157 protein-coding genes, 3 tRNA genes and 1 pseudogene (1 of these 161 only partly in view) are annotated in these 201,327 nt (G+C 36.0%); 106 read left to right on the top strand and 55 right to left on the bottom strand.

All coding sequences use genetic code 11. The features are described from left to right. The 29 genes from neuC to BUA71_RS07180 form a co-directional block, all read left to right on the top strand. Nucleotides 1-154 carry the 3' portion of a UDP-N-acetylglucosamine 2-epimerase gene (gene neuC, locus BUA71_RS07040; RefSeq protein WP_072878122.1) on the top strand. The gene continues 1,004 nt to the left of window position 1, outside the view, so the window shows 154 of its 1,158 coding nt (coding positions 1,005-1,158); its start codon lies off the left edge, out of view; it ends in the stop codon at nucleotides 152-154. 3 nt (nucleotides 155-157) lie between these two features. After that, the gene (locus BUA71_RS07045) at nucleotides 158-1,198 is read left to right on the top strand and encodes a nucleotidyltransferase family protein (protein WP_072878124.1); all 1,041 of its coding nucleotides are present in this window, start codon (nucleotides 158-160) and stop codon (nucleotides 1,196-1,198) included. Between the two features lie 12 nt (nucleotides 1,199-1,210). Then, entirely contained in the window at nucleotides 1,211-1,945 is a 735-nt protein-coding gene (locus tag BUA71_RS07050) for an acylneuraminate cytidylyltransferase family protein (protein ID WP_072878126.1), read from the top strand. Next, nucleotides 1,942-2,859, top strand: a complete 918-nt coding sequence (locus BUA71_RS07055; RefSeq protein WP_072878128.1) for a Gfo/Idh/MocA family protein — start codon at nucleotides 1,942-1,944, stop codon at nucleotides 2,857-2,859. The genes BUA71_RS07050 and BUA71_RS07055 overlap by 4 nt, the downstream gene beginning before the upstream one ends. Continuing rightward, a complete protein-coding gene (locus BUA71_RS07060) occupies nucleotides 2,844-3,590 on the top strand; it encodes an SDR family oxidoreductase (RefSeq protein ID WP_072878130.1) in 747 nt (248 codons plus the stop codon). Before BUA71_RS07055 ends, BUA71_RS07060 begins: the two co-directional genes overlap by 16 nt. Before the next feature lie 62 nt (nucleotides 3,591-3,652). Continuing rightward, a complete protein-coding gene (locus BUA71_RS07065) occupies nucleotides 3,653-5,440 on the top strand; it encodes an ABC transporter ATP-binding protein (protein WP_245812549.1) in 1,788 nt (595 codons plus the stop codon). 18 nt (nucleotides 5,441-5,458) lie between these two features. Continuing rightward, nucleotides 5,459-6,472, top strand: coding sequence for a hypothetical protein (locus tag BUA71_RS07070; protein ID WP_072878134.1), 1,014 nt, complete (start codon nucleotides 5,459-5,461; stop codon nucleotides 6,470-6,472). Between the two features lie 10 nt (nucleotides 6,473-6,482). Next, nucleotides 6,483-7,346 carry a glycosyltransferase family A protein gene (locus BUA71_RS07075; RefSeq protein ID WP_072878136.1) on the top strand — a complete coding sequence of 288 codons (864 nt, stop codon included), beginning with the start codon at nucleotides 6,483-6,485 and terminating at the stop codon, nucleotides 7,344-7,346. Between the two features lie 10 nt (nucleotides 7,347-7,356). Then, a complete protein-coding gene (locus BUA71_RS07080) occupies nucleotides 7,357-8,499 on the top strand; it encodes a glycosyltransferase family 4 protein (RefSeq protein ID WP_072878137.1) in 1,143 nt (380 codons plus the stop codon). A 328-nt stretch (nucleotides 8,500-8,827) separates the two neighbouring features. Continuing rightward, entirely contained in the window at nucleotides 8,828-10,276 is a 1,449-nt protein-coding gene (locus BUA71_RS07085; protein WP_072878139.1) for an MBOAT family O-acyltransferase, read from the top strand. A 1-nt stretch (nucleotide 10,277) separates the two neighbouring features. Continuing rightward, nucleotides 10,278-11,189 (top strand): hypothetical protein, encoded by a 912-nt coding sequence (locus BUA71_RS07090; protein WP_072878141.1) that lies wholly within the window; start codon nucleotides 10,278-10,280, stop codon nucleotides 11,187-11,189. 290 nt (nucleotides 11,190-11,479) lie between these two features. After that, nucleotides 11,480-12,361, top strand: coding sequence for a polysaccharide deacetylase family protein (locus tag BUA71_RS07095; protein WP_072878144.1), 882 nt, complete (start codon nucleotides 11,480-11,482; stop codon nucleotides 12,359-12,361). Beyond that, nucleotides 12,345-13,244 (top strand): GNAT family N-acetyltransferase, encoded by a 900-nt coding sequence (locus tag BUA71_RS07100; protein WP_072878146.1) that lies wholly within the window; start codon nucleotides 12,345-12,347, stop codon nucleotides 13,242-13,244. The genes BUA71_RS07095 and BUA71_RS07100 overlap by 17 nt, the downstream gene beginning before the upstream one ends. Nucleotides 13,245-13,282: 38 nt before the next feature. After that, on the top strand, nucleotides 13,283-14,413 hold the full coding sequence (locus BUA71_RS07105) for a glycosyltransferase family 4 protein (protein WP_072878148.1): 1,131 nt from the start codon (nucleotides 13,283-13,285) through the stop codon (nucleotides 14,411-14,413). Between the two features lie 9 nt (nucleotides 14,414-14,422). After that, entirely contained in the window at nucleotides 14,423-15,535 is a 1,113-nt protein-coding gene (locus BUA71_RS07110; protein WP_072878150.1) for a glycosyltransferase, read from the top strand. A gap of 254 nt (nucleotides 15,536-15,789) precedes the next feature. Then, nucleotides 15,790-16,335: an acyltransferase gene (locus BUA71_RS07115; protein WP_072878152.1), complete on the top strand. Its 546-nt coding sequence runs from the start codon at nucleotides 15,790-15,792 to the stop codon at nucleotides 16,333-16,335. A 110-nt stretch (nucleotides 16,336-16,445) separates the two neighbouring features. After that, a complete protein-coding gene (locus BUA71_RS07120; protein ID WP_072878154.1) occupies nucleotides 16,446-17,582 on the top strand; it encodes a hypothetical protein in 1,137 nt (378 codons plus the stop codon). Between the two features lie 119 nt (nucleotides 17,583-17,701). Beyond that, nucleotides 17,702-18,826 carry a glycosyltransferase gene (locus tag BUA71_RS07125; RefSeq protein ID WP_072878156.1) on the top strand — a complete coding sequence of 375 codons (1,125 nt, stop codon included), beginning with the start codon at nucleotides 17,702-17,704 and terminating at the stop codon, nucleotides 18,824-18,826. A 167-nt stretch (nucleotides 18,827-18,993) separates the two neighbouring features. After that, nucleotides 18,994-19,932 (top strand): GNAT family N-acetyltransferase, encoded by a 939-nt coding sequence (locus BUA71_RS07130; protein ID WP_072878158.1) that lies wholly within the window; start codon nucleotides 18,994-18,996, stop codon nucleotides 19,930-19,932. Between the two features lie 2 nt (nucleotides 19,933-19,934). Continuing rightward, on the top strand, nucleotides 19,935-21,143 hold the full coding sequence (locus BUA71_RS07135; protein WP_072878160.1) for a hypothetical protein: 1,209 nt from the start codon (nucleotides 19,935-19,937) through the stop codon (nucleotides 21,141-21,143). A 415-nt stretch (nucleotides 21,144-21,558) separates the two neighbouring features. Next, nucleotides 21,559-22,521 carry a polysaccharide deacetylase family protein gene (locus BUA71_RS07140; RefSeq protein ID WP_072878162.1) on the top strand — a complete coding sequence of 321 codons (963 nt, stop codon included), beginning with the start codon at nucleotides 21,559-21,561 and terminating at the stop codon, nucleotides 22,519-22,521. Between the two features lie 107 nt (nucleotides 22,522-22,628). Next, complete coding sequence (gene asnB / locus BUA71_RS07145; RefSeq protein WP_072878164.1) at nucleotides 22,629-24,530, top strand: asparagine synthase (glutamine-hydrolyzing); 1,902 nt, start codon at nucleotides 22,629-22,631, stop codon at nucleotides 24,528-24,530. 3 nt (nucleotides 24,531-24,533) lie between these two features. Next, entirely contained in the window at nucleotides 24,534-25,700 is a 1,167-nt protein-coding gene (locus BUA71_RS07150) for a glycosyltransferase family 4 protein (RefSeq protein WP_072878166.1), read from the top strand. A gap of 46 nt (nucleotides 25,701-25,746) precedes the next feature. Continuing rightward, nucleotides 25,747-26,352 carry a sugar transferase gene (locus BUA71_RS07155; RefSeq protein ID WP_072878168.1) on the top strand — a complete coding sequence of 202 codons (606 nt, stop codon included), beginning with the start codon at nucleotides 25,747-25,749 and terminating at the stop codon, nucleotides 26,350-26,352. Then, nucleotides 26,339-26,956 (top strand): acetyltransferase, encoded by a 618-nt coding sequence (locus tag BUA71_RS07160; protein WP_245812550.1) that lies wholly within the window; start codon nucleotides 26,339-26,341, stop codon nucleotides 26,954-26,956. Before BUA71_RS07155 ends, BUA71_RS07160 begins: the two co-directional genes overlap by 14 nt. Next, nucleotides 26,949-28,124 carry a DegT/DnrJ/EryC1/StrS family aminotransferase gene (locus BUA71_RS07165; RefSeq protein ID WP_072878170.1) on the top strand — a complete coding sequence of 392 codons (1,176 nt, stop codon included), beginning with the start codon at nucleotides 26,949-26,951 and terminating at the stop codon, nucleotides 28,122-28,124. Before BUA71_RS07160 ends, BUA71_RS07165 begins: the two co-directional genes overlap by 8 nt. 101 nt (nucleotides 28,125-28,225) lie before the next feature. Beyond that, the gene (locus BUA71_RS07170; protein WP_072878172.1) at nucleotides 28,226-30,205 is read left to right on the top strand and encodes a polysaccharide biosynthesis protein; all 1,980 of its coding nucleotides are present in this window, start codon (nucleotides 28,226-28,228) and stop codon (nucleotides 30,203-30,205) included. A 19-nt stretch (nucleotides 30,206-30,224) separates the two neighbouring features. Continuing rightward, nucleotides 30,225-31,007, top strand: coding sequence for a polysaccharide biosynthesis/export family protein (locus tag BUA71_RS07175; RefSeq protein WP_072878416.1), 783 nt, complete (start codon nucleotides 30,225-30,227; stop codon nucleotides 31,005-31,007). Nucleotides 31,008-31,011: 4 nt separating this feature from the next. Next, nucleotides 31,012-33,417 (top strand): GumC family protein, encoded by a 2,406-nt coding sequence (locus BUA71_RS07180; RefSeq protein ID WP_072878174.1) that lies wholly within the window; start codon nucleotides 31,012-31,014, stop codon nucleotides 33,415-33,417. 138 nt (nucleotides 33,418-33,555) lie between these two features. Here the strand turns inward: BUA71_RS07180 and BUA71_RS07185 are convergent, their stop codons facing one another. Next, nucleotides 33,556-34,287 (bottom strand): tyrosine-protein phosphatase, encoded by a 732-nt coding sequence (locus tag BUA71_RS07185; protein WP_072878176.1) that lies wholly within the window; start codon nucleotides 34,285-34,287, stop codon nucleotides 33,556-33,558. A gap of 76 nt (nucleotides 34,288-34,363) precedes the next feature. Between BUA71_RS07185 and BUA71_RS07190 the strand changes: the two genes are divergently transcribed. The 3 genes from BUA71_RS07190 (at nucleotide 34,364) to BUA71_RS07200 (ending at nucleotide 38,102) form a co-directional block, all read left to right on the top strand. After that, nucleotides 34,364-35,716 carry a capsule assembly Wzi family protein gene (locus BUA71_RS07190; protein WP_072878178.1) on the top strand — a complete coding sequence of 451 codons (1,353 nt, stop codon included), beginning with the start codon at nucleotides 34,364-34,366 and terminating at the stop codon, nucleotides 35,714-35,716. Nucleotides 35,717-35,779: 63 nt separating this feature from the next. Beyond that, nucleotides 35,780-37,537, top strand: coding sequence for a PAS domain-containing protein (locus BUA71_RS07195; protein ID WP_072878180.1), 1,758 nt, complete (start codon nucleotides 35,780-35,782; stop codon nucleotides 37,535-37,537). Between the two features lie 160 nt (nucleotides 37,538-37,697). Continuing rightward, entirely contained in the window at nucleotides 37,698-38,102 is a 405-nt protein-coding gene (locus BUA71_RS07200) for a response regulator (RefSeq protein ID WP_072878182.1), read from the top strand. Nucleotides 38,103-38,354: 252 nt separating this feature from the next. Here the strand turns inward: BUA71_RS07200 and BUA71_RS07205 are convergent, their stop codons facing one another. Continuing rightward, nucleotides 38,355-39,431: an endonuclease/exonuclease/phosphatase family protein gene (locus BUA71_RS07205; RefSeq protein ID WP_072878184.1), complete on the bottom strand. Its 1,077-nt coding sequence runs from the start codon at nucleotides 39,429-39,431 to the stop codon at nucleotides 38,355-38,357. A 282-nt stretch (nucleotides 39,432-39,713) separates the two neighbouring features. Between BUA71_RS07205 and BUA71_RS07210 the strand changes: the two genes are divergently transcribed. The 5 genes from BUA71_RS07210 to thrC all read left to right on the top strand — a co-directional run bounded on the left by BUA71_RS07210 (nucleotide 39,714) and on the right by thrC (nucleotide 47,723). Then, nucleotides 39,714-40,841 carry a vWA domain-containing protein gene (locus tag BUA71_RS07210; protein ID WP_072878186.1) on the top strand — a complete coding sequence of 376 codons (1,128 nt, stop codon included), beginning with the start codon at nucleotides 39,714-39,716 and terminating at the stop codon, nucleotides 40,839-40,841. A gap of 162 nt (nucleotides 40,842-41,003) precedes the next feature. Beyond that, on the top strand, nucleotides 41,004-42,467 hold the full coding sequence (locus BUA71_RS07215) for a magnesium chelatase (RefSeq protein WP_072878188.1): 1,464 nt from the start codon (nucleotides 41,004-41,006) through the stop codon (nucleotides 42,465-42,467). A 511-nt stretch (nucleotides 42,468-42,978) separates the two neighbouring features. Further along, on the top strand, nucleotides 42,979-45,426 hold the full coding sequence (thrA, locus tag BUA71_RS07220) for a bifunctional aspartate kinase/homoserine dehydrogenase I (RefSeq protein WP_072878190.1): 2,448 nt from the start codon (nucleotides 42,979-42,981) through the stop codon (nucleotides 45,424-45,426). Between the two features lie 3 nt (nucleotides 45,427-45,429). Further along, nucleotides 45,430-46,368, top strand: coding sequence for a homoserine kinase (locus BUA71_RS07225; protein ID WP_072878192.1), 939 nt, complete (start codon nucleotides 45,430-45,432; stop codon nucleotides 46,366-46,368). 59 nt (nucleotides 46,369-46,427) lie between these two features. After that, the gene (gene thrC, locus BUA71_RS07230) at nucleotides 46,428-47,723 is read left to right on the top strand and encodes a threonine synthase (protein WP_072878194.1); all 1,296 of its coding nucleotides are present in this window, start codon (nucleotides 46,428-46,430) and stop codon (nucleotides 47,721-47,723) included. A gap of 258 nt (nucleotides 47,724-47,981) precedes the next feature. Here thrC and BUA71_RS07235 read toward each other — a convergent pair whose 3' ends face one another. The 7 genes from BUA71_RS07235 to BUA71_RS07265 form a co-directional block, all read right to left on the bottom strand. After that, nucleotides 47,982-49,466 carry a S10 family peptidase gene (locus BUA71_RS07235; protein ID WP_072878196.1) on the bottom strand — a complete coding sequence of 495 codons (1,485 nt, stop codon included), beginning with the start codon at nucleotides 49,464-49,466 and terminating at the stop codon, nucleotides 47,982-47,984. A 218-nt stretch (nucleotides 49,467-49,684) separates the two neighbouring features. After that, nucleotides 49,685-51,352 (bottom strand): ABC1 kinase family protein, encoded by a 1,668-nt coding sequence (locus tag BUA71_RS07240; RefSeq protein WP_072878198.1) that lies wholly within the window; start codon nucleotides 51,350-51,352, stop codon nucleotides 49,685-49,687. A gap of 155 nt (nucleotides 51,353-51,507) precedes the next feature. Continuing rightward, nucleotides 51,508-53,508, bottom strand: coding sequence for a monovalent cation:proton antiporter family protein (locus BUA71_RS07245; protein ID WP_072878201.1), 2,001 nt, complete (start codon nucleotides 53,506-53,508; stop codon nucleotides 51,508-51,510). Nucleotides 53,509-53,821: 313 nt separating this feature from the next. Next, nucleotides 53,822-55,021: a glutamate-5-semialdehyde dehydrogenase gene (locus BUA71_RS07250; RefSeq protein WP_072878203.1), complete on the bottom strand. Its 1,200-nt coding sequence runs from the start codon at nucleotides 55,019-55,021 to the stop codon at nucleotides 53,822-53,824. Between the two features lie 156 nt (nucleotides 55,022-55,177). Beyond that, entirely contained in the window at nucleotides 55,178-55,948 is a 771-nt protein-coding gene (gene proB, locus BUA71_RS07255; RefSeq protein ID WP_072878205.1) for a glutamate 5-kinase, read from the bottom strand. Nucleotides 55,949-55,986: 38 nt separating this feature from the next. Continuing rightward, nucleotides 55,987-56,790 (bottom strand): pyrroline-5-carboxylate reductase, encoded by an 804-nt coding sequence (proC, locus tag BUA71_RS07260; RefSeq protein ID WP_072878207.1) that lies wholly within the window; start codon nucleotides 56,788-56,790, stop codon nucleotides 55,987-55,989. A gap of 845 nt (nucleotides 56,791-57,635) precedes the next feature. Further along, the gene (locus BUA71_RS07265) at nucleotides 57,636-58,451 is read right to left on the bottom strand and encodes a universal stress protein (RefSeq protein WP_072878209.1); all 816 of its coding nucleotides are present in this window, start codon (nucleotides 58,449-58,451) and stop codon (nucleotides 57,636-57,638) included. A gap of 326 nt (nucleotides 58,452-58,777) precedes the next feature. On the opposite strand from BUA71_RS07265, the gene BUA71_RS07270 reads away from it, so the two are divergent. From BUA71_RS07270 to wrbA, 7 genes are all read left to right on the top strand, one after another. Next, nucleotides 58,778-62,416: a CheR family methyltransferase gene (locus BUA71_RS07270; protein ID WP_072878211.1), complete on the top strand. Its 3,639-nt coding sequence runs from the start codon at nucleotides 58,778-58,780 to the stop codon at nucleotides 62,414-62,416. A 6-nt stretch (nucleotides 62,417-62,422) separates the two neighbouring features. Then, complete coding sequence (locus BUA71_RS07275) at nucleotides 62,423-64,651, top strand: ATP-binding protein (RefSeq protein WP_072878213.1); 2,229 nt, start codon at nucleotides 62,423-62,425, stop codon at nucleotides 64,649-64,651. Nucleotides 64,652-64,775: 124 nt separating this feature from the next. Then, nucleotides 64,776-65,333, top strand: a complete 558-nt coding sequence (locus tag BUA71_RS07280; protein ID WP_072878215.1) for a response regulator — start codon at nucleotides 64,776-64,778, stop codon at nucleotides 65,331-65,333. Further along, complete coding sequence (locus tag BUA71_RS07285) at nucleotides 65,323-65,889, top strand: biliverdin-producing heme oxygenase (RefSeq protein ID WP_072878217.1); 567 nt, start codon at nucleotides 65,323-65,325, stop codon at nucleotides 65,887-65,889. Before BUA71_RS07280 ends, BUA71_RS07285 begins: the two co-directional genes overlap by 11 nt. A 157-nt stretch (nucleotides 65,890-66,046) precedes the next feature. Beyond that, a complete protein-coding gene (ggt, locus tag BUA71_RS07290) occupies nucleotides 66,047-67,711 on the top strand; it encodes a gamma-glutamyltransferase (protein WP_083572057.1) in 1,665 nt (554 codons plus the stop codon). Between the two features lie 62 nt (nucleotides 67,712-67,773). Beyond that, on the top strand, nucleotides 67,774-68,253 hold the full coding sequence (locus tag BUA71_RS07295; protein ID WP_139277073.1) for a hypothetical protein: 480 nt from the start codon (nucleotides 67,774-67,776) through the stop codon (nucleotides 68,251-68,253). A 248-nt stretch (nucleotides 68,254-68,501) separates the two neighbouring features. Next, nucleotides 68,502-69,104: an NAD(P)H:quinone oxidoreductase gene (wrbA, locus tag BUA71_RS07300; RefSeq protein WP_072878221.1), complete on the top strand. Its 603-nt coding sequence runs from the start codon at nucleotides 68,502-68,504 to the stop codon at nucleotides 69,102-69,104. A 76-nt stretch (nucleotides 69,105-69,180) separates the two neighbouring features. Here the strand turns inward: wrbA and BUA71_RS07305 are convergent, their stop codons facing one another. From BUA71_RS07305 to recF, 4 genes are read right to left on the bottom strand one after another with little or no spacing between them, the layout of a single operon-like run. Continuing rightward, nucleotides 69,181-69,756: a pseudouridine synthase gene (locus tag BUA71_RS07305; protein ID WP_072878223.1), complete on the bottom strand. Its 576-nt coding sequence runs from the start codon at nucleotides 69,754-69,756 to the stop codon at nucleotides 69,181-69,183. Between the two features lies 1 nt (nucleotide 69,757). Next, entirely contained in the window at nucleotides 69,758-70,054 is a 297-nt protein-coding gene (locus tag BUA71_RS07310; protein ID WP_072878420.1) for a DciA family protein, read from the bottom strand. Then, on the bottom strand, nucleotides 70,038-70,475 hold the full coding sequence (locus BUA71_RS07315; RefSeq protein WP_072878225.1) for a lipocalin family protein: 438 nt from the start codon (nucleotides 70,473-70,475) through the stop codon (nucleotides 70,038-70,040). The genes BUA71_RS07310 and BUA71_RS07315 overlap by 17 nt, the downstream gene beginning before the upstream one ends. Before the next feature lie 14 nt (nucleotides 70,476-70,489). Continuing rightward, nucleotides 70,490-71,569, bottom strand: coding sequence for a DNA replication/repair protein RecF (gene recF / locus BUA71_RS07320; RefSeq protein WP_072878227.1), 1,080 nt, complete (start codon nucleotides 71,567-71,569; stop codon nucleotides 70,490-70,492). Nucleotides 71,570-71,716: 147 nt separating this feature from the next. On the opposite strand from recF, the gene BUA71_RS07325 reads away from it, so the two are divergent. The 7 genes from BUA71_RS07325 to BUA71_RS07355 all read left to right on the top strand — a co-directional run bounded on the left by BUA71_RS07325 (nucleotide 71,717) and on the right by BUA71_RS07355 (nucleotide 78,246). Then, entirely contained in the window at nucleotides 71,717-72,487 is a 771-nt protein-coding gene (locus BUA71_RS07325; RefSeq protein ID WP_072878229.1) for a tetratricopeptide repeat protein, read from the top strand. 5 nt (nucleotides 72,488-72,492) lie between these two features. Further along, nucleotides 72,493-72,990 (top strand): 6,7-dimethyl-8-ribityllumazine synthase, encoded by a 498-nt coding sequence (ribH, locus tag BUA71_RS07330; protein ID WP_072878231.1) that lies wholly within the window; start codon nucleotides 72,493-72,495, stop codon nucleotides 72,988-72,990. Between the two features lie 421 nt (nucleotides 72,991-73,411). After that, the gene (locus tag BUA71_RS07335) at nucleotides 73,412-73,705 is read left to right on the top strand and encodes a hypothetical protein (protein ID WP_175545941.1); all 294 of its coding nucleotides are present in this window, start codon (nucleotides 73,412-73,414) and stop codon (nucleotides 73,703-73,705) included. Beyond that, complete coding sequence (gene mutL, locus BUA71_RS07340) at nucleotides 73,706-75,562, top strand: DNA mismatch repair endonuclease MutL (protein WP_072878233.1); 1,857 nt, start codon at nucleotides 73,706-73,708, stop codon at nucleotides 75,560-75,562. Further along, on the top strand, nucleotides 75,563-76,306 hold the full coding sequence (locus BUA71_RS07345) for a rhomboid family intramembrane serine protease (RefSeq protein ID WP_072878234.1): 744 nt from the start codon (nucleotides 75,563-75,565) through the stop codon (nucleotides 76,304-76,306). Next, nucleotides 76,306-77,223, top strand: a complete 918-nt coding sequence (locus BUA71_RS07350) for a rhomboid family intramembrane serine protease (protein ID WP_072878236.1) — start codon at nucleotides 76,306-76,308, stop codon at nucleotides 77,221-77,223. The genes BUA71_RS07345 and BUA71_RS07350 overlap by 1 nt, the downstream gene beginning before the upstream one ends. Beyond that, complete coding sequence (locus BUA71_RS07355) at nucleotides 77,224-78,246, top strand: endonuclease/exonuclease/phosphatase family protein (protein WP_072878239.1); 1,023 nt, start codon at nucleotides 77,224-77,226, stop codon at nucleotides 78,244-78,246. Between the two features lie 306 nt (nucleotides 78,247-78,552). Here BUA71_RS07355 and BUA71_RS07360 read toward each other — a convergent pair whose 3' ends face one another. The 13 genes from BUA71_RS07360 to BUA71_RS07420 form a co-directional block, all read right to left on the bottom strand. After that, nucleotides 78,553-79,197 carry a WbqC family protein gene (locus BUA71_RS07360; protein WP_072878241.1) on the bottom strand — a complete coding sequence of 215 codons (645 nt, stop codon included), beginning with the start codon at nucleotides 79,195-79,197 and terminating at the stop codon, nucleotides 78,553-78,555. Between the two features lie 7 nt (nucleotides 79,198-79,204). Next, complete coding sequence (gene lepB / locus BUA71_RS07365; RefSeq protein WP_072878243.1) at nucleotides 79,205-80,779, bottom strand: signal peptidase I; 1,575 nt, start codon at nucleotides 80,777-80,779, stop codon at nucleotides 79,205-79,207. Nucleotides 80,780-80,848: 69 nt separating this feature from the next. Next, nucleotides 80,849-81,562 (bottom strand): 4-hydroxy-tetrahydrodipicolinate reductase, encoded by a 714-nt coding sequence (gene dapB / locus BUA71_RS07370; protein WP_072878245.1) that lies wholly within the window; start codon nucleotides 81,560-81,562, stop codon nucleotides 80,849-80,851. Between the two features lie 2 nt (nucleotides 81,563-81,564). Next, nucleotides 81,565-82,146, bottom strand: a complete 582-nt coding sequence (locus tag BUA71_RS07375; protein ID WP_072878247.1) for a DUF5683 domain-containing protein — start codon at nucleotides 82,144-82,146, stop codon at nucleotides 81,565-81,567. Then, entirely contained in the window at nucleotides 82,136-83,038 is a 903-nt protein-coding gene (locus tag BUA71_RS07380) for a ParB/RepB/Spo0J family partition protein (protein ID WP_072878249.1), read from the bottom strand. The genes BUA71_RS07375 and BUA71_RS07380 overlap by 11 nt, the downstream gene beginning before the upstream one ends. A 3-nt stretch (nucleotides 83,039-83,041) precedes the next feature. After that, nucleotides 83,042-83,806 (bottom strand): ParA family protein, encoded by a 765-nt coding sequence (locus BUA71_RS07385; protein WP_072878251.1) that lies wholly within the window; start codon nucleotides 83,804-83,806, stop codon nucleotides 83,042-83,044. A gap of 662 nt (nucleotides 83,807-84,468) precedes the next feature. After that, nucleotides 84,469-85,350 carry an SDR family oxidoreductase gene (locus tag BUA71_RS07390; RefSeq protein ID WP_072878253.1) on the bottom strand — a complete coding sequence of 294 codons (882 nt, stop codon included), beginning with the start codon at nucleotides 85,348-85,350 and terminating at the stop codon, nucleotides 84,469-84,471. 316 nt (nucleotides 85,351-85,666) lie between these two features. Then, complete coding sequence (gene scpA, locus BUA71_RS07395; protein ID WP_072878254.1) at nucleotides 85,667-87,787, bottom strand: methylmalonyl-CoA mutase; 2,121 nt, start codon at nucleotides 87,785-87,787, stop codon at nucleotides 85,667-85,669. A gap of 20 nt (nucleotides 87,788-87,807) precedes the next feature. Then, entirely contained in the window at nucleotides 87,808-89,190 is a 1,383-nt protein-coding gene (locus BUA71_RS07400; protein WP_072878255.1) for a methylmalonyl-CoA mutase subunit beta, read from the bottom strand. 119 nt (nucleotides 89,191-89,309) lie between these two features. Continuing rightward, nucleotides 89,310-89,627: an FtsB family cell division protein gene (locus BUA71_RS07405; RefSeq protein WP_072878257.1), complete on the bottom strand. Its 318-nt coding sequence runs from the start codon at nucleotides 89,625-89,627 to the stop codon at nucleotides 89,310-89,312. 236 nt (nucleotides 89,628-89,863) lie between these two features. Then, nucleotides 89,864-90,472: a uridine kinase gene (udk, locus tag BUA71_RS07410; RefSeq protein ID WP_072878258.1), complete on the bottom strand. Its 609-nt coding sequence runs from the start codon at nucleotides 90,470-90,472 to the stop codon at nucleotides 89,864-89,866. An 88-nt stretch (nucleotides 90,473-90,560) separates the two neighbouring features. Continuing rightward, nucleotides 90,561-91,745, bottom strand: a complete 1,185-nt coding sequence (locus BUA71_RS07415) for a PQQ-dependent sugar dehydrogenase (RefSeq protein WP_072878259.1) — start codon at nucleotides 91,743-91,745, stop codon at nucleotides 90,561-90,563. Between the two features lie 343 nt (nucleotides 91,746-92,088). Continuing rightward, entirely contained in the window at nucleotides 92,089-92,817 is a 729-nt protein-coding gene (locus tag BUA71_RS07420; protein ID WP_072878261.1) for a phosphatase PAP2 family protein, read from the bottom strand. 427 nt (nucleotides 92,818-93,244) lie between these two features. On the opposite strand from BUA71_RS07420, the gene BUA71_RS07425 reads away from it, so the two are divergent. Continuing rightward, nucleotides 93,245-94,138, top strand: coding sequence for a TlpA family protein disulfide reductase (locus BUA71_RS07425; RefSeq protein WP_072878262.1), 894 nt, complete (start codon nucleotides 93,245-93,247; stop codon nucleotides 94,136-94,138). Nucleotides 94,139-94,342: 204 nt separating this feature from the next. Here BUA71_RS07425 and BUA71_RS07430 read toward each other — a convergent pair whose 3' ends face one another. After that, nucleotides 94,343-95,836, bottom strand: a complete 1,494-nt coding sequence (locus BUA71_RS07430) for an aminotransferase-like domain-containing protein (protein ID WP_072878264.1) — start codon at nucleotides 95,834-95,836, stop codon at nucleotides 94,343-94,345. A 241-nt stretch (nucleotides 95,837-96,077) separates the two neighbouring features. On the opposite strand from BUA71_RS07430, the gene BUA71_RS07435 reads away from it, so the two are divergent. Next, complete coding sequence (locus tag BUA71_RS07435) at nucleotides 96,078-97,955, top strand: TonB-dependent receptor plug domain-containing protein (protein ID WP_072878265.1); 1,878 nt, start codon at nucleotides 96,078-96,080, stop codon at nucleotides 97,953-97,955. A 90-nt stretch (nucleotides 97,956-98,045) separates the two neighbouring features. On the opposite strand, the gene BUA71_RS07440 is transcribed toward BUA71_RS07435, so the two are convergent. Both BUA71_RS07440 and BUA71_RS07445 read right to left on the bottom strand, forming a co-directional pair. Then, complete coding sequence (locus tag BUA71_RS07440) at nucleotides 98,046-98,807, bottom strand: MBL fold metallo-hydrolase (RefSeq protein ID WP_083572053.1); 762 nt, start codon at nucleotides 98,805-98,807, stop codon at nucleotides 98,046-98,048. 131 nt (nucleotides 98,808-98,938) lie between these two features. After that, the gene (locus tag BUA71_RS07445) at nucleotides 98,939-101,923 is read right to left on the bottom strand and encodes a DEAD/DEAH box helicase (RefSeq protein ID WP_072878266.1); all 2,985 of its coding nucleotides are present in this window, start codon (nucleotides 101,921-101,923) and stop codon (nucleotides 98,939-98,941) included. A gap of 690 nt (nucleotides 101,924-102,613) precedes the next feature. On the opposite strand from BUA71_RS07445, the gene BUA71_RS07450 reads away from it, so the two are divergent. The 3 genes from BUA71_RS07450 (at nucleotide 102,614) to BUA71_RS07465 (ending at nucleotide 107,192) form a co-directional block, all read left to right on the top strand. Further along, on the top strand, nucleotides 102,614-103,822 hold the full coding sequence (locus BUA71_RS07450) for a site-specific integrase (RefSeq protein WP_072878268.1): 1,209 nt from the start codon (nucleotides 102,614-102,616) through the stop codon (nucleotides 103,820-103,822). 1,520 nt (nucleotides 103,823-105,342) lie between these two features. After that, a complete protein-coding gene (locus BUA71_RS07460; RefSeq protein ID WP_072878271.1) occupies nucleotides 105,343-106,497 on the top strand; it encodes a TIGR03364 family FAD-dependent oxidoreductase in 1,155 nt (384 codons plus the stop codon). Between the two features lie 5 nt (nucleotides 106,498-106,502). Further along, nucleotides 106,503-107,192: a phosphonatase-like hydrolase gene (locus tag BUA71_RS07465; protein ID WP_072878272.1), complete on the top strand. Its 690-nt coding sequence runs from the start codon at nucleotides 106,503-106,505 to the stop codon at nucleotides 107,190-107,192. Nucleotides 107,193-107,249: 57 nt separating this feature from the next. Here the strand turns inward: BUA71_RS07465 and BUA71_RS07470 are convergent, their stop codons facing one another. Next, nucleotides 107,250-107,816, bottom strand: coding sequence for a helix-turn-helix domain-containing protein (locus BUA71_RS07470; protein WP_072878274.1), 567 nt, complete (start codon nucleotides 107,814-107,816; stop codon nucleotides 107,250-107,252). Nucleotides 107,817-107,927: 111 nt separating this feature from the next. Beyond that, complete coding sequence (locus BUA71_RS07475) at nucleotides 107,928-109,214, bottom strand: DUF5690 family protein (protein ID WP_072878276.1); 1,287 nt, start codon at nucleotides 109,212-109,214, stop codon at nucleotides 107,928-107,930. A gap of 444 nt (nucleotides 109,215-109,658) precedes the next feature. Between BUA71_RS07475 and BUA71_RS07480 the strand changes: the two genes are divergently transcribed. From BUA71_RS07480 to BUA71_RS07580, 22 genes are all read left to right on the top strand, one after another. After that, nucleotides 109,659-111,437 (top strand): L-fucose isomerase, encoded by a 1,779-nt coding sequence (locus BUA71_RS07480; RefSeq protein ID WP_072878278.1) that lies wholly within the window; start codon nucleotides 109,659-109,661, stop codon nucleotides 111,435-111,437. A gap of 18 nt (nucleotides 111,438-111,455) precedes the next feature. Next, a complete protein-coding gene (locus tag BUA71_RS07485) occupies nucleotides 111,456-113,117 on the top strand; it encodes a ribulokinase (RefSeq protein ID WP_072878280.1) in 1,662 nt (553 codons plus the stop codon). Nucleotides 113,118-113,244: 127 nt separating this feature from the next. Further along, nucleotides 113,245-114,249, top strand: a complete 1,005-nt coding sequence (locus tag BUA71_RS07490; protein WP_072878282.1) for a LacI family DNA-binding transcriptional regulator — start codon at nucleotides 113,245-113,247, stop codon at nucleotides 114,247-114,249. Nucleotides 114,250-114,433: 184 nt separating this feature from the next. After that, nucleotides 114,434-115,774 carry an L-fucose:H+ symporter permease gene (fucP, locus tag BUA71_RS07495; RefSeq protein WP_083572054.1) on the top strand — a complete coding sequence of 447 codons (1,341 nt, stop codon included), beginning with the start codon at nucleotides 114,434-114,436 and terminating at the stop codon, nucleotides 115,772-115,774. 119 nt (nucleotides 115,775-115,893) lie between these two features. Further along, nucleotides 115,894-117,069, top strand: a complete 1,176-nt coding sequence (locus BUA71_RS07500) for a DUF6786 family protein (RefSeq protein WP_072878284.1) — start codon at nucleotides 115,894-115,896, stop codon at nucleotides 117,067-117,069. Between the two features lie 83 nt (nucleotides 117,070-117,152). Continuing rightward, entirely contained in the window at nucleotides 117,153-119,354 is a 2,202-nt protein-coding gene (locus BUA71_RS07505; protein ID WP_072878286.1) for an alpha-L-fucosidase, read from the top strand. An 8-nt stretch (nucleotides 119,355-119,362) separates the two neighbouring features. Beyond that, nucleotides 119,363-120,376 carry a glycoside hydrolase family protein gene (locus tag BUA71_RS07510; protein WP_139277074.1) on the top strand — a complete coding sequence of 338 codons (1,014 nt, stop codon included), beginning with the start codon at nucleotides 119,363-119,365 and terminating at the stop codon, nucleotides 120,374-120,376. 22 nt (nucleotides 120,377-120,398) lie between these two features. Then, nucleotides 120,399-123,014: a GH116 family glycosyl-hydrolase gene (locus BUA71_RS07515; RefSeq protein WP_072878290.1), complete on the top strand. Its 2,616-nt coding sequence runs from the start codon at nucleotides 120,399-120,401 to the stop codon at nucleotides 123,012-123,014. A gap of 5 nt (nucleotides 123,015-123,019) precedes the next feature. Then, on the top strand, nucleotides 123,020-123,946 hold the full coding sequence (locus BUA71_RS07520) for an alkaline phosphatase family protein (protein WP_245812551.1): 927 nt from the start codon (nucleotides 123,020-123,022) through the stop codon (nucleotides 123,944-123,946). Between the two features lie 19 nt (nucleotides 123,947-123,965). Further along, nucleotides 123,966-124,961 carry a family 43 glycosylhydrolase gene (locus tag BUA71_RS07525; protein ID WP_072878292.1) on the top strand — a complete coding sequence of 332 codons (996 nt, stop codon included), beginning with the start codon at nucleotides 123,966-123,968 and terminating at the stop codon, nucleotides 124,959-124,961. A 49-nt stretch (nucleotides 124,962-125,010) separates the two neighbouring features. After that, nucleotides 125,011-126,639: a beta-N-acetylhexosaminidase gene (locus BUA71_RS07530; RefSeq protein ID WP_072878294.1), complete on the top strand. Its 1,629-nt coding sequence runs from the start codon at nucleotides 125,011-125,013 to the stop codon at nucleotides 126,637-126,639. A 397-nt stretch (nucleotides 126,640-127,036) separates the two neighbouring features. Then, nucleotides 127,037-130,186 carry a SusC/RagA family TonB-linked outer membrane protein gene (locus BUA71_RS07535; protein ID WP_072878296.1) on the top strand — a complete coding sequence of 1,050 codons (3,150 nt, stop codon included), beginning with the start codon at nucleotides 127,037-127,039 and terminating at the stop codon, nucleotides 130,184-130,186. Nucleotides 130,187-130,197: 11 nt separating this feature from the next. After that, nucleotides 130,198-131,850, top strand: coding sequence for a RagB/SusD family nutrient uptake outer membrane protein (locus BUA71_RS07540; RefSeq protein ID WP_072878298.1), 1,653 nt, complete (start codon nucleotides 130,198-130,200; stop codon nucleotides 131,848-131,850). 339 nt (nucleotides 131,851-132,189) lie between these two features. Then, a complete protein-coding gene (locus BUA71_RS07545) occupies nucleotides 132,190-132,792 on the top strand; it encodes a metallophosphoesterase family protein (protein ID WP_139277075.1) in 603 nt (200 codons plus the stop codon). 2 nt (nucleotides 132,793-132,794) lie between these two features. Next, nucleotides 132,795-133,091: a hypothetical protein gene (locus BUA71_RS17485; RefSeq protein WP_139277076.1), complete on the top strand. Its 297-nt coding sequence runs from the start codon at nucleotides 132,795-132,797 to the stop codon at nucleotides 133,089-133,091. Nucleotides 133,092-133,889: 798 nt separating this feature from the next. Beyond that, a complete protein-coding gene (locus BUA71_RS07550) occupies nucleotides 133,890-136,238 on the top strand; it encodes a discoidin domain-containing protein (protein WP_072878300.1) in 2,349 nt (782 codons plus the stop codon). Nucleotides 136,239-136,346: 108 nt separating this feature from the next. Next, nucleotides 136,347-137,843 (top strand): alpha-L-fucosidase, encoded by a 1,497-nt coding sequence (locus tag BUA71_RS07555; protein WP_083572056.1) that lies wholly within the window; start codon nucleotides 136,347-136,349, stop codon nucleotides 137,841-137,843. Between the two features lie 6 nt (nucleotides 137,844-137,849). Then, entirely contained in the window at nucleotides 137,850-139,910 is a 2,061-nt protein-coding gene (locus BUA71_RS07560; RefSeq protein WP_072878302.1) for an alpha-amylase family protein, read from the top strand. 222 nt (nucleotides 139,911-140,132) lie between these two features. Then, a complete protein-coding gene (locus tag BUA71_RS07565) occupies nucleotides 140,133-142,319 on the top strand; it encodes a beta-N-acetylhexosaminidase (RefSeq protein WP_175545942.1) in 2,187 nt (728 codons plus the stop codon). Nucleotides 142,320-142,397: 78 nt separating this feature from the next. Further along, nucleotides 142,398-143,990, top strand: a complete 1,593-nt coding sequence (locus BUA71_RS07570) for an arylsulfatase (protein WP_072878430.1) — start codon at nucleotides 142,398-142,400, stop codon at nucleotides 143,988-143,990. A gap of 16 nt (nucleotides 143,991-144,006) precedes the next feature. Further along, nucleotides 144,007-144,561 (top strand): restriction endonuclease, encoded by a 555-nt coding sequence (locus BUA71_RS07575; protein WP_175545943.1) that lies wholly within the window; start codon nucleotides 144,007-144,009, stop codon nucleotides 144,559-144,561. Between the two features lie 24 nt (nucleotides 144,562-144,585). After that, nucleotides 144,586-145,245: a hypothetical protein gene (locus tag BUA71_RS07580; protein ID WP_072878308.1), complete on the top strand. Its 660-nt coding sequence runs from the start codon at nucleotides 144,586-144,588 to the stop codon at nucleotides 145,243-145,245. A 448-nt stretch (nucleotides 145,246-145,693) separates the two neighbouring features. Here BUA71_RS07580 and BUA71_RS07585 read toward each other — a convergent pair whose 3' ends face one another. From BUA71_RS07585 to BUA71_RS07620, 9 genes and pseudogenes are all read right to left on the bottom strand, one after another. After that, nucleotides 145,694-146,152 carry a DUF6730 family protein gene (locus tag BUA71_RS07585; RefSeq protein ID WP_072878310.1) on the bottom strand — a complete coding sequence of 153 codons (459 nt, stop codon included), beginning with the start codon at nucleotides 146,150-146,152 and terminating at the stop codon, nucleotides 145,694-145,696. 11 nt (nucleotides 146,153-146,163) lie between these two features. Then, complete coding sequence (locus BUA71_RS07590; RefSeq protein WP_072878312.1) at nucleotides 146,164-147,036, bottom strand: relaxase/mobilization nuclease domain-containing protein; 873 nt, start codon at nucleotides 147,034-147,036, stop codon at nucleotides 146,164-146,166. Next, on the bottom strand, nucleotides 147,033-147,329 hold the full coding sequence (gene mbpA, locus BUA71_RS07595; RefSeq protein WP_072878432.1) for a mobilization protein MbpA: 297 nt from the start codon (nucleotides 147,327-147,329) through the stop codon (nucleotides 147,033-147,035). Before mbpA ends, BUA71_RS07590 begins: the two co-directional genes overlap by 4 nt. Before the next feature lie 126 nt (nucleotides 147,330-147,455). Continuing rightward, nucleotides 147,456-148,325: a toprim domain-containing protein gene (locus BUA71_RS07600; RefSeq protein ID WP_072878314.1), complete on the bottom strand. Its 870-nt coding sequence runs from the start codon at nucleotides 148,323-148,325 to the stop codon at nucleotides 147,456-147,458. Between the two features lie 197 nt (nucleotides 148,326-148,522). Further along, a pseudogene (locus BUA71_RS07605) lies at nucleotides 148,523-149,704 on the bottom strand (VapE domain-containing protein). Next, the gene (locus BUA71_RS17610; RefSeq protein ID WP_175545944.1) at nucleotides 149,691-149,843 is read right to left on the bottom strand and encodes a hypothetical protein; all 153 of its coding nucleotides are present in this window, start codon (nucleotides 149,841-149,843) and stop codon (nucleotides 149,691-149,693) included. Before BUA71_RS17610 ends, BUA71_RS07605 begins: the two are co-directional and overlap by 14 nt. 35 nt (nucleotides 149,844-149,878) lie before the next feature. Beyond that, nucleotides 149,879-150,169, bottom strand: coding sequence for a helix-turn-helix transcriptional regulator (locus BUA71_RS07610; protein ID WP_072878316.1), 291 nt, complete (start codon nucleotides 150,167-150,169; stop codon nucleotides 149,879-149,881). A gap of 783 nt (nucleotides 150,170-150,952) precedes the next feature. Then, nucleotides 150,953-151,029: transfer RNA gene (locus tag BUA71_RS07615), tRNA-Pro, on the bottom strand. Between the two features lie 354 nt (nucleotides 151,030-151,383). Then, a complete protein-coding gene (locus BUA71_RS07620) occupies nucleotides 151,384-152,649 on the bottom strand; it encodes a carboxypeptidase-like regulatory domain-containing protein (RefSeq protein WP_072878318.1) in 1,266 nt (421 codons plus the stop codon). 172 nt (nucleotides 152,650-152,821) lie between these two features. Between BUA71_RS07620 and BUA71_RS07625 the strand changes: the two genes are divergently transcribed. Further along, nucleotides 152,822-153,709 carry a cation diffusion facilitator family transporter gene (locus tag BUA71_RS07625; RefSeq protein WP_072878320.1) on the top strand — a complete coding sequence of 296 codons (888 nt, stop codon included), beginning with the start codon at nucleotides 152,822-152,824 and terminating at the stop codon, nucleotides 153,707-153,709. Between the two features lie 239 nt (nucleotides 153,710-153,948). Here BUA71_RS07625 and BUA71_RS07630 read toward each other — a convergent pair whose 3' ends face one another. Continuing rightward, nucleotides 153,949-156,975 carry an AAA family ATPase gene (locus tag BUA71_RS07630; RefSeq protein ID WP_072878322.1) on the bottom strand — a complete coding sequence of 1,009 codons (3,027 nt, stop codon included), beginning with the start codon at nucleotides 156,973-156,975 and terminating at the stop codon, nucleotides 153,949-153,951. Continuing rightward, the gene (locus BUA71_RS07635; RefSeq protein ID WP_072878324.1) at nucleotides 156,975-158,192 is read right to left on the bottom strand and encodes an exonuclease SbcCD subunit D C-terminal domain-containing protein; all 1,218 of its coding nucleotides are present in this window, start codon (nucleotides 158,190-158,192) and stop codon (nucleotides 156,975-156,977) included. Before BUA71_RS07635 ends, BUA71_RS07630 begins: the two co-directional genes overlap by 1 nt. 278 nt (nucleotides 158,193-158,470) lie before the next feature. Between BUA71_RS07635 and trhA the strand changes: the two genes are divergently transcribed. From trhA to BUA71_RS07650, 3 genes are all read left to right on the top strand, one after another. Continuing rightward, on the top strand, nucleotides 158,471-159,112 hold the full coding sequence (trhA, locus tag BUA71_RS07640; RefSeq protein ID WP_245812552.1) for a PAQR family membrane homeostasis protein TrhA: 642 nt from the start codon (nucleotides 158,471-158,473) through the stop codon (nucleotides 159,110-159,112). Nucleotides 159,113-159,280: 168 nt separating this feature from the next. After that, the gene (locus BUA71_RS07645) at nucleotides 159,281-159,913 is read left to right on the top strand and encodes a Crp/Fnr family transcriptional regulator (protein WP_072878326.1); all 633 of its coding nucleotides are present in this window, start codon (nucleotides 159,281-159,283) and stop codon (nucleotides 159,911-159,913) included. 235 nt (nucleotides 159,914-160,148) lie between these two features. Next, nucleotides 160,149-160,946 (top strand): sulfite exporter TauE/SafE family protein, encoded by a 798-nt coding sequence (locus BUA71_RS07650; RefSeq protein WP_072878328.1) that lies wholly within the window; start codon nucleotides 160,149-160,151, stop codon nucleotides 160,944-160,946. Nucleotides 160,947-161,019: 73 nt separating this feature from the next. Here BUA71_RS07650 and BUA71_RS07655 read toward each other — a convergent pair whose 3' ends face one another. Beyond that, nucleotides 161,020-161,727, bottom strand: a complete 708-nt coding sequence (locus BUA71_RS07655; RefSeq protein WP_072878330.1) for a ZIP family metal transporter — start codon at nucleotides 161,725-161,727, stop codon at nucleotides 161,020-161,022. A gap of 264 nt (nucleotides 161,728-161,991) precedes the next feature. Continuing rightward, nucleotides 161,992-163,899: a S9 family peptidase gene (locus BUA71_RS07660; RefSeq protein WP_072878332.1), complete on the bottom strand. Its 1,908-nt coding sequence runs from the start codon at nucleotides 163,897-163,899 to the stop codon at nucleotides 161,992-161,994. A 655-nt stretch (nucleotides 163,900-164,554) separates the two neighbouring features. Here BUA71_RS07660 and BUA71_RS07665 point away from each other — a divergent pair. Both BUA71_RS07665 and BUA71_RS07670 read left to right on the top strand, forming a co-directional pair. Beyond that, entirely contained in the window at nucleotides 164,555-165,718 is a 1,164-nt protein-coding gene (locus tag BUA71_RS07665; RefSeq protein WP_072878334.1) for an IS4 family transposase, read from the top strand. Between the two features lie 296 nt (nucleotides 165,719-166,014). Next, entirely contained in the window at nucleotides 166,015-166,941 is a 927-nt protein-coding gene (locus BUA71_RS07670; protein WP_245812553.1) for a mechanosensitive ion channel family protein, read from the top strand. Between the two features lie 32 nt (nucleotides 166,942-166,973). Here BUA71_RS07670 and BUA71_RS07675 read toward each other — a convergent pair whose 3' ends face one another. Together BUA71_RS07675 and BUA71_RS07680 are read right to left on the bottom strand one after the other, a co-directional pair. Continuing rightward, the gene (locus BUA71_RS07675) at nucleotides 166,974-167,759 is read right to left on the bottom strand and encodes a hypothetical protein (RefSeq protein ID WP_072878336.1); all 786 of its coding nucleotides are present in this window, start codon (nucleotides 167,757-167,759) and stop codon (nucleotides 166,974-166,976) included. Between the two features lie 138 nt (nucleotides 167,760-167,897). After that, the gene (locus tag BUA71_RS07680) at nucleotides 167,898-169,931 is read right to left on the bottom strand and encodes a S9 family peptidase (protein WP_072878338.1); all 2,034 of its coding nucleotides are present in this window, start codon (nucleotides 169,929-169,931) and stop codon (nucleotides 167,898-167,900) included. A gap of 512 nt (nucleotides 169,932-170,443) precedes the next feature. On the opposite strand from BUA71_RS07680, the gene BUA71_RS07685 reads away from it, so the two are divergent. Then, nucleotides 170,444-171,415, top strand: coding sequence for an ROK family protein (locus BUA71_RS07685; RefSeq protein WP_072878340.1), 972 nt, complete (start codon nucleotides 170,444-170,446; stop codon nucleotides 171,413-171,415). Nucleotides 171,416-171,636: 221 nt separating this feature from the next. Here BUA71_RS07685 and BUA71_RS07690 read toward each other — a convergent pair whose 3' ends face one another. The 4 genes from BUA71_RS07690 to BUA71_RS07705 form a co-directional block, all read right to left on the bottom strand. Then, nucleotides 171,637-172,512 carry a hypothetical protein gene (locus BUA71_RS07690; protein ID WP_072878342.1) on the bottom strand — a complete coding sequence of 292 codons (876 nt, stop codon included), beginning with the start codon at nucleotides 172,510-172,512 and terminating at the stop codon, nucleotides 171,637-171,639. A 176-nt stretch (nucleotides 172,513-172,688) separates the two neighbouring features. Beyond that, nucleotides 172,689-173,006 carry a hypothetical protein gene (locus BUA71_RS07695; protein WP_072878344.1) on the bottom strand — a complete coding sequence of 106 codons (318 nt, stop codon included), beginning with the start codon at nucleotides 173,004-173,006 and terminating at the stop codon, nucleotides 172,689-172,691. Between the two features lie 89 nt (nucleotides 173,007-173,095). Next, nucleotides 173,096-173,734 (bottom strand): outer membrane beta-barrel protein, encoded by a 639-nt coding sequence (locus BUA71_RS07700; RefSeq protein WP_072878346.1) that lies wholly within the window; start codon nucleotides 173,732-173,734, stop codon nucleotides 173,096-173,098. Between the two features lie 61 nt (nucleotides 173,735-173,795). Beyond that, on the bottom strand, nucleotides 173,796-174,356 hold the full coding sequence (locus BUA71_RS07705) for a membrane lipoprotein lipid attachment site-containing protein (protein WP_072878348.1): 561 nt from the start codon (nucleotides 174,354-174,356) through the stop codon (nucleotides 173,796-173,798). A 202-nt stretch (nucleotides 174,357-174,558) separates the two neighbouring features. Here BUA71_RS07705 and BUA71_RS07710 point away from each other — a divergent pair, with 202 nt between their 5' ends. Next, a complete protein-coding gene (locus BUA71_RS07710; protein ID WP_072878350.1) occupies nucleotides 174,559-174,855 on the top strand; it encodes a transposase in 297 nt (98 codons plus the stop codon). Nucleotides 174,856-174,952: 97 nt separating this feature from the next. Here BUA71_RS07710 and BUA71_RS07715 read toward each other — a convergent pair. From BUA71_RS07715 to BUA71_RS07725, 3 genes are all read right to left on the bottom strand, one after another. Beyond that, nucleotides 174,953-175,027, bottom strand: a tRNA-Pro gene (locus tag BUA71_RS07715). 296 nt (nucleotides 175,028-175,323) lie between these two features. Then, nucleotides 175,324-175,406 (bottom strand) — tRNA-Ser (locus tag BUA71_RS07720). Nucleotides 175,407-175,542: 136 nt separating this feature from the next. Then, nucleotides 175,543-176,781: an NAD(P)/FAD-dependent oxidoreductase gene (locus BUA71_RS07725; protein ID WP_072878352.1), complete on the bottom strand. Its 1,239-nt coding sequence runs from the start codon at nucleotides 176,779-176,781 to the stop codon at nucleotides 175,543-175,545. 174 nt (nucleotides 176,782-176,955) lie between these two features. On the opposite strand from BUA71_RS07725, the gene BUA71_RS07730 reads away from it, so the two are divergent. The 17 genes from BUA71_RS07730 to BUA71_RS07810 all read left to right on the top strand — a co-directional run bounded on the left by BUA71_RS07730 (nucleotide 176,956) and on the right by BUA71_RS07810 (nucleotide 194,580). Beyond that, a complete protein-coding gene (locus BUA71_RS07730; RefSeq protein WP_072878438.1) occupies nucleotides 176,956-178,488 on the top strand; it encodes a flexirubin biosynthesis tyrosine ammonia-lyase FlxA in 1,533 nt (510 codons plus the stop codon). Between the two features lie 56 nt (nucleotides 178,489-178,544). Further along, entirely contained in the window at nucleotides 178,545-179,276 is a 732-nt protein-coding gene (gene fabG, locus BUA71_RS07735) for a flexirubin biosynthesis SDR family reductase FlxB (protein ID WP_072878354.1), read from the top strand. A gap of 1 nt (nucleotide 179,277) precedes the next feature. Beyond that, nucleotides 179,278-180,156, top strand: a complete 879-nt coding sequence (locus BUA71_RS07740; RefSeq protein WP_072878356.1) for an LpxL/LpxP family acyltransferase — start codon at nucleotides 179,278-179,280, stop codon at nucleotides 180,154-180,156. 51 nt (nucleotides 180,157-180,207) lie between these two features. Further along, a complete protein-coding gene (locus BUA71_RS07745; protein WP_072878358.1) occupies nucleotides 180,208-180,657 on the top strand; it encodes a hotdog family protein in 450 nt (149 codons plus the stop codon). A 12-nt stretch (nucleotides 180,658-180,669) separates the two neighbouring features. Beyond that, nucleotides 180,670-181,089, top strand: a complete 420-nt coding sequence (locus BUA71_RS07750; RefSeq protein ID WP_072878360.1) for an acyl-CoA thioesterase — start codon at nucleotides 180,670-180,672, stop codon at nucleotides 181,087-181,089. Next, on the top strand, nucleotides 181,089-182,234 hold the full coding sequence (locus BUA71_RS07755) for a beta-ketoacyl synthase N-terminal-like domain-containing protein (protein ID WP_072878362.1): 1,146 nt from the start codon (nucleotides 181,089-181,091) through the stop codon (nucleotides 182,232-182,234). The genes BUA71_RS07750 and BUA71_RS07755 overlap by 1 nt, the downstream gene beginning before the upstream one ends. Beyond that, complete coding sequence (locus tag BUA71_RS07760; protein ID WP_072878364.1) at nucleotides 182,235-182,855, top strand: 3-oxoacyl-ACP synthase; 621 nt, start codon at nucleotides 182,235-182,237, stop codon at nucleotides 182,853-182,855. Then, the gene (locus BUA71_RS07765) at nucleotides 182,830-183,087 is read left to right on the top strand and encodes a phosphopantetheine-binding protein (RefSeq protein WP_245812554.1); all 258 of its coding nucleotides are present in this window, start codon (nucleotides 182,830-182,832) and stop codon (nucleotides 183,085-183,087) included. Before BUA71_RS07760 ends, BUA71_RS07765 begins: the two co-directional genes overlap by 26 nt. Nucleotides 183,088-183,090: 3 nt before the next feature. Beyond that, the gene (locus BUA71_RS07770) at nucleotides 183,091-184,281 is read left to right on the top strand and encodes a beta-ketoacyl-[acyl-carrier-protein] synthase family protein (RefSeq protein ID WP_072878367.1); all 1,191 of its coding nucleotides are present in this window, start codon (nucleotides 183,091-183,093) and stop codon (nucleotides 184,279-184,281) included. Beyond that, nucleotides 184,271-185,329: a beta-ketoacyl synthase chain length factor gene (locus tag BUA71_RS07775; RefSeq protein WP_072878369.1), complete on the top strand. Its 1,059-nt coding sequence runs from the start codon at nucleotides 184,271-184,273 to the stop codon at nucleotides 185,327-185,329. The genes BUA71_RS07770 and BUA71_RS07775 overlap by 11 nt, the downstream gene beginning before the upstream one ends. 97 nt (nucleotides 185,330-185,426) lie before the next feature. Beyond that, complete coding sequence (locus BUA71_RS07780) at nucleotides 185,427-186,089, top strand: polysaccharide deacetylase family protein (RefSeq protein ID WP_245812555.1); 663 nt, start codon at nucleotides 185,427-185,429, stop codon at nucleotides 186,087-186,089. Beyond that, the gene (locus tag BUA71_RS07785; protein WP_072878371.1) at nucleotides 186,076-186,696 is read left to right on the top strand and encodes a flexirubin biosynthesis/transport protein LolA2; all 621 of its coding nucleotides are present in this window, start codon (nucleotides 186,076-186,078) and stop codon (nucleotides 186,694-186,696) included. The genes BUA71_RS07780 and BUA71_RS07785 overlap by 14 nt, the downstream gene beginning before the upstream one ends. Nucleotides 186,697-186,753: 57 nt before the next feature. Next, nucleotides 186,754-187,119, top strand: a complete 366-nt coding sequence (locus tag BUA71_RS07790) for an ApeI family dehydratase (protein WP_072878373.1) — start codon at nucleotides 186,754-186,756, stop codon at nucleotides 187,117-187,119. Nucleotides 187,120-187,277: 158 nt separating this feature from the next. Then, on the top strand, nucleotides 187,278-188,480 hold the full coding sequence (locus tag BUA71_RS07795) for a DUF2062 domain-containing protein (RefSeq protein ID WP_072878375.1): 1,203 nt from the start codon (nucleotides 187,278-187,280) through the stop codon (nucleotides 188,478-188,480). 97 nt (nucleotides 188,481-188,577) lie between these two features. After that, nucleotides 188,578-191,553, top strand: a complete 2,976-nt coding sequence (locus BUA71_RS07800; protein ID WP_072878377.1) for an MMPL family transporter — start codon at nucleotides 188,578-188,580, stop codon at nucleotides 191,551-191,553. After that, complete coding sequence (locus BUA71_RS07805; protein ID WP_072878379.1) at nucleotides 191,554-193,227, top strand: C45 family autoproteolytic acyltransferase/hydrolase; 1,674 nt, start codon at nucleotides 191,554-191,556, stop codon at nucleotides 193,225-193,227. Between the two features lie 96 nt (nucleotides 193,228-193,323). Next, nucleotides 193,324-194,580: a flexirubin biosynthesis putative acyl-CoA ligase FlxY gene (locus BUA71_RS07810; protein WP_072878381.1), complete on the top strand. Its 1,257-nt coding sequence runs from the start codon at nucleotides 193,324-193,326 to the stop codon at nucleotides 194,578-194,580. Nucleotides 194,581-194,923: 343 nt separating this feature from the next. On the opposite strand, the gene BUA71_RS07815 is transcribed toward BUA71_RS07810, so the two are convergent. Further along, nucleotides 194,924-195,673 (bottom strand): C40 family peptidase, encoded by a 750-nt coding sequence (locus BUA71_RS07815; protein ID WP_072878383.1) that lies wholly within the window; start codon nucleotides 195,671-195,673, stop codon nucleotides 194,924-194,926. Between the two features lie 17 nt (nucleotides 195,674-195,690). Then, entirely contained in the window at nucleotides 195,691-196,872 is a 1,182-nt protein-coding gene (locus BUA71_RS07820; RefSeq protein ID WP_072878385.1) for an acetyl-CoA C-acyltransferase, read from the bottom strand. Nucleotides 196,873-196,987: 115 nt separating this feature from the next. Between BUA71_RS07820 and BUA71_RS07825 the strand changes: the two genes are divergently transcribed. The 3 genes from BUA71_RS07825 (at nucleotide 196,988) to BUA71_RS07835 (ending at nucleotide 201,231) form a co-directional block, all read left to right on the top strand. Further along, entirely contained in the window at nucleotides 196,988-199,033 is a 2,046-nt protein-coding gene (locus BUA71_RS07825; protein ID WP_072878387.1) for an HD family phosphohydrolase, read from the top strand. A gap of 144 nt (nucleotides 199,034-199,177) precedes the next feature. Then, nucleotides 199,178-200,254, top strand: coding sequence for a tyrosine-type recombinase/integrase (locus tag BUA71_RS07830; protein ID WP_072878389.1), 1,077 nt, complete (start codon nucleotides 199,178-199,180; stop codon nucleotides 200,252-200,254). Beyond that, nucleotides 200,251-201,231, top strand: a complete 981-nt coding sequence (locus tag BUA71_RS07835) for a hypothetical protein (protein WP_072878391.1) — start codon at nucleotides 200,251-200,253, stop codon at nucleotides 201,229-201,231. Before BUA71_RS07830 ends, BUA71_RS07835 begins: the two co-directional genes overlap by 4 nt. Nucleotides 201,232-201,327: the final 96 nt, after the last annotated feature.

Genomic DNA, 201,327 nt, shown 5'->3' on the forward strand with positions numbered 1-201,327 from the left:
TCTTCAAAAGGCGCTTGATATTGCTTTTAGAAAACGTATAGAAAATCAGGTACAACTCTATGGTTCTGGAAATACTGCAGAAAAAATAATGGATATCTTGAGAAATCAAAATATTAATAGCCTAAAGAAATCCTTTTACGATATTCAATTTTAAATTATGGATATACAACTTATAACAATTCACCAGGATAAGACCATTATAGAGGCTCTGGAAAAACTAAATGATTTAAGGAATCTTAGTCGGTTAATACTTTTTGTGGTAGATAATAATAATGTGGTGGTAGGTTCGATTACCGATGGCGATGTTAGGCGCTCTCTAATTCAGCATGCCGATGTAGAAAAAAAAGTAGGAGAGGTATGCAATAGGAATTTTACTTTTGAATATGTGCAGGATAGTTTTCTTAATCTGGATGCTTATCGCAAAAAAGACATCAAGGTTTTACCGCTATTGGATAAAGGTAAAAAATTAAAAAAAATTATTGACCTAAAAAAGATAAATGCCGTCTTACCTGTAGAATGCATGATTATGGCTGGGGGGCGTGGTAAAAGGTTGAGCCCGCTTACCGATGAAATTCCAAAACCCTTATTGCCCTTGGGAAATAAGCCTATTATAGAACACAATATAGACCGTTTGATATCTTTTGGTATTAAGAAAATTTATATCTCTCTTAAATATCTTGGAGAACAAATTCGGGATTACTTTGGTGATGGCAGTACCAAGGGGGTGCAAATTGAATATATATGGGAAGATAAGCCCCTGGGTACCGCTGGGGCGCTATCTTTAGTAGAAAACTTTAAAAGCGAAAACATTTTACTAATGAACGGGGATTTGTTTACCAATATTAATTTTGAGGATTTATATAAGTCCCTCATAGCTTCAAATGCAGATATGGCGGTGGCCTCTACCGAGTATAAAATTGACATTCCCTATGCCGTTTTTGAAACTGAGGGTGAACGGGTGAAAAATTTTAAAGAGAAACCTTCTTACAGGTACCATTCTAATGCCGGTATATATATATTAAAAAAAGAACTAATTGATAAAATACCAAAGAATAGGTTCTATGATATCACAGATTTAATGAAAGATCTGGTGGACAATAAGGGAAAATTGGTTCACGAACCAATTATTGGCTATTGGATAGATATAGGTAAACCCGAAGATTATAAACAAGCACAGGAATTTATTAAGCATTCTTAAAAGTAGTGACTCATGGATAATATTTTAATAACTGTTTGCGCAAGAGGTGGGTCTAAAGGAATTCCCGATAAGAACATTAAAGAAATTGGGGGGGAACCATTAATATATTACACCTTGAGATTGGCTAAGGAATTTAAGAAAAAGCATCCCGGTACCTTGATTTATTTATCTACAGATTCCAATAAAATAAAGGAAGTTGTAGAAACCCTGAATATTAGCGGGGTAAATACCAACTATACACGGCCTCAAAAGCTTGCCGACGATTCTTCTGGAAAATTAGAGGTAATTAATGACCTTAAAAATTATGTAGAAGCTGAAAAAAAAATACAGTTTGATTACATAATGGATATGGATGTTACTTCTCCTTTACGTACACTCCGGGATTTGGAAATAGCCTTTGAAAAATTGATCAAAAGTAATGAGGCTTTAAACATCTTTTCGGTTAGTCCTGCGGCGAGAAATCCTTATTTTAATATGGTAGAAGTCAATGACCAGGGTTTTGCTGTATTGTGTAAACAAGGAGATTTTTTAACCCGGCAATCTGCTCCTGCCGTGTACGATATGAATGCTTCCTTTTATATTTTTAAAGAAAAATATTTCGAGAATGGAACTATAGCGGGCTTAATGGAAAAAGCTTTAATTTATGAAGTACCGCATGTTTGTTTTGATTTGGATCATCCAATCGATTTCGATTTTATGACCTTTATGATAGAAAATAATAAACTTAACTTCGAATTCCTAAAATGAAAGTTTTAATAATTGGTTTAGGTTCTATAGCCAAAAAGCACATAGCAGCCTTAAGAAAAAATTGGGAAGTTAGTGTTTATGCACTGCGTTCTTCAGCTAAATCTAATAGTTTAGACGGGGTAACAGACTTGTATTCTACAAATGAATTAGACGAGCTACAATTCGATTTTTTTATAATATCAAACCCCACTTCCAAACATGCTGAAGCAATAGAAAAAATTTTGAAGTATAAAAAACCTTTGTTTATTGAGAAACCTTTGTTTGATAAAATTGGCACTTCAAACCAAGCCTTAATAAGTAGAATTAATAATGACAAAATACCCAATTATGTGGCCTGTAATTTAAGGTTTTTAGATTGTCTCCAAGAGGCCAAAAAAATGATTGCAGGTTTACGAATTAATGAAATTAACAGTTACTGCGGTTCTTATTTACCAAATTGGCGACCAGATGTAGATTTTAGAAAAAGTTATAGCGCCAATAAGGAAATGGGCGGTGGCGTCCATATAGATTTAATTCATGAACTGGATTATTTATACTGGTTTTTGGGGATGCCAAAAAAATCAAATACCAAATTTACCAGCCAATCTCATCTGGACATAAGTGCTGTAGATTATGCTAATTATTTATTGGAATATGACGGATTTTGCGCTTCGGTAATTTTAAACTATTATCGAAAAGAGCCTAAAAGGACATTAGAAATAGTAACTTCGCAAGCTACTTTTGTGGTAAATTTATTGGAAAATAAAATTTTTGAAAATGGAAAGGAAGTATATGCATCCAGTCAAAAAATCCTGGATACTTATGAGGTTCAAATGAATTTTTTTCTGAAGAATATTCTTGTGAAGGACGATTTTAATGAATTTAATACGGTGAATGAAGCTTATAAAATTTTGGCCTTATGTATGGAAAATTAGAAGATAAAGTAGTTATAGTAACTGGTTCGAATGGCTTAATAGGAAAGGAAGTAGTAGTTAAGCTGCAAAACGCCGGCGCAGTAGTAATTGCCTTAGACCTTACCCAAAATGGGAAGGAAAATAATTTTATTACTTGTGATATAACCAAAGAAAAGGAAATAGATGAAGTAGTGGCAAGAGTTTTGAATAAATATAACCGCATAGATGGTCTGGTTAATTTAGCTTACCCCCGTACTGCCGATTGGGGTGCAAAATTTGAAGAAATTCCCTTATCTTCCTGGAAAAGGAATATAGACATGCAATTAAATAGTAGTTTTTATTTATGTCAAAGTGTCCTAAAGGTAATGAAAGAGCAGGAATGGGGGGCTATTGTAAATATTGGATCCATCTATGGTGTTGTAGGGAATGATTTTAGTTTATATGAGGAATATAATGGTACGTCTCCAGCGGCCTATGCGGCCGTAAAGGGCGGGCTTATAAATTTCACTAAATATCTGGCTTCCTATTATGGGAAATATGGAATACGAGTAAACTGTGTTTCCCCGGGCGGTATTTTAGACGAGTCAAAACAACATCCCTCTTTCATTAAACGTTATTCAGAGAAGTCTCCTATGGGGCGTTTGGCAAAACCCGAAGAAATGGTGGCTCCAATTGCTTTTCTTTTATCTGATGGTGCCTCCTTTATCACCGGTCACAATTTAATGGTTGATGGCGGATGGACCGCTGTATAAAGAAGTAATCCAAAAATACTACCCCATACTTAATTAACGCAGTCTTATAGAAAATTCTGGTTTTGGTAAAAAGAATTATAAAAAAATATTTTGATAGTCTTGCTTTCTATTATTCATATTTAGGATATAGGGTTTTTGTTATTTTATTATTTAGCCTCCTCGTAGGTGCCTTAGATGCATTTGGTCTGGCCATGTTTCTCCCTCTTTTAAAGATGATAAATGATGCGGGAACGGTAGAGCCAGAGAGTTTAGGAAGGCTTCGGTTTTTGCTCGATTTTCTCCAGGATTTGGGAATAAAATTAAATTTATTGACTATCCTGGTTTTTATGGCCGTGTTATTCTTCTTTAAAGGTGCCATGCAATATCTTGCCGGTGTTTATAGGGTAAATATGTTGCAATGGTTTGTTAGGAAACTTAGGCTTCAAAACATTAAAGGTCTTAATAATTTGGCTTATAAGCACTTTGTATCTGCAGATATAGGCCGTATTCAAAACACTTTAACGGGGGAAGTGGATAGGGTGGCAATTTCTTTTAGTAATTATTTTATCGCTATGCAATTTGGAGTAATGGTGATTGTTTATATGGCTATTGCCTTTAGGCTCGATCCTCAATTCGCCCTATTGGTAACTGCCGGGGGTGTTCTCACAAATTTTCTTTATAAGAATTTATATACTAATACTAAAGGTGCATCTCGTAGGCTCACCGGGGAGAATAATATTTTTCAAAGTTTAATTATTCAGAATGTTGCAAATTATAAATACCTAAAAGCAACAGGTTCCCTAAAGAAATATGCCGAAAAACTGCAAGGGTCTGTGCTGAAAATAGAGAAAAGCAACAAAAAAATAGGAAAATTAGATGCTTTATTAGTTGCCGGGCGGGAACCAATTTTAGTGAGTGTGGTTGTAGTGGTGATCTATGTCCAGACTGCCTATTTAGGATCAGATTTGGGTCCCATCATTATGAGTTTGCTGTTATTTTACCGGGCACTTAATTATTTAATGCAAATGCAGGCCAGGTGGAATAAATTTCTATCGGTTTCCGGCTCTTTGGAAAACATGAAGGCTTTTGGAAAAGAATTGAGAGCCAATAAGGAGAAAAAGAGTTCAATTATCCTGAAGGAATCTATAGGTTCGTTAAAATTATCCCGGGTTTCCTTCCATTATGGGAAAGCTACGGTGTTAAAAAATATAAACCTGAATATTTCAAAAAATGAAACTTTAGCCTTTGTTGGCGAGAGTGGTAGTGGTAAAACGACTTTAGTAAATATTATAGCTGGATTGTTACCGGTAGATGACGGTGAGTATTATATCAATTCTAAAGAGAGTAAAGACATTTTCTTAGATTCTTTTCAAAAGAAAATTGGCTACATCACTCAAGACCCGGTTATTTTTAATGATACCTTATTTAACAATGTTACTTTTTGGGAAGAGGATGAAGAGAAAAAAGAACGCTTCTGGAATGCGGTGAATCAAGCCGCCTTAGGGGATTTTATAGAAGGTTTAGCTTTAAAAGAACAGACAATTTTAGGCAATAACGGCGTAAATTTAAGCGGTGGCCAAAAGCAGCGTATTTCTATTGCCAGAGAACTTTATAAAAATGTAGAAATATTGATATTAGACGAAGCTACATCGGCTTTAGATTCTGAAACTGAAAAAGCAATTCAAAAAAATATCGATCAATTAAAAGGTAATTTCACTATCCTTATTGTGGCTCATAGAATTTCAACTATTAAGAATGCAGATAGAATTGTGGTGATGAAAAATGGGGAAATTCAATTTGTTGATAATTTTCAAAACCTTTTAGCCAAATCTGAATATTTTAAGCGTTTGGTAGAATTACAGGAGGTATAAATTAAACGATAAACTTTAATGCTACAACGACTTTTTATAATTAAAAATAATACTCACTATCTAAATGTCAAGAATTATATCAAGACAAAGGAAAAGGCGCATAATCATATTTTTCTTACCGTGGGAAAATTTGAGGGCTACCTTGATTTTATCAACACAATAAAAGAAGATAAGGAACTTGAGTTATTGGGAATTATTTATACTCATAAATCGAGTCGTATTGTAGATTACTGGAATTTAATAACTAATATTATCTATATTAAAAAACAAGCTGTGAAGCAAAAGCATTTTGATGAGATAATATTTTCTAATTATAAGTACTTTCTTCAGCATTCAATAATTAATCATTATAGTACAGATAAAATTATATTATTAAGTGATGGTGCGGGTATTATAGTTATGGCAAATTATAGAAAGAAACACAAGTCTTTGCCATTTAAATCAATACCGTTTGGCAATAATACCTTTTTTAGAGAGCAGATTTTAAAAATTAAGCCTATAAAACATTTACATTTCTACACCCAGATTAATTTAGATATTGCTGAAGAAGATTCTCAGGAAATTTTTAAGTTTGAAGGTTCAAAGCATGATAAAGTAAATACTAAGAAAGTTTACTTTGTAGGCAGTCCCCTGGTAGAGTTGGGTTTTATTAGTTTAAATAAAAAGATTTCCTATCTAAAGGAATTGATGGCCTATTATGAGAATTATGAGTTTTTTTATTTTCCGCATAGAAGAGAATCGGGTGAGAATTTAGAAAAATATAACTTTATGCAGGTAATTGCACAAAGTAACATCCCATTTGAAGAACGGATGAAGCAGGAGTCTGAATTACCCGGAACAATTATCTCTTTTGTATCTTCTATAGCAATAAATTTAGCTCCAATTTATTCTAAAATTAAATTTCAGTATTTTCCCCTTTCAAATTCAGATTTAAGCAGTAATAAGGAATTTCAGAAAAAATATAAGGTGATGTTGGCTGGTTATAAAAATTTAGAAACTCCAAATTTTTCTGAATTTCCCAGAAAAGATTAATATTTCGACTATGGCATTTTTTTCTATCATTACACCCGTTTATAATAATTCTAAAAGTATTGGGAATACTATTTCCTCTATTCTGGCTCAAAATTTTGAAGACTGGGAGCTTATATTGGTAGATGACGGTTCTAAGGATAATCTCCTGGCAGCATTGGAACCTTTCTTAGGTGATGTGCGCATTAAACTTCTTGAACAGGAAAATAAGGGAGTGGCTCGTGCGCGTAATAATGGCGTAGCTAAAGCAACGGGTAATTTTATTACATTTTTAGATAGCGATGATGAGGTGGAAACTAATTGGTTAAAAGATTTTAAAGAGCTTATTGAACAAGCTGCAAATATTGGGTATGTGAGTTGTGGTTTTTTTAGAAACGGAAAAAAAACCCTTCCAAAACTAAATAAAGCGATTTCACCTGCAAAGTATGCTTCGTTGGCCGGCACCTTTGCGTTAAGAAAGGATATTTTCCTGGAAATAGGTGGGTATGATGATGTTTTAAAGCAAAGTGAAAATTGGGAAATGACAGCAAGAGCTTTAGAATATTGCAAAAATAATAATCTGGCTATTGCCCATACCGATAACCTTAATTTTAATTATGAAAATTATCCCACAGCCGCCCAAACCCGGTTAAGAGACGAATATAGAGGCGATGCAACCTATCATTTATATAAAAAATATCTGAACGGCGGTGTGCTTCACTTTAGAAAAGACGATTTGCTGCTTTCTTCGGCAGTAAATTATACAAGAGCTGGAAAGTTCAAAAAAAGTCGAAAGGTTTTTTATGAAAATTTTAAAAAGAATCCTTCCCCCGGGAGCTTCCTTAAGCTTATATTATTTAAAATTCCTTTTTTAAGAAGGAAAAAATGGATGAGGTAAATAAATTATTATGCAGAAAAAGAAAATACTGTTTGTACTGGATACCCTTCAGGGATCGGGAGCTGAAAGGAGTCTGGTAGAAATAGCTATTCGTTTTAAAAAACATATTCCGGTATTTGTAAACATTTATGAAGGTGATTTGCTCACACCAATATTAGAAAAACATGGGGTTAAATACTACTCATTAGATGTACCAATGGAACGAAATTTTAAAATTGCAAGAGCAAGACTGGAAGAGGTTTATAAAATTGAACAACCGGATATTATTCATTCTACCTTGTTCAAATCTGATGCTGTCACTAGGTTATTAAAGAAAAAATATGATGTATTTCTAATAAACAGTTATGTAAATAATAATTATAATCCATTAAGGTTTAAAAAATTAGATTTTGTGCAGGGTGTAAAAATGCGAATGGTACAATTATATGATGCGATAACTGCCCGTAAGGTCGATTTTTTTATTTCAAATTCAGAAACTATAAAAGAGGCTAAGTCTAAAGCTACCATGACTTCTACAGAAAAAATAAAAGTAATTTACAGGGGGAGGGATACTAGCAGGTTTGTAAGTGAGGATCATACAAATGAGGATTTGAAAAAAGAGATGGGACTCGATAATAAATTGGTGCTTTTAAATGTAAGCCGTTTAATAGAGCGGAAAGGACAAATGGATCTTATTAATGCTATGCCTAATATTGTTAAAGAGCATCCAAATGTAAAATTATTAATTGCCGGCCATGGCAACTTCAAGGATAAACTGGAAGAACGAATAAATGAACTTCAATTAAATGATTATGTAAGTCTTTTGGGAAGGAGACGAGATGTGCCAAATCTATTGGAACTTTCAGATGTTTTTGTGTTTTCTTCCTATTTTGAAGGTTTACCGGGTGCTTTAATTGAGGCTATGTTAGCAGAAAAGTTAATCGTATGTTCTAATATTCCTGAAAATATGGAATGTGTAGATAGTGATTCTGCCATTATTTTTAAAAGGGGCGATGTGAAAGATATGGGAGATAAAGTAAACTTTGCGATTAAAAATAGCCACGATTTAAACCAGCTTCCAAAAACGGCTAGAAAGGTTGCCAAAGAAAAATTCGATATAGAAAAGATAGCAGAAACCTATGAGAGGTGCTATGATGAAATTTTAGGCGTTTAAATATGAGTGTTTTTTAAGGTATTCAAGTTACGCACCTAATTTTAGTTGCATACCTATTGGTATTTTTAGGATGCGGATTGATTAGGATTAGTAAATTAGTAATTATCATCCTCACACCCGTTTGCTTCCTTAAAGAAGATCTCTATCGTCCACCTAATGCTGTAGGTTTCCACAAGCTCTAAATTTCATTCATTTTAAAATAATTTATTCTTATTCTCGTGACCTCAAAAATTTCGAAAGAAATAACAAGAAGAATTATGCCTAAAAAAATGTTATAATTTTTAAATAAAATTTTAATTTTGTCAATTCAATCTTAAAATAGTCCCAATTGCTTTTTAATTCGTTAGATTTTGCTGTATTTCTTCCAGTAGTATTTGTCTTGTACTGGCTCTTAAAGAAAAATCTTAAATATCAAAATATTCTTGTTCTTTTAGCAAGTTATTTTTTCTACGGCTGGTGGGATTGGCGATTTTTAAGTTTAATTGTTTTTAGTACTATAGTGGACTTTACTATAGGTTTGGCTTTGGACAAAACCGAAAATTTTAGAAAAAGGAAGTATTTATTATGGGGTAGTCTTTTTGCAAATCTTGGCATATTGGGCGTATTTAAATATTTTAACTTCTTTATAGATAATGTATCTAGTGCTTTCAGTTTTTTTGGTACCGATTGGAGCATGAGTTCATTAAATATTATATTACCGGTTGGGATAAGTTTTTATACGTTTCAAACGCTTAGCTATACTATAGATGTTTACAAGAGGAAATTAGAGCCTACCAAAAATATTATCACCTTTGCCGCCTTTGTTAGTTTCTTTCCCCAACTGGTAGCGGGACCTATAGAAAGAGCCACTAATTTACTTCCCCAATTTAAAAAGAATAGACATTTTAATTATGAGGAGGCTACAGATGGTATTCGCCAAATTTTATGGGGCTTATTTAAAAAAATGGTAATCGCAGATAATTGTGCGTTATATGCAAATTATATTTTTGAAAACTCCGCCTCTCTTTCAGGCAGCACTCAACTTTTGGGTGCGCTTTTTTTTACTTTTCAAATTTATGGCGATTTTTCGGGTTATTCAGATATAGCCATTGGTACAGCTAGACTTTTTGGCTTCAATCTAATGCAAAATTTTGCTTTTCCTTATTTCTCGAGAGATATTGCCGAATTCTGGAGGCGTTGGCACATTTCTCTTTCTACCTGGTTTCGGGATTATCTTTATATTCCACTTGGAGGGAGCAGGGGCGGCACCAGTATGAAAATAAGAAATACCTTTTTTATCTTTGTAGTAAGTGGTTTTTGGCACGGGGCTAGTTGGACATTTATAATATGGGGGGCGCTCAATGCTGCCTATTTTCTACCTCTGTTACTTAGCGGCAAAAACAGACAAAACATGGATATTGTGGCTAAGGGAAAGTTATTCCCGGCTGCAAAGGAAGTTTTAAAGATTGTGGTGACCTTTTCACTAACAGTCTTAGCCTGGATATTTTTTAGAGTAGAAGACACCCCTCATGCAATTGCTATTATAGGCGATATCTTTTCCAAATCAATATTTACCATCCCTTATTACCCGGGTCTGGGTTTAGCAAAAAGTACTTTTATTCTACTTTTTTTATTTATTGTTATAGAATGGTTTGGAAGGGAACATCAATTCGCTATACAGAACTTATCTAAGGTTCGCTCGCTAACTTTAAGGTGGGTTTCATATAGTTTTCTTGCTTTTCTTATAGGAATGTATATGTTTACCGACAAATCTCAATTTATATATTTTGACTTCTAATATGAAAAAATTTCTAAAAAAACTCTTACTTTTTTTAGTGATCACTTCCTGTTTTTATACTTTATTAATAGGTTTTTGGGGATATTACGTCCCGGCTCCTTTAAGAAGAAATTTAATTTATAATCCTCAAGAAGGTTATTTGGATAAAAAGCTTTCCGAAATTGAAAAATTTAAGAATGTGGATGTTGTTTTTCTGGGTTCTTCCCATGCGTATAGAGGTTTCGATACCAGAATCTTTAAAAATCATGATATAAGCAGTTTTAATTTAGGCTCTAGCGCACAAACACACATCCAAACTAAGTACTTACTTAACACCTACTTGAAAAACCTTAGGCCGAAGTTAGTTATCTATGAAGTGTACCCAGAGATGTTTACTATAGACGGGGTCGAATCTACCATTAATATTGTTTCGGCAACAGATAATATTAATAGTGGAATCCTAAAGCTACTTTTTCAAACTAAGGATATTAGGAGTTTGAACACCGCTTTATTCTCCCTCTTTGAACCGTCTGACAGTATAGTGATTAACCCCGTATTTTCGGAAGAGGACTTGTATGTTTCTGGTGGTTTTGTAGAAAAAAAACTAAACTATAATTCGGAAGCCGCAGTTAGAAAGGAATGGAAACCTTTAAAAAAACAATTAGCTGCTTTTAAGGAAAATATTAATTTTTTGAAATCGCATAATATTCCTTATTTGTTGGTACAAGCTCCTTACACCTTTGAATATAGTAACTATAATAGAATTGAAAAGTTTCTTTCTGAAGATGGAATTTATTATAATTTTAATGATATTGTAGATTTATCTGCTAATAGGGATTTCTACGATGATAGTCATTTGAATCAAATTGGTGTTGAGAAATTCAATCGTGAACTTATTAGAATAATTGATAGTCTTGAACTGTTAAAAGAATAATGTTGAATCAGAATAGGTAATTTATAATATTTCAAGTATAATTGTTTCTTGTAAGAAAATATAAACTTTAATTAAAGAGCGATGTACTTAGAAAACGTAGTATTATTTTGAAAGTAGCTGACTTTTAGCGCTTTTGAAGAATAAAAAAAGGATTTTATTAAGATGCTTATACAATTTCGAACTAATAGCAAGTGTAAAACGTTTATTTTAAGGAGCATAAATAGAGTGTTTATACGTATAACTCATTTTAATTATATTAATTCATTCATTTCTTTTAACTGTAACTATTTATGAGATCTTTTATTTATAAATTTCTAAGTAAAATTGATAAGTTCACGGGATCTTCGGCAGATAATCGGCTTCGGGTATTAGCTTATCATACGGTACCAGATCAAACAGCCTTTGAAAAACAATTGGAATTTATTTCTTATAATTATAATGTTATTGGAATTTCAGAATTGAAAGATCATTTTATTAATTCCACTCCTCTTCCTACAAAACCTTTATTAATAACATTCGATGATGGGGATATTAGTGTCTATGAAAATGGTTTGCCTGCTTTGCAAGCCTACAACTTTCCTGCTGTACTTTTTATCATTACAGGTTTAATTAATACCTCTAAATTATTTTGGTGCAGACACGTTGAAGTCGTTTATAAGAAGAATGGAGCTTCTTATGCCGAGGCCAGGGCGAAAGTTGGAGAATTAAAATCAATTTCCAATTATGAGCGAACGGCATATCTGGATAGCCTGGAAGAAATCCAGGCCAGACAACTTTCTGTAAAAGAACTTCATAGCCTGGAGAAAGGTAATGTAATAGCGGCTAACCACACTCACACGCATCCCATGGTAGATAAATGCACTAAAAAAGAAATAGAGCAAGAATTGAAGCATAGCCGTATAAAGTTTAAAGAGTGGGAGTTGGAAGGATATAGTGTTTTTGCATACCCCAATGGTAATTGGGATGTACAAACCGAAAATATTCTGGAAGATGAGGGGGTGGAAATGGCTTTTTTATTCGATCATAAAATCAATAAAAAAAATATGAACCCAATGCGTATTTCACGTATTAGGGTGGACACAGATTTGGAATTAAATGAATTCAAAGTGAAAGTTTCAGGTTTACATATTAATTTAATGTTATTAAGACAAAAAATTGGACAAAAACAATAGTACTATAAAATTTAGAGAAATTGATTATTCTAAAGATATTTCTGAGATAAATGAACTTTTTAGTATTGGTTTGGGAAGCCACCACAACAAAAAAACATTTGTTTGGAAACATATTGAAAATCCTTTTGGGCGATCATTCGGTTTACTCGCTTGCGATGCCGATAAAATTGTAGGGGTACGCATGTTTATGAAATGGGAATTAACAGGCGAAGGAAAGACTATAAAAGCAATTAGACCCGTGGATACACTTACCCATCCAGAATATCGAGGCAGAGGTATTTTTAAGGAATTAACCCTATGCGGTCTGGAAAAATATAAAACACATTATGATCTGGTTTTTAATACCCCAAATGCAAATAGTTTGCCCGGTAATTTAAAGATGGGGTGGAGTATATGTACTCAAAAATTGGATTATAAAATGGCTCTGGTAACACCCTATTTTGGAAAAACGAACTTCAATTTGATAAAAATCGATGATTTTGTGCAACTGGAGAAAAATGATGTGAATAATACTGTAATAACTACCTTTCCATCAGAGTCCTTTATTAAATGGAGGTATAAGGATGATTTATACGAAATAGCAAAAATAATTGTTGAAGAAAGAATTATTTATATAATCTATAAGACCCAAAATCACAGAGGGATTAAATTTAATTTGATTGAAAAAATTATCGGCGACTCCCTCTATTTTAAACAGGCTCTTAAAATTTTAGCTGCCAAAACCCATATTTTCTTCATTTACTATTTAGAAAATAAATTCACAAAATTTCGCTTTTTACTCAGTAGTAAAAGAAATGAGGCGGTGATCGTTTACAATAAAGATCGCTATCGTGTTAATGATAAAATATGTTTTACTTTGGGAGATTTGGAGGCCAGCTTATAATTTTTAAATGAAGGCTAATTGAAAAAAAGAATATTTTTATGAAGGTAATAATTGTGATAAATACTTTAGGATCGGGAGGTGCTGAACGATCTATGGTGGAATTGGCTAAATTTCTTCATGCTAAAAATAATATTTCTATAAAATTTGTATGTCTGGAACATAGAAAAATTGGAATTGAAAAGGAAGTAACATCTTTTGGTATTCCGGTTATATTTTTTGAAAAATCTGGCGGTTATTTTGCTAAAACAAAATATTTGGTGGAAGTACTAAAACAAGAAGCCCCCGATATTATCCATTCCTTATTGACAGAATCGAATATTATTACAAGATTATCGCGAAAATTTTATTCAAAAGGGAAACTGGTGCAGAGCCTGGTTAACACCGCTTATTCCGAAGAGCGTAAAAAGGACAATAAACTTTCCTGGCAAAAATTTCAATTAGCAAAACAATTTGATATCTGGACGGCAAGGTGTACCCCTAATGTGTTTTATCATTCTATTACCAAAGAAGTATTAAAACATTATAAACCCCTTTTTAAAATTCGCGAAAATTATAAAGTTATCTATAGAGGACGGGACGAAAATCCTTTCCTGAACATTGGAGACCAGGAAGAAGAACATACTAGATTTACCCTAATAAATTCTGGCAGACAGGAATTTGCTAAAGGTCAAATAACTATTTTGAAAGCTCTGTCTTATCTTAGGGAAAAATATGGCTATACAAATATAAAATTTCAGTTATTGGGTCGTCAAGGTGCTTATTCAGATGTTATCCAGCAGTATATTGTAGAAAATAAACTTGAAGAGCAAGTTGAAGTACACGGCTTTGTAAACGATGTTCAAAGACGTTTGGTGAAAGCAGATGCGTTTATATTTCCTTCCTATTATGAAGGACTAGGCGGAGCTTTGCTGGAAGCATTCTCAGCTCATTTACCTTGTTTATGTTCAGATTTGCCAGTTTTAAAAGAGGTTGTGGGAAGTGAGAAAGGAGCCATGTTCTCTCCTCCAGGAGATTTTAAAGCACTAGCCGAAAACATTAAGTTATTGATGGAAAATAAAAAGCTACAGCTTGAATTGGCAGATTATTCTTTAAATAGATTCCAAAGTAAGTTTAAAATAGATAAAATAAACAATGAAATGCTTAAGATGTATGTGGAACTTCTCGATTAATGGTAGGTTATGAAAATACTTCAACTCGTTACCAAACGTCAATATCGGGGAGCAGAAGTTTTTGCGGCCAATTTAAGTGAAGAACTTATTAAGTTGGGTCACGAAATAGTTTTTGCGGGATTATATAAAAATAATGACAATATTTTGGAAGTCGAAGACGCCGAAAATCTTGATATTTCTGAAGAAAAAAACACACCCTTATCATTATCGCTAATAAGAAGCTTAATTTCCATTGTCAAAAAAACAAAACCCGATATTGTGCAGTGCAATGGCAGTGACACTTTAAAATATATGGTAGCTGCGAGCTATTTTTTACCAAAGATACCTATCACTTATCGCAATATAAGCACAATAAGTGAATGGATGGGATCTAAAGTAAAACTGCAACTTTATAAAGCGCTCTTTAACAGGGTAGCTCATGTAAGCTCGGTAGGTTCAGGACCTAGAGAAGATTTAATTTTAACCCTTAATTATCCAAAAAGCAAAACATCTGTACTAAGAAGGGGGATTCCCGGGGAACAAAAGGAGATAAAGCTTTGTGCTCAAAATCTTAGAAATGAATTAGAGTTTACTCAGGATACAAAAATTGTAATGCATGTAGGGAATTTTAGTCCCGAAAAAAATCATCGGTTCCTTTTAGACGTATTCCAAAAAATCGCTAAAGATCATGAAAAAATTAAATTGGTTTGTGTTGGCGATGGAATAACTTATGATAAAATACAAACGGAGATCCAGGAAAGAAAGCTGGGGGGTATTATACATCTTCTTGGTTTTAAAAAAAATATTCCAGAATTATTGGCCGGAGCCGATTGTGTGGTATTATCAAGTTTAATAGAAGGGGTTCCGGGAATAATACTTGAAGCTGCGGTGCAAGGAAAACCTTGTGTAGCTTCTAATGTAGGAGGAGTGAAAGAGGTTTTAATCGATAAAAAAACGGGCTATATAATCGATGATTTTGATGCTGATGTCTTTGCTGATAAAATTAAACAACTTTGTCTAAACGATCAGTTGCGTTTTAAATTGGGAGAAAATGCCCAGAAACTGGTGTTTAAAGAATTTAATCCGCTTAAAAATGCTAAGAAATTCGAAGCTTTATATTTAAAATTAATCAAAGAATCGTAGTTTTATTATACGCTATCATAGAATGTAGTTCTAAATCTAAAATTTCGACAAATTAGTAGTTAAATCGCGTCAATACAATGAAATTTTTAAGCCAAAAAGTGTAGAAACAGTGTGGCGAATTAAAAAATCGATGGCTTTACTTAGGTAAATGCTATTCCGGGTAAAGTTGAAGAGACTGGTTTCAAATTATTAAAACCTCATTATTATACTTTATAACCCCACAATAATTAGTTGTAAAACAAAGCTTAAAATAGATGCAACATAAAAGCCTTTTTTATTTTTTAAAAAGATTTCCCCAGGTTTCTTATTTAAAACTAAAAGTAATTATTAAATGGTATCTTTTTAAAATTGCAAAAAACTGGGTGATTTTAAATAGAATTAGTAGAGGAGTAAGACCTGCGATTTGGAAAATGACAGGATGTACTATAGGTAAAAATGTCTCTATTGGATATGATGTTTACTATGATGTTTCAAACGCTTCCTATATAAAAGTAGAAGATGGAGTATGGATAGCGAGCAGATGCCTAATTCTATGTCATAAAAGAGACTTAACCCAGTATTACTTAGGAGAAGATTATAATGGTTTAAGTTATCAAAAAAGTGAGGTAGTTTTAAAAAAAGGCTGTGTAATTGGAATGAATTCTGTTATTATGCCTGGAGTTACCATTGGGGAAGGCGCTATTGTAGGAGTTAATTCCCTAGTGGTAAAGGATGTGCCGGCATGGACAATTGCTGTAGGTAACCCGGCAAAAGTGGTAAAAAAAATTGAAAAACGATCTTTAAATAGAAAAAGCATTTAAGATGGTTCAAGAACAATATATGAACGATACAATAGCCAGGCAATTTTTAAGTCTCAATCAGGAAAAATTGCAACATTTTAATTAAATATTACATCTAAAAAAATCTTCTTTTGCTTAGTATAGAAAAACCAAAGCTTGAAACGTTTGGCAGACAAACAAAAATTTCAGCTAAATTCACAATCAACGATAAGGAAAATGAATTATACTTTGAAGTTCCTTCTGATTATAAAGATTTTCTGGTAACCGAAAATTTAGACGCTTTTCTTGTAGGTTTGCTATTCTTGGCTCTAAAAACGGGAAACGATATAAAATTGAATGGCCCTGTTTCCGCCAGGTTGTATTATTCAATTCGCCATTATGTGATTCCTGCTCTCTGCATGGCAAACCCAAAATTAAAACCAGTTGATATAAACCCGCAAGGATTAAATGAGAAAGATTTAAATGTAGCCGCTACTTCGGGAACGGGTTTATCTTGTGGGGTAGATTCTTTTGCTACTTATTTTGATCATATTGATGAAAGCGGTTCTTTTAAGATTGAATATTTTGCCTTTTTTAATGTGGGGTCTCATGGAGCCGGAGGAGAAGAAACCAAGAAATTGTTCGAGAGTAGATTTGAAAAAGCTAAGAAATTTGCCAATACGGTAAATAAAAATATTATTCAGGTAGATTCCAATTTGCATGAAATTTTGGATATGAAGTTTCAATCTACCAATACCTTAAGAAATGTATCTTGCATACTTTTGTTTCAAAAACTTTTTAAACATTATTATATAGCTTCAAAAAATAGGTTTGATTATTTTGAATTAAATGATTATGATACCCAAGATTATGATGCCCTGGTGCTTAATTTACTATCTACTGAATCTACCAATCTCTACTCTGCCGTAGCCCAATTGAGCAGGGTAGAGCGTACCAATTTAATTTCGAATTTTCCCGAGACCTATGATTTTTTAGATGTTTGTACCAGTTCAAAGAAATATAAGGCTGGTGTTAATTGTTCCCAATGCAATAAATGTCTAAGAACCGCACTTACTTTAGATCTTTTGGGGAAATTACCTTTATATAAGGATGTTTTTCATATTGAAAAATATGAGCGGTTAAAACATAATTATATATGGCATGTTATTACAAACAAAAATAAGGATCAAATCCATAGGAATCTTTATAGATTAATAAAAAATAAAAAAGCAATGGATTATACTAAAATTGCCATTTCCAGAGCTAAGGTTAAATTGAAGGGGAGATAAAATAGTGGATTTAAATGAGAATGCGCTAAATACCTAAATGCATTATGTAATGACCTTAAAATTGTCCCAAAAAATTGGTCTCCCTAATATTTAAAGTAAATTTGCCTCTAACTATTGGTATGCAAAAGATAAAAGTACTTCACATTATAAAATCCCTGGGCCGCGGTGGTGCAGAAATGCTTTTACCGGAAACTCTTAGGCTCCACGATAAAGAAAAATTTGAATTTCATACCATTTATTTCCTACCGTGGAAAGACCAAATGGTGCCCGAGATTGAACAGGCGGGAGGAAAGGTGCTCTGTATGGAGGCTACTAATAACTTTAAATTACTAGCCAAATATAAACAGGTTGCCAATTATTGCAAAAATCATAAAATAGATATTATTCATGCTCACCTACCGTGGTCGGGTTTTCTATCGCGGCTGGTTTTTAAAAAAACCGGAATCCCGGTACTTTATACCGAGCATAATATCCAGGAGCGTTATCATTTCGTCACCAAAAAGTTAAACGCATCTACATTTAACTGGCAAAATAAAGTACTGGGAGTATCTGCCGATGTAAGTAAATCTATTAAGAAAAATATTGATCCTAAAATACCCGTGCAAACACTTTTAAACGGAGTAAATACTGAAAAGTATAATAGGAATGAAGCTGCCGCAAAGGAGATAAAAGAAGAATTGCTAATTCCCGAAGAGGCCATGGTTATAGGGAATCTCGCTGTATTTAGAGAACAGAAAGACCTGGTCTCCTGGGTAAAGGCATTTGCAATCATTAATAAATCCAATCCTGAAGTTTACGGTTTACTGGTAGGCGCAGGACCTAAAGAGCAAGAAATAAAAGCTTTGATTAAGGATAAAGGTCTGGAAAAACGAATTATGCTACCAGGTTTGCAAACCGACACCGTAGCGTATTTTTCAGCAATGGATATTTTTATGATGAGCTCACAGTTTGAAGGTTTGCCCATTGCGTTATTAGAGGCAATGAGTACTGGTTGTGCCATTGTTTCTACAAAGGCCGGGGGCGTGGTAGAGGCCGTTAGGGAAGATGAAGATGGTTTGTTGAGTGAAGTAGGGGATTTCAAAAAATTGGCTAAAAATTCCTGTAAACTTTTGGATGATAAAACCTTTAAAAAGAAAATGCAGGGAGCAGCTAGAAATAGAGTGGTAAATGCTTTTGGTTTGGAAAATATGGTAGAGGAATTGGAAAAATGTTATTTGGATTTGAGGAAGGGAGTGAAGGAGTAATGAAGTAACGCAGTAATGCAGTGAAGAAGTGACAAAGCTAAGAGTTACCGAACTAACAAATCCAGACTCAACGAATTGACAGTTCACGATTCCCACATCACAATTTTACAGCATCACATCGTCACAACCTCACAGGGTTACAACTTTACAACGTAATAAATAAAAAAATGAAAATTCGCAAAGCTACAGAAAATGATATCCCTGCTATTGTTCAGGTTTTAAAAGCCAGTCTTGGCGAGGATCAACTGGAACTTTCAGAGAAAGTTTGGCGCTATAAGCATGTAGATAACCCTTATGGAAAATCTATTGTGTTAATAGCCGAAGAAAATAGCCAAATTATAGGGGTTCGCGCTTTAATGAGGTGGCAATGGCAACAAGGCGAAATGAAATATGAAGCCTTAAGGGCAGTGGATACCGCTACCCACCCTAAACATCAAGGTAAAGGAATTTTTAAAAAACTAACGCTCCAGGCGATTGAAATTGCTAAAAAAAATGGTGATCATTTTATCTTTAATACTCCGAATGAACAAAGTAGGCCCGGTTACCTTAAAATGGGATGGGACCAGGTTGGGAAAGTGAATATAGGCATAAAACCTTCCTTAAATTTTTTAAAATTTAAACTACCAACAAAGTATAAGGTGAAGAAAAAAAATTCCATTTCTGAAATAGATAATCTTTGTGGGAAGTGGAATACCAATCTCAGAAAAAAATCAGGATTGTTTACGATAAAATCTGCCGAAATATTAAAGTGGCGTTATGAAAAAAACCCCTTACAGAAATATGAAGTCGTGACTGGAGAAGGTTATTATATCGCAGCTTATATAAAAAACCGAGGAAAAGTAAAGGAATTTAGAATCGCCGAATGTATTTTTGATGAAAAAGTGATTGGGAGAAAGGAACTTCAGAAAGTAATCAAAAAAATTGGATCAGGTTTTTCCTTTCATGTGATGAGTTTTTCTCCAAAACTGTTAAGCTTAAATGGAAAAAAAGGGGATTTTGGCCCTATTCTTACTTTAAACGCCTTAAATTTAAGATCTTCGGAAGAAACTGGTTTTTTAAATATTAAAAACTGGCACAACAGCCTTGGTGACCTGGAATTGTTTTAATTATGATAGGAGTATTATTTTTAATTATTATCTTCTTTATCCTGAATCAATTTATCTTTGGGGTTTACGCTAAGCGGCATGCTTTTCTGGATAAGAAAATATTAAACCTCCTATACTTATACCATCTATTATTCTACGGGGTATATACCTGGTATGCTTATAATAATCCTTCTGACTCTCTTCATTATTTTCACGTCATTTCAACTCATCAAGGCAGTTGGTTGGAATTATTTGGAACCGATACCGCATTTATCCACTTTTTTGGTTATCCCTTTTATAATATGGGCTTTAACTACGACATGCTTATGTTAACTTTTTCCTGGTTCGGTTACCTGGGTTTTGTGTATGCCTATATATTTTTCCGGGAAAAGATTCCCATCAAAATAAATTTTTTTAAGATAGATTTACTTACGTTAATCCTATTTTTTCCAAATATGCACTTTTGGACCGCTTCCCTCGGAAAAGGTTCGGCCATTTTTTTGGGCTTAATGATGTTTACTTATGCTATTGTAAATCCAAAATCGAGATTGTTTCTATTAGGTCTAAGCTCTGTTATAATTTATTATATTCGTCCTCATGTTTTTATGTTTGTAGCTGTAGGGACGGTTTTAGGCTATATGAGTGGGAAAGAGAAAATTCCATTATGGCAAAAAGCATTGGTTTTTGTAGCGCTGGGAGGAGCCTTAGTTTTGGTGCAGGATCAAATCTTAGCGGTGATGAACCTGCAGGATTCAGAAAATATCATTGAAGATTTTCAGGCACAATCGGCAGAAAGGGCAGAAGACTTAAGTGCCTCTGGTAGTGGGGTAGATATGTCTGCTTATCCTTTGCCATTTAAACTCTTCACTTTTTGGTTTAGGCCCCTTTTTATAGATGCGCCAAATGTATTGGGTTTGATAGTCTCAGCCGAAAATCTAATTTATTTACTGCTATTCTTTAAAATATTGAAAAAAGACTTTATTGACTTCATCAAAAAGTCTCCCGCAGTAGTAAAGATGAGTTTTGTGATTTTTATAAGTACCTCTTTTGCTATGACTTTTGTAATGTCTAACCTTGGAATTATTATGCGGCAAAAATCTATGGTAATGTATTATATCTTTTTTGTGATTTATTATTATCTCGCACAAAAGAAATATGAAAAAATAATGAAAAAGCGAAGGCTGATGAAAAGACGAGAGAAAGTGAGAAAGGCTGAGGTAGTACTGGAGTAAGGGAGTTATTATTATGGTATGATAGTAATGAAGTGACGCGTTGATGTTGTAATTTAATAATGTTTTGGGGTGTTACAGTTAGTGACGCACAAACCTATCGATATGTGCTACACTGAGAAACATTTTTCAAGCTGTAAACCTAGCACAGGCTGTCAAGCTACTCCAAGGCTCTGAGCCTGTGTTACACAGAGTCTGTCGAACCGCAGCGTTACACTGAGCTTGTCGAAGTGTGCTTGGTGGACTAATACCGTGTGTAAAAACCTGGTTAATAATAGTCAGTGAATTAACAGGGTTTTTTCAGAAGATCACTCGTACCAATGGGGCTTCGACAGGCTATTAGCCTGACAGATCTACTGCTATCGGCATCGACGAACTAACAAACTAAGGAATCAACAAACTAAGGAATCACAAGAATATGAATGGAGCGCTAATAATTTCACTGGATTTTGAACTTTTATGGGGAGTTTTCGATAATGTAAACTATAACGATAAAATCGAATATTTTCATAATACCCGGGAAGTAGTGCCCAAAATTCTTCAGCTATTTGAAAAGTATGAAATTTCCTGCACCTGGGCTACAGTAGGGATGTTGTTTAACGAGAACTGGGAAGAGTGGAATGAGAATATTCCCGGGACTTTGCCCGGGTATGAAAATAAGGAACTTTCGGCCTATCGTTTTGGGAGATCAATTCAAAATAAAGAAACCGAATCACTATGTTTTGCGCCTAATCTTATAAGAAAAATACAGCAAACTTCCAGGCAGGAAATTGCTACTCATACCTATTCTCATTATTATTGTCTTGAGCAAGGACAGAATAGTGATAGTTTTAAAGCCGATTTAAAACTTGCCGTAAAAATGGCACAAGCCTTTGATGTGGAATTAAGGTCTCTCGTCTTTCCCAGAAATCAATTTAACCGGGAATATCTTGAAATCTGTAAAAATCTTGAGATTAGAAATGTAAGATCGAACCCAACTAATTGGTACTGGAAGGATACCGGAAAAGATTCGTTATTAAATAAGATATTTAGAACGGGAGATGCATATGTTGGTTCAACAAATAAGTCTTATAATCTAGAGGAATTACCAAACAGGCGCAATGAACCATTATCACAAAAAGCGAGCAGGTTATTACGTCCTTTTTCCCCTAACCAAACTTTAAATAGTTTGAAAATTAAACGAATAAAACAGGAAATGACGAAAGCTGCAAAAAACGCTGAAGTATATCATTTATGGTGGCATCCGCATAATTTTGGTGATTTTCCTGCAGAAAATCTTAGGGATTTAGAAGAACTACTTATTCATTACAAACATCTAAAGGAAGAGTTCGATTTTCAATCGCTGAATATGCAAGAAATAGAACAACTTTTTGTGGGCTAAATAAGTTAAGCTTAATTCTACGTAAACTCCCCATGGGAATTTTTATGGTCTAATGGAAAAGATATTCCTTTAGAACCTGTTATATTTGCAGTTTTTAAAGTAAATATATGTGTGGGATTAATGGTTTTGTAACCAAAGGACAGACAGACCAGGAGCGATTGAGAAAAGAGCTCGAAAAGATGAATAATCAAATTATTCATCGTGGACCAGATCAGGATGGGTTTTTTGCAGAAAGTAGTACTTCTTTTTCGGTCGCTATGGCCATGCGAAGGCTGTCTATTATAGACCTTAGTACCGGGAAACAACCTATCTACAATGAATCTAAGGAAGTGCTCATTTTTTTTAATGGGGAGATTTATAATTACCTTCAGCTTAAAGATAGCCTTAGCAAAAAGGGGCATACGTTTAAAACCACATCAGATACCGAAGTTATTTTAAAAGCTTATGAAGAATGGGGCACCGATAGTTTTGGGAGGTTAGATGGCATGTTCGCTTTTAGTATTTATGATAAAAGAAAGAATAAGATCTTTATCGCCAGAGATTTTTTCGGTGAAAAACCCTTGTATTATACTCAGGTGAAAGATCAAATTATATGGGGATCAGAATTGAAATCGCTTGTTGAGATTTTACCGGCCAAACCTGCAATTAGTAAAGAAGGTCTCAATTTATACTTTAGGTTAACCTATATACCTGCGCCTCACACGATTTATGAAAACATAAAAAAACTGGAAGCCAATCATTTTATGGAAATCGATTTGGTTAATTTTACCACCAGAATTAACCGAATAAATAACGAAAAACCGGTAGAGGTAGATCCTAAAATTTCTTTTGAAGAGGCCAAAGTCCAAACTAGAAAATTGGTAGAGGAAAGTGTGGAAAATAGGTCTATAGCCGATGTCCCATTGGGCACATTCCTATCTGGAGGGGTAGATTCTTCGGTGGTCTCCCTGGCCTTATCTAAAATAGCCGACCGTAAAATCGATACTTTTTCGGTGGGTTTTGAGAAGAAATCTTTCGATGAAACCGATAAATCCCGAACGGTAGCAAATTTAATTAATAGTAATCATCACGAATTTATAATTTCGGTAGAAGATCTTAAAGGAAATTTAAATGAAATACTACTGAATTTTGATGAACCTTTTGCCGATTCCTCTTCTCTGCCTACTTACTTGGTGGCGAATAAGACCCGCGAAGATGTAAAAGTGGCCCTTACCGGAGATGGCGGCGATGAGATATTTGGGGGATATAACAAATATTATATTGGAAAGATGAACCAAAAGTATGCTTCGGTCATGCCAGAAGCCTTTCATGACAAAATTAAAGGAGCAGCCAATAATATTTTAAGTACAAAAGATGATAAACGGGGGACGCGCTTTAAAATTAGAAAATTAATGAATGCCATTAATTATGAAGGTGACTTTTATTATAACATTATTTCCCTGGCTTACCAAAATCAAGAAATTTCCCAACTATTAAAAGCAAACTGGGTTAGTCCGAGAATTTTTGAACCTTATAAACAAAAACTCGATTATAAAGCGCAAAGCCTAACTGATTTTCGAAATATCGACAAAATTCTAAGTTTAGAAGGTGACATGCTGGTGAAAGTAGATCGCACCAGTATGTTGACATCCCTGGAGTCGCGGGCCCCATTTTTAAATAAAAAGCTATGGGATTTTACCGGACAATTACCAGAGGATTATTTAATGAAGGGGTGGAACAAAAAGTATATTTTAAAAGAGGCCTTTAAAGAATATTTTCCGAAAGATTTTCTGGATAAATCCAAAAAAGGTTTTGGAGTTCCGGTAGGGGATTGGCTTCGGGATTATTTGAGACCAGAGTTGGAATTTTATATCGATAATAAATTTCTGGAGCAGCAAAATTTATTTCAGAAGGAATACATAGTTCCACTGGTAAAGGATCATATTTCTGGTAAACAGGATAATACCTTTAGAGTGTGGGCTTATTTCTGCTTTCAAAAATGGTATAAAGAGACTTATTCACAAATATAAATTATGCCTAAAAAATTAATACGCATTACCACTATCCCGCTTTCTCTGGAAAAACTTTTGGAGGGTCAACTTAGTTTTATGAATAAGTATTATGAAGTGACTGCTGTAGCAGCCGAGAAAGAACGTCTCGAGAAATATGGCCGGGATAATGATGTCAAAACCTTTTGGGTAGAAATGACGAGAGCTATTACCCCAGTGCAGGATATAAAAGCAGTTTTACGCCTATATAAGTACTTTAAAAAAGAAAAACCCGAAATTGTGCATACCCACACCCCAAAAGCTGGAATTGTAGGAATGTTGGCAGCTAAAATGGCCGGGGTGCCTTTAAGAATTCATACCGTTGCCGGTTTGCCTTTAATGGAAACTACCGGGAGGAAGAGAAAACTGCTAAATTTTGTAGAAAAATTTACCTATAAATTAGCGACAAAGGTTTTTCCAAACTCGAGAGGGTTGGAAGAAATCATTCTAAAGGAGGGATTTGCGAAAGAAGAAAAGTTAAAAGTGTTGGGAAAAGGGAGTAGCAATGGTATTGATACCTCTTATTTTGATCCTTCTCAATTTGATGCTGTTCAAACGAAGAATAAAAGAAAAGCTCTTGGAATTGCACAGGATGATTTTGTGTTTATTTTTATAGGAAGATTGGTGAGTGAGAAGGGGATAAATGAACTTGTGAGTGCATTTGAAACGCTTCAGCAAGAACAAGAAGCTATTTCATTATTGTTGGTTGGACCATTTGAAAAGGAATTGGATCCTCTTAGGGATAAAACTTTTCAAGCTATTAAGAATAACGATAAAATTTATACCACCGGCTATCAGGCAGATGTAAGACCTTATTTTAGTATAGCCAATGCTCTGGTGTTTCCTAGTTATAGGGAAGGTTTTCCCAATGTAGTAATGCAGGCGGGTGCGATGAATCTGCCGGCTATTGTGACCAATATTAATGGTTGTAACGAAATCATTGTAGAAGGGATAAATGGCGTGATAATTCCTGTAAAAGATGATGAGGTTTTAAAAAAACGAATGCAACTATTTGTAGAGAATAAAAATTATACAGAGCGACTTGCTACAAATGCACGTGAAGAAATATGTAAATATTACGAACGTAAAGAGTTTTGGCGAGTTTTGTTAAAGGAATACAAAAATTTGGAGAAAGCCTATTTAAAATCTTAATTTTGCGCGACTAAAAAAGCGGCAAATTAAATCTTTTAGCAACCATATGTACAGACAATTTTTTAAACGATTTCTGGATTTCTTTGTTGCTTTTATGGCATTATTAGTGCTTAGTCCGTTATTAATTCCTATCACACTTTTATTAGCTTTGGCCAATAGTGGAAAGCCTTTTTTCTTTCAAAAACGACCTGGAAAAAACGAGCGTATTTTTAAGATTATTAAGTTTAAAACTATGACAGATGAGCGGGATTCGAAGGGGGAATTATTGCCAGACGAAAAACGCCTTACTGCTGTAGGAAGTTTTGTAAGAAAAACATCTATAGATGAACTGCCTCAGCTTATTAATGTGATTAAAGGAGATATGAGCTTAATAGGTCCAAGGCCTTTATTACCTCAATATTTGTCGCTTTATTCAGAAAGACAGAAGAAAAGACATTGCGTGCGTCCCGGGATTACCGGTTGGGCACAGGTTAATGGTAGAAATGCCATTAGCTGGACAAAAAAGTTTGAATATGATGTTTGGTATGTGGAGAATCTTTCATTTAGCCTGGATGTAAAAATCATTTTTAAAACTATAAAAAAAGTGCTGATTTCTGAAGGAATTAATACCGCTAATATGGCAACTACCGAAGCATTTAATGGAAAGAACTAAGATAAATATATATGGTGCCAGCGGCCACGGTAAAGTAATTTTCGACGTCTTAAGGAGTCAGGACCTTGAAATTCATGCTATCTTTGACGATAACCCTGAAGTAAAAGAATTTCTGAATTATACAGTAATACACAAACCCAAAGGTGATGCGTTGCGGCTGCCTACAGTTTTTGCCATTGGAGACAATAAGATTAGAGAGAAAGTAACTAATAAATTTCAAGGTATTATTGCCGATGCTGTTTTTCATCGCTCTGCTGTGGTTTCGGCAATTAGTAATTTGGGTGAGGGTACTGTAATCATGCCAAATGCAGTGGTTAATGCGGGAACGAGAATAGGAAAACATTGTATTGTAAATTCGGGTGCTGTTGTAGAACACGATGTAGAACTTGGAGATTTTGTACACGTTGCCCCCAATACTGCAATAACAGGTAATGTAAAAATTGGAGAAGGCACACAGATAGGGGCAGGTGCATCTATTGTTCCCGGCATAACAATTGGAAAATGGGTCTCAATTGGTGCTGGAGCCGTCATTATAAAAGATATCCCGGACTATGCGATTGTGGTTGGTAACCCCGGGAAAATTATAAAATATTCTAATGAGTAAAGATAAAATATGGTTATCCTCTCCACATATGGGAGGTAATGAGCAAATCTACGTCAATAAAGCTTTTGAAGAGAACTGGGTAGCACCATTAGGACCAAACGTAAATGGTTTTGAAGAAGACATTAGAGAGTATCTCTTCTCCTCCCCCTTAGCGGGAGGTCGGGAGGGGGCCGAGGGGGCTTCTGTGGCCGCCCTAAGTTCCGGCACAGCTGCTTTACACCTTGCGCTTATTATGCTTGGAGTTAAGGCTGGAGATGAGGTGATTTGCCAGAGTATGACTTTTGCAGCTTCAGCTAATCCCATTGTATATCTTGGAGCCACACCAGTTTTTATAGATAGCGAAAAAGATACGCTAAATTTATGCCCCGAGCAGTTGGAAAGAGCAATAAAGGACCGTATTGCGAAAGGAAAAAAACCAAAAGCGATTATTGCCGTACATTTATACGGAACTCCTTATAAGGTTGATGATGTTCATAAAGTTGCTTCAGAATATGAAATCCCGGTGATTGAAGATGCTGCGGAAGCATTGGGGAGTACTTATAAAGAGCAAAAGTGCGGTACTTTTGGAGATTTGGCCATTTTGTCTTTCAACGGAAATAAAATTATCACTACTTCGGGCGGAGGAGCGCTAATCACCGGGACGCAAAAGCAAAAAGAAAAGGCAGTGTTTTTAGCAACCCAGGCCAGGGATGCGGCACCTCATTATCAACATAGTGAGATTGGGTATAATTATAGGTTGAGTAATATTTCCGCAGGAATAGGTCGCGGACAAATGGAAGTTATTGACGAAAGAGTAGGTGCCAGAAGAAAAATGCACCAATTTTACGTAGATTTGTTTGCCGGTATTAGAGGTGTTAAAGTATATTCTGAACCAAATTCAAACTATTTTTCCAATCATTGGTTAAGCGTGATAGAAGTTGATAAGAATGCAACAGGCGGAATTACCAGAGAAGATTTAAGACTGCATTTAGAGCAGGAAAATATTGAAAGCAGGCCACTCTGGAAACCAATGCATATGCAACCGGTCTTTGCAGAAGCGCCATTCTATGGAACAGGAATTGCAGAGGCTCTTTTCCAAAACGGACTTTGTTTGCCTTCCGGTTCTAATTTAACCGATAAGGAAAGGTCTCGAATAAAAGCGAGGATCTTGTCTTGTTTTTCAAAATAAGATAAAAACACTATCTGGTGTCTTAAAAGTTTAGAGCTCCAGATCGTTAAACTGCAGCCATTTGTGCTAACTGACTTTATGATGCAATAGAAGCTGAAATTATGATTGGAGATAAACTAAATAGTGCGCTTAAAAGTATTTTATCGGGAAAAGACACCTCTCTGGACCTGAAAAATATAAAATATCTACCTCGTTGGGTGGTATATCTTATTGATATATCCCTGGTAGCCGTTTCCACTCTGCTTACTATATTAATTGTTATAGATCTTACTCCCAGTTATTATACCTTACTTAGTTTTTACGATAAAACTTTTTTAATACTAGCAGTACATATTTTTTATTTCTATATTTTTAAAACTTATGCAGGAATCATAAGATACTCTTCTAATATAGATGCACTAAAACTTCAATTAGCCACATTTAGTTCGTTTCTCACGCTTACCATTATCAATTACATTGTTTATTTTGTAATTGACGAAAAGATATTTTTAATAGGGGGCTTGTTTATTAATTTATGTATTTCATTCTCATTATTGTTCCTGTTTAGATTGGGGGTAAAACAAATTTATGAGTATTTTAAATTAGTGAGCAGAGAGGAAAAAGTGCTGCGAGCGGTGATCCTGGGGGCCGATGAGAATGCAATCTCTATTGCTGGGGCACTTGATATAGAAATACCCCGGCGTTTTAAAATAGTAGGTTTTCTAACTAATGAAAAGCACAACAAAAGCATACGTTTATTAGATAAACCGGTAATAAACTATTCCTCAGAAATTCATAAAGCAGTAAAAAGCGTTGATGCAGATGCGATTGTACTTTCAGAAAATAATTTTACCGCCGGAGAAAAGTTTAATTTTGTTGAAGATTGTTTAGAAAATAATATCCAGGTTTTTAATGCTCCAATTGTTTCAACCTGGGGGGAAGATCAACAACCTATCGCTAATAAGGTAAAATCTTTACAAATTGAAGATTTATTAGAGCGAGAGCCTATTCGCTTAAATCCTGAAAATAAAGAAAAACAATTAACCGGAAAGACTATCCTGGTAACAGGGGGAGCTGGCTCGATAGGTAGTGAAATCGTAAGACAGGTTGCTAAATATAAACCTAAGAAACTTATCATTTTAGACCAGGCAGAAACACCTTTGCATAGTCTAAGTCTGGAAATAAATGCCAAATTCCCCAATTTAAATTGCAAATTTATTATATGTGATGTTGGAAATCACAGGCGTTTGGAGCTTATGTTTCAAAATCAGGATATCAATGTAATATATCACGCCGCGGCCTATAAACACGTGCCATTAATGGAAGAGAATCCGCATGAGGCGGCATTTGTAAACATTATGGGGACAAAAAACTTGGCAGATTTGGCATTAAAGTATCAGGTTTCTCGTTTTGTGATGGTTTCTACAGATAAAGCAGTAAATCCTACTAATGTGATGGGAGCTTCTAAGAGAGCTGCAGAAATGTATGTGCAGTCACTTTATCACTCTAAGGTGCAGGAAGACACTAATACTACAAAGTTTATCACTACCAGGTTTGGGAATGTTCTGGGATCCAATGGTTCGGTTGTTCCTTTATTTAAAAAACAAATAGAACGTGGCGGACCGGTAACAATTACCCATCCAGATATTATTAGATATTTTATGACGATTCCAGAGGCCTGCCAGTTGGTGCTGGAAGCAGGCACTATGGGGAATGGAGGGGAAATTTATATTTTTGATATGGGAGAACCGGTAAAAATAATGGATCTTGCCATAAAAATGATTAAACTTGCAGGCTATGAGCCCAATAAGAATATAAAGATAAAAATAACCGGATTAAGGCCGGGTGAAAAGCTTTATGAAGAGCTTTTAAATGAAGAAAGTAGAACCTTACCTACCCATCACAAAAAAATTATGATTGGACAGGAAGTAGTGAAAGACCACGAATTTGTAAGTGAAAGAATAGAGAAAATCATCAAGTCTGCAAATAGTTTAAATGCCGATAAAATGGTTAGAAAGTTAAAAATACTCATCCCGGAATTTAAAAGTAACAACTCTTCTTTTGAAAGTCTGGATAAAAAAGAAAAAATAGCTAGTGAATAATTTTACAAAAAGAAACTGGATGGTTAATAGTCTTCAAAAGTTTACCCTGCTTTTTTTAATTATATTAAGTGTTTCAAGCTGTGCTACCAAAGATGAAGTAGTTTATTTTAATAATGCACAAAGTTTAAATGGGAAAGAAAACCTTCTGGATTACGAACCCCATATAGAAAAAAACGATGTTTTGCGAATTAATGTTTCATCTTCATCTGTTAATGAGGAAATAACGAAACCTTTTCAAATGAATACGCAGAGTAACCGTAGTAGTGGAGGCGGTGGCCAAAGTCAATCCCTTACCGGTTATTTAGTAAGTCCCGCAGGAACTATAAATTTTCCTGTTTTAGGTACGGTACAGGTAGAAGGTCTTACCCGAACCGAAATTCAACGAAAATTGGAAGGACAAATCGAAGAATATGTGAGGGATCCCGTGGTAGATGTACGTATCGTAAACTTTAGCGTAACAGTTTTGGGGGAAGTAGGTGGTGCCGGTAGAATTCAAATTTCCGATGGAAGAGTAACCATGCCAGAGCTTATTGCCATGAGTGGCGGTATTACCTATAACGGTAAACGGGAAAACGTTATGATAATTCGTGAAGTAAACGGTGTAAAAAGTGTTGGTTATATCGATATGACCGAAACCGATTTATTTGATAGTCCGTACTATTACTTAAAACAAAATGATTTGGTATATGTGGAACCCACTTACAAAGCAGTAAAATCTGCCGGCTTTTTTACTAGTTATCAGGGGATAATTTCAGTGGGAACTACAATAATAAGCCTTTACCTTTTAATAAATAGCCTTTAATTAAATGGAAGAATTAAACGATTTTACTGAGGAAAAGGAAGAGTCTAACTTTGACTTGAAAGCTGAAATTTTTAAATATCTTGCCTATTGGAAATGGATATTATTAGGCTTTTTAGTTGGTGGTTTATTTGCCTATTTATACAACCGCTATACCATTCCCAAATTCAATACAGAGGCAACCCTGCTCATTGTTCAAGACGAGCAAAATAATGCGATGAGTGCTATGCCATCTCGCGGGAGGTCTGTTCTTTCTATAGAGGAAGATGGTCTTCAAAACCACATTGAGAAATTAAAGTCAAAGCAAATTGTTGAAAGTGTGGTCAACGAATTAAACCACCATATAAGTTACTTTATTGAGGGAAATGTGATTACCGTAGAAGCGTATAAGAGTAGTCCTATTTTTATTGAGTTTATTACCTCAGATTCTATAGTTAATAATTCATCGATTAATCTTTTTGTAACTCCAATTTCAGATACATCTTTTAAGTTAGAAGAAGAAGGTAGGGAGTATTCAGAAACCCATGAAATTGGGGAAATAATTGAAATGAATGGTTTGAAATTTACCATTTTACCGCGCTCTGGAGGGGTGGAAGGTACATTTGGTAAAACCAGCACAGTTAATATTAGACTTAAACCTGTAAAGGAGGTCGCAGCGAAGTATATTTCGAAATTGCAGGTGGTTCAAAAAGGTAAAGCTAAAGATATTCTATTGCTAAATTTGGTACAGGAAAGTCCTGATAGATCAGAAGACTTTCTCAATAAATTAATGGAAAGTTTTAATGAAGCAGGAATAAAAGATAAGCAAGAAGTAGCTGAAAATACTACAGCTTTTATCCAGAGTCGGTTAGAAATGATTACTACAGAACTGGATTCGGTAGAAGGAGGAATTGCCCAGTTTAAACGTGAGAATCGAATTATGGACATTGGTAGTGGGGCTTCCCAGTTTCAACAAAAAGTTTCTTCTGCTGAACAAGAAGTTTTTAACTTGGAGACTCAATTAGAACTTCTAAAATCTGTAGAGAAATTATTGCGTAGTCAGGGAGATTATGAGTTATTGCCCGAGATAGGTATTAGCGAAGGAGGGGTCTCTGGGTTAGCAAACTCTTATAATACTCTGGTAATGGAGCGTAATATGTACCTAAAAGGGGGAACTGAAAAAAATCCAATAGTAGAAAGTCTTACGGAACAATTGGATGCATTAAGAAAAAACCTTTTTGAGAGTATAGCAAGTACAAAGCAATCACTTAATATACAGCTAAATGAGTTAAATCAACGCGGGGATCTCGCAGAAGGTCAATTCAGCAATTTTCCTGGTTTGGAAAAAGGAATGCGTAGCATTCAACGGCAACAAACGATTAAAGAACAGCTTTATTTATTTTTATTACAACGCCGAGAGGAAGCAGCGATTTCTTTTGCCTCTACGGCATCTGTAGCCCGTGTAATTGATTCAGCTTATACTCTAGAATCCTCTGTAGCCCCGGAACCCTGGCTAATATTAGTAGGCGGATTTTTAATTGGCTTAATTATTCCAATTTTAATCATTTTTGCCAAAAATATGATGGACACCAAAATACATCATAAAGGGGAATTGAATCAGTTAATAAAACATATTCCTTTTATAGGAGAGGTGCCACGGGTTTCTGGAAATCAGGAAGATCAGCGCATTGAAGTGAATGACAGGTCACCATTAGCAGAATCTTTTAGAATTTTAAGAACGAATCTTGCTTATTTATTTCAAAATAAAGGGACAGAAAGAGGAGAAGTCATTTTTGTGACCTCTACTATAAAGGGTGAAGGTAAAACATTTATCGCCTACAATATGGCGCGTACACTTGCGAGTACCGGTAAAAAAGTTTTACTGGTAGGAGCAGATATTCGTAATCCTAAATTGCATAGATATGGTCATATAAGTGATACGGCTCCGAAGGGACTATCAGATTATTTATATGATTTGGACGTAACTGAAGAAGACGTTATTTCTTTAGAAAAAAAGGCAGGAATTAAAGTAGATATGGTGCTTTCAGGTCCTATACCTCCAAACCCGGCAGAATTATTAATGAATGACCGGTTAGAGCAATTATTAGAATATGCAGCAGGCCAATACGATTTCGTAATTGTAGATACTGCGCCTACCATGATTGTGACAGATACGCTACTTATTAGTCCGTTAGCCGATACCACACTTTATGTAGTTCGTGCCGATGTTACGGACAAAAAGATGCTGGATTTCCCAAAAGAATTAAAGCAGCAAGGCAAGATCAAGAGTCCGGCTATTGTTTTAAATGATGTAGATTACTCTAAATTTTCCTACGGAGCTAAATATGGGTATTCCTATGGATACGGCTATGGCTACGGACAGGATAAAGAATCTCGTTGGAACCGTATAAAAAGAAAACTTACCGGTAAATAGGATGTTGTCGGTTTTCAGTTCTCAGTTTTCAGTTGTGAGTTGTAGTTGCCTACTGAATACTGCGACTGCCAACTGGTTATTGTTTGTTGTTAGCGAGGACGAAGGACGATGCGGTGTTTGAACCTTGAACCTTGAACTTTAACCAAACAAAGATTTAGACCTATTAACAACCGGTTCTAATAAACTGTGTTGCTTTTTCGTTAGTTTAATGTTTTTAATTTTTTCGAGGTGTTCAACTTTATGGGCATCGCTGCTTATATAATCTATCATCCCGTTTTCTAAAAGTTGAAAAGCTGTTTTTTGAATGCCAATTCCATAATGCGGCGTAAGCGAGAGCATGTTTAATTGAAAATCACAACCCCGGGATTTTAAATCTTTATATTTTACTAAAGATTTGGAATGATAAAACGCATATCGCTCGGGATGTGCCAAAATAGGTTTTAGATCCTGATTTTGAATTTTAAATAAAATCTCTTCCAGGTTAATTGGCGCTTGAAAATAAGACATTTCCACTAAAAGGTATTTTTCGAGTATGGGTAGAAGATTCTCTGCTTCCAATTGCTCTAATAGAAATTGATCCATCATATATTCACCACTAACCTGTATTTGGGTATCCTTTGATAGCTGATTTTTTAATTTATTTAAAGCAGGTAAAATTGTTGCCGGGGTATTGGGATAAAACTCCCCCATAACGTGTGGGGTAGCCACAAAATTGTTGATTCCCAGTTCATTAAACTTTTCAATGATGTTTAGAGAATCTGTAGCAGTATCGGCGCCATCATCAATACCCGGTAACAGGTGATTGTGGAAATCTGTAAAGCCCGGCAGCAAATCGGCTAAAAATGTTTTTTTCTGAAAAATGGATAGCATTTCTGTCTTTTAGGACGATAAATTTACATATTTTTAAATCGAATTTTACCTTTTTAAATATTCTTAACACCTACTTATGAAACTAAGATTATTTCTCCTGTTATTGCTGTTTCCTTTACTATCAAATTATGCCCAAAATATTGAATTCGGAGGAAATGTAGCATTAAATGCTTTACTCTATAATGCAGATGAATCTCCTTTTTGGTTCCACTCCAATAGAAGGGGAAGGATCAATGAAACTACAAATTTTTCTGGAGTAATAAATACTTCGGCAATTTATCAGCTATCTCCAAATTCATATCTCGAAGCAGGAATAGGTGCGTTGTATCAGGATGGATATCACGACGAGTTGCAATTAGATGAATCTTATCTCGCTTTTAACAATACCTGGCTTTCAATCATTGCAGGAAGAAAACAACGGGAAATGCTTTATAGCGGACTTAGCGCTACTAATCAAAATATCCTCTGGTCTATAAACTCAAGACCTTTACCGGGTATTAGAATTTTTACGAACCGTCCTATTTTTTTTAAGAATAACCGCGGACTCGGTTTTGAAGCTTCCTGGGAAGAATATCTTATGGACGATGAACGCTACGTAGATAATACCAGGTTGCACCATAAAAGCTTTAACCTGGTGTACAAACACTCACCAAAATTTCAGATATCGGCTGGGTTGCAACACTTTGTGCAATGGGCGGGAACGCATCCTGAATTTGGAGATCTTCCGTCAGATTTTAGTGCCTATACCAAAGTCGTGACCGGGAAAGGTGTAGGAGATGACGCCGGAGATAATATTTCTGAACAAGAAGTGAATGGACTGGGCAACCATCTGGGCAGTTATGAAATAAAACTGAATACAATTGTAGCCGGTTACCGGGTAGAACTTATTTATAACCATCTTTTTGAAGATGGATCTGGAGCCGAGCTGGCTAATACACCCGATGGTCGCTATGGGATTTATATTGAAGATCCTCGCGCTTCAAACGATTGGTTTCAGGCCGTGATGTATGAATTTTATTATACCAAAAATCAGAGTAAAAACACCCCTACATCAGATGGTACTGATAATTACTTCAATAATAACCTATACCGTTCTGGATGGACCTATGAAAATAGAGTGATGGGTGTTCCTTTTATCACGCTTGGAGAAAATCGCTTTAGAATTGCCAATAACAAAATAGTGGTACACCACTTAGGCCTTACCGGGCTTGCCTTTAAAAAATATCCATACCGATTTTTAGGAAGTTATAGACAAAATTATGGCGGAAAAGGTTCCGGATATAGATCGCGAGATATATTTTCTACCTATTTGGATCTTAACTTGTTGCAAAATTATGTAAATCTCAACCTTCAAGTGGGTGCCGATTTTAGCGAAATAGCTGCTCCTAATTTTGGTGCCGGATTGTCTTTATCGAAAAAGATATTTTAACTATCATCTAATTTTCCCTATATTTCTTACATGATATTCTAAAAAACAACTAAAGCCTCATTAATGGGTCGCGATTTCCAGGAGTTAAAAATCTTGATTATTGGAAGTAAATCTCGGGATATTATTACCGTAGAAAAATATCTCCTTGAAATAAATTCTAATACGCTAATATCTCACGTTGCAAGTTTGCGAGAGGTCAAAGCGACTTTAAAAAAAACTTCAAAATTTAATGTGATTCTTTTAGATCTGTCATTATTGGAGCTAGCCTTTTCTGAAACCACAATAATTGAAATTCTTAACCTTTCCCATAATACCGCCCTTATTATTTTGACTGATGTGGAAGAACAAAAACAAGCTGAAAAAATGCTGGCATGGGGTGTTTCAGATTATTTAATAAAGAGTGAACTAAATGCTACCCAACTTTCTAAAAGTATTTACTATAGCCGGGAACGAAAGAAAGCCCAGAGAAAACTCTACGAATCTGAAGAGAAATATCGAATGCTATATGATGAGAGTCCTTTTCCTATGTGGGTTTTAGATAGGGAAAGCCTTGATTTTCTAAGTGTAAACAAAGCAGCTTTAAAATTGTATGGCTATTCCCGGGAAGAATTTCTAAGTATGAACGTTAGGGATCTTTGGGTTGAGAGTGAAAAAGAAGTGGAAAAAACAGCGAAAAAAAATCTTGATACCTCTTTTGCTGTACAGATAAGACACTATACCAAAAGCAACAAAATCTTACATATTTCCATACAGAGTAATCCTATTTTATTTGGTGGGAAAGAGGCCAGGGTTAGTCTTGTAGATAACATTACCGAAAAGGTTATAGCTGAAGAAAAATTAAAATTGAGTCAGCAGCGATTTAAAGCTATAATTCAGGATGGAAGCGATTTGGTAAGTATCCTGGATGAAAAATTAAATTATATTTACTTAAGTCCCAGTGCCACTAACATACTGCAGATAAATTCTGGAGAGATTATTGGAAAAAACGCTATAGAATTTATCCACAGGGAAGATCGTCCCGAAATTGAACGTAAAATAAAGTTTATAGGTAAAGTAAAGAGTTTTCGGTTACCTTCATATCGATATAAAGTAGGAACCGCAGAATGGCGTTGGTTGGAAACTATTGTAACAGACTTAAGAGCCGATCCAGCTGTTGGCGGGTTGGTAACGACCTCCCGGGATATTACGAATTTCAAAATTCAGGAACAAAAATTAAAAGAAAGTCTTGAGCGCTATAATATCGTGGCCAAAGCCACCAGCGATCTTATTACAGACTATGATGTAGCGACAAATACTTTTACTTTCAATTCTAATGTTTTTGAAGTCTTTGGCTATAAAAAGAAAGAAATTGACAGTGCTAGAGAATGGTGGTTTAGTAAAATTCATCCGGAGGATTTAAGTGTTTTTAAAGATTCCCTGAAGGAGATTTTTCAGAAAGGTAAGAAATGGATAAATCTAGAGTATCGCTTTAAATGTGCAGACGGTACTTATAAATATATACTGGATCGTAGTTATGTGATTAGTGATCATGTAGGTAAACCTATTCGCATTATTGGTTCTATGCAGGATATTACAGAAAGAAGAAATTATATAAATACAATAGAACAGCACAATAAACGTTTGCGAGAGATAGCCTGGACGCAATCTCACGTGGTAAGAGCGCCATTGGCTAAAATTATGGGACTTATAGAATTATTAAAGCTTGAAAAAGAAGATATAGACAGTGCTGAAGAAATACTGGATAATGTCTTAATATCTGCTAAAGAACTGGATGATGTAATTCGAAATATAGCCAACAAAGCTGAAGAGGAATCAAAATAGTTCGACAAAAAAATGCTGTCCAAATATGAGGGTTAAAATTATTTTTAAACCTTCATAAGTTTATATTATCTTGATTCAGAAAAAATAAAATCTTAAACCAATATTTTAGTAGATTATTTAGATTAACATTGTTTCAGTTTTTGCCCCAAAACAAAAAAGAATGCTTGAAGTAATAATTATTGATGACGATCAAATAGTCATCTTTATTCAAAAAAAAATGATGGTGAACCATCATATAGGTACAAATCCACTAAGTTTTAAAAAGGCAGTAAAAGCTTTAGAATACTTAGAAAAAGAGCGTAATGCAGATAAGGAGTTTCTAATATTACTGGATATAAATATGCCGGGAATGAGCGGTTGGGAATTGCTGGATCATCTTGAAGAACACGAGCACAAAGGAAATTATCATATTATTATGGTAACATCTTCTATAAACAAAAAGGATAAACTTGAGGCTGAAAAATACAGCATCGTGAAGTCCTTTATAGAAAAGCCTATCTCGGCCGCGAATTGCGACAAAATAAAAGAGCTTTCAGAGATTTCACATTTTTTTGAAAAGGTTTAGGTTTAATATTATTAATCATTAGTGAAGGGAGTAAGTAAAATTAATGATAAGATATTGCCTTAAAACAAGACTAAAAGTAATTAAAAATCGCCATCTCATTTTTTAAAAAAATGGGAAAATTCCATTTAGTTTTTAATCTTAACGTCCAAACCCATAACCCATAACCCATAATTCATAACTCTTTTCTCTTAATTCTATGCTCTATAATCGCATTTAGCGCCGGGGTTTCAATCGAAGTTTCTGATTCTAAATTCATACCCCTTTTTCTCGTGGTTCAGCTTCGTCAATCTTTTCCTGGGCCCATTCTTTTTCTTCTTTTTCTGGATCTGGTTTTTCCTGAATATCTTCAGCCTTACGCTCAAAATTTAAATTAATAAACATAGGAAAGTGATCTGAGCCTACGTGACGTTCCCGGGCGATTTCAATAAGTGTAAAATCATTGCTGTGAAATACGTGGTCTAATGGCCATCGCAGTAATTTATAATCGGCGTGAAAAGTATTGAAAAAACCTCTTCCAATGCGCGGATCAAGCAGTTTACTTGTTTTTCGGAATAACCTGGTAGTTCGTGACCATGCTACATCATTGAGGTCACCAAATACTAAAACGCTATCGTCCTGTTCTCTTATATCGCGTCCCACCATAAGTAATTCTCCATCACGTTTTGTAGAAGTTAAAGCTTCAGAAGGACTTGGTGGTTTGGGATGCAGGCAGTGTATCCTTATTTTCGAGTTATCTTCCAAACGTACAAAGCCGTGAATAGAGGGAATGTCGTCTTTAACAAGATAACGAACTTCAGTTTCCTCTAACTTTAATTTGGAATAAAGATGCATTCCGTAGAGATTATCCTGGGGTACTTTTACGGTATAGGGATAATCTTCCTCTATAACTTCCAGTTCTTTTTCCCAAACTTTATCTGTTTCCAGCGTAAGTACAATATCGGGCTTTCGCCGGTTTACAATTTCAATTAATTTATGATAGTCCTTGTTAGGAGTAAGAACATTGCTTACTAAGAGAGAGATATTGTCACTGGGGTCACCATCTTCATACTGCATCACAACTTTTTTAGCAAGGTAGGTATAGGGAAATATTTTGACGCATTGATATAGCAGACTCAGGAACAAAAGACCTGCAGCGATAATATGGATTATTTTGGAAAAATCGAAAAATATAATCGATAGAATTAAGACAACAATCATAAGAAATGAGATTTGAATTCTGGGAAAATCAAATCCTCTAATCCACCAAACATCAAAACGGGTTAAAGAAGCAATCGTGGGTATTAAGAATATTCCGCAGAGAATAAGCATAATTATTTCTGAAATTTCCATTTATTTTGTTTTAAAACATCTTAATAATTAATGTTGAATTCTTAATCCTTAGTAAAAGGAGGTTTATAATTATAAATAATTGCCTTTAAATTATAATTTCTTTATAACCTGCAAAGGTCTAAAACTGTTTTGAAATAGTATATGAATTATTGAAAAAATAACAATCTTAATTTTCGAACTGATTACAGCTTCTAAAGTCCGCGTAGTTAGATTAACAAAAGTTTACCGCCTGTTATAGCCTTAATTTTTCAAATTCTCTAAGATTTACCGTAATTTTAGATTATGAAGAAGAAAGATTATAGACAGGGCAGCGGATTTGTCTTTAATAAGTTTGAAGAACCAAATAAATCTCCTTTCGATAAATTATTTGAGGTTTTTAAAGAATTAATTACCCATACTTCGGGAGATTTAGATGAAGCTTTAGACTGGTTAAAGCAATTAGACGAAGAGTACAAACTTACCACTAAAGATTACACGTTAGACGATTTTATTGAAGACCTAAAGAAAAAGGGATATATAAAAGAAGAAAGCGAAGATGAAGGTGGCGGGATGGCAATTACGGCTAAGACCGAACGCGCCATTAGAAAACAAGCTTTAGACCAAATTTTTGGTAAGCTGAAAAAAAGTGCTTCCGGTAGCCATAAAACCAACCATGTAGGCAGGGGCGATGAGCATACCGGGGATTTTAGAAATTTTCAATTTGGGGATTCCCCCGATAAAATTTCTGTGACTGAAAGCTTAAGAAATGCGCAGATTAATCACGGCATTGGAAATTTTAATATGACCGAAGATGATTTGGTGATAGAAGAAACCCACTATAAATCCCGAATGAGCACGGTGTTAATGATAGATCTTAGCCATAGTATGATTCTTTATGGCGAAGATCGCATCACTCCGGCCAAGAAGGTTGCCATGGCACTAGCCGAATTAATCACTACGCGATACCCCAAAGACAGCCTGGATATTATAGTTTTTGGTAATGATGCCTGGCCGGTTTCTATTGCAGAACTACCTTATTTAAAAGTTGGTCCTTATCACACCAATACTGTCGCCGGGTTAAGATTGGCCATGGATATTCTAAGGAGAAAGCGAAGTACTAACAGACAAATCTTTATGATTACCGATGGTAAGCCCAGTTGTATTAGGGAACGTGATGGCTCATATTATAAAAATAGTATGGGATTAGACCCATATATTATTGGGAAATGTTACAATATGGCAAAACAAGCCAGAAAACTGCATATTCCAATTACCACTTTTATGATTGCACAAGATCCTTACCTAATGCAGTTTGTACGGGAATTTACGTATGCTAACCAGGGTAAAGCATTCTACACAGGACTTCGGGGTCTTGGGGAAATGATCTTTGAAGACTACGAAACCAATAGAAAAAAGAGGATTAGGGGGTAGTGAAGGCAGTATGAAGTTGGCAGGAGCAGTGAACAGTAGCCAAAAAATGAGTTCAACGTAAATCTTTGCGCCTCTTAGCGTTATTAACCTCGCGGGCTCAGCGTGAAATATTATAATAATAGATTTAGTTTTAAATAAAATATTCAGTTAGAAAGATTAAACATGAAAATACAAAATATAAAAACACTTGGAGAACTTAAAAAATCCGGATATAAAAGTCGTGGTATTAAGGAAGAACTAAGAGAGAATTTAATCGAAAAGATTAGGAACAACGAACCCACTTTTCCGGGGATACACGGGTATGAAAATAGTGTGATCCCAGAGTTGGAAAGGGCAATTTTGTCAAGACATAATATAAATTTACTTGGGTTAAGAGGCCAGGCAAAAACCAGGCTGGCCAGGTTAATGATTAATCTTTTAGATGAGTATATGCCGGTAGTGCAGGGATCTGAGATTAATGATGACCCTTTGAATCCTATTTCCCGGTATGCACGGGAATTTGTTGAAGAAAAAGGAGAGGAAACGCCTATTGTGTGGGTGCATCGAGAAGAAAGGTTTTTTGAAAAACTGGCAACCCCCGATGTTACCGTGGCCGATTTAATTGGAGATGTAGATCCTATAAAAGCGGCCAATCTAAAATTAAGTTATGCCGATGACCGCGTCATACACTTTGGAATGATTCCCAGGGCTAACAGAAGTATTTTTGTGATTAATGAATTGCCAGACCTGCAAGCTAGAATCCAGGTAGCATTATTTAATATTTTACAGGAAGGGGATATTCAAATTCGCGGATTTAAATTACGGTTACCGTTAGATCTACAATTTGTCTTTACCGCAAACCCCGAAGATTATACCAACCGTGGAAGTATCGTTACCCCTTTAAAAGACAGGATTGGTTCGCAAATCCTTACGCATTACCCAGATTCTATTGAGATTGCAAAAACCATTACGGCCCAGGAAGCAAAATTAGATAATCGCCAAAGTGATTTGGTACACGTTCCCGAACTTGCCAAAGATCTTTTGGAGCAAATTAGTTTTGAAGCACGGGAAAGTGAGTTTATAGATGAAAAAAGCGGAATTAGTGCCCGTTTAAGTATCACCGCTTACGAAAATTTACTGAGTACAGCTGAAAGGCGTACCCTAAAATCTGACGATAAAGAGACTCTGCTCAGATTTGGAGATTTTCTTGGAATAGTACCAGCTATCACGGGAAAAATGGAATTGGTTTACGAAGGGGAGGAAGAAGGAGCAGCCGGTGTCGCTTTACAATTAATTGGCGATGCAGTAAAAACTTTATTTCCCAATTATTTTCCGAAAATAGAAAAACTGCAAAGACCAGATGAAACCACGCCTTATGATGATTTGGTAGAATGGTTTTTTGAACAAAGTGGTTTTGAACTATCAGACGACCTGTCTGATGCTGATTATAAAGAGCGCTTAGATGCCGTTACCCCGCTTAACGAGTTGATTAGGAAATATCAACCGGAAGCAAAAGAAGAAGATACATATTTCTTAAAGGAATTTTTGCTTTGGGCCCTGGTAGAATATAAAAAATTGAGCAAGCACCGTTTTTCTAAAGGAGTACAATTTAAAGATCTCTACGGAAGCTATATAAATGACCTTTAAACATTTTAGGCTGCTAATTTTATTCTTTCTAAGGATTTGATGAGTGTTAGTACAAATTCTATTTATCGTTTTTTATTTTTACGCCAAGTGAACGTTATTACACCAGACCTCACAGGTTTCAAAAACCTGTGAGATCTCTCTTAATTTCATAAACGATAAAATTTTACGGATATTCAATTAAATTTTTGTTGAAATAAAAAGAAGAAATCCCCGATTAATTTATCAATCGGGGATTTTTTTTGCTTCAAAAACAGATATTCGTAATTCTGTCTTCAAATCTTCAATATTATTTTTTTTGCTGCTAAAATTATATACTTTTATCAGCAGAATAAGGTCAAAAATGAAGATCACCCAAAACATAATTGCTAATTTGATTTCAAACATCGCTGGTTTGAACATTAATGGCATGACTATTATTCGTATTACCCCTTTTGGGGTATAATTCTACATAGCGCTTCTATACACACCTGTTTTTTAAAACAATTCATTTTAATTTTAACCATTTAGACTTATGAAAGTCCTTAAATTTGGAGGCTCTTCTTTGGCTTCTCCAGAACGTATTAAATTAGTAGCTAAAACAGTTCAAAAACATCTAAAACAAGATAAAACCCTGGTGATCTTTTCCGCCTTTGGCGGTGTTACAAACGATTTATTGGAAATGGCCAACCTGGCTTCACAGGAAGATTTAGCTTATAAAGAACTTTTTGCCAAAAACGAGAAAAGACACCTCGAAGCCGTAAAAGAATTAATCCCGGTAAGTGCACAAAGCGGTATTTTAAGCAAGGTAAAAACAGAGCTTAATAGGTTGGAAACACTTTATGAGGGTGTTTTTCTACTGAATGAACTTTCCAATAAAACCCGGCACGTGGTCTCCGGTTTTGGAGAAATATTGTCTTCACTTATTATTGCTGAATACTTTAAAAACCTGGGAGTAGATGCCCAATTGGTAGATTCACGCGAGCTTGTGGTTTGTAAGAACAATAACAAGAAAGTACAGGTAAATTATCCGCAGACTTATGCCAGGATAAAAGAATATTTTTCCAAAACTGATGCTTCGTTATTTTTAGCACCCGGTTTTGTAGCCCGCAATGAGCAGGGCGTGCCAAGTACTTTAGGCCGCGGTGGCTCAGATTTTAGTGCAGCTCTTTACAGTGCAGCGCTAGATGTGGCACAGGTGCTAGTGTACACCGATGTAAATGGGATGTACACTGCCAATCCTCAAATAGTGCCGCACGCTTATCCATTAAAAGATATTTCTTACCAGGAAGCCATGGAGTTATCTCACTTTGGAGCAAAAGTGCTTTATCCGCCTACGCTTCAGCCATTGCTCGATAAACAAATTAGTATTCAGATAAAAAACACCATGAAACCCGAAGAGGTCGGGACTTTAATTTCTAAATCTTCAGAAAAAAACTTTCGCTGGGTAACCGGGATCACGCATATAGATGCTATAAAACTCCTTAATATTGAAGGAAGTGGCATGGTGGGTATCCCCGGCTTTTCTAAACGTTTTTTTGAAGTGCTGTTTAAGGAAAACATCAATGTTGTATTGATCACCCAGGCCTCTTCAGAACATAGTATTTGCGTGGCGGTAGAAGAAGATGAAGCTTCACTGGCCAAAGAAGCCCTCGATATTGCTTTTGAAGCTGAAATTGAACATAAAAAAATTAAACCGGTAACCATTGAAGAAGATGTCGCTATTGTGGCTCTTGTGGGGGATAGGATGAAAAGTCACCACGGACTTAGCGGAAAAATGTTTAGCGCATTGGGCAATAATAACGTAAACATTCGTGCTATTGCGCAAGGTTCTTCCGAGAGGAATATTTCAGCAGTAATCGCGAAAAAAGATGTGCATAAAGCTTTAAATACCTTGCATGAGCAGTTTTTTGAAGTGCCTTCTAAAGAACTTAATCTGTTTATTACCGGAGTGGGAAATGTAGGTGCAAAATTTTTAAACCAACTTAAACAACAGGAGAAATTCCTATTGGAAAAGTTGAGGTTAAAAGTAAGGGTGCACGGACTTTCAAACTCAAGTAAAATGGTTTTTGATGAAAAAGGAATAGACTTACAACATTGGGAAAAAGCCTTAGAAAATGGAGAAAAAGCCGATAAATCTGAGTTCTTTAAAAAAGTAAGCCAATTGAACCTTAGAAACAGCATTTTTGTTGATAATACCGCCAGTGCAGATATTTCGGCATGGTACCGGGAATATTTGGCAAACTCAGTTTCTGTAGTAACCTGTAACAAAATCGCCTGTGCCGATAGTTTTGAAAATTATTTAGAGCTACAAAACCTGGCCAGGGAATATGGCGCTTCTTTTTTATACGAAACTAATGTGGGTGCTGGCTTGCCAATTATAGACACTTTAAAAAACCTGGTGGCTTCAGGGGATCGAATTACAAAAATACAGGCCGTCCTTTCCGGTAGTTTAAACTTTGTTTTTAATACTTATAAAGGCGAAGAACCATTTTACAAAACGGTGGAAATGGCGATGGAAGAAGGTTATACAGAGCCAGATCCTAAAATAGACCTGAGTGGGGTAGATGTGGCGCGTAAAATTTTAATCCTGGCGCGGGAGAGTGGTCACCAAATGGAATTGGAAGATATTGAAAGTGAAGATTTTCTTTCTGAAGAGAGCCTGGCGACAACCAATAACGAAGATTTCTTTACACTGCTAAAGAAAGATGAACCTAAATTTCAGGAAATATATAAATCGGCTGAAGCTAATAATGCACAATTGAAGTATGTTGCCCAGTTGGAAAATGGCAAAGCTAAGGTTGGATTGCAGGAAGTAGATGCTCAGCATCCTTTCTATAACCTTAGCGGAAGCGATAATATTGTATTATTCTTTACTGAACGTTATCCCGAGCAGCCATTGATTGTAAAAGGTGCCGGAGCCGGAGCAGATGTTACCGCTTCAGGAATTTTTGCTGATGTAATAAGAATAGGAAAAAAATAGGCTATGGAAAAAGATCAAAAGCTTAGAGAAATAAAATTATTTGCCCCGGCAACCGTAGCCAACCTTTCTTGCGGTTATGATGTGTTGGGTTGTTGTTTAGACAACGTGGGCGATGAAATGCTAATTAGGAAAAATGATAAAAAGCAAATAAGGATTTCTAAAATTACCGGTCAGGATTTACCGATGGAGGCCGATAAAAATGTAGCCGGGGTTGCTGCCAAAGCACTTTTAACTGCACTGGGGGAAAGCCAGGGTTTTGATATTGAAATCGAAAAAAATATAAAAGCGGGAAGCGGCATTGGAAGCAGCGCTGCCAGTGCTGCGGGAGCGGTATTTGGTATTAATAAATTGCTGGGCACACCATTTTCCAATATAGAATTGATAAAATTTGCAATGGAAGGGGAGCGCTTAGCCAGCGGGAATGCTCACGCCGATAATGTGGCGCCCGCTTTACTGGGTGGTTTTAGTTTGGTAAAAAGTTACAACCCCTTAGAGGTTTTGAGTTTACCAAATTTACCGGAATTAAGAATGTTGATTTTGCATCCACAAATTGAGTTAAAAACCAAAGACTCTCGTTCTATTATTCGGCAAAACCTGGAATTGCAAAAAGCGATTAATCAATGGGGCAATTTGGCAGCTTTGGTAAGCGCCCTTTATACCAAAGATTATGAACTTTTGGGAAGAAGTTTAAAGGATGAAATTATAGAACCGGTGCGCTCTATTTTAATTCCGTATTTCGATGAGTTAAAGACTTTATCTGCAGCGAACGGCGCTTTAGGCTTTGGGATATCGGGTTCGGGACCTTCGGTTTTTGCGATGTGTAAAGGAGATAAAACCGCGGAGAAATTAAAAGCTGAGTTTCAGGAATTCTACGCAGATAAAAATATAGATTTCGACCTTCATTTATCAAAAATAAATTCGGAAGGAATAAAGGTGCTTTAACCTGAAAGAAGATTATAAAACTATGACAAATTCCCTCGTTGGGATTAAAATATAAACAGATGAAATATTATAGTTTAAACGATAAGTCACACCGCGTTTCTTTTGAAGAGGCCGTGATTAAAGGCTTGGCTCCCGGGAAAGCGCTGTATTTCCCGGAAGAGCTTCCAAAGCTACCTTCAGAATTTTTTGATAAGCTGAACAATCTTTCCAAAGAAGAAATTGCTTTTGAAGCGATAAAACCATTTATTGGGACCGAAATAGATGACGACAGTCTAAAAAAAATAATTCAGGAGACCCTCGATTTTGATTTTCCTGTGGTGAATGTCACAAAAAACATAAATACGTTAGAATTATTTCACGGGCCAACGCTTGCCTTTAAAGATGTAGGTGCAAGGTTTATGGCCGGTTGCCTGGGGTATTTTGTAAAGAAGAATAACCTGGGGAAAATCACGGTTTTAGTGGCAACTTCGGGAGATACGGGAGGCGCTGTAGCTAATGGGTTTCTTGGGGTAGATGGTATAGATGTCGTTATTTTATACCCTAAAGGAAAAGTAAGTGAAATTCAGGAAAAACAGTTAACTACTTTAGGCCAGAATATTACTGCATTAGAAGTAGATGGAAATTTTGATGACTGTCAGGATATGGTTAAAAAGGCATTTTCAGATACCGAAATAAGTGAAAAATGCCAGTTAACCTCGGCCAATTCTATAAATGTTGCCAGGTGGTTGCCTCAAATGTTTTATTATTTTTTGGCTTATAAACAATTAGCAGGTAAAGATCAGAAACTGGCTTTTTCAGTTCCAAGTGGAAATTTTGGGAATATTTGTGCCGGGATGCTTGCAAAGAAAATGGGCTTACCAATCTCACATTTTATCGCTGCTAATAACGAAAATGACGTGGTCACCCGTTATCTGAATTCTGAGTATTACGAGCCGAAAGAAAGTGTTCAAACCATCTCTAATGCTATGGATGTAGGTAATCCCAGTAATTTTGTCCGGATTTTGGAATTATTTGAGCACGAGTTTTCCAATTTATCACAAGAACTTTCTTCTTTTAGTTTTTCTGATGAAGAAACAAGGCAAGCAATAAAAACTGTGGAAAAGGAAACAAACTATGTGATGGATCCGCATGGTGCTGTTGGCTACTTGGGCTTGCAGGAATATCTAAAGAAAAATCCAGATGTTGTTGGAACCTTTTTAGAAACGGCTCATCCCGTGAAATTTTTAGAAACTGTGGAAGAAGTTATTGAGAAAAAGATTAAAATTCCTCAGAAAATTAAAGAAACCATGGCAAGGAAGAAAGAGGTAGTAGAAGTTTCTAATTATAAAGATTTAAAAACATTCTTGTTGAAATAAACGGAATAGGATCTTATGCTATCATCTAATTCCTCTTTAATATATGATCTGTACAATGTCAAACTGAGCCTGTCGAAGTTCTTAAATGTTGACTTTTAATAAGCTTTTCCTGGTTTATCGAAGTGTCTTTTATTGATTATAATTATGATAAACAATAATTGAATCTTGTCAAGCTAAATGGATAAAAGCAAATAATAAAACCGCCCTATGTTTTGGGCGGTTTTAGATTCTAAAAAGAAATCCGAAGCAAGATATTTTCTAATATTTCGCCGGAGCGCCTTCTTTAGGGAGGCTGTTTTCTATGAATTCCCTAATATCATCGTTGGCATTTTTCAAATCTTCGGCTCTAAGGTACATCATATGTCCGCTTTCATATCCTTTAAAGCTTAAGCGGTCTTTTAACTTTCCACTTGGGTCCAGTTGCCACATCGTATATTTTGCGTTAAAATAGGTCGTAGCACCATCAAAGTAACCAGATTGTATCATCACATCTAAATTGGGGTTTTGTGCCATCGCCTGCCGCAAATTTTCTCCGGTATTATTACCGCTTCTATCCCAGGGATGCACCGGGCCAAACATATAGTATTTAAGATCGGTTTTAAAGTTGAGATCTTCCCGCAGGTAATGGTTTATGGCCGGCGTGAAAGAATGTAACCAGGAAGTTAATTCCGCGTTATAATCTGGGGAATTTCCAGCTTCTTTGGCGTCAATACCAAGATAGCGCGAATCTAACCGACCAATGGTAAATCCATCTTTTCGCTTTAATTCTTTCCAAAAGTAACGGTAGCTTAAATCCAGGTTATTTTGAAGAAATATTTCTTTGGAAATTCCGGAGTAATAAGCCATTTTTTCTGCAACTGCTTCTTTCTTCTGGTCAGCAGTAAAACCACCTTTTACCAGCGCCGGCAATAATTGACTTATGCTGTAATTTTCAACTTCTTCCAATAGCTCCTTCAATTCCATATTTTGAAGTTTTGGGGGTAAAGCTTTGTGGTACCAGGCAGCAGCGGCAAAATATGGTAATCTATTGGCAACACTTACCGGGCCGTCACGATCTACGCCCAGGCCGGTTGGGGAAACCAAAATAACGCCGTTAAGATACATCCACTGGCTGTTTTGCAATTCTAAAGCCAAACCGGAAACCCGGGTGGTTCCATAACTCTCTCCAATAAGATATTTAGGGGAGAGCCAACGTTCATTTCTACTTACAAAAGTATTTAACCACTCTGCGAGATAACTAATATCTGAATTTACACCAAAGAATTTCTCGCGATCTACATTACCATCTTTATCTGGAATTGGTCTGGAATAACCGGTGTTCACAGGATTTACATACACAATATCGGCCACGTCTAAAATTGAATGGGGATTTTCTTTAATGCCATAAGGTTGTACAGGAAAACCTTCATCATCAATTTTTAACACTCTTGGACCGGTGTATGCCACGTGCATCCAAACCGAAGCTGAGCCGGGCCCACCGTTAAAGGAAATAACCAAGGGTCGGTTTTCGGTGTTTTTCACATCGCTTTTTTTATAATAGGTGTAGAAAAGACTGGCAATGGGTTCGCCATCCTTATTCCAAAGTGGTTGCATCCCGGTGGTAGCGGTATATTTAAGGTTGTTGCCTTTAATTTTTACAGAGTGTTGGGTAGTGACTGTGGTATCTATGGGAATTTCTACATTTTGGCCCCAGCCAATAGTCATAAATAGTAATAAGAAAAGAGAAGTAATCGTTCTTTGCATGTTATTATAGTTTAGTTTTTTGTATATCGTGAAATAGTAATCATTTGCCTATCCTATTTTTAAAGGGATAGACATCGAAAGTAAAGACCTCCCAGGTCTTCAAAACCTATGAGGTCTGGTTATCTTAACAAAATCAAGTTTATTATTAGAAGCGACCATATAGTTTTAGTTTTTATTCCTGACTTGAAAATTACACTGAATTATAGAATCTCAAAAACTTATTTCTTGTTATTAAGGTTTTCGTCTTGAAAAATTATAATATAACTAAGGATAATAGCCCCAATGGCAGCAAGCATAAAAAAGATGATCGCCAGGCCGGGGTAGCCCAAAATAGTGAAACTGGAAGGTACTTGCATAAGCATAGCTGCCCCAATAATCATCGCGGCAATAATGAGCCCCAGGGTAATTCTATTGGCAACTTTTTGAAAACCATCGGTTACGCGCTCTTCATCTATAGCATCAATTTTTAGCTGAAATTTATTTTCAGCAAGATTTTCAGAAATGATATTTAAGCGTTCCGGTAAATTTTCTGCAAGCTTTTTGGAAGCGAGGAGGGCTGTGAAAAAATGTTCCGGTTTCAATTCCCGGTACATCTTATCGCTCATCATTTTAGCGGAATGTTTCTTTATCGCTACGCGAAGATCAAAATCTGGATCAAGCACCGCAATTATTTGGTCCATATTGAGTAATATCTTACCTAAAATATTGACTTCAACGGGGAGATGGATTCCATCATTTGCTGCCAGGCTATTCAGTTGAATAAGCAATCTTCCCGTTTGCATATCTTTAGCAGTACTGTATTGGTTATCCATAATAAGATCTGTGATCATCTTTTTGAAATGCTTGATATCGGCCTCTTCGGTGATTTCGCTCATTTTGATTAAAACCTGTGCGGTATCTTCGCCGTTATCATTACTTATAGCAATGAGCAACTCCAAAATAAAATCCTTAATCGCGGGCGTAAATTTAGCGACCATTCCTAAGTCTATAAGCGCAATTTGATCATTGGTTGTAAATTGGATATTCCCGGGATGAGGGTCGGCGTGTACAAAACCATCACTAATTATTTGTTGTAAATAGGCTTCAACTAATTGATCTACAAGGGGAGCATAATCTAATTCTATTTGCTTTAGAGGAGAAATGGAAGTGATTTTTTGACCTTTTATAAATTCCATGGTCAAAACTTTTGAGCCACAGTAATCTGTAATTGGTTGCGGTACTATAAGATGTTTGAAGTTTTTAAGATTTGTGCCCAGGGTGACAAGATTTTGTGCTTCTCTCATGTAATCTAATTCCTGAAGTAAAATTCTTCTTAATTCAGCTAATACCTTATCAAAAGCATATTTTTTTGCTGTTTGGCTATGCTTTACCGCCATTTCTGCCAATTCCTGAAGCGTATTAAGATCGTCAAGAAACTGTTTCTTGATTCCCGGTCTTTGTATTTTTACGGCTACGGGTTTTCCAGATCTTAGCCTTGCGCTATGAACCTGTCCAATGGAAGCACTCGCTAGCGGCTCTTTTTCAAAACTTTCAAAAGCTTTAGAAATTCGGGTGCCAATTTCTTCTTCTACAATTTCGTGAATCTTTTCATAGGGGATTGGCGCTACATCGTCCTGTAAAGTTGCCAAAGCTTTTAGGTAGGCATCTGGCAGTAAGTCTGGCCGTGTAGAAAGTAATTGTCCCATTTTGATATAGGTAGGTCCCATTTTCTTGAGATCCGCAACTAACTCTTCGGGAGTTTGATTGTATTCTGTATCGGGATCTTCCGGGGAAGTTTCATCCATAGCCTGGGATGCCGTATTGGCAAAAAGATTGCTGTTCCAGTATTTCAGCATAAAACCTATAAACTTGCGATAACGCAATAGATCTTCTGGTAATGGAGCCATAAGTTTTTAACTTTTGTTCAGGTAATAAAGGTATCTAATTAGGACAATACTACCAATAAGCCAGGATGAAGTTCAGCAATTTTTAATACTATTTAAGAGTTTTAAACCTATAAAAACTTCAGCTTAATTAAAATCGAAATTAAAACAAGCTTTGGTTAGTAAGACAGCATATCGTTTAATTTAGTAATATTAGAAGGATTTCCGAAGAGATAAAGTAAATCTCCCTGGTGTATTTTTGTTGAAGGAACTATCTCGGTAATATAAAGTGTGTCCCGTTTTATAGCTAAAACAGTAACATTGTAATTTTTGCCAATTCCCGAAGATTGAATGCTTTTTCCAACGATACTCCTATTATTTTGTTGCACGCTAAGGGTTACAATTTCTTTATTTGGAATATGTAAATGTTGCAAGGTTGGTTTATGCGGTTTTCCTTTTAATGAGGTGAGCATTTCATAATCTGAAGATCTAATGCTCGCGATAAAATCCCTAATCTCATTATATGGAATAAGGTAATTTTTTAAAACTCTGGTAAATATTTCAATAGAGGTTTCAAATTCTTCGGGAATAACCTCATCGGCACCTAACTTTAAGTTTTCTTCTATTTCCCGAACGTATCGCGTCCTTACAATAATAAACGCAGTTTGTGTAAAGGTCCTAACACTACTAATAATTTTTTTGGTAGCACCGGGATCTGAAATGGCAATTACAACCACCCGGGCTTCATGAATATGAAGGCTTTGTAGAATAACAGAGTTAGTGGCATCTCCAAAAATTACGGGTTCTCCATTATTTTTGGCTTTTTTAAAAGTATCGGGATCGGTGTCAACAATTACATAAGGAATTTCTGCATTTCTTGCGGCTTTGGCGATATTTTCTCCATTAATCCCATAGCCAACGATGATTAGATGATCTTCCAGGTTACGTTCTTTAGTTTCTTCGGCACTTTGCTGTTTTTTTACACTTTTCATTCTTTTTTTAACCCCTTGCGGAATGGGTGCTTTTAAAAGTGCATAAGTCAGTTTTGGCGCAGCGGCAATTAGAAAAGGGGTAAGCCCCATACTAATAATGGAAATGGCCAGGAAATATTGATAAATATTATCTGGGATAAGGCCATTATCCAGACCAACTCCAGAAAGCAAGAGAGAAAATTCCCCTACTTGAAAAAGGCTAAACAAGGTCATAAAAATGGTTCTGGGTGGATATTTCAAAAGAGCTACAGTAATTCCCATTACCACCATCTTAAGCAGTACAACACCAACTACAAGGGCGAGGATAATTAAAATGTTTTCAAAGAAAAAGTTGAGGTTGAGTAGTGTTCCTACTGAAATAAAGAAGAAGCTTATAAAGATCTCTCTAAAAGGTAGCACATTAGCAGTAGCCTGGTGGCTGTATTCAGATTCAGAAATAATAAGTCCGGCGAAAAAAGCTCCGAGAGCTAAAGAAAGTCCAACCGATGAGGTGAGCCAGGCAATGGCAAAGCAAAACACCACGGTAGTCAATATAAAAAGCTCTTTGCTTTTAGTTTTTATCACCATACTAAAGATCTTGGGGACTATATATTTTGCCAATAAAAATATCACCACTCCAACGCCCAGTAATTTCACAATAAGTATTAAAATGGTTGTCCAAACGTCGCCGGCCTGTCCTGCCAAAATAGGGGTGAAGAGCATCATGGGAACCACAATCACATCCTGAAATATCAAGATACCCAGCGCTATTCTCCCATGTGGCGCAGTTATTTCGCCCCGTTCCTGGAGCAGCTTGAGAACAATCGCGGTACTACTTAATGAAAATAGAAAACCTAAAAACACTGCCGAGTTTAACGGAATACCCAAAAAATAAGCAATTAAACTGGTAAAGAGAATGGTGCCACCAACCTGAAGCCCACCCCCAACAAGTACAGTCTTTCGCATAGAAATGAGCTCTTTTACCGAGAGTTCTATTCCAATTACAAAAAGCAAAAATATGATACCTATTTCTGAAAGTAATTCTACTTCGTGTGAGGAGCTAATAAGATTAAACGCAGATGGACCAGCGATTATACCAGCTAAAAGAAATCCCAGGATCGATGGTACTTTTATTTTTTGAAATAAAAGAATGATAAAAATCGAAAGACCTAAAATGATAACAATATCCTGTAAAATAGGGATTTCCATGAAAATTTATGATAAGTTGGTTAGCCGTGGTAATTTAAAGGAATTACTCGATTTGAAATAAAAAAATCGATAGAATTTTCTATTGGTCTTCTTGATCCTTGATTATAAGACAGGGATAGGATTTCTATTTAGAGTAGTCTTATTTTAATTTTCGAACGCACGTCATTAATGAAAGTTATTTTATACTTCAAATTACCCTGGTTACTTACGATCGTTTTTAGATATTATTTCAAATTAGGTTTCAATTTCAAAATATTGGAAATAAAAAAACCGCTGAGGTTATCAGCGGTTTTCAAAAGTTTGCGATTATCGCTTATTCTCTAATGTGGCCTTCACCTAGCACATAGTATTTGTTAGTCACCAATTGTTTTAGGCCAAGTGGTCCACGGTGGTGAAGCTTATCGGTACTAATAGCTAGTTCTGCTCCAACGCCCATTTGTCCACCATCGGTAAATCGGGTGGAAGCGTTATGATACACAGCAGCACTATCTACCTGCTCCATAAATTTAGCGGCTTCATCATTGTCCTTTGTTATAATAGCACAAGAATGTCCACCAGAGTATTTGTTTATTTTTTCGATTGCTTTATCAAGACCATCAATAGCACCAAAAACAATTCTCATAGCTAGAAATTCTTCATACCAGGTATCTTCCGAAGGTATTTTTTCTTCTTCAGGAATCACTTTAGCAATGTCATCATCTACCTGAACGTGAACTTTATTTTCCTTAAACATCTCGTGTAGCTCCTTTACCCTTTTCTCAAAATCGGGAAGGTTTTTATCGATTAATACCTTATCTAAAGCATTACAACCAGAAATTTTATCAATTTTGGCGTTCAACATCACTTTTTTGGCAGTTTCAAAATCGGCTTTATCAGAGACATATAGGAAATTATTTCCGCGTCCGCTTACTAAAACTGCTCCTTTAGCATTTTCTTTTACAAATGCGATAAGTTTTTCTCCACCTCTTGGAACTACTAAATCTATGTGCTGCGGAGGGTTTTTAAAGAACTCCTGTGTTTCTGGTCTGCTCATTTGCAAGAGTTCTATCCAGTCTTTTTCAAGACCATTCTCCTGCAAGGCTTCGTGCCAGCATTCTTCCAGGATTTTATTTGAATTATTGGCCTCTTTACCCCCTTTTAAATAAATTTTATTGTTTGCTTTAAAGGCAAGTACAGCAGCCTCTATAGTTACATCGGGACGAGACTCATAAATAATCATGATTGTTCCAAAAGGGGCTGTTTTATTAGTGATATCAAGTCCAGTATCTAATCTTCTGTGCTCTATAGTTTTCCCCACAGGGTCTTCCTGGTCTAAAACTTCTTTAACAGACCTAATCATATCGTCTATTTTGGCGTCATCTACAATCAATCTATCATACATAGCTTGATCTCCTTTACCAAAAGCGTCGAGGTCTTTTTTATTGGCAGCAACTATTTCATCACGTCGTTTGTCCAGGATATTCATCATGGATTTTAAGACGTTATTTCTGGTTTTTGAATCTATCAATTTCATATTTTATTTTTCTTTTCAGTTTGGTTAAACTTCTATTTTAAACTTACTCGATAATCGAGATTTGTCCCAATACTTACCGGGACTCTGAGGTTTCACTTAAAATCAATAAAATCCTCTTACATAATACCTCGTGAACATACAGCGAGGTTATTTATTTTAAGCAGTAAATTTGGTTCCAACCGGTTTACCGGCAACAATGTCTAGAATAACATTCCTTCGTTTTCCGTTAGCGATGTATGTTGGAATATCTTTAGCGGCTGTACCTTTGGCAATTTTAATTTTAGACTCCATGCCACCACGGCCTTCACCTTCACCTTTGCCAGATTCTGTTACATATTTCTCAACATTCTCATCTACCTGAACATTATTTAATTTTTCAGAATCATTATCTTCCGGGTGACCGGTATATAAACCATCGGTATCACTTAAAATAATTAGGGCGTCTGCACCAATAAGCTCGGCTACAAGACTGGCAAGTTCATCATTATCTGAGAACATAGACATGGTTACCGATACGGCATCATCCTCATTGGCAATAGGAATAATTCCTTCTGATAATAAAGACTCGTAACAGTTTATCATGTTTTCCCGGTGAATTCCCGGGCTAAAATCTCTTTTAGTAGCTAAAACCTGGGCACATCGCATTCCAAAATCGTGAAATATACTGTAATAGTGACGCATCATTCTAGGTTGGCCTACTGCCGAAAAAACCTGTCTTCTCTTGGAGGCGTCTTCAATATTTACATCTCCCAAGATTTCTTTACCGGCAATGGCAGAACCCGAAGATACTAAAACAACCATTACGTCTTCTTCGTATAATGTAGCTATTTGTTCCACCAAATGTTTAAGGACGGGACCTAAAATTCTATTGTCCTTATTGGTCATTACATTGGTTCCAACTTTAACTACTACTTTCTTTTTTTCCATTTTATAAAGTTATGTTTAAACTTTCTTTTTGTCTTTTACTACTCTTTACCCAGTTCCACCGCTCTATCAAATGCAGCGTAGGCAGCATCTTTAATTAATTCTTCAACATTGTTTTCGTCCATAGAATCTAACGCAGCCCGGGTTGTTCCTCCTTTTGAAGCTACTCGCTCCATCCAGGTACTTGCCGAAAGATCGGACTCGTTAAATAACTTCACAGCACCTTCAAATGTTTGAGTTACTAATATTTTAGAATCATTTTTAGAGAATCCCATTTTAAGGGCCGCCTCTAGCATAGAGTTCATAAAATAGAATACATAAGCCGGTCCGCTACCAGAAATACCGGTGGATGCATCTATAAAGTTCTCATTTTCTACGTGAATGGAGGCACCTGTGGTATCCAGTAAGTTTCTTACCATAAGTAATTCTACGCGAGAAATTTCTTTGGCTTCTGTAAAGGAGGTTACACCTTTTCCAACCTGAGCCGGAAGGTTTGGCATAGAACGTACAACTTTTTTCACTCCCAGTCCATTCTGAATTTTTTCTAAGGTAACACCCGCCATTAACGACACAAATATCTGTTGATCATTAACGAGGTGCTTAATCTCTTCGAATAGACCCTCACAGTGATATGGCTTCACGGCGATAAAAACGATATCTGCCTTAGGCAGGCATTCTTCAATATCATCATAAACATCAAAATGATCTACATTACTGAGTGAAGTTATTATTTCTGCCGATTTATCGAAAATCATGAGATTTCTATGATTAAGCAAACTGGATTTTGCCATCCCTTCTGCGTAAGTAAGTCCCATATTTCCTGCTCCAATTACTAATACTTTCATTCTTTATTTTTTGGTTATTTTTTTATTTATTTTCTAAACTCAACCTAATTGGTGCAAAGACCATGCAAGCATTAGACTTATGCTGCCCATTATCCTGATACCAAAAACTTCAATTTACTTTAAAATTTAAAAAACTTATAAAAATTAAGGTTAAACTAATCTAAAAAGTGGCTAGAACAGGCTTTAGATATTCATTCTTTCAGCTTTTAGCTCGAATTAGGGCATATAGTTGCTAAGAAGCTATAGTGTTCTTAAAAGTAACTAGCTCTATAGTTTGAAATTAATTTGGTTAAATAAATAAACCATAATTCAAAACTTCCAGGGTTATAGATATTAATTATCTTTAATAGTTATTTGTTATCACTAAAAATGTCTGACAAATGACTGCCATTATTGCAGTAAATCTTCGCCATATTTTACGAAAAGGATTTCGTAGAAATCATGGTTCAAGAATTTTTTGAAGTACTTTACTATTGCAAAAAGTGCTAAGCAGTTCAAAGTGCCCGGTAACTATGTGATTTGAAGGCTTCTTTAGTTAGATTTTTGAATAAATTTTCCTTTATAATTTTAAAAAATCAAGCTTAATTTAAATATTTATGGTCCCAGCTCTAAATTATATGTTTGATAAAACCTTTACTAGCGCGCGTGTTCACTTTTGTGGCAGAGCTTAAAAGCGATTTCATAATTGCCCTCCTTCCTGTTTAAAATTTTCACGAAAAAGAGTTAGCTGAAGAATATTACTTATAAAAAGTAGGATTTTCAGTTAGTTAGAATTGAGTCTTTTCTCTTTTTTCTTGCAGCAAAGCGATCTTGTTTCTTTGCCGGAAAATAGTGGTGCTAAATATTTATTTAGAAGGCATAAATAGAAGAGGAATTTTAGACTGTGAGTCTATTTTCTTAGATAATTTTCCTAAAAATAATCTTCGGTAGAATCCTTTTCTGCGATGATTTAGTACAAGAAGGTCACTATTTCTGCTGTGTAAAAAAGAATGAATGCCTATGGGTACTTCAATATTGGTTAAGGTATGGAAACTATGTTGTAAATTACCAAGATGAAGATGAAGCTCTTCTTTACGTTCCTTCTGTTTTTTACTCAATTTTTCCTCCTCCTGAACATACAAAATTCGAATACAGGCATTCCACGAACTTGAAAAATCTCTCAGAAATTTTATTTCATATGGAGAAAATTCTTTTTCATAACGGGTAGCAAAAACAATTTCTTTTTTTTCGAATGGAATAAATTGAGCTTTTTCTGGGATCAAAAGAACGGGAATAAAGTTAACAACTTCCACAATATTAAGGCTGTTTTTGCCTAAAAACCTATTCCGGGAATCCGTTTCTCCTTTGGTGCCCATGACAATTAAATCAAAGAAGATTTCTTTCTGAAGTTTATCTATGCTATTATTTAATTGACCAAACTTAATTATCGCTTTGTACTTGTGATTTCCATTCTTATTGTACGTTTTTACCTTTGTTATAAACTTTTTCAAATTAGCCTGGTTTGAAATAGTAATATTCTCGTCTTTAATGTTTTTTGCTGAAGGCTCACAAACGTGGAGGAAATAAAAGACACATAATTCCTCCTTAAACACTTGAAGTGCAAACATGGTTGCTTTCCACGCATTAAGAGAGAAATCGGTTGGGATGAGAATGGTTTTCATCGTTTAAATCTTAGAATATAAAGTTATGCGGACTGCCCGTTTAAAACTATGAGAAAAATCAGGTTCTAAGTCTTTGTAATTTCTTTGTTTTTTATTCAATAAGTCTTGAAAGACCAGAATCATAAAAAATTCAGTTAAAATTAACTTTTCAAAAAGTAAATAAACTAAATTATAAGCTTCGGAATTTGAAGTAAAAAACTTTCAAAAACACTATATTTATTGAAATTGCGTTATTTTATATTTCAAAAGTGGCTATAGATTTGTGGTTTAACTTTTATATTTGTTTTTTCAATTTTTGTTAATTTCAACCTAACTGAATTACTTTAATGACAAAGACCAATAATTATCCTTCTAAAGCAGCGCTCGAGAACCAGCTTAAAACCGAAGAACCACGTATTGTGGCTGTAGGTGCCAGTGCCGGAGGCTTGGAGGCGTTAAAGTTATTTTTTGAAAGTATTCCTGAAACTGACAAAAATGCTTATGTGGTTATACAGCATCTTTCTCCAGACTATAAAAGCATGATGGGCGAGTTATTAAAGAAAAATACCAATTTGCCCATTTTAGAGATAACAGAGAACACGAAAATTAAGCAGGGGCATATTTACCTTATACCACCTGTAAATAATTTACTATTGGAAAATGGTCGTTTCAAGCTGGTAGATAAACCTAAAGATCAAAGTCTTAATCTGCCAATTGATATGTTTTTCGAATCCCTGGCAAAATTTAATCAGAACCAGGCAATTGGTGTTATTCTAAGTGGTACCGGCAGTGACGGCACTCGCGGCGTGAGAGCGATTAAGGAGAATGATGGGATGATTATGGTGCAGGAACCAGAGGAGGCAAAGTTTGACGGGATGCCGCAAAGTGCGATTAATACCGGACTAGTGGATTATGTAATCCCGGTAGACGAGATGGCCGGCGAACTGAAAAATTTTATAGATGCACCGGCTGTTTTTCACTTTAAAGACGGAGACCTTAATTATGACGAAAGTCAATTAATGCAAATCTTGCGTTTTATAGATGAACGAACGGGTTTAGATTTTAGAGAATACAAACACGCCACCCTGGCTAGAAGAATTGCCAGGCGAATGAATGTTTGTAAATGTAAGGACCTAACACATTATTTTGAGACTTTAAAAAATAATAAAGCAGAAGTTGATATCCTGCACAGGGAATTTCTAATTGGAGTCACCAAATTTTTTAGGGATAAGGATGTTTGGAACATTCTTAAGAATAAGGTGATTCCTGCTATGGTCGATAAGAAAAAGAATGGCGATGTATTAAAAGTTTGGGATGTTGCCTGTAGTAGCGGGGAAGAAGCCTATTCTTTCGCCATGCTTATTAATGAAGAAATAGAACGCCAGCAAAAAAGTGTTGATCTTAAAATTTTTGCTACAGATATCTCGCAGAAACATTTGGATATAGGTAGTGAAGCTACCTATCCAGAAAGTATTGTTGCAGATATTGATGCAGACTTATTATTAAAATATTTTTACAGTCGTCCCAATGGTTATAAAGTAGTTGATAAACTGCGTAGAATGGTTGTTTTTTCACGCCATAATATCATTAAAAATCCGCCTTTTAGCAATATGGATATGGTGGTATGTCGCAATCTTCTAATCTATTTTCAACCCGCTATTCAAAATAAAAGTTTAAACTTTTTACATTATGCGTTAAAGAAAGAAGGAATTTTAGTTTTGGGAACAAGCGAAAATGTAGGTTCGCAAAAAGATAACTTTAAGCCTATTGATCTCGCTACAAAGATCTATAAAAATGTTAATCCAAATAAGAGATTAAACAGTAAGCTTACCAGAACGCAAGATCTTGGAGTTTCGGCAGAAATTAGAAAACCGGAAAAAACCATATCCAAGAAATCTAAAAACCCTATAGAGTTAAAATTAAAGGAAGAATTAAATAGCACAATTTTACAAACCTTTGGTGGTGCCAGTGTTTTTGTAGATCATACTTTTAATATCCTACAGGCCGTTGGGGAATTTAGAAAGTATGCAAACTTGCCGGTAAATGGCTTTTCGATTAACTTACTGGAAATGCTTGCGCCAGATCTTAAATACGTTGTGCAAAGCACGCTAAATAAAGCACGGAAAAGTAATGAACAATTGCGTTATGAAGATGCTAATTTTGAAATTAATGGGGAGCAAAGAGCTGTAGATATTCTGGTAAAACCTTATCAGCAAAAAATTGATGAAGGTGATCCAAACTTTATCATCACCTTTATTGAAAAGGATGTAAGCATAGATGATGTAAAAACGGTAGATAAGCTAAGTTTATCTAACAGGACCAAGGAATACGTTTCAGAATTAGAGGAAGAATTAAGGGAAACCAAAGAAGAATTAAATACTTCCCTGGAAGAGATTGAAACCAGTAACGAGGAATTACAAGCTGCTAACGAAGAGTTACTGGCTTCTAATGAAGAGTTGCAAAGTACCAATGAAGAACTGCAAAGTGTTAATGAGGAAATTAATACTGTAAATGCAGAAAATTTACAGAAAGTAGAAGATCTAGCTGCTTTAAATGCCGATATGAACAATATGCTGGAAAGTACCGAGATGGGAGTGATCTTTCTGGATAAAGAATTATGTATTAGGAAATTCACTCCGGCTACACAGCGACATTTTAACCTTATTTCTACAGATGAGGGTCGCCCTATAGAACATTTTATTTCCAGCATGGGGAGGCAAAATCTTATTACCCGTTGTAAACGTGTACTAAGAACAGGTAAAATCCTTGAAAAGCAGGTTAAAGCCAAAGAAGGTGCTTACTTTTTACGTAGAATTTCTCCTTATATAGATTCTAACGGGGAAATTAACGGTGTGGTGATAACATTTATCGATGTAGGTTTATTACAACGTTCTAAGGAGAAGCTAATTGCAAGTGAGAAGCGCTTTAAATCTTTTTACGAAGAAGATCCGGTGCTTCATATTAGCGTAGATTCCCAAAGTTCGCTTATTATGCAATGTAACCAAACAGCGGTTACAAAATTGGGGTATGAAACAAAGGAAGAACTAATAGATAAACCAATTTTCGACCTGTACAATGAAGAGTCTCAAATTCGCGCTTTAAAATCTAATAAAGAATTTAAAGCTACCGGGCAGGTTACCAATATGGAACAGGACATGCTTACTGCCTCCGGAGATTTATTACCGGTAATCTTAAATGCGACGGCAGAAAGAGATGAAGAAGGTAAAATCGTTAACATTCGCTATACCTGTGTGGATATTTCAGAAATAAAGCAGGCTGAAATGAAGTTGATGCAACAACATGACGACCTGGAACGTGCGAATAAAGATTTAGAACAGTTTGTTTCCATTTGCTCCCACGATTTACAGGAACCGCTATCTACAATAAAATTTGGAAGTGATGTTTTGGGGAAAATGTACGGTGATAAATTAGATCAAAAAGGGAAAGATTATATACAATACATTAAAACGGCTTCTACCAGGCTATCCGATCAAATAAAAGCTTTATTGGAGCACTCTAGAATTGGACGAAATGGACAAAAGAGTCTCGTAAATATTCAGGAGGTTATTGAGGTTGTAAAATATGATTTGGGAAAACGTATAAAGGATACTAAAGCTAAAATATATGCCGGTTCCATGCCTAAAATTAATGGACACGAAGTTGAATTAAGGTTGCTTTTTCAAAATCTTATAAGTAATGCGATAAAATATACGCCAAAGGAAAAAACGCCTGAAATTCGTATCTCCTCGTATAAAGAAGGTAATTATTGGGTGTTCGCTATTATGGATAATGGAATGGGAATCTCTAAAGAGGATCAGAAGAATATTTTTACCATTTTTAACCGCGTTAGAAATGAAGAAGAAAATGAAGGTACCGGCGTGGGATTGGCACATGTTGAAAAGATTGTATTGCTGCACGAAGGTTCCATTTGGTTAGATAGTCAGCCCGGGGTGGGAAGTACATTTTATTTTAAGTTAAAAGCTTAGAACAGCATGCTAGACAATACCTATTACCCCGATAAAGTAGATATTTCTAACTGTGAAAAAGAACCAATTCATTTAATAGGAAAGGCACAAGCACACGGGGTTATTCTTGCGGTAGATCCTACAAGTCTTAAGATTCTACAGGCAAGTGAGAATACTGCCAATTTCTTGGGAATTGCGCATAGCGAGCTATTAAATAAGGACATTTCACTTGTAGTTGGTGAAAAATATCGCGCTAACCTGGCTGAAGCAAATAATACAGATGAGGTTTTTAAAGCTTCAGAAATTGAAATTAACAACCACAGGTTTGTGCTTTTGCCTCACAAAGCTAAGGATACACTTATTATAGATTTTGAAGTGCTAGGTAAAGACCGGGACAGCTTGTTTTTTCAGCAACAATTAACCAGTATTATTACCGGGTTAGATAGTGTCACGAATATCCAAAATCTTTGTAGGGAAGCGGTAAAATTAACCAGGGATATTTTTGGTTATGACCGTGTGATGATATATCGTTTTGATGAAGAGTGGAACGGCGAGGTTTTTGCTGAAGAAAAAAAACAGTCTTTAGAAAGTTGGCTGGGATTGCATTATCCGGCAAGCGATATCCCGTCCCAATCCCGAAACTTATTTTTGGAACATAAGGTTCGTATAATTTCAAATGTGAATTATACGCCGGTTCCCATAACTCCGCAACTTTCTCCAACAACCAACAAGCCTTTAGATTTATCGCGTTCTGAATTGCGCGGGGTTTCTCCCATTCATATAGAATATCTTCAAAATATGGGCGTGGGAGCTTCGCTAACTGTGGCGCTTATTGCCAATGGAAAACTTTGGGGATTACTGGCCTGTCACCATTATTCGGCGAAGTTTATTAATTATTATCAAAGGGAAACCTGTAAGTTTTTGGGACAGGTATTTTCTAATAAACTGGCATTACTGGAAACCAGGAATTTTAATAACAAGTTGCGGGAAAGCGAAATATTACGCGATAAAATTCGGGAAAAATTCACTTCAGAAAATACCCTTTTTAGTGCCCTTACTTCAGGAAAAACCAGGTTTGTTGACTTAATTGATTGTGGTGGGGGTGCTTTGTTTTATGAGAATAAACTCACCCTCACCGGGAAAACTCCGGCTGAAGCAGATGTTCACAAAATATTAGATTTTGTAGCGAATAAACAAAAAACTTTATTTTTCTCAAAAAGTCTTAAAAAACAATTTCCTGAAGCTGAAAAATTCAAAAAAACAGCATCGGGAATACTTGCAATGAATATTGGGCGTGGAAAAACCAATTTTATAATTTGGTTTCGGCCGGCTGTTTCAGAAACGGTTAATTGGGGTGGAAATCCGAATAAAAAAGTTTTTTATAATCAGGAAAAACAACGCTTAAGTCCGCGAAAATCTTTCCAGAAATGGAGTGAGAAATTAGATGGTGTAGCCTCCACCTGGCAGGATTATGAGCTTGAAACGGCAAAAGCTTTTAGTGAGAATATCAATCAATTTATTCTACAACAGCAAAAAGACGAAATTAGCCGGTTAAACGCCAATTTAATTACTGCAAATAAGGATTTAGAGCTTTTTAGTTATGGAATTTCCCACGATCTTAAATCGCCGCTACGGGCTGTAAAAGGTTACGCACAAATGCTTCAGGAAGATTTTACTGAAGAAATACCTGCCGGGGCTGTAAATTTAATTCAAACAATTTATACTTCAGGAGAGAAAATGGAGCTTCTCATTGAGCATATGCTGGATTTTGCGAAAATCACCGGGGGAGAACTTCAGAAGAGAAATCTGGACCTGGAAAGTTTGCTAAAGGAAATTATTACCGATTTTAATATTGAAAATAATTACCCTAAGACAGTTATTGATATAGAGTCTAATTTACCGGCAATGTTTGGCGATCGCGATATGCTTTACCAGGTTTGGCTAAATTTATTGGAAAACGCTTTAAAATACTCTCAAAAATCTGAGAAGCCCAATATACTAATTGGGGTGGTTTCTAATCAAAAAGTGCAACAGAAAAACAGAAAACCTATCTACTATATAAAGGATAATGGAATAGGTGTTTCAGAAGAAAGTAGCCAGGAAGTTTTCCAATTATTTAGGCGTTTCAGTCCCGGGGAGTACAAAGGAACAGGGATAGGATTGGCCCTGGTAAAACGGGTGATAGAAAAACACGCAGGAGAGATTTGGGTAGAAAGCAATTTGGGAAAAGGCAGTACATTTTTCTTTCACTTATAAAGTCTTATATTTTCGTGAGTATTTTATTTTAGAAAAAACGCATTACGTTTATATTTTAATGCAAAAACGGGCTATACGCCGGGATCATCAAATAGTTTTGTATTTTTGAGAAAATTCAGAAATAATGATCACGACTCCTTTGCGCATAATTTTGGTTGAAGACGAAGAAACCGACGCTGTATTAATTCAACGACAAATTAAAAAAATAGTAGAAAGTGTTGAGATTAATGTGGTCGATGATATTGATGCTTTTAAACGTGTTTTTATGAACTCTTTGCCAGATGTCGTAATTTCAGATTATAACCTACCCACCTGCACCGGATTAGATATTTTAGAACTTTCTAAAGATATGGATGCCGATGTCCCATTTATTTTTGTAACTGGCGCGATAGATGATGACGAGCTTGCTGCCAATACTATTTTAGCCGGAGCCTCTGGTTTTGTGCTAAAAAAACATATGGATAGGTTAGGAGAGAAGCTTGAACCTTTACTTAAACGGGTGGTGTATAACATGGTACAGAACCAAGAGCTTAGGGAGCGAATTAGGAAAAATAAGATTGCGGTAAACCAAATTTACAGCTATTTGGATGAGATAAAAAGTGATGATAGGGAACAGCGCAAGAATATTTCGAAGATACGGGAAAATATAGGAAAATTTAATATAGATAACGATGTTAGATGAATTAAGAAGTGCTACCAAAGAACTTCACGAACAGCTGGAAGAAGAAAATCTGGCGCAGAAAATAGTTAACCATCAAATTTCTTCGGAAGAATATAAGTTGCTGTTACTGCAAAATTATATTGCTTATAAAATCACCGAAACCGAAATTGAAAAATATATCCCAAACTATAATTCTGAAAAATCTGCACAGTTAAACTTAGACCTGGAGGCACTGGAAGTAACAAATATTTCTACAGCCTCTTTTAAAGAAGATTTTAAACTTACATCTTATGAAGAAGCACTTGGCGCAGCCTATGTAGTTTTAGGTTCGGCCCTGGGCGGGGTTTATATTTCTAAAGAAATTCCCAATTGTCCTCATTTAGCTGAAATCCCCAAACCGCATTTTTTTAATGGCGATAGGGCAGGAGTAAAAGCCTGGAATAAGTTTGTAAAAGAACTGAAAGCCAAAGATTTTTCTGAAGCTCAAGTAAAAACAGCTACCAACAAGGCTTGTGAAACTTTCGAGTTCTTTAGCCGTATTTTTAAAGAAGCAACCCTGGGTTTTCAAACGGCATAAAACCTTTTTTTGCTATGAGAGACTTACAAGATCTTGGATTTAATACGCCTTTCTTCATTTTATGTGTGAAAAATGATATACCATAATAATAACGTTTATGCTTATGCAAAATTACCCTAAGCTTTTAATTTGTCTTTTTCTTACGTTTAGTTTCCCTATGTCGAATTTTGCTCAGTCTGGCCGAATTCCGGTTAGGGCAGAAAACGGAATGGTAGTGAGCAGTCATTACCTGGCTTCAAAAGTAGGGGAAGAGATATTGAGTAAAGGCGGCAATGCAATAGATGCCGGTGTGGCCACGGCTTTTACATTAGCTGTGACCTTGCCTTCTGCAGGGAATATTGGTGGCGGAGGGTTTCTCGTATATCACGGGGCAAACGGCGACAAAACGGCCTTCAATTTTAGGGAGAAAGCACCATTAAAAGCCTCTGTCGATATGTTCTTAGATGAAGATGGTCAAATAAAAGATAACTCCAACCACGAAGGTTTGCTTTCTGTTGGCGTGCCGGGAACGGTAGCCGGCTTGTATAAAGCACATCAAAAAATGGGAAATCTTCCCTGGGAGGAGCTTTTAGAGCCGGCGATTAACCTGGCAGAAAACGGGTTTGAATCTACCTACAATATGAACTGGTTTTTGAAATGGGTGAAAGAACATCACGATGACGAATTGTATGCTGCGACAGCAAAAGCTTTTTTGAAAAATGGAGAAGAGATCTATAAGCCTGGAGAAACCTGGAAACAACCCGATTTGGCAAAGAGTTTAAAGCGAATTCAGCAAAATGGCGCCGACGGATTTTACAAAGGGAAAACAGCCAAACTAATCGCCGATTTTATGAAAGAACACGGCGGTTTAATTACTGAAAAAGATCTTGCGAATTATGAAGCCGAGGAATTAGCACCGGTAACAGGTACTTACCGCGGTTATGAAGTTGTGGCGATGCCACCGCCAAGTTCGGGTGGGGTGGCGCTTATTGAAATGCTTAATATTTTAGAAGTTTTCGATCTGGAAGAAGCGGGAGCAAACTCTGCGAAATCTTATCATTTACTAACCGAGGCAATGCGCCGCGCCTATGCCGATCGTGCTTTGTATCTTGGAGATCCTAATTTTAATCCAAAAATGCCCCTGGAAAAATTAACTTCTAAGGAATATGCTAAGAAACTTCAGGAGGGTATTCAAATTGATAGGGCATCAAAAAGTGATTCGGCTAATTTTAATAAAGCCCATTTGCGATATGAGAGTCCGCAAACCACACATATTTCCGTGGTGGATAAAGAGGGTAATGCAGTTTCCTTAACCTATACCTTAGAACGCAGCTATGGTTCTAAAATAGTAGTTCCCGGCGCAGGATTTCTACTGAATAATGAAATGGGGGATTTTAATCCTATCCCGGGTCACACCGATACCAAAGGATTAATTGGTACGAAACCAAACCTGGTAGCACCCGGGAAACGTATGTTATCCAGTATGACCCCAACTATAATTGCCAAAGAAGGAAAACCTGTTTTAGCGATAGGAAGTCCCGGGGGAAGAACGATAATCAATACCGTTTTGCAGGTAGTGGTAAATATGATAGATCATAAAATGAACATTGCTAAAGCTATAGAATCTCCCAGAATTCATCATCAGTGGTTACCAGATCGTACTCGATTTGAAGATTTTGGAATTTCTCCAGATACCAAAAAGCTTTACGAGCAAATGGGACACGAAGTTTACGAAGCAGGAAGCCAGGGCCAGGCTATGGGGATCTATATAGATTGGGAAAACGACCTTCTTTATGGCGCCGCAGATTCCAGGAGTTATGATGGAAAAGCTGAAGGGTTTTAGGGTATTAATTAGATAATAATTTCATTATTTTATTGTAATTTCATTATTTAAATCAATAACCAATGAAAAAGTTAGTATTGCTATTAGGATTTGTTGCATTTTTCTCGATTTCCTGCGATAAAGATGATCCCTCAAACTGCTGTGTCATAATGGATACGGGGGTAACCATAAAATATGTAAATGAAACTGGGGAAAATTTACTGGAAAAAGATGGAGCATTATCAATTAAAGATATAACCTTATTCCATAAGGTAGATTCGGAATGGGAGCAGTATTTTAAGGGAAATTTAGATATTCCTACGGGTTTGGAAGAAGTGTCGATGCCAGAAGGAAAATATTTAGGTATCGCTACAAGCCTTGATGTAGATGAGAATAATATTTCAGAAACAAAAATAAGGTTTTCTGAAACAGATGAAGATATAATTAAAACCAAACTAAACTTCAGTTCAAATAATACGATAGTGGATAAGGTTTGGTACAACCGAGAGTTAAAGTGGGAGAGAACGAATAAAAATCCGCGCAACTTTGTTATTGTAAAGTAATGATTTACATTTTTTGTAAAAATTTCAAACAGCAAGAAAGGTAATTATGAAATCGCTTTTAGGCTTTGCGATAGAGGAGATCTTGCTAATTGGGAAAATTTTTAACGGGCATCAATGATTTCGATTAATCCTGGATATCGGTTAAATTTGGATTTTAGTTATGCAATTTTATAATAATCTTAAAACTAATGTTTTAATTATGATTTATATTTATGGTGAAAGCTTAATTAACTTTAAAAATATAAATTATGAGTCAACCAAAAGTAGCAGTAATATTTTATAGTGCCACAGGTACAAATCATCAATTGGCACAATGGGCCGGCGAAGCAGCCAAGAATGCAGGCGCGGCAGAAGTAAGGGTGAAAAGAATTAAGGAAACCGCTCCGCAGGAGGCTATAGATCAAAATGAAGCCTGGAAAAATTATGCGGCTGAAAATAAAGATTTTCCAACTGTAGAACTGGACGATTTGTTGTGGGCAGATGCTATTATTTTTAGCACGCCAACCCGTTATGGAAACCTGCCTTCTCAGCTTCAGGCGTTTTTTGATACCACCGGCGGATTATGGTCCAGTGGGAAACTGACCAATAAAATTGTGAGTGGAATGACAAGTGCGGCCAACCATCACGGCGGGCAGGAAGCAACTTTACTTTCACTATATAAGACCATAATGCACTGGGGCTCTATAATTGTAGCTCCCGGCTATACCGATTCCAGTCTTTTTGAAGCAGGAGGAAATCCTTACGGTGTAAGCGTTACTGCAAGTGGAAATACTCCTGGAGATAACATTAAAAAAGCAGTTGAACACCAGGTTAAAAGAACGGTTGAAATGGCCGCAAAGTTTAAAGACTAATCAATTTTTTTAAATAAGATATCCAAAAACCCAAGCAGACCCGCCCGAATTTATTCGGGCGGGTCTTTTTAAATTTTTAGTATAAAAACTCAGGAAGTTCTATTACTTCCCCGGCTGCCATATCCTTTACGGTTTCGTTGCCAATCCTTACCCGCACTAATCGTAAGGTGGGGAAGCCAACCGCAGCTGTCATTTTTTTAACCTGCCTAAATTTACCTTCAACCAATGTTACAGATATCCAACTGGTAGGGCCGTGACGTTCATCACGAATTTTTTTGGCTCGCTCGGGAAATACCGGTCTTTCATTTAAAATTAAAGCTTTGCAGGGTAGTGTATTGTAGTTTGTACCGTTAATACTAATAGCTACACCAAACTTAATTCTTTCAATCGCTTCTGGCGTGATTTGTCCATCCACCTGCACAAAATATTCTTTTTCAATTTTATTCCCGGTAATTTCGGCACTTGCTTTTCCGTTAGTTGTTAGAAACAATAAACCTTCTGAATCCTGGTCCAACCTTCCTACCGCCATGGTTTCTGAAGGAAAGTCGCCTAATTCGCCCAACAATTTCTTTTTCTTGCGCGGACGCTCGTTCGTGATAAACTGACTTAAATATCCGTAGGGTTTGTAAATTTTAAAATAACGATGCTGCATGTTAACGAAGAACCAATTTTTTAACCAGGTCTTTCCCCAGCTCTTTATTTAACATCTTTATGATCTTTTCTTTACCGTAACTTAGCTCTTCTCTTAATACAGAAGAACTTAACTGCACAAAAAGGGTGTCGTTTTGTAATTTTATAGCAGTAGTGTACTTTTGAATTGCGGGTCCCATTTCCCTGTTCCATACTTCCTTTACACTCACCTTATCCAAGCCGCTTTGCAGTTTATTATGATCTACAAAATCTTTTAATACTTCACTTAAACTCTGGTTTTCATTAGTTCTCTTCTTCATTTTCATCTGCTAATAACGGGGTGAATTTTTTATAATAATAAATCTTATCATCTCTGTTTATGATGCTAAATTTATCTTCTTCAGCATTTATAACTGTTTCCTTCCAGGAATCGTAGGGTGTTTTATAATATAACCTTAAACTATCATCTTCAATTTTAGCTAAAACTTCTTCCCGATCATCATTGGTGATATAAGTGCCGTCAAACCTTGGGTTTAACTTTTTTCTGAAGCCATTTTTACCATCAAATTCAATATAATCTACTGTAGGGTTTACCTTGTAATTGATTGTAGAATCTTTCGAAACTTCCACTTTATCAATTTCCCAGTAACCCGTAAGGTGTTTGAGCTGTTCTTCCGGATTATTTTTTTGGCATCCTAAGGCTACAATTCCGCAGACTAAAAAAAGAATCTTTTTATTCATATTTGTATCTCATTTTACAATTTATATATTTTATAAGGTTGATCGCTATTTTTTACGACCGCTTCGGTTCGATCTGCGTGCGTGTCACTTATAAAAATTTGGCCTAATTGATTAGTAGCTACCAAAGCGACAATATGCGCTACCCTTTGCTCATCTAATTTATCAAAAACATCATCTAATAGTAAGATAGGGTTTACCTTACTTATTTGTTTAATAAAGTCGAATTGAGCCAATTTTAAAGCAACCAAAAAGGATTTTTGTTGTCCCTGGGAGCCAAACTTCTTGATAGGATGCCCTTCAATTTCAAAATTTAAATCATCTTTATGCGTGCCAACACTGGTGTATTGAAGAGCCATATCTTTTTGCAGCTGCTCTTCTAATAATGAAGCCATTGAACTTTCGAAAAGCTGACTCTTATAACTGATATCTACCTGTTCTTTATTCTGCGTAATATCGGCATAACGTTTATTAAAAATTGGAATAAACTCTGAAAGGAAGTTTTTTCTTTTTTCAAAAATATATTGCCCCAATTCACTTAGCTGCAAATTATAAACTTCTAAGGTATCCCTGTCAAAGCTGTGATTAGCGGCGAAATATTTAAGCAAAGAATTGCGTTGCGAGAGTATTTTTCCATATTGCAACAATTTATTGAGGTAAATATTGTCACTTTGCGAAATCACTCCATCAATAAATTTACGCCTGGTACTACTGCCTTCAATAATAAGGTCGCGATCTGCCGGTGAAATAATTACTGTGGGAATAAATCCTATGTGATCACTAAATTTCTCATAGGCTTTGTTATTTCGTTTAATGACCTTCTTTTGGCCACGTTTTGCGCTAACAATTACACGCTCTTCCTTTTCCTGTTTCTCAAAAGTACCTTCAACAACAAAAAACTCGGCATCGTGATTTATATTTTGACTGGTAATGGGATTAAAGTAGCTTTTACCAAAAGCCAGATGGTAAATACTGTCTAAAATGTTAGTTTTACCAACCCCATTATGCCCCACGAAACAATTAATTTTGGTGTCAAAATCGAAAGTAGCTGAATCCAGGTTCTTGTAATTTAATAAAGAGAGATGTTTTAAAAACATATTTTACTGTTATTCAGCCATTTATTATTTTGTTATACTAATTTTGAAAGCTTAGCGAATGACTTCAAAATATTAAAAAAATACAAATAATTTCCCTTTTAATTTTGAATAAAAATCCTATTTTTGCCACTGCATTAAACAGAATTTATGGCAACTTACAAGAAAAAAGGACATAAACCTTCAAATAAGGAAGAGCAGAAAAAACATGTAGAAGAAGAATCTACAACTGCAGAAGTGTTTAACACCCTGGATGAAGGTGCGGGCAGAACAGAAACCTGGGTTGCCGAGAACCAACAATATATTTATATAATTGTGGGTGTAGCAATTGTAGCTGTATTGGGCTATTTAGGCTACAATCGTTTTATAAATGAACCCAATGAGGCCGAAGCTGCCAACGAAATGGCACAGGCCGAAACCTATTTTGGTAATGCATTAAATGCATCTGGCACCCAACGGGACTCCCTTTTTACGATGTCTTTAAATGGGGGTGAAGGAAAATATGGATTTATTGATATAATTGATAACTACGGAAATACAGACGCTGCAAATATCGCAACTTACAACGCGGGCTTTGCTTATTTGAATACCGGTAAATACCAGGAAGCAATTAATTACCTGGAAGATTTTAACAGCGAGGATGAGGTACTTGCTGCATTGGCTACAGGTGGAATTGGCGATGCATTTATGCAATTAGAACAACCCGAAGAAGCTTTAGACTATTATGACAAAGCGGCCAGCATGCGTTCTAATGAATTTACAACACCAAAATTCTTATTAAAAGCTGCGATCACAGCGTTAGAAGTGAATAAACCTGGCGAGGCCGAAGATTACCTACAGAAATTAAAAGATAACTATCCTAATGCCTCTGAAGCAGAAAAAGTAGCGATTTATATGGGGCAGGCCAGGGCAGGAAAATAATATCTATGGCTACAGAAGGCAATAATTTATCAGATTACGACAAAGAAAAACTTCCCGATGCGAAAGACTTTCGTATCGGGATTGTTGTTGCAGAATGGAATGAAGAAATCACCGAAGGTCTCTACCAGGGAGCTTACAATACTTTAATTGAACAGCAGGTAGAGCCAAACAAAATTGTACGGTGGAATGTTCCCGGCAGCTATGAACTCATTTATGGCTGTAAGAAGATGCAGGAAAGTTTTGATATGTTAGATGCCATTATCGCTATAGGTAGTGTGATAAAGGGAGAAACTAAACACTTCGATTTTGTTTGTGAAGCGGTTTCCCACGGGATTAAAGACCTCAATATTCAAAATGATACGCCTATTATTTTTTGTGTGCTAACAGATAATAATATGCAGCAAGCCATAGACAGAAGTGGCGGTAAACACGGGAACAAGGGAACAGAAGCCGCCGTGGCAGCGATTAAAATGGCACAATTATGCAAAGATGCCCGGTTTTAATCGCGGGGCGATAGCCAGTGCTTTAATTTTCCTTGACTTTTTTCGAAATAAAAGAATTTTTCAAATACCTATTCTTTAACTTTGGACGTAGGTGTTTTATTCGTAATTTCCATAATAAAGCTTTTAAGTAATGACTGTAGTTTGTTAAAGCTATTATAGTTGTAATCAACTGTCATTCCGACGTAGGAGGAATCTTTTCTTATAGAATATAGTTTTTTTGCGGTAGTTACTCCAATTTAACCATGCGGTGAAGCATTCAAACTCTTTCATTTTTCCTTGCAGCCGAAGGCGATCTTGTTTCTTGAACTGGAATGTTGCTTTAAAATCGGCATTGTTCTTGCTTTCCAGTATTTAATCTCAGTAGTTTCGTTTTTCTGAAGCAATTTGAGTAAATTTGTTCTCGACAGTAAATCAGGCAATTTTGAAGATCAATTTTTATAAAGCGCGAAAGAATAACCGGTATAATTATACCCCACGGTATTATAAAGGTAAAGACACGGGTAATATTTATAATTTTGACTCCAAATTTGCTAAATATAAAGAGACTACCAACTCTATAGATTTCGGTGCTCAGTGGGCCGATGTAAGAAAATCCAGTCGTAACCGTGGTAATCGTGAAATTAATCGGCGTTTATTAATTATTATTTCGATCCTGATACTTGTTTTTCTATGGATCATTGATTTCGATTTATCCATCTTTTCCAACCCGCGTTAAATGGGAGATATCATTCAACTTTTACCAGACCATGTAGCCAACCAAATTGCTGCCGGGGAAGTGGTGCAACGCCCTGCTTCGGTGATTAAGGAACTGGTTGAAAATGCTATTGATGCCGGTTCAAACTCTATACAGGTGGTGATTAAAGATGCCGGTAAAACCCTTATACAGGTAGTTGACAATGGCAAGGGCATGAGCCTAACCGATGCCAGAATGTCTTTTGAAAGGCACGCAACTTCCAAAATTAAACAAGCTGAAGATCTTTTTAAATTAAAGACCAAAGGTTTTAGGGGAGAAGCTCTAGCCTCGATTGCCGCAATTTCCCACGTAGAGTTAAAAACCAAACCCGATAATGAAGAAGTAGGCACTTTTATTAAAATTGAAGGTAGTAAACTTACCAGCCAGGATGTTTGCGTTTGTCCGCAGGGAACTTCGGTTAGCGTGAAAAATTTGTTTTATAATATCCCGGCACGACGAAATTTTCTGAAATCTGATGCCGTGGAAACCCGGCATATTATAGATGAATTCCAAAGGACTGCCTTGGCACATCCACAAATTAGTTTTTCGCTGGTACACAACAATAGTGAACTATTTCAATTACCGGAAACTAACCATAGACAACGAATTACAAATATTTTTGGCGGAAAAACCAATGAAAAGCTGGTTCCCGTGACCGAGGAAACCGAGATTGTAGAAATTTCGGGGTTTGTGGGGAAACCGGAATTTGCTAAAAAATCCCGGGGAGAACAGTTCTTTTTTGTAAATAACCGCTTTGTAAAGAGCCCATATTTAAATCACGCCGTGGTTTCGGCTTTTGAAGGTTTGCTGAAAGACAAATCGCATCCCAGCTACTTTTTATTCTTAAAAGTAGATCCTAAAAGCATAGACATTAATATTCATCCTACTAAAACTGAAATTAAGTTTGATGATGAACACGCACTTTATGCTATTCTACGAAGTGCCATAAAACATAGTTTAGGACAATTTAATGTAGCGCCGGTTTTAGATTTTGATAGGGATTCTAATCTGGATACGCCTTATGAATATAAAAATAAATCGGCAGAAGTTCCAGGCGTAGAAGTAGATCGCAATTTTAACCCTTTTAAAGATGAAAAATCTGGAAGTGGAAGTAACTTTTCTTCCGGCTTTAAAAAAGAGCGTGGTGAGAGTTGGGAAAGTTTATATACCGGTTTACAGACTGAGCACGAACTAAAACCCGATGCCGATTTTAAAGAAATCGAATTTGAAAGTGAAGAAGTTACCGGTAACCTGTTTAATAACAGCGACAGTAGCGAGGAGAAATCTACATTTCAGCTTCAGAAAAAATATATAGTAAGTACGCTAAAAAGCGGAATTCTGGTGATAGATCAACATCGCGCGCATACCAGGATTTTATACGAAGAATTGCTTAAAAATATTACCGTTTCGGCAGCGGTAAGCCAACAGCTGTTGTTTCCATTAAACCTTCAGTTTAATACACAGGAAATAGAAGTTATATCGCAACTTAAAGACTCGCTGGAGCAAACGGGTTTTATTTTTTCAGAATTAAAAAAGGATTCTGCAGAAATTGTTGGCATACCAACACTTATTTCTGAAAGCGAAGTGGCGATCTTGCTGGAACAACTTATCGCCGATTTTGAAAATGATGTACCCGATAACGGGTTTTCGCAAACAGATTTGCTGGCTAAGTCTCTTGCTAAGGGAATGGCTGTAAAATCTGGTACGCTTTTAAACAATACAGAGCAGCAACATATCGTTAACCGGTTGTTCGCTTGTAAAGAACCAGGCTTGAGCCCGACTAACAGGTCGGTTTTTGTAACCTTAACGGTAGATGAGCTGGATAAAAAATTTATGTAAATGGGAAGGATTACCGAAACTGTAAAAGTACTTTTAATTATCAACGTTATATTTTTTGTTGGTACCCAGTTTTTGGGAGATTATGCCTATCAGCTTTTCTCACTTTGGTTTTTTGAAAATGAAAATTTCAAGGTTTGGCAGATAGTTACGCATATGTTTATGCACGGTAGTTTTATGCATATTTTATTTAATATGTATGCACTCTGGGCGTTTGGAGGTCCTATAGAACAGATGCTGGGACAAAAACGTTTTTTATTCTTTTATTTCTCTGCGGGACTTGGTGCCGCTTTTTTACATACTTTAGTAAATTATATAAATTTTGAAAGTGGTTATAATGCCCTGTTAGAAGCGGGGATGAGTATGGGAAATATTGAACAGCTGTTAAAGACCGGGGAGTATAATACGGGTATTTTGAATTCGGTTTCCAAAGATACCCTGCAGGATTTATATATGAGTTATAATACCCCGGCGGTAGGAGCATCAGGAGCGATTTATGGAATTTTGGTTGCTTTTGGGATGATGTTTCCCAATGTTGAATTATTTTTATTGTTTGTACCAATTCCCATTAAAGCTAAGTACTTTATTCCTGTAATTATTTTAATAGATTTATTTTCAGGGGTAACGGGATATTCATTATTTGGTGGCGGAATCGCCCATTTTGCTCACGTTGGTGGTGCTTTATTTGGTTTTATTATGATGTGGTACTGGAAGAAAAATCAGTTTAACCAAAATCGTTGGGATTGATGAAAGGAGGAGATAAATTAAAATACAAATTGCAAACTGCGACTGTAGTAGAAAAGCTAATCGCGATAAACGTTTTTGTGTTTGTTCTCTTCTTTCTTTTTAGAACAATCGCTTTTTTATTTCAGTTACCATCAGATTTTTTGATGCAGTGGCTTGTTTTTCCCAAAGAACCGGGAGAGTTTATTTTCCAGCCCTGGTCTATAATTACCTATTCTTTTTTACACGGTGGGATATGGCATATTATCTCTAATATGCTTATTCTATATTTTTCAGGTATATACTTTCTCAACTATTTTTCTCCAAAACGCTTACTGAATTTCTACTTTTTGGGTGTTATTATGGGCGCTTTAATTTATATGCTTAGCTATAATCTGTTTCCGGCTTTTCAGGGAACTGGGCGGTCTTATCTCATTGGTGCTTCAGCCGGGGTCATGGCGGTTCTAGTGGGCATTGCCACGCAAGTACCTAATATGCGCGTTCGGTTGATTTTAATAGGCGGTGTGAAATTTTGGTATATCGCAGCTTTTCTGGTGGCCTTAGATGTAATTCAAATCCCCATGGGAAATCCCGGGGGACATTTAGCACATCTTGGTGGCGCAGCACTGGGGTATTTTTACACCAAACAACTGCAAAAAGGAAATGATATTGGCGCCTGGTTTGAGAGAATAATGGATAGTTTTGCTTCTTTATTCAGCTCTGGAAAACGCAAGCCGAAAATGAAAACGGTATATAGAAAATCTAATAGAAAGAAGTCTGCCAGTCAAGGAAGTGCTACTAGTGCGAGTTCCCCTAAAATGAATAAAACTGAAAAACAAAAAAGAGTAGATGCTATTTTAGATAAAATAAGTAAAAGTGGCTATGATAGTTTGAGCAAATCTGAAAAAGATTTTCTTTTTAAAGCTGGTAAAGAAGATTAAATGAAGAAGCTTAGCGTCCTGGATAAAATAATATTTGTTTGCAACTCTTTAGCAGCTACCGGATTACTGCTTTCTTATTTACTGGCGTTTATTCCGCCAAAATCTTTTCCATTACTTTCAGTTTTAAGCCTTGGAGTACCGGTTTTAATTTTAATAAATATTCTATTTCTCGCTTATTGGCTTATAAAGTTTAAACGGCAGTTCCTGCTCTCACTTATAGTGCTGCTTATTGGTTATAACTATGTGTTCAGTCTTTTTCAGTTTTCAGAAACTATAAATACTTCTGAAGAAGAGTTATCTATAATGAGCTACAATGTGAGGATGTACAACCAGTACGACTGGACCGACGAAGAACATATTCCAGAGAAAATAGTGAGCTTTATTCAGGAAAATGATCCAGATGTTTTGCTCACCCAGGAGCATACGGTAGATGTGACGAATTTAAAAGAGATTTATCCCTATCATTTCGTACACCGAAAGAATAAAAACTCTGAATTTGGGATGGCCATATTTTCAAAGTATCCTATGCTGAATAAAGGCTCCTTAGACTTTCCGCACGACGGAAATAACAATGCTATTTTTGCCGATTTAAAGATTAAAAATGACACGCTTAGAATTTTTAATGTGCATTTTCAATCCTTAAATGTAAAACCGGAAATTAAAGACTTAAAGGATGAGGATTCTAAAAAACTGGTGGGACGCATAGGGCAGGGCTTTAGTATGCAACAGGAACAGGCCGAAACGCTTAAAAAGAAAGTTGATAGCACCACTTATAAAACCATTATATCGGGTGATTTTAATAATACCGCCTTTTCTTATATTTACGAATATTTAAAGGGTAGCGAATACACCGATGCTTTTCTGCAAGCAGGTGCGGGTTTTGGAAAAAGCTTTCAGTTGAGCTATTTTCCACTGCGCATAGACTTTATGCTTATTGATAAATCTTTGCAAATTAATTCTTACAGTAGTTTTAATAAAGAGCTCTCCGATCACTATCCCATTATGACTCGAATTAAAATTTAATCGCAGGGCGATAGCCAAAAGCTTAATGCTCTTGAACCTGCCTCAAAACTCAAAATAAAAGATTCTTTTGAGAGTATACCTTGTGCCCCTGGTCGAGTTTATAGACTACCATCTTAATTTTAAAGTGTTTCACTTAAAACGAAGTTGCTTTTTTTGTTCTACGACGACGCTGTGATTAATTTGTATAGCACCTGTGCTGAACTTTGTCGAAGTATAGGAAATTATGAGCAACTTGTTCGCAGGCAGTCAGGGAAATTAGAGCGAAAAATGAACGAGCTTAAAGCCCTCCTTTGAATGTTTTTTGGTTTAAAACTCCTGCTTTTCTAGAAAACTAAGGGTGTTGGGGCCTTCGCTAAATAATAGATCCAAAATGCTTAGATTGGTTAAAAAGCCGTGTTTTTCTTCAAAAACCTGCGTGTATTTTTCAAAGTAGAACTCCCGTTTGCTTTTAGCATTAATTAAAAAGCGCAAGTCTTTCTTATCTTCAGGATGTCTTATGTATTCTGAAGTTTTGTTAAAATTTAAGTCTATCTGAAGCGCTTCAGCAATAAAATCTAAGCAGTGGTAATTAAAATCGAGTAAATGGGTAAATTTTTTGTGATACAGTGGGTATAGTTCATCTTCATAAAATTCAAAAAAAGGAGAAGTTTGATAAGAAGCTTTTAAAGCACGCCAATGCTGCGTTTGCCAGTCAAAGTCATTTTCAATTTTCACCTCTTTATAAAGCTGGTGTTTTCCGGCTTTTTTCGTTTCCCCGGTAATCGCCGAACGGTGTTTTATAGGAATATTCAGCAATAATTTACCATTGGAATCATAGATGTACATCCGGTTGCGATAGGTTTGCTTTTGATAATTATCTTCATTTTCGAAAAAAACATGATCGGCATTAACTAAGGCTATAAATTGAGAAATGGGACCAAAATAACCGGGATGCAATAAAATACTCTCCATAAGATCACTAAGATTCTTTTCTGCGTTTTTTAAAGTAATTAAAACCTACGGCAATCACCACAACTATAAGAAAATAGGGTAGGTAGGATGTAGGCGTAGCATCCCCTTTTACCGTGGTAAACACCCTATCCCATCTAATTTTATTAAAGAATCCATTAGCATTGGCATCCCAGCTCATCCAAATAAAAACGGGTTTTCCTACCACGTGATTTGCCGGCACAAAACCCCAGGTACGGCTGTCTTCACTATTATGACGGTTGTCACCCATCATCCAGTAATAATCTTGCTTAAAAGTGTAGGCGTCTGCAGCTTTTCCATTAATGAGCACCTGGGAGCCATTTAGGCTAATTTTATTTTCAATGCCAAGTTCACTGCCTTCATAAGTCTCGATAATGCGTTTATAAAAAGGCATGGACTGGGGAGTTAGCTCTACAGTTTTTCCTTCCTTCGGAATATAAATTGGCCCCATATAATCGTTGTTCCAATTTAACTTCCCGTTATTGGGGAAAATGCTGCGGTCTTTAGCGCCTAGTGAATCTGAGTAGCGCTCTATCTTTGCTACATTGGGATGGTTTTGAAGACGTTTATACGCCGATTCGGTTAAAGCATTTATCGCAAATTGATTGGTGTTGGGATTGTAGTAATAACCATCTGTGATATCAAATTCCTCATATAAATACCTGCGGTTAAAACCTTCCCCGTTGGTGACTCCTAAATAAGTATATTGGGGTTTAGCCCTGCCGGGAAGTTCTAAAGCTTTGCCGTTAATGATAACTTTACCGGCAGCCACTTTTAGGGAATCGCCCGGTAAACCAACCGCACGTTTTACGTAATTTGATTTTTTATCTATGGGTTTGTAATAATATTTCCCGTCGCCATATTGCTGAAAAGCGTTTACCGTATCTACCGGCCAGTTGAAAACAACAATATCGTTTCGTTCAATTTCTTCAAATCCGGGTAACCTTAAATAAGGAATCTGCGGTTTGGTTAAATAAGATTTTACCCCCAAAACAGGAATGGTGTCGTGAACCATAGGAAAAGCTACCGCCGTTTTGGGAAGTCGCGCTCCATAATGGAATTTACTTACAAATAAGAAATCTCCTACCAATAAGGTTTTTTCTAAAGAGGAGGTGGGAATGGTAAAAGGCTGCATCACATAAGTATGAACAATGGTGGCAGCGATCACCGCAAATAGAATAGAACTTACCCATTCCCCGGTAGCGGTGCGCGGTTTTAAACTGCGATCTTCAATATATTTTACATCTACTGCATAATTGATGTAATAAATATAAAAACCTAAAGTAACCAGCACCAACAAAGTATCTGTAGTGCTATGCCGGCCAAAGCTTCTAATAGTTTCTACCCAAACCACCGGAATAATGATAAGGTTTACAATAGGGATGAAAAGTAAAATTACCCACCACCAGGGACGATTTATAATTTTCATAAAAATCACGGCATTATAAACCGGAACTGCCGCTTCCCAGGCTTGTCTCCCGGCTTTTTTATAAAGTTTCCAGGTACCGGCGAAATGAATAACCTGTACAAGAAGGAAAAATAGAAACCATTGTGTAAATGTCATAATCTGTTGCTTTGCTTATTAGTAGCAATACTTAAAAAACGTTACTCGATAAATGAGGTTAAGAAGATATTAGAGGTGACTGGCCAAAACATCTTTCATAGTGAAAACACCTTCTTTGTCTTTTATCCACTCTGCAGCCAATACAGCTCCCAGGGCAAATCCCTGGCGGGAATGGGCGGTGTGCATAATTTCAATAGAGTCTATATTAGATTTATAAGAAACCGTATGCGTGCCATTTACATCATCAATTCTTTTTGCCATAATAGGAATCTCGTTCTCTGTAGCGTGATCTAATTGCCAGCGTTCTTTTCTATCATTTTCTGTAATAATATCTTGTGCCAGGCTAATTGCGGTTCCACTGGGCGCATCCTGTTTTTCAGTATGGTGAATTTCTTCAATTTCAATTTTATAATCGTCCATACCATTCATCATTTGCGCGAGTTTTTTATTCAGTTCAAAAAACAAGTTCACCCCAACGCTAAAATTAGAGGCGTAGATAAAAGCGCTATGTTCTTCTTTACAAATTTTTGTCGCTTTTTCATAGTCGTCTAACCATCCTGTGGTACCACAAACCACCGGAATGTTTTTCTTAAAACAGGTAGTAATATTTTTAAATGCGGCTTTTGGAACACTAAAGTCTATGGCGACATCAATATTCATTTTTTCTAATTCGTAATTAGAAATATCCTCTTCTAATTTTAAAACAATTTCATGACCACGGTTTTTTGCAATCTCTTCGATAGCCTTCCCCATTTTTCCGTAACCTAAAAGTGCAATCTTCATAATTAAAATTTATAATTTAATGATAATCCATACTGGGATTTTCCCGTATAATTATCCATTCTCATATTTGGCTTTAAGGTGAGGTCTTCACTTACATTAAACTGCTGTAAGTGTGCATCTACATTGGCGTCAATTATATTTAGAACATAAATTCCTGCCGTTACCAAAATTGATATCTCTTTATTTTTTCTGTAAACTTCCTGTGCTCTTATTAATGCGTCTGTAGATAACCTACCCAAAAACTCATCTTCCCGTCCCGCAAGCCTGGCTTTATAGGCATCGCGATAGCGGTTCCATTGGTCGTCGTTTTTAATATAAAAATAGATGCCAACTCCAAGGCCGCCATAAACTATTGGGATCTTCCAGTACCTGCCATTGTAGGCCTGGCCTAATCCCGGTAACACTGCCGAGTAAAAGGCAGCTTTTGCAGGAGCAAGCGCATTGTATGGCTTGTAGTCTTTATCTTTAGAAATAGTATCGCGAGCCACCGGTTCTTCAACCATTAGAGAATCCTGCTGCTGTGCACTAATTGTCCAGGCAAAGAACAACAGAAAGAATGTTAATAAGAGCCGACTATTCTTCACCCTGAATTAATTTTTTAAGCCGAATAAAATCTTCTTCGGAAGAAAAAGGGATGCTTAGTTTCCCAGATCCTTTCTTGGTGACTTTTACATCTACTTTTGCGCCAAGATATTCCGAAAATTCCTTGATGCCTTTTTTGTAGGTTTTAGGAACTGTTGCTTTTGAAGTTGTTTTAGAAGCATTGGTACCTTCATTTATTTCCTTTACCAATTTCTCGGTCTCTCTTACAGAAAGTGATTTTTGAATTATTTTTTCATAAATGTCCAGCTGCTTCTGGGGATTGGCGATATTAATAAGTGCCCGCCCGTGTCCCATACTCATAAATCCATCCCGCATGCCGGTTTGAATTATAGGATCTAATTTTAGCAAACGTAAATAATTGGCAATCGTAGATCTGTTTTTTCCCACCCGTTCACTAAGTTGCTCTTGGGTAAGGTTAATTTCGTCTATTAATCGCTGGTAAGAAAGAGAGATCTCAATAGGATCTAAATCCTGTCTTTGTATATTTTCCACCAGGGCCATTTCCAGCGACTCCTGGTCGTTGGCGATTCTAATATAGGCCGGTATGGTTTTTAAACCGACTAACTTTGAAGCCCGGTAACGCCGTTCCCCAGATACTAATTGATATTTGTCGAAGTCTAGTTTTCTAACCGTAATAGGCTGGATCACGCCGAGCTCTCTAATGGAAGAAGCCAGCTCTTTAAGGCTGTCTTCATTAAAGCTGGTCCTGGGTTGAAAAGGGTTCACCTCAATAGAATCTAATTCCAGTTCAACAATGTGTCCCACTAGTTTATCGGCGTTCTTATCTTCTGCCGATTGTATATCATTTTGAGGGTCTTTCAATAAAGCTGAAAGTCCACGTCCCAAAGCTTGTTTTTTAGTTGCCTTCGCCATCTTCTACGAGTTTTTCTTAATAATTTCTTCGGCCAGGCTTAGGTAATTGCTGGCTCCTTTACTACCCGCATCATAATTAATAATGCTTTCCCCATAACTTGGGGCCTCACTTAAACGTACATTTCGTTGAATGATTGTATCGAAAACCATCTCTCCAAAGTGTTTTTGTACTTCTTCTACTACCTGGTTGGAAAGTCTTAAGCGGGAATCATACATCGTAAGCAATAAACCTTCAATATCCAGTTTATTATTATGTATTTTCTGAACACTTTTTATCGTGTTAAGCAATTTCCCCAGTCCTTCCAAAGCAAAATATTCACACTGGATAGGAATTACAACAGCATCTGAAGCTGTTAGCGCATTAAGCGTCAACAAGCCTAAAGACGGGGCGCAATCTATGAGAATATAATCGTATTTTTCCTTAAGCGGCTCCACAACTTTTCGCAACATAGACTCCCTGGAATCCTGATCTACAAGTTCAATTTCAATGGCCACAAGGTCAATATGTGCCGGGATGATATCCAGGTTTGGAGAATTGGTTTTATGAATACAGTCTGCTGCCGGTACCGAATGTTCCAAAAGTTGATAAGTACCTAATTCTACCTCTTCCACATCAATTCCAAGTCCCGAAGTAGCGTTCGCCTGGGGATCTGCATCTATCAACAATACTTTCTTTTCAAGTACGCCCAAAGAAGCGGCCAGGTTTACCGAGGTAGTGGTTTTTCCCACTCCTCCCTTTTGGTTGGCAATAGCAATGATTTTACCCATTAAGTCTAAGTGATTTTTGAAGGGTAAAAATACAATTTATTACAGGTTTATAAAATGATTTTGTTAACAGCTTATACATAAAAAATACAACTGCATACAAACCCGCTATTTGAGACTTTATTTCTTAATAAAAAGAGTTTAATATAAAACGATTTTACAGAGTTTTTACCCGAATTTTACCTCATAAATTGTCCATAACTATAGCTTTATTTCGAGGCTTTTGCTTTTAACCACCAAGACAGGAAACCACTAAAATACACAAAGAAGTACTCGGTGTTTTTTGGGAATTTTGAAGTCTTTGTGGTTTTTTTTAAAAGAATATGTTGTTTTTTAAAAGATGCCACGAATGCACGAATAATTGAGGTTAATAGAATCAAGAACAAAGAAAAAAGAGTAAAGATTTGATAGACAAAATATGAGAAAACTTAAAATTGCTTGCAAATTGAACCAAAGTAAGTCCATAACAAGTATTTACTGGACAAATACTGAGTGAAAATCATATTTAATCATCTTCAATCAGCGTTATCTGCGTTCCATTTTAAAAGCTTCGATTCTAAATTTTTGTCACCAAACTGGAAACCACTAATATACACAAAGAAGCTCCTGGAGTTTTTCTTGATGTTTTAAAGTCTTTGTGGCTTTTCTCATACTGAATCAAAAAATCAATCGCCTTTCTTAGCTTTGATCATTGCTTCCAATTGATCCCACATTTCTTCGGGAATTGCCTCCAGTAAATTAAATTGTCCGGCACCTTTTAGCCATTCCCCGCCGTCTATGGTAATAACTTCACCATTCACATAAGCCGAAAAATCTGAAACTAAATAGGCTGCCAAATTCGCTAATTCCTGGTGTTCGCCCACACGTTTTAAGGGAACTTTTTTAGCAAGGTCAAACTTGTCTTTTAAATCTCCCGGTAGCAGTCTATCCCAGGCACCTTTGGTAGGAAAAGGCCCCGGAGCAATAGCGTTAAATCTAATTCCATATTTTGCCCATTCCACAGCCAGGGAGCGCGTCATCGCAAGGACTCCTGCTTTTGCTGTGGCACTGGGAACTACATAAGCCGAACCCGTCCAGGCATAGGTAGTAACAATATTTAAAACATTTTTTTCTTTCTCATCATTATCAATCCAGTGCTTGCCCAATGCCATCGTACAGTTTTTGCTGCCTTTTAAAACAATATCAATAATAGTATCAAAAGCATTAGCGCTTAAACGTTCGGTAGGCGAGATGAAATTTCCTGCGGCATTGTTAAGAAGAATATCCACACTGCCAAATTCTTGAATTACCTGGTCACGCATTTGTTCCACCTGTTCGTAGTGCCTCACATCACACTGTACTGCAAAACAGGTTCCGTTGGTAGCCTCTTCCAGGTCTTTAGCAGTATTCTGAAGTTTCTCTAGATTTCGTGACGTTATGGCAACTTTGGCACCAAGTTCCATAAAGTATTTACTCATTGCTTTCCCCAGTCCGCTGCCGCCACCGGTTACAATGATGTTTTTTCCTTTTAAGGCGTCGTCTCGAAGCATTTTTTCTGTGTAGTCCATAGTTTTTATCAGTTGTCGGTTATCTGTTGTCAGTCAGTTATCAGTTGTAAGTTTTGGTTTTGTCATTGCGAGCGACGCAGGAGCGCGGCAATCTTTTATTAGTTTAGTGTGTGACTTTTAGTATTTGATTTTTGTGCACGTTGTTTTTATAAAAGCATTATTATTTAACACTCTAAATCATCAACCTGCCAAAAGATACATGATACAATTGATATTTTACATTATTTCAAAGCTTTTGTTATTCACCGCCTACTGCCAACTGAGACTGCCAACTGCTCACTGCTCACTGAATACTGCAACTGCCAACTGAGAAAACTCATTGAATCAAAATCTCCAGCAGCTCTATTGCTGCGTCGCTAATTTTAGTTCCGGGGCCAAAAACGGCGATGGCTCCTGCATCGTATAGATATTGATAATCCTGTGACGGGATCACACCGCCTACAATTACCATAATATCTTCACGTCCCAGGTTTTTCAATTCTTCCAGTACTTGTGGTACCAGGGTTTTATGTCCCGCTGCAAGGGAAGAAACCCCAAGAATATGAACATCGTTTTCTGCCGCTTGTTTTGCAGCTTCCTTTGGGGTTTGAAAAAGCGGACCAATATCTACATCAAATCCCAGGTCGGCATATCCCGTTGCTATTACCTTCGCGCCGCGATCATGGCCATCCTGGCCCATTTTGGCGATCATAATCCTGGGCCTTCTTCCGTCCTGTTCCGCAAATTTATCGGCAAGGTCACAGGCTTTTTGAAAAGAAGTATTGTCTTTCATTTCTTTTGAATAAACCCCGCTAAAAGTTTGAATTTTTGCTCTATAACGACCGTAAACTTTTTCCAGGGCATCGCTAATTTCACCCAATGTTGCCCTGTGTCTGGCAGCTTCTACTGCTAAACCAAGCAAGTTTCCGTTTTCACTTTCAGCACAATCTTTTAGGTCTTTTAAAGCTTTATTTACTTTTTTGGTATCTCTTTTGTCACGTATTCTTTTTAGCCTTTCTATTTGCTGTGTTCTAACCGTTTTGTTATCGACTTCTAAGGTAACCAATTCGTCTTCTTTTTCCAGTCGATATTTATTATTCCCTACAATAATATCTGTTTCGCTATCAATTCGGGCTTGTTTTTTTGCTGAAGCTTCCTCTATGCGCAATTTTGGAATGCCTTTTTCTATCGCTTTGGTCATTCCGCCAAGCTCTTCTACTTCTTCAATGAGTTTCCAGGCTTTTTCGGCAATTTCATCGGTGAGTTTTTCTACATAAAAACTACCGGCCCAGGGATCTACGGTTTTGGTGATTTTTGTTTCCTCTTGTAAGTGTAGCTGTGTATTTCTCGCTATGCGTGCCGAAAAATCTGTAGGTAGCGCAATAGCTTCGTCCAGAGCGTTGGTATGCAAACTTTGTGTGCCCCCAAAAGCTGCCGCTGCTGCTTCAATAGAGGTACGTGCTACATTATTAAATGGATCCTGTTCGGTTAAACTCCAGCCGCTGGTTTGGGAATGGGTTCTTAAGGAAAGTGATTTTGGGTTTTTAGGATTAAATTGCTTTACCAGTTTAGCCCAAAGCATTCTCGCCGCCCGCATTTTGGCAATTTCCATAAAATGGTTCATTCCAATTCCCCAAAAAAAGGAGAGTCGGGGAGCAAAACTATCAATCTCCATTCCCGCATTTAAACCTTCCCGAATATATTCCAGGCCATCGGCCAGGGTGTAGGCCAGCTCAATGTCGCAGGTGGCACCGGCTTCCTGCATATGATAACCGGAAATACTAATGCTATTGAATTTCGGCATTTTTTGAGAAGTAAATTCAAAAATGTCTGAAATGATTTTCATAGATGGAGTAGGTGGGTAGATGTAGGTATTCCGCACCATAAATTCCTTTAAAATATCATTCTGAATAGTTCCGGAAAGTTGTTCGGGTTTTACACCCTGTTCTTCCGCAGCGACAATATAAAAAGCCATAATGGGTAGAACAGCTCCATTCATGGTCATAGAAACAGACATTTTATCTAATGGAATCTGATCGAAAAGGATCTTCATATCTTCTACTGAATCTATGGCGACCCCCGCTTTTCCCACATCGCCAACAACGCGATCGTGATCGCTGTCGTAACCCCGATGCGTGGGAAGATCGAAAGCGACCGATAGTCCTTTTTGACCGGCTGCGAGGTTTCTTCGGTAAAAAGCATTGCTTTCTTCAGCTGTGGAAAATCCCGCGTATTGCCTAATGGTCCAGGGTCGCCGCACGTACATAGTGCTATATGGGCCACGCAAATATGGCGGAATTCCCGCTGCAAAATTTAGATGCTTTAAATCTTTAATATCCTCTTTTGTATAGGAAGCTTTTAAATTAATTTCCTCGGGAGTTTCAAAAGCTTCGTCTGTTGGCCGTTTTCCTAATTGCGGCTTTATCAATTCTAAATCCTGAAGTTCTTTTCGTTGCATAGTCTGGTCTTTTGAAAAAATTAATCGGCTTTTTCCTGTTTTAAGCGTTCCTGCTCAAGGCTTTCGCTAAGTCGTTTTTCCAGGATAGGTTCCAGCAGCGTTTTTCTGGGATTTTGTTTTAAAAAAGGATAAAGCTCCAACTCATCTTTCATTTTATCCTGCTCATTTTCAAACTTATTGGTGCCCACCAAAACCAGTTCGCCATTATCAAATTGTTCCTGTTCTTTTTGGGCACTTTCTTTAATCTTTCGCTGTATTACGCCTTCTTTTAATTGTGTTAGAAATCCCCCATTTTTTTCGATCTCTTTAAAAATATCCAACGCGGCTTCAGCAAATTGCCTGGTGAGGTTTTCAATATAATATGCTCCTTCCGCAGCATTGGAAACCTTACCAAAATAAGCCTCGTGCTTTAAAACTAAAAGTTGATTGCGGGCAATGCGATCCCCAAATTTGTTGTTTTTATGATAAATCGCATCATAAGGCATATTGAAAATCGAATTGGCACCGCCCAAAATAGCGCTCATACTCTCGGTTGTGGTGCGCAACAAATTCACATTATAATCGTAAAGCGTTTTATTTCGTTTTGTAGGTTGCGCTAAAATATGACAGTTTCCAGGAATTTTATATGTTGAAGCCAAACTGGCAAACAACCATCTAAGAGCCTTGATCTTGGCAATTTCAAAGAAATAATTTGCCCCCGAAGCCGTAAGAAACTGAAGCTGAATGTCTTTAAAGTTTGGCTTCTCCTGTAAATGATTTAAATACTCATTGGCGTGCGCCAGGGAGTATGCCAGTTGCTGCGGAATTGTTGCCCCGGCATTTTGATAAAGCCTGCTATCTATACTTACAACCGAATTAAACTCATTTTGATTTGCGAAAATAGTGTCCAGAATTTCGTGATCTTTCTTAAGATTGTAAAACCAGTTACCAGAGCGAGCCAGGTTACCAATGATATCAATTTGTAGAAAAACCTGGTGTTTTTTATTCTTCAAATAATCTCGCAAACGTTTGAAATAAGCTTCAGATAGAAAATTAAAGTCCAGATAGATTATCGTTTTTTCAAGCGGGATATTTTTAAAGAGTGTATCTGGAACTACTTCTTCATTGGGAATTATAAACCAAAGACTTTCTGTGCCTTTTTCCAGCGCCTTTAAAGCTAAATGATTGGTTTTTTCTACCGAGCCTACAAAAAAGCGTTCACAAATATTCCAATCTTTGGGCGACGGCGTGGTCACGCTTTCTTTTAGGTCTTCTAGATGATAAAAAGGTTTTACCGCGATGCCGTCTAAGGAATTATAGATAAGCTTTTCATTGTAGTCCGCTCCTTTTAGATCAACCTGTATTTTTTGTTTCCACTCCTTAGCAGAAACTTCGTTAAATTCCTGAAATAAAGATGATTTCATAAGATCGTTTTTTACTCGATAATTGAGAATAGTTCCAATAGATATTAGGATACCTCAAAATCAAATATTTCTTTTATATAAAACCTCGTGGCTCATCCCGAGGTAGTTTATTATGATTACTATTCCCGAATAGTGTCATATTCAATGATGAAAATTTCTTCATCGGGACGTTTCATATAATATTGTTGCCGCGCAAATTTTTCAATTTCTACAGAATCCTGCAATTGATTTAACGTAGCTTTATCTTTTGTGATTTCCGTTTTATAGTAGGTGCGGTTGTTCTCCAATTCCTCAATTTCCTCATCTAATTCGTGGTGCACAAACCAGGAATTGCTATCCAGGAAAAACATCCAACCGGCAAAAATAAGGCTTAGTAGCACATATTTATTGCTAACAATTTTAAACCACTGCTTTTGTTTTAGTTCTTTTAAATTCACGGTTGCAAATTTCTGAAATTAGGTTGCAATAAATAAGCTTAAATTCACAATTATAAATTTATAAAGCTTTTTCGATTAAAGATGAACAAATAAGGATATACTTATCACTCGATAATCGAGATTTGCCATCGATAAATTAAAGATGTATGAAAACTCAAATAATTTTTTATTCAGCAGCTCGTCGCTTAGCTCGAAGTAATTTGTTTAAAACAACTTCGTTTTTTAAAGGTACAAAATTAGTCCAAACGATCTTTAATTATGGTTTGAACGATATCAACAGCCACTGTATTGTACCGATTGGTAGGAATTATGATATCGGCAAACTCTTTAGTAGGTTCTATAAATTGTTGGTGCATAGGTTTTAAGGTGGTTTGATAGCGCCATAAAACTTCGTCCAGATCTCTTCCACGATCGTTTATGTCGCGTTTTAGCCTTCTAATTAAACGTTCATCACTATCGGCGTGCACATAGATTTTAATATCGAACATTTCTCTAATATCGGGGTGGGTGAGAATAAGGATGCCTTCTACAATCACCACTTTTCGAGGGGCGATCTTAATTTTTTCTTCGGTTCTATTGTGCTCTTTAAAGCTATAAACCGGTTGCTGAACGGTATTTCCCGCCTTAAGCTGCTTAAGATGCGATACCAAAAGATCAAAATCTATAGATTTTGGATGATCAAAATTGGTTTTTACACGCTCCTCGAAAGCGAGATGACTAAGGTCTTGATAATAAGAATCCTGGGAGATAACAACTACTTCCTGGTTCTTTAGCTCTTCAATAATTTGATTTACCACGGTGGTTTTCCCGCTTCCGGTCCCCCCGGCAATTCCTATTATAAGCATCTTAAAAATTTTGGCGCAAATTTAAATATTTGCTTCAAAAAATATGTAAATATCGACTTTTATTGCTGAAAAATTATTGGAAGACAAATTACTGCTCCTCATGCGGCAGTAGCTTTACCACTCCCGTACCTTCTACAGCCACATAGATAAAACCGTTAGGGCCTTGCTGAACGTCACGAACTCTCCCCAGGCCGTCCAGTAATTTTTCTCGTTTTGTTACTTTATTACCGTCAATTTTTAAAAATTCTAAGTACTGAAATTTAAGCGAACCAACTAAAAATCCATCTTTTAGTTCAGGATATTTATTTGAAGTCACTTTTTCAAAACCACTGGGTGCGATGGATGGAACCCAGTAGGTAAGAGGGTTCGTGAATTTTGGTCCCGTTCTTTCTTCCGTGATTGTGGTGCCGTCATAATTTTCACCATAGGTTACTTCTGGCCAACCATAATTTTTTCCCGGTTTTACAATATTAATCTCGTCACCGCCTTTGGGCCCGTGCTCATTTACCCAAACTTCACCATCATTAAAAATCATCCCCTGCGGATTCCTATGACCGTAGGAATAGATCGCTTCTTTGGCGTTTTCTTCCCCAACAAAAGGATTGTCTTCTGGAATGCTTCCGTCTAAATTAAGTCGGTAAACTTTCCCGCCGTCTCGGGTAATGTCCTGGGGATTTACATCCCGGCTACCGCGGTCACCAATACTAAAAAATAAATGGCCCTTGTTGTCAAAAACAATTCTAGAGCCAAAATGCTGTCCTTTGGTGGTATTGGGTTCAGCTTTATAAAGATCTTCTCGGTTGGTGAGTTCCCCGTCTTTAAATTTGGCACGCATTAAGGCCGTGTTGCCACCTTCCTCTTCACCTTTTGAAGAGGCATAAGTAATATACACCCAGGAATTTTCAGCAAAATTTGGGGCAACTGCAAGATCGAGCAAACCACCCTGCCCCTGATTGTAAATTTCTGGAGCCCCGGTAACCTCTTGTTTCTTTCCCTCTTTTATATGATAGATTTTTCCGTTCCTTTCAGTAACTAGCATGCTTTCGTCTGGCAAAAAATCGAAGCCCCAGGGAATAGTGATGTCACCGGCCACAACCTCGTGTTCATAAGTTTTTTCTGGTAGAACTGCTTCTGGTTGTTCCGCCGGTATGGGATTGGTTTCCTGTTCGGTTTCCTTATCTGGTGTTGCCCTGGCAGTATCTTTATTCTTCTCGCTGTCGCCACAAGCGATAAAAAATAGTACTAATGCAGGTATTAAAAATTGTCTTTTCATCTGTTTATAATTTTAATCCCAATGTGGGAATTTGTCACAAGAATAAAATTATCTCCCTCCCGAATTGAATTAATGGGAACAAGTTGTGTGTTGCTAATTATTTGCGTCCAGCATCCTGCTGGTTTCATTGATAGATATTTATTCTTGAAAAATTTTTATTTCTGCCTTTGGTTGTTATTTATATACGTATTTCTCTTCTTATTTGCTTCAGACTATTTAGTAGTACCACAGACTACTTTAAATTGAATAAATTAATGAGAAATATGAAATACTTAAAACTAAGATAAAAAATAGTTTGATGTGACTACGTTATTTTAATAGAAAAATCTAACCTATAACAAATTTATATGGTAGGATCTCTCTTGAAAATAGTCATTAAATTAAATATAATGATGCAAAAAACCACCCAGATCAATCCGGCGATATAACCACCTGCGATGTCGGAAGGAAAGTGTACTCCCAGGTAAATTCTGCTAATTCCTATGCTTAAAATCAATAGAACCAACACGGCAATGATTAGGGATTTTAATGTTTTTCGCAGTGGAAACTGGGTAACGAGATAAATTAGAAAGCCGTAAAATGCCATCGCTGTCATGGCGTGTCCGCTGGGATAACTTAAAGTTTCTACGCTTACTAAATGTTCGGCTTCGGGTCTGGCCCTGTTTATAATTTTTTTCAGCAAAATATTAGAACCCAAAGCCAATACCATCACCAGGCATATTTGCAGGAAGTATTTCCAGCTTTTAAAAATCCAGTAAAAGAGGAGGGAGCAAAGTGTAAAAACAATGGCATAACCCCAGGTATCCCCAACATTGGTTACAAATACAAAATACTTGGTCCAGCCCGGGGAGCGATAATTTACCACCAGGTCACTAATACGGGAATCGTAGGTTGCCAGCGTTTCAGATTTTAGGTGTTCGGTAAGTTCAATAAAAAGGTTAAAACCGCCAATAAAAATAATTAAGGCAATAATGCAGGTAATGATATACGGCAATTTTTGATCGTATTTCTCTAAATAAACCGATAGGATTCTTTTAAGCTCCTTTAGGATAGTAATTAAAGTCTTACGCATAGGTCTGTTTGTTCAGTGTTTTGCTAAAATTTAGCTGTAAACGTAGCAATATATTTATTTTCGAAGTATTTTAGGGTTAAAAAGGAAGATTTATGATTTCAATAGGATTATGGTTTTGAAGAAGTTTGGAGTTCTAATCGAGTTTTTCTTTGAAAAATTTAGCTGTCTTTTTTTAAGAAAATTGAGAATAAAATAATGGAAATTGTTAGAATTTCAACGCCGATAATGCATATAAAAATGATTGAAATAACTGCACATGCGAAATAACAATCCCATAGAAAATAGTGTGGGATTTCAGTTAAACTGTTAAAGAAATATTAGTTTAAATCGAAAATTTTTCAAAATAGAATCATAAAGTTATTTTTTAGTATTTAAAATTAGTAGTAAGTTTGAGTCCAACTGCCGCTAACAAATCAAACCTCGCAAAATGCTTCAGCTTAAATTATTAATTACCATATTTCTGGGAATGGCACTCGTAGGATGTCAGCAGAATAAAAAGGATTTTTATAAAACTGCGGAATTGCAGAATGGTTTTCCTGAAATACTGAAGCCCCTGGAGAAGGATTTACCTTTCAACATTTTAAGTCACGCGCTTTTAGAAACCAAAAATGATTCGATTAATATTTACTTTGGTTCACTATCGCAAGGTGAACAAAAAGGAAATTGGATTGCTCTTGCCTCAAATGATCAAATTAAGCAATTTCGCTCTGTTAGCTTTAATAAAAATGTAAAGGATATTAGGGAAAATGATATCGATATGAATTTTAATAATTCAACAAATAGAATATCCTTAAGAGTTAAGGAGTTGGATTCCCTAAATAATAATATCACTTATTCCTGGATTAATAAATCCCGTTTGGCTGATTCACTAGAAGTTATAACAATAGATATGCCGCTTGCTAAAGGCAATGCGTTTCCAGCGATAGCCCTTAAGGATCTTGATGGTAAAAAATATGATTTTGATAATTCTAAAGATGATATTATTGTATTAAACTGGTGGGCTGTTTGGTGTGCGCCCTGCAGAAAAGAAATCCCAGGTTTAAATAAACTTGTTGATAAATACGCTAACAAGAATGTACGATTTATTGCAATTACAGATGATTCAAAAGAGAGTGTGAACGCCTTTTTAGAAAATAATCAATTTAATTATGATATCACTTTTATTTCTGAAGATACCAGGGAAATTTTTGGTAATTCCTATCCAAAAAATATTATTCTAGATAAATCGGAAAAAATAACTTTTTATAAAGATGGTGGAAATGAATTTGTTTGGCAGGAAATTGACCAACATCTAAAAGCTCTACAGCTAAAAGAAAATTAGATTCGGCTGATTTCACTTATGGAAAAAATCAGCTTGCTTCCACTTTTTAAAAGGTCTTCCTAATAAATTTACTTTTTTAAATGTATTCTGAATTAAACTTTTTAAAATACAATCTCTAAATTAGCGTATCTTTTGGCGTTCTTAAATTAGGAATATTGAAAAGGAGTTTTTTGGAATCGATCAATTTGTAGCCACTGGCGAAAATTAAGTAAAAGATTTTTTTCCTGAGCATGGCCTATTTGCCATCAGCTCAAAATATGCTCCAGCAAGTAGCTCTACTACTTCTTCCATTTCTGCCTGATTAAAATGGGCAAAACCCAGTCTTAACGCGGTTAACCGCCTGTTTTGATACAAACAAATCCCGGGAATAAAGACATCTTTTTCTTTAGCTTTTTCCTGCAGACGGGTTAAGGGAAAGAACTCTTTAAATTCAATCCAAAACGCTAAGCCGGCCTTAGGCACATCAAATTCTATTTTATCTTTAAAGTAAGTTTTTAGCAAGCCGGCGAATAGTTCTTTTCTTTCAGCAATCACTTTTTTAGATTTTCTTTGATATCTATGAATATCGCCTTGATGAATAATTTCACCCAGGGCTTTTTCCATCATCACATCGGGTTTTCCGTAGATATTCAAGTATTTGGCTGCTTCATGCAAAAGATCCTCTGGTGCAATTATAAAATTCATTTGAAATCCCGGTAGCAAAAATCTGGCAAAACTACCCAGGTAGATTACCCGGTTTCCGCCATTTTTTCGAAATAAAGATTCCTGTTTGTTTTTTGTTAATGAGAACTCAAAATCTGTATCATCTTCAATCACAATAAAATTATAACGCTCTGCCAAATCCAGTAATTGCGTTTTTCGTGTTTCAGAAAGTTGAACGCCTGTAGGATATTGACAAGTCGGGTTGAGGTACACCAGCCTTATTTCCCCGGCCTTAAAATTCTCTTCTATGAAATCTATATTCATCCCGTTTTCATCTACAGGAATGGTTTTTATCCTGGCACCAGCCTGACCAAGAACCATATTTGGCAAAAAATAACTAAGTTCTTCCACCAGAACGATATCCCCGCTATTTATCAATAAACGCGCAAGGATAGATAGTGCCTGCTCCATACCCGCTATGGGCAGTAGAAACTTCCTGGAGAGGTGAAATCCCCTGGTGATATTGAGATAATAACTTAATTGATCTTTAAAAAACACCTTATCTTTTGTGGAATTCAATAATACTCCGGTTTGTTTTTTTCTTTTTAATACTGAAGCGTAAAAACGAACCAGTTCTTCAGGTTTTACAATGCGGTAGTCTGCGGTGCCGTCGGTAAAAGAATAGCTGGAAATATTTTCTTCGGAAGGACTGTCTAAAATAAACTCTTTTCTAAAGTTATAAGTAGCTTTTTGGGGAGGTTGTTGAAAAACTTCATTCCGAACGGCTGAAACTTCAGGATTAGCGATAAAAACTCCAATATTAGGGCGGGTATTTATCCAGCCCTGTTCCTGTAGCTCGGCCAGGGCTGCAACAATTGTTTTTCTATGTAGCTTTAATTCTTTTGCGATTATCCTGCTACCTGGAAGTTGGTCACCACTTTCTAAAACCCTGCTTCTTACCGCGTTAATAAATTGATAAACAATTTGCATATATACCGGTTCTTTCTTTCGGCGATCTATATGGATAAAAGATGGAAAAGGAATATTAATTCCCATAGTTAACGTCATTGATGAGAAGTGCTTTTTATTGCGGATTAATCCCGAATTAGGGAAACTCATTTTTGAATATCAATCCCGTATTCTCGGGATAGTTGAACTTAATCGCTTTGGACCTTTTAGTAATTTTCATGAACAATCTGGATCAACCGGACTACTCATTATTTATAAATCGGACTACCAAAAATACTAATTTTATATGAATATTTGCACAGAAATTAGAATAGTAAGAATATAAGTTATGAAACGGTTATTAAATATTATTAGCTTAATCACACTCACAACCGGAATAGCACAGCAAAAAGACAGTCTTCCCAAGCTCGATGCAAACCGGCATAACCTGGAACAGGTAATTATAAAGGGAAACCGACTGGATACACCTTTTAATCAAAGCTCCCGTGATATCCAGGTAATTACCCAGGAACAAATTGCAGCTTTACCTGTTAGATCGCTCAATGAAGTTTTGTCCTATATAAATGGAGTAGATATTAGGCAACGTGGCCCGTTTGGAACACAAACCGATATCTCAATAGATGGCGGAACTTCAGAGCAAACTTTGGTGTTGGTGAATGGTATAAAAATGCTAGATGCGCAAACCGCACATAATATGATGAACATCCCGGTGCCTTTAAGTGCGATAGATCACATTGAAGTACTAAGAGGCGCAGCAGCGAGGATTTATGGTATTAATGCGCTTACGGGTGCGGTGAATATTGTGACTAAAAAAGATAGAAAATCCTCTGTGGTTGCAGATGTTCAGGCTGCAAGTTCATTTAAAAGCAAGGAAGAAGGTGATGGTTCAGGGATTTATGGTGGCGGTGCTGGTGAAGTTACCGGGATTTTTGGCACGTCCAGCCAAAGTCAGCTTTTATCGTTTTCTCATAGCAATTACAACGGGCAGCGATATAATTCAGCAGCAAAGAATACCCGGTTATTTTATAATGGTAATTATCGGTTTAATGATAATAATAGCATAACGGCACTGGCGGGATATGCGAAAAGTAGATTTGGGGCTAATGGTTTTTATGCGGCCCCCAATGATGTTAATTCCGAAGAAATTGTTGAGTCTTCTGTATTTAGTATCTCTTCAAAACATACCTGGGGTGATTTCACCCTTGCCCCCAGAATAAGTGATCGTTATGGGGAAGATGATTATCGTTTTTACAAAGATGATTTAAGTAAAGGAAGGTCTTTGCATTATACAAATGCACTAATGTTAGAATTGAATTCCAGCCTTAAAACAGGGATAGGAACTTTTGGTTTTGGCTGGGAATCGCGATTGGAAAAAATTAATAGCTCTAATATAGGTGAGCACAATCGTAATAACCACGGGGCTTATGCCGAATTAAAAAGCGGCCTGGGCGAAAAGATTCGCGGTACGCTGGGTGTTTATGCTAATTATAATACAGCTTTTGGCTGGCAGTTGTATCCCGGCCTCGACGTGGCCTATCTTGTAAATAAGCAATGGAAAATTGCCATGAATATTGGTTCCGGGCAACGAATTCCGTCCTTTACAGATTTATACCTGGATCAACGTCCCGGTAATGTTGGAAATGAATCCCTTGAACCGGAAAATGCGTGGAGTTATGAAGCTAATATGGAGTATAAAAAGAGGAGTTTTAGGTTTAAAGCAGGATATTTTTATCGGAATATTACCCATTTTATTGACTGGGTGAGGGCCGATCCTGCTACGCCTTATTCGCCAGTAAACTTTGGAAAGAATAAAGTGCACGGCATTTATGCAAGGGTGCAACAGGATTTTAATTTGGGACAACAACAGGCTATCGGCTATTCTGCAAGTTATAATTATATGAGCCCGTCGTTTGAAGCTTCAGATGATATCCAATCTAAATATACTTTGGAGTCGTTAAAACACCAATTTATTGCGGGAATCCATTATCGAAAGAAGAACTTTTCCTTTCAGCTTAAAAACAGGTTATTGCGACGGGAATTTGCCGATGCTTATAATATTACCGATTTACGCTTAAATTACCAGCTGCAAAAATTTACGATCTATACCGAAGCCACTAATTTATTTGATGCTGAATATAAAGAAGCCGGCGCTGTTCCTATGCCGTCACGCTGGTTTGTATTGGGTGCAAAGTTTCGTTGGAATTAGTTGTTTCAGTAGGCAGTCTCAGTACGCAGTTGGCAGTGGGTGAGTTATTTTAATAATAATTAATTCAGGAATAGCGATTAAGGGAATCCATTAAAATTTTTTTGGCATTTTTCGTAATGTTTTGGGAGCTCCAGAAACCGTAAATCTCATCGAATTCCACGAGTTCCATGATTTTTTTATTCTGGCAACTTCAGCAATAGATAGCGGTATTTTATTGGGATAGCTATACATCACGGCAATATGCTGCATACTTGGCGCGATAGAAAAAGTGTCACCACAAAGAAGTGCAGCCGTTTTTGAAAGTTTTGGCACCAATAATACAGAACAGGCGGGAAAATGTCCACCAATTTTTAGAATTCTCATACCATCCCATAATTGGTATGTTTCTCCCTGCCAATACCTAATCTTTTCACTTTTGTTAACTACCCATTTTTCATCCTTTTCGTGAAGATAAATAGGACAGTTAAAAGCATCTGCCCAGGCTTGCATATTAGAATAATAGTGGGGATGAGATATTATTATGGCTTTTAAACCACCTTTTTGTTGTATAAAAGTTTGTGCGGCTTCATCGAGCATAGAGATGCAATCCCATAGAACATTACCCCGTTCCGATAAAATTAGCAAAGCTCTCTGTCCTATCGCGAAATTGGGATTGATTATAAACTCATAAAGTTTATCTTTAATTTTCCTGATTTTAATACTGTGATGTCGCAGCAGGTTTTTGTCATCTGTCCATTCCTGTCCCGTTTGTGGAACATACTGCCGGTCGTCCTCGCAAATAATACAGGTATTTCCTGTAAAATTTTCGGGATATTTAGTCCCGCAAGTGACGCAAATTCTTCCTGAATTCATAACAAATCTTATTTTGAATTATACTTGTTGCCGGTTGGTGATTTTAAAAGTTTAAAATTAGCCGATTAATTTGAAAGATACAGTTCCTAAAGCTTAAGAAGGATATTTTCCTTTATTCGATATTTTAATTCTTAGAAAAGTCTTTCTTCTAATGCGCTTTTCCAAATAATAAAACCTTTCCGCTCATTGGAATAATCGTGAATAATTCTGCTGAAATTACTTCCTGTGTTTGCTAAAAATTTCTGTCTTCCGTCATTTCTTATTTCGCCTAAATCTTTATCGACCATATTGATATGTTGCTTTAAACGATCAATAGATTTATCTAAATGCCAAATATAAGTTGCCTCTTCCGTATTTAAAGTTTCTAAAACGATATGATACGCCTTCTCGCCCGAAATAAGAAATACAAATGAAAAAGGCTGTAATACAAACCGAAGTTTTAAAATTTCCTTTTTATGCCTTGAAGCCAGGTACTTTATTTGACGGTAATGTTTAACATCTTTGGTTTTTAGGAGGTCGTTGATTAAATTTTCTTCAGAATTATAAAATGATATATTATTTGATCTCAATAGGCTTTTTAAATCTGTGAGGTTTCCATTCTTTAAATTTGAGGGTGGTTTTCTTAAAATATCTTTCTCCACGAAACGAAATCTTACGCTTTTAATAAGTTCCTGATCAATAAGCTCTATGTCTTTTGAATAAGCAGATTGGGCAACCAAACTTTCATTTTCGTATTCAGCATAAATTTCAACTTCGATATACTTTTGTTTTAATACCCTGGAAAAGTAGGGTTTCAGAACATCAAATTCTGGCCGTAGCTCGTTATTTTCAATTTCAAATTCTATTGGTTCATCTTTATTTGAAATGTGATATTCAAAAGCAACCGCGCCATACCGGAAATCAAGATGAGCTATTTTTATCTTAACTTTTTTATCGATTGTTAATAGTTGAGAGGAAGCTATAGTTTGTAAGTTATCATCAAACAAAGTTGCCTGCTTATCGAAATTCCTGTAATGCTTATTTCTTTTAAGAAACAACCGATTCAAATAATCTATTTTATAATCTCGGTAATCATAAATCACAGGAGTAAGTTCAGAACGTTGCACCCTGCCTATATATTGAATCAATTTTCCTTTGAATGAGAAAGGATAGGCGAGGAAAAGACTTGAGGCATTTTGAAGATCACTTCCCTCCCCAAAAAACTGACCAGTAGTAATTAATATTTGATAATCACCTCTATTCAATATTTTCCATTTAGCTTTACGATTAGCCTCTGAATTTTCTCCACTCAGAGCTACCGTATCATAGGATTGTTTTAGGTATTGGTTTAAGGTGTCAATATGTTCTTTTCGCTCTGTGATGATAACCACCTTTTTGCCTAGTTTTAGTTCGGTTTCTACATCTTTTAAGATTAAACTATTTCTTGCTGAATCGTGTATAAGGATTTTAGATAAAGTTTCGAATGTATCTGTCTTCGAATTAAACGGAATATCAAGTGAAGTATTTCTTATCACAATTCTAGGGTGCTTGTATTCCTCTATATCATTAGGTTTAATCACTGCAATTTTTTCTCCCAGATATGCAAAGAGCAACTTTTCATCATTTCCTTTACGAAAGGGAGTGGCGGTAAGCCCATATTGATAATATGATGAAAATTTTGATATTGTATTTCGGTATGTTTTTGCCGGAATATGATGGCACTCATCAACTATCAGCGTGCCAAAACGCTGGGTAAGTTCTTCTCCTTCTTCTTGTTTTTCAATATATTTCCCCAAACTTTGAATCATAGCAACATTAATCTTTTTTCCCAATTTGGTTTTTCCCTGTCCTATTTTTCCAATTTCATTTTTTGGAACACCAAAGAAAGTCTGAATGCGTTCTATCCATTGTTCCATTAATTGTCTTCGATGAACAACTATAAGGGCCGGCTGCCTTTTTTCTGAAATAATTTTCAAACCTATAATGGTTTTTCCTGAACCTGGTGGTGCTGAAATAATTCCGAAGTCTTTCCTAGCTGCTGCTTTAATAGCCAATTCCTGGTGCGCCCGAAGCTTGACTTCGCAGTTAAGATTTACGAAAGTCTTTTTCTTCCTTTTATCATTAAAATTATAATTCAACTTTTGATTTTTGCAAAACCGAATAAGCTTTCCAACGAATCCACGAGGTAAGATTATTTCCTTTTCGGTATCTTCTACACAATTGAAATAAGGCTTTGTTTTCCAGGTGTTTTTTCCCAACTTCTTTTTAAGAAAGAATTCTGAATTAGCAAAATTAAGTTCTTCTTTTAGAAAGTTAGTAAGCGTTGCATTTATTCCAGATTTATTTAAATGCAAAATATTGCTCAGGTTTATTTCAAGTTTTGTCGAAGGGTTTTTGATATCTGAATTCTTTTCTGATTCAGAACCAAATGAGTCGTATAATTGATTAAGTTGGTCAATAGAGGTTTTCTTAACTTCAGATAAGAATTTTTCCTGATCTTTATAAGTTTTTAATTCGGCATCGGACGGATCAACAAAACAACTGTTTCCCTTCTCAACCGCTGGTTTGTAAAACGGTAACGCAATAAGGTTCCCAAGTCCTTTGCCGTTGTGATAGTCTTGATTTGGAAACAATCTATCAAAACTGGAGTTTTTCTCAAAAATAGAAAACAGACCAGCCTTCTCCATTAATTTAATGATTACTTTTCTACTTTTATATGCCGGGTAGGCCTGTTCGAAAAATATCCATATGTGACCTCCGTTACCAGAACGGGATCTTTCTAAGTATGCAGAAATATCGTTTTCAGCACAAACCTCAATTAATTTCCGACATTCTTCAGCCCAGTTTTGTTTATCAAAATCGGCAGCAATAAACCAGGAAGTATTGTCTTTCAGTAAGGGATAGATACCTATTAATTGTTTGCCAAGAAGATGTTTTTCAATTTGATAAGTACTTAGATTTTGATAGGTTTTATCTTTATAATCTTTAAATGATCCTCCTTTTATTTTATGAAGTCGATACATATAAGGGTCATAACTATAAGCAGGCATATACCCACTCCTCTTATTTTTTTGCCAATGTATGGCGAACACATCTGTACGTGCTTTAAAAAATGAACTTAATAAACCTACATTCATCGAGTAACTTTTCTAAATATTAAAATCAATAAGATTTCAAACAATTATATTTTTCTATTAAATTTCTTCACCAGGGTATTTCTAAAGCTAACGCTGTAAAACTTGAGTTAATATATGCATTTTAAAATATTATGAACTGATATTTATTTTAAAAGTTTATAGCTCAATATTTGTTTAGAGGAGATAGGCTTTCGATTTTACACTCAGATAATTATTGGCAATTGTGGATTAGAAGGCTTTAAGTGTTTTGCTAGGGGGCCATTATCAGTTTTGTTTTTGTGAATTCAGGATTATTTAAAAAAAGCTCACAATTAACTCACCTTAAATTTGTAGTGTTTTGTTAGATTTTGAGAAACAAAAAAGGGTAATTATATAAAAATCATACAATTACCCTTATTTTGTGCTAGTTTGATAAGTTAAATAGTCGGGATGACAGGATTTGAACCTGCGACCCCACGCCCCCCAGGCTCATATTTTACAATTCTTTTAGTTAGATTTATTTTCCTTTGTATTGATTATAAACATATTATGATTTTAATAGTGTATCTAAATTCTTTTGTTTTATCTTTATATGGTAATTTGTTGTACGTATGTTGTACGGATTTTAGAACATTGGTTATTGGGCTTTACTGCAATAGTATCATAAACGTAAGCATTTGTTGTACAAGTCTATAATAATAAAATTAAAAGATGGCGGTCGTAAAAATAGTATTGCATAAGGTTAGACGGGCTGATGGTACTTTTCCTGTCAGTTTAAGGGTAACTAAAAACAGGAAATCTAAATATTTCAAAACTATATTTAATGCATTTCCTGAAGAATGGGACGCCAGTGCGGAATTATTCAACAAAAGACATAAAAACCATCTTCAGGACAATAGGCTACTTTTAAAGTTTAAAGAACGCGCGTTTAAGATTTATTCCGAGCTACAGCTTGAAAATGAATGTTTTCGACTTTCTGAATTTGAAAATGCTTTTCGAGTAACCTCCAATCCTGAATCCAAGAAATTTTTTCATTTCTGGAAGGATTTAATTCAAGAATTTAACTCAGCCGGCAGAACCGGTAATGCAAGAATCCATAATGAAGCTTTTCTAGCTTTGAAAAAATTCAATTTATCGACTCGACTGGAGTTCCAAGACATTACGGTTGCCTACTTGTCAAAATTTGAAACGCATTTGCGTTCGCAAGGAGGAAATGATGGTGGTATCAGTTTGCGAATGCGAACAATTAGGGCTGTTTTTAATAGAGCCATTGCCCAGGATATAATTTCAGCAGACATTTATCCTTTTAAAAATTATAAAATTTCTAAGCTTAAAAGTAAGCCTGCGAAAAGAGCTCTTGATTTTACCGAGATAATGAAAATTGTAAAGATGGATATATCAAAGCATCCACATCTTTTACATAGTCATAAATATTTTGTTTTCAGCTTTTATACCCGTGGAATGAATTTCGCTGATCAAATTAATTTAAAATGGTCTCAAATTAATGGGGACAAAATATTTTACACCCGCTCCAAATCAAAAGGAAATTTTAATATTACTATTCTGCCACCGGTTAGGGACATTTTAAATTATTTTAAGGCAAGATCTATTGGCACAAAATATGTTTTTCCTTTACTCTTGCAAGATAATATGACCCCGCTCCAAATTGAAAACCGTAAGCATAAGACGCTAAGTAAGTATAATAAGGATTTAAAAGAGATCGCTTCTATCTGTAATATTGATAAAATTTTAACCAGCTATGTAGCTCGACATAGTTTTGCGAATAGCTTGAAGCAAATGGGCGTTGCCACAGATGTTATAAGCGAGTCACTGGGACATCAAAACCTAACTATTACCCAGTCTTACTTGAAAGAATTGGATAGCTCAGTTTTGGATGCAGCAAGTGAATTGCTACTTTAATTCCCGAGTTAAACTATAATTTTTCACAAAGTATTCGATATATTTAACTTGAGTACCTAGGAAATAAGATAGATTCATCAATAAATAAGCAGTTCCGTCCAGGGTTCTATCCTCTTCAATTTTAAAGCTACCCCGTATATTCTTATGGTATAAGGATAGTTTGCCCTTATTGTAAATTGATGTAAGGATTTTAAAGTGCCTTTGCTCCTGATTTTATTTCTATGGGAATCACTTTGTCTTTATAAGGATATACCAAATCAACTTCAGATGATGCTTGGTTTTTTTCTCCCTTACCCAGAAATTTAGTTTCGAGTTTGTTATGGTATTCAATGAAATTAACTCCTGAGTATATAAATGTCGAATTATAGTTCATTTAAAAGAGATCTTCCATTCCCAACATTTTCACCTGAATTCCAAGAGCGTAATTTATTAATTCTGTATCTAAAAACTGAGGCCTAAGTGACTCTTTTAAATGGGTATAATTTTGTAATAAAATAAGGGTAAATAGTAAATTTCACTTTTTTCATCTAGAGCATTCTCTTTGTGTCTTACCGGAAAACTGAAAATATTTTTAGATCAGAATAAATAGGTTGATTTGTATTCATTTACTTCTTTCAGCGCCTTCATATTAGCTTTTGAAGTTATTCCTATCTCAATGGTTTACAATTTAAGAGAAGTTATAAATAGGGTACCTTTATAACTCCGGTTAATTTTAAACCTTGTTTGTTAAGCATCAAAGGGTGAGGTGATGTACTAAGGCTTTAATGAAATGCTGAATTTGTGATACGCATTTTAAGTTAATACGCACCGGACTTGAGGAAAAAAGCTTTACGGATTTTTTCGATTTGTAAGGTGAATTTTAAGCTTTTTCCCTCGTGTCCAAGAATTTTTGTAATGAACCTCTTTTCTTGAAACGAAGCTTTTGCGTAGAGAAAGGAAATGTGGTGAATGGCTCCTTAAAGCTTATAATGTTTATTCTATTTATTTTCCCTTAAATTATAGTTTCACCTCTATACTTATTGTTAATCATATTTTATACAAGCATCTGATGTCCAGTAGATCTCATTAAAAACTTTACAGAACTCTATTGACTACATATTTTAAGTTTGTCTAATCGACATAAAGTGATTTATAGTAGTTTGATCTTGAAAAGTAACTGTAGCTTAGATTAATATTAATTACAGAAAGCTTATCAAAAGTTATAAGATTATATTCTTGATAATCTTGAAATATATTTAAAAAGCGGATAATTATCTTTACTCGATAATCTAGATTTAATGATCCCAGGTTTGTCTCGAAATCCAAACTTTGTTTTCATTTAATGCCTCGTGGGCTTGCCGCGAAGTAATTTACTTGTTAAATGCGGACAACAGGACAGATTTTTTTAGGTGATTTTCTGGAGATATTTGTGCTTTTATAACCAGTTTAAAATTAAAATATAATGGAGTAAAAGTTTACAAATAATAAATAAAAATTTTAAATTTGCCTATATATTTATTATTTGTAATAAAATTTGATAAATGGTAAAACAATATGATTTAATAGTGGTTGGAGGCGGGATTCTAGGTACATTCCACGCCTATCATGCGCTTCAAAATGGACTTAGTGTAGCACTTTTAGAACGAAGTAGTATACCTCAAGGAGCAACAGTACGTAATTTTGGACAGGTAGTACCCTCCGGGATGGATGCTAAATGGCAGGTTTATGGAAGACGTAGTTTAGAAATCTACAAGGATATTCAGACTAAAAACGATATTTCGGTACGTCAGCAAGGCACAGTATACTTAGCGTCTAATCAAGAGGAACTCCAACTATTAGAGGAACTCCATCAAATTAATAAAGATAATAACTATAGTTCTCAAATGCTGTCTAAGCAAATGTGTTTAGATAAATATCCAGGACTTCAAGCCGAATATGTAAAAGCAGGTTTGTTTTTTCCAGAAGAGGTAAACGTTGAGCCTCATTCTCTTATTCAGAAATTACATCAATATATGCATAGCCAGGTTAATTTGGATATTTTTTATAACTGTAATGTGTTACATTGTGAATCGGATAGGGGGGGAGTTATAGTGAATACAGCGAATGAAGGTGAATTTTGGGCGACAAAGACTATAATCTGTAATGGAAATGATTTTAAAACATTGTTTCCAAAATTGTTTGAAACGAGTGATTTGGAAGTTTGTAAATTACAAATGATGCAAACAGTTCCGCAAAATAACTTTAAGATACCGGGGTCATTGCTAACGGGTTGGACAATTAGGCGTTATGAAAGTTTTAGGGAATGTCCTTCATATGCTGTAATAAAAGCCAAAGAAAATCTCGATTCTTTTCAAAATAAATGGGGGATCCATATCCTTTTTAAACAGGCAATAGATGGGTCGGTTATTATTGGTGACTCTCACCAATATGCTAGTGTAAAGGAAATAGATACTCTAGGATTTGATCTTAATATGGAGCTAGATGATTTTATGATTAACGAAGCACGAAAGATTTTTAATCTGCCTGATTATACGATAGCAAATAGATGGTATGGTGTGTATTCCCAATGTAAAGAAAAGGATATTTTTAATGAAAGTATTGGAAAAAACATCCATATAGTAACGGGAATTGGAGGTAAAGGGATGACAGGCAGCGCAGGCTTCGCCGAGAAAAATATTGAAATACTATTTAAATAGGAATTATGGTAAAGAATAATAAAATAGCATTGGTAGTTTTTGATATGGCCGGCACAACGGTTAACGAAAATAATATTGTTTATAAGACATTGCAAAAAGCTATAAACAATGCAGGGTACAGTTTAAGTTTAGAATTTGTGTTGAAACACGCGGCAGGAAAGGAGAAAAAGCAGGCCATTATAGATATTCTGGAGCAGGATAATGAAGTAAACGAAGTTTTGGTTGATACGGTTTTTAATGACTTTAAAGGTTTGTTGGCTACAGCTTATAAAGAAATGGAAGTAAGTACCTATCCTGGTACTACTGAACTTTTTTCGTTGTTGCGGCGCAATAAGGTAAAGGTGGCTCTTAATACGGGTTATGATCTAAAAACGGCAAGACAACTAGTTAGTAAGCTAAACTGGAGCTCTGGTGTGGAATTTGATCTTTTAGTTACGGCTTCTGATGTTGAGAGAGGTAGACCAGAGCCCGAGATGATTTTTTTGGCTATGGAAAAACTAGGTGTTACAGATTCAAAGCTAGTGGTTAAAATTGGTGATTCTATTATAGATGTTGAAGAAGGTAAAAATGCCAAATGTGGTCTTTCTATAGGTGTTACAACTGGTGCGCATACCCGGGAGCAAATAGAAACAGCATCTCCAGATTTTATTATTAACTCCTTAATGGAGTTGGAAAATATTTTACTGAAAGCTTAATTAGTTGTTTTGCTGTTATGCCTGAAAAGCTCCTGGAGATTTACTTTAGGAGCTTTTTTATATATAGAAATATAAAACTAGCATACTGGATATTTCCTGGCCTAGATTTACGGGGACGTGGGGAATTCGCCCATCAAAAAATAGGGAATCCCCAGCGTTTAAAAACACTTCTTCTTCGCCGATAATATAGGAACAACTCCCACTGATAATATATTTAAATTCAAAAGCCTCAGTAACTACTTTCTGTCTTTTAGAGTTTGGGGAGACTGTCAATATAACTGCTTCAAAACCTAAAGAAGAAAGTTGTTTACTAAAGATATGCCTATAGTGAAAACCTTCGGCTTCATCTTCTTTTTCTATAGTATTATAATCTTTTTCTCTACATAAAATATAACGAGAACCATGGCCCTGGGGCATTCCTAGAAAAAAATCAGTCACATCTATTTCGAGTGCTTTTATGAGATTGAATAGTACTGGTAGAGATGGTATTGTCCTTCCGTTTTCAACCCTGGAGATCAAACCATTGCTCACATCGGCAAGGCAGGCAATATCACTGATAGTCTTTTTTTGCTCTTTACGAATTTCCTTAAGGCGTTTACCTATGCCTATAATAAAATCACTCATAGATGTATTTTATATGCAATTTATATAAAAAAACACACTTGATACCATCACAGCCTTAAAGATGATCTCATTTTAGGTGTCTTTAGAAATAGTAGTGAAAAGGAATGTTCACTAATATTGCAACTGAGCATTTTCCCAGTTGGCTTTACGCTGTGATTTGCGGTTAAAATACCAAACGGTAGCACAAACTATTAATAAAATAGCTGATGCTGTTTGTATGTTTAGGTCAATGAAGAAATCTACCCAAGAATTGTTATAATTAAAAATCTCCTTTACTAATAATACAGTAACGCTGCCCAAATACCCAAGAGCATCAGCCGTATAGAATAGGAAACCAACGTTGCCTTTGTACTGCAATAAGGCAATTAAACGTTCAAATAGGAGACAATGAAATAGGATGTAAGGCAGATAAATTCCAATTCCGGAGCTTATCATCCAGACCATTGGGGAAATCAAATTTTGTTTAAAAAAACTAGTCGCTAGAAGGATTACTATAGCTCCTAAACCGGTAAATAACATTCCGGTATTGAAGGCTAGAGCATTATTTCTAATTAAAATACCCAATGCTGTTATAAGCAATACTATAATGGCTACAGGAATTTCGCTAATTGTTATAAGGCTTGGCTCTTGCGCATAGCCCAATTCCGCCCAAAATTCTACTACAAAATTATCTCTAAAATCCCGTATTATTGTTAACAGTATATAAATGATTACTAACCCAGAGAATCCCCAACCATTTTCTAATAGAAATTTCTTCCTTTTTTTGCGATTCATAGGAACCCTTTTAGATCGTTCGGCAACATCTAATGCGTTTGGTTTTTTTGACTTCTTTAACATCCATACAGCAAGTATAAAAAACGGAAAGAAAAGGAGTCCGGTAACAAAGGGCATATGGTATTCATCTACGTTGTATTTTTGTAATAGTATGACGCCAACAGTCTTTACAAGCCCAGTGGAAAAAATAAACGTTGCACTGAGGGCTGCTGCTAGTAACTCTGTATTTCTGCGACCTTCTAGATATGACATTACGGCGCCAAAGACAATTCCCAAAGGAAGGCCGTTTAAAAAGAGTGCTATAATTTTAAAGTTTGGAGGTAGAACTGCAAAAGCTGCCAACATAGCTAATCCAAAAGAAACTAAAGCTATTAGCCACTGTGTTCTTTTGGTTGGTGACATTTCAGATATTATTTTAATGCCTAAAAACTTGGATAGCATGTATCCCAATACTTGGCTTATGACCATCGCTGTCTTTGGATTTATATCAAAACCTAAACCCAAATCTACATACTGGCCAGCCAAAAAAGATTTTCTAACCGCATACATTCCTGTATAGCACAAAAAAGCAGCTGTCATTATCCATGAAGTGGAAACCCAATCTATTCTATTCGACTTTACCATTGCTAAATACTTATTTGTGTCAGCAAAAGTATTTTCAAGGAGCCTACAGGAGATTAAATCAATGTAAAGTTATCTTTATTATTTCGTATTAGTAAATAAAATTTATAAATAGTAAAAAATACAAAGACCTATTAGATTATATTATTTTAAAAAGCAATGTATTATTAGTTTTTAAAATTAATTTTAAAATAGGGCTGGAGCTTTTAGGAAGCATTAAAGTTTAGCTAATTTAGACTCTTAGATTATGATAAAAGCAAAATAGCTTTTATCGATCTCTTCTTATCTTAGGCTTCTTTTATATTTTATTTTATATATTAGCTAAATCAATTTAGCAAATTGTATTTGGATTTTATAACAAAAACTGTGGGAAAATTTAAAAATTAATAAGTGGATTATAAATAGTGTAGGAAATTGTAATTAGATAATTAATTTAAACTTAAATATATGACTTTTAAAACTTTAGTAGGAAATTTACCGAAAATTGGAATACGTCCAGTAATTGATGGCCGATTAGATGGGGTTCGAGAATCCTTGGAAGATACCACTATGAATATGGCTAAAAATGCGGCTAAATTCTTATCGGAAAACTTAATACATGCTGACGGTAGCTCTGTTGAATGTGTTATATCAGATACTTGTATTGGGGGAGTTGCAGAAGCTGCTGCTTCGGCGGACAAATTCGCTAGAGAAGGTGTGGGTGTTAGTCTTACAGTCACACCTTGCTGGTGCTATGGTACAGAAACTATTGATATGGATCCAACTATACCAAAAGCTATTTGGGGTTTCAACGGAACAGAAAGACCAGGCGCCGTATATTTAATGGCAGCGCTAGCCGGCCATAATCAAAAAGGCATTCCGGCATTTAGTATATACGGAAAAGACGTTCAAGATAGTGACGATACTACAATTCCTGAAGATGTTCAAAAAAAATTGTTGCTATTTGGGAAAGCGGGATTGGCTGTGGCTACTATGAAAGGTAAATCATATTTATCTATGGGGTCGGTATCTATGGGAATAGCTGGATCTATTATCGATACTGATTTCTTTGAAAGTTACTTAGGCATGCGCTGCGAAAACATTGATATGTCTGAGTTCATTAGAAGAATCGAAAAAGAAATTTATGACAAAGAAGAATATGAAAGAGCACTGGCATGGACAAAAGCTAATTGTAAGGAAGGCAAAAACTATAATCCATCTGAAAAATTAAAATCTAGAGAAGCACTGGATGAAGATTGGGAGTTTGTCGTTAAAATGGCGTTGATTGGTCGTGATTTAATGATTGGAAATCCTAAGCTTAAAGAAATAGGCTACGCCGAGGAAGCACAAGGCAGGAATGCTATTGCAGCTGGATTCCAGGGGCAACGCCAATGGACGGATTATTTTCCTAATGGTGATTTTATGGAAGCTATTTTAACCTCATCTTTCGACTGGAATGGTATTCGGCAACCTTTTATGCTAGCTACTGAAAACGATAGTCTCAATGGTATTTCTATGTTATTTGGACATTTAATTACGGGGGCTGCACAAATATTTAGTGATGTACGTACTTATTGGAGTCCGGAGTCTGTAAAACGTGTTACAGGGCATACCCTCACCGGTGATGCCGCTAATGGTTTTATACACTTAATTAATTCTGGAGCCTCGGCACTTGATGGAACAGGTCAGCAAACTATAGATGGAAAACCTGCCATGAAACCCTGGTGGGATATTACTGAAAATGAAGTTGAGAAATGTTTAGAAAATACCACTTGGGGGCCTGGTATGTTAGAGTACTTTAGAGGGGGAGGATACTCTTCAACTTTTAAAACAAGAGGTAGTATGCCAGTTACCATGTGCCGTATCAATTTAGTGAAAGGTGTCGGCCCAGTACTGCAAATAGCTGAAGGGGAAACTATTGAGTTGCCAGAAGATGTTCATGATGCATTAAACGAAAGAACAAACCCTACCTGGCCTACAACCTGGTTTGTTCCTAATTTAACCGGAAGCGGACCCTTTAAAGATGTTTATAGTGTAATGGCAAATTGGGGTGCTAACCACGGCGCATTTACATACGGACACATTGGAGCTGATTTAATTACCTTAGCGTCTATGCTACGAATTCCGGTTAATATGCACAATGTTTCTGAAGATAGAATTTTCCGTCCGAGTGCCTGGGCATCATTTGGAATGGAAAAAGAGGGGGCTGATTATAGAGCTTGTAGTACATATGGGTCATTATATTAGTTATTTAAATTGCGGATTATGAGAAATCAGTATGTGATTGGTATAGATTACGGAAGCGATTCTGTGAGAGCTATGGTTGTAAATGCCCTAAACGGCGAAGAAATTGCCATTTCAGAAAAAAAATATACAAGATGGAATAAGGGGTTGTACTGCGACCCCTTAAAAAATAGATATCGCCAACATCCTTTAGATTATATAGAAGGATTGGAAGAAGTTGTTAGGGATGTCTTAGATAAGTGTGATAAAAATATTATTGAGAATATTACTGGATTGGGATTTGATACTACGGGAAGTACACCTGCTTTAGTTGATAATGAGGGTTTACCTTTAGCGTTAAGAGAGGAATTTTTGGAGAATCCTAACGGGATGTTTGTTTTATGGAAAGATCATACAGCAATAAAAGAAGCGGAAGAAATTAACGATCTAGCTCAGAAATGGAAAATAGATTATACTAAATATGTAGGCGGGATTTATTCTTCTGAATGGGTATGGGCTAAAATGTTGCATGTTCTTAGAGATGATGATTCTATAAGAGAAGAAGCTTTTTCCTGGGTAGAACATTGTGATTGGATGCCAGCTCTTGTTACAGGAAATACCAAACCTCAAGAAATAAAACGAAGTCGTTGTGCCGCAGGGCACAAAGCAATGTGGCATGAAGAGTGGGGTGGGCTTCCTTCTTCAGATTTTTTAGAAACTTTGGATCCGTTGTTGATAGGGTTCAGGGAAAGATTATATAATGATACCTTTACAAGTGATACTATTGTAGGTAATTTATCACCAGAATGGGCCGATAGGTTAGGCTTGAGTCCTAATGTAAAAGTTGGTGTTGGTATTCTCGATGCGCATGCCGGGGCCGTTGGAGGCGAAGTAAAACCTGGTTCGTTGTTAAGAGTTATTGGAACTTCTACTTGTGATATTATGGTGGTTCCTTTTAATGAAATTAATAATAAGTTAATTCCAGGAATTTGTGGACAAGTTGACGGTTCTGTAATTCCAAATTTTGTTGGCTTAGAAGCCGGACAAAGTGCTTTTGGTGATATTTACGCATGGTTTCGGAGGGTTTTAGCCTGGCCATTATCATTGATGGAAGATGAAAATCAGCAAAAGAGATTAGAAGATGATATAATAGCTCAGCTTTCTGAGGAAGCTGCTAAACTCCCTGTTTCCAAAAATGATGTAATTGCAACTGATTGGTTAAATGGGCGAAGATCTCCAGATGCTGATCAATCTTTAAAAGGTACAATTTCAGGCTTAACATTAGGGACTAATGCACCAATGATCTTTAAAGCTCTTGTAGAGGCAACTGCTTTTGGATCTAAGGCCATTGTAGATAGATTAATCGAAAATGATATAGGAATAAACGAAATAATAACATTAGGTGGGGTTAGCAAAAAATCAGATTTTGTGATGCAAACTTTATCTAATGTGATCAATATACCCATCAAATTATCAAAATCTAATGAAACTTGTGCATTAGGCTCTGCTATATTTACTTCTGTTGTAATAGGGGTGCACAATACGGTACAGGAGGCTCAAAAAGCTATGGGAAGTGGTATGGAAAAAGTATATTTACCAGACTCTGAGAAGGCATCTACATATGCTTATAAGTATAAAAAATATCTGGAATTAGGTGTTTCAAAAGTATCCGAAACCAGAGCATGTCAAGATTCGATAATTTAAAATATTTCGCGGCTTATCTCGTTTAAATAATATTTCTATTATATGCTTAGGTCTAATGCTAAGATTTTTATACTTTTCCAATTCATCCTGTAAAATGAAATTATTAAATAGTTAATAAAGCAACCTTGTGAAAAAAGTTAGTCTGGCAGATATATCTAAAGAGTTGGGTGTTTCTAAAACTTTGGTTTCATTCGTTATGAATGGTAGAGCTAAAGAGAAAAGAATCAATGATGAGGTGGCTGAAAAGGTTCTTGCTAAAGCAAAGGAACTAGGTTATAAAGCTGATTACCTGGCTAGAGCTATGCGTACTGGAAAATCCCAAACTATAGGATTAGTGATGGCGGATATATCCAATACATTTTTTTCAAAATTAGCAAGGAGTATTGAAAATGAGGCGGCAGAACACGGATATAATGTGATTTTCGGTAGTTCAGATGAAAATCATCGCAAATCAGGTAAATTAATTGATGTCTTTAAGGATAAACGGGTAGATGGCCTAATTATTTGCCCTACTATAGGAGATATAACTCATATCAAAAAATTGAATAAAGAAAGATATCCATATGTTTTGGTAGATAGATACTTTAATGAAGTCTCTTCTAATCACGTTGTTGTTGATAATTATAATGGTTCGTTTAAAATTGTGGAAGATCAAATTCAAATGGGGAGAAAAAGAATTGCTTTTGTTAATTTTAATGTAGAACTAATTAATATGACAGAACGTTTTAACGGATATATAGATGCTCTAAAATCATATGGATATAAATATGATAGTTCAATTGTAAAAAACGTAAGTTTTAAAAATATTGAAAAGGAGACTTATCTTGCAATGAAGGAATTAATGAAAATCACGCCAAAAATTGATACTATTTATTTTTCAAATAACCGTTTAGCTTTTCTAGGAATAAAATATCTCTTTGAAAATAATACTATAAACTTTAAAAAATTAAAATTAGCTTCATTTGATAATTACGAATTTATGCACTTACTGCAGGTACCAATTAAATTTGGAGTCCAGCCTATAGAAGAGTTGGGGAAATCGGCTGTAGATTCTATTATGAAACAAATAAATGAAGAATCAGGGGGGGTGGAACACGTTAAACTTCCTTTAGATATATCTTTCCTAAATTAATTTTAAGAAATAATTATGAATTAATTTTAATTATTAAAGAAAGAATCGCATTTTAGCTAAATCGATTAAGCAATTATAATGATATTCACCTAAAAATTGAATTTTAAAATTTTAATGAAAATTTAATGAATTTGAATAATGAAATATATCAACACTGAATTGACTTGATTATTAAACTGAAGCAATGGATAAATATAGGGAAGAATATAAGCGTACCTTTAAAGATGAGCAAATTCTGGATTGTAGTAAGGTCCCGGTGGTTACAAAGGATAAAATTATTCCATTTATTCTAATTACTTCATTATTCGCTTTATGGGGATTTGCTAATGATATTACTAATCCAATGGTTTCTGCATTTAAAAAAGTTATGGAATTAGATAATTTTAAAGCATCTTTAGTGCAACTTGCATTTTACGGAGGATATGGAACCATGGCATTACCGGCTGCAATTTTTATAAAAAAATATTCTTATAAGAAAGGTATCTTAACAGGTTTAGCTCTTTATGCAATTGGAGCACTATTATTTTATCCCGCAGCAGTATATCAGGAATATTTTTACTTTTTACTAGCCTTATATATTTTAACTTTTGGTCTGGCCTTTTTAGAGACGACGGCCAATCCCTATATTTTAGCAATGGGAGATGAACGAACATCAACCCGGCGTTTAAACCTGGCGCAAGCTTTTAATCCTATTGGTGCTCTTGCTGGGCTTTATGTTGCTCAGACTTTTGTTTTAGGAGCTTTGCAATCTGACGATGTAAATTTTTTAGCATTAAGTGATGAAGCTAAATCTTTGATTAAAACATCTGATTTGTTAGTGATAAGGGATCCATATGTAGGCTTGGGCGTTTTTGTATTGTTGATGTTAGTGGTTATTGCTTTTGTGAAAATGCCTGAATACACTGAAAATAAAAAATCTAATGTTTGGAGTGGGATAAAAAGGTTGTTTAAAAAAGAGCGCTTTGTTGGCGGGGTGATAGCACAAACATTTTATGTGGGAGCACAAATAATGTGTTGGACCTATATTTATCAATATGCAGAAGTTTTAGGAATTAACAATCAAACTACAGTTTATTATGCTATGTCTGCTTTAGGTGTATTTTTAGGAGGACGTTGGATTTGTACATTTCTATTAAAGTATATCAACTCAGCTAAACTACTTTTTTTTCTATCCTTGGGAGCTATTGTCTTTACTCTTGGAGCTATATTTATAAAGGGAATGGGAGGCTTATATAGTTTAGTAGCTATTTCATTTTGTATGTCTTTAATGTTTCCAACAATATACGGAATCGCCTTAATGGGTTTAGGTGATGATGCTAAATACGGTTCAGCATTTTTAGTAATGGCAATTGTAGGTGGTGCAATAATGCCATCATTGCAAGGGTTAATTTTAGATATTGGTGGTCCCGGGTACAATGACGTTGCGATTTTAGGGGTCCCTGAAGTGAATTTCTCTTTTATTTTACCATTAATCTGCTATTTGATAGTTGCCTTATATGGATACAGAGCAATAAATTACAAATGAACATAGAGGACTATTCTTGAAATCGAGTTTCAGTTATGAGAAATAAATTAAAATATATAAGTATATCCGTAATTGTTTTGATAGTAACAGTTTCGTGCAAAAATAACACTGATAAAGAGATGGAAAAAACAACAGAAGATGAGGTTGTATTGGAAAAAGGAACTTTTGGGTATGATAAAGCTTTCCTTAGAAAACACCTGAAAAACACAATTGTCTTAGGAAATAATGACGGAAAAGCAAGCATTATAGTTTCTCCGGAACTGCAAGGCAGGGTGATGACCAGTACATTAAATGGACAGAAAGGAATGAGTTTTGGCTGGATAAACTACGATTTGATAAGTTCAAAAAAGAAATTAGAACATTTCAATCCTACCGGTGGTGAAGAACGTTTTTGGTTGGGACCTGAAGGCGGACAATTTTCAATTTATTTTGATAAAGATAAAAAGTTTGAGTTTGAAAATTGGTATGTGCCTGGTGCATTAGATACCGAATCATTTAATGTGAGTAAGCGTAATGAAAATAGTGTTTCTTTTGAAAAAGAAATGAAATTAACCAACTATTCAGGAACCCAATTTAATTTAAAAGTAAATCGAACCGTTTCCTTATTAACCAAGCAGGAGGTTATAAAGAACTTAGACCTATTCAACGATCAATTCACTGTTGTTGCTTACGAAACACAAAATACTATTACCAATATTGGAGATAAAGAATGGAATAAAAATACTGGATTATTATCAATATGGCTTTTATGCATGATGACACCATCAGATGAAGTTACTGTGGTAGCTCCTATACTTGAAGGCAATGAAGAAGAAAAAGGAGTAAAAGTAAATGATAATTATTTTGGTGAGGTAGCTAAAGACAGACTTAAAAGCAAAGAACAGCATGTTTTTTTTAAAGCAGACGGGAAAAGCCGAGGTAAAATTGGAATAACACCGCTGCGTGCCACTGGATATATTGGTAGTTATGATGCCCAAAATGGAATACTAACCATATTACAAATAAAAACTCCTAAAGCAACTGATAGGTATGTGAATTCAGCCTGGGAAATACAGGATGATCCATATTCTGGAGATGTTTTAAATTCTTACAATGATGGTCCCTTGGAAGATAGAACTCAAATGGGACCATTTTACGAATTAGAGAGTTCTTCTCCTGCTTTAACTTTAGCGTCTGGTGAAAGTTACAATCACACACAAAGAATGTATCATTTTAAGGCTTCCAAAGAGATTTTAGACGAACTATCGAAAGAGCTTTTAAAAATCTCTATTCAGGATATTGAAATGGTTTTTTGAAATTTCAATGCGAATGCTTTTCAAGTAAAATACAAGAAAAAAAAACTAATTAAGAAATAGAGTAATCTTTTAATCCAGAAATTATGATTAATAAAATTTTAGCTAGTCTAATAGGTGTGCTATTGCACACAGCAATTTTTGCACAAGGGCAGCGTACAATTAAAATAGAGCCTAATGATACTAAAGAGGATATTATAGAAAAAGCAGCTTGGGTAGTTCCTACTGCCAACCAATATGCTTATAAAAAATTAGAGTTTACGTGTTTTGTTCACTTTGGAGTAAATACTTTTACTGGAAAAGAATGGGGTGATGGGTTCGAAGATCCCAAAGTTTTTAATCTTCAAAATTTAGATACAGATCAATGGTGTCGTGCTGCAAAAGATGCAGGAATGAAACTGGTAATGTTTACTGCCAAACATCATGATGGATTTGTATTATGGCAATCTCGTTATACCAAACATGGAGTGATGTCCTCTCCTTATAAAAACGGTAAGGGAGATGTGTTGAAAGAACTTGCAGCATCCTGCAAAAAATACGGATTGAAATTGGGAGTTTATCTTTCTCCAGCCGATTTGTACCAAATAGAAAATAAAGACGGACTTTATGGAAATTTGAGCAAACGGACTGAGCGAATTATACCAAGGCCTGTTAAAAATAGACCTTTTAAAAACAAAACCACTTTTAAGTTTAAAGTAGATGATTATAACGAATATTTTTTGAATCAGCTTTTCGAACTCTTAACAGAATACGGTCCTATTCACGAAGTTTGGTTTGATGGAGCGCATCCAAAACGAAAGGGAGGTCAAAAGTATAACTACCTGGCTTGGAAAGAACTAATACAAACCCTAGCACCCAATGCTGTAATTTTTGGAAAAGAAGATGTTCGCTGGTGCGGTAATGAATCTGGGGCTACGCGCGAATCAGAATGGGATGTAGTCACATTTGACCAGAACCCTCATAAAATGAACCTTTTTCCTGACATGCATGGTGACCTTGGTAGCAGAGAAAAACTTTTTGATGCTAAATATCTACACTATTTGCCTGGCGAAACAGATACGTCTATAAGAGAAGGCTGGTTCTATAGAGATGAAGATCAAAAAGTGAGAAGTGCAGATGACGTATTCGATATTTATGAACGTTCTGTAGGTGGTAACTCTACTTTCCTACTAAATATTCCACCTAATAAAGAGGGTAGATTTTCCAAAGAAGATGTTAGAGTACTTAAGGAGGTTGGTGAAAGAATTAGAGAAACTTATAATAATAATTTGCTAGTTGGAGCTCAAGGTGAAAGTGCAATTCTTGATTCGAATGAAGACACTTATGTTTTAGGTGAAGACGGTAAAGGAGTTTATATAATTACTTTACCTAAGCCCATTACTTTGAATCGCTTCTTGTTGCAAGAAGCTATACAAACTCATGGGCAACGGGTTGAAGAACATGTATTAGATGCCTGGGTAGATAATAAATGGCAGGAAGTAGTAGAAGGCACTACTATAGGTTATAAAAAAATACTGAGATTTCCAGAAGTGACTACCAATAAATTAAGGGTGAGAATTTTGAAATCTCGTTTAAGTCCTTCTTTATCAAATGTCTCTGCCCATTATTTTAAACCTCGTCCTCCACAATTAGTAATTGAACGTAATCTTAATGGTAAAGTCACCATTAGCCCTAAAAAAAGTGATTTTGATTGGAAAACCGACGGGATTGATGTTAATAAAAGTATTTCAAAAAATGTGATTATCAGATATACTACTAATGGTGAAATACCGAATGAAAATTCACAAATATTTTCCGATCCTTTTTTCTTGAAATCTGGATACGTAAAAGCCAAGTCATTTGAAAAAGAACAAACAGGAGGTTTGGCAGAAAGAGAATTTGGCTTGATTAAAAAGGATTGGGACGTTAAAGGAACTTATGATAGTGAAAAAAATATCCCAGAGAATGCTATTGATGCTGATGTAAAAACCTACTGGAATTCTGGAAGTGGAGAACCGGAATTAACCATCGATTTAAAAGAAAATAAAACGATTCGAGGTTTTATTTACACTCCGCCATTAAATTTTAAAAAAGGCTTGATTGAAAAGGGAGTTATAAAAATAAGTAAAAACGGAACATCCTGGAAAACAGTCAGAACTTTTGACCTTGGTAATCTGATTAATGATCCTAAAGCACGTAAAGTTCTTTTTGATGAACCAGTAAAGGCAAGATATGTTAAAATTGTCTCTATTAGAGGAGCCGGAGGAAGCTCATCGGCAACCATTGCTGAAATAGATATTTTAGAATAAGAATTTAGTTGAAAGAAATAATTATGTTAAGATTGAATATCATTATAGTTATATGCGCCTTTTTTGGAACAATATCTTGTCAAACCAATCAGAAGAGATTAGATACTCCCAAAAAAAACATTTTAGAAGATGCAGAAATTCCTTATTTAAAAGGAGAAAGTCAACAAATTTTTGATCCAAAACCTTCACCAGATTTTGACGAAAATAAGTGGTTTACAAATGATCATTGTTTTGTGGTTGATAAAAAAGGAAAGCTTCACTGGTTTGGAATTAATAATCCTTTTCCTCCTGAAGGAAAAGACTTGTATAGATATCATCCTTATTTAGGACATCTAACCTCAAATAGTGCGACCAAAAATTGGAAACGAGAACCTTTTGCAATTAATGAAATTGAGGGTACCGAGTATATTGGGGCTCCGTTTGTTGTTTGGCATGAAGAATCTAATAGATGGGTGATGGTGGTTGAACAATGGAGGGAAAAAAGACAGTTAGAAGTCTATTGGTCAACAGATCTTGTAAATTGGGAAGAAACAAAAACACCCATTTTGCCAAATAAATTGTGGGTGGGAACAAGAGACCCACATATTATGAAAGGACCTGACGGGAAATACTGGATTCATGTTGTAGCAACCGGTAATGAAGGTATGAAACAATCACAGGTGTTGAGAATTCGTACTAAGGACTTTGTAAATTTTGAAAACCCCGAAACGATTCTTGGAATTGATGATAATGAATGGGCTACATTGATTGAATCTCCTTTTTTGATTGAAAGAAATGGATTATGGTATTTGTTTTTTACCTATGCACATAGGCGATATGCCGAGACCCTGGTAATTGTTTCGGATAATCCTGATCATTTTGACTACAAAAAAAATGTCTTAACAACTATGTTTGGTCATGCAGCCGAAATAATTAGTTATAAAGGGAAAGAATATATTACTTCCTGCGGCCCTGAAGATGCACATTACTTGAATACCCATGGAGTCACTATGGCTGAATTAGGATGGTTGAATCAAAAATAATTTTAAAGAAAAAAATATAAGCATGAACAGATTGATAACATTACTATTATTGGTGCTCCTTTCTTCACAAATAATAGCACAATCAAATACAAATGAAACAGTAGATGGTTCTAAAAAAGACTTAAAGTATATAGGTATGCCTGTTGGTGGAATTTCTGCTGGTCAGGTTTATTTAGGAGGTGATGGGCAACTTTGGTACTGGGATATATTTAATATATCTAAAATTAGCCCGGGAAACGAAGGAGGGCATCGTTATTATCTTAATCCATTAGTACAGGATAATAATTTTGAGAATGGTTTTGGTATAACAATCAATGACAATGGGTTTGAATATAAAAGACCCCTAAATAAACAGGGATTTTCTAATATTTCTTTTCAAGGAGAGTACCCTATAGGAAAAGTTACCTATAATGACCCCCAATTGCCGGTAGAAATTAAATTGAATGCTTATACTCCATTTATCCCAACAGATGCAGATAATTCTGGTTTGCCGATGATAGTAATGGAATATACCGTTATTAACGAGGGTAACACAAATATTGATGTCTCTATAAATGGATGGTTACAGAACACAGCAGGTTATTGGAGTGCTCAAAAACAGGTTCTAAATGGGCAACACCAAAATAAGATCATAAGTACTGGAAATTACACGAGGCTGATATGCGAGAGTTCAAATTTAGATTCGAATACATTTCCAGATGCTGGAAACATGAGTTTAACACTGGTAGGAGAAGGTATTGGAAACGCTGGTGTTAGTAAACCAAAAGGAGCTTATGTTTATGAAGTACCGGAAGAAAAACCTCAGGCTACTATAGATATTGGGCAAAAACTTGTAGGAAGTGTCTCTTCTACTGTAAATCTAAAGCCTGGTGAACAAAAAACATTTACTTTTCATTTAAGTTGGTACTTTCCCAATGTACACCTTTGGGATGGGGGACATCATTGGACTAATAAAGAAGATTTAAGACATTATTATAGTAGTAAATTTGAGAATTCGGCTGCAGTTTCAGAGTATGTAATTAACAGGCCAGAACTATTAAAAATTACAAAAAACTGGAATAAAACATGGTATAACTCTAGTTTGCCAAAGTGGTTTTTAGATCGAACATTTGCCAATGTAAGTACCTTGGCAACGACTGCTACAGTGCGGTTTGACGATTTGAAAGATCGCAAAGAAAGCGAAGGAAGATTTTATACCTATGAGGGGGTGTATTTAGGAGAAGGGACTTGTACTCATGTATTTCATTATGAACAGGCAATGGGGCGTGTTTTTCCAAATTTAGCCCAAAACTTAAGAGAACAAGTTGATCTTGGTTTGTCTTTTCAAAACAACGGTATCATTTCCTATAGAGGCGAGTTTAGTGATATGGGACGGCATGATGGTCGAGGGTTTGCCATTGATGGACATGCCGGAACTGTTATGCGAATTTATAGAGAACACCTGATGTCCTCAGACGATGAATTTTTAAAGAGAAACTGGAAAAAGATTAAAAAATCTATTCAGGTAATGATAAACCAGGATATGGAGAAAACCGGAAAAGCTGACGGTATCTTGGAAGGCCCGCAATACAATACTTTAGATCGAACCTGGTATGGGAAAATAAGCTGGATAAGTGGTTTATATGCAGCTTCTCTAAAAGCAGGAAAACAAATGGCATTGGATATGAAGGATGTGCAATTTGCTAAGACTTGTGATAAATTAGCTAAGAGAAGTTTTAAAAATATTTCTAAAGAATTATTCAATGGAGAATATTTTATTCAAAAAAATGACTCTGATCATCCTGAAGCACCAAATACGAATATAGGTTGTCATACAGATCAACTATTAGGGCAATATTGGTCTACTCAAACTGGACTGGGGGATATTTTGCCTGAGGAGAAAGTAAAAACAGCTTTGAAATCTATTATGAAATATAACTTTGTGGATAATTATGGAGAATATCTTTCTGAAGCCGATATTCCGGTACAACGTTACTACGCCGATAAGGATGAAGCAGGGGTAGTGATGGCATCCTTTCCTAAAGGAGGAACCGATTTAGCTCCCGGAATCATTGAAAATGAATGGGAAAAATTAGTGGTAGGCTATTTTAGCGAAATTTGGACAGGACAGGAACATCAATTGGCGGCCACCCTTATTTCCGAAGGCTTAGTAGAAGAAGGATTAAAGGTAGTGAAAGCAATCCACGACCGCTATACAGCTAAAAGAAGAAATCCATATAATGAAATCGAATACGGTAATCATTATACCAGGGCCATGAGTGGTTATGCACCGTTTATCGCGGTTTCCGGGTTTAAATATCACGGTCCAAAAGGAATTATCGGATTTGCACCGAAACTGAATAAAGAGAAATTTAAATCTGCATTTATAACAGCGCAAGGATGGGGGAGTTTTAGTCAAAATATATCAGGCTCCTCTCAAGAGGTTGAGTTAATGTTGAATTACGGGAAATTAAACCTGAATCAAATAAATGTACAAATTCCTAAAGGGAAAAGAGTTTCTAAACTAAGAGTAGCATTAAATGGCAATCCCATTGAAATAAAGGATTCCAAATTAAAACATAACCAATTAAATGTCAAAATTCATTCCAGAAGTTTGCATAAGGGAGATGTTTTAGAAGCAATACTAACCTTAAAATAGGAAAGATGGTTTTTAGATCTAAAATTGTTTTGGTCATTCTTGCCGGTTTAATCACCATGGTTAATATGGCTTGCGTTAATAAAGAAAAGGCTATTAAAAGTAGAGAGCCTTTAATTAAACATGTTATCTTGGTAGGTGCCGATGGATTGGGTAGCTATGCTTTCGACAAGGCAGAAATACCTAACCTAAGAAAAATGATGAAGGAAGGAGCATATTCTTTAAAAACTAGAGCCGTATTACCTTCTTCCAGTGCGGTGAATTGGGCTTCTATGATTATGGGGTCAGGTCCTGAACTTCATGGATTTACGGAATGGGGAAGTAAGAAACCAGAGCTACCTTCCGCTGTACTGGGGCCAAGCGGATTATATCCTACTATTTTTAGTGTTATAGATCAACAAATGCCCAAGGCTAAAATGGGGGTGTCCTATAGTTGGTCCGGCATAAAATATCTTTTTGAAAATGAATTAGTTGATCTAAATTATAATGGAGAAACAGAAGAGAAAACTATGCAGAATGGAATTGATTTTATAGTTAGAGAAAAGCCGGCATTTACCTTTATACATTTGGATGAGCCTGATCATACCGGTCATAGCATTGGACACGATACCCCTGAGTATTACAAAGCTGTCGGTCGTGTAGACAAATTAGTAGGAGACCTGTTAGAAGCCTTGGAAAAGGAAAATTTAATGGACAATACAATTATTATTTTCACGGCAGACCATGGTGGGATAAACAAAGGGCATGGAGGAAAAACTCTCTTGGAAACGCAGATTCCATGGATTGCTTATGGAAAGGGAATTTCAGGAAAAGGCAAACTTAAAAATACAATTGTCACCTATGATACAGCAGCTACCATTGCACATCTGTTAGGGTTAAATATCCCCGATTTCTGGCGTGGAAAACCGGTAACCGAAATTTTAAATCATAATTAATTAGTTTCAAAAAAATATCATGAAAGTTCTTTTAAAATTAGTATCAATTGCAATGGTTTTAGGTTTATCTCTTATACCTTTAGGATGCCATCAAAATTCCAAAAAAACAGAGACAACTAAGGAAACTACTTTCAGGGTGGAAACACCTGAAATTTCAGGAGAGTGGCAACATATTTTTAATCCAAATGATACCCGTTCCGAAATTGATACTACTTGGTATACGAATGATCATAGTTTTGCTAAAGGACCAGATGGCAAATGGCATGCCTATGGTATAATTGGTCATAAACCTATTAATCCATGGACTGGAGAAAACAAACTTTTTCATATAAGTGCTGACAGTATTTCTCAATTAACGTGGGAGGATCACGATTATGCCCTTAAAGCAAAACCTGGAGTAGAACGAGTACTTTGGGCTCCACATATATACCAGGAAGATGATAAAAGTCATATGTTTTATAATATAGGGAATTTACAGGAAAAGGCGCCATACTATGCTAGTTGGGGACAATTGTGTATGGCAGAATCTGACGATATGTTCAATTGGAAAAGGCATGAGTTTAACCCCTTGTTCAGTGATCCGGGACACGCAAGAGATTCCTTTGTTTTTAAGGATAATGGGATATATTATTTTTATTATACCCGGACATTTAATGAAGTCGATACTCGTTCTTCTGTAGCAGTGCGAACCAGTCCTGATTTAAAACATTGGAGTGGACCAAAAATTGTACATACCCAACCATATGAGGCTGATTGGGCGGGGGATGCTGAAAGTCCTTTTATAGTAAAAAGAAATGGATTGTATTATCTATTCGTATGTCGCGCACTTACCGATTATAACGAAACACATGTATATTGGTCTAAGGATCCTTTAAACTTTCCTATAGAGAACTTAGTTACCTCTTTACCTTTACATGCTCCTGAAGTAATTAAAGTAAACGAAAGCGAATGGTATATTTCCAATACCGGTTGGGATAAAAAAGGACTGTATTTAGCGAAAATGAAATGGAAATAAGCATAATAATGAGATTAATTAAGAATTTGAAAATGTTCAAAACGCCGTTATGAGAAAAATAAGTATCTTTTTTTTAGTTGCTCTATTTGTGAATACGTGCCTCGTGGCGCAGCATATAAATGTGATTCCTCAACCTTTATCTGTTCAAAAGGGAAAAGGAAATTTTAATTTAAATCAAAATACTTCTATAGCTGCAGATGAATTAAACCAAAACAATGTTGCTTATCTTCAAAGTATACTACATACCGTATTTAAAAAGAGTTTGAAGGTTAACAGGAAAAGGGTAAACGTTATTAATCTAAAGGTAGATTCAAGCCTGCTGGAAGAATTAGGCTCAGAGGGTTATTATTTAGAAGTTAATAAGAAGAATATCTCCATAAAAGGGGCAACTGACACAGGCGTCTTCTATGGAATTCAAACCTTACGACAACTTATTCCTTTAAATGTAGAGAAAGGTTTAAAAGCCTTGTCAATTCCAATGCTAAAGATTAAAGATAAACCCCGTTTTAGCTGGAGAGCTTTCATGTTGGATGAAGCACGATATTTTAAAGGTACCAAAGAGGTAAAAAAAATACTTGATCAAATGGCTTTACTTAAAATGAATGTTTTTCATTGGCACCTTACAGACGATCAAGGTTGGCGTATACAAATAAAAAAATATCCTAAATTAACGGAAGTTGGTTCTTACAGAAGTAATAGCCAAATTGGGGGTTGGGATAGTGAAGAAAGATCGGGAGAAATACATAAGGGGTATTATACTCAAGATCAAATTCGAGATATTATAGCTTATGCTTCCGAAAGAAATATAACGATTGTTCCGGAAATTGAAATGCCAGGACATGCTTCTGCAGCAATTGCGGCATATCCCTGGTTAGGGACAATTGGCGAGTTGAAAGAGGTTCCGGTAGTTTTTGGTAAACTTCCGGACTCCTATAATGTGGCTGATCCAAGAGTTTATGAATTTATAGAAAACGTGCTCCAAGAAGTTATGGAGCTTTTTCCTGGAAAAGTTATTCATATTGGCGGAGATGAAGTAAAGTTTGGTGCATGGAAAAACTCTATAGAAGTTCAGAGGTTTATGAAAGAGAATGGATTAAAAACTCCAGCAGATTTTCAAATTTTCTTCACTAATAGGATATCTAATTTTATCGATAAAAGCGGGCATAGAATGATGGGATGGAATGAGATACTTGGAGGTAATGTACATGAATGGCAAAAGGCTGATGATGTTAAAGTACAGGAAAAATTGGCAGAGAGTGCTATAATTCATTTTTGGAAAGGTAGTACAGATTTAATAATACAAGCGGTAACCAACGGTTACGACATAGTAAATTCACATCACGTGTATACATATTTAGATTATTCTTACAAGTATATTCCCATTGAAAAAGCTTATGAATTTGACCCAATACCTGAGAAGCTGGATAATGAATATCATGCTAAGGTTCTAGGTATGGGGTGCCAAATGTGGGGAGAATGGATTCCTGATACAGAAGATATGGAAAGTATGATTTTCCCACGCTTAGCCGCATATGCTGAAGTTGGGTGGACTAAGAAAAATAGAAAGAATTATAACGCTTTTCGCAGTAATTTAAATTCAATGTTACAACGTTGGGAACTTGAAGGAATAAAATATTCCGGAAAATTTGAGGAAAAGGATTTTGTTGAAAGTAATTAACAGAGACTATATTTTTTAACACTTGAAAAAAGTTGTTAATGGGGGTAATTAGGGGGCAGACTTTCAGAGTCTGCCCCTTTCTTTTTATAAGTTCTAATAAGTTAACCAAATATAGTTTTTCTCTTATTCACTGTACTGCAATATCGCTAAACTAATTTTTTTCTTAAATAAGTTTGTTTTTCTAAAAAAATTGTTAAATTAGCTAAAAGCATTTAGCAAATATGAAAAAAAAAGATTTTTTTCAGTAAAAGCTAAAACGATTTAGCAACTAAATTTTTAATTTATGAATAAAAACCAATTAATCGAAAACAAAAAAAAGAACCTGGTAAATAGAAGTAATTTGAATGTTTACGCTAGGGCTTAGCTTACTCAACTCTAACCATTAAAAAATTAAATTATGATAAAAAAATTATGTTCGTCTTATGGACAATATAGACTATCAATTACCATGGGGTGTTTACTAGCTTTTTTTGGAAGTATGCAATTATATGCTGTATCTAAAATTGATTCGTCCAGAGATTTTGTAGATAAAATTATTCAGAAGGCTATTAATGGTCAAGTAACAGATCAAAATGGAATGTCTTTACCTGGGGTGAATGTTCAGGTTAAAGGAAAAGAAACCGTGGTTGTTACTGACTTTGATGGAAATTACAGCATTTCAGCTGTAACAGGTGATGTTTTAGTCTTCTCTTTTATAGGAATGAAAACTACTGAAAAAAAGGTAGGTGATTTGGATATAATGAATATTACTTTAGAAGAAGATACTAGCGAACTGGATGAAGTAGTAGTTGTCGGTTATGGAACCAAAGCTAAAACTTCTGTAACAGGGGCTGTTGAGGTAATTACAGCTGAAGAAATAGCAAGCAGGCCATCAAATAATGTGCTTTCCACTTTACAAGGTATGGTGCCTGGTGCTACAATAACAAGGTCTGGGGGGCAACCTGGTCGGGAAGGTCTAAATATTAATCTTAGAGGTATTTCGTCTGTAAATGGAGGTAATTCTCCCTTGATCCTTGTTGATGGAAATCCAGTTAATGATTTTAATACAATTAATCCAAAAGATATTAAAAGTATGTCATTCCTGAAGGATGCCTCTGCAGCAATATATGGTTCTAGGGCTGCTGGTGGAGTTGTTTTAATCACAACTAAATCTGGAAAGAAAGGAAAACCATCGGTAAGCTTGAATGCTTTTAGCGGGATTTCTAGTGTTTTAAATAAAATAGAGTACCCTACAATGATACAATATGCTTTAATGCATAGAGAAGCCGATATTAATAATGGTGTCTCACCCTTTTGGAATGATGAAAGAATAGAGCGTATTGAACAGGGCTCATCACCTGTTAGGTTAGAGGGCTCCCCTGAATTTCAGTTTTTTGAAAGTACCGATTGGGTAGATGAGCTTTATGGTACTGGAATACAACAGGATTATAACTTAAGCATTAATGGTGGAGGGGATAATTCTAATTATTATTATTCTGTAGGATATAATAAAACCGACGGTATGTTGGAAGGCGCTCCAGATGTAGCTGAACGTTTCAATATTAGGGGTAATTATTCATTTAATATATCTGATAATTTGAAAATTGATACCAGATTAACTTTTGAAAGATTGCAAACCGAAGAACTTTATTCGCTAGAGCGAGTAGTGAATTCAGTACGCTTAACACCCATTTTTTTTCCAGTAAAGACGCAAAGTGGAGAAAATTGGTTTTCTCAATGGGGGTACTCTAACCCTGTTGCTATGGCCAGAGAAGGAGCTCCATTGGAACGTTGGACTAATAGATTCCTACCCAATTTAACAATAGATTGGGAGTTTTTAAATAACCTTAAAGTCGTAGCACAAGCGGGATTGACATTCGAAAATTTCGACTCAAGACGAATTACAACACCAATTTCATATCACTTTTGGGACGATAAATTTGCCTATAATGAGTATGCTACTTTTCCAAATAATGCGAATTATGGATTTAGTAAAACTAATCAACGTAATTATTCTGCTCGTTTGGAATATAATAATACTTTCAATGATATACATGAACTGAGTGTTATGGCCGGTGCTACGCATGATGAGTATGATACTAGCAGTTTTAGTGCTTACCGTGATAATTTTATATCCGATGAGTTGTTTACGCTAAATTTGGGGGACAAAGAAAATATGTCTAATAATGGTGGCGGTTATCATTGGGCTTTACAATCATTAATTTCTCGTTTAAATTATAATTACAAGGGGAAATACTTTGCAGAAGCAAACTTTCGCTACGATGGTTCATCAAGGTTTATTGAAGATCAAAGATGGAAACTATTTAGTTCAGTACAAGCTGCTTGGCGATTGTCTGAAGAGAGCTTTATTAAATCTTTAGACTTTTTTGATAATTTAAAATTAAGGGTGTCGTATGGAGAGCTGGGTAACCAGTCAGGAATTGGCCTATACGACTATGTCCAGAATATCAATATTGGAGGACAGTATCCTTTTGGTGATACGCAGCGAGCTCAATCGGCAACCTTGGCTGGTATGGTTTCAACAAATAGAACCTGGGAGACCTTAATAGCGAGAAATATTGGAGTTGACGCTAATATTTTTGATAACCGTATGAATGTTTCTTTCGATTATTATAAAAAAACCAATAAAAATATGCTGGTTGGGGTTACTTTACCATCAGTTTTGGGAGCTACACCTCCATTTACAAACAATGGAGAATTGGATTCCTGGGGATGGGAACTTAGCTTAGGATGGCAGGACCAAATTAATGATTTTCAATATGGTGCTAATTTGGTATTAAGTAATAGTGATAACAAGGTAACAAATTTAGGAGGCTTTGATAATTATGCTGCTGGTTTGAATGGAGTTCGAGAAGGCTATAGAACTAATCTTTATTACGGATTTGATTTTGATGGAATTATTCAAGACCAGGCAACCTTAGATGCTTATAAACAGCTTGATGGTGTTCCCGCTAATATTGATATTGGAGATGCAATGTATAGGGATGTGGATGGTAATGGAAGAATAGATGCATATAGCGATGAGCGGGAAAATGGAGATTTAGTTATTCTTGGAACAACAGATCCTCAATATTCTTTTGGAATAAACATGAATGCAAAATATAAGGGTTTTGATTTTAGCGCCTTTCTGCAAGGCGTAGGTAAGCGAACCGTATTTAGGGAACATGAAGCAAGAGTACCATTCAATCAGCCTTGGTATCATCCACCTGCGCTATTTTACAATAATACATGGGCTCCGGAGCGTCCAGATGCTAAATATCCAAGAATATCGCACAGTAATATTAGAGATTGGAATTTTGCGCACTCTTCTAACAACAAAGAAAATGGTGCTTATATAAGGTTGAAAAATATTCAATTAGGTTATAGTTTATCAGATAAGGTTCTGGAAAGTATTGGGGGAATTCAAAATCTGAGAGTCTATGTAAGTGCTAACGATATTTGGGATTATCATGAACTTCCAGGGGGATACGATCCCGAAGATAATTCCTGGGGTAGTAATTATCCTTTTGCAAAGACTATGGCAGTTGGCTTAGATGTAACATTTTAAAAATAAAAATTATGAGATTAAAAAATATTGTAACTATAATGCTTGTAATAGGCATTGCAAGCTCCTGCACCAAAGATTTAGATCTTTATCCAAAAGATCAGGTGTCAGATGGTTCCTTCTGGAACACATCTAGGGATTTTGAACTAGCCGCAAATGCTTTTTATGGTAATTTGCCTGGGTTCTCCTATCCTAGGGATACAGATTCTGAAATAGCCTTTGGTCAAGGTCCTAATCCATTAAGTAATGGTTCCTATCTGCCACCAGATGAATCAGGGCTTTGGAATGGCGCATATGCGTCAATTAGAGGAATCAACTATCTATTGCAACAGAGCGGTGATTATGCTTATCCTAATGAAATTGAAAGATCAGTGGGTGAAGCATATTTTTTTAGAGCGTTTAATTATTTTAATTTGTTATCCAGTTTTGGAGGTGTGCCAATTATAACAGATGTATTAGATACTGATAGTGATCAGTTATTAGCACCACGAAATTCTAGAGTAGAAGTTGCAGATTTTATAATTTCTGATCTCCAAAAAGCGATTGATAGATTGCCAAGTCAGAGCGAAATTCCTGCAAATGAACTAGGGAAAGTATCAAAAGAAGCAGCCCAGGCATTTTTAAGCCGAGTGGCCTTATTTGAAGGTACCTGGGCGAAGTTTCACGGAGGAGAGAAAGCAAATGAACGTTTAGAAATCGCCGTACAGGCAGCTAAAGCAGTTATTGACGGAGGCCAATTTAGTTTATTTACAGCCTTTGGAACAGAAGAAAGCTATAGAAAACTTTTTATTGAAGCAGGTGAAGATAGTGAAGAGGTAATTCTCTCTAGAAGGTATGTATTGGATATCAATGGAACGCATAATGCAACTAGGTGGCTAGAGCAAAATATTCAGAATCCCACTCGTAGGCTTGTAGATAGTTATCTTTCAGTAGATGGGTTGCCAATATCAGATTCACCATTGTTTATGGGTTATAACACTATGACTTCAGAGTTTGAAAATAGGGATTCACGCCTGATGCAGACTGTCTTAAAGCCTGGGGTTGAATATGTAGGAGGGGGAGCTGCAATAATGACTTATGAAAAACCTAAATTGGATGGAGCATTAACGCGTACAGGTTATACTAATTATAAATTTCTGGGTGAAACAGAAGAATCTTGGGCGGGTCGTGCAGAGTATGATAATATTGTTTTTAGATATGGGGAAGTACTATTGAATTATGCAGAAGCAAAATTTGAATTGAATGGTAATATTTCCGATGAGGACTTAAACTTATCCATAAATAAGCTAAGAGACCGTGTTGGGATGCCACATTTGACAAATGCCCATGTGGAAAATAATATGCTCGATATGCAAACAGAAATACGTCGTGAAAGAAAAGTAGAATTGGCTTTGGAAGGTTTTAGACGTGATGATTTAAATCGTTGGAAGATTGCAGAAGAGGTCTTGCCTAAAGCTATAAAAGGTATAAAGTTTGTCGGTACCCAATATGAAACAGAGTTCCCTGAAATTACGCCTGGAGTTAATTTTGAGGTAGATTCTGAAGGTTATATAATCGCAGAACCAGCTTCTAATAGAAATTTTGAAGTGCCTAAGCATTATTTATGGCCACTGCCCAAAAAACAATTAAACCTTAATCCTAATTTAGAACAAAATCCAGGTTGGTAAAAATTAATAACAGTTAATTAAGACAGTTAGTTTGGTTAGCTTACACTTCATTGGTGTGAGTAAAAGGGAGTTGAAAGACTCCCTTTAAATTGTTAAAGCGATACCTTATTGTGAATTATAAATCATCAATGATAGTTATTTTTTGTTTTGAAATCTATAGTAAAAGAATTATCGGGTCTTGGATGTATATAAAAGTAAGATTGGTATATAATCGTTTTTTTGATATAAATTATATAATCAAGGCATAAATATGTTTTGCATACAGTTTTTTTCTAAATCAAAACCATAAAGTAAATTTTTCTATTGCGAATAAACTCTAACATACGATAAATTATAAAAATGAATTTTAAAAATAAGTCTATATATAATCGGAGAATGGTGCTTAAAACTCTCGGATTAGCAGTTGGAGCGTCATTATTATCTAAGTTCTCATTAGCTTCCGATTCTGAACAGATTAACAATAAACTCAAAAAAGTTTTGACAATAGCACACATAACAGAAGTACATATGCGTCCAGAACATAATGCTCCAAATCGGTTTAGGAAATGTATAGAAAAAATAAAAGAACATAATATTGATTTCATTTTAAATGGTGGAGATACCATATATGCTGCAGATTATTCTCACATAAAAAGAAAAAGGGTTCTAGAGCAATTGGATATATGGAATGAACTAAGAAACGAAATTGATGAGTATGAAATATTTAGTTGTTTAGGGAATCATGATATGTGGTGGGCTGCACCAAATAAATTAGACAAAATGTATGGTAAGGATTATGTAGTCAACCAACTTAAAATACCAAATAGGTACTACAGTTTTGGTAAAGAGGGATGGCATTTTATTGTTCTTGATAGTAATAATAACGCGGGGGCATTAGATGAAAAGCAAAGGTTATGGCTGGAAAAAGATTTGGAAAAACTTAATAGGGAAGTAATGTTTTAATCATGTCCCATTATCCAATCTTAGGGGTTTGCACAACTCTGGAAGAAGGAGGAAATCATAAGGATAGTGATTACATTACAGATTTATTTTATAAACATAATGATAAAAGAATTAGTTGTTTGAGTGGTCATGTTCATTTGCTGGACAAAGCTACTTATAATGTAGATTACTATTGCAATGGAGCATTAAGTGGGTATTGGTGGGAAGAAGGAGATAAAAAATCAGTAGCTAAGTACTGGTATAAAGAAACCTCACCTGGTTATACGTTTGATAATGGACTACTTGAAAATACTTCTTAACCTCAGACATTTTAAGTTGTTGTCAAGTCTTATTTTCTTTAGATAATATATTATCTAAAATTTATTTTTATATTTAATCGCTAAATCGAATTAGCTGTCAAGTGATTTTACGAAACAGCCATATTTATTTGCATAAATATTCAGTGAATTACTGGCTAAAACCTCTAATTCTCAATTAAAGCCGTAAAGTAGTATTTCAAATTTAGATTTCATATTTACGGATTTCCTGAATATACAATGAATGAAATAGGAAGGACATTAGCATATCGCTGGCATTTAGATCACATTCCATTTAAAGATTCTATTCAGGTTAATGGGAGCATAATACGAACAATACTATTGAAGCATATAATAAAAATGTAGTCTTTTATTACTTAAAAAATCAGAGTTATTAAATTAACAGATATGAGAAGTTTAAAATTAAAGTTTTATGGAGTTGTTTTACTGTTAATAATATTAACAGCTTGTAATCTTCAACAAAATAAAACAGTCAGTTTAGTGTAACGCTGTCTTTTACTTTGTTTTTCTTAAAACTAGCTGTCCATAGAAGGTGCTATTGCTATGACTGTAATGGGATATTTTGTCTATAGGAGCGGTTGTGTGCTACAATCGGAAGTTGCAATTCAAGGTGTACTATTGGTGTTTTCCATTGTACCCGCCATCCTTTTGTGATCGGCGCCCTGGTGATAGGATTATTTAAGTTCAATAACAAAACAATCAAAGATAATGAGTTAAGGTTAGAAAAGTTGAGAGCCAATAGAAACTAGGTAACAATCATAAAATTAAAAATCAATAGAAATGAATAGTATCAAGGCGAATGTAATAATCATGTTGTTGTTATGTTCCTTAAGCGCCTTTGCGCAGCATGTAAATTTCTATGTTTCACCATCAGGAAGCAATAGGGGAGACGGATCTAAGGGAAATCCTTGGAAAAGCTTGGCTTATGCAGTAGATCAAGCAGGAAAAAACAAGAACCATGTATCGCTGCAACTCGAGAATGGTATTTATTATTTGGAAAGACCATTAGAGCTTAATAATCAATATTCCAACATGAAAATTATGGCCGCCAATGGAGCCAATCCCATTATTAGAGGAGGTGTGAAAATTAGCAACTGGAAAGGGCCTGATAAGGACAGTATATGGACTGCAAAAGTACCGCCTGGAGTAACGGGGAGACATCTGTATATAAACGGAGAAAGAGCGGTAAGAGCCAGAACAGTAGATGCCGATGGTTGGCTGCGAATAGCACATCGCCCAAAAAATTGCGGATCTGTTTCCTGTAGAGACGATGCCAATACGCCCAATGGATTCAAGGTTCCCAAAGACTTTCCAAGTTTGTCTAATGTTGAGGATGTTGAAATGATTAATGTGATGCGCTGGAAAATGTATCGTGGTAAATTGCAGAAAATTGAGAACGGAATTGCCTATGTGGATCCGGAATATTGGAATCTTGCCAAAATAGGTCCTTTTGCAATCTTAAACAACAAACAGGATGAAGCGGTATCCTGGCTGGAAAATGCGATGGAGTTTTTGGATGAAGAGGGAGAATGGTATTTGGATAAACGTAAAAGGAAGATCTATTACAAGCCTCGTAAAGGAGAAGTTATGAAAAATTCGGAGACAGTAATCTCCAATGTGGATCGTCTGATCGATGCGGATGGGGTAGAAAATATTTCCTTTGAGGGAATTACTTTCGAATATGCCAACTGGAGCCAACCATCTACATCAAAGGGATATGTTAGTATTCAATCAGGAGCAATTTTAACCGATCCGGATTACCAATCTATCGAAGATGCATTCGAGGGATTGGTTGATATACCAGGCAATGTGCATTTCAAAAACTCAAGAAATGTAGTGTTCAAAAGTAATATATTTAGGCACCTGGGAGGAACCGCTTTGAACTTTGATACCAATAACAAGAATGTAAATATCTTTGGAAATGTCTTTCAGGATATATCTGGATCTGCCATTACCATCGGAAATTTACAAGACCACCATATCGTTAGCGATAAAGTAAGTCGGGAAATTATAATCGATAATAATCGAATTCAAGACGTAGGGCAGGAATACTATGACGTGTGTGCAATAAAATGCTCTTTTGTTAAAGATGCTGTGATTATCAATAACACCATTGATGGATCCTCTGCAGGAGGAATTAGCTTGGGCTGGGGTTGGGGCCGTTATGATGTAGACAATTTTGATTTTTGGAAAGACGGCTCCGACAAGGCATATAATCATCCAACAGTTGCTGGAGGTGTTATAGTGGCCCATAACAAAATCACCAATGTTACAAAGAGGCTTGGCGATACCGGAGCCATATATAATTTGGGAGCTTCACCCGGTACCAGGTGGTATGCTAATTACATTGAAAATGTAGCCCATCCCGAAGAACCATTTTGTAGTGACTATAGCCATGGTATCTACATTGATAACGGGTCTAGAGGAATTGAAATTAAAGATAATGTGGTGATAGGTTCTTCTCATGAACCCTACTTGGCCAATGGTTCCCATGATTATAATGTAAGAGGTGCGGCCTATTATTTTAAAAAAGAAGCCGGGGATTATCCGGCATGGATTAAAGAAAAAGCAGGTGCCAAATCAGAAATCAACACCATTAGAAGTAGGGAGGAGATAGAAGAATTATTGTCGGAAGCTCTACCGGTTGGACGAAAATTTCATATTGTTGAAAAGGGGGTAGCCGTTGGAAAAAAGATTACTGCCATTGGGGGTGTCGCCAACTGTAAGGCTTCCTATGCAACAGATGGAAAAACGGAAACCTATTGGAGAGGTGAAGGTAAAGAAGGGGAACTAATATTAGATCTGGGTAAAGTAGCCGATGTATACTATGTGAACGCTGCCTTTGGATACTTTGACCCTGAAACAAGACGGGAAGTATATTTCAAGAATGAATATGATTTTGAATATTTCTTTTCTGTAGATGGAGAAAACTGGAAAACCTTTGGGGAAGGTAGAAAAGAATCTACGCTTGCTATCAATCAGCAGTACATGCCAGAATTTAAACCCGCAAAGGCGAGATTTGTAAAGCTCAAAGTGTATTCGTCAGGAGAAAATCCGTTAGGTGTTTTAAGGTTTAAAGTAGTCGATCAACAGCCCGTCTATGGTGGGCGTGAATTTGGACCTCAATAAACTTGAATGGCAAGAAATGGATTTTATGCTGACATATGCGCTCATGTCAATAATTTTAGAAACATAAATTAGTATAAATAGAAATAACTTTAATTACGAAATGATATTATGAGAAATTTAAAATTTTTAGTATTGGTTCTTTGTGCTATAGTTAGCACTTTAGGGCAAGAAATTAACGCGCAGCAAAAAAAAATAGAGCCTAATTGGGAATCTATTGATAGTAGACCTGTTCCATCCTGGTTTGAGGATGCTAAATTTGGAATCTTTATTCATTGGGGACCCTATTCGGTTCCGGCATGGAGTCCAAAGGGAACTTATGCAGAGTGGTACCAATATTGGTTACAAAGTAAGTCACTTTTTGGAAATGGCGATTTTTCAGGTACTGAAGTTTATGATCACCATGTTAAAACATACGGGCCCCACTTTAGTTATTACAATTTTGGGGAGCAGTTTACCGCGCGAGATTTTGATGCCGACAAGTGGGCCGAACTTTTCGAAAACGCGGGAGCTAAATATATGATGATTACTTCCAAGCATCATGATGGATTTACTTTATGGCCCAGTGAAACAGCAAACAAAACCTGGGGGTTCCCTTGGAATGCCAAGGACGTAGGGGCCAAAAGAGACTTGTTAAAGGAATTGGAAGTGGCAGTCAAGAAAACCGATGTGAAATTTGGGACTTATTATTCCCTTTATGAGTGGTTTAACCCTCTTTGGAAAGAGGACAAAGAAAAATTTGCCTTAGAACATATGCATCCACAGTTTAAGGACCTGGTGGAGAATTATAAGCCAGATCTTATTTGGAGCGATGGGGACTGGGATATGAGTGCAGAAAAGTGGCACTCTCCGGAATTGCTGGCCTGGCTTTTCAATGAATCTGCGGTAGGTGATGAGGTGGTTATCAACGACCGGTGGGGAGATGGAATCCGTTTTAATCACGGAGGGTATTTTACCACAGAATACCAATCGGAACTTGATGGTAGTAGACCTTGGGAAGAATGTCGTGGAATTGGATTTTCATTTGGGTATAATACAAACGAAGATGCCTGGGACTACGCTTCTGAACGAACTCTTATTTACTTACTTTTAAACGTGGTTAGTAACGGGGGAAATCTTTTGTTGGATATCGGCCCAGACGCTCAGGGTAATATTCCTCCTATCATGCAAGACCGCTTGTTGGCAATAGGTGATTGGCTTAAAGTTAATGGAGAGGCTATTTATGGAACTCGTAAATGGGAGCGTGCATGTCAATGGTCCAAGAAAGGTAAAAAAGATTGGAAACCTGAAGGTACCCATTATCTTCCAGCTGATTATATCTTAAAACAAACTATTGATCCAGAACCGGGTTATGCCGTTAGAGAAATATTTTTTACAAAAAAAGGAAGTGATCTTTTTGCAATTGTTCCCAAGTGGCCCAAAAATACTCTGATTATCAAAGATGTTATGGTGACCGATCAAACAGAAATTAATTTAATTGGAACTAATTTAAAAATTGAATTTGTTCAAAAAGGAAAAGATTTAGTTCTTAAGGTTCCTAACCTTACAAACGATGAATTACCTTCTAAATATGCATACTCATTTAAAATCACAAATATTAAAAAATAGGATTTTATGAAATTTATAATAAAGAGTTTTATTTTGTTACTATTAATATCTTTTCAGGGATTTTCGCAAACAAATCGGAAAGGATTTTATAATGGTGAAGGTTCTAGGCAAGTACACTTGGATTTTCATACTACCGAAAAATTAAAGGATATTGGTGAAAACTGGGATAAAGCAGAATGGCAACTAAGATTAAAAGAAGGTCATGTCAACTCCATTAATATTTTTGCGAAAGGCCATCATGGTTGGGCATATTACAACACAAAAGTAGGAAAACGACACCCTAATTTAAAGTTTGACTTACTTAAGGCTCAAATTGAGGCAAACAAAGAAATTGGTGTTTCTTCTCGAGCCTATATTACAGTAGGGTGGAATGTACTTGACGCCAAAGAACATCCCGAATGGGTGTTAACAGATAAAGATGGTAAAAATACGTTTGCTGAAATGGAGGCCAAAGCTAAACCAGGAGAGTATTTTCCGTGGGGATGGCCAACATTGTATCCAGAAGGACCTTATATGGAACATCTTTTAAAACATACCGAAGAGATTGCTAAAAACTATGATATTGATGGTTTTTGGTTCGATATAGTGCCCGTTGGAACTATTAATTATAATGAATACAGTAAAAAAGATATGGAAGCCAATGGGGTTGATTGGAATAATGAAGAAGAAGCTTGGGCTCATCATTGCAAAAAAATGCATCGGTACTTTCAAAAAACTAATGCAATCATAAAGAAATATAAACCTAATGCGTCAATCTATTATAACTGGACTACGCCAATTAACAATAAAAAAATTATTATTGAGGACTATGACCAATACAATACTAAACATGATTTAGAAGATTTACCTACTACTTGGGCCGGTTATGATGTATTTCCTGTAAGGGCTAAATATTATGCTAATACAGGAAAACCCATAGTTGCCATGAGTGGTAAATTCCACTCAGCTTGGGGTGAGTTTGGAGGTTTTAAACACAAAGATGCTATCTGGTATGAAGCAGCAAGTATGCTTTCCTATGGAGCTATGGCTAATTTTGGAGATCAATTGCATCCAACAGGAAAATTAGAGAAAGCCACCTACGATAATATTGGTCACGCTTATAGATATATTGAAAAAATTGAAGACTATAGTCTGAATTCAAAGCACTTGGCAAAAACAGCTATTTGGTTAAGTTTTACAGAAAGGGATAATGATTTGGTCAAAATCTTGTTGGAAAAACAAGTTAATTTTGTAGTTGCAAATAATTTAAAAGACTGGAGTGCTTTAAATCTGATAATTTTGCATAGTGATGTGGAATTAAATGATGAAGAAACAGAAAAAATTGAATCATTTGTTGATAAAGGTGGTAAGCTATTTATTCTTGAAAAAGGTGCTTTTGCAAATGGAAAGTGGAAATTTGATATTGGCGCAACATATTTGGGAGAAGCAACGGCTGATGTTGATTATACACTAGTTTCAAAAAAATTAAACCAGGATCTGGTAGAATCGCCTTTTTTGAATCGATTTCCTGCAGTTCGTGTTCAACCAGAAGCCGGGGCTGAAATTCTTGCAAAAATTCATGAACCTTATTTTAACCGAACCGTAGAACATTGGACATCTCATGATAATACGCCATATAAAACCAAAGCAGCTGATCATCCTGCAATTATTAAAAAAGGAAATATTGTTTGGGCTGCACATAAATTAGAAGAAAATTATGGGAAAGAAGGCTCGAGAGTACATAAGCAATTGTTTTATAATGCTTTAAAGAAAGTTCTAATTGATCCTTATGTTGAAGTAGATTTGCCAAGTAGTGGGAGGGTAAATTTGTTACATCAACCTCAAAAGACTCGTTATGTGGTTCATCTAACTTATGCTTCGCCGCATCAGCGTGGTCGGGCTAAAGTAATTGAAGATTTGGTTACTTTATACAATACGCCAGTACGTGTAGACTTTGATAAAAAAATAAAAAAAGCATATACAATTCCTGAAAAAGAGATATTAAGCATCAAAAATGTGGGAGATAAACAAGAAGTGATTATTCCTGAGTTGAGATGTCATTCAGCCGTTGTGTTCGAATACGAATAATCATAAATAATATTTAGTACAGTTATTTCAGATCTGCTCACATTTTTATGATAATTATTTATTCTAAAAAAATATCTCCAAGTTATCATTACAATAATGTCAAATTATTAATCCTCAAAAAAATAAATACAGAAGGTGAATGCGTTATTTAAACTGTATTTATAAATATTTCAATTATTATCTTTTATGTTACTAGAGACTACTTTAGGAAAAACTTGTTTATTGTTTTTCGTTATTTTTATTTCTTATGGCCAGGCAAATGCCTCCGATATTATTCCAAAACCAGAAAGGTATGAGCCTAATGGCGAGGTGTTTTCATTAAATCAATCTACTAAAATACAGTATCGCAATGGCTTGAAGACCATGGCAGCATACCTGGGTAAAACCATTTCCCCGGCAACCGGATGGGATTTTAAACTGTCGGCATCCAATAAACCCCAAAAAAACAGTATTCACCTTTCCATAGACCCTCAAGACGATAACAAAGAAGGGTATCGCCTTATGGTGAATTCCATAAATATTCAAATTATAGGTAATAGTGAGGCTGGTGTTTTTAATGGAATCCAGACGCTACGGCAAATGCTTCCCGTTAAAATATTCAATTCAAGAAGGCAGAAAGATGTTGATTGGGCCATAGAAGGTGCTTACGTTGAGGATACGCCAGCATATCCATGGCGAGGAATGATGCTGGATGTAAGTCGTTATTTTTATGAAGTGTCTTATGTTAAGCAATTGGTAGATATGATGGCTATGTACAAGATGAACGTACTACATCTTCATTTGATAGACGATGCCGGATGGCGAATAGAAATAAAGAAATACCCCAGGTTAACTTCTGTTGGTGGATTCCGGGGTGAGGGACACGAAAGAACTGGAGGATATTACACTCAAGAGGAAATAAAGGAAATAATAGCCTATGCAGCTTTGCGAAATATAGAGGTGATCCCAGAGATAGAGATTCCGGCGCATACCTTACCCGCCATTGCTGCGTATCCGCATTTGTCCTGTACCGGTGCCCCACAGGTGGTGCAGACCCAACACTCCATAAGTGGAGAATTGTACTGTGTGGGTAGAGAGTCTACTTTTGATTTTCTGGAGGATGTCTTTGATGAAGTGGTAGCTTTATTCCCCAGTAAGTATATACATATCGGTGGTGATGAAGCCAGGTATGATCGTTGGGCGGCATGTTCTCATTGTCAGAAAAGAAAAGATTCCCTAGGACTGGAGAAAGAAGCTGATCTTCAGGTATATTTCACCAATCGGATACAAAAGGTATTAAAGAAACGCGGAAAAACGATTGTGGGATGGGACGAAATCATTGAAAGAGGATTGGACGATAAGGCTGTTGGTATGGTGTGGCACAACAAAGAAAAGGCCATACTGGGTACTCAGGCAGGGCACGATATGGTGATGGCACTATCGAGCCATGCTTATTTTGACGTTGCAGAAAGTAGTATCCCCGGGGAGGTGAAAGCTGCAACCTGGTTATCTCCAATTAGCCTTGAAAAAGTATACAGTATGGATCCTGTGGTAGAAGGATTAGATGACGCATACCAGTCGCAGGTTCTGGGTGTCCACGCCACCCTGTGGTCTGATCAGTTTATCCATGGCACCATTTTACAGGAAATACTGCCTATTAATGAAAATAGATCTGAAAAGTATTTTGATTATCTAACCTTTCCTAGGATGGCAGCTTTGGCAGAGGTTGGTTGGACAGATAAAAACCTTAAAGATTGGTCCGATTTTGAATATAGAATGCGAAAACATTATAATAGATATGATGAAGCGGGCTATGGGTATAGGGTGCCGCAGCCTAAATTGATTGGGAAAAAGGAAGTTGGAGATGGCATCGAGATAACCTTGGAAAATGTAGTCGAGGGTGCACATATTCGTTACACTACTAATGGTCTTAAACCCAATACCTATGATGATGTGTATATCAGCCCAATTAAAGTAGATAAATTATCCGATTTTAAGGCGATTACCGTAGTGAACCGTCACCAGTTCTCGCTACCATTATATTTTCCAGAGAAATATGAACAATACAAAAAGTTCGGAACGCCAATGGGCGAATGGAAACCAACTCTTATTAAAGGAGTAGAATTTGGCGAATTGGAATTGGATGCAACGGGTAAAATAACTGGAAATGGAATTTATGAAATAACATTTATTTATACCGATGGAGCCCATAAGCTGGAAATTGAAGGGGTTTCGGTTTATAAAAACAGACAATTAATTACCGAAGATAGGCATAAGGGAGAAACAGGGACTTCCTCAAGCGAAAATACCTATAGCGTAAAAATCAATGAATATGAAACAGGTGCCGAATTTAAAATTAGGGCTAACGTAAGAGGAGATATAGGGAATGATTCTCAAGGCGTTGTTTTTATTAAAAAAAAGGATAATTAATTTTAAGTAAATCAAATAAGATGTGAAATGGGTTAGCAAAAACTAACTTTAAACCAATAACACTAATTTATGTATCAAATGAAAGAAAATATCAGCATTTTTTTTATTCCCTTATTCTTATCTTTTAGCTTGGTTTCCTGTGAAAATAAAACTAAAACTGGAATTGGAGAAGCAAGCAAAAAAAAACCGAATATTATTTATATTCTTGCAGATGATCTTGGATATGGTGAGCTTGGAGCATATGGACAAGATAAAATTGAAACTCCTAATTTAGATGCTTTAGCTGAAAATGGGATGGTTTTTTCTCAGCACTATAGTGGTGCTCCTGTATGTGCTCCTGCACGGTTTATGTTGTTGACAGGAAAACATGCAGGTAATGCTTACATTCGTGGGAATGACGAATGGAGTGAGAGAGGTAAAGTATGGGATTATAAGGAAGTGATTAAGGATTCTACATTGGAGGGACAGCGTCCTATACCAGATTCCATTAGTTTTTTTCCAGAAAAACTTCAAGAAATAGGATATGCAACTGGTATGAATGGTAAGTGGGGACTTGGCGCCCCACATACCAATTCGATTCCGAATAAAAAAGGTTTTGATTTTTTTTATGGATATAATTGTCAACGTCAGGCTCATACATATTATCCTGTTCATTTGTATCGAAATGAAAATCGGGTATACTTGAATAATGACACAATTGCTCCCGATAGAGAACTTGCTCCTGGAGCAGATCCAAATAATTCAGAAAGTTATGTAGATTATACTTTGCAAGATTATGCCCCAGATTTGATGTTCGATGAAATGATTGGATGGATCAGTGAACAAAAAGATAATCCATTTTTCTTTTATTGGGCTTCTCCAATTCCTCATAACCCAATTCAGGCACCACAGAAATGGGTTAATTACTATAAAAAGAAATTTGGTGCGGAAGAGCCGTATCTTGGAAGTAAAGGTTATTTCCCAAATCAATTTCCAAGAGCTGCTTATGCTGCCCAGATCTCTTATCTGGATGAAAATGTTGGTAAACTGGTTAAATATCTTAAAGAAAATAACCTGTACCAAAATACCTTAATTATGTTTACCTCAGATAATGGAGTTACATATACAGGTGGAACAGATGGATCTTTTTTTAATAGTTCTGGAGAGTTTGGAGAAGAATATGGAAAAGCAAAGGGTTTTTTGTATGAAGGAGGAATTCGGGTGCCTATGATTGTAAGCTGGCCAAATAAAATAAAGCCTGGAAGTAAAACTGATCTCATTTCTGCACAATATGATGTTTTAGCTACCCTTTCTGAAATAACTGGATTTGAAAAACCGTCCGATACAGATGGGATTAGTTTTTTACCTACTTTATTGCAAAATGAGGAAGCTCAAAAGGAGCATGAATTTCTTTTTTGGGAATATCCCGAATATGGTGGACAGGTAGCTATAAGGATGGGCGAGTGGAAAGTAGTACGTCAAAATTTAAAAAATAAAAAGCGGCCAACACTTGAACTCTATAATCTTGTAAAAGACCCTCAAGAAAAAAATAATGTGGCTTCAGAATATCCGAAAATTATTGAAAAAGCGACTAAAATTTTTAAGAAGGAGCATTCTGACGCTCAAATTGAGCGATTCCGGATACCCCAGGTTGAAAATGGCCTACTAGAGAATAATGAAAAGCCATCATAGTTTTAAGCATAGGGTTATGGTTATAACAAGAAAAAAAACCTTAGCATCCAGTACTTTATTTCCAACCGAACAAAGTGAAGTTAAACCAGATGAAATATTTCAGGATATTTTCCAGTCGGGTAACAAAAAGAATCCAATCAAACCTCTTTCCATTTATGATGTAGATAATTTAAACCCACGATTGTTTGAAGCTTTTGTAGCCGCGCTTTATGCCAAACAAGGATATCAAGTTTATTTAACACCTTTTGCTAATGATAAAGGTGTGGACATTGTAGCATTAAATTCGCAAAACAATTATTTGATCCAGGCAAAACAAAGTCAGTCTACAGTAAGTAATGATGCCATCCAGGAAGTATTTACCTCTAAAAATTATTATAGCTCTCATTTCAGTGAAGACTTTCAAATGACTGTTCTTACCAATAATAAGTTTGGTGGGTCAGCCAAGACTTTGGCTACATCTACTAATGTTGAACTTTTAGATAAAGACAACTTACACTCCTTGTTAAATGAATTTCCAGTTTCAATTAAAGAAGTTCATCAGCACGAGGCCCAGAGACTGAAAAGAATTTAATCGTTTTATACTAAAAAATGAGTAATGGTAAATAAATCAAAAAAACACGGTAATGTTGCTTTTAAAGTAACTTATACAGATTCTAATTGGAGTGGTGTCTGCTCTCCCAAAATGGCCGCGCATAATTTTAAATATAGAACCTGGTGTAGTGTGCAATCTGATTTTGATGTTAATTGCCAACATCCAGTTTACAAAATGCCCGGTAATCTGAACAAAGAAATGTATCCGTGTACAGATTGTATCGCCCAAAAGGAATTAATGTTTTATCCCGGCCATTATCATTCGAACGATCGTGATAATGAACCTATTTCTTACCTATATATTCAAGAAGGTAAAATGGCTTTATTCACCTCAAAAGAACCTAACTCAGATGAAAGCGAGAGATTTATTTTTGCCGTTGGACAGATTACGAAAATTGAAAACGTACAGGATGTTAATGGTTCCTACGATCGTTTTCATTGCGATAAAGAAACCGCTATTATATTTAAAAGAAATCGCCTGAAATTCTGGAACTACTATACTAATGAGAACGCACCGTCTCGTGCTGCTTGGAACTCACTTTTGTTTAGATATTTAGACGATGATATAGTTGGAGAGGTTCTGAAAGATGTGGCATACACCAATAGATTTCCTGGTAATTATCGCAAGAAAGCAGAATTCTTGCTTAAGGAGTGTCTTTTTTAATTTTCCTAATTTAAAGGCAGTCTTATGTCATTAGTAATACATAACAACTGCAATAATAAAATGCAAACCTTCACTTGATAGGAATTGTATTGAATAATTAAAAGATGATTCATCAAAATCTTCTATTTTATTAAATTTCCTAATTAGAGCCCCCATATCTACCATAACCTGCGCAGGATCCTATGCTGTTTTTATAGTGTACGGGAAGTTAAGCGTAAAGTAAAAACAGCATAGGGCGCAACCTATTTAATTTTATAAAACCAGTAAATTTCTGCCTGTTTTCAGGGTCTTTCAAGCCATTTACTGGTAATCTCCTCGCTTTGCAACACTGATTCTAAAAAATTGCTGTAATTTTTTACTAAATTTTGGCGCAAATTTCGACGGTTTTTCTGGGGGTTTCAGGGCATTTGACGCAAATTTACTAATTTTTGCTACAGGCCATTTGTCATTACAAATCGGGGTATCCACCCTGTATCCACTCGCAGTATGCCTCCTGGATTTCCGGATATGCTGCAAAATAATCTTCATAATGCTTATTCTGAGATTCCATAATCGTTTGATAAACTTCAAAGTTTTCTTCTACATTTTCTTTCGAGGTGTACCCGAAATACCCCACTGAAAACAAGGCAAAAATTCCTGAGATTCCGAAAAGAATCAGCAGGTAATTGGGTATGACCCTGGCGCGCTTTAATTTCCGATCTATCTCCTTTAGTATTTCATCTGTTTTTTCCTTTTCTGCTTCCTGTTTTTGCAAAAATGTGTTCAGGTTCTTTTCCACAGCTTCCGTGCTTATTGGGATGCTCATCTTTACCAATTGTCCTGAAAGCTTTTGAAGCTCCAGCACTGCCGTTTTGAAATCCTTCATTTCATCGGCCATCAGTTCCATAATTTCATCTAGTTTTTTCATCACTTATAATTTTAATATCCCATACCTATACCGGTATCTCTTACTGTTTTTACTATTCCTTTTAAAATCTCTTTAGCTATTTTGGTTGACAGATTGCTGCTTAGTTGCACTGTCTTATCCAATACCTGAAAGGTTTTAGGTACTTCTTTTAACCTTGTATAATTCCTGTTTTGGGCGATCTGGGGAATTAACCTATTCCCGCTCATCGACCGGTCCACTTCACTTGCTTTAAGGTTCACTCCTTTGTATTCCACCCGAAAGCCCTGAAGCTGGTTAGCTTTATTAATGGTGGGCATAACTTCTACTTTAAGAGCTTTCATTTTACTGATATATTCATCCAGCGATCTTGGTCTTGTTTGAAGTACCCGATCATGTATATTTTTAATTTCTTGTCGCAAGTGCTTTAATTCGTGAAGTTTTTCCTTTTGAACTTCCCGAACCCTGGTAAGCCCTAATTCTTTGGCGACGTTATCGGCAGCTATCTGGCTTCGTTTTCCGATAAAGCTGTCGTTATAAGCTTTTCCATCAAAGCCAATCCTGTTGGTATAGATATGAACGTGGGTATGCGCTTTATCTCTATGAACAAAACCAATAGATTGATGGTCTTGCAGCTTCATCTCCTTTATAAACCTTTTCGCCAGGTCTTCTAGCTCTTTTTTGCTTAGATCCTTTCCGTCTTCAATTGTTGGGCTTACAATAAAGCTTAAGGTGTTATTGATGCAGCGTTCATTTTGCGACTGGATAATCCTAAACTCTTCGGTTATCTCCGCAGGAGTATCCCCGGCTAAGTGTTCTCTTAGCACAACTTCAGCATCTTTTTCCTGGTTCCAGCCATAGGATATGGAAACCCTGGTGCCTGAAACGCTATGTCCTTTCCCTATCATTTTTTAAAGTTCTTTAAGTGCGTCCTGATTTCTCTGGCAAGATCTTTCACTTCTCTGGCGAGCTTCGGATCCCGGTTTCTAAACATATTTCCAATACGGGTAAAGTTGTTCTTGTACTGGACCAGCATCTTATAAGTCTCTAATTGTTCCGGGGTAATCCGTTCTACGATATTTTTATCAAATGCCGTAGCTCTTATATATTCTGAAAGGGAAATTCCTGCCCTGGCCGCTCTTCTTTGGAGTAGCTTTTTCTCGTAGATCGAGCATCGAATCTGGATGTATTCCCTTTTCATTTTTTTTCTTTTTAAAACCTTTGCAACCATCGGGCGCAAAGCAAGATTGTCATTACAATGACACATCTTGCTTTTCCCTTTCAACTGAAATTCTCCGATAGGCATTTACCAGTTACCCACGCATAATTATTTTAAAGTCAAGAATTTTTCAGCTTTCAATTGTTCATTTAGATCTATATAGCCAGAGTAGGAATTACTACAATCTGTAATATTCTCAAACTGGTTTAAAAGCGAACCGGCTGCTTTTTTACCTGCCGGGTCATTGTCCAGATAAATCAGAACCTTCTCATATTTAGGGATGAGTATTTTTATCCTTTCCAAAAAAGCCAGGGAGTTTAAAATGATGCAGTCTGAATTTTCCACCAGGTCTTCATCAATTGTAGTCAGGGAAAGAAAATCAAACATCCCTTCTGTGATGATTAACTGTTTAGATCCTCTTTCAAAAAATGAAAAGGTTTTAGGCCTACTGGAAGTTTTGAAGTATTTGTTTCTAAGTTCCCAGCCTCTTTTATAATTTTCAAGGCCAAGTGCAAAAAAGCGTTTTCCTTTACAGCGATACCAAACCTGTCTGCAGTATTTTCTACCAATCTCATAAGGTATACTCCGTGAGTGCAGATAATCAATTAATGCTTTCAGATGAATAATTTGAACGTCCAGGATACTAATTTCTGGTTCCTTAGTAAGATGTTCGATTTTCGGCGGGCTAAAAGAAATAGAGCTCATATCGTTCTTTAAAAATTCCAGGGTTTCCCTTACAGACCAGGATTTCATGAGCATAATGAGATCTATAGTATTCCCTCCTGTTCCCAATCCGAAGTCAAACCATAAGTTTTTAATTAAAGAGACGCTAAAAGAGGCTTGGGTTTCTGACCGAAGGGGACTCAGAAACCAAGCTTCTTTTTCCGTTGTCCTGGTGGGAAAGTGCCCTAATTTTGCCAGCGTTTTTACGATGCAAATATTTCGGGCACTTTTACACGATAAGTTATTTAAGTCCATTTTTTAATTTTTAAGTTACCTATTTACCCAGGCCAGTAAAACCAAGGGTTTCAATGCATTTTTTTGTTGTTTTTCGTATCTACCTTAATTACCCTGAGGTAGATTGGGTAAATAATTTTAGATGGCTATTTACCTCCATTCGTTCCTCTGTTGACGGCTTGTTCCAGACCCAAGGGTAGTTAGGTAAATAGTTTATATTAAATTTCTAAAGGAGAGGTCTTAAACCTTTGCTTGATCAGGTAGCCATATACCCCGCTCTGGCGTTGTTTTACTCTTTCATAATTCAGAGCTTTTAAAGCTCTTCCCATATAATACATATTCAGTCTCGGATTGATACAACTGAGCTGTAACACTACATCTGATGCCGTTTTAAAGTCAGCAGGATCTGAACTCTTGCGATAGTATTTACAGAGTAGTTCTTCTTCCATACTGGCTTCCCGGTAAGTCTTGTTCCTTTCTTCATTTGCAATGATATCCTCCAGGGTCAGTTCCGGGTTAAATTGTTCATCCACATAGGCCAGGTAATAAGCCTGAGCCCATACCTTGTCTATATTTACTTCCCTCGAGTAAGCAAAATCAATTTTACCATTTAGCTCAAAACATAACCAACGCACAGAGCCTGTTTCATCATTAAGAAAGGTTGCCCTGTTGGTAGATCCTATAAAACTGCAGGTCCTTCGCAGGTTGGAGTTTTTACGATCATAAGGCAGCCTTTCATTAATCATCGTTTTAGAAAATTAAGCTTTAAGCGCATTTATTTCTTTTCTGGCCAGCACAGATAATTCATCTAAATTGATGATGAAATTCCTGGTAAGTTGAATCCTGGCATCTTTATCGGTGGTCATATCTTCAGCAAAATACCTTGCTAAAGCCGGTGGACAGAGAAACCTGCACCAGGTTGATTTTCCAGAATTTTGTTCTGAATGCACTAAAACCAAACATTGCTTATTGAAGTAATGTTCATCCAATGCACCTTTAACTGTTCTTACCAGCCATTTCCTAAAATGATAAAGAAATTGTTCAGGTTCTTTTGCGGGAAGATAGGAAGCGAGTGTTCTTATATGATCTCCACCAACCCATTTTGGAAGCTTATCAAAGTATTCCGCAATCGGGTTAAATCTGGGAATTAGATTAGACCTCAAATAGATGTCCAGTTTGCCCGGATTGATCTCAATGTTTGATTTTGCTAATTCTATAAGTAAAGAATTCACTTCAAAGTCTTCCCAGATCTTTGATTCCTTAATACATATCTGAAACTCGTGGGATATTTCATTAAACCTTATATCATATTTATTAGACACATACTCATCCACGGCATCGTAGATCGTTTTTTTCTTCTGCTCAACAACCTGATAAAGTTTGGATTCAAATTTCTCCATAACCCAAAGCTTTAAAACCTTTTATTTCTAAAGGTATAGTATGGAGCATCGAAACTTCTTTAGTACTCCCGGAAATAGGGGGCAGCTGAACTATTTTATGGTAGCAGGTGCCTACATGGATATTGGTTAGCCTTTTCATCTTAAACTTTTTATAGAGTGAGTAATAGGAAAAACCTATTTCCGGTTTTTCATCAGGTTTTTATTGAACTGCTCTTCAAGAAAGGCATCAGACAGATCCGGTTCCCCCAGAAGCCAGGCATCAATCTTGTCTTTATCAAAAAACTTTTGACGAATGTTCGGATTATTGCCGGTAGGAATCAGTTTTAGATGTGTAAGCTTATAGATCTTACTTTTAGAGAGCCCTGTATATTGCGCCAGGTCTTCCACGTTCATTACCTTTTTGTTGGTTCCCAGGAGGCCTTTAATATCCATTAAAAGATCCTCAATTTTTTTGCTTTCTTCCATTTTGAATAAATACTGATTTAGAAAACAAAATAATTGAGAAAAAGAAATCAAATCTTATTAGAGGGTGTATTTAACTAAAAATCAATTAAAATATTGAGATATATTCTGTAAATAATTAAAAACACTGATGAATCATTAAAACCACTTTTATTAAAAGGTTCTGAGGCTGGGATATAAGTGAAAGTATTATTAAGGCCAGTTTCGAATGTTTGCTCAATGTAAAATATTGCAGCCTAAACCTGTACTAAAATACTTCGGATCAATTAGATAACTATCTTAGAATAACCGAAGTCAAAATAAAGTTAAAGCTTAGAAAGATTACGATAAAGCAGCTATATGGAAGTTAATTAGATGAGTAGAAAAACTTAATTTTTTATCCTCAATGAAATTATTTATTCCAGATTTTAACCTAGCCAAAGCTCTTGCAGATTTTAAAATAAAATTCTCCATAGCTTTCAGTTATCTCGAATACAAAATATAACCAAAAGATAAATAATCAGCTATTCTAGGATGGTTCAAATCAATTTTAAGTGGAATTTTTTATTTCAATAACGGCGTATAGGGGAGTAGTCAAATTTTAGAAATAGTAATCACGAACCACTATATGCAATAACTTTTTTTTTGAAGAATTTTGGAATTATTCTCTCGTACGTTCTACTTCTCGGATACAGCTTCCAAAAGATTATATGTGATTGGATCAAAAGAAGGCTTAAAATTGTTGTACGTATGTTGTACGGGTAAAAAAATAAAAGGCTTCCGATCTCTCGGAAGCCCCGTCTTTCTTGGTCGGGATGACAGGATTTGAACCTGCGACCCCACGCCCCCCAGGCGTATACGCTACCAGACTGCGCCACATCCCGATTCTATTTTAATTATGTACTCATTCTCAAGTACTCCTGGCAATTTAATTTCGAGATACTCAACTGCTGCAGTTTACACAGAGCGAGCAATTGAATTATCAGGATGCAAATTAACGCGCTTCTTTGTTATTTTCAAAAGGAATAGACAAGTATTTTATTGTCCATTTTTCTAGTTTGAGTAAACTACTGATTTTAAGGTGATTTAATCCAAAGAGTTTTTTAGGAACCGATTACAGTTTTAAGTAATACCATTGCTTGTGACTTTATCAAGATATTTAATTAAATAAGTTTTAGCCTAACCTAAGAATAAAAATATAATCAATGTGATTTTTTTACTTAACACAAAGTTGAATCTTACTGTAAATTCTTTTGAATCTTATCTATGGCGTTTTGTATAGATTTATCGGGTTCAATGATATTATTGCTTCCCCAAAATTTCGAGTCTGTAAAGCCCGAAACATCATCGACCATTACCGTGCGTTTATCAAGAAAGTGATTATCTTTTTTAATACGTTCTTCAAAGGCGCCCTGCCAATTGGTTACAGCCATTTCAGAGTTCACCTGATAACGCGAGTTGAATAATTTACGTTTCCAGTTTACAACAAAAAGTAACCTTGCATTGGAATATCCAAAATACCATTTCCCATCTTGCTGGTGGTAATCGATATCATATTCTACCTCGATAGGATAAACACGGGTTCCTCCTGGTTTTTTGTTTACAAACATATCGGTAGCAGCCTTTCGGTTATCAACATTTAAATGTATTCTGGCCCGCACCAGGCTTTGGGTTTTTGCATCGATGTATAGTTTACCAAAAAACCAGGGCATGTTTTTATTTTGATCTTCAAAATTAACCACATATAAATAACGGTCGTCAATTTGGGTGGGGTCATCAAAAGAAAACTCATAATGATCTAAATCATTGTCATAAAACAGGTAATCTGTATATTTTATTACATCAATGAACAAGGTGTTAAAAGGTCCACCTCGCAATTTTAGGGCCAGGGTATCCAGGCGATCATAGTCGGCAGTTTTTCTGGCTTTTACCAATTCGATATCCTCTTCACCATAAGCAGTATAAGGTTTTTTATAAATTTTCACTACGGCTTCACTTAAAGAGACATTGCGCCGGCCTTTGCTAATCGCTTCTCTGTAAAAAGCCGTCATTCTGGTTGGTTTGTCAATATAATTATCTCCTTTTTTTCTAAGCATTTTACCAACCAGGCGTCTGGCATCTTTGGCCTCATATATCTCTACGCTGGCCAACTCTTCAACAATTGGTTCTAATGTGATGAGGGTATTTTCAGCTTTAAAATAACTTAGCGGTAAATTTTTACTTAAATATCCCAAATAAGAAATTTTTACTGTGGCGGGGGCGGTATTTTCAGGAACTTTCAATAAAAACTTTCCGTCATTGTTGGTAATTGTAGAAATATTGGTACCATTAATGGATAAATGAGCGGAAGCAATTAAATCGCCATTATCAAAATTAACCACCTTTCCTTTAAACTCCTTATAATCTTGAGGAATTTGCTGGAAAAAATACTCAGAATTAGCAGCGGAATATGAATATGGAGTGAGTGCGCAGACAAAAATTAATAGAAGATATAGAGTTTTCATAGCTTTTGTTTTTATATCTTAAGATAATCAAAAATAACTTCAACTAATTAGTTATTTAATAGATATTTTTGATAAAAAATAATATTATGATGTTTTTCCTGAATTTTAACTGAAGTAAAATTTGATTAATTTAGTCTTCTTAAGAAATAGGAGGTTTCAAATAACTTGTAATATGGGGCATCATCACGATCATTCAGGATCTGGTAAAAATCTAAAATTGGCTTTTTTCCTGAATTTAGCTTTTACTATTTTAGAGTTTATAGGTGGGGTTTATGTTAATAGTATTGCAATTATTTCTGATGCCGTACACGATCTTGGGGATAGTCTTTCCCTGGGAACCTCCTGGTATCTCGATACTAAATCTAAACAGGAGAGTGATGATAAATTTACTTTTGGTTATCGTCGTTTTTCACTTCTGGGAGCACTTATTAATAGTATTGTGCTTATTGCCGGATCTATTTATGTGATCTATGAAGCAGTGGGCAGACTTATGGAACCTCAATCTTCTGATGCCGATGGAATGATCGTTTTTGCTATTTTTGGTGTGCTTGTAAATGGTTATGCAGCCTGGAAATTAAGCGGAGGGAAAACGCTAAACGAGAAAGTGGTTTCCTGGCATCTTATGGAAGATGTTTTGGGTTGGGTGGCAGTGTTAATTGTCGCCATTATCCTGCAATTTAAAGATATTCAATATCTCGATCCCGCATTATCTTTGCTAATTACGCTCTATATTCTTTATAATGTAATAAAAAGGCTTAAAGATACCCTCTTTATTTTTTTGCAGGGAATCCCGGAAGATATCGATTTGAAAGAAATAAAATCAAAACTTTTAAATACCAAGGGAGTGGCCTCGCTACATCATATACATATCTGGTCGCAAGAAGGGGAGCATCACGTGTTTACTGCTCATGTGAAATTGAATAATATTGAGAGTTTCGACCAATATTTTAAGGTTAAATCTAACGTATTGGAAAAACTTGAAACTTATAAATTTGAACATTTCACAGTACAGTTTGAATTAGATTCTGAAACCTGTAAACTGGAGGAACAAGTCAAGTAGTAGGAAGTTTGATTAGGCAGTCGCGGTATTCAGAGGGAAGTATGCAGTCACAGTATTGAGTAGAAAAATCGTTAAATCATTCAACTTTATAAACTCCGAACCACAAATAAAAGATTGCCGTGCTCCTTCGTCGCTCGCAATGACGCCGACAAACCACAAACCACAAACCTTCAAACAACCTTTCGGGTCAACCTGATTGACAACTGAGAATCCACAACCTCATAACCTGAAACCGTGAATTAACCGAGCACAGATACACTGCTATAACCCTGTCCGTTTCGGGTGAGCTGAATTTGAATGCCTATACGCTCTTTTAAAGAACTTACGTGGCTAATTATACCAATAGTTTTCCCAGATTCTGCCTGTAATTTCTCTAAAGTATCTAAGGTTTGGTCTAAAGTTTCGGGGTCTAAAGTTCCAAAACCTTCGTCGATGAATAAACTATTTATTGAAACATTGCGGGAGGCTAAATCAGACAGGGCCAGGGCTAAAGACAGGCTTAGCAGGAATGTCTCCCCGCCAGATAACGTTTTAACCGATCTTCGTTGTCCGCCCATATCCTCATCTATGGCTACCAGGCCGTCGTCCTCGCCGCTTATGGCTTTATCGAGTTTGTAACGCTCGCTCAAATCTTTTAACCGAATATTTGCTAGATAAATTAACTGTGAAAGCGTGAGGTCTTGTGCAAAATCATTGAACTTTTTCCCTTGTCGGTCACCAATTAAAGTATTTAAAAGTCGCCAGCGTTTGCTTTGCTTTTCCTTTTCTCCAATTTTTGTTTCCAAAGCTTTAAGCCGTTCCAAATTTTCTTCGTTGTTGGTTAATTTTCGCTTCAAAGATTCACAATCTTCGGCCAGCTGCTTTTCCTGCGTTTTTTTGTCTTCCTGCTCCAATTTCAGCGCTTCAAAAGACTTCTCAACTTCCCGTTGCTTCAATTCCTGTAATTGCTTTTGCAGGGTAGTAATTCCGGTTTCTGCAATACTTTTTTCTTTAAGTAATTGCTCCTTTTTCTCTTTTAAAGTCAGGAATTCCCGAGCCGGAAGTAATGCTTCGCAAGCCGATTTTACACTTTCAAAGTTCTCTTTTTTAATCTGAGGAAGCAGTTCTTGTTCCAACTCATCAAATTTTGAGGTTTCTTGGTTCAGTTTTTCCTGCTGCGTTTTTATGTTTTTTTCCAGGTTGTCTTTTTCGTTACTCAACGAATTCCAGGCATCCAAAAATCTCCCGGTATCTTCAGCAATATTATTGCCAGAATAGTTGTTTTCTAATTGCTCTCGTAGCTTTTTCCCTTTTGCTAAAATTGTTTTTAATTCTTCTAAAATTGGTAGCCCATTTTTAATGGCTTCTAATTTTTGCTGGGCGATTTCGAAGCTTTCCAATGCTTCCAGTTGCTCTTTTAATTGAACAATCTTTGCCTGCCAATCTGTTGTGTTTTCAACTTTTAGATCGGGATATTTTATTTTAAAATCGGTTTCACTTTTTATGCGTTCCCTGTTAATTTCCTCAATTTCTTCACTAAACTTTCTCAAACTTTCTTTCGCGTACTTCAACTTAGCTTCCAAAGTGCTTAGTGTCTTATGTACCGATTCAATTTCTGAAATTTTAGCTGAAATTTTTTCTGAAAGATCATCCTGAAACTCCGGAAGCTGCTCGGCATAAGGATGTTCTTGCGAACCGCAAAGCGGGCAGGTTTCTCCAGATTTTAAGGTTTTTCGAAGCTCCTCCAAACTCGCAGTTTTAACCTGATTTTCCCGTTCTAATTCGAGGATTTTTAAATCTTTCTTTAAGGAAATTACGTGCTTTTCCTGCTCTTGTATTTTTTCGGGTAAGGTATTTAATTCATTTTGATGCGTTGAGGTTTCCTTTTCCAGCTTAGTCAGTTGCTTTTGTTGTTCCCGTTTTTTATCTGAAAATTGAGCCGCATCCCGACTCTCTTCCAGGCTTGTGTTTAAATTTTCTTTGGCTGAAGCCGGGTTCGTTAAATCGATAGTTGCTAATTCAGGTTTTAAATCCTCAATTATCTTCTTGTTTTTAGATTTTAAAGCCTCAATATCCTCTGCTGCAGTCTGCGGGTCACTTTCCTTTACGTTTAACTTTAAATCTTTTGTTTCGGTTTTAAATAGCTGAAATTTGCTTTTGTACTCACTTCCCAAACTTGTTTTTTCTTCCTGAAGCTTTCTTATTTCTTCAGAAAAATCCTGAAGTTTTGATTTTAAATTTTCCGCAGTGACTTCAGCATGAATAAAAGTACCAACCTTTTTTATAAAATTATCGTTGCCGTTTTTATTATCAGCTAATTTGCCGGAGGTTTGCTGGATTTCCGTTTTTAGATCTTTTAGTTCTTTCTCCAGTCGTTCACAGGTTTTTAGATCTTCGGCAATGGGCTGTAATTTTTCGTGCTGTTTTAATCGGGTGCCGTGTTCATCTTCAAAGCTTTTTAATTTTGAACTTAAAGCCGATTCTTCTTCTTTTAATTTAAATATTTCCTTTTCCTGCTTTCTAATGCTTTCCTTTAGATCGAGCTGTTTTTCAAGAAGTTTAAGATCTTTCTGGTGTTTTTCTAAATCGGAAAACTTTGTCTTAAATTCTGCTGAAAATGCTTCTTTATCTTCTTCTGATAATAAGTATGATTCCAGCAATTTTTTTTCCTGTTGCTGGTTTTCAATTTCGGCAGTTTCTAATTTAAAACGTTCAAAAGCCATTATTCCTAACTGTCTGTAGATTCCTGTGCCGGTAATTTTTTCCAATAACTCCCCGCGCTCTTCCTTTTTAGCCGATAGGAACTTGGCAAAATCACCCTGTGCCAATAACACCGATTTGATAAATTGGTCGTAGTTCAAACCAATTAAAGCTTCGTTTTTTCCGGGAACTTCAGATTTTTTTAGATCTAACAAGGAATTGTCCTGAAGATTGGCAATCTCCATATTGTAGTCGTTCAGATTGCCATTTCTGTTAACCTCAATGCTCCAGGAGGAGGTAAATCTCCCGGCACCAGTCTCATAGGTCACCCGAGCGTAAGCCTCTTTTTGATTTCGGGTGAGAATAGCACCTTTTTCTCTAATCTCCTTTCTGCTAATCTTTCCCAACCTTGGTACCTGATTAAAAAGTGCCAGGGAAATAACGTCTAAAATACTGCTTTTACCGCTGCCTGTTGGACCGGTGATGGCAAATAGCGTATTGCCCGAAAATGGGTGGGCTTCAAAATCGATGTGATTCTCCCCTTTTAGGGAATTGATATTTTTAAAAGCTATGCTTAAAATTTTCATTACTTGGAGTTTACCTGGTGTACTGCTTCCAGAATTTCATTAAACGCACTGGTTAGTTCTTTTTTAGTGTTTTCGTCTTTTTCCTGTTCGCTAATCAAGCGCTCAAAAACATCTAAAGGCTGTAGGTCTTCCAGTTGCTCATCGTTATTGTAGAGTTCCCCGCTGCCGCTTATTTTATTTTCAAAACTGGCGCGGTGCTTTACTATTTCATAACCATCTACATCAAAATTAGTGACCAGTTCGCTCAATTCATAAATTTTATTGGTGTCATAATCTTCCTCTTTTAATTCAATTTCAATTAAAGATGGAAGTCCGGAGCGGGTTTCTAAGCTTGCTAATTTCAGCTTTAAACTATCCAGGTCACCGCTAATTTTCAACAATTGTCTAAACTCGGGGATTTCAATGTTTTCGGGTTGCCAGCCAATTTCGGTATTCAGTAGTAATACCCGGTTTCTATTGCTGCGTTCACTAAACGAAAGTGGGATAGGGGAGCCGCTGTAATAAGTGGGCATTGCCGCATTTACTTTTTGTGGTTTGTGGATGTGCCCAAGGGCAACATAACTAAAATAGTCTCCAAACTGCAGCGCATTAAACGCCGCCTGATTCCCAATTTGAATATCACGCTCACTTTCTGAGGTTTCTGCCCCGGCAGCAAAGAGATGTCCCATGGCTACAGCCGGAATCTCCGGATAATTATCCTTGCAATATTGCGCGGCTTCTTTAAAAGTCTGTTGTATGCCCTGTCTTAAAGCTTCCAGTCTATCGGCATAAGAGTTTGCCTGGCTCGCAGTTCTTAAATCTGCATCCCGCAAGTAGGGGAGGGCAGCCACCACCACTTCAACTTCATTCCTGGTATTGGTAACAGGGATGATATATTCTGAAGTATTACTGGGTAAACCGCCAATGATATGAATATCCAGTTCGCGTAGTATTTCTTTAGGCGCATTGAGCATGGCGGGAGAATCGTGATTGCCACCGGTAATTATGAGCTTGCAATCCAGCCGCTTCAACTTCATTAAAGTTTGATAATATTGCTGCCGGGCTTCTGAAGAAGGATTGGCAAGGTCAAAAACATCTCCAGAGATTAGAAGAACATCAATGTTATGCTGTACAAGCAACTCACACAACCAATCTATAAACAAATTAAAGTCTGGCTGCAAGCTGTGTTTATGTAGTTTCTTGCCAATATGCCAATCGGCAGTATGTAAAATCTTCATAGTATTTAATTTACACGATAATCGAGAATGAAATTCAGAACTTTCTAAGCCAGAAAATGTCTTTTTGCTTAAACAAAAATAAAATTTCCACGGTTATAAAAGGATAAGATTAATGCTTTATTGAGGTAAAAGGAGATTTATAAAAACTGAAGCTCTCAGGTTATATTCTCTCATACTGAAGCTTCGAATTTAATAAAATTTGTTGATTTAAAACATGGGAAATCAACTAGAATCTTTCTAATTTTATACTATAACTTATGCTGGCAGTTATGGAAAAAATGCCCTTTCACAAATATGAGCCTTTAGAAGAAAAATTGAACGTGTTTTCACACGGGTTTGGCTTTGTTTTGAGTATTTTGGGATTGGTTTTACTTATTTTAAGAGCAGATGAACTTGGTGAGACCGTTCATTTAGTAAGCTTTAGTATTTTTGGAGCAAGTATGATCCTGCTTTATGCCGCTTCTACTTTATACCATAGCGCCACCACCAAAAATTGGCGAAATAGACTAAACATTTTAGATCATGCTTCTATTTATGTGCTAATTGCGGGTACTTATACGCCGTTTGCCCTTGTGACGCTGCAAGGTTGGGTGGGGTGGACTATATTTGGTGTGGTTTGGGGAATTGCTTTAACGGGAATTATTCTAAAATTTTTTTATGCCGGGCGTTATCAGACTATTTCGACCGTTATGTATGTGGTAATGGGCTGGATTATCGTTTTTGCCATTAAGCCTTTGTATGAAAATCTAAGTACAGAAGGTTTATGGTTACTCATAGGTGGTGGAATTTCCTATACTATTGGTGCTGTTCTTTTTAGTCTGGATAAAATACGTTTTAATCACGCCATATTTCACGTATTTGTTTTGTTTGGGAGTTTTTGCCATTATCTTTCTATTTATTTTTATGTGCTTCCGGAATAGGAATTCTAAAATTGAATACTATTTTTAATATCTTGCCCATTCAGAAGTAATTATTGGAATACTAAAACTTAGCGAAAGCTGTTGAGTTTGTCTCTAAAAGTTAACCTGTACCAAATAACTTAATTTGCATCATTTTCTAAGAAAAGATCATTCTAAAAGCCACTCTTAATGGAAGCTGAATTAAAAAATGCCTATCATTTTATTTTTGAAGAAGAACTTATTGATGAAATAACCAGGATAGGTGTATTGAAAAAGGTTCCCAGTGGCGAAAAAATCATAGAAATAGGGGATTATGTAAAAATGATGCCTCTTTTGGTAGAAGGAGCTATTAAAATTCTTAGGGAAGATAAAGACGGGGATGAGTTGCTCTTGTATTTTTTGGAACGCGGTGATACCTGCGCGATGACGCTTTCTTGTTGTCTTGGTGAAACCAAAAGCGAAATTAGGGCAGTGACCGAGAAAGAAACCAAACTAATTATGGTTCCTATTGAAAAAATGGAAGAATGGACTGCCAAATATAAAACCTGGCGCCACTTTGTTTTTGAAAGTTATCACACAAGATTATCGGAAATGCTGGAAACCATAGATACCATTGCTTTTATGAATATGGATGAGCGACTTATGAGGTATCTGCAAGATAAAGCAAAAATAAATCAACAGGAAATTATTAAAGTCACTCACCAGCAAATCGCTTATGATTTGCATACTTCTCGCGTGGTAATCTCCAGGCTGCTCAAAAAACTGGAAGGTGAAGGCAAAATAAAACTTCAACGTAATAGTATAGAAGTGCTAGAGCTCTAATTCCAAACATATTGGTTTTTTTGAAATGTAACACTTGTTACTGCAAATAAGCTAAGGTCGTAGTATTTTTGCGAGGAATTAATTAACCCGCACTTACGTTTTTACTGAGAAGTGTTTTATAAGCGGGTTAATCCCGGTTTAAGGAAACTCATTTTTGGATGACAAAAATGTTAGTTGAATTTAGTCGCATTAGTTTATACAGTAATTTTTATAAAAAATCCTGATTAAAGTGTTTATGGGTATTTTTGAAATTTTAGGTTATATAGGAGCCTTAATGATAGGCGTAGTTTTAGGCTTAATTGGCGGTGGTGGCTCCATTTTAACCGTTCCAGTACTCGTATATTTAATGGCTTTAAACCCGGTGACAGCAACGGCTTATTCGCTATTTGTGGTAGGTGTTTCTTCCCTGGTAGGGGCGATTAAAAATATGCAAAAGAAATTAGTGGACTTTAGAACTGCGATAGTTTTTGCCATTCCCGCATTTATTGCAGTTTACGCAACACGAAAGTACTTAGTCCCGGCTATTCCAGAATCCCTTTTTACCATTAATGGATTGGAAATTACCAAAAATATTGGGATTATGTTGTTTTTTGCACTTATCATGATCCTGGCCTCGGTTTCTATGATTCGAAAAAATGGAGCAGGTTCTTCTGAAAATAATGAGGTACACTATAATTATCCATTAATTATCCTGGAAGGAATTGTGGTTGGTGTACTTACTGGAATCGTAGGAGCAGGCGGAGGATTTTTAATTATTCCCGCCCTGGTTTTACTGGCTAAATTACCAATGAAAAAAGCAGTGGCAACTTCTCTTCTAATTATTGCAATAAAATCGCTAATCGGTTTTATAGGAGATATTCAAAACCAGGATATTGATTGGACGTTTTTAAGCATTTTCACAGCGCTTTCTATAGTGGGAATGTTCATAGGAATTTATTTGAACCGTTTTATTAACGGCGAGAAACTCAAAAAAGGTTTTGGTTGGTTTGTTCTCTTAATGGGCGTTTATATTATTTGGTCGGAATTGGCTTAAATTAAAATTCACGATCTATTTTAGAAGTAAAACTTTTATTATTCCAATAACGACTTGAGGGAATTTGTGAATGTTAAATAAGTTTTTCGCCAATGATGCCTACGAGAAAACCAAGACTTGCTCCCAGGGAAGTGAGGTAATTGTTTTCTAATTTACTCTCTGGAATAATATCCTGGATTAGAAGATATAGAATTCCGCCGCTGGCAAAAGTCATTAAATGCGCGGTGATATTGGGATAATCACTTAAAAAGTAATGTCCTATTAGCGCACCAATTATTCCGAAGAAACTTAAAAAGAAGAATATAAGAAGGGTTTTTCCCGTTGTAAAACCGCTTTGTACCAAATCCCGAAAAGAATTAAAAGCTTCCGGCAAATTCTGTAAACCAATGAAAATTGCCAGTAAAGTAGCCATACTTGGTTCAATGGCAAAAACAGCTCCCAGGGCAATAGATTCAGGAACAAAATCCATCATCATCGCAAGTAAGGTGGCGGTTTGTCCGCCAGACTTTGATAATTTTACATCAATAAGCATAAAAAGCAGTGCGCCTACCGCAAAGGAAATTGCCATTGGTAATACGTCTAATTCTTCCATGCCCTTGGGAATTAAAACCAGCGCAAGCGCCGAAAGTATAATTCCCGCGCCAAAAGACATTAGTGTATGAATAGTTTCATATTTAACGGGACTATCTTTAACGTGATGATTAAAGAGGTTGGCCAGCACGCCACCCAAAAAAACGGTTGCTCCGGCAAATCCTGCAAATAATATGAGCTTTGTTAGCATAAAACTTCCCTTGTTTTAAGCTAAAGTAAAAATTTATACGCTGGATATGGCTTAATATTAAGACTAATTTTGTGGAAGAAAAGCTGGTTGTAAAAATTAACTCAAGAAATTAGCGATCAATGGAACTGCAAAGTTCTGTTGATCTCATAAATTAGAAATCAAACCGGTACAGAGTTAGTGAAATCTTTCCATATAAAAACCCTTCAGAATTTTAGATCTGAAGGGTTTTGTATGAATTTGGTCCGCTTTTCAGTTAAGCTAAGATTAAAGCGTATCCTTAAGCCATTTAAAGAATTCATTTTGCCAAACTAAAGCGTTTTGGGGTTGCAATACCCAGTGATTCTCCTCTGGGAAATATAGTAATTTGCTTTTTATTCCCTGTAGCTGTGCAGCCTGGTAGGCGCTTAATCCTTGCTCAATTGGAACGCGGTAATCTTTCCCACCCTGAATGATCAATATAGGAGTATCCCAGTTAGCTACTTTTGTAATTGGGTTAAACTCGTGATAAGATTTTTGAGCTTTTTTGTTATCCTTATCCCAATATGGACCTCCCATATCGTGATTTACAAAGAAAAGTTCTTCGGTGGTGCCATACATGCTTCGGGTATCGAAAACACCATCGTGAGCAATAAAAGATTTGAATCTATTATTGTGTATTCCGGCTAAATAAAAAACCGAATAGCCTCCAAAACTGGCACCAACGGCACCCAGTCGATCTTTATCCACATAAGGTTCTTTCGTAACTTCGTCTATTGCACTTAGGTAATCGTCCATCACCTGGCCACCCCAATCTTCGCTAATTGCTTCGTTCCAAGCTACACCGTGGCCGGGCATTCCCCGCCTGTTTGGTGCAACAACAATATATCCCTGGGAAGCCATTAACTGAAAGTTCCATCTATAGGAATAAAATTGCGATAGTGGAGCCTGTGGTCCACCCTGTGCATAGAGTAGGGTAGGGTATTTTTTAGAAGCATCAAAATTAGGTGGTAAAATGACCCAAACCAACATTTTTTTTCCATCGGTTGTTGTTACATAACGCTTTTCAACTTTTGGTAAATCAATACTTTCATAGAGCTCAAGATTTATCCTTGTAAGTTGTTTAAAGGTTTGATCCTGAATATTAAAGCTAAAAAGTTCGGCGGCGTGGTTCATATCGGTGCGGGTTACCAATAATTTGTTATTGGTTTGCGCTACAATGCCGGTAACATCAAACTGTCCTTTAGAAAGCTGTTCTACCACGGGGGCAATTCGTTTCTTGCCGGGATAATTAACTTTAAACAATTGAATGGTTCCATCTACAGGAGCCGTAAAGTAAATCTCCTGTCCATTTTTTGCCCAAAGAAAACTGCTTACAGTGCCATCCCATCTTTCAGTTAAATTTTGCTTTACATCATTTTCTAAAACTACAATATCATTTTTATCACTTTCGTAACCATCGGTTTTCATTTGTAGCCATGCCAATGCTCCTTTAGATGAAAAAGCGGGATTGGTATCATATCCCTTATTATCCTTAGTGATGTTTTCTGTGATCTTAGATTCTAAATTGAACTTGTAGATATCGGTATTGGTGCTGGTTGCATATTCTTTACCTTTAAGTTTTTTGCTTACGTAGTAAATATTCTTACTATTTGGAGACCAGATGTAATCTTCGTCACCACCAAAAGGTTTTTGCGGGGTATGATAAGGTTGTTTCGGCATAATATCTATTCCTGTATCATCTGCTGCGCCTGTTTTTTTATAGAATAGGTGATTGTAACTTCCATCCTGCCAGGTGTCCCAGTGCCGAATATCTAAATCTGAAAAAATATAAACATCAGATTTTTCCAGATTCTTATAAACATCCTTACCTTTTATATCTTCTATATGTACCTGGTCGTGAAATAATTTAAACTCCCCATTTGGCGAAACATTTTTATCAACCGCCTGTAAATTCTCTTTAGAAATTTCGGTAATATCTCCACCTTTCACCGGCATTTTGTAGTATTTGGTATCGTAGTCGTTTTCTTCAATATTTGGTTTTTTAACCTTATAAAAGATAGTAGAACCATCTTCGTTAAGTCCTACCACATTTAAGCGCCCAACCTGCCAAAGCATTTCCGGGGTCATTGTTTGCTGCGCTGTTAACAAACTACTGCTCAACATTAAGCTCATAATTAAAAGTAACTTTTTCATATTTAATTGTTTTTATAACTAATTTTTCTTTTGAATATCTATTCCTCCTGTTCATAACCTGTTTTACCAAAATTCTGGTAAGATTTAAAAAAGAATTTACCTGATTTTTACAGTTAGTAAATTTATGATTTTACTTCTGTATAAACACAAGAGGGAAGGCTTATATTGCTTTGAAAAGTGAAAGAGCTTATAATTATTGTAGTTTTCTAACATCCAAATCGGGATATTTCAAATTGAAGTTTTAGATAAAATAGGAATTTGGCTTAATGGATGCAGATTTGCACTGAAAAAATTGCCACAAATTCACGAATATTTATTATTTCTGATTTCTGATTTTGGAGACAAGCGGGTTTTCTAGGCCACTAAGACAGGAAGTCACAAAGGTGCAGCAGGATTTTCTTGGAACTTTATGTCTTTGTGGCTATTTTTATTTTAAATGTTAATTGCTGAAGATGAGATTTATTCTATAATCGAGGTTTAAATGCTCATAGCCTTGCTCAGAGACAGTTCATTTCTTCAACTTTTATTTTCATTGCTGTCCCATTAAAGTTTAAAATAGTTCTTTGAGATGTTTGAAATGTAGTTAGTTACAGAGGTTTTATAAGCGAACGGACTTGAAAGACATAGTTTTGTATCAGATGTATCTGAAATTCATATGTTCCAAGATAAATACGTTTTCGCTCAGTTGATCTCGTTTCTTAATCGGAGTAAATTCAATCGTATTGTCGTCAAATATGAAGGAGACAAATATGTAAAGCATTTTAGCTGTTGGAATCAACTGCTTGCTTTGATGTTCGGCCAGCTTTCTAATCGTGAAAGTTTAAGAGGTTTGATTGTCGCTCTGGACGCTCATTACTCCAAAACTTACCATCTAGGGATGGGTGAAAATGTCTCAAAATCATCTTTGGCAAGAGCCAATCAGGATAGGGACTATCATATCTTTGAAGAGTATGCTTACTACTTGATAAATCAAGCAAGAGAGAAGCGTACCACCAATATTTTTAATCTCGGTGGTAACGTCTACGCTTTCGATTCAACGAAAATTGACTTATGCCTTTCCGTATTTTGGTGGGCAAAGTTCCGCAAGAAAAAAGGCGGTATCAAAGTGCATACATTGTACGATATAGAAACACAGATTCCGACATTTTTTCATATTACAGAAGCTTCTGTGCACGATTCAAAGGCTATGAAAGAGATCCCTTATGAGCCAGACTCTTTCTATATATTTGACCGAGCTTACAATAGCTTTAAGATGTTGTACAAGATTCATCAGATAGGAGCCTACTTCGTTGTCAGGGCAAAGAAGAACCTTCAATATAAAACCATCAAATGGAAACGCAGGTTACCCAAGAATGTACTTTCTGATGTGACAATTGATTTAATAGGCTTTTATCCGAAAAAGTACTATCCAAGATCGCTTCGCATGGTTAGATACTGGGATGAGGAACAAAAACGTGAATTTGTCTTCTTGACAAATGCCACCCACATCTCAGCGCTGCAGGTTGCAGAACTTTATAAGAACCGTTGGCAGGTGGAACTGTTCTTCAAATGGCTGAAGCAGCATCTTAAAATCAAGAAGTTCTGGGGTACTACCGAGAATGCCGTTCGAATCCAGATATATGCCGCTCTATGCACCTACTGCCTGGTGGCAAGCGTACAACACGAAATGAAACTGGATAGAAGCACATATGAAGTACTCCAAATATTGAGTATATCCTTGACAGATAAAACGAATCTTCGAGAACTCTTTAGCAAAACTAAATTTCAAAATGACAAAGAACGAACTAGGCTTAATGGGCCAAATTTATTTGATTTTTAAAACGTCCCAATTTTAATGGGACACTAGTGTTTTATTTTCATTTATAAAATCAAAAATTCACTATACCCCGTATTTGGTGCGAATCGAAAATCTTACTACATTGTTATGTGAAGATTGAGGTCTAAACGAATATAATGGCAGGAATAGGAGCAAAATATAGGTTGATCTAATAGATGAGAAAACGATTTGCTGTAAACCCTGGGAAAGTGATAAATTATTTTTGAAAAGGTTTTCATTAGGAATTAATCAGGATAAATAAGTAAATCTTATTTTAGTCTATTATTTTAGAACACGGTATGATAGAAAAACAGAATAACAAACGCTGGATCATCATTTACAGCATAGTAGCAGTGATTCTTATTGCCCTTCACTATTTACTAAACTTAGATATTTTTGATCCCTGGAAGGAATATCTTCCCGTTGCCCAAAAATTAATTCTAAGCTTATTTTTAATTACTATAATTTTTCTGACAAGTAAAATTGCCGGCAAGATTGTGAGTTCTCAAAGCCATTCTGAAGGAGATATGTATAATTTGTTACGAATTATTCGTTTTCTCGCTATAGCTTTCAGTTTAATTGTGGCAGCATCTTTTTTATTTCAGAATTTATATGCTGCAGCGGTTAGTTTTGGTTTAATCTCCCTGGTTTTGGGTTTTGCTTTGCAGGCGCCAATTGCTTCTTTTATCGCCTGGATTTATTTGGTTTTTCGCCGATTGTACCTCGTGGGCGATAGGATTCAAATAAAAGAATTTAAAGGTGATGTAATTGAGATTAGTTATTTGGACACTTTAGTTTTGGAGTGTAGTGGTGAGTACCTGGGTAATGACCGCAGGAGTGGGCGTATTATTAGATTTCCAAATAGTTTAATTTTAAAAGAACAAATTACAAATTATACCGGGCCGCAGGTTCCTTTTATCTGGAATGAAACACCAATACAAATAGCCTATACCAGCGATTTAAAATTTGTAGAAAACTGCCTGCTAGAAGCGGCGCAAATGGATTTTAATGATCAATATCCTAAATTTGCTGCCCAAAAAAGAAAACAATGGGATCCTGCAGTTTATTTTAGAATTAATAAATATGCCTGGATGGAAGCAGTAGTTTCTTATGCAGTGGAACCAAAAGATACCACCGGCCGCCGAAACCGTATTCTAAAATATGCCCTACCTAAATTAAATAGTGCTCCAGATAAAGTACAATTTCCAGAAGGAACACGACGGTAATAGAATTTAGTGATTTTTAATCTTGCTCTTATTTACTCTAATAGCTCATAACTATAAATACGCTGATTGTCCCAGGTGATAATACTCAAAGAATTCCCTTCGCTTTTGCTTAAATTCTCTTGAGTGAAAGTTTTAAGGTAATCCACAGTTTTATTTAAAGCGTCTTCATTTTCATATAGATAGTAGGTTGAAGCTGTATTGATCCAGTTACCAGATGAACTATCAGGATATGGAATACGGCCATTTTTTGGAAAATTATAGGGAGTTAAAGCTTCAATTTCTTTCAATTTTGTTAGAAAATCTTCGCATAAATAAGTTTGTTCTAAATTAGTGCCACAAATCACCGCAAAGGAATTTTCAGGATATCTTAGGGTAATTGGGTTTACTAATTTTGTAAATTCCTGTTCTTGAGAAACGATTTCAATCTTTTTGGAATTGATGTTCACGCGATATTTATCTATTTGGTCACCGCGAACGATATTAAGCTGTTGTGTTTTTTCTGGTAATTCCAGGTAACCGGTCGCTGGCCCTATTGCTGTCAAGCAAATATCTGATTTATTTATCCCACTTATATGTATTGTTAATTTCCCATTCTTAAAATTTTGAGTAAAATTGATAGTGAAATTTGCACAGGGGAAAGGTTTTTCAGTTTTTAAAATCAGGTTTAGGTGTGGCCGGCCTTTTTTATTGTCTTTATAAACTTCTTTAGCATAGAATTCAATAGCTGTAGTGAGTGTTTTATCATTTAAAACTGTATCGTCTTCTGTATCACAGGATGCGAAAGTGAGAACACAAAGAAGGAATAGTAATTGTTTCATATTTATAAGATGTGTCTAATATCAAAAGGTTGCTTATTATTTCAGAAAAAACGACCGTATATTTTTAATATAATTCAAAAACCCCCGTAAAGCTATAATCTCTAAGGGGGTTTTCTCTAATAATTGTTATTCAAAAAATCATTTATATTTCTCAAACCAGGCCAGGATGTGCGCTACTTTTGCAATTAAATTACTGGGGCGGGCAGCGATGGAGTGTGAAGCTTCGGGTATTTCTACCAGAACACTTTCAATTTTTCGTAGTTTTAAAGCATGGTATAGCTGTTTTGCTTCGCTGGGCGGGGTACGCAAATCGTCCATTCCCACCATAACCATAGTTGGGGTTTCAATATTTTCTACCAGGGATAAGGGCGAAAATCCCCAATAACCCTCTACATTCTCCCAGGGTTGGCCGGTTATTCTGGAATTAGCATAATTAAAATAATTATCTGCCACCAGAGTTTTACTTATCCAGTTTACCACCGGTTTAATAACCGCTGCTGCTTTAAACCTATTGTTTTTTCCAATCATCCAGGCTGTCATGGTGCCTCCCGCACTACCGCCGGTAACATAAAGTTCATTGGCATCTACTTCGCCTCTTTCAATAAGTTTATCTATGCCATCCATCACGTCATTATAATCTTCCCCGGGATAATTATTAAACAGGAGGTTCCCAAACTCTTGGCCATAGCTGGTGCTTCCGCGTGGATTAGGGAAGAAAACGATATAATCATTGGCTGCAAAAAGCTGAATTTCTGCTGAAAAATGAGGACCATAGTTTAAAATTGGTCCGCCGTGATTTTCTACCAACAGAGGATATTTCTTGTTTTTATCATAATTTGGAGGATAGGCAATAAATCCCTGAATATCTCTACCATCTACAGAACTCTTGTACCATATTTCCTCTACCTTAGCTAAATTACGATACCCTAAAAGTTCTTCATTAAGCGCTGTTAAAACTGTAGATTTCTTGCTGCGTTTATCAATAACAGCCACATCGGCAGGACGATCGGGTCTTGAAAAAGTATAGGCAATTTCATCTTTATCTGAAAGGCTAAAACTACCGCTGCTATAAGGTCTGCCTAAGCTAGTGCCGCCAACATCATCGGTGATTTCGGTGAGATTACCTTTAAGATCAATATATCCAATTTTGGTAAGACCAAGATCTTTATATTTAAAATAGAGTCCCTTGCTTTTACGGTCCCAGGCAATATCTGAAATGCTTCGATCCAAATCCTTAGAAATAAGCTTTTTATTATCACCATTATCATCCATAACCTGAAGTTGCTGCAATTGATAGGTTTGCACTTTGTCCTCAAAACCTAAATAAGCAATATGTTTACCGTTTGGAGAAACAACCGGAGATTCATCTGGACCTTTACGGTTGGTGAGTTGCGCGATCTCTCCTGATTTAATTGCTACGGAATAAATTTCACTGTTTCTAAAGTCATATTCCCAGTCTTTATTTCGGTTTGCCGAAAAGTAGATTTTCTCGCCATTAGCTGCCCAGGAAAAATCCCCCTTATGATTGAAATTTCCGTTGGTAAGTTGTCGTGGAGCGCCACCATCTGCAGGGATCACAAAGATATGCGTAAACCCCGGGTCTATATACCCAGAGCCATCTGCTTCATGTTTTAGTCGATCTGTAATACGGGGTTTTTTGGCCCATTCAGCTTTCTTGGGTTTAGATGGAAGATCTACAATTACCGGTGCATCGGCATTAATTTTCATCGTAAAAGCGATAGATTTACCATCTGGCGACCAGCTTAACGAAGATGGACTATTTTCCAACTGGGTAAGTGCGGTGCTAACGCCCGTTTTTACCCAATATATAAAAACCTCATTGCTTTCTTCAGTAGAACTTATAAAAGCGATGCGATCACCAGAGGACGACCAAACCGCCGATTTCTCATTAGCTTCCCGGTTTGTTAATTTATAGTGCTGGTTATTCTTTGTAGAGACCAGCCATAGAGAACTTTTAGATTTATCTTTCATAAGGTCAAATCCCGTACGGCTATAAACTACGGTTTCACCATTTGGAGAAATCTGCGGATTTGCGGCATATTCCAACTGGAACACATCCATGTACTCAAAATTAGATTTAACCTGAGCACTGGATACTGTAGCAATAAATAATAAAATAAGGTAGGAGAGACTTGATAGAAATCGTTGCATATTAAATTTTTTAGTTGAAAATTCTACTCAAATCTAAGATTAATATCTATGATTTTAATCTTTTTGAATAAAATTCCACTTTCTATTTTGTACAAATAACTACCCCCATTTGGGCAAGTACACGAGTTTTTGTGCCGGCTTACCCTGGAATTAATTGGAAAAATTTTTATGCGGAATAAGAATAGCTATTCCTAACTCAAGAATTTAAAAGTGAAAATTCCGGATTTCTAAATATGAGAATACCACGAATTTTAATATTATCCTCGTTTAGCGAAAAATAATGTTATAGTTTAGCATTAACTCTCAGATTAATATTATGATTAATTAGAAAAGTTTTCAGGAAAAAACAAAATTGCCTTAATAGGAAAGCTATTAAGTGATATGTTTTGAATATTTTCCAGTTCTATTCTTACGTGAATTAAGAATGCAAGAATATAGAACGAATGTGACTATTATCATAATGAAAAATCTAATTTCTGAATACATTTGAATTGAAACAATATAAAGACATTATGGATCTAGTAGCTGGTATAGATATAGGAGGTACCAAAACCAAAATAGGCCTGGTAAATAAGGATGGAAAATCAATAAATAACACATATTTTAGAACACGGGAATTTGAAGATCTGGATGATTATTTAGATAAGGTTAAAGATACCGTTGATAAATTAGTTAACGACTGCGAACACGAGGTAAATCTTTTAGGATGTGGAGTAGGGGCCCCCAATGCTTCCAGCCGGACAGGTTGTATAGAAAATGCTTCCAACCTTGCCTGGAAAGGTCGCGTTCCCTTAGTAGCTAAATTAAAAGATCGCATTAATTTGCCTATTCGCGTGATGAATGATGCCAATGCTGCTGCAATGGGAGAGATGCTCTTTGGTAATGCTAAAGGCCTGGAAGATTTTATCTTGCTTACCCTTGGCACCGGGTTAGGTTCTGGTATTGTGGCCAATGGTCAAATCATAGAAGGTTCTGGGGGACTCGCAGGTGAACTTGGTCACGTGGGTTTAACTGTAGAAGAAGGTAGATATACGGGAGTTGGCGTACAGGGCGGCCTGGAAGCTTATGTTTCAGCAACGGGGCTTAAACGCACTATCTTGCATATGCAAAGCAAATATACCGAAGACAGCCGATTTAGGGATATTGCATTTAATGATTTGCACGGTGAGGATATAACCAAAGCGGCAGAAGAAGGGGACTTTATAGCTTTAAAAGCCTTTGATTATACTGCTGAAATATTGGGGATGGCGCTGGCCAATTTTACCGCTTTTACCCAGCCTGAAGCTATATTTCTTTTAGGCGGACTCGTAAACAGCGGAAAATGGATACTTGATCCATTGGAGAAATATTTTGATCAATACTTAATGGAGGCTTATAAAGGAAAAGTTGAACTTAAATTTTCTGGACTTCCGCCGGCTAGTGCCGCTATCTGTGGTGCTGCAGCCTTGATATGGGAATTGGATAAAAAGAAGCTGGCTATGTAAGATTGGGAAAAATAGGATAGAGAACACCTTAAAAAAGCATTTTCATAAATATTTATAGCTCTTTTAACCTTGAACTTAAAAAAGATTTTGGCTGAAAGCTGTATTGGCAATTCTCACTGAAATCGGGATATCTATTAACTATTATCAACTTTTTGAAGGATGTAGTTTTTGGTTTATATAGAAAAAAGTTTTAGAAAAGTATTAGCTGTTTTCTGAACCAATTATATCTCCAAAACTGCCACGAATTGAAGCGGAGGTACTTCCTTTAATTCAAGGGTTTCGTCATTATAGCTACCTTCAATAGGTTTAAAATAAGATAGATCACAAGGGATTTTGGTGAGCTCTGCTGTAAAATCAACCTTAATAGTTTTATCAAGATCATCTAAATGAATGACGTATTGGAACGTGGCTTCATTTGGTAGAAATAAATTTAGCGAGTTGTCCAATGCTCTAATATCGGCATCGGGATTTGCAAATTCATCGGCAGGAACAAACTCAAAGTCTGCATTTGAAAAATCACCTTCTACATTTATGTTAGTTGGATCTATGGTTTTATTATCAATTAGATTATTACCCGAGCTATCAACTAACCTGATAAACAACAAGGGGAATGCAGGATCAAAAAGTTCGCAATTAATTTCGGCATTTTTTACTTCAGTCAATACTTTAATTTCTTTTCCCTCTGGTAATTTGGGAATCAGTCTATGATAGGTAATATTTGGAGCTACCGTTGCGATATTTTGATTAAAAATCACCTTTAAAACATATTCACCTGTTCTGCAATCATCTGTGAATTGGTAATCAATAGAACTATTTCCAGATGTTAATCCCTTTTTTCCAACTATCAAATCATAAGTAGTAAAATCAATATCTGGAATGCAATTACCAGATACCTGGTTAGTAAAATCCGCCTGATTCCGAATTACAGTAAAATCATCAGTGAGTTCCACTTCCAGGCTATTTTTTGTATTCGTACACCCGTATTCACGCTCTAAGCTGGTTGTATTTATAGGATTTTCCATGCAGTCCTTATCATCATTACTACAGGAAGTAATTGAAAGTAATAATATCAGAAAAAATAATATTCTAAACTTCATCGTTTTAATTTTACATGTTTTTATTTTTCATCAGAAACATCCTATCTTTTTTCAGTATTTTGTAGCAGTTAATGTTTTGAATTCTAGATCTTTTCATTTTTCAGAGCCTTACTATTTCTGCTGAATTTTGGGTGAGTTTTATAAAATAGGCTTTTCAGATTCTATTAATTTTAAAATTAAATTTTAACAAGCTCTATAATTTTTATTCTTTTTAGAGGCCCTGAAAAGCCACAATTTTTTCTTTCATCAGTTAATTGATATTTTAACCTCGCCTCAAATTTAATTTCAGAGTATTCACCTGGTAGATTGTCTGTAGTATAAGAATTATTATCCTTGGTTAATATAGAATATAAGCAATTATCTAATTCAGATTCATCAATAAAAATTGTGACATTTTCTGTTATTAAATTCTTAGAATTTGCATACTCAGAATCATCTTTGTCACAACTCATAAAAAGAATAAACAAACAGAATAAAAGACTGAAATTTTTCATTGTATTGAAGTTTAAATTACTTGCAAAACGCTAGTAAGAATAATTTTTTATTTACACTATCTAAAATACTACCCTAAGCATATTGAATATTATTTTATATGGTAATTAATTTTTAAAAAGAAACTATTTGTCCTTAGCTTAAATTTATCTGCTTTGTATAAACTAGTTATAGCAGCTTGATATTTATAACCTATGCCTGCCCCAAAATTTTCTAAAAAATCATAATACAAGGAACCTCCAACAAAGGCTTCTAAAAAGTATCCTTTACTTTTTATCCTAATAGTATTCTTAACCTCAAAATTATTTTTTAAACCTCCTGTTAAAGTTGGTTTCAATTTACCCGTTAGCAAAGAATAATTAAAAGAAACGGGAACAACCAAAAACCTTTGCTCTATGATTTCCAGAAGTGGGGTAGAGGGAATATTACATAAAAAACAAGCATGGTACGCTCCTGTAAAGTCCTTGTTGGCGTAAAGAATTCCAAAAGATAACATTAGTTTTTCTGTAAAATAGTAATTAGTTTTTAGTCCTAAACTGTAATTGTTTTGGTCGAATTCTATCTCATAGGCATTACCCCCTTCCATTAATATATTATCCATTCCATCGCTATCACTTGAGACAGATAAATTATCAATAGAAAATTCAATTCCGAAGCTCCACGGCGTATCCTGCTGAGCATTAACGCCAAATTGCAGTAATAAAAAGCTTATAAACAATACTTTTTTCATAAATCTATTTCAGGTTTGTAATGGTGATGAAGTAAATAACGATTTTCTGTAAGGTTTTTAATTATTCATTATGAGGTACAATATCAGCTATATAACTGAGTTCAGCCCAATCTACTATTTCATGATTTTCAAACCTACTTTTCCATTCTTTCTCTTTGCCTTCTGGCACATAAAAACGGACAATCCCGCTATTTAATTCAGTATTATGTTTTTCATTGAGTTTTAATCCTTCCATGGTTATAAGCCAATCATTCTGATATTCCAGCTTATCTATTCCAAAAAGTTTTGGGAATATAGTTATTTGATTTGTCTGATAATGCAGGTAGCCTGTAACAAACCAATTTATCCCGTCGTTTGTATAAGGCTTCTTATTGAGGAAGTCCAAAACATATTGTAAACTATCCGATGGCAGGTTTGAGGTGAAAGTCAGTGAATTAAGTTTATCTACTTTATGATCAAATTGATTGATAAAGTGGAAAGTCTCCTTAATAGCTGTTCCACTTTTAATTCCAACGGCTATTTCTTTAGGAACGAATTCCCGGGTATCTACGTCTGCATCATCATTTGAAGAGCACCCGGATAATATTCCTAGAAACGAGATTAGGATGATTAATTTTTTCATAATTAATGACTTCTTAATTAAGAGATGCACCTTCTATCAATTGGTTGCGTTAAATCACTATCAACTTATGATTAAATATTTATTTAAGCTATTTTATTTTTAAACTTGGGGATATATAGGTTCGCTTAAACTGATTTTCGCTTAGGGATGATTGTAATAATTCATCTAAATATATATATATGAGATTTTTTTGTCAAAAAGAGTGCGAAAAGTAAACAACCTCAGGAATATCTTCAACCAAACAAAAAACAAAGGTGTAGCTTTTACAAAACTAGCTCACTGGTATAAAGAAGTAGAAGAGTCTGGTTTTAAAAGCTTCAATACGGTAGCCAATAGTATCTACTTAAACTACCATTTCATATTAAACTACTTTACAAATCGCAGCACCAATGCCTCAGCAGAATCTTTTAATGCTAAAATAAAAGCCTTTAGAGCACAATTAAGAGGAGTAAGAAGGACAGAATTCTTTTTATACCGGCTGCAGAAATTATTCGCCTAAAACATAGAAATTGTTCTTGATTCGAGTTACCTCATAAAGGAATATCAATTTTCAAAAATAAAAAAGCCCAAAATCAAACAGATTTTGGGCTTTAAAGTCGGGGTGGCAGGATTCGAACCTGCGGCCTCCTGCTCCCAAAGCAGGCGCGATAACCGGGCTACGCTACACCCCGAATGGTGTAAATTTGTAGTGTAGTTTACCCCGAGCGAAGTCGAGGGGCTACACCCCGAGTAATTTATTTATCGCGACCGGGCGCGATGTTCGGGTAGAGCTTGTTTCAATTATAAAACTGTATAACCGAAGAGCTAAAACCCGAAAAGTTCAGCTCGCAACCGGTGCGATACTGAAAATTTTTAGTCTTTCCGATCCAAAATATCTTTAAAAAATAATCCGGGAGACGGAGGAAGTTTATCCCTATCTTTTCCATAAGAAAAGGAGAATAAAAAATCCACAGACTAAAAAACCGTGCGGAGAGACCGGGATTCGAACCCGGGCATCCAAAAAGGATGACAGCTTAGCAGGCTGCTGCATTACCACTCTGCCACCTCTCCAATGTTATAAGAACGTGCAAACAATTTTGCGGTTGCAAATGTAGCTTTTACTTACATAGCTTCCAAACTTTTTTGGGGAAAGAATACAATAAAAATATACTTATTTCTCAATCCCTTTATCATCAGATTCTTATGCTTAAATTTTTAAATTTTCCTGATCAATCATTTTGGCGACATTTTTTATAATCCTTCTGTGGTTTTTTACAAATGGATTTTTTCTGTCCCAAACGTAGCCGGCAAGTACAGCACAAATTTGTTCTTTTATTTCCTGTTTTGGAGAATCGTAAAAAAATAACTTTTGTAAATTTCCTGTGTACCATTCTTTTACATAGCTGGAAAATACCCGGGTACCGTTTTCCATATAATCGGCATAGTCGATTTGCCAATCTACATTTTCTCCCTGCAGCTGTTTTAGCGCGAGTTTTGCTGCTTTTAAACCAGATTCGGTGGCAAAAGCTACACCCGATGAAAATATAGGGTCTAAAAACTGGGCACTATTGCCGGTTAAAACGTAACCTTCTCCAAATAATCTTTTTACCCCTTTAGCGATGTTAGGCAGCTTCACCGGTTCAAATAAGAAAGGATAATCTTCAAAACGACCATTATAGTAATCTAGCTTTTTCAACATCGTTTTAAAAGCTTTTGTATTATCATTGCTAAATTGTGAAAACCAGTTATTATTCCCAACAAAACCAAGACTGGTGTTTCCATTGGAAAACGGAATATACCAAAACCAGGTTTTTGTATTTATAACTTCAAATGTAATAAGTTCTCCTTCTTTGCCGCGTGGCCGCCCGGTTTCTTTTATATGAGTAAATATAGACGAATTTCCGGTTACTTTGGGAGTAGCATTTAGTCCTAATTGATTGGCAAGGACCCTGCCGTTTCCGCTGGCATCAATAATAAAATTGGCAGTAATTTGAAGCTTGGTTCCATTTTTTTGTAAAACTTCAGTCCTGGACCTTTTCGATTCAAATTCTACTTTTTTTACTTCAGTATTAAATAAGATTTTAACTCCTTTTCGTATGTTCTCTTCGGCCAAAGCCATATCAAAATCTGCACGGGGTGCCTGCCAGGTCCAATCCCAACCCTTGTCAAATTTCTGAGCAAAATCAAACTCGCCAATTTTCCTTTCCTTTATAAATCTGGCGCCAAATTTTTTCTGAAATCCTTCTTTTTGTAAAGCCGATAATAATCCCGCTTCTTTAAAATTTTCCATGCTTTTTGGCAATAAACTTTCACCAATGGTAAAACGCGGAAATTCATTCTTTTCAATAACCAGGCAATCAATACCGTGTTTTTGCAAATAACCGGCAGCTACCATGCCAGAAGGACCGGCGCCGATAATTAATATATTTGTATTTCGTTTTTCCATATTCAAACTAAAACTGACAATTTTAAATATGGCTTAAATATAGTACATTTGTTAACGAAATTGCATTTTTATAAGTTTAACAGCAATTCAAAATGCTTTATGAAAAATGATTCCGGCTCTTGGTCGGGATATTTATTTAATCCCTTTTTTAGGGTTTTGAAATCCACACTTTTTATGCCCCAAATTAAAAATGCTCTTAGCCTGGAAGATTTTTATGCAGTTTTATTTGAAAATGCTGAAATTCAGGTTGCCCCCCAAAAACTGGATACCATAAAGGCTGCATTTAACTTTTTAGAAGATTTTGCTAAAGATAAGGTGATTTATGGAGTAAATACCGGTTTTGGACCTATGGCGCAATACAAAATTGAAACTTCTAAGCGTCTTGATTTACAACTCAATCTTATTAGAAGCCACGCTGCCGGTAGTGGAAAACCAATGTCGCCGCTTTATGTAAAAGCTTTAATGATGGCTCGTCTCAATACACTTTCCCTGGGGAAAAGCGGTGTTCATCAATCTGTAGTAAAGGTATTAAAGCAATTAATTAATAAGAATATCACACCGCTTATTTTTGAGCACGGTGGAGTAGGAGCTTCCGGCGATCTTGTGCAGCTTGCTCATTTAGCTTTGGTGCTTATTGGTGAAGGCGAGGTATTTTATAAAGGAAAAAGAAGGCAGACCGGCGAAGTTTTTTCCGAAGAAAAAATAGAGCCAATCAGCATTAAAATTAGAGAAGGATTAGCGTTAATGAACGGTACTTCGGCGATGACCGGTATTGGGATTCTCAACGTAATATATGCCCGGCGTTTATTAAACTGGTCAGTGTTTTGCTCTTCGGCACTCAATGAAATTGTAAATGCTTATGACGATCATTTTTCAGCAGAACTCAATGCTGCTAAAAAACATAAGGGGCAGCAAGCAATCGCAAAAATGATGCGGGAGCATTTAAAAGACAGCAAACTTACACGAAACCGAAAGGAACATTTATATAATAACGCAGCCAATAAAAGCAGCTATTTTGAAGAAAAAGTTCAGGAGTTTTATAGTCTGCGCTGTGTTCCGCAAATTTTAGGCCCGGTTTACGATACGCTAAATAACACCGAAAAGATTCTTTTAGAGGAAGTAAACTCGGCCAACGATAATCCTATTATAGATGTAGAAAATGAGCAGGTTTACCACGGCGGAAATTTTCACGGTGATTATGTCGCCTTAGAAATGGATAAGTTAAAAATAGTGATTACCAAATTGAGTATGCTTGGGGAGCGTCAACTCAATTACCTTTTAAATAATAGGTTGAACGATTTATTGCCGCCTTTTCTCAATTTGGGAAAATTAGGACTAAATTTTGGGATTCAAGGTGCACAATTTACAGCCGTATCTACTACAGCTGAAAATCAAACGCTCGCTAACCCAATGTACATTCACAGTATTCCCAATAATAATGATAACCAGGATATTGTGAGTATGGGGACCAACGCGGCCAATATTTGTAAAACCACGATAGAGAATGCCTTTGAGGTGCTTGCCGTAGAAATGCTTGCCATTGTCCAGGCAATACGTTGCTTGTATTGTAATGAGAAGCTATCTACAAAAACCCGGGCGGTATTAAAGGAATTGGAACCTATTATTCCTGAAATAAAAAATGATGCCCCACTGTATAAAGTTATTACTGAAGTAAAGGAACATTTAAAAAATAATCAGGTATATTAAACTCAGTTAAACACTAAACCTCAAAAAGTTTAAACTGATAACTCTCAACCAAACTTATGAAATACGCCCTCGTTACCGGTGCTTCCCGCGGAATTGGAAAGGCAATTGCCATAAACCTTGCGAAAACACATCATTACAATATTATACTGAATTATCGCAGCAATACAGAAGCTGCCATTAAAACTAAGAAGCTTATAGAGAAAGAAGGTGTCATTTGTGAACTACTTCAATTTGATGTGGCAAATACTGAAAATAGCAAAAATAGACTTGAAGAATTTGCTAAAAACAATCCTGAAGCAACCATTGAAGTGATTGTAAATAATGCCGGGATTACCCGGGACGGTCTGTTCATGTGGATGAAAAGCGAGGATTGGAATTCGGTAATTAACACTAACCTAAACGGATTTTACAATGTGACCCAGCCACTATTGAAAAAGTTGTTACAACATCGTTATGGCAGGATTATCAATATTGTTTCGCTCTCGGGCTTAAAAGGGAATGCAGGGCAGGTGAATTATTCGGCGGCAAAAGGCGCTGTTGTGGCAGCCACAAAAGCGCTCGCACAGGAAATTGGTAAGCGAAAGATTACTGTAAATGCGGTTGCCCCGGGATTTATTACTTCAGACATGAGCGCCGATTTTGATGAAAAAGAACTGAAAAAATTGATCCCGCTTAATCGCTTTGGCGAAGCAGAGGAGGTGGCAGATCTTGTAAGTTTTTTGGCTTCAGAAAAAGCAGCTTATATTACCGGGGAAGTAATTAATATTAACGGCGGACTCTACACTTAAAATGGCAAATTGGCAAGGGAAATCCCGCGGCACTGTTTTGGGCTTGCGAATCTATGTATTTATCTTAAAGAAAACCGGGCTTCGTGCCTCTTATTTTTTACTGATTTTTGTGTGCCTGTATTTTGTTTTTTTTGCCTTTAATTCAACCAAAAGCGTTTATTATTTATTTCGGAAACGATTAAATTATGGCCGGTTAAATGCCGCTTTTAATGTTTATAAAAGTTATTTTACCTTCGGAAAGATTCAAATAGACCGGCTGGCGATGACAGTGGGTTTAAAGCACAAATATAGCTTTGAATTTGATGGTATTGAAAATATTGAAAACCTTCTGAAACAGAAAAATGGGGGCATATTGCTTACCGCTCATATTGGCAATTTTAATTTAGCCAGGCATTTTATAGAAAAAGAGGATAATCTTCCAAATATAAACATGGTTGTGAGTGATTTGGAACATGAGGAGATTAAAAACTATTTGGCGTCGGTCACGGGAAAATCAACGATTAAAATAATTGTGCTGAAAGATGATTTTTCACATATTTTTAAAATGAAAACCGCCCTTCAAAATAATGAGTTACTGCTTTTTGCGGCAGATAGGTTTATGGAAAACTCTAAAACCTATACGAGAGAATTTATGGGAAAGCCTGTGCAATTTCCGCAGGGCCCATTTAAATTAGCAGCGCGTAATAAAATCCCCGTTCTTTTTGTGCATATTATGCGGGAGAAAAATTTTCACTATCATTTTTATGCCAGGCCGTATAATTCTAAAGAAAATAATGTAGAAAATCTATTAAAAGCCTATCTTGATAACCTGGAGGCAATGTTGCGAAGATATCCGCATCAATGGTATAATTATTATGATTATTGGAATGATTTCAGTTAAGCACAAATTTTCGGTAACTTTCAGCTTAAATTTAAATAACTCGATGAAATAATGGCAGAGAATTTACTTAAAGAACCTATATTAGAATTAGACCGCATTTTGCGTTTAATTCCGCAGAAACCTCCATTTGTAATGGTAGATAGTCTGTTGGAATACACCAATCTTACCGGCAAGACCGGTTTTAAAATCACGAGTGATAATATTTTAGTAGAAAATTCTATTTTTTCTGAACCAGGGCTTATTGAACATATGGCTCAAAGTATGTCGTTGTGGAGAGGATACCAGGGATTTACCAGCGGTTTAGATAAACCTCAAACCGGGTTTATTGGCGCAATAAAATCTGTTGAAATTCTAAGTTTGCCAAAAGCTGAAACCCAACTTTATACCTATGTAGAGATTTTACATGAAATTATGAACGTAACTTCGGTAGCCGCCCGTACCGAGGATAAGAATGGGAATGTTTTAGCGACTTCAGAAATGAAAACGGTCACGGTAGATTAACCCGCGTCAATTATGTTAGAAAAATCCTTAACCACAGTTACAAAACTTAAAGTTAGATTTCAGGAATGTGATTCCCTGCAAATTGTATGGCACGGTAATTACCTAAAATACTTTGAGGAGGCTCGGGAAGACTTTGGCAGGGAACACGGGATTTCTTACCTGGACGCTAAGAAAGCGGGATATTCCACGCCCATTGTGAAATTTTCTTGCGAGCATAAATTGCCATTACAATACAGTGACGTTTTTAGAGTAGAAACCAGTTTTAAAAATTGCGAAGCTGCCAAAATGATTTTCGGTTACAAAATATTTAAGGGAGAAGATTTGATTTGTACCGGTGAAACTGTACAGGTATTTTTAAATAAAAACAGAGAATTAGTTTTAAATAATCCACCGTTTTTCCAAACCTGGAAGGAGAAAATGAAACTGCTTTAATGGAGAAACTTTATTTGTTAGACGACGCCATTATTTCCCCGCTTGGTTTTTCTACGGAAGAAAATATGCATCAGCTTAGAATGGGAAACTCTGGGTTAAGCATACAAAAACCAAAAAAACCGGAAGCAAAGCCAATTTGTGCGGGAATTATAGAAGATGCTAAAATAGATCGTGAATTTGCGAAAATTGGTAAGCTTGAAGAATTCACTAAACTGGAGAAAATGGCCATATTGGCAATTCATTCAGTTTTAAAGCGGAACAGGAGTTTAGACTTTTCTAATACGCCGCTAATAATTGCTACCACCAAAGGAAATATAGATCTACTGCAAACGTCTAAAGGTTTTGATAAAAACCGTATTTATTTATCGGAATTCTCCCGCCAAATATCCAATTTCTTCGGGTTTAAACAACCGCCAATTACAATTTCCAACGCCTGTATTTCAGGCGGTCTGGCGCTTGTTGCGGCAAAAAGATTAGCTGCTGTTAGAAAATTTGAAAATGCGATAGTTTTGGGAGCCGATCTGGTTAGCGACTTTGTAGTTTCGGGGTTTAACTCCTTTCAGGCTTTGAGTAGTGAACCCAGCAAACCATTTTCAAAAGCAAGGGAAGGTATAAATTTAGGCGAAGCTGCTGCAGCAATGTTAGTGAGTACAAAAAAACCTAAGCGTAAATCTTCGGTGAGTTTAATAGGCGAGGCAAGTGTAAACGATGCCAACCACATCTCGGGTCCTTCCAGAACCGGGGAAGGACTTTTTAGAAGTATGCAGAAGTCCATTAAAATGGCTGGGATTTCTTCAAAGAAAATAGACTTTATCTCCGCACATGGCACCGGCACAAAATATAATGATGAGATGGAAGCTATTGCTTTTAACCGGGCTGGTTTGGAACAGGTGCCAGTGAATAGTATAAAGGCTTTCTACGGGCATACGCTTGGCGCCAGTGCACTCCTGGAAAGTATTTTAAATAAACATAATATGCTGAATAACGAAGTTTTTGCTTCAGCTAATTTTGAAGAATTGGGCGTTTCCAAACCGCTTAATATCATAACCGAAAACACAGATATCGAACTCAAATATGCTTTAAAAACAGCTTCGGGTTTTGGCGGGTGCAATCTGGCAATGGTTTTTCAAAAAGAGGAATTATAAATGCAGAAGGAATTATACATAAAACATTGGGTAAAGATAAAAGCAGGAAAAATCTTTGATGTGGAAGAAACTTTTTTAGCAACCGAAGAAAAAGACTTAAACACTTTTTTAAAATTAGGGTATCAAAGACTGCAAATTTCCTATCCTAAATTTCATAAAATGGATGGCCTGTCGAAATTGGGAATCCTGGCAAGCGAAATTATTTCCCGCAAACATAGTTTTTCAAAAGAAACAGCTTTAATTTTTTCTAATGCAGCTTCCTGTCTTGAAACCGATGAGGAATTTCAGAATAGTATGCAGAATTTTCCTTCACCTGCCACTTTTGTTTATACTTTGCCCAACATTGTTTTGGGCGAGCTTAGTATAAGACACGGCCTGCAGAGTGAAAATTCTTTTTTTGTTAGTCCGCAATTTGATGCTGCATTACTGGTAGATTACAGCACAAATCTTATAAATACTAAAATGGCTCCCCAGGTGCTTTGTGGTTGGATAGACTTGCAAAGTGGGGAATATGATGTATTTTTGTGCCTAATTTCTTCGGAAGGAAAAACCCAGTTTTCTGAAGAAATGCTTAGAAAAATATATTATGCTGAAAATGACAGACCTACACACCGAACTTAAAGAAAGTATCGTAGAACAGCTAAATCTTGAAGAAATGGAGCCCGCCGATATTAGCGATGAAGAACCGCTTTTTGGAGATGGCCTGGGCCTGGACTCTATAGATGCCCTGGAGCTTATTGTGCTTTTGGAAAAAGACTACGGGATTAAACTTACCGAACCCGAACAAGGTCGTGAAATTTTTGTTTCCATTAATAAAATGGCGCAATTTATTGAAGAGAACCGAACCAAGTAATATATGAACAAGGGGGTTGCCATTACCGGAATGGGGATTGTATCTGCTATTGGCAGCAATACCGCCATGAATTATGAAGCGCTTGTTTCTGGTAAAAGTGGCATAGATTATCCTAAAAATCTTTTAACTAAACATAAAGATTTGCCGGTTGGCGAAATAGCGCTTACCAATAAGGATATGGCTGAAAAGCTTAGGTTGCCTAAAGATCATCTTTATACCAGGGCTGCCTTATTGGGCGTGACGGCCATTAAAGAAGCGGTTGAACAATCCCGGCTAAAAATTGACTCGCACACCGGGTTGGTTTCTGGGACCAGTGTAGGTGGAATAGACGCCACCGAAAAATTCTTTACAGAATTCGCTGCTGGAAACTCAGAAAATAAAGAATTTATAAGAGCGCAGCATCCCGGTTTTACTACGCAAAAAATTGCCGATTATTTTGGAATCACCGGTTTTGTATCTACCATTAGTACAGCTTGTTCCTCAAGCGCCAACGCAATAATGTTGGGTGCCAGGTTGATAAAAGCCGGTAAATTGAAACGCGTTATCGTGGGCGGCACCGATTGTCTCACCAGGTTTACGCTAAATGGTTTTAACTCTTTAAAAATTTTATCTAAAGAACCATGCCAGGCTTTTGATGAAAATAGATACGGCTTAAACCTGGGCGAAGGTGCAGCTTATCTTATTTTAGAAGCAGAAGATGAGATTAAGGATAGAGAAGTTTTGGGTAGGCTTAAGGCTTATGGTAATAGTAATGACGCGTTTCATCAAACTGCTTCTTCGGCAGATGGGGAAGGGGCTTATTTAGCAATGCAAAAGGCGTTAATCACAGCCAACATTCCATTAAATGCAATAGACTATATTAATGCGCATGGAACAGGAACAAAAAACAATGATGCGGCAGAGAGTGTTGCTTTACAGCGAATTTTTAATAATGAAGTTCCAAAGTTTAGTTCAACAAAAGCTTTTACCGGTCATGCCCTGGCTGCTGCGGGGGCCCTGGAAGCCGTCTATAGTTTATTAAATATTAAGAAGAGTCAAATTTTTCCAAACTTAAATTTTTCTCATCCAATGCAGAGTAGTGATCTTATTCCGGTTACTAAATTAGAGCAACAAAAGGTGAATACGGTTTTATCTAATTCTTTTGGCTTTGGCGGGAATTGTACTTCTTTAATTTTTGCCAGGGATGAAAAATAAGATTTACATAACCGGAATAGGCGGTATTTCTGCGCAAAAGAATGATTTTGCTGAAAATCCTTTGGTTTATGAGCAACTAATTTTTAAAGCACATACGCCAAATTTTAAAGAATTTATAAAGCCTATGGCACTTCGGCGTATGTCACAGGCTGTGAAAATGGGCGTTACCACGGCTTTATTGGCTTTAAAGGATGCCAAGGTTGAGCTGCCGGAAGCCATAATTACCGGGACGGGAGAAGGCTGTAAAAAAGATACCGAAAGGTTTTTGGAGAAACTTTTAGATCAGCGAGAAGATTTATTAAATCCTACACCGTTTATTCAATCTACCCATAATACTATTGGTGGACAGATAGCGTTGCACCTGGGTTGCAAAAATTACAATGTCACTTATTCCCAAAATTCAGCATCCCTGGAAAGTGCATTTATAGATGCCCAATTATTACTTAGTGAAAACCCAAAATCAAATAATATTCTGGTAGGTGGGGTAGATGAGGTTTCAGAAGTAATTTCGGGGTTTAGGAACCTGGATCAACAATTAAAGACAAAAAAGATTAAAAACCTCGATCTTTTTAAAGATGATAGCCCCGGAACCATAGCTTCAGAAGGTTCGCATTTCTTTTTATTAACTTCAGAAATAAAAGAAAGCACCTATGCTGAGTTAATTGATTTGGGTATAATAAATTCTGTTTCTACACAAGGTTTAACTTCAGAAGTTGAAAGTTTTCTTACCAACAACCAATTAAAACCGGAGGATATTGATGTCGTGATCTTAGGGAATAATGGGGACAATCGCTTTGATCATTTTTATGAAAATTTACAGCAGGGAATATTTAAAAACACTCAGCAATTAGTGTATAAACACTTGATTGGGGAGTATGAAACAGCAACTGGTTTTGCATTTTTATTGGCCGCTAATATTTTAAAATCTGGTGAAATCCCCGGTATTTTAAAAGCAAATAACATTCCTGAAGTTAAAACGAAGAATATTCTTATCTACAATCAGTATCTTGCCCGGGATCATAGCTTATCTTTACTGCGTGCCGTTTAAAATTGCAAATAAACTAATTATCTCGCTTCTACTCCTGGGAGTGGGTTTGGCATTTTTTGGGTTGCTTCCTTTTTGGGAAATACTATCAATAATTTTTATGTATCTTCTTTTTTTGCTGGTAGTCTCAACTAATGTAAGATTCAATTTTTTTGTGCATTCTTATAGTAGGAATTCTAAAATACAGGAGAAGAAAATAGCCATTAGTTTTGATGATGGTCCTTCGGAAATAACCCCGGCTATTTTAAAGATTTTACATCAATATGAAGCTAAAGCAGGTTTTTTTTGCATTGGTAAAAACATTGAAGCTTTCCCTAAAATCTTTAACCAAATAATTGCTGAAGGTCATCTGGTAGGAAACCATACCTATAGCCATACCCGGAAAATGGGGTTACTTGGGGTTAAAAAATTGGTATGGGAAATTGAAGAATGCAACAGGATTGCTTTAGAAACAGGGCAGGTGAAAATGAAGTTATTTAGACCGCCATTTGGGATTGTAAATCCAAAAACCAAAAAAGCATTAGATAAAACAGGGTTAACTTCGGTAGGATGGAGCATACGTTCTTTTGACGCCATTCTTTCTTCAGAAGAATTAATTTTAAGCAGAATAAAAAAACGAGTAAAGCCCGGGGCAGTTATTCTTTTGCACGATAATAATGCTAAAACTGTTAACATATTGGAACAGTTGTTGCTATTTTTGCATGAAAATCAATACGAGCTGGTAAGGCCCGATAAATTACTGGAAATTAATGCGTATTCTTAGTCTATTATTGCTTTTATTAAGCCTGAATCTTATTGCACAAGATAGGTTGTCTAAGTCTCAGGTTGCCGAGTTTCAAAAAGAAATTACAACAAAAACAAATGACCTGCAGAGCCTGGAAGCCAATTTTATTCAAACAAAAAGGATAAAAATGATTACGGGCGAAAATATTAGTAAGGGGAAACTATATTACAAAGCACCAAAGACTTTAAAGTGGGAATATGCCGAGCCAAAAGTGTACGAACTTCTTTTTATAGATGGAGAATTACATTTAAAAGACGTTGGAGAGAAAAGCAGGAGAAATTTAGGCTCCAACAAACTTTTTGACAAAATGGCCAAACTTATTACCGGGAGTGTAAATGGAAAATTGCTTCAGGATAATGAGAGTTTTGAGGTTTCTTACAGTAGGTGCGAAGGAAAAGTGCAGGCCCTAATTATTCCGAAGGATGCGCAGCTACAAGAAATGTTTTCTGAAATTCACTTACTTTTTAATACCAAAAAAGTAGTTGAAAAAGTGAGTTTAATGGAACAATCTGGCGATGCCACTATTATTGATTTTAAGGATATTAAGGTGAATCAACCAATTCCCGACTCAATTTTTAATCCGTAATAATCAACTTACCTAATTTAACCTTATTTTAGTCGTTAAACTTTAATCAACCGGATTATGCTTTTGAAAGACTTTTATACCCTTGAAAATACCACCAGGGAGGACGGGAAATTTCTTACTGAAATTAAAATTAATAAAGATCATGAGGTTTATAAAGGTCATTTCCCCGGTAGACCGGTAACCCCAGGAGTTATTTTAATGCATTTGTTTAAAGAAGAAGCAGAGCGTATTACTGAAAGTAAACTACAGTTGATAAAAGGAAATAACGTTAAATTTATAGCCGTTGTAGACCCTAATGTAGATGCACACCTTATTCTTGAAAGTGAAATTACCACTAAGGAAGATGAAATTAAACTTAAAGGTGTGGCAAAAACTTCTACCGGGATATCTTTAAAAATTAATTCACTGTATAAAAAAGTATAAAATATTATACGGTTTCAATTAGTTTAAATTTTTAATTCCATCTGTAGGGTTTTGGGAAAAAATGTAGTAAGAAATTGAGAATAATATCCAAAACATTATTGGAGTACTTGCACCCGAAATAACCTATTTATACTTTTGCACTTTTAAAGCTATTTAATTTGAACCAGCGACCTATATACCAATCGAGATTTGAAGCTTTAAATTGCTGCATTCTTATCCCTACCTATAATAATGAAAAAACCCTGGGAAGCGTGCTGCAGGATTTGCTTTTATATACCTCTAATTTAGTGGTTGTTAACGACGGTTCTACAGATAGCACTTCGGAAATCTTAGAGGATTTTAACGAAATAAATATTCATCATTTTAGTGAAAACAAGGGTAAAGGAGCTGCTTTAAAAAAAGGGTTTAAACTTGCTGAAGATTTAGGTTATGAATATGCCATAACTATAGATTCAGATGGGCAACATTACCCAGATGATCTGGATGTATTTCTATCTCATTTAGAAAATAAGAAACCAGATCGGGAAATTCTTTTAGTTGGAGATAGAAATATGGGGCGCGATGGTATTCCCGGCAAAAGTAGCAAGGGAAATAGGTTTTCTAATTTTTGGTTTTTGGTGGTCACCGGCACGCAATTACACGACACCCAAAGTGGTTACCGTTTATATCCCTTACAGATTATCAATTCAATTAAACTTTATACTCATAAATTTGAGTTGGAAATTGAAGTGATTGTAAAAGCTGCCTGGAGAAAAGTAAAAGTTAGAAATGTACCCATTAAAGTTTTTTACGAAGAGGAAAACCGGGTTACCCATTTTAGACCATTTTGGGATATTACCAGGATTACCCTGCTTTATATTTGGTTTGTTTTAGTTAGTTTTTTCTATATTCATCCCAGAGATACCTATCAGGATTTTCGTAAAAAAGGTTACAAGCGTTTTTGGAAAGAAAATATTATTAAAAGTCAGGAGCCGGCACATAAGAAAGCTGCGGCTATTGCGCTGGGTGTTTTTGTGGGAATCTTACCGTTTTGGGGGCTGCATACGTTGCTGGTTTTTACGCTGGCTGCGATGTTGAGACTTAATAAAGTGGTGGCATTTTTGTTTAGTAATATTAGTATTCCGCCTTTAATTCCATTTATTGTTTACGCCAGCTATCAAGCCGGTTCTTTAATAACCGGCCGGGGATTTGCCTGGGAACTACGCCCCGAAGATTTCGATTCTACTACAGATATTTTTATGGGCTTATGGCAATATGTTATAGGTAGTTTTGCCCTGGCAGGAATTGCTGCAGTAGTGCTATGGATTGTGTTTTATTTCTTATTTTCGATCACAAACCAAAAACAGGTAGTAAAACCTTAACTCACATAAGTCACATCATTGATAAAAAATAGTTCATTGTGTAGTTAAATTTATTGCTTTAGACCATTTAGTGATTTTGATGAATAACCCGGATTAAATGCATAAGTATTTTCTTAAACTTTACTATTTCTTCCGAAGGCAGAAAACGCTTGGTTTTTTGTTATTGGGACTTTTTATATTTGGTGGCAGTTACTTTGCCAGTAAAATCAATCTGGAAGAAGATATTACTAAATTGGTGCCATCGGGAGAAAAGCAGCAGGTACTTCAGCAAGTTTTAGATCACACAGATTTCTCAGATAAGCTTATTATCGCCGTTTCTTCAGAAAGTAAGAATCCCGATGAATTAACAGCTTATGCCGATAAGCTTACCGACTCGTTAAATGAGAAACTGCCGGAGTATATCGATAAGATTCAAGGTCGCGTTCCAGAAGCCGGAATTCTGGAAGTCTATGACTTTGTGTATGAAAATTTGCCTTTATTTCTTAATTCAAAGGATTATTGCGAAATCTCAAATAGGCTGGAAAACGATAGCATAAAGAAACGTGTGGAAAAGGCTTATAATGATCTCATGTCTCCTACCGGCTTTGTCACCAAACATTTTATTTTTAAAGATCCACTGGGGATTAATAATATAGGTTTAAAAAAGTTACGCGAACTCCAGGTTGAAAAAGGTTTTAAAATCTACAATGATTATTTACTCACTAGCGATGAAAAACATGTTTTACTGTTTATTAGTCCAAAATACCCGGCTTCAGAAACAAATCAGAATGAAGCCTTTATAGATGGTTTAGATCACATTATCACTACCCTCAATAAAGATTCCCAGGTAAAGGGCGATTATTTTGGGGGTGTATTATATGCCCTGGCCAACGCAAAACAGATTAAAAAAGATATTCAGCTTACTTTAAGTATTGCTTTTTCTATTTTATTAGTGTTGCTTATAGTGTATTATAGAAAGTTTTATATCCCGCTTTTACTGTTCCTACCCAGTATTTTTGGTGCTCTTTCCGCGATTAGTTTGCTTTATTTTTTTAAAGGTAGTGTTTCGGCGATTTCCCTGGGAATAGGTGCTGTTTTACTGGGAATTAGCTTAGACTACGCCTTGCATATCCTTACACATTTTAGGCATAATAGCAATGTGGAAATTTTATACAGGGATGTGACCAGGCCTATTTTAATGAGTAGTTGTACTACAGCTATCGCTTTCTTATGTCTTTTATTTGTAGAGAGTGAAGCCCTTAACGATTTAGGGGTTTTCGCCGCGGTAAGCGTGCTTACAGCTTCATTTTTTTCCCTGCTTTTAATTCCTCATTTTTACAAACCTAAACCAAAAAAAACTAAAGCAGGCACTAATTGGCTGGACAGGATTGCAGCAATTAGGTATTATAAAAATAAGGTTCTATTGGGATTGGTGGGGCTATTATTTATAGTAGGTTTATTCCTCTTTAATTCGGTTGGCTTTAACAAAGACTTATCCCAACTTAATTATAAACCCAATAAAATTCAGGAATCTGAAAATGAAATCTTAAACATTGCCGGGCGCGCCGCCAATACAACATATTTGGTTTCTTATGGAAATGATATAGAGAAGGCTTTATTGGAGAATAATGAACTGTATGAGAAACTACAAAAATTTAAGAACCAGGGCAAAATAGAGAATTTTAGTAGTATTGGTGGGGTAGTACTTTCTACCGATAAACAACTTGAAAAAATAGAAAGCTGGGATTCTTTTTGGTCTAATGCAAAAATTAATAGTACTAGACAGGCGCTTATTCGGGAATCGGCAGAGTTGGGTTTTAAACCGGCGAGTTTTAATCGGTTTTACAATCAACTTAATAAAGATTTTAATACCATCCTCTTAGATGATTACCGGCAGGTAAAAAGTCTGTATTTAGACGATTTTATAGATAGAAGTCCCGGGTTTTCTACAGTAACCAGCACTGTAAGCTTAGAAAATCCAGATCCCGAAGTGATTGCCAATCTCGAAACACAGGATGGGGTGATTGCTATAGACAGGAAACAGATGAACGAGAATTTTCTGGGTAGTCTAAAAGAAAAATTTAATACGCTTATTATTTTTTCTGTTATTGCGGTCTTCATAGTGTTATTACTATTTTACCGCAGTTTAATACTTAGCCTGCTTACCTTACTACCTATTGCCGTAACCTGGATTATTACCCTGGGGGTTATGTTGGTTCTTAATATTGAATTTAATATTTTAAACATCATAATTTCCACCTTTATTTTTGGTCTTGGCTTAGATTATAGCATTTTTATTACCAATGCTTCCTTAAAAGAATACGAAACAGGAAAAAAGGTTTTACCTACTTACCAGGCTTCTATTTTGCTTTCTGTTATCACTACCTTACTGGGCGTGGGTTCTCTTATTTTTGCTAAACATCCCGCGTTGCAGTCGGTTTCAACAGTATCTGTAATAGGAATTTTAACAGCAGTAATGGTAAGCTTTGTATGGCAAACCAAGCTATTTCAGGTTTTGTTTATAAAAAGAAAAGCCCGGCAAAAACCCGCTTTTAGTTTTTCCGGATTATTGGCCAAAAAAGGAAGTAAAGAGAAATTGTATATGCAACAAACCGTTTTAGGGAATTATAGGTTTAAAAATTTTTATGTTGAAGTAAGACGAGACTTTCTACAGCATCGGGAACGATTTTTAAAGATTTCCGGTTTTATAACTGAAGGGGAGCAGGTTTTTATGCTGAATAACAATTTTGGAAGTTTCCCGGTATTTTTAAGCAAGAAAAATCCTGAAGCTAATTTTTTTGTTTTTGAGGCTGATACTATAAACCTCGAAAAAGCCAACAACACCCCAACCGCCAATGCTAAAAACATAAATTTTTCATCGGTGCTGCCAGAAGATTTTAAAGGATTTTCGGTATTCATTATCAATAGAAAACCGGAAGCTGAAGTTGAAAAAATACTTAAAGAAGTCATACCACATCACGCCCAAAAAGTGATAATTTTATCTTCAGCATTAGCAACCCGCTGGCTCTTAGACCTTAATTTTAAGATCACTTATCGCCAAAGTAATATTCTGGTATTCGAAAAAGCAGATTAAATGAAATTGAACCGAAAAAAAATACTGTTGCTTTTTGTGATCCCCGTTTTTCTTCATTCCTGCGGTATAAAAAAATCGATGCGCCAAAAACCCGATACAACCGGGATTGAGCGTATAGATACCACGCGAACTGTACATAGCAAAACACATTATAGCATCGGTAAAAACTCGCTATATAAAAATAAATATGGCATTTGGGAACTTTATGTAGAAGGTAACGCCTTAGAACGCGGGATGATAAGTGGTAGCTTAACCCGCGAGTTAATGCACAAGCAGGAAACTGCGTTTATGAATAAAATTTATGAACTAGTGCCAGGCAAATTTTATCGTAATTTTCTAAAGAAAACCGTAGCCTGGTTTAACCGAAAAATGTATCTACACGTCCCAGAAGAATACCAGAAAGAAATTTATGGAACTTCGCTTTTTGGTCTGGAAAAGTATAATGATTTTGCGCCCGCCTACATAAGAATGCTCTATTTTCACGGAGCACATGACATTGGTCATGCCTTGCAGGATTTAATGTTGGTAGGATGTACCTCTTTTGCCGCCTGGGATAAAAAAACAGAAAATGGAGAGTTACTGTTAGGAAGAAATTTCGATTTTTATGCCGGGGATGAGTTTGCAAAAGAAAAGATCGCTGCTTTTATAAATCCAGATAAAGGCCACAAATTTATGATGTACACCTGGGCGGGCATGATTGGCTCAGTAAGCGGATTAAACGAAAAAGGAGTTAGTGTGACCTTAAATGCGGGGAAAAGTAGTATTCCGTTACAAGCAAAGACCCCCATTAGCCTGGTGGCCCGGGAGATTTTGCAATATGCCTCTAATACTCAGGAAGCTATTGCAATTGCTAAAAAACGAGAAGTTTTTGTTTCTGAAGCAATTATGGTGGGGAGTGCTAAAGAACGCAAAGCCATAATTATAGAAGTGGCGCCGCATAATTTTGGGGTTTATGAAGTAGAAAATTCCAACGAACTTATTTGCAGTAATCATTTTCAAAGTGAGCCTTACGCCGATGATAAACGAAATTTAAAAACCATTAAAAACAGCCATACTCAATACCGGTTTGATAAAATGCAATCCTTGCTTGAAAACAAGAACCAGTTGAATCCTAAAAAAGCTGTGTCAATTTTGAGAAACAGAGAAGGTCTGCAAGGAACTAGGTTAGGGATGGGGAATGAACTGGCAATAAACCAACTTCTAGCCCACCACGGTATTGTTTTTAAACCAGAATCCCGAGATGTCTGGGTTTCAGCCAATCCATATCAGCTTGGGGCATTTGTAAATTATAATCTCAGGGAGGTTTTTAAAAAGTTTGAGGCTGGAATTGTTTCTAAGAGTGTGATGAATGTTGAAAAAACCATCGCTAAAGACCCTTTTGTTGAGAGCGAAGCATTTAAAGACTATGAAGCTTACAGAAAATTAAAAACGAAAGTACAGCAAGCGATTTCCGAAGAAAAAAAGCTTCCGGAGGAACAAATTAAGGAGCTACAGTATTTAAATCCGCACTTTTGGAAAGCTTATGCTGTTGCTGGTAATTATTACTTTCAGAAAAAGGAATATAAAAAAGCAATAATTGCATACAAACAGGCGAAAAGGAGGGAAGTAAGTAGTTTGGAGGAAAAGCAATACTTAGAAAAAATGATTCGAAAATGCAATCGCAAGATCAAATGAAACCCGCCTGATGCTGGATACAAAAGATAGCAATACACCGGGAGATGATTATATGCCTGTGATAAATTCCAACATTGAAATTAAAATTATAAACGAATGAAAAACCTTAATGAGCCGGGAGTGCTAATAGCGGGAGTACTAAATCAGTTGGAATATATCGCTGCAAATTCCCCTTTTTATCAAGCGCTTTTTAAGAAGAATGGGATTAATGTTGAAGAAATTAAGGATTACAAAAGTTTTAGAAAACTGCCTGTAACACATAAAGAAGAGCTTCAACTTTATAACGACGATTTTATTTCGGTACCTAAAGCTGAAATAATCGATTATGTGACCACTTCGGGAACATTGGGAAATCCCGTTAGTTTCGCATTAAACGACGCCGATTTAAACAGGCTTGCCGAAAATGAACGCCAATCTTTTGAAATGATAGGAATCACAAAAGATAATACAGTGCAACTAACCACAACTTTAGATAGACGGTTTATGGCGGGGCTGGCGTATTTTTTGGGCTTGCGAAAGCTGGGTGCGGCGGTGATTAGAACAGGAAGCGGACTTCCCGCTTTGCAGTGGGAATCTATAGCTCGGTTTAAACCGGAAATTCTCGTCGCAGTGCCTTCGTTTTTATTGAAAATGATAGATTTTGCGCATAAAAATAATATAGATTTGAAAAAATCATCGGTTAAAACAGCGGTTTGTATAGGGGAGCCTTTAAGAAATCCCGACTTTAGTTTAAACGCTCTTGGCGAAAAGATTAAAAGCTCTTGGGATTTAGAGCTTTTCTCCACTTATGCCAGCACCGAAATGGGCACCGCTTTTACCGAATGTAAAAAACATACCGGAAATCACAGTTTACCTAATCTTATTTATACAGAAGTACTCGACGAAAACCTTCAACCTGTAGCGTTGGGAGAAATTGGCGAGTTGGTGGTCACACCTTTGCAAACTCAAACTATGCCTTTATTGCGTTTTGCAACCGGGGATATGGTGAAATTCTACGGAAGCAATTGTGACTGCAGAAGAAAAAGTAATCGTATTAGTACGCCGGTAGGCCGAAAAAAACAAATGATTAAGTTGAAGGGTACGACGATCTATCCGCAGCAAATTATTAATGTATTAACCGCTTTTAGTAAGTTGGATTTATTTGTGATTGAAGCCAGGTTGGATAAGATGGGGAATGATACGGTTACAATTAAAGTTCCGAATGATTTTGATGATATTTTAGGGCTCGAAGAACATATTCAGGCGGGATTAAATATTAAAATTAAAACAGAAAAAGTAGCGCGCACCCAAATTGAACAATTAAAATTTCCGAAAGAAAGTAGAAAGCCTAAAGTTTTTTACGATTATCGGTAAGTTGAAGATATAGAGTTTTATTTAGAATGAGCTGCTCCTCTGGAGCTCGTTTTCCAGTTCTTACTGTGTTGCTATAAACATGACGCTCTGCCGGAGTTTATAAATTCTGAATAAACGAGTTTTAAAAATGTAAAATATTTTTATGTTGAATAAGAAGCCTCAGAGAGGCGACATATTTATAGCAAAGAAGCATTAAAGAAAAACGAGCTCCAGCGGAGCGGCATAGTTTTATTTTTGAAACCGAAAAAAATGTTATTATTTTCAGGATACCGAAAAATTTTCCAATCAGGTCTAAAAAAGACCTTGCAGAAAGCTACTGGATAAAATCCATAGATAGGTTTGATTAGATAACCTTTTTTATCACCCGGAGTTGATGGGTATGCTTTCTTAATTCAGCATTAAAAATTCCCGAATGGTCAAGTCGGTCTATACGCACCTTGCCATCTACGTGAATAATATAATTGTCTTTCATCATAATTCCCACGTGATTAATAATGCCTTCCTGATCATCAAAAAACACAAGATCCCCCGCATCGCTTTCTTCAATAAAACTTAAGGGTTCGCCCTGGGTGGCCTGTTGCGCTGCATTGCGTTCTAGACGATAGCCGTTTAGTTTATAAACCATTTGTGTGAGCCCGCTACAGTCTATTCCCAATGGGGATTTCCCACCCCAGGTATATGGACTGTTGAGGTATAAAAGCGCAGTTTTGACAATCTCTGATTTGATTTTCTTTCCCGAGATTAAATTGCCATCAAATTGATGTTTTAACCCGCTGCGAACATTTAACGAGGAGCCAATTGGAATAGTGATAAGTTGTCCTGTTTGATCTGATACAAAATCGAAAAGATCGGCTGAATACTGCGGTAGCGCTTTTTCTAATTTATCATAAATTTCTTCCGGAATTTTGAGTAATTGTTGTTTGCAGATCCAGGCTTCAAAATTATCGAATGCAACACGAATTCGGCTCCATTTAGCGCGTTCTTCAAGTATTTTAAAATGTTCTCCATAGAGGAGTTGTGAGGTCATTTCGCTATGATGAGCCGGAGCTTCGCGAAGTGGCACAATGCTTAAGGGACAAATTCCGTATTGCATTCAATAAAAAATAAAAATTATGAATTTCTTTCAATAATCATAGCCGATGCACCACCCCCGCCATTGCAAATAGCAGCTGCACCTAATTTGGCATCATTTTGCTGTAAAACATTAAGCAGCGTTATTAAAATACGCACGCCGCTACAACCCAAAGGATGCCCAAGGGAAACAGCACCACCGTGAACATTTGTTTTCTCTTCGCTAATACCAAGTATTTTCATATTTGCCAATCCTACGACAGCGAAAGCTTCGTTAAACTCGAAAAAATCGATATCTTCTTGAGAAACTCCTGCGTTTTTTAAAGCTAATGGAAGAGCTTTTGCCGGTGCAGTAGTAAACCATTTGGGTTCTTGCGCAGCATCTGCAAAACCTTTAAGGCTCGCCAAAATTTCAAGACCTAATTCTTCGGCTTTTTTACGGCTCATTAAAACCACGGCTCCGGCACCATCGTTAATTGTGGAGGCATTGGCGGCAGTTACTGTACCATCTTTGCTAAACGCAGGACGAAGCGACGTGATCCTGTCCATTTTAACGTTTTTAAACTCCTCATCTTCCTTTACTATTTTGGGATCTCCTTTTCGTTGCGGTACTTCTACGGGAACCACTTCATTGTCAAACTTTCCTTCTGCCCAGGCTTTTGCAGAACGCTCATAAGATTTTATGGCAAAAGCATCCTGATCTTCGCGGGAAAAATCATGTTCGCTGGCACATAAATCGGCACAAACGCCCATCGCATTATTATCGTAAGCATCTACAAGTCCGTCTTTTTGCATGCCATCTTCCATTTTTGCCGGACCAAATTTTTGCCCTTTCCTGTGATGTAGGTAATGCGGAATTAAACTCATATTTTCCATTCCGCCGGCAACAACAATATTGGTTTGTCCCAACATAATAGATTGAGCCCCCTGCATTACAGCTTTCATTCCGCTGGCGCAAACTTTATTAACGGTAGTACAGGGAACGCTTTCTGGAATCCCGGCTTTTAATGCTGCCTGTCTTGCGGGAGCTTGTCCTACGCCGGCTTGCACCACATTTCCCATTAATACTTCTTCAACAAGCTCTGGCTTTAAATTTATTTTATTTAAAGCGCCTTTTATAGCCGTGGCACCAAGATCTGTAGCTTCTACTGTAGATAAACTTCCCAGAAAGCTACCAATTGGTGTTCTTGCGGCACTCACTATTACTACTTCATTATTCATCGTGTGTGTTTTTATTATTTCTTCTTTTGCGAATTTAGTGATTTTATAAGGAACTTAGCAACAGCGCTTATTTGGCCGCTATTTTTTAGTACATTTGAGCAGTAGCACTAATTCTATGAAGAAATTCGTAAATAACCTGTATAAAAATCAGGCATTATTTTACAAAGTATTTTTATTTGCGCTAACCGCAGTATTAATTGTGTACCTACTTCCTAAAGGTGGGAACTTTAAGTATGAAATCCCAAAAGGAAAGCCCTGGCAATATGAAAATCTTTACGCGCCTTTCGATTTTGCCGTTCTAAAAACAGAAGAAGAAATTAAACAGGAACGGCAGGCGATTATGAATAATCATACGCCTTATTTTGTATATGACCAGGAGATAGCTAAAGCAGCCCAGACGAATATAGCGGAAGAGGTAAAACAGGTTTTTTCTGATAGTATCTATAAAATTAGAGGAAAAAAATTAGTTGATTTTGTTAATACAACCCTAAGTGATATATATGAATACGGACTTCTACAGTCTAACAATAGATTAGATCCCAGCCAATTAATCTATTTGCGTAAGGGAAATGAAGCTTATGAAATTCCTTATAAAAAACTTATTAAGCAGAATGGCGTCAGAGAATTGGTTAATGCCAAAATAGAAGATGCCAATCTCAAAGATTTTGAAAATCAGCTTCTGGAAGTTTTCTTTAATACTATAGAACCCAATGTCACCTATGACAATGAATTTACCGAGAAAGAGCTGCAAAGTAAGCTGAGTAATATTTCATATACCCGTGGTAATATCGAGCAGGGGAGTAGAGTTATTGCCAGGGGAGAAGTGGTAGAAGGCAATAAATATAATATTCTAAGATCTTTAAAAAATGAATATGAGTCGCAGGTTTGGAGTGGTAGTAATTATAACTGGATTATCTTTGGTTATAGTGTCTTAGTAGCTTTAGCACTTTTAATGTTGCTGCTGTTTATTAAAAAATACCGACAGGATATATTTGAAAATAATGTAAAAGTAACCTTTATATTTTTTAATATTCTTTTTATGGTGATCCTCACCAGGATCGTGGTGAATTTTGATATTAATTATGTTTATGTGGTGCCTTTATGTATTCTTCCTCTTACCCTAAAGGCTTTCTTTGATGCCCGGTTGGGGATGTTCACCCATGTAATTACAGTTTTGTTACTCGGCTTTATCGTACCCAATAGTTATGAATATATGTTTCTGCAAATTATTGCCGGTATTGTAACTATCTTAACCGTTTCCGAACTTTATAAAAGAGCGAATTTATTTATTTCCGTAGGGCAAATTACGCTGGTTTATATCATTTCCTATTTTGCTTTTACCATAATTCAGGAAGGTAATGTTGCCGATGTGAATGCGGAAGTTTTGCTTATCTTCTTACTGGGTGGTTTGGCAACACTTTTTGTACAGCCGCTAATTTATATTTATGAAAAAATCTTCGGAATGGTTTCCGATATGTCCCTGCTGGAACTTTCAGACACCAATTCAAAATTACTGAAAGAACTTTCTGAAAAAGCCCCCGGTACCTTTCACCATTCTCTCAATGTAGCTAATTTAGCTGAAGCCGCTGCCAATGAGATTCATGCCAACGCGATGTTGGCCAGGGTAGGTGCATTATACCACGATATTGGTAAAATGAGAAATCCCACCTACTTTACCGAAAACCAAACTTCTGCCGTTAATTCTCACAATGAATTAGAGCCAAAAGAAAGCGCTCAAATTATCATAGACCACGTAATTAATGGGATTGAAATTGGAAAAAAGCATAACCTACCAGATAGGGTAATCGATTTTATTAGAACCCACCACGGCACAACCACGGTTTACTATTTCTTTATGAAAGAAAAAGAAAATAATGAGGAAGTAGAGAAAGATGATTTTAGATACCCCGGACCAATTCCTTTTAGTAAAGAAACCGCCATTTTAATGATGTGTGATAGTGTGGAGGCTGCGAGTAAAAGCTTAAAAGAACCTACCGCCGGGGTAATAGAAAATTTTGTAGAGAAAATTATCAATAAACAAATGGAAGAAGGACAATTTCTAAATTCCAATATTACTTTTAAAGAAATACAGGTGGTGAAAAAAATTCTTAAGCGTAAACTTAAGAATATTTTTCACCTTAGAGTAGAATATCCCGAGTAGGTATCCAACCAAGCAACTTATAGCAGATTAAAAAAGCTTATAGCCATTGTTTGCAGTGGGTTTGCTAAAAAAATATTTAATTAGTTTTCTTTAAGTTGTGTTTATTTATTGTTACTTTGTTACTCGTTTGTTACTCTAAAAACAATGTCAGTAAAATTAAGAGAAAAGAAAATTAAGAATGGTAAGAGCTTCTATCTGGATATCCACCAGAAAGGTAAGAAGCGAACTTACAAATTTCTAGGAATAAAGGTCATTACTAAAGGTCCGAAAAAAGATAGTCCAAACAAGAGGAAGGAGAAAATTAGAATTGCTGAAGAAAGAGCTGCTCAGGAACAAATAAACCTAATTAGTAAAGGGACCAGTTACACACCTGATCATCTACGGGAAATTAGTTTCGAAGATTTTTCGAATGACTTTTTGAAAAATTACAGAAAGCGAGACCACCGAATGATAACTTCAGCGGTTAAAAAATTTAAGGAAATGATAAATTATCGAAATTTACACGTTTCTGATATTACTCCGGAACTAATGGAGCAATATATGGAGTTTCTTTTATCTTCTGACAAGCTATCGGGAGAAACGCCTCATAATTACTTTACCCGATTCAAAAAGATGCTTAAAGCAGCTAAAATTAAAGGATTAATTTCTGAAATGCCTACAGCTGATATTGTTTTCAAAAACCCTAATAAGGAAGATAATTTAAAAAAAGAGATTCTTGAAATAGATGAACTCCGGATTTTATCAAAAACACGTTGTGGAAACCCGGATGTTAAAAGAGCATTTCTATTTTGCTGTTATACCGGTTTAGGATTAGCAGAGGTCAATGATTTAAAATGGAGTGAGATTAAAAAAGGTCGCTTAGTAACCAGGCGAAAGAAAACTGGATCAGCTATTAATAATCAATTAAGTACCGCAGCGGTTAGATTACTTGGGGAGCCTGGAAAGAAGGATGAGAATGTTTTTCAGGTAAACAAGATTAGTTATAATGCCGTTAACAAGAATTTGAAATACTGGCTTAAGCGTGCCGATATTGATAAGAACATCACTTTTTATTGTGCCAGGCATAGCTTCGCCTGTTTGTTACTTATGAACGGAGCTAATTTAAAGAGTGTAGCGGATGCAATGGGCCACGCTTCAACCAAGACAACCTTAAAATATCTTAACCACGTTGAACGCTTAAAAGATGAAGCAGTTAGTAACCTTCCAGATATAGAGATATGAAAGACATTAAAAATATATGGGGTATTGATCCAGAACCTTTATTAGATCCCTTCGAATCTCCTTTTCATGATTCCTGGAATTTTGAAAACGAATTGAGGCAAAAAAAGGAAAAGGTTAATTTTTATAGTTCGGATGAGTATACATCTTTCTTGCGATGGGAACGGGAAAGAAAATATAATATCAAAGATATCTATGAAGAATCGATTTCTAATCTGGAAAAAAATGAAGAGTACTACTATGGTTGCTCCTTTAATGTTTATAAAAAAAATTATTCAAAAAGATTAGAGAGGTTTCTAAGTAATTTTAAAGATTCTGAGGAAGAGGATTTTATAGAATATGAGCTTGAAAAAGGTATTATGGACATACCTTATAATTCAGAATTTTTTAGCCTGGAGCAGCTGAAAAAGTTTAGATTTTCCCTTAAAAAGAGATTTGCTTTTTTGCAAGAACAGTCCGATTTATTGGGTTTTGATATACCAAAAGACTTGATAGCAGATTATTGGATGCCAGAAACAAATGAGAAATCTAAAACTAAAGATGTAGATCTAGGTTCTTCAGATCACAAAAAAGGGTTTGCAGATTATGAGTTAATCCCTGATCCTGCGACAAAATCTAAGTCATTAAATTGGAAAAGCCCCAATACTTCCAAGCTAAATGAAATTTATAAAAAGCTTGAAGATAATGGCTATGTAAATTGTGGACTGGTCCAGTTTAAAAAGATCTTCTCAAATACTTCAGAATTTAAACCGGTGGAATGGCTGGAAGGAATAAGATCCCTTTCTTACTTTTATGGCCTTTTAATCGATAAAAAGTTAATACTCACACCTAAACCAAAATGGCCAAAATTACATGAAGTTTTTATCTCTTCTGAAGGAATTAATTCCGATTCAGCTAAAACGGAATGGAGTAGACGGAATAAAGGCGAGGGAAACTCTAAATTATTTTCTTCTTTAGAATCCTTAATTCATAGGGCTTAGAAACCAATAGCGTCCTAAACGATTGAAAAAGAGAAGGGAATTTTTGTTCCTCAAAGTTTACCTTTGAGGTGCACCACAAAAACCCCTTCTCTGATG

It is taken from the genome of Salegentibacter echinorum (assembly GCF_900129445.1).
Lineage (GTDB): Bacteria > Bacteroidota > Bacteroidia > Flavobacteriales > Flavobacteriaceae > Salegentibacter > Salegentibacter echinorum.

Excerpts from the sequence above, each read along its gene's own strand:
- BUA71_RS07045 (WP_072878124.1), top strand. The coding sequence starts at position 158 with ATGGATATACAACTTATAACAATTCACCAGGATAAGACCATTATAGAG.
- BUA71_RS07050 (WP_072878126.1), top strand. The coding sequence starts at position 1,211 with ATGGATAATATTTTAATAACTGTTTGCGCAAGAGGTGGGTCTAAAGGA.
- BUA71_RS07055 (WP_072878128.1), top strand. The coding sequence starts at position 1,942 with ATGAAAGTTTTAATAATTGGTTTAGGTTCTATAGCCAAAAAGCACATA.
- BUA71_RS07060 (WP_072878130.1), top strand. The coding sequence starts at position 2,844 with ATGTATGGAAAATTAGAAGATAAAGTAGTTATAGTAACTGGTTCGAAT.
- BUA71_RS07070 (WP_072878134.1), top strand. The coding sequence starts at position 5,459 with ATGCTACAACGACTTTTTATAATTAAAAATAATACTCACTATCTAAAT.
- BUA71_RS07075 (WP_072878136.1), top strand. The coding sequence starts at position 6,483 with ATGGCATTTTTTTCTATCATTACACCCGTTTATAATAATTCTAAAAGT.
- BUA71_RS07080 (WP_072878137.1), top strand. The coding sequence starts at position 7,357 with ATGCAGAAAAAGAAAATACTGTTTGTACTGGATACCCTTCAGGGATCG.
- BUA71_RS07090 (WP_072878141.1), top strand. The coding sequence starts at position 10,278 with ATGAAAAAATTTCTAAAAAAACTCTTACTTTTTTTAGTGATCACTTCC.
- BUA71_RS07095 (WP_072878144.1), top strand. The coding sequence starts at position 11,480 with ATGAGATCTTTTATTTATAAATTTCTAAGTAAAATTGATAAGTTCACG.
- BUA71_RS07105 (WP_072878148.1), top strand. The coding sequence starts at position 13,283 with ATGAAGGTAATAATTGTGATAAATACTTTAGGATCGGGAGGTGCTGAA.
- BUA71_RS07110 (WP_072878150.1), top strand. The coding sequence starts at position 14,423 with ATGAAAATACTTCAACTCGTTACCAAACGTCAATATCGGGGAGCAGAA.
- BUA71_RS07115 (WP_072878152.1), top strand. The coding sequence starts at position 15,790 with ATGCAACATAAAAGCCTTTTTTATTTTTTAAAAAGATTTCCCCAGGTT.
- BUA71_RS07125 (WP_072878156.1), top strand. The coding sequence starts at position 17,702 with ATGCAAAAGATAAAAGTACTTCACATTATAAAATCCCTGGGCCGCGGT.
- BUA71_RS07130 (WP_072878158.1), top strand. The coding sequence starts at position 18,994 with ATGAAAATTCGCAAAGCTACAGAAAATGATATCCCTGCTATTGTTCAG.
- BUA71_RS07135 (WP_072878160.1), top strand. The coding sequence starts at position 19,935 with ATGATAGGAGTATTATTTTTAATTATTATCTTCTTTATCCTGAATCAA.
- BUA71_RS07140 (WP_072878162.1), top strand. The coding sequence starts at position 21,559 with ATGAATGGAGCGCTAATAATTTCACTGGATTTTGAACTTTTATGGGGA.
- asnB (WP_072878164.1), top strand. The coding sequence starts at position 22,629 with ATGTGTGGGATTAATGGTTTTGTAACCAAAGGACAGACAGACCAGGAG.
- BUA71_RS07150 (WP_072878166.1), top strand. The coding sequence starts at position 24,534 with ATGCCTAAAAAATTAATACGCATTACCACTATCCCGCTTTCTCTGGAA.
- BUA71_RS07155 (WP_072878168.1), top strand. The coding sequence starts at position 25,747 with ATGTACAGACAATTTTTTAAACGATTTCTGGATTTCTTTGTTGCTTTT.
- BUA71_RS07160 (WP_245812550.1), top strand. The coding sequence starts at position 26,339 with ATGGAAAGAACTAAGATAAATATATATGGTGCCAGCGGCCACGGTAAA.
- BUA71_RS07165 (WP_072878170.1), top strand. The coding sequence starts at position 26,949 with ATGAGTAAAGATAAAATATGGTTATCCTCTCCACATATGGGAGGTAAT.
- BUA71_RS07170 (WP_072878172.1), top strand. The coding sequence starts at position 28,226 with ATGATTGGAGATAAACTAAATAGTGCGCTTAAAAGTATTTTATCGGGA.
- BUA71_RS07175 (WP_072878416.1), top strand. The coding sequence starts at position 30,225 with ATGGTTAATAGTCTTCAAAAGTTTACCCTGCTTTTTTTAATTATATTA.
- BUA71_RS07180 (WP_072878174.1), top strand. The coding sequence starts at position 31,012 with ATGGAAGAATTAAACGATTTTACTGAGGAAAAGGAAGAGTCTAACTTT.
- BUA71_RS07185 (WP_072878176.1), bottom strand. The coding sequence starts at position 34,287 with ATGCTATCCATTTTTCAGAAAAAAACATTTTTAGCCGATTTGCTGCCG.
- BUA71_RS07190 (WP_072878178.1), top strand. The coding sequence starts at position 34,364 with ATGAAACTAAGATTATTTCTCCTGTTATTGCTGTTTCCTTTACTATCA.
- BUA71_RS07195 (WP_072878180.1), top strand. The coding sequence starts at position 35,780 with ATGGGTCGCGATTTCCAGGAGTTAAAAATCTTGATTATTGGAAGTAAA.
- BUA71_RS07200 (WP_072878182.1), top strand. The coding sequence starts at position 37,698 with ATGCTTGAAGTAATAATTATTGATGACGATCAAATAGTCATCTTTATT.
- BUA71_RS07205 (WP_072878184.1), bottom strand. The coding sequence starts at position 39,431 with ATGGAAATTTCAGAAATAATTATGCTTATTCTCTGCGGAATATTCTTA.
- BUA71_RS07210 (WP_072878186.1), top strand. The coding sequence starts at position 39,714 with ATGAAGAAGAAAGATTATAGACAGGGCAGCGGATTTGTCTTTAATAAG.
- BUA71_RS07215 (WP_072878188.1), top strand. The coding sequence starts at position 41,004 with ATGAAAATACAAAATATAAAAACACTTGGAGAACTTAAAAAATCCGGA.
- thrA (WP_072878190.1), top strand. The coding sequence starts at position 42,979 with ATGAAAGTCCTTAAATTTGGAGGCTCTTCTTTGGCTTCTCCAGAACGT.
- BUA71_RS07225 (WP_072878192.1), top strand. The coding sequence starts at position 45,430 with ATGGAAAAAGATCAAAAGCTTAGAGAAATAAAATTATTTGCCCCGGCA.
- thrC (WP_072878194.1), top strand. The coding sequence starts at position 46,428 with ATGAAATATTATAGTTTAAACGATAAGTCACACCGCGTTTCTTTTGAA.
- BUA71_RS07235 (WP_072878196.1), bottom strand. The coding sequence starts at position 49,466 with ATGCAAAGAACGATTACTTCTCTTTTCTTATTACTATTTATGACTATT.
- BUA71_RS07240 (WP_072878198.1), bottom strand. The coding sequence starts at position 51,352 with ATGGCTCCATTACCAGAAGATCTATTGCGTTATCGCAAGTTTATAGGT.
- BUA71_RS07245 (WP_072878201.1), bottom strand. The coding sequence starts at position 53,508 with ATGGAAATCCCTATTTTACAGGATATTGTTATCATTTTAGGTCTTTCG.
- BUA71_RS07250 (WP_072878203.1), bottom strand. The coding sequence starts at position 55,021 with ATGAAATTGATAGATTCAAAAACCAGAAATAACGTCTTAAAATCCATG.
- proB (WP_072878205.1), bottom strand. The coding sequence starts at position 55,948 with ATGGAAAAAAAGAAAGTAGTAGTTAAAGTTGGAACCAATGTAATGACC.
- proC (WP_072878207.1), bottom strand. The coding sequence starts at position 56,790 with ATGAAAGTATTAGTAATTGGAGCAGGAAATATGGGACTTACTTACGCA.
- BUA71_RS07265 (WP_072878209.1), bottom strand. The coding sequence starts at position 58,451 with ATGAAAACCATTCTCATCCCAACCGATTTCTCTCTTAATGCGTGGAAA.
- BUA71_RS07270 (WP_072878211.1), top strand. The coding sequence starts at position 58,778 with ATGACAAAGACCAATAATTATCCTTCTAAAGCAGCGCTCGAGAACCAG.
- BUA71_RS07275 (WP_072878213.1), top strand. The coding sequence starts at position 62,423 with ATGCTAGACAATACCTATTACCCCGATAAAGTAGATATTTCTAACTGT.
- BUA71_RS07280 (WP_072878215.1), top strand. The coding sequence starts at position 64,776 with ATGATCACGACTCCTTTGCGCATAATTTTGGTTGAAGACGAAGAAACC.
- BUA71_RS07285 (WP_072878217.1), top strand. The coding sequence starts at position 65,323 with ATGTTAGATGAATTAAGAAGTGCTACCAAAGAACTTCACGAACAGCTG.
- ggt (WP_083572057.1), top strand. The coding sequence starts at position 66,047 with ATGTCGAATTTTGCTCAGTCTGGCCGAATTCCGGTTAGGGCAGAAAAC.
- BUA71_RS07295 (WP_139277073.1), top strand. The coding sequence starts at position 67,774 with ATGAAAAAGTTAGTATTGCTATTAGGATTTGTTGCATTTTTCTCGATT.
- wrbA (WP_072878221.1), top strand. The coding sequence starts at position 68,502 with ATGAGTCAACCAAAAGTAGCAGTAATATTTTATAGTGCCACAGGTACA.
- BUA71_RS07305 (WP_072878223.1), bottom strand. The coding sequence starts at position 69,756 with ATGCAGCATCGTTATTTTAAAATTTACAAACCCTACGGATATTTAAGT.
- BUA71_RS07310 (WP_072878420.1), bottom strand. The coding sequence starts at position 70,054 with ATGAAGAAGAGAACTAATGAAAACCAGAGTTTAAGTGAAGTATTAAAA.
- BUA71_RS07315 (WP_072878225.1), bottom strand. The coding sequence starts at position 70,475 with ATGAATAAAAAGATTCTTTTTTTAGTCTGCGGAATTGTAGCCTTAGGA.
- recF (WP_072878227.1), bottom strand. The coding sequence starts at position 71,569 with ATGTTTTTAAAACATCTCTCTTTATTAAATTACAAGAACCTGGATTCA.
- BUA71_RS07325 (WP_072878229.1), top strand. The coding sequence starts at position 71,717 with ATGGCAACTTACAAGAAAAAAGGACATAAACCTTCAAATAAGGAAGAG.
- ribH (WP_072878231.1), top strand. The coding sequence starts at position 72,493 with ATGGCTACAGAAGGCAATAATTTATCAGATTACGACAAAGAAAAACTT.
- mutL (WP_072878233.1), top strand. The coding sequence starts at position 73,706 with ATGGGAGATATCATTCAACTTTTACCAGACCATGTAGCCAACCAAATT.
- BUA71_RS07345 (WP_072878234.1), top strand. The coding sequence starts at position 75,563 with ATGGGAAGGATTACCGAAACTGTAAAAGTACTTTTAATTATCAACGTT.
- BUA71_RS07350 (WP_072878236.1), top strand. The coding sequence starts at position 76,306 with ATGAAAGGAGGAGATAAATTAAAATACAAATTGCAAACTGCGACTGTA.
- BUA71_RS07355 (WP_072878239.1), top strand. The coding sequence starts at position 77,224 with ATGAAGAAGCTTAGCGTCCTGGATAAAATAATATTTGTTTGCAACTCT.
- BUA71_RS07360 (WP_072878241.1), bottom strand. The coding sequence starts at position 79,197 with ATGGAGAGTATTTTATTGCATCCCGGTTATTTTGGTCCCATTTCTCAA.
- lepB (WP_072878243.1), bottom strand. The coding sequence starts at position 80,779 with ATGACATTTACACAATGGTTTCTATTTTTCCTTCTTGTACAGGTTATT.
- dapB (WP_072878245.1), bottom strand. The coding sequence starts at position 81,562 with ATGAAGATTGCACTTTTAGGTTACGGAAAAATGGGGAAGGCTATCGAA.
- BUA71_RS07380 (WP_072878249.1), bottom strand. The coding sequence starts at position 83,038 with ATGGCGAAGGCAACTAAAAAACAAGCTTTGGGACGTGGACTTTCAGCT.
- BUA71_RS07385 (WP_072878251.1), bottom strand. The coding sequence starts at position 83,806 with ATGGGTAAAATCATTGCTATTGCCAACCAAAAGGGAGGAGTGGGAAAA.
- BUA71_RS07390 (WP_072878253.1), bottom strand. The coding sequence starts at position 85,350 with ATGGACTACACAGAAAAAATGCTTCGAGACGACGCCTTAAAAGGAAAA.
- scpA (WP_072878254.1), bottom strand. The coding sequence starts at position 87,787 with ATGCAACGAAAAGAACTTCAGGATTTAGAATTGATAAAGCCGCAATTA.
- BUA71_RS07400 (WP_072878255.1), bottom strand. The coding sequence starts at position 89,190 with ATGAAATCATCTTTATTTCAGGAATTTAACGAAGTTTCTGCTAAGGAG.
- udk (WP_072878258.1), bottom strand. The coding sequence starts at position 90,472 with ATGCTTATAATAGGAATTGCCGGGGGGACCGGAAGCGGGAAAACCACC.
- BUA71_RS07415 (WP_072878259.1), bottom strand. The coding sequence starts at position 91,745 with ATGAAAAGACAATTTTTAATACCTGCATTAGTACTATTTTTTATCGCT.
- BUA71_RS07420 (WP_072878261.1), bottom strand. The coding sequence starts at position 92,817 with ATGCGTAAGACTTTAATTACTATCCTAAAGGAGCTTAAAAGAATCCTA.
- BUA71_RS07425 (WP_072878262.1), top strand. The coding sequence starts at position 93,245 with ATGCTTCAGCTTAAATTATTAATTACCATATTTCTGGGAATGGCACTC.
- BUA71_RS07430 (WP_072878264.1), bottom strand. The coding sequence starts at position 95,836 with ATGGGAATTAATATTCCTTTTCCATCTTTTATCCATATAGATCGCCGA.
- BUA71_RS07435 (WP_072878265.1), top strand. The coding sequence starts at position 96,078 with ATGAAACGGTTATTAAATATTATTAGCTTAATCACACTCACAACCGGA.
- BUA71_RS07440 (WP_083572053.1), bottom strand. The coding sequence starts at position 98,807 with ATGAATTCAGGAAGAATTTGCGTCACTTGCGGGACTAAATATCCCGAA.
- BUA71_RS07445 (WP_072878266.1), bottom strand. The coding sequence starts at position 101,923 with ATGAATGTAGGTTTATTAAGTTCATTTTTTAAAGCACGTACAGATGTG.
- BUA71_RS07450 (WP_072878268.1), top strand. The coding sequence starts at position 102,614 with ATGGCGGTCGTAAAAATAGTATTGCATAAGGTTAGACGGGCTGATGGT.
- BUA71_RS07460 (WP_072878271.1), top strand. The coding sequence starts at position 105,343 with ATGGTAAAACAATATGATTTAATAGTGGTTGGAGGCGGGATTCTAGGT.
- BUA71_RS07465 (WP_072878272.1), top strand. The coding sequence starts at position 106,503 with ATGGTAAAGAATAATAAAATAGCATTGGTAGTTTTTGATATGGCCGGC.
- BUA71_RS07470 (WP_072878274.1), bottom strand. The coding sequence starts at position 107,816 with ATGAGTGATTTTATTATAGGCATAGGTAAACGCCTTAAGGAAATTCGT.
- BUA71_RS07475 (WP_072878276.1), bottom strand. The coding sequence starts at position 109,214 with ATGGTAAAGTCGAATAGAATAGATTGGGTTTCCACTTCATGGATAATG.
- BUA71_RS07480 (WP_072878278.1), top strand. The coding sequence starts at position 109,659 with ATGACTTTTAAAACTTTAGTAGGAAATTTACCGAAAATTGGAATACGT.
- BUA71_RS07485 (WP_072878280.1), top strand. The coding sequence starts at position 111,456 with ATGAGAAATCAGTATGTGATTGGTATAGATTACGGAAGCGATTCTGTG.
- fucP (WP_083572054.1), top strand. The coding sequence starts at position 114,434 with ATGGATAAATATAGGGAAGAATATAAGCGTACCTTTAAAGATGAGCAA.
- BUA71_RS07500 (WP_072878284.1), top strand. The coding sequence starts at position 115,894 with ATGGAAAAAACAACAGAAGATGAGGTTGTATTGGAAAAAGGAACTTTT.
- BUA71_RS07505 (WP_072878286.1), top strand. The coding sequence starts at position 117,153 with ATGATTAATAAAATTTTAGCTAGTCTAATAGGTGTGCTATTGCACACA.
- BUA71_RS07515 (WP_072878290.1), top strand. The coding sequence starts at position 120,399 with ATGAACAGATTGATAACATTACTATTATTGGTGCTCCTTTCTTCACAA.
- BUA71_RS07520 (WP_245812551.1), top strand. The coding sequence starts at position 123,020 with ATGGTTTTTAGATCTAAAATTGTTTTGGTCATTCTTGCCGGTTTAATC.
- BUA71_RS07525 (WP_072878292.1), top strand. The coding sequence starts at position 123,966 with ATGAAAGTTCTTTTAAAATTAGTATCAATTGCAATGGTTTTAGGTTTA.
- BUA71_RS07530 (WP_072878294.1), top strand. The coding sequence starts at position 125,011 with ATGAGAAAAATAAGTATCTTTTTTTTAGTTGCTCTATTTGTGAATACG.
- BUA71_RS07535 (WP_072878296.1), top strand. The coding sequence starts at position 127,037 with ATGATAAAAAAATTATGTTCGTCTTATGGACAATATAGACTATCAATT.
- BUA71_RS07540 (WP_072878298.1), top strand. The coding sequence starts at position 130,198 with ATGAGATTAAAAAATATTGTAACTATAATGCTTGTAATAGGCATTGCA.
- BUA71_RS07545 (WP_139277075.1), top strand. The coding sequence starts at position 132,190 with ATGAATTTTAAAAATAAGTCTATATATAATCGGAGAATGGTGCTTAAA.
- BUA71_RS17485 (WP_139277076.1), top strand. The coding sequence starts at position 132,795 with ATGTCCCATTATCCAATCTTAGGGGTTTGCACAACTCTGGAAGAAGGA.
- BUA71_RS07550 (WP_072878300.1), top strand. The coding sequence starts at position 133,890 with ATGAATAGTATCAAGGCGAATGTAATAATCATGTTGTTGTTATGTTCC.
- BUA71_RS07555 (WP_083572056.1), top strand. The coding sequence starts at position 136,347 with ATGAGAAATTTAAAATTTTTAGTATTGGTTCTTTGTGCTATAGTTAGC.
- BUA71_RS07560 (WP_072878302.1), top strand. The coding sequence starts at position 137,850 with ATGAAATTTATAATAAAGAGTTTTATTTTGTTACTATTAATATCTTTT.
- BUA71_RS07570 (WP_072878430.1), top strand. The coding sequence starts at position 142,398 with ATGAAAGAAAATATCAGCATTTTTTTTATTCCCTTATTCTTATCTTTT.
- BUA71_RS07575 (WP_175545943.1), top strand. The coding sequence starts at position 144,007 with ATGGTTATAACAAGAAAAAAAACCTTAGCATCCAGTACTTTATTTCCA.
- BUA71_RS07580 (WP_072878308.1), top strand. The coding sequence starts at position 144,586 with ATGGTAAATAAATCAAAAAAACACGGTAATGTTGCTTTTAAAGTAACT.
- BUA71_RS07585 (WP_072878310.1), bottom strand. The coding sequence starts at position 146,152 with ATGAAAAAACTAGATGAAATTATGGAACTGATGGCCGATGAAATGAAG.
- BUA71_RS07590 (WP_072878312.1), bottom strand. The coding sequence starts at position 147,036 with ATGATAGGGAAAGGACATAGCGTTTCAGGCACCAGGGTTTCCATATCC.
- mbpA (WP_072878432.1), bottom strand. The coding sequence starts at position 147,329 with ATGAAAAGGGAATACATCCAGATTCGATGCTCGATCTACGAGAAAAAG.
- BUA71_RS07600 (WP_072878314.1), bottom strand. The coding sequence starts at position 148,325 with ATGGACTTAAATAACTTATCGTGTAAAAGTGCCCGAAATATTTGCATC.
- BUA71_RS17610 (WP_175545944.1), bottom strand. The coding sequence starts at position 149,843 with ATGAAAAGGCTAACCAATATCCATGTAGGCACCTGCTACCATAAAATA.
- BUA71_RS07610 (WP_072878316.1), bottom strand. The coding sequence starts at position 150,169 with ATGGAAGAAAGCAAAAAAATTGAGGATCTTTTAATGGATATTAAAGGC.
- BUA71_RS07620 (WP_072878318.1), bottom strand. The coding sequence starts at position 152,649 with ATGAAAACTCTATATCTTCTATTAATTTTTGTCTGCGCACTCACTCCA.
- BUA71_RS07625 (WP_072878320.1), top strand. The coding sequence starts at position 152,822 with ATGGGGCATCATCACGATCATTCAGGATCTGGTAAAAATCTAAAATTG.
- BUA71_RS07630 (WP_072878322.1), bottom strand. The coding sequence starts at position 156,975 with ATGAAAATTTTAAGCATAGCTTTTAAAAATATCAATTCCCTAAAAGGG.
- BUA71_RS07635 (WP_072878324.1), bottom strand. The coding sequence starts at position 158,192 with ATGAAGATTTTACATACTGCCGATTGGCATATTGGCAAGAAACTACAT.
- trhA (WP_245812552.1), top strand. The coding sequence starts at position 158,471 with ATGCCCTTTCACAAATATGAGCCTTTAGAAGAAAAATTGAACGTGTTT.
- BUA71_RS07645 (WP_072878326.1), top strand. The coding sequence starts at position 159,281 with ATGGAAGCTGAATTAAAAAATGCCTATCATTTTATTTTTGAAGAAGAA.
- BUA71_RS07650 (WP_072878328.1), top strand. The coding sequence starts at position 160,149 with ATGGGTATTTTTGAAATTTTAGGTTATATAGGAGCCTTAATGATAGGC.
- BUA71_RS07655 (WP_072878330.1), bottom strand. The coding sequence starts at position 161,727 with ATGCTAACAAAGCTCATATTATTTGCAGGATTTGCCGGAGCAACCGTT.
- BUA71_RS07660 (WP_072878332.1), bottom strand. The coding sequence starts at position 163,899 with ATGAAAAAGTTACTTTTAATTATGAGCTTAATGTTGAGCAGTAGTTTG.
- BUA71_RS07665 (WP_072878334.1), top strand. The coding sequence starts at position 164,555 with ATGTTCCAAGATAAATACGTTTTCGCTCAGTTGATCTCGTTTCTTAAT.
- BUA71_RS07670 (WP_245812553.1), top strand. The coding sequence starts at position 166,015 with ATGATAGAAAAACAGAATAACAAACGCTGGATCATCATTTACAGCATA.
- BUA71_RS07675 (WP_072878336.1), bottom strand. The coding sequence starts at position 167,759 with ATGAAACAATTACTATTCCTTCTTTGTGTTCTCACTTTCGCATCCTGT.
- BUA71_RS07680 (WP_072878338.1), bottom strand. The coding sequence starts at position 169,931 with ATGCAACGATTTCTATCAAGTCTCTCCTACCTTATTTTATTATTTATT.
- BUA71_RS07685 (WP_072878340.1), top strand. The coding sequence starts at position 170,444 with ATGGATCTAGTAGCTGGTATAGATATAGGAGGTACCAAAACCAAAATA.
- BUA71_RS07690 (WP_072878342.1), bottom strand. The coding sequence starts at position 172,512 with ATGAAGTTTAGAATATTATTTTTTCTGATATTATTACTTTCAATTACT.
- BUA71_RS07695 (WP_072878344.1), bottom strand. The coding sequence starts at position 173,006 with ATGAAAAATTTCAGTCTTTTATTCTGTTTGTTTATTCTTTTTATGAGT.
- BUA71_RS07700 (WP_072878346.1), bottom strand. The coding sequence starts at position 173,734 with ATGAAAAAAGTATTGTTTATAAGCTTTTTATTACTGCAATTTGGCGTT.
- BUA71_RS07705 (WP_072878348.1), bottom strand. The coding sequence starts at position 174,356 with ATGAAAAAATTAATCATCCTAATCTCGTTTCTAGGAATATTATCCGGG.
- BUA71_RS07725 (WP_072878352.1), bottom strand. The coding sequence starts at position 176,781 with ATGGAAAAACGAAATACAAATATATTAATTATCGGCGCCGGTCCTTCT.
- BUA71_RS07730 (WP_072878438.1), top strand. The coding sequence starts at position 176,956 with ATGCCCCAAATTAAAAATGCTCTTAGCCTGGAAGATTTTTATGCAGTT.
- fabG (WP_072878354.1), top strand. The coding sequence starts at position 178,545 with ATGAAATACGCCCTCGTTACCGGTGCTTCCCGCGGAATTGGAAAGGCA.
- BUA71_RS07740 (WP_072878356.1), top strand. The coding sequence starts at position 179,278 with ATGGCAAATTGGCAAGGGAAATCCCGCGGCACTGTTTTGGGCTTGCGA.
- BUA71_RS07745 (WP_072878358.1), top strand. The coding sequence starts at position 180,208 with ATGGCAGAGAATTTACTTAAAGAACCTATATTAGAATTAGACCGCATT.
- BUA71_RS07750 (WP_072878360.1), top strand. The coding sequence starts at position 180,670 with ATGTTAGAAAAATCCTTAACCACAGTTACAAAACTTAAAGTTAGATTT.
- BUA71_RS07755 (WP_072878362.1), top strand. The coding sequence starts at position 181,089 with ATGGAGAAACTTTATTTGTTAGACGACGCCATTATTTCCCCGCTTGGT.
- BUA71_RS07760 (WP_072878364.1), top strand. The coding sequence starts at position 182,235 with ATGCAGAAGGAATTATACATAAAACATTGGGTAAAGATAAAAGCAGGA.
- BUA71_RS07765 (WP_245812554.1), top strand. The coding sequence starts at position 182,830 with ATGACAGACCTACACACCGAACTTAAAGAAAGTATCGTAGAACAGCTA.
- BUA71_RS07770 (WP_072878367.1), top strand. The coding sequence starts at position 183,091 with ATGAACAAGGGGGTTGCCATTACCGGAATGGGGATTGTATCTGCTATT.
- BUA71_RS07775 (WP_072878369.1), top strand. The coding sequence starts at position 184,271 with ATGAAAAATAAGATTTACATAACCGGAATAGGCGGTATTTCTGCGCAA.
- BUA71_RS07780 (WP_245812555.1), top strand. The coding sequence starts at position 185,427 with ATGTATCTTCTTTTTTTGCTGGTAGTCTCAACTAATGTAAGATTCAAT.
- BUA71_RS07785 (WP_072878371.1), top strand. The coding sequence starts at position 186,076 with ATGCGTATTCTTAGTCTATTATTGCTTTTATTAAGCCTGAATCTTATT.
- BUA71_RS07790 (WP_072878373.1), top strand. The coding sequence starts at position 186,754 with ATGCTTTTGAAAGACTTTTATACCCTTGAAAATACCACCAGGGAGGAC.
- BUA71_RS07800 (WP_072878377.1), top strand. The coding sequence starts at position 188,578 with ATGCATAAGTATTTTCTTAAACTTTACTATTTCTTCCGAAGGCAGAAA.
- BUA71_RS07805 (WP_072878379.1), top strand. The coding sequence starts at position 191,554 with ATGAAATTGAACCGAAAAAAAATACTGTTGCTTTTTGTGATCCCCGTT.
- BUA71_RS07810 (WP_072878381.1), top strand. The coding sequence starts at position 193,324 with ATGAAAAACCTTAATGAGCCGGGAGTGCTAATAGCGGGAGTACTAAAT.
- BUA71_RS07815 (WP_072878383.1), bottom strand. The coding sequence starts at position 195,673 with ATGCAATACGGAATTTGTCCCTTAAGCATTGTGCCACTTCGCGAAGCT.
- BUA71_RS07820 (WP_072878385.1), bottom strand. The coding sequence starts at position 196,872 with ATGAATAATGAAGTAGTAATAGTGAGTGCCGCAAGAACACCAATTGGT.
- BUA71_RS07825 (WP_072878387.1), top strand. The coding sequence starts at position 196,988 with ATGAAGAAATTCGTAAATAACCTGTATAAAAATCAGGCATTATTTTAC.
- BUA71_RS07830 (WP_072878389.1), top strand. The coding sequence starts at position 199,178 with ATGTCAGTAAAATTAAGAGAAAAGAAAATTAAGAATGGTAAGAGCTTC.
- BUA71_RS07835 (WP_072878391.1), top strand. The coding sequence starts at position 200,251 with ATGAAAGACATTAAAAATATATGGGGTATTGATCCAGAACCTTTATTA.